This is a genomic window from Rhizobium sp. NPDC092011, from assembly GCF_044756305.1.
Taxonomy (GTDB): Bacteria; Pseudomonadota; Alphaproteobacteria; order Rhizobiales; family Rhizobiaceae; genus Rhizobium.
The window spans coordinates 1177072-1407757 of record NZ_JBIVSO010000002.1; the positions used below are offsets into that span (position 1 = coordinate 1177072).

214 protein-coding genes, 10 tRNA genes and 1 pseudogene (2 of these 225 running past the window's edge) are annotated in these 230686 nt (G+C 59.1%); 86 read left to right on the forward strand and 139 right to left on the reverse strand.

What is annotated here, in order from left to right; all coding sequences use genetic code 11:
* Both mfd and ACIQJ2_RS14100 read right to left on the reverse strand, forming a co-directional pair.
* Positions 1-3451 carry the 5' portion of a transcription-repair coupling factor gene (mfd, locus tag ACIQJ2_RS14095; RefSeq protein WP_400746534.1) on the reverse strand. The gene continues 50 nt to the left of window position 1, outside the view, so 3451 of the gene's 3501 nt are visible here — the first part of the coding sequence; it begins with the start codon at positions 3449-3451; its stop codon lies off the left edge, out of view.
* On the reverse strand, positions 3448-3762 hold the full coding sequence (locus ACIQJ2_RS14100) for a succinate dehydrogenase assembly factor 2 (protein ID WP_199147883.1): 315 nt from the start codon (positions 3760-3762) through the stop codon (positions 3448-3450). Before ACIQJ2_RS14100 ends, mfd begins: the two co-directional genes overlap by 4 nt.
* 173 nt (positions 3763-3935) lie before the next feature.
* Between ACIQJ2_RS14100 and recG the strand changes: the two genes are divergently transcribed.
* Complete coding sequence (recG, locus tag ACIQJ2_RS14105) at positions 3936-6041, forward strand: ATP-dependent DNA helicase RecG (RefSeq protein WP_400673079.1); 2106 nt, start codon at positions 3936-3938, stop codon at positions 6039-6041.
* A gap of 42 nt (positions 6042-6083) precedes the next feature.
* Here the strand turns inward: recG and ACIQJ2_RS14110 are convergent, their stop codons facing one another.
* The 11 genes from ACIQJ2_RS14110 to pcsA form a co-directional block, all read right to left on the reverse strand.
* Positions 6084-7571: an esterase-like activity of phytase family protein gene (locus ACIQJ2_RS14110; protein ID WP_400673096.1), complete on the reverse strand. Its 1488-nt coding sequence runs from the start codon at positions 7569-7571 to the stop codon at positions 6084-6086.
* Between the two features lie 240 nt (positions 7572-7811).
* Entirely contained in the window at positions 7812-8513 is a 702-nt protein-coding gene (locus tag ACIQJ2_RS14115; protein WP_199147889.1) for a DUF502 domain-containing protein, read from the reverse strand.
* Between the two features lie 176 nt (positions 8514-8689).
* The gene (gene glmS, locus ACIQJ2_RS14120) at positions 8690-10516 is read right to left on the reverse strand and encodes a glutamine--fructose-6-phosphate transaminase (isomerizing) (protein ID WP_400673076.1); all 1827 of its coding nucleotides are present in this window, start codon (positions 10514-10516) and stop codon (positions 8690-8692) included.
* A 113-nt stretch (positions 10517-10629) separates the two neighbouring features.
* Positions 10630-11997 carry a bifunctional UDP-N-acetylglucosamine diphosphorylase/glucosamine-1-phosphate N-acetyltransferase GlmU gene (glmU, locus tag ACIQJ2_RS14125; protein ID WP_400673073.1) on the reverse strand — a complete coding sequence of 456 codons (1368 nt, stop codon included), beginning with the start codon at positions 11995-11997 and terminating at the stop codon, positions 10630-10632.
* A gap of 102 nt (positions 11998-12099) precedes the next feature.
* A complete protein-coding gene (locus ACIQJ2_RS14130; protein WP_400673070.1) occupies positions 12100-12846 on the reverse strand; it encodes a FadR/GntR family transcriptional regulator in 747 nt (248 codons plus the stop codon).
* A gap of 540 nt (positions 12847-13386) precedes the next feature.
* Positions 13387-14463, reverse strand: coding sequence for a BMP family ABC transporter substrate-binding protein (locus ACIQJ2_RS14135; RefSeq protein WP_199147897.1), 1077 nt, complete (start codon positions 14461-14463; stop codon positions 13387-13389).
* A 53-nt stretch (positions 14464-14516) separates the two neighbouring features.
* Positions 14517-15437 (reverse strand): ABC transporter permease, encoded by a 921-nt coding sequence (locus ACIQJ2_RS14140; protein ID WP_400673066.1) that lies wholly within the window; start codon positions 15435-15437, stop codon positions 14517-14519.
* Positions 15434-16519, reverse strand: a complete 1086-nt coding sequence (locus ACIQJ2_RS14145; protein ID WP_400673063.1) for an ABC transporter permease — start codon at positions 16517-16519, stop codon at positions 15434-15436. Before ACIQJ2_RS14145 ends, ACIQJ2_RS14140 begins: the two co-directional genes overlap by 4 nt.
* Positions 16509-18083, reverse strand: coding sequence for an ABC transporter ATP-binding protein (locus tag ACIQJ2_RS14150; protein ID WP_199150238.1), 1575 nt, complete (start codon positions 18081-18083; stop codon positions 16509-16511). Before ACIQJ2_RS14150 ends, ACIQJ2_RS14145 begins: the two co-directional genes overlap by 11 nt.
* A 41-nt stretch (positions 18084-18124) precedes the next feature.
* On the reverse strand, positions 18125-19108 hold the full coding sequence (locus ACIQJ2_RS14155; protein WP_400673060.1) for a quinone oxidoreductase family protein: 984 nt from the start codon (positions 19106-19108) through the stop codon (positions 18125-18127).
* Positions 19109-19119: 11 nt separating this feature from the next.
* On the reverse strand, positions 19120-19845 hold the full coding sequence (pcsA, locus tag ACIQJ2_RS14160) for a phosphatidylcholine synthase (protein WP_199150236.1): 726 nt from the start codon (positions 19843-19845) through the stop codon (positions 19120-19122).
* Positions 19846-20058: 213 nt separating this feature from the next.
* Here pcsA and ACIQJ2_RS14165 point away from each other — a divergent pair, with 213 nt between their 5' ends.
* Positions 20059-21261 (forward strand): UbiH/UbiF family hydroxylase, encoded by a 1203-nt coding sequence (locus tag ACIQJ2_RS14165; RefSeq protein WP_400673056.1) that lies wholly within the window; start codon positions 20059-20061, stop codon positions 21259-21261.
* Here the strand turns inward: ACIQJ2_RS14165 and ACIQJ2_RS14170 are convergent.
* Together ACIQJ2_RS14170 and ACIQJ2_RS14175 are read right to left on the reverse strand one after the other, a co-directional pair.
* On the reverse strand, positions 21238-22200 hold the full coding sequence (locus tag ACIQJ2_RS14170; RefSeq protein WP_400673053.1) for an AEC family transporter: 963 nt from the start codon (positions 22198-22200) through the stop codon (positions 21238-21240). The genes ACIQJ2_RS14165 and ACIQJ2_RS14170 overlap by 24 nt on opposite strands.
* Before the next feature lie 52 nt (positions 22201-22252).
* On the reverse strand, positions 22253-23005 hold the full coding sequence (locus ACIQJ2_RS14175; RefSeq protein ID WP_199150233.1) for a cytochrome c biogenesis CcdA family protein: 753 nt from the start codon (positions 23003-23005) through the stop codon (positions 22253-22255).
* A gap of 271 nt (positions 23006-23276) precedes the next feature.
* On the opposite strand from ACIQJ2_RS14175, the gene ACIQJ2_RS14180 reads away from it, so the two are divergent.
* Both ACIQJ2_RS14180 and ACIQJ2_RS14185 read left to right on the forward strand, forming a co-directional pair.
* On the forward strand, positions 23277-23573 hold the full coding sequence (locus ACIQJ2_RS14180) for a hypothetical protein (protein WP_400673049.1): 297 nt from the start codon (positions 23277-23279) through the stop codon (positions 23571-23573).
* Between the two features lie 356 nt (positions 23574-23929).
* On the forward strand, positions 23930-24145 hold the full coding sequence (locus ACIQJ2_RS14185) for a hypothetical protein (protein ID WP_400673046.1): 216 nt from the start codon (positions 23930-23932) through the stop codon (positions 24143-24145).
* A 22-nt stretch (positions 24146-24167) separates the two neighbouring features.
* Here ACIQJ2_RS14185 and ACIQJ2_RS14190 read toward each other — a convergent pair whose 3' ends face one another.
* The 3 genes from ACIQJ2_RS14190 to ACIQJ2_RS14200 all read right to left on the reverse strand — a co-directional run bounded on the left by ACIQJ2_RS14190 (position 24168) and on the right by ACIQJ2_RS14200 (position 26041).
* The gene (locus ACIQJ2_RS14190) at positions 24168-24536 is read right to left on the reverse strand and encodes a hypothetical protein (protein WP_400673043.1); all 369 of its coding nucleotides are present in this window, start codon (positions 24534-24536) and stop codon (positions 24168-24170) included.
* 157 nt (positions 24537-24693) lie between these two features.
* Entirely contained in the window at positions 24694-24894 is a 201-nt protein-coding gene (locus ACIQJ2_RS14195) for a hypothetical protein (RefSeq protein WP_400673040.1), read from the reverse strand.
* Positions 24895-25360: 466 nt separating this feature from the next.
* Complete coding sequence (locus ACIQJ2_RS14200; protein WP_400673037.1) at positions 25361-26041, reverse strand: hypothetical protein; 681 nt, start codon at positions 26039-26041, stop codon at positions 25361-25363.
* Between the two features lie 364 nt (positions 26042-26405).
* On the opposite strand from ACIQJ2_RS14200, the gene ACIQJ2_RS14205 reads away from it, so the two are divergent.
* Positions 26406-27002 carry a hypothetical protein gene (locus ACIQJ2_RS14205; RefSeq protein WP_400673034.1) on the forward strand — a complete coding sequence of 199 codons (597 nt, stop codon included), beginning with the start codon at positions 26406-26408 and terminating at the stop codon, positions 27000-27002.
* A gap of 132 nt (positions 27003-27134) precedes the next feature.
* Here ACIQJ2_RS14205 and ACIQJ2_RS14210 read toward each other — a convergent pair.
* Positions 27135-27210, reverse strand: a tRNA-Lys gene (locus ACIQJ2_RS14210).
* A 375-nt stretch (positions 27211-27585) separates the two neighbouring features.
* On the opposite strand from ACIQJ2_RS14210, the gene ACIQJ2_RS14215 reads away from it, so the two are divergent.
* The 3 genes from ACIQJ2_RS14215 (at position 27586) to ACIQJ2_RS14225 (ending at position 29011) form a co-directional block, all read left to right on the forward strand.
* Positions 27586-27843: a GlsB/YeaQ/YmgE family stress response membrane protein gene (locus tag ACIQJ2_RS14215; protein ID WP_199087323.1), complete on the forward strand. Its 258-nt coding sequence runs from the start codon at positions 27586-27588 to the stop codon at positions 27841-27843.
* A 161-nt stretch (positions 27844-28004) separates the two neighbouring features.
* Positions 28005-28196 carry a hypothetical protein gene (locus ACIQJ2_RS14220; protein WP_199150227.1) on the forward strand — a complete coding sequence of 64 codons (192 nt, stop codon included), beginning with the start codon at positions 28005-28007 and terminating at the stop codon, positions 28194-28196.
* A gap of 200 nt (positions 28197-28396) precedes the next feature.
* Positions 28397-29011, forward strand: coding sequence for a GntR family transcriptional regulator (locus ACIQJ2_RS14225; RefSeq protein WP_400673029.1), 615 nt, complete (start codon positions 28397-28399; stop codon positions 29009-29011).
* Between the two features lie 56 nt (positions 29012-29067).
* Here ACIQJ2_RS14225 and ACIQJ2_RS14230 read toward each other — a convergent pair whose 3' ends face one another.
* The 5 genes from ACIQJ2_RS14230 to cysG form a co-directional block, all read right to left on the reverse strand.
* Positions 29068-29880, reverse strand: coding sequence for a ferredoxin--NADP reductase (locus ACIQJ2_RS14230; RefSeq protein ID WP_199150225.1), 813 nt, complete (start codon positions 29878-29880; stop codon positions 29068-29070).
* Between the two features lie 206 nt (positions 29881-30086).
* Positions 30087-30599 carry a DUF934 domain-containing protein gene (locus ACIQJ2_RS14235; RefSeq protein WP_400673026.1) on the reverse strand — a complete coding sequence of 171 codons (513 nt, stop codon included), beginning with the start codon at positions 30597-30599 and terminating at the stop codon, positions 30087-30089.
* Positions 30600-30611: 12 nt separating this feature from the next.
* The gene (locus ACIQJ2_RS14240; protein ID WP_400673024.1) at positions 30612-32285 is read right to left on the reverse strand and encodes a nitrite/sulfite reductase; all 1674 of its coding nucleotides are present in this window, start codon (positions 32283-32285) and stop codon (positions 30612-30614) included.
* 17 nt (positions 32286-32302) lie between these two features.
* Positions 32303-32617 carry a DUF2849 domain-containing protein gene (locus ACIQJ2_RS14245; protein WP_400673021.1) on the reverse strand — a complete coding sequence of 105 codons (315 nt, stop codon included), beginning with the start codon at positions 32615-32617 and terminating at the stop codon, positions 32303-32305.
* A 3-nt stretch (positions 32618-32620) separates the two neighbouring features.
* Positions 32621-34063 (reverse strand): siroheme synthase CysG, encoded by a 1443-nt coding sequence (gene cysG / locus ACIQJ2_RS14250; protein ID WP_400673018.1) that lies wholly within the window; start codon positions 34061-34063, stop codon positions 32621-32623.
* 286 nt (positions 34064-34349) lie between these two features.
* Here cysG and ACIQJ2_RS14255 point away from each other — a divergent pair, with 286 nt between their 5' ends.
* Both ACIQJ2_RS14255 and mazG read left to right on the forward strand, forming a co-directional pair.
* Positions 34350-34937, forward strand: coding sequence for a deaminase (locus ACIQJ2_RS14255; protein ID WP_400673015.1), 588 nt, complete (start codon positions 34350-34352; stop codon positions 34935-34937).
* 22 nt (positions 34938-34959) lie between these two features.
* The gene (gene mazG / locus ACIQJ2_RS14260; protein WP_400673012.1) at positions 34960-35808 is read left to right on the forward strand and encodes a nucleoside triphosphate pyrophosphohydrolase; all 849 of its coding nucleotides are present in this window, start codon (positions 34960-34962) and stop codon (positions 35806-35808) included.
* A gap of 119 nt (positions 35809-35927) precedes the next feature.
* Here the strand turns inward: mazG and hflX are convergent, their stop codons facing one another.
* From hflX to dusB, 8 genes are all read right to left on the reverse strand, one after another.
* Positions 35928-37262, reverse strand: coding sequence for a GTPase HflX (gene hflX, locus ACIQJ2_RS14265; RefSeq protein ID WP_199150218.1), 1335 nt, complete (start codon positions 37260-37262; stop codon positions 35928-35930).
* Positions 37263-37340: 78 nt separating this feature from the next.
* Complete coding sequence (gene hfq / locus ACIQJ2_RS14270) at positions 37341-37583, reverse strand: RNA chaperone Hfq (RefSeq protein WP_003539403.1); 243 nt, start codon at positions 37581-37583, stop codon at positions 37341-37343.
* Between the two features lie 108 nt (positions 37584-37691).
* Complete coding sequence (locus tag ACIQJ2_RS14275) at positions 37692-38555, reverse strand: D-amino-acid transaminase (RefSeq protein ID WP_199150217.1); 864 nt, start codon at positions 38553-38555, stop codon at positions 37692-37694.
* Positions 38556-38603: 48 nt separating this feature from the next.
* Positions 38604-39968, reverse strand: coding sequence for a sigma-54-dependent transcriptional regulator (locus ACIQJ2_RS14280; protein WP_400672988.1), 1365 nt, complete (start codon positions 39966-39968; stop codon positions 38604-38606).
* On the reverse strand, positions 39958-42231 hold the full coding sequence (locus ACIQJ2_RS14285; RefSeq protein ID WP_400672985.1) for an ATP-binding protein: 2274 nt from the start codon (positions 42229-42231) through the stop codon (positions 39958-39960). The genes ACIQJ2_RS14280 and ACIQJ2_RS14285 overlap by 11 nt, the downstream gene beginning before the upstream one ends.
* Before the next feature lie 282 nt (positions 42232-42513).
* Positions 42514-43965, reverse strand: a complete 1452-nt coding sequence (ntrC, locus tag ACIQJ2_RS14290; RefSeq protein WP_199151258.1) for a nitrogen regulation protein NR(I) — start codon at positions 43963-43965, stop codon at positions 42514-42516.
* The gene (locus ACIQJ2_RS14295) at positions 43962-45119 is read right to left on the reverse strand and encodes a nitrogen regulation protein NR(II) (protein ID WP_400672981.1); all 1158 of its coding nucleotides are present in this window, start codon (positions 45117-45119) and stop codon (positions 43962-43964) included. The genes ntrC and ACIQJ2_RS14295 overlap by 4 nt, the downstream gene beginning before the upstream one ends.
* Positions 45116-46144: a tRNA dihydrouridine synthase DusB gene (dusB, locus tag ACIQJ2_RS14300; protein WP_400672978.1), complete on the reverse strand. Its 1029-nt coding sequence runs from the start codon at positions 46142-46144 to the stop codon at positions 45116-45118. Before dusB ends, ACIQJ2_RS14295 begins: the two co-directional genes overlap by 4 nt.
* A gap of 222 nt (positions 46145-46366) precedes the next feature.
* On the opposite strand from dusB, the gene ACIQJ2_RS14305 reads away from it, so the two are divergent.
* Both ACIQJ2_RS14305 and ACIQJ2_RS14310 read left to right on the forward strand, forming a co-directional pair.
* On the forward strand, positions 46367-47587 hold the full coding sequence (locus ACIQJ2_RS14305; RefSeq protein ID WP_400672975.1) for a bifunctional 2-C-methyl-D-erythritol 4-phosphate cytidylyltransferase/2-C-methyl-D-erythritol 2,4-cyclodiphosphate synthase: 1221 nt from the start codon (positions 46367-46369) through the stop codon (positions 47585-47587).
* Positions 47584-48081, forward strand: coding sequence for a CinA family protein (locus ACIQJ2_RS14310; RefSeq protein WP_400672972.1), 498 nt, complete (start codon positions 47584-47586; stop codon positions 48079-48081). The genes ACIQJ2_RS14305 and ACIQJ2_RS14310 overlap by 4 nt, the downstream gene beginning before the upstream one ends.
* A gap of 15 nt (positions 48082-48096) precedes the next feature.
* Here ACIQJ2_RS14310 and ACIQJ2_RS14315 read toward each other — a convergent pair whose 3' ends face one another.
* The 16 genes from ACIQJ2_RS14315 to ACIQJ2_RS14390 form a co-directional block, all read right to left on the reverse strand.
* Complete coding sequence (locus ACIQJ2_RS14315; protein ID WP_199151253.1) at positions 48097-48543, reverse strand: type II toxin-antitoxin system RatA family toxin; 447 nt, start codon at positions 48541-48543, stop codon at positions 48097-48099.
* Positions 48544-48552: 9 nt separating this feature from the next.
* Positions 48553-49119 carry an AAA family ATPase gene (locus ACIQJ2_RS14320; RefSeq protein ID WP_400673093.1) on the reverse strand — a complete coding sequence of 189 codons (567 nt, stop codon included), beginning with the start codon at positions 49117-49119 and terminating at the stop codon, positions 48553-48555.
* A 59-nt stretch (positions 49120-49178) separates the two neighbouring features.
* Positions 49179-49763 (reverse strand): AAA family ATPase, encoded by a 585-nt coding sequence (locus tag ACIQJ2_RS14325; RefSeq protein WP_400672969.1) that lies wholly within the window; start codon positions 49761-49763, stop codon positions 49179-49181.
* Between the two features lie 9 nt (positions 49764-49772).
* Positions 49773-50366, reverse strand: coding sequence for an AAA family ATPase (locus ACIQJ2_RS14330; RefSeq protein WP_400672966.1), 594 nt, complete (start codon positions 50364-50366; stop codon positions 49773-49775).
* A gap of 157 nt (positions 50367-50523) precedes the next feature.
* Positions 50524-51495, reverse strand: coding sequence for a lipoyl synthase (gene lipA, locus ACIQJ2_RS14335; protein ID WP_400672963.1), 972 nt, complete (start codon positions 51493-51495; stop codon positions 50524-50526).
* A 34-nt stretch (positions 51496-51529) separates the two neighbouring features.
* Positions 51530-51778 (reverse strand): GlsB/YeaQ/YmgE family stress response membrane protein, encoded by a 249-nt coding sequence (locus ACIQJ2_RS14340; protein ID WP_400672960.1) that lies wholly within the window; start codon positions 51776-51778, stop codon positions 51530-51532.
* A gap of 68 nt (positions 51779-51846) precedes the next feature.
* The gene (locus ACIQJ2_RS14345) at positions 51847-52101 is read right to left on the reverse strand and encodes a GlsB/YeaQ/YmgE family stress response membrane protein (RefSeq protein WP_199151631.1); all 255 of its coding nucleotides are present in this window, start codon (positions 52099-52101) and stop codon (positions 51847-51849) included.
* A 55-nt stretch (positions 52102-52156) separates the two neighbouring features.
* Positions 52157-53602 carry a dihydrolipoyl dehydrogenase gene (gene lpdA / locus ACIQJ2_RS14350; RefSeq protein ID WP_400672957.1) on the reverse strand — a complete coding sequence of 482 codons (1446 nt, stop codon included), beginning with the start codon at positions 53600-53602 and terminating at the stop codon, positions 52157-52159.
* Positions 53603-53654: 52 nt separating this feature from the next.
* On the reverse strand, positions 53655-54296 hold the full coding sequence (locus ACIQJ2_RS14355; protein ID WP_400672954.1) for an SGNH/GDSL hydrolase family protein: 642 nt from the start codon (positions 54294-54296) through the stop codon (positions 53655-53657).
* A gap of 24 nt (positions 54297-54320) precedes the next feature.
* Positions 54321-55679 carry a pyruvate dehydrogenase complex dihydrolipoamide acetyltransferase gene (locus ACIQJ2_RS14360; RefSeq protein ID WP_400672951.1) on the reverse strand — a complete coding sequence of 453 codons (1359 nt, stop codon included), beginning with the start codon at positions 55677-55679 and terminating at the stop codon, positions 54321-54323.
* A gap of 15 nt (positions 55680-55694) precedes the next feature.
* Positions 55695-57077, reverse strand: a complete 1383-nt coding sequence (locus ACIQJ2_RS14365; protein WP_400672948.1) for a pyruvate dehydrogenase complex E1 component subunit beta — start codon at positions 57075-57077, stop codon at positions 55695-55697.
* A 16-nt stretch (positions 57078-57093) separates the two neighbouring features.
* Positions 57094-58137: a pyruvate dehydrogenase (acetyl-transferring) E1 component subunit alpha gene (pdhA, locus tag ACIQJ2_RS14370; RefSeq protein WP_184708469.1), complete on the reverse strand. Its 1044-nt coding sequence runs from the start codon at positions 58135-58137 to the stop codon at positions 57094-57096.
* A gap of 157 nt (positions 58138-58294) precedes the next feature.
* Positions 58295-58606: a septum formation initiator family protein gene (locus tag ACIQJ2_RS14375; RefSeq protein ID WP_184708471.1), complete on the reverse strand. Its 312-nt coding sequence runs from the start codon at positions 58604-58606 to the stop codon at positions 58295-58297.
* A 233-nt stretch (positions 58607-58839) separates the two neighbouring features.
* Positions 58840-60114, reverse strand: coding sequence for a phosphopyruvate hydratase (gene eno, locus ACIQJ2_RS14380; protein ID WP_184708473.1), 1275 nt, complete (start codon positions 60112-60114; stop codon positions 58840-58842).
* A 148-nt stretch (positions 60115-60262) separates the two neighbouring features.
* A complete protein-coding gene (gene kdsA, locus ACIQJ2_RS14385) occupies positions 60263-61102 on the reverse strand; it encodes a 3-deoxy-8-phosphooctulonate synthase (protein ID WP_400672944.1) in 840 nt (279 codons plus the stop codon).
* A complete protein-coding gene (locus ACIQJ2_RS14390; protein WP_400672941.1) occupies positions 61099-61986 on the reverse strand; it encodes a VOC family protein in 888 nt (295 codons plus the stop codon). Before ACIQJ2_RS14390 ends, kdsA begins: the two co-directional genes overlap by 4 nt.
* Before the next feature lie 419 nt (positions 61987-62405).
* On the opposite strand from ACIQJ2_RS14390, the gene lexA reads away from it, so the two are divergent.
* Complete coding sequence (gene lexA, locus ACIQJ2_RS14395; protein ID WP_400672939.1) at positions 62406-63128, forward strand: transcriptional repressor LexA; 723 nt, start codon at positions 62406-62408, stop codon at positions 63126-63128.
* Here lexA and ACIQJ2_RS14400 read toward each other — a convergent pair.
* Positions 63109-65568: a ComEC/Rec2 family competence protein gene (locus ACIQJ2_RS14400; protein WP_400672936.1), complete on the reverse strand. Its 2460-nt coding sequence runs from the start codon at positions 65566-65568 to the stop codon at positions 63109-63111. The genes lexA and ACIQJ2_RS14400 overlap by 20 nt on opposite strands.
* A 281-nt stretch (positions 65569-65849) precedes the next feature.
* On the opposite strand from ACIQJ2_RS14400, the gene gltA reads away from it, so the two are divergent.
* On the forward strand, positions 65850-67139 hold the full coding sequence (gene gltA, locus ACIQJ2_RS14405; protein WP_199150101.1) for a citrate synthase: 1290 nt from the start codon (positions 65850-65852) through the stop codon (positions 67137-67139).
* A gap of 28 nt (positions 67140-67167) precedes the next feature.
* Here gltA and lpxB read toward each other — a convergent pair whose 3' ends face one another.
* From lpxB to ACIQJ2_RS14495, 18 genes are all read right to left on the reverse strand, one after another.
* Positions 67168-68349, reverse strand: a complete 1182-nt coding sequence (gene lpxB, locus ACIQJ2_RS14410; RefSeq protein WP_400672932.1) for a lipid-A-disaccharide synthase — start codon at positions 68347-68349, stop codon at positions 67168-67170.
* Positions 68346-69227: an LpxI family protein gene (locus ACIQJ2_RS14415; protein ID WP_199150099.1), complete on the reverse strand. Its 882-nt coding sequence runs from the start codon at positions 69225-69227 to the stop codon at positions 68346-68348. Before ACIQJ2_RS14415 ends, lpxB begins: the two co-directional genes overlap by 4 nt.
* A gap of 1 nt (position 69228) precedes the next feature.
* Positions 69229-70044, reverse strand: coding sequence for an acyl-ACP--UDP-N-acetylglucosamine O-acyltransferase (gene lpxA / locus ACIQJ2_RS14420; RefSeq protein ID WP_199087384.1), 816 nt, complete (start codon positions 70042-70044; stop codon positions 69229-69231).
* Positions 70041-70514: a 3-hydroxyacyl-ACP dehydratase FabZ gene (gene fabZ, locus ACIQJ2_RS14425; RefSeq protein ID WP_199150097.1), complete on the reverse strand. Its 474-nt coding sequence runs from the start codon at positions 70512-70514 to the stop codon at positions 70041-70043. The genes lpxA and fabZ overlap by 4 nt, the downstream gene beginning before the upstream one ends.
* The gene (gene lpxD / locus ACIQJ2_RS14430) at positions 70507-71574 is read right to left on the reverse strand and encodes a UDP-3-O-(3-hydroxymyristoyl)glucosamine N-acyltransferase (RefSeq protein WP_199150096.1); all 1068 of its coding nucleotides are present in this window, start codon (positions 71572-71574) and stop codon (positions 70507-70509) included. Before lpxD ends, fabZ begins: the two co-directional genes overlap by 8 nt.
* Before the next feature lie 51 nt (positions 71575-71625).
* Positions 71626-73965 carry an outer membrane protein assembly factor BamA gene (gene bamA, locus ACIQJ2_RS14435; protein ID WP_199150095.1) on the reverse strand — a complete coding sequence of 780 codons (2340 nt, stop codon included), beginning with the start codon at positions 73963-73965 and terminating at the stop codon, positions 71626-71628.
* Positions 73966-74166: 201 nt separating this feature from the next.
* Positions 74167-75840 (reverse strand): RIP metalloprotease RseP, encoded by a 1674-nt coding sequence (gene rseP / locus ACIQJ2_RS14440; protein WP_400672925.1) that lies wholly within the window; start codon positions 75838-75840, stop codon positions 74167-74169.
* Between the two features lie 121 nt (positions 75841-75961).
* Complete coding sequence (locus ACIQJ2_RS14445) at positions 75962-76795, reverse strand: phosphatidate cytidylyltransferase (RefSeq protein ID WP_400672922.1); 834 nt, start codon at positions 76793-76795, stop codon at positions 75962-75964.
* Positions 76795-77541, reverse strand: coding sequence for an isoprenyl transferase (locus ACIQJ2_RS14450; RefSeq protein WP_199150092.1), 747 nt, complete (start codon positions 77539-77541; stop codon positions 76795-76797). Before ACIQJ2_RS14450 ends, ACIQJ2_RS14445 begins: the two co-directional genes overlap by 1 nt.
* A 106-nt stretch (positions 77542-77647) precedes the next feature.
* Complete coding sequence (gene frr, locus ACIQJ2_RS14455; RefSeq protein ID WP_199087392.1) at positions 77648-78208, reverse strand: ribosome recycling factor; 561 nt, start codon at positions 78206-78208, stop codon at positions 77648-77650.
* A gap of 54 nt (positions 78209-78262) precedes the next feature.
* Entirely contained in the window at positions 78263-78982 is a 720-nt protein-coding gene (pyrH, locus tag ACIQJ2_RS14460) for a UMP kinase (protein WP_092845165.1), read from the reverse strand.
* A 135-nt stretch (positions 78983-79117) separates the two neighbouring features.
* The gene (gene tsf / locus ACIQJ2_RS14465; RefSeq protein ID WP_199150091.1) at positions 79118-80044 is read right to left on the reverse strand and encodes a translation elongation factor Ts; all 927 of its coding nucleotides are present in this window, start codon (positions 80042-80044) and stop codon (positions 79118-79120) included.
* A gap of 372 nt (positions 80045-80416) precedes the next feature.
* Positions 80417-81184 carry a 30S ribosomal protein S2 gene (gene rpsB / locus ACIQJ2_RS14470; RefSeq protein ID WP_092845161.1) on the reverse strand — a complete coding sequence of 256 codons (768 nt, stop codon included), beginning with the start codon at positions 81182-81184 and terminating at the stop codon, positions 80417-80419.
* Between the two features lie 188 nt (positions 81185-81372).
* Positions 81373-82479, reverse strand: a complete 1107-nt coding sequence (locus tag ACIQJ2_RS14475; RefSeq protein ID WP_400672913.1) for a hypothetical protein — start codon at positions 82477-82479, stop codon at positions 81373-81375.
* Positions 82479-83096, reverse strand: a complete 618-nt coding sequence (locus tag ACIQJ2_RS14480) for a 5-bromo-4-chloroindolyl phosphate hydrolysis family protein (protein WP_400672910.1) — start codon at positions 83094-83096, stop codon at positions 82479-82481. The genes ACIQJ2_RS14475 and ACIQJ2_RS14480 overlap by 1 nt, the downstream gene beginning before the upstream one ends.
* Before the next feature lie 109 nt (positions 83097-83205).
* Complete coding sequence (locus ACIQJ2_RS14485; protein ID WP_400672907.1) at positions 83206-84780, reverse strand: substrate-binding domain-containing protein; 1575 nt, start codon at positions 84778-84780, stop codon at positions 83206-83208.
* Between the two features lie 4 nt (positions 84781-84784).
* Positions 84785-85864, reverse strand: a complete 1080-nt coding sequence (locus ACIQJ2_RS14490) for a toxic anion resistance protein (RefSeq protein ID WP_400672905.1) — start codon at positions 85862-85864, stop codon at positions 84785-84787.
* A gap of 209 nt (positions 85865-86073) precedes the next feature.
* Positions 86074-86901 carry a cell envelope integrity EipB family protein gene (locus ACIQJ2_RS14495; protein WP_400672903.1) on the reverse strand — a complete coding sequence of 276 codons (828 nt, stop codon included), beginning with the start codon at positions 86899-86901 and terminating at the stop codon, positions 86074-86076.
* Between the two features lie 135 nt (positions 86902-87036).
* On the opposite strand from ACIQJ2_RS14495, the gene ACIQJ2_RS14500 reads away from it, so the two are divergent.
* The 4 genes from ACIQJ2_RS14500 (at position 87037) to ACIQJ2_RS14515 (ending at position 90105) form a co-directional block, all read left to right on the forward strand.
* Positions 87037-87504 carry a RidA family protein gene (locus ACIQJ2_RS14500; protein WP_092715564.1) on the forward strand — a complete coding sequence of 156 codons (468 nt, stop codon included), beginning with the start codon at positions 87037-87039 and terminating at the stop codon, positions 87502-87504.
* Entirely contained in the window at positions 87504-88223 is a 720-nt protein-coding gene (locus ACIQJ2_RS14505; protein ID WP_400672900.1) for a glycerophosphodiester phosphodiesterase, read from the forward strand. Before ACIQJ2_RS14500 ends, ACIQJ2_RS14505 begins: the two co-directional genes overlap by 1 nt.
* 120 nt (positions 88224-88343) lie before the next feature.
* A complete protein-coding gene (locus tag ACIQJ2_RS14510; protein WP_400672898.1) occupies positions 88344-89531 on the forward strand; it encodes a GNAT family N-acetyltransferase in 1188 nt (395 codons plus the stop codon).
* Positions 89532-89673: 142 nt separating this feature from the next.
* The gene (locus tag ACIQJ2_RS14515) at positions 89674-90105 is read left to right on the forward strand and encodes an HIT family protein (RefSeq protein WP_199150084.1); all 432 of its coding nucleotides are present in this window, start codon (positions 89674-89676) and stop codon (positions 90103-90105) included.
* Between the two features lie 106 nt (positions 90106-90211).
* On the opposite strand, the gene clpA is transcribed toward ACIQJ2_RS14515, so the two are convergent.
* From clpA to cysE, 5 genes are all read right to left on the reverse strand, one after another.
* Positions 90212-92737 (reverse strand): ATP-dependent Clp protease ATP-binding subunit ClpA, encoded by a 2526-nt coding sequence (gene clpA / locus ACIQJ2_RS14520; protein ID WP_400746538.1) that lies wholly within the window; start codon positions 92735-92737, stop codon positions 90212-90214.
* Positions 92738-92747: 10 nt separating this feature from the next.
* On the reverse strand, positions 92748-93101 hold the full coding sequence (gene clpS, locus ACIQJ2_RS14525) for an ATP-dependent Clp protease adapter ClpS (protein ID WP_199092123.1): 354 nt from the start codon (positions 93099-93101) through the stop codon (positions 92748-92750).
* A gap of 285 nt (positions 93102-93386) precedes the next feature.
* The gene (locus ACIQJ2_RS14530; protein WP_199147095.1) at positions 93387-93752 is read right to left on the reverse strand and encodes a phasin family protein; all 366 of its coding nucleotides are present in this window, start codon (positions 93750-93752) and stop codon (positions 93387-93389) included.
* A 376-nt stretch (positions 93753-94128) separates the two neighbouring features.
* On the reverse strand, positions 94129-94332 hold the full coding sequence (locus tag ACIQJ2_RS14535) for a DUF3126 family protein (RefSeq protein ID WP_112340852.1): 204 nt from the start codon (positions 94330-94332) through the stop codon (positions 94129-94131).
* 127 nt (positions 94333-94459) lie between these two features.
* Positions 94460-95323, reverse strand: a complete 864-nt coding sequence (gene cysE / locus ACIQJ2_RS14540; protein WP_199092120.1) for a serine O-acetyltransferase — start codon at positions 95321-95323, stop codon at positions 94460-94462.
* A 76-nt stretch (positions 95324-95399) separates the two neighbouring features.
* On the opposite strand from cysE, the gene ACIQJ2_RS14545 reads away from it, so the two are divergent.
* Positions 95400-96200 (forward strand): enoyl-CoA hydratase-related protein, encoded by an 801-nt coding sequence (locus tag ACIQJ2_RS14545; RefSeq protein WP_199147097.1) that lies wholly within the window; start codon positions 95400-95402, stop codon positions 96198-96200.
* Between the two features lie 21 nt (positions 96201-96221).
* On the opposite strand, the gene ACIQJ2_RS14550 is transcribed toward ACIQJ2_RS14545, so the two are convergent.
* Positions 96222-97007, reverse strand: coding sequence for an alpha/beta fold hydrolase (locus ACIQJ2_RS14550; RefSeq protein WP_400672888.1), 786 nt, complete (start codon positions 97005-97007; stop codon positions 96222-96224).
* A gap of 202 nt (positions 97008-97209) precedes the next feature.
* On the opposite strand from ACIQJ2_RS14550, the gene ACIQJ2_RS14555 reads away from it, so the two are divergent.
* Together ACIQJ2_RS14555 and ACIQJ2_RS14560 are read left to right on the forward strand one after the other, a co-directional pair.
* Positions 97210-97455, forward strand: a complete 246-nt coding sequence (locus ACIQJ2_RS14555; protein WP_199147101.1) for a zinc-finger domain-containing protein — start codon at positions 97210-97212, stop codon at positions 97453-97455.
* A 29-nt stretch (positions 97456-97484) separates the two neighbouring features.
* Positions 97485-98648, forward strand: coding sequence for an FAD-dependent monooxygenase (locus ACIQJ2_RS14560; RefSeq protein ID WP_400672885.1), 1164 nt, complete (start codon positions 97485-97487; stop codon positions 98646-98648).
* On the opposite strand, the gene ACIQJ2_RS14565 is transcribed toward ACIQJ2_RS14560, so the two are convergent.
* A complete protein-coding gene (locus tag ACIQJ2_RS14565; RefSeq protein WP_400672883.1) occupies positions 98649-99839 on the reverse strand; it encodes a cystathionine beta-lyase in 1191 nt (396 codons plus the stop codon).
* A gap of 373 nt (positions 99840-100212) precedes the next feature.
* Here ACIQJ2_RS14565 and ACIQJ2_RS14570 point away from each other — a divergent pair, with 373 nt between their 5' ends.
* From ACIQJ2_RS14570 to ACIQJ2_RS14585, 4 genes are all read left to right on the forward strand, one after another.
* Positions 100213-101238 carry an amino acid ABC transporter substrate-binding protein gene (locus tag ACIQJ2_RS14570; protein WP_184708547.1) on the forward strand — a complete coding sequence of 342 codons (1026 nt, stop codon included), beginning with the start codon at positions 100213-100215 and terminating at the stop codon, positions 101236-101238.
* A gap of 98 nt (positions 101239-101336) precedes the next feature.
* Positions 101337-102527 (forward strand): amino acid ABC transporter permease, encoded by a 1191-nt coding sequence (locus ACIQJ2_RS14575; RefSeq protein WP_400672881.1) that lies wholly within the window; start codon positions 101337-101339, stop codon positions 102525-102527.
* Between the two features lies 1 nt (position 102528).
* Complete coding sequence (locus tag ACIQJ2_RS14580) at positions 102529-103743, forward strand: amino acid ABC transporter permease (protein WP_199147108.1); 1215 nt, start codon at positions 102529-102531, stop codon at positions 103741-103743.
* Between the two features lie 20 nt (positions 103744-103763).
* Complete coding sequence (locus ACIQJ2_RS14585) at positions 103764-104537, forward strand: amino acid ABC transporter ATP-binding protein (protein WP_199092103.1); 774 nt, start codon at positions 103764-103766, stop codon at positions 104535-104537.
* 94 nt (positions 104538-104631) lie between these two features.
* On the opposite strand, the gene ACIQJ2_RS14590 is transcribed toward ACIQJ2_RS14585, so the two are convergent.
* Complete coding sequence (locus tag ACIQJ2_RS14590) at positions 104632-105099, reverse strand: Lrp/AsnC family transcriptional regulator (protein WP_400672878.1); 468 nt, start codon at positions 105097-105099, stop codon at positions 104632-104634.
* 104 nt (positions 105100-105203) lie between these two features.
* Between ACIQJ2_RS14590 and ACIQJ2_RS14595 the strand changes: the two genes are divergently transcribed.
* Positions 105204-105815: a LysE family translocator gene (locus ACIQJ2_RS14595; RefSeq protein ID WP_400672876.1), complete on the forward strand. Its 612-nt coding sequence runs from the start codon at positions 105204-105206 to the stop codon at positions 105813-105815.
* Positions 105816-105906: 91 nt separating this feature from the next.
* Positions 105907-106068: a hypothetical protein gene (locus ACIQJ2_RS14600; protein WP_199147111.1), complete on the forward strand. Its 162-nt coding sequence runs from the start codon at positions 105907-105909 to the stop codon at positions 106066-106068.
* A 151-nt stretch (positions 106069-106219) separates the two neighbouring features.
* Here the strand turns inward: ACIQJ2_RS14600 and ACIQJ2_RS14605 are convergent.
* Positions 106220-106296: transfer RNA gene (locus tag ACIQJ2_RS14605), tRNA-Arg, on the reverse strand.
* A 91-nt stretch (positions 106297-106387) separates the two neighbouring features.
* Positions 106388-106693 (reverse strand): ETC complex I subunit, encoded by a 306-nt coding sequence (locus ACIQJ2_RS14610; protein ID WP_199092095.1) that lies wholly within the window; start codon positions 106691-106693, stop codon positions 106388-106390.
* A 524-nt stretch (positions 106694-107217) separates the two neighbouring features.
* On the opposite strand from ACIQJ2_RS14610, the gene ACIQJ2_RS14615 reads away from it, so the two are divergent.
* Positions 107218-107814 carry a GNAT family N-acetyltransferase gene (locus ACIQJ2_RS14615; RefSeq protein ID WP_400672873.1) on the forward strand — a complete coding sequence of 199 codons (597 nt, stop codon included), beginning with the start codon at positions 107218-107220 and terminating at the stop codon, positions 107812-107814.
* Positions 107815-107997: 183 nt separating this feature from the next.
* On the opposite strand, the gene ACIQJ2_RS14620 is transcribed toward ACIQJ2_RS14615, so the two are convergent.
* The 3 genes from ACIQJ2_RS14620 to ACIQJ2_RS14630 form a co-directional block, all read right to left on the reverse strand.
* A tRNA-Pro gene (locus ACIQJ2_RS14620) sits at positions 107998-108074 on the reverse strand.
* 165 nt (positions 108075-108239) lie between these two features.
* A complete protein-coding gene (locus ACIQJ2_RS14625; protein WP_400672871.1) occupies positions 108240-108752 on the reverse strand; it encodes a DUF192 domain-containing protein in 513 nt (170 codons plus the stop codon).
* 1 nt (position 108753) lies between these two features.
* Positions 108754-109332 (reverse strand): cold-shock protein, encoded by a 579-nt coding sequence (locus ACIQJ2_RS14630; protein ID WP_199092079.1) that lies wholly within the window; start codon positions 109330-109332, stop codon positions 108754-108756.
* A gap of 197 nt (positions 109333-109529) precedes the next feature.
* Here ACIQJ2_RS14630 and ACIQJ2_RS14635 point away from each other — a divergent pair, with 197 nt between their 5' ends.
* From ACIQJ2_RS14635 to ACIQJ2_RS14655, 5 genes are all read left to right on the forward strand, one after another.
* The gene (locus tag ACIQJ2_RS14635; protein ID WP_400672869.1) at positions 109530-109970 is read left to right on the forward strand and encodes a VOC family protein; all 441 of its coding nucleotides are present in this window, start codon (positions 109530-109532) and stop codon (positions 109968-109970) included.
* 205 nt (positions 109971-110175) lie between these two features.
* The gene (locus ACIQJ2_RS14640; RefSeq protein ID WP_199147116.1) at positions 110176-110967 is read left to right on the forward strand and encodes a hypothetical protein; all 792 of its coding nucleotides are present in this window, start codon (positions 110176-110178) and stop codon (positions 110965-110967) included.
* A 173-nt stretch (positions 110968-111140) separates the two neighbouring features.
* Positions 111141-111215 (forward strand) — tRNA-Glu (locus tag ACIQJ2_RS14645).
* Positions 111216-111296: 81 nt separating this feature from the next.
* A tRNA-Glu gene (locus tag ACIQJ2_RS14650) sits at positions 111297-111371 on the forward strand.
* A 129-nt stretch (positions 111372-111500) separates the two neighbouring features.
* Positions 111501-111575, forward strand: a tRNA-Glu gene (locus tag ACIQJ2_RS14655).
* A 40-nt stretch (positions 111576-111615) separates the two neighbouring features.
* Here the strand turns inward: ACIQJ2_RS14655 and ACIQJ2_RS14660 are convergent.
* From ACIQJ2_RS14660 to ACIQJ2_RS14680, 5 genes are all read right to left on the reverse strand, one after another.
* Complete coding sequence (locus ACIQJ2_RS14660) at positions 111616-112416, reverse strand: phosphodiester glycosidase family protein (RefSeq protein ID WP_400672866.1); 801 nt, start codon at positions 112414-112416, stop codon at positions 111616-111618.
* Positions 112417-112746: 330 nt separating this feature from the next.
* The gene (gene recJ, locus ACIQJ2_RS14665) at positions 112747-114552 is read right to left on the reverse strand and encodes a single-stranded-DNA-specific exonuclease RecJ (protein WP_210378961.1); all 1806 of its coding nucleotides are present in this window, start codon (positions 114550-114552) and stop codon (positions 112747-112749) included.
* A gap of 49 nt (positions 114553-114601) precedes the next feature.
* Complete coding sequence (locus ACIQJ2_RS14670) at positions 114602-115921, reverse strand: homoserine dehydrogenase (RefSeq protein WP_199147122.1); 1320 nt, start codon at positions 115919-115921, stop codon at positions 114602-114604.
* Positions 115922-115979: 58 nt separating this feature from the next.
* Complete coding sequence (locus ACIQJ2_RS14675; protein ID WP_199147124.1) at positions 115980-117200, reverse strand: LL-diaminopimelate aminotransferase; 1221 nt, start codon at positions 117198-117200, stop codon at positions 115980-115982.
* A 224-nt stretch (positions 117201-117424) separates the two neighbouring features.
* Positions 117425-117877 (reverse strand): hypothetical protein, encoded by a 453-nt coding sequence (locus ACIQJ2_RS14680; protein WP_400672862.1) that lies wholly within the window; start codon positions 117875-117877, stop codon positions 117425-117427.
* A gap of 159 nt (positions 117878-118036) precedes the next feature.
* Here ACIQJ2_RS14680 and ACIQJ2_RS14685 point away from each other — a divergent pair, with 159 nt between their 5' ends.
* The 7 genes from ACIQJ2_RS14685 (at position 118037) to ACIQJ2_RS14715 (ending at position 125729) form a co-directional block, all read left to right on the forward strand.
* Positions 118037-119884 carry a PHA/PHB synthase family protein gene (locus ACIQJ2_RS14685; protein ID WP_400672859.1) on the forward strand — a complete coding sequence of 616 codons (1848 nt, stop codon included), beginning with the start codon at positions 118037-118039 and terminating at the stop codon, positions 119882-119884.
* Between the two features lie 15 nt (positions 119885-119899).
* A complete protein-coding gene (gene sfsA / locus ACIQJ2_RS14690) occupies positions 119900-120649 on the forward strand; it encodes a DNA/RNA nuclease SfsA (RefSeq protein WP_400672857.1) in 750 nt (249 codons plus the stop codon).
* Between the two features lie 2 nt (positions 120650-120651).
* Positions 120652-121488, forward strand: a complete 837-nt coding sequence (map, locus tag ACIQJ2_RS14695) for a type I methionyl aminopeptidase (RefSeq protein WP_400672855.1) — start codon at positions 120652-120654, stop codon at positions 121486-121488.
* 3 nt (positions 121489-121491) lie between these two features.
* Entirely contained in the window at positions 121492-122310 is an 819-nt protein-coding gene (gene radC / locus ACIQJ2_RS14700) for a DNA repair protein RadC (protein WP_400672852.1), read from the forward strand.
* Between the two features lie 261 nt (positions 122311-122571).
* On the forward strand, positions 122572-123168 hold the full coding sequence (locus ACIQJ2_RS14705) for a dual specificity protein phosphatase family protein (RefSeq protein ID WP_400672850.1): 597 nt from the start codon (positions 122572-122574) through the stop codon (positions 123166-123168).
* Positions 123169-123275: 107 nt separating this feature from the next.
* Positions 123276-124682: a Si-specific NAD(P)(+) transhydrogenase gene (gene sthA / locus ACIQJ2_RS14710; RefSeq protein WP_400672848.1), complete on the forward strand. Its 1407-nt coding sequence runs from the start codon at positions 123276-123278 to the stop codon at positions 124680-124682.
* 237 nt (positions 124683-124919) lie between these two features.
* Positions 124920-125729 carry a phytanoyl-CoA dioxygenase family protein gene (locus ACIQJ2_RS14715; RefSeq protein ID WP_400672846.1) on the forward strand — a complete coding sequence of 270 codons (810 nt, stop codon included), beginning with the start codon at positions 124920-124922 and terminating at the stop codon, positions 125727-125729.
* 214 nt (positions 125730-125943) lie between these two features.
* Here ACIQJ2_RS14715 and tig read toward each other — a convergent pair whose 3' ends face one another.
* From tig to ACIQJ2_RS14735, 4 genes are all read right to left on the reverse strand, one after another.
* Positions 125944-127434, reverse strand: coding sequence for a trigger factor (tig, locus tag ACIQJ2_RS14720; RefSeq protein WP_199149874.1), 1491 nt, complete (start codon positions 127432-127434; stop codon positions 125944-125946).
* A gap of 278 nt (positions 127435-127712) precedes the next feature.
* Positions 127713-127797: transfer RNA gene (locus ACIQJ2_RS14725), tRNA-Leu, on the reverse strand.
* A gap of 144 nt (positions 127798-127941) precedes the next feature.
* Positions 127942-128559: a GDYXXLXY domain-containing protein gene (locus tag ACIQJ2_RS14730; RefSeq protein ID WP_400672844.1), complete on the reverse strand. Its 618-nt coding sequence runs from the start codon at positions 128557-128559 to the stop codon at positions 127942-127944.
* Positions 128556-129695, reverse strand: a complete 1140-nt coding sequence (locus ACIQJ2_RS14735) for a DUF2157 domain-containing protein (RefSeq protein WP_400672841.1) — start codon at positions 129693-129695, stop codon at positions 128556-128558. Before ACIQJ2_RS14735 ends, ACIQJ2_RS14730 begins: the two co-directional genes overlap by 4 nt.
* A gap of 836 nt (positions 129696-130531) precedes the next feature.
* Between ACIQJ2_RS14735 and ACIQJ2_RS14740 the strand changes: the two genes are divergently transcribed.
* The 3 genes from ACIQJ2_RS14740 to trmFO all read left to right on the forward strand — a co-directional run bounded on the left by ACIQJ2_RS14740 (position 130532) and on the right by trmFO (position 132729).
* Positions 130532-130678: a DUF1127 domain-containing protein gene (locus tag ACIQJ2_RS14740; protein WP_081615319.1), complete on the forward strand. Its 147-nt coding sequence runs from the start codon at positions 130532-130534 to the stop codon at positions 130676-130678.
* Between the two features lie 299 nt (positions 130679-130977).
* The gene (locus ACIQJ2_RS14745) at positions 130978-131121 is read left to right on the forward strand and encodes a DUF1127 domain-containing protein (RefSeq protein ID WP_069611985.1); all 144 of its coding nucleotides are present in this window, start codon (positions 130978-130980) and stop codon (positions 131119-131121) included.
* Positions 131122-131283: 162 nt separating this feature from the next.
* Entirely contained in the window at positions 131284-132729 is a 1446-nt protein-coding gene (trmFO, locus tag ACIQJ2_RS14750) for a methylenetetrahydrofolate--tRNA-(uracil(54)-C(5))-methyltransferase (FADH(2)-oxidizing) TrmFO (RefSeq protein WP_400672838.1), read from the forward strand.
* A 118-nt stretch (positions 132730-132847) separates the two neighbouring features.
* Here the strand turns inward: trmFO and ACIQJ2_RS14755 are convergent, their stop codons facing one another.
* The 5 genes from ACIQJ2_RS14755 to yajC form a co-directional block, all read right to left on the reverse strand.
* Complete coding sequence (locus ACIQJ2_RS14755; protein ID WP_400672835.1) at positions 132848-133312, reverse strand: hypothetical protein; 465 nt, start codon at positions 133310-133312, stop codon at positions 132848-132850.
* A gap of 77 nt (positions 133313-133389) precedes the next feature.
* Positions 133390-134250, reverse strand: a complete 861-nt coding sequence (locus ACIQJ2_RS14760) for a phytoene/squalene synthase family protein (RefSeq protein ID WP_400672833.1) — start codon at positions 134248-134250, stop codon at positions 133390-133392.
* 16 nt (positions 134251-134266) lie between these two features.
* The gene (locus ACIQJ2_RS14765) at positions 134267-134653 is read right to left on the reverse strand and encodes an Mth938-like domain-containing protein (protein ID WP_199150292.1); all 387 of its coding nucleotides are present in this window, start codon (positions 134651-134653) and stop codon (positions 134267-134269) included.
* A 4-nt stretch (positions 134654-134657) separates the two neighbouring features.
* Positions 134658-137201, reverse strand: a complete 2544-nt coding sequence (gene secDF, locus ACIQJ2_RS14770; protein ID WP_400672831.1) for a protein translocase subunit SecDF — start codon at positions 137199-137201, stop codon at positions 134658-134660.
* A gap of 159 nt (positions 137202-137360) precedes the next feature.
* Positions 137361-137708 (reverse strand): preprotein translocase subunit YajC, encoded by a 348-nt coding sequence (gene yajC, locus ACIQJ2_RS14775; protein WP_184702120.1) that lies wholly within the window; start codon positions 137706-137708, stop codon positions 137361-137363.
* Positions 137709-137916: 208 nt separating this feature from the next.
* Between yajC and ACIQJ2_RS14780 the strand changes: the two genes are divergently transcribed.
* A complete protein-coding gene (locus ACIQJ2_RS14780; RefSeq protein ID WP_199150294.1) occupies positions 137917-138789 on the forward strand; it encodes an ATP-binding protein in 873 nt (290 codons plus the stop codon).
* A 182-nt stretch (positions 138790-138971) separates the two neighbouring features.
* Here the strand turns inward: ACIQJ2_RS14780 and ACIQJ2_RS14785 are convergent, their stop codons facing one another.
* The 14 genes from ACIQJ2_RS14785 to ACIQJ2_RS14850 form a co-directional block, all read right to left on the reverse strand.
* Complete coding sequence (locus ACIQJ2_RS14785) at positions 138972-140636, reverse strand: peptidoglycan DD-metalloendopeptidase family protein (RefSeq protein WP_400672829.1); 1665 nt, start codon at positions 140634-140636, stop codon at positions 138972-138974.
* 170 nt (positions 140637-140806) lie between these two features.
* The gene (locus ACIQJ2_RS14790) at positions 140807-141460 is read right to left on the reverse strand and encodes a protein-L-isoaspartate(D-aspartate) O-methyltransferase (protein ID WP_400672827.1); all 654 of its coding nucleotides are present in this window, start codon (positions 141458-141460) and stop codon (positions 140807-140809) included.
* 4 nt (positions 141461-141464) lie between these two features.
* Positions 141465-142229 carry a 5'/3'-nucleotidase SurE gene (gene surE, locus ACIQJ2_RS14795; RefSeq protein ID WP_400672825.1) on the reverse strand — a complete coding sequence of 255 codons (765 nt, stop codon included), beginning with the start codon at positions 142227-142229 and terminating at the stop codon, positions 141465-141467.
* Positions 142230-142248: 19 nt separating this feature from the next.
* Complete coding sequence (serS, locus tag ACIQJ2_RS14800; protein ID WP_400672823.1) at positions 142249-143532, reverse strand: serine--tRNA ligase; 1284 nt, start codon at positions 143530-143532, stop codon at positions 142249-142251.
* A 108-nt stretch (positions 143533-143640) separates the two neighbouring features.
* The gene (gene tatC, locus ACIQJ2_RS14805; protein ID WP_199150299.1) at positions 143641-144462 is read right to left on the reverse strand and encodes a twin-arginine translocase subunit TatC; all 822 of its coding nucleotides are present in this window, start codon (positions 144460-144462) and stop codon (positions 143641-143643) included.
* Entirely contained in the window at positions 144459-145124 is a 666-nt protein-coding gene (tatB, locus tag ACIQJ2_RS14810) for a Sec-independent protein translocase protein TatB (protein ID WP_199150300.1), read from the reverse strand. The genes tatC and tatB overlap by 4 nt, the downstream gene beginning before the upstream one ends.
* A 53-nt stretch (positions 145125-145177) precedes the next feature.
* On the reverse strand, positions 145178-145390 hold the full coding sequence (locus ACIQJ2_RS14815) for a twin-arginine translocase TatA/TatE family subunit (RefSeq protein WP_199150301.1): 213 nt from the start codon (positions 145388-145390) through the stop codon (positions 145178-145180).
* 341 nt (positions 145391-145731) lie between these two features.
* Positions 145732-146430, reverse strand: a complete 699-nt coding sequence (scpB, locus tag ACIQJ2_RS14820; RefSeq protein ID WP_400673090.1) for an SMC-Scp complex subunit ScpB — start codon at positions 146428-146430, stop codon at positions 145732-145734.
* A gap of 39 nt (positions 146431-146469) precedes the next feature.
* Complete coding sequence (locus ACIQJ2_RS14825) at positions 146470-147315, reverse strand: ScpA family protein (protein ID WP_199150303.1); 846 nt, start codon at positions 147313-147315, stop codon at positions 146470-146472.
* 24 nt (positions 147316-147339) lie between these two features.
* A complete protein-coding gene (gene nagZ / locus ACIQJ2_RS14830) occupies positions 147340-148353 on the reverse strand; it encodes a beta-N-acetylhexosaminidase (RefSeq protein WP_400672819.1) in 1014 nt (337 codons plus the stop codon).
* Positions 148354-148473: 120 nt separating this feature from the next.
* The gene (locus tag ACIQJ2_RS14835; RefSeq protein WP_400672817.1) at positions 148474-148974 is read right to left on the reverse strand and encodes a GNAT family N-acetyltransferase; all 501 of its coding nucleotides are present in this window, start codon (positions 148972-148974) and stop codon (positions 148474-148476) included.
* A gap of 134 nt (positions 148975-149108) precedes the next feature.
* Positions 149109-151802, reverse strand: a complete 2694-nt coding sequence (locus ACIQJ2_RS14840) for an SPOR domain-containing protein (protein ID WP_400672814.1) — start codon at positions 151800-151802, stop codon at positions 149109-149111.
* Positions 151803-151864: 62 nt separating this feature from the next.
* The gene (argS, locus tag ACIQJ2_RS14845; RefSeq protein WP_400672812.1) at positions 151865-153625 is read right to left on the reverse strand and encodes an arginine--tRNA ligase; all 1761 of its coding nucleotides are present in this window, start codon (positions 153623-153625) and stop codon (positions 151865-151867) included.
* A 54-nt stretch (positions 153626-153679) separates the two neighbouring features.
* The gene (locus ACIQJ2_RS14850) at positions 153680-154897 is read right to left on the reverse strand and encodes a deoxyguanosinetriphosphate triphosphohydrolase (RefSeq protein ID WP_199151543.1); all 1218 of its coding nucleotides are present in this window, start codon (positions 154895-154897) and stop codon (positions 153680-153682) included.
* 303 nt (positions 154898-155200) lie between these two features.
* Between ACIQJ2_RS14850 and ACIQJ2_RS14855 the strand changes: the two genes are divergently transcribed.
* Positions 155201-155533 carry an iron-sulfur cluster assembly accessory protein gene (locus tag ACIQJ2_RS14855; protein ID WP_199151542.1) on the forward strand — a complete coding sequence of 111 codons (333 nt, stop codon included), beginning with the start codon at positions 155201-155203 and terminating at the stop codon, positions 155531-155533.
* Between the two features lie 126 nt (positions 155534-155659).
* Positions 155660-156451: an exodeoxyribonuclease III gene (gene xth, locus ACIQJ2_RS14860; protein ID WP_199151541.1), complete on the forward strand. Its 792-nt coding sequence runs from the start codon at positions 155660-155662 to the stop codon at positions 156449-156451.
* A 69-nt stretch (positions 156452-156520) separates the two neighbouring features.
* On the opposite strand, the gene exoR is transcribed toward xth, so the two are convergent.
* The 5 genes and pseudogenes from exoR to ACIQJ2_RS14885 all read right to left on the reverse strand — a co-directional run bounded on the left by exoR (position 156521) and on the right by ACIQJ2_RS14885 (position 164461).
* On the reverse strand, positions 156521-157324 hold the full coding sequence (gene exoR, locus ACIQJ2_RS14865; RefSeq protein WP_400672807.1) for an exopolysaccharide production regulator ExoR: 804 nt from the start codon (positions 157322-157324) through the stop codon (positions 156521-156523).
* 685 nt (positions 157325-158009) lie between these two features.
* Positions 158010-159265 (reverse strand): annotated as a pseudogene (locus tag ACIQJ2_RS14870) (OmpP1/FadL family transporter).
* 412 nt (positions 159266-159677) lie between these two features.
* Positions 159678-162521 carry a valine--tRNA ligase gene (locus tag ACIQJ2_RS14875; RefSeq protein ID WP_400672802.1) on the reverse strand — a complete coding sequence of 948 codons (2844 nt, stop codon included), beginning with the start codon at positions 162519-162521 and terminating at the stop codon, positions 159678-159680.
* A gap of 123 nt (positions 162522-162644) precedes the next feature.
* Positions 162645-163550 carry a PopZ family protein gene (locus ACIQJ2_RS14880; RefSeq protein WP_400672799.1) on the reverse strand — a complete coding sequence of 302 codons (906 nt, stop codon included), beginning with the start codon at positions 163548-163550 and terminating at the stop codon, positions 162645-162647.
* A gap of 239 nt (positions 163551-163789) precedes the next feature.
* Positions 163790-164461 (reverse strand): protein-L-isoaspartate O-methyltransferase, encoded by a 672-nt coding sequence (locus tag ACIQJ2_RS14885; RefSeq protein WP_199151480.1) that lies wholly within the window; start codon positions 164459-164461, stop codon positions 163790-163792.
* A 514-nt stretch (positions 164462-164975) separates the two neighbouring features.
* Here ACIQJ2_RS14885 and ACIQJ2_RS14890 point away from each other — a divergent pair.
* The 8 genes from ACIQJ2_RS14890 (at position 164976) to ACIQJ2_RS14925 (ending at position 172475) form a co-directional block, all read left to right on the forward strand.
* On the forward strand, positions 164976-165401 hold the full coding sequence (locus ACIQJ2_RS14890) for a Rap1a/Tai family immunity protein (protein WP_199148441.1): 426 nt from the start codon (positions 164976-164978) through the stop codon (positions 165399-165401).
* A gap of 194 nt (positions 165402-165595) precedes the next feature.
* Positions 165596-165669 (forward strand) — tRNA-Cys (locus tag ACIQJ2_RS14895).
* A 305-nt stretch (positions 165670-165974) separates the two neighbouring features.
* Positions 165975-166271: a hypothetical protein gene (locus ACIQJ2_RS14900; RefSeq protein ID WP_400672795.1), complete on the forward strand. Its 297-nt coding sequence runs from the start codon at positions 165975-165977 to the stop codon at positions 166269-166271.
* Between the two features lie 371 nt (positions 166272-166642).
* The gene (locus tag ACIQJ2_RS14905) at positions 166643-167401 is read left to right on the forward strand and encodes a GNAT family N-acetyltransferase (RefSeq protein WP_400672792.1); all 759 of its coding nucleotides are present in this window, start codon (positions 166643-166645) and stop codon (positions 167399-167401) included.
* A 200-nt stretch (positions 167402-167601) separates the two neighbouring features.
* Entirely contained in the window at positions 167602-169464 is a 1863-nt protein-coding gene (locus ACIQJ2_RS14910; RefSeq protein WP_400672789.1) for an ABC transporter ATP-binding protein, read from the forward strand.
* Positions 169465-169630: 166 nt separating this feature from the next.
* Positions 169631-170080: an acetyltransferase gene (locus ACIQJ2_RS14915; RefSeq protein ID WP_400672786.1), complete on the forward strand. Its 450-nt coding sequence runs from the start codon at positions 169631-169633 to the stop codon at positions 170078-170080.
* A gap of 765 nt (positions 170081-170845) precedes the next feature.
* Positions 170846-171946 carry a porin gene (locus tag ACIQJ2_RS14920; protein ID WP_199148459.1) on the forward strand — a complete coding sequence of 367 codons (1101 nt, stop codon included), beginning with the start codon at positions 170846-170848 and terminating at the stop codon, positions 171944-171946.
* Between the two features lie 211 nt (positions 171947-172157).
* Complete coding sequence (locus ACIQJ2_RS14925; RefSeq protein WP_400672784.1) at positions 172158-172475, forward strand: hypothetical protein; 318 nt, start codon at positions 172158-172160, stop codon at positions 172473-172475.
* Between the two features lie 167 nt (positions 172476-172642).
* Here the strand turns inward: ACIQJ2_RS14925 and ACIQJ2_RS14930 are convergent, their stop codons facing one another.
* From ACIQJ2_RS14930 to ACIQJ2_RS14940, 3 genes are all read right to left on the reverse strand, one after another.
* Positions 172643-172828, reverse strand: a complete 186-nt coding sequence (locus ACIQJ2_RS14930; RefSeq protein WP_199148461.1) for a hypothetical protein — start codon at positions 172826-172828, stop codon at positions 172643-172645.
* Positions 172829-173106: 278 nt separating this feature from the next.
* Positions 173107-173511, reverse strand: coding sequence for a DoxX family protein (locus tag ACIQJ2_RS14935; protein ID WP_400672781.1), 405 nt, complete (start codon positions 173509-173511; stop codon positions 173107-173109).
* 278 nt (positions 173512-173789) lie between these two features.
* Positions 173790-173864: transfer RNA gene (locus ACIQJ2_RS14940), tRNA-Asn, on the reverse strand.
* A gap of 116 nt (positions 173865-173980) precedes the next feature.
* Between ACIQJ2_RS14940 and ACIQJ2_RS14945 the strand changes: the two genes are divergently transcribed.
* Complete coding sequence (locus ACIQJ2_RS14945) at positions 173981-174292, forward strand: hypothetical protein (RefSeq protein ID WP_246762097.1); 312 nt, start codon at positions 173981-173983, stop codon at positions 174290-174292.
* A gap of 6 nt (positions 174293-174298) precedes the next feature.
* Here ACIQJ2_RS14945 and ACIQJ2_RS14950 read toward each other — a convergent pair whose 3' ends face one another.
* Positions 174299-174856, reverse strand: coding sequence for a sugar O-acetyltransferase (locus tag ACIQJ2_RS14950; protein ID WP_199148463.1), 558 nt, complete (start codon positions 174854-174856; stop codon positions 174299-174301).
* A 328-nt stretch (positions 174857-175184) separates the two neighbouring features.
* Between ACIQJ2_RS14950 and ACIQJ2_RS14955 the strand changes: the two genes are divergently transcribed.
* The 3 genes from ACIQJ2_RS14955 to ACIQJ2_RS14965 all read left to right on the forward strand — a co-directional run bounded on the left by ACIQJ2_RS14955 (position 175185) and on the right by ACIQJ2_RS14965 (position 178442).
* Positions 175185-176537, forward strand: a complete 1353-nt coding sequence (locus ACIQJ2_RS14955) for an extracellular solute-binding protein (protein WP_199148464.1) — start codon at positions 175185-175187, stop codon at positions 176535-176537.
* 98 nt (positions 176538-176635) lie between these two features.
* Positions 176636-177520 (forward strand): carbohydrate ABC transporter permease, encoded by an 885-nt coding sequence (locus ACIQJ2_RS14960; protein ID WP_199148465.1) that lies wholly within the window; start codon positions 176636-176638, stop codon positions 177518-177520.
* Between the two features lie 7 nt (positions 177521-177527).
* Complete coding sequence (locus tag ACIQJ2_RS14965) at positions 177528-178442, forward strand: ABC transporter permease subunit (protein WP_199148466.1); 915 nt, start codon at positions 177528-177530, stop codon at positions 178440-178442.
* Positions 178443-178786: 344 nt separating this feature from the next.
* Here the strand turns inward: ACIQJ2_RS14965 and ACIQJ2_RS14970 are convergent, their stop codons facing one another.
* On the reverse strand, positions 178787-179899 hold the full coding sequence (locus tag ACIQJ2_RS14970) for a sn-glycerol-3-phosphate import ATP-binding protein UgpC (protein ID WP_400672777.1): 1113 nt from the start codon (positions 179897-179899) through the stop codon (positions 178787-178789).
* A gap of 247 nt (positions 179900-180146) precedes the next feature.
* On the opposite strand from ACIQJ2_RS14970, the gene ACIQJ2_RS14975 reads away from it, so the two are divergent.
* A complete protein-coding gene (locus tag ACIQJ2_RS14975) occupies positions 180147-181604 on the forward strand; it encodes a cryptochrome/photolyase family protein (RefSeq protein ID WP_400672774.1) in 1458 nt (485 codons plus the stop codon).
* 3 nt (positions 181605-181607) lie between these two features.
* Here ACIQJ2_RS14975 and ACIQJ2_RS14980 read toward each other — a convergent pair whose 3' ends face one another.
* The gene (locus ACIQJ2_RS14980) at positions 181608-182438 is read right to left on the reverse strand and encodes an SDR family NAD(P)-dependent oxidoreductase (RefSeq protein ID WP_199148469.1); all 831 of its coding nucleotides are present in this window, start codon (positions 182436-182438) and stop codon (positions 181608-181610) included.
* A gap of 294 nt (positions 182439-182732) precedes the next feature.
* Between ACIQJ2_RS14980 and ACIQJ2_RS14985 the strand changes: the two genes are divergently transcribed.
* The 5 genes from ACIQJ2_RS14985 to ACIQJ2_RS15005 all read left to right on the forward strand — a co-directional run bounded on the left by ACIQJ2_RS14985 (position 182733) and on the right by ACIQJ2_RS15005 (position 186588).
* Complete coding sequence (locus ACIQJ2_RS14985; protein ID WP_199148470.1) at positions 182733-183773, forward strand: cysteine synthase A; 1041 nt, start codon at positions 182733-182735, stop codon at positions 183771-183773.
* Between the two features lie 4 nt (positions 183774-183777).
* Positions 183778-184515 (forward strand): alanyl-tRNA editing protein, encoded by a 738-nt coding sequence (locus ACIQJ2_RS14990; protein WP_400672770.1) that lies wholly within the window; start codon positions 183778-183780, stop codon positions 184513-184515.
* 66 nt (positions 184516-184581) lie between these two features.
* Positions 184582-185439, forward strand: coding sequence for a 3-mercaptopyruvate sulfurtransferase (sseA, locus tag ACIQJ2_RS14995; protein WP_400672767.1), 858 nt, complete (start codon positions 184582-184584; stop codon positions 185437-185439).
* Between the two features lie 8 nt (positions 185440-185447).
* Positions 185448-186008, forward strand: coding sequence for a GNAT family N-acetyltransferase (locus ACIQJ2_RS15000; protein ID WP_199148486.1), 561 nt, complete (start codon positions 185448-185450; stop codon positions 186006-186008).
* Between the two features lie 70 nt (positions 186009-186078).
* Positions 186079-186588 (forward strand): DUF1203 domain-containing protein, encoded by a 510-nt coding sequence (locus ACIQJ2_RS15005; RefSeq protein WP_400672764.1) that lies wholly within the window; start codon positions 186079-186081, stop codon positions 186586-186588.
* Between the two features lie 66 nt (positions 186589-186654).
* Here the strand turns inward: ACIQJ2_RS15005 and ald are convergent, their stop codons facing one another.
* Positions 186655-187773, reverse strand: a complete 1119-nt coding sequence (gene ald / locus ACIQJ2_RS15010) for an alanine dehydrogenase (RefSeq protein ID WP_199148474.1) — start codon at positions 187771-187773, stop codon at positions 186655-186657.
* 151 nt (positions 187774-187924) lie between these two features.
* Here ald and ACIQJ2_RS15015 point away from each other — a divergent pair, with 151 nt between their 5' ends.
* A complete protein-coding gene (locus ACIQJ2_RS15015) occupies positions 187925-188386 on the forward strand; it encodes an Lrp/AsnC family transcriptional regulator (RefSeq protein WP_199148475.1) in 462 nt (153 codons plus the stop codon).
* Positions 188387-188392: 6 nt separating this feature from the next.
* On the opposite strand, the gene ACIQJ2_RS15020 is transcribed toward ACIQJ2_RS15015, so the two are convergent.
* A complete protein-coding gene (locus ACIQJ2_RS15020) occupies positions 188393-189196 on the reverse strand; it encodes an endonuclease/exonuclease/phosphatase family protein (protein WP_400672760.1) in 804 nt (267 codons plus the stop codon).
* A 221-nt stretch (positions 189197-189417) separates the two neighbouring features.
* On the opposite strand from ACIQJ2_RS15020, the gene ACIQJ2_RS15025 reads away from it, so the two are divergent.
* Positions 189418-189777, forward strand: a complete 360-nt coding sequence (locus ACIQJ2_RS15025; protein WP_400672757.1) for a PilZ domain-containing protein — start codon at positions 189418-189420, stop codon at positions 189775-189777.
* 137 nt (positions 189778-189914) lie between these two features.
* Entirely contained in the window at positions 189915-191903 is a 1989-nt protein-coding gene (locus tag ACIQJ2_RS15030; protein WP_199148478.1) for a bifunctional 2',3'-cyclic-nucleotide 2'-phosphodiesterase/3'-nucleotidase, read from the forward strand.
* 43 nt (positions 191904-191946) lie between these two features.
* Here ACIQJ2_RS15030 and ACIQJ2_RS15035 read toward each other — a convergent pair whose 3' ends face one another.
* On the reverse strand, positions 191947-192915 hold the full coding sequence (locus ACIQJ2_RS15035; RefSeq protein WP_199148479.1) for a LysR family transcriptional regulator: 969 nt from the start codon (positions 192913-192915) through the stop codon (positions 191947-191949).
* A gap of 137 nt (positions 192916-193052) precedes the next feature.
* Here ACIQJ2_RS15035 and ACIQJ2_RS15040 point away from each other — a divergent pair, with 137 nt between their 5' ends.
* The gene (locus ACIQJ2_RS15040; RefSeq protein WP_199148480.1) at positions 193053-193667 is read left to right on the forward strand and encodes an FMN-dependent NADH-azoreductase; all 615 of its coding nucleotides are present in this window, start codon (positions 193053-193055) and stop codon (positions 193665-193667) included.
* A 53-nt stretch (positions 193668-193720) separates the two neighbouring features.
* Here ACIQJ2_RS15040 and ACIQJ2_RS15045 read toward each other — a convergent pair whose 3' ends face one another.
* Entirely contained in the window at positions 193721-194302 is a 582-nt protein-coding gene (locus ACIQJ2_RS15045) for a TetR/AcrR family transcriptional regulator (RefSeq protein WP_199148481.1), read from the reverse strand.
* Positions 194303-194407: 105 nt separating this feature from the next.
* Here ACIQJ2_RS15045 and ACIQJ2_RS15050 point away from each other — a divergent pair, with 105 nt between their 5' ends.
* Together ACIQJ2_RS15050 and ACIQJ2_RS15055 are read left to right on the forward strand one after the other, a co-directional pair.
* The gene (locus ACIQJ2_RS15050) at positions 194408-195184 is read left to right on the forward strand and encodes an SDR family oxidoreductase (protein ID WP_400672748.1); all 777 of its coding nucleotides are present in this window, start codon (positions 194408-194410) and stop codon (positions 195182-195184) included.
* Between the two features lie 173 nt (positions 195185-195357).
* On the forward strand, positions 195358-195822 hold the full coding sequence (locus ACIQJ2_RS15055; RefSeq protein WP_400672746.1) for a hypothetical protein: 465 nt from the start codon (positions 195358-195360) through the stop codon (positions 195820-195822).
* A gap of 101 nt (positions 195823-195923) precedes the next feature.
* Here ACIQJ2_RS15055 and ACIQJ2_RS15060 read toward each other — a convergent pair whose 3' ends face one another.
* The gene (locus ACIQJ2_RS15060) at positions 195924-196262 is read right to left on the reverse strand and encodes an HlyU family transcriptional regulator (RefSeq protein WP_199148483.1); all 339 of its coding nucleotides are present in this window, start codon (positions 196260-196262) and stop codon (positions 195924-195926) included.
* A gap of 37 nt (positions 196263-196299) precedes the next feature.
* On the reverse strand, positions 196300-197550 hold the full coding sequence (ilvA, locus tag ACIQJ2_RS15065; protein ID WP_400672744.1) for a threonine ammonia-lyase: 1251 nt from the start codon (positions 197548-197550) through the stop codon (positions 196300-196302).
* A gap of 399 nt (positions 197551-197949) precedes the next feature.
* Between ilvA and ACIQJ2_RS15070 the strand changes: the two genes are divergently transcribed.
* Positions 197950-198035 (forward strand) — tRNA-Leu (locus tag ACIQJ2_RS15070).
* Positions 198036-198113: 78 nt separating this feature from the next.
* Here ACIQJ2_RS15070 and wrbA read toward each other — a convergent pair.
* Complete coding sequence (gene wrbA / locus ACIQJ2_RS15075; protein ID WP_400672742.1) at positions 198114-198713, reverse strand: NAD(P)H:quinone oxidoreductase type IV; 600 nt, start codon at positions 198711-198713, stop codon at positions 198114-198116.
* A 244-nt stretch (positions 198714-198957) separates the two neighbouring features.
* On the opposite strand from wrbA, the gene ACIQJ2_RS15080 reads away from it, so the two are divergent.
* From ACIQJ2_RS15080 to ACIQJ2_RS15105, 6 genes are all read left to right on the forward strand, one after another.
* A complete protein-coding gene (locus tag ACIQJ2_RS15080; protein WP_400672740.1) occupies positions 198958-199731 on the forward strand; it encodes a competence/damage-inducible protein A in 774 nt (257 codons plus the stop codon).
* A gap of 115 nt (positions 199732-199846) precedes the next feature.
* A complete protein-coding gene (locus tag ACIQJ2_RS15085) occupies positions 199847-200692 on the forward strand; it encodes a universal stress protein (RefSeq protein ID WP_199148058.1) in 846 nt (281 codons plus the stop codon).
* 313 nt (positions 200693-201005) lie between these two features.
* Positions 201006-201503 carry a xanthine phosphoribosyltransferase gene (gene gpt, locus ACIQJ2_RS15090; protein ID WP_199148057.1) on the forward strand — a complete coding sequence of 166 codons (498 nt, stop codon included), beginning with the start codon at positions 201006-201008 and terminating at the stop codon, positions 201501-201503.
* A 769-nt stretch (positions 201504-202272) separates the two neighbouring features.
* Positions 202273-206079: a vitamin B12-dependent ribonucleotide reductase gene (locus ACIQJ2_RS15095; protein ID WP_400672736.1), complete on the forward strand. Its 3807-nt coding sequence runs from the start codon at positions 202273-202275 to the stop codon at positions 206077-206079.
* A 374-nt stretch (positions 206080-206453) separates the two neighbouring features.
* Positions 206454-207440 (forward strand): acyltransferase family protein, encoded by a 987-nt coding sequence (locus ACIQJ2_RS15100; RefSeq protein WP_400672734.1) that lies wholly within the window; start codon positions 206454-206456, stop codon positions 207438-207440.
* A 447-nt stretch (positions 207441-207887) separates the two neighbouring features.
* Entirely contained in the window at positions 207888-209510 is a 1623-nt protein-coding gene (locus ACIQJ2_RS15105) for an ABC-F family ATP-binding cassette domain-containing protein (protein WP_400672731.1), read from the forward strand.
* A 19-nt stretch (positions 209511-209529) separates the two neighbouring features.
* Here the strand turns inward: ACIQJ2_RS15105 and ACIQJ2_RS15110 are convergent, their stop codons facing one another.
* The 5 genes from ACIQJ2_RS15110 to ACIQJ2_RS15130 all read right to left on the reverse strand — a co-directional run bounded on the left by ACIQJ2_RS15110 (position 209530) and on the right by ACIQJ2_RS15130 (position 215917).
* Entirely contained in the window at positions 209530-210543 is a 1014-nt protein-coding gene (locus tag ACIQJ2_RS15110) for a hypothetical protein (protein WP_400673086.1), read from the reverse strand.
* Positions 210537-211475: a hypothetical protein gene (locus tag ACIQJ2_RS15115; protein ID WP_199148054.1), complete on the reverse strand. Its 939-nt coding sequence runs from the start codon at positions 211473-211475 to the stop codon at positions 210537-210539. The genes ACIQJ2_RS15110 and ACIQJ2_RS15115 overlap by 7 nt, the downstream gene beginning before the upstream one ends.
* The gene (locus ACIQJ2_RS15120; RefSeq protein WP_400672728.1) at positions 211475-212293 is read right to left on the reverse strand and encodes a hypothetical protein; all 819 of its coding nucleotides are present in this window, start codon (positions 212291-212293) and stop codon (positions 211475-211477) included. The genes ACIQJ2_RS15115 and ACIQJ2_RS15120 overlap by 1 nt, the downstream gene beginning before the upstream one ends.
* The gene (locus ACIQJ2_RS15125) at positions 212271-213719 is read right to left on the reverse strand and encodes a hypothetical protein (protein ID WP_400672725.1); all 1449 of its coding nucleotides are present in this window, start codon (positions 213717-213719) and stop codon (positions 212271-212273) included. Before ACIQJ2_RS15125 ends, ACIQJ2_RS15120 begins: the two co-directional genes overlap by 23 nt.
* A gap of 287 nt (positions 213720-214006) precedes the next feature.
* Positions 214007-215917 carry a hypothetical protein gene (locus ACIQJ2_RS15130; RefSeq protein WP_400672722.1) on the reverse strand — a complete coding sequence of 637 codons (1911 nt, stop codon included), beginning with the start codon at positions 215915-215917 and terminating at the stop codon, positions 214007-214009.
* 237 nt (positions 215918-216154) lie between these two features.
* Here ACIQJ2_RS15130 and ACIQJ2_RS15135 point away from each other — a divergent pair, with 237 nt between their 5' ends.
* The 6 genes from ACIQJ2_RS15135 (at position 216155) to ACIQJ2_RS15160 (ending at position 219585) form a co-directional block, all read left to right on the forward strand.
* Positions 216155-217168, forward strand: coding sequence for a ketopantoate reductase family protein (locus ACIQJ2_RS15135; RefSeq protein ID WP_400672719.1), 1014 nt, complete (start codon positions 216155-216157; stop codon positions 217166-217168).
* A gap of 159 nt (positions 217169-217327) precedes the next feature.
* On the forward strand, positions 217328-217555 hold the full coding sequence (locus ACIQJ2_RS15140) for a hypothetical protein (RefSeq protein ID WP_400672717.1): 228 nt from the start codon (positions 217328-217330) through the stop codon (positions 217553-217555).
* A gap of 11 nt (positions 217556-217566) precedes the next feature.
* Entirely contained in the window at positions 217567-218508 is a 942-nt protein-coding gene (gene dapA, locus ACIQJ2_RS15145; RefSeq protein WP_400672715.1) for a 4-hydroxy-tetrahydrodipicolinate synthase, read from the forward strand.
* 143 nt (positions 218509-218651) lie between these two features.
* Positions 218652-218849, forward strand: a complete 198-nt coding sequence (locus ACIQJ2_RS15150) for a hypothetical protein (RefSeq protein WP_400672713.1) — start codon at positions 218652-218654, stop codon at positions 218847-218849.
* A 33-nt stretch (positions 218850-218882) separates the two neighbouring features.
* Complete coding sequence (locus ACIQJ2_RS15155) at positions 218883-219152, forward strand: hypothetical protein (RefSeq protein ID WP_400672711.1); 270 nt, start codon at positions 218883-218885, stop codon at positions 219150-219152.
* A gap of 103 nt (positions 219153-219255) precedes the next feature.
* Positions 219256-219585: a DUF1883 domain-containing protein gene (locus ACIQJ2_RS15160; RefSeq protein ID WP_400672709.1), complete on the forward strand. Its 330-nt coding sequence runs from the start codon at positions 219256-219258 to the stop codon at positions 219583-219585.
* A gap of 7 nt (positions 219586-219592) precedes the next feature.
* Here ACIQJ2_RS15160 and ACIQJ2_RS15165 read toward each other — a convergent pair whose 3' ends face one another.
* Together ACIQJ2_RS15165 and ACIQJ2_RS15170 are read right to left on the reverse strand one after the other, a co-directional pair.
* Complete coding sequence (locus ACIQJ2_RS15165; RefSeq protein WP_400672706.1) at positions 219593-220909, reverse strand: replication-associated recombination protein A; 1317 nt, start codon at positions 220907-220909, stop codon at positions 219593-219595.
* Complete coding sequence (locus ACIQJ2_RS15170; protein WP_199148043.1) at positions 220906-222309, reverse strand: DegQ family serine endoprotease; 1404 nt, start codon at positions 222307-222309, stop codon at positions 220906-220908. The genes ACIQJ2_RS15165 and ACIQJ2_RS15170 overlap by 4 nt, the downstream gene beginning before the upstream one ends.
* Positions 222310-222484: 175 nt before the next feature.
* Here ACIQJ2_RS15170 and ACIQJ2_RS15175 point away from each other — a divergent pair, with 175 nt between their 5' ends.
* Positions 222485-222832, forward strand: coding sequence for a lysozyme inhibitor LprI family protein (locus tag ACIQJ2_RS15175; protein ID WP_400672703.1), 348 nt, complete (start codon positions 222485-222487; stop codon positions 222830-222832).
* A gap of 204 nt (positions 222833-223036) precedes the next feature.
* Here ACIQJ2_RS15175 and ilvD read toward each other — a convergent pair whose 3' ends face one another.
* A complete protein-coding gene (ilvD, locus tag ACIQJ2_RS15180; RefSeq protein ID WP_400672700.1) occupies positions 223037-224875 on the reverse strand; it encodes a dihydroxy-acid dehydratase in 1839 nt (612 codons plus the stop codon).
* A gap of 339 nt (positions 224876-225214) precedes the next feature.
* Here ilvD and msrP point away from each other — a divergent pair, with 339 nt between their 5' ends.
* Positions 225215-226165 (forward strand): protein-methionine-sulfoxide reductase catalytic subunit MsrP, encoded by a 951-nt coding sequence (gene msrP, locus ACIQJ2_RS15185; protein ID WP_400672698.1) that lies wholly within the window; start codon positions 225215-225217, stop codon positions 226163-226165.
* Complete coding sequence (msrQ, locus tag ACIQJ2_RS15190) at positions 226165-226818, forward strand: protein-methionine-sulfoxide reductase heme-binding subunit MsrQ (protein WP_400672695.1); 654 nt, start codon at positions 226165-226167, stop codon at positions 226816-226818. Before msrP ends, msrQ begins: the two co-directional genes overlap by 1 nt.
* A 33-nt stretch (positions 226819-226851) precedes the next feature.
* On the opposite strand, the gene ACIQJ2_RS15195 is transcribed toward msrQ, so the two are convergent.
* The 5 genes from ACIQJ2_RS15195 to ACIQJ2_RS15215 form a co-directional block, all read right to left on the reverse strand.
* The gene (locus ACIQJ2_RS15195; protein WP_199148039.1) at positions 226852-227742 is read right to left on the reverse strand and encodes an HlyD family secretion protein; all 891 of its coding nucleotides are present in this window, start codon (positions 227740-227742) and stop codon (positions 226852-226854) included.
* A complete protein-coding gene (locus ACIQJ2_RS15200; protein ID WP_199088146.1) occupies positions 227739-227948 on the reverse strand; it encodes a DUF1656 domain-containing protein in 210 nt (69 codons plus the stop codon). Before ACIQJ2_RS15200 ends, ACIQJ2_RS15195 begins: the two co-directional genes overlap by 4 nt.
* Positions 227949-227952: 4 nt before the next feature.
* Positions 227953-230025 carry an FUSC family protein gene (locus ACIQJ2_RS15205; RefSeq protein WP_400672691.1) on the reverse strand — a complete coding sequence of 691 codons (2073 nt, stop codon included), beginning with the start codon at positions 230023-230025 and terminating at the stop codon, positions 227953-227955.
* Positions 230022-230498, reverse strand: coding sequence for a MarR family winged helix-turn-helix transcriptional regulator (locus ACIQJ2_RS15210; protein WP_400672688.1), 477 nt, complete (start codon positions 230496-230498; stop codon positions 230022-230024). Before ACIQJ2_RS15210 ends, ACIQJ2_RS15205 begins: the two co-directional genes overlap by 4 nt.
* Before the next feature lie 156 nt (positions 230499-230654).
* Positions 230655-230686, reverse strand: partial view of a TetR/AcrR family transcriptional regulator gene (locus ACIQJ2_RS15215; protein ID WP_400746541.1) — the 3' portion only. 562 nt of this gene lie beyond the right edge of the window; 32 of the gene's 594 nt are visible here — the last part of the coding sequence; its start codon lies off the right edge, out of view — the gene reads right to left on this strand; it ends in the stop codon at positions 230655-230657.

The following is a 230686-nucleotide window of genomic DNA, read 5'->3' on the forward strand; positions in this document are numbered from 1 at the left end:
GCCGCTTTTCCGGCGTCGGCAGGTCGCGCGTCAGGAATACGCTGTGGTCGGGGCGGATCTTCGCCATCGTACCCTGCTTGCCGATATAGCCGACGAGATTGGCCGGGTTCGGGAATTCCTTGTTGCGGAACTGTACGACGACGCCCTTCGGGCCGGCATCGAGCTTCTCGACGTTGGCGATGCGGCAGAGCGACTTGATATAGACGATCTTCAACAGATGCTGGACTTCGATCGGCATCGGCCCGAAGCGATCGATCATTTCGGCACCGAAACTGTCGATTTCCTTGATCTCGGTGATTTCGCCCAGACGACGATAGAGCGCCATACGCAGATGCAAATCCGGCACATAGGCGTCGGGGATCATGACCGGCGTGCCGACTGAGATCTGCGGCGACCAGCCAGTATCCTGGATTTCGTCGACGCCCTTCACCTCGGCGACGGCCTCTTCCAGCATCTGCTGGTAAAGTTCGAAGCCGACTTCCTTGATATGACCGGACTGTTCTTCGCCGAGCAGATTGCCGGCGCCGCGGATATCAAGATCGTGGCTGGCGAGCTGGAAGCCGGCGCCGAGCGTATCCAACGATTGCAGCACCTTGAGCCTGCGCTCCGCCGTCGTGGTCAGCACCTTGTTGACCGGCAGCGTGAAGAGCGCGAAGGCGCGAACCTTGGAACGGCCGACACGGCCACGGAGCTGATAGAGCTGCGCAAGGCCGAACATATCGGCGCGATGGACGATGAGCGTATTGGCCGTTGGCACGTCGAGGCCGGATTCGACGATGGTGGTCGAGAGCAGCACGTCATAGCGGCCTTCGTAGAAGGCGTTCATGATGTCTTCCAGCTCGCCGGCCGGCATCTGACCATGGGCGACCGCCACCTTCAGCTCCGGCACATCCGATTGCAGGAAGGCGTGGATATCGGCGAGGTCGGCAAGGCGCGGACAGACATAGAAGCTCTGGCCGCCGCGATAATGCTCGCGCATCAGCGTTTCGCGGATCACAAGCGAATCGAAGGGCGAGATGAAGGTGCGCACCGCCATGCGGTCGACCGGTGGCGTGGTGATGAGCGACAGCTCGCGCACGCCCGTCATCGCGAGCTGCAATGTGCGCGGGATCGGCGTCGCCGAGAGCGTCAGCACATGCACGTCGCTCTTCAGCTCCTTCAGGCGCTCCTTGTGCTTGACGCCGAAATGCTGCTCCTCGTCGATAACAAGCAGACCGAGATTGGCAAACTGGATGCCAGCGCCCAGCAGCGCATGGGTGCCGACCACGATATCGGTCTTGCCTTCGGCCACTTCCTTCTTGGTAAGCGCCAGATCCTTGGCGCCGACGAGGCGGGACGCCTGCTGAATGCGGATCGGCAGGCCGCGGAAGCGCTCGGAGAAGGTCTTGAAATGTTGGCGAGCGAGCAAGGTTGTGGGAACGACGACGGCAACCTGCGCGCCGTTCATGGCGGCAACGAAGGCCGCGCGAAGGGCCACTTCCGTCTTGCCAAAGCCGACGTCGCCGCAGACGAGCCGGTCCATCGGCCGGCCGGCGCCGAGATCCTCGCGCACCGCTTCGATCGCGTTCATCTGATCGTCGGTCTCGTCATAGGGGAAGCGTGCGGCAAACTCGTCATAGAGGCCGTCAGGCGTCGCCAGCACAGGCGCGTGACGCGTCAGGCGTTCGGCCGCGACGCGGATCAGGGCGCCTGCCATATCGAGCAAGCGCTTCTTGAGCTTGGCCTTGCGCATCTGCCAGGCGCCGCCACCGAGCTTGTCGAGCTGGGCCTCGGTGCCCTCGCCGCCATAGCGCGAGAGAAGATCGATGTTTTCGACCGGCAGGAAGAGTTTGGCGTCGTCGGCATAGAGCAGTTCGAGACAGGCATGCGGAGCGCCGGCCGCCTCGATGGTCCTCAGCCCGACGAAGCGGCCGATGCCGTGTTCGGCATGGACCACGATCGAGCCTTCGTCGAGACCGGCCACTTCCGAGATGAAATCGGCGGCCCGCTTGCGACGCTTGGAGCGGCGCACCATGCGGTCGCCGAGAATATCCTGCTCGCCGATGATGACGAGATCGCCGGCTTCGAAGCCGGCTTCCAGGCTGAGCACGGCGGCAGCCGCCTCGCCTTTCGCCAAGCCAGCAAGATCCTTGAAAGCCTCGATCGTCTTGACGCGCGCCAGCCCATGTTCGGCCAGCACCTGCAACAGACGGTCGAGCGAGCCTTCGGTCCAGGCTGTGATCAGCACCTTGACTCCGGTGGCACGCTTGTCGGCGATATGCTTGACGACGGCGTCGAAGACGTTGACACGCTCGCTATCGGCGCTGTCGGTCGCAGACCGCGCCCAACGCGGTCCCTGCCGGGCTTCGAGGCTGATAACGCGGCGCGCCTCGCCTTCGTGCTCGTTGAAAGGCGATATGCGGACGGCGCCGAACGCATCGAGCGCATTCCCGAAGGCCTTGCCATCGAGATAAAGCTGGCCCGGCGTCACTGGCTTATAGGGTGTACCCTGCGCCATCTGGCCCTTGCCCTGCTGACCTGCGTTCAGGCGGGCGTCGTAATAGTCAAAAACGAGCTTGGAGCGCTCCTCGGCGGCCTCGCGTACCGTATGGTCGCTCACCAGCCGGAAGCCCTTGAGATAGTCAAACACCGTCTCCAGCTTCTCGTAGAACAGCGGCAGCCAGTGTTCCATGCCGGCATAGCGGCGGCCTTCGGAAACGGCGACGTAGAGCGCGTCGTCGCGCGTGGCCGCGCCGAAAGCGGAAAGATAGTTCTTGCGGAAGCGGCTGATCGTATCCGGCGTCAGCGTCACTTCGCTCATCGGATTGAGATCGAGGGAGCGAACCTGCCCTGTCGTGCGCTGGCTGGCGGGATCGAAACTGCGAATGCTTTCCAGCGTATCGCCGAAGAAATCGAGGCGCACCGGCTCTTCCGTGCCCGGAACGAACACATCGAGAATCCCGCCGCGCACGGCAAATTCGCCAACTTCGCGCACAGTCGCGACGCGGTCGAAGCCGTTGCGCTCCAGGCGGCCGGCGATATCGTCCATACGTACCTGATTGCCCGGCCGGGCCGAGAACGCCAGGCTCTCGATGACGTCTTGAGGGGCCACCTTCTGCAGCATCGCATTGACGGTCACCAGCACGATCGCGGCATGCGGTTTGCGGTGATAGGCGATCAACCCGGAGAGCGCCGCCAGACGGCGGGCCGACGTGTCTGAACTCGGGGAGACGCGATCGTAAGGAAGGCAATCCCAGGCCGGTAGGGCCAGGACGGGTATCTCGGGCGCGATGAAGCCGAGCATCTGTTCGACATCGGCCATATGCTGTCCATCGGACATGATATAAGCGACCGGCTGGCCGGCTCTCGCCATATCCGCGAGCAGGAACGGCTCCATGCCGGCCGGAACATGACCGACCGTCAGCGGCTCGCTTGCGGCGAGCACCTTCTTCGCGTCGAAACCGGGGATCATTTCGTTAATCCAAACCTTTCGGCGATCTCTTCGAAATCGGGCTTGTAGGATCCGATACGCTCGAACAAAGGCGTCCGCAGACGCTCCGGCGTCGGCTCGGTCCCAAGGATCCATTTGACGAGATCGTTGTCTTCCTCGGCCATGATACTCTCGAGCTCATCGAGATCGGCTTCGGCCAATCCCGGCAACTCGTTATCGGCAAATTGACCGAAGACCAGATCCATCTCGCGGATGCCGCGATGCCAACAGCGGAAAAGGATGCGCCGACGGCGGGGATCGAGATCGGCACTGCTGAGGGTGAGCCCAGTCATCAAAAACACCTTTATGTTGATGCGTCTCTATAAAACCAGCAGGGAAAGGTGGGAACCGGTTTTTCAGAAAAAAGCGCCTCCGATGCATTTTTCCGGGGAGTGTTCGGTTCAATGAGCCTGACTTTCCGGTCGCCCCTTGCCAAATCCGCCCCGCCCGTCGCATTTTGCCGGCCATGCGTCCCGCCATCCTCGATCCGCTGTTTGCCTCCATCTCTTCGCTGCCCGGCGTCGGGCCGAAGGTATCCGAGTTGCTGGTGAAGCTGCTCGATCGCGAAACGATCGACGATTGCCGGGTTATCGACCTGCTTTTTCACGCGCCGCATTCGATCATCGACCGGCGCGAACAGCCAGGCATCGCACGCGCACCGCAGGGCGCCATCGTCACCATCACTGGCCGCGTGGACCGACACCAGCCGCCGCCCAATGCGCGCAGCAACGTGCCCTATCGCGTCTATCTGCATGACGAGACCGGCGAACTGGCGCTGGTCTTCTTTCGCGGCAAGGCACCGTGGCTCGAAAAGCAGTTGCCGATCGACGAGACCGTCACCGTCAGCGGCAAGGTCGATTGGTTCAACGGGCGCCCCTCCATGGTTCATCCCGATTATATCATGCGCGAAAGCGAGGCGGAAAACCTGCCGCTGGTCGAGCCAGTCTATCCTCTGACTGCGGGCCTGACACCGAAATTCCTGCGCAAGACCATCGAAGCGGCGTTGCCGCGCATGCCGGAACTCCCCGAGTGGGACGATCTCGCCCTGGCGCAGAAGCAAGGGTTTCCGTCGATCTCCGATAGCTTCCATATGCTGCACGCGCCGCGGGACGCTGCCGATATCGATCCGCAGGCGCCGGCACGCCGCCGGCTTGCCTATGACGAATTCCTGGCCGGGCAATTGTCCCTCTCCCTCGTGCGCCAAAGGCTGCGCAAGGTGGCGGGAAATCCGGTACATGCCACTGGAGAAATCAGCAGCAAGATATTGGAATCCCTTCCTTTCTCGATGACGAACAGCCAACGCGAGGCGGTTGCCGACATTCTCAAGGATATGGCCGGCACGGAGCGCATGCTGCGCTTGTTGCAAGGCGATGTCGGCGCGGGAAAGACACTTGTGGCATTGATGGCGATATCAGCCGTGATCGAAAGCGGCGGCCAAGCAGTGCTGATGGCGCCGACGGAAATTCTCGCTCGGCAGCACTACGCGACAATCTCAAAATTTGCAGCAAGTGCAAACCTTTCTGTCGAAGTCCTCACAGGTCGCACGAAGGGCCGGGAGCGCGATGCGATCCTGGAGCGTATTGCCTCCGGCGAAGCACAGATCGTCATCGGCACGCACGCCCTGTTTCAGGACAGCGTTGCCTATGCCAACCTCATGCTTGCTGTCGTCGACGAGCAGCACCGCTTCGGCGTTCACCAGCGTCTGCGTCTGACCGCGAAGGGCATCTCGCCACACATGCTCGTCATGACCGCAACGCCCATTCCGCGAACCCTGGTGCTGGCGGCTTTCGGTGACATGGATGTCTCCAAACTCACCGAGAAGCCAGCGGGTCGCAAACCAATCCAGACGATCACCATCCCGAACGAGCGAACCGGTGATATCGTTGCAAGGCTCAAAAGCGCGCTGTCCGATGGCAAAAAAGTCTATTGGATATGCCCACTTGTGGAAGAATCCGAAGAATCCGATTTAATGTCCGTCGAGGAGCGCCACGCGACTTTGACCAGCGCGCTTGGCCCTGGAATCGGCCTTATACACGGCCGGATGAGCGGGCCGGAAAAAGACGCCGTGATGATGGCCTTCAAGAATGGTGATATCCGCCTGCTGGTGGCAACGACCGTCGTGGAAGTGGGTGTCGATGTGCCGGACGCCACCATCATGGTCATCGAACATGCCGAACGCTTCGGCCTGGCACAGCTTCATCAGTTGCGCGGACGCGTCGGACGTGGCGACGAGGCCTCCACCTGCATCCTTCTCTACAAGGGGCCGCTCGGAGAAACAGGACATGCCAGGCTGTCGATCATGCGCGATACGGAGGATGGCTTCCGCATCGCTGAAGAGGATTTGAAGCTGCGCGGAGAAGGTGAGCTTCTCGGCACGCGCCAGTCCGGCACACCGGGCTTCCGCATCGCAAGTCTCGAAGCCCATGCCGATCTGCTGGAAATCGCCCGCAAGGATGCCGCCTACATCATCGAACGCGATCCTGAACTGACCGGCGAGCGCGGCATGGCGATCCGAACCCTGCTCTACCTTTTCCGCCGCGACGAGGCGATCCGTTTCCTGCGGGCGGGATGAACGGACGGACGCGGCAGCCGCGTCCATCTCTGTTTCACGGTCTCACTTGGCGGCGAGGCCGGGAATGGTGACCTGGAACACCTGGAACATGGTATCGACGTCGGCCCCGCTCTCATCCTTGTAGGCAGCACCGACCTGGAAGCCATCCTGGGTGATGAAGTCGTTGTCGTTGGCGACGAACAGGAAGTAATCGTCCGGCAACTTCGGGTCCTGGACGCTGGCGAGCGACATGGCCTCCCACTTCTCAGAGAGGTTATTGCGGTCGTTCGGAGCGCCATTGTGAAGGCGGAAGCGGGTGAGATCAGCGCTATCGTTGATGTCGATGAACTGGCTAACCACAGCCGGCTTCACAGAGGGGTCGACGACACCTTTCGGAGCGACCGGCTTGTCGCTGTCGAACTTGCTACCGGCAATGTCCGTGGCGGCCGAGACATCGACGATATCGATGCTGCGGTAGAGCGATTTTTCGCCCTTCTGGCCATAACCATTGCCGCTGTCGCGCACGAGCATCAGGAAGCTCGTCGGCGAGAGCGCGACGATTTCGCTCTGGGCGGCGACGGCCGTCTTACCCTTGTCATTGGTGAAGACCGGCAAAGGTACGACATATTCGTGCACCAGCTTCAGATGATCGAGGTCTGCAGCGTCATAAACCAGAGCGCGGGTGTTCTGCCGAGTCGCGCTGGAATCGCCACCGTCCTGTCTTGTCGCCGACTGGAGCACGGCAATTAGAAATTTGCCGTCCGGGGTCAAAGACATGCCCTCAAAGCCCTGGTTGTTCTGGCGTCCGCTGATTGGATCTTTCGGATCGGGGGCAGCTTCACCTGGGCCGGGATTGTTCGAAGAGAAGTTCACGGCGCCGTTGCGCATCGGCAGAAACGCGGCGGGCGGCGGCGTCGCCGACAGCATCCGGCCATCGGCCGAGAAGCGATAGATGTAGGGACCGTATTCGTCGCTGATGAACATCGAGCCATCAGGCAACCGGGCGATGGCTTCGTTGTCGAGCGAGATCTTGCCGTTCGGTGCCTGCGGCATCAGCGGCATGGCGCCTTCCGGATTGCGGACGCCATTTGCCGGATCGAGGCCGGTGGTTTCCGTCCCCTTGTTGTCTTTCAACAGCAGCGTGTCTGCAAGCCTGGCAGCGACACCCGACTGCTCCTTGCCTGCCGGCGGTGTGGCACCGGGAGCGACAGGCGTCAGGACGATGTCGATCGTGTTGAGGCGGGCACGATAGTCGGTCGTACCGGCAACATTGTAACCCCGGTCCGGCAGCAGCCAGAGCGATCCTTTGTAGGTGCCGTCTGCATTGCGGGTCCAGCCCTTGGTGTCGATCGACATACCGGAACCCGAGCCGAAGGTCTCACCAAACTTGTCGCGCTGATTGGCCGGAATGCGCCCGATGGCGACGCGACCTTTGTTGACGAGCGTCGCGCCCTGAACGGTTATGGCCGTATCGGCAAGTGCCGCCACAGGGGCTACAAACACGAATGTGGCGAGCGCAGCCGATAGCAATCGCAGGCTCTTCGAACGCATATGTTTCAAGATAATATCCTCCTGATGAAAACCAGTCTGGAAACAACGGCGTCCATCTCCGACCTCGCCGCGCGCTGCCTGGAGGAGCAAATGCCCGGTGTCGAAGCCCCGAGCCCTCAATGGATGAGATAAATCCGGCTGCCTGTCCCTGACGACGATCTAAGGCGTCAACATGATAGGCAAATGACAGCGCACGCTGCACGCGAAGATCGCCGAAGACCTACAGGATGAAGATATGCTCTAAGTCAGAGACTTCATTGGAACGGGCGTCGGCAGGCTTTTGGCCGCAGTCAGCTGTTCCTTGTATTCGGGCGAGACAAGGCCGCCCGAGATCAAAAGCTTCGCGCCGTCTTCGGGGCTCATATCGAGAATGGTGATCTTTTCGCGCGGCACGAAAATCAGAAAACCCGCCGTTGGCACGGGAGTCGGCGGCAGGAAAACCGCCACCATATCCTGGCCCATGGCATTGAATTTCGAGGCTATCTCGCCCTTGGCATCCGTCGAGATGAATACCATCGACCATAGGCCGGGGCTCGGATATTCGATAAGCCCGACCTTCTTGAAGGAGGTCCCTTGCTCCTTCAAGACGGTTTCGAAGATCTGCTTGACGCTCTTGTAGATCGTCCGGACAAGAGGCACACGATTGACGATCGACTCTCCGAAGCGAACGATGCTCTGGCCGATCAGGTTCTTGGCGAGGAAGCCGACCATCGTGATGAAGATCATCGCGATTACCAGCCCAGTGCCGGGAACGGCGAAGTTCAGATAGCTCTCCGGGTCGTAGCGCGCAGGAATATAGGGCCGCACCCAGCTATCTGCCCAATGAACGACGGACCATGTGAGCCAGAGCGTGATGGCTATGGGAGCGCAGATGATAAGGCCGGCCAGGAAGTTGTTTCTGATCCGCGTCGTTACGGATACCTTGATGAGTTTCTCAGTCATTCGCCGCTCGAAAACTCCGTTCAGCCGCCTATCGCTATCGGGCAAATCCTCCCCACCTCTCCCTTAAGAAGCGTGCCAGAAATCCAAGCGGCATACAACCCGGCAGTCACGCCGCCGAGCCGGACAGAGACGCGGCTCACGACGACGTGATGCCGGATGACGGCAATCGCAGACGCCTATTCCACCGTTACCGACTTGGCGAGATTTCGCGGCTGGTCGACGTCGGTGCCCATGAAGACAGCGGTGTGATAGGCAAGCAGCTGAATCGGCAGCGAGAAAATGATCGGGGAGATAATCTCGTCCACCATGGGCAGAACGATGGTCGCCATCGTCGGCAGCGTCGAGGCAGCGGCTCCCTTTTCGTCGGTAATAAAGATGATCCGGCCGCCGCGCGCCGCCACTTCCTGCATGTTGGAGACCGTCTTGTCGAAGAAGCGGTCATGGGGAGCGATCACGATAACCGGCATGTTCTCGTCGATCAGCGCGATCGGTCCATGCTTGAGCTCGCCGGCGGCATAACCCTCGGCATGGATATAGGAGATTTCCTTCAGCTTCAGGGCGCCCTCCAGGGCGAGTGGGAAGCTGGTGCCGCGGCCGAGATAAAGCACATCCTTGAACTTCGAAATCTCGCGCGACAGGCTTTCCATCTGCGGCTGGATGAGGTTCAGGACATTGGCCATGATGCGCGGCATCTCGATGAGATGATGCACCAGCTCTTTCTCGCTCTCAGCGCTGATGGTGCCGCGAGCGACGCCAGCTCCGATCGCCAGAGATGCCAGGACCGCCAGTTGGCAGGTGAAGGCCTTCGTCGAGGCAACCCCGATTTCCGGGCCGGCCATGATCGGGAATACCGCGTCGGATTCGCGCGCGATGGTCGACTCCTTGACGTTGACGACGGCGCCGATCTTCAGGCCATGGTCGCGGCAATAGCGCAGCGAAGCCAGAGTATCAGCCGTCTCGCCGGACTGTGAAATGAACAGCGCAGCCTGCGACGGCTGTAACGGCATTTCGCGATAACGGAATTCCGAGGCGACATCGATTTCGACGGGAAGGCGCGCATAGCGCTCGAACCAGTATTTACCGATCAAGCCGGCGAGATAGGCGGTGCCGCAGGCCGATATCGCCAGACCAGATACCTTGCCAAAGTCGATGGCCGAAACGCCTGGATGCACGCGATGGCTGGCGAAATCGACATAGTGGCTCAGCGCATGGGAGATGACCTCCGGCTGCTCGTAGATTTCCTTTTCCATGAAGTGGCGGTGGTTGCCCTTGTCCACGACATAGGCTGTCGCCTGGGAAATCTGCCGCGGCCGGTTCACTTCCTTGCCGCTGAAATCGAGAATCGTTGCGCCACTATGCGTGACGATGGCGCAATCGCCGTCGACCAGATAGGTGATCTCATTGGTAAACGGCGCAAGTGCAATGGCGTCAGAGCCGAGGAACATCTCTCCCTTGCCATATCCCACAGCGAGTGGCGGGCCGGACCGTGCCGCCATCAACGTGCCGGGATCGTTCTCGAACATCACCGCCAGTGCATAGGCACCGGTGACGCGGTTCAGCATCTTCAGCATCGCCGCACGAGGCTCAAGACCGTCACGGATGTAATTCGCCAGCAGATGCGCAACGACTTCGGTATCGGTCTGCGACGCAAACTCCCTGCCCTCAGCCTTCAGCTCTTCCCGCAGCTCGGAGAAATTCTCGATGATGCCATTGTGGACGACGGCGACGCCATCGACGAAATGGGGATGAGCGTTGGTCTCGTTGGGAACGCCGTGGGTTGCCCAACGCGTGTGAGCAATCCCGGTCGTGCCGGGTAGCGGATCGGTTTCCAGCCTCTTTTCGAGATTGAAGAGCTTTCCTTCGGCTCGGCGGCGATCCATGGCGCCGTTATGGATGGTCGCAACGCCGGCCGAATCATAGCCGCGGTATTCGAGGCGACGCAACGCGTCCACCAAACGATCCGCTACCGGCCTTGTCCCGACAATCCCAACAATACCGCACATACAACTCTCCGTCTGGCCTCAGATATGAGCGCAAGTCCTAATCATTCCTGCGATTTTCTCAATCGGTAAAACGGTCACTTTCGATTTCCGACCGTTACGGGGCACTGATGGGTTCAGTGGCCGCCCGCGTCCTTCTTTGCCGCCTTGACGGCCAGGGCTCGCTCGCGAACGAGCTTGGCTCGCCCAGGCTTCACCTCTTGACGAGCACGGCCAAAGGCCAGCGCATCGGCGGGAACGTCGTCCGTTATGACGCTGCCGGAGGCGACGTAGGCACCTTCGCCGATACTCAAGGGTGCCACGAGCGATGAGTTGGAGCCGATGAAGGTATTGGCGCCGATATGCGTCTCGTGCTTGTTGACCCCATCATAATTGCAGGTGATCGTGCCGGCGCCGATATTGCTGCCGGCGCCGATGGTCGCGTCGCCGATATAGGTCAGATGATTGACCTTGGCCCCTTCGGCTATCTTGCCGTTCTTGACTTCGCAGAAATTGCCGACCTTGGCACCCGCGGCAAGATCAGCGCCGGGACGCAGACGCGCGAACGGCCCAACCGTCGCGCCGGCGCTGACATGGGCGCCCTCGATATGTGAAAAAGCATGAATGATGGCGCCACCGTCGACGACGGCGCCCGCACCGAACACGACATTCGGCTCGATCAACGCATCCTGGCCGATGACGGTGTCGTAAGCCAGAAACACCGTCTCGGGCGCAATCATGGTGACGCCCGACAGCATCAATTCATGACGTCGGCGCTCCTGCCAGAGGCGTTCGATGAAGGCGAGTTCGGCACGATTGTTACAGCCGGTCATCTCGACTTCCGGCGCGTCGACCGCCACGGCGCGGCCGCCGAGCGAACGAGCGATCTCGACGAGATCGGTCAGGTAATATTCGCCTTTGGCATTGTTGTTGCCGATGCGGTCGAGCAGATCCAGCGCCTTGCGGCCGTTGATGGCCATCAGGCCGCTGTTGCACCAGGTGATCGCCAGCTCGGCATCGGTCGCATCCTTCGCTTCGCGAATCGCAATCAACTCGCCGTCCTTGACCAGGAGCCGGCCATAGGCGTTCGGATTTTCGGTGTGAAAGCCGATAACGACAACATCGTTACCGTCGGCCAGTCCCTGTCGGGCGGCACGAAGCGGAGCGTCGGTCAGCAGAGGGACGTCGCCATAGGCAACGAGAATATCATCATACCCCCTAGCAATCGCTTCACGCGCCGCCAGAACGGCATGACCGGTCCCAAGGCGTTCCTTCTGCAAATAAGATTCTACGGCGATACCGCCGATAGACGCTGCTGCACTCACCTCATCGGCATTGCGGCCGACCACCAGCGCCGCCGTCGAAATATCGGTTTTGGCGATAGCATCCATTACGTGCGCGATCATCGGCCGGCTCGCAATGGGATGCAGCACCTTCGACATCGACGACTTCATGCGGGTGCTGTCGCCGGCGGCGAGGATGATAGCGAGACAGGTGCGTTCCATTTCAAGCTCCGAGATATGCGGTCAGGCGCGGCCCATTGCTGGTCGCAAGCTTCTCATAGCAACTGTTCAAGCAGCGCACTACGGAGAAATTGGGAACCGTTCTCACGTTTCGGCCAGCGAGGCAAAAGCCTCGAGAATATGCTGCCGGCCATCAACAATCACAAACTCCATGGCCTTGCGAGCCGCCGCACTATCGCGGGCGGCAATGGCATCGACAATTGCCGTGTGGGTTTCGGAGATATTGCTGAAACCATTGCTGGCAGGCGGCGCGCTCAAGCGGAACATACCGACCAGCGCCGCCTCGATAAGCCCGCCGAGCGATCGCATGAACGGATTTTGCGAGGCCTCCGTAATGGCGAGATGAAAATGCAGGTCGGCAACGGCGAGGCTGTCAGACGTGTGTTCCGGGTTCGCCAGAGCTGCCGCAAGGCCGCGCAACACATCGATTTCTTCCCGGCTCGCCCGTTCTGCAACAAGGCCCGCAGCGAATGGCTCGAACGCCATGCGTATATCGTAAAGATGGAGGAGAAACTCCTGATCGACCCCGCTTTCGAAATGCCAGCTAAGCACTTCGTTGTCGAACATATTCCAATGGATTTTTTCTGTGACGCGGGTGCCGACGCGCGCTCGCGGCACGACCATGCCCTTGGCGGCCAGGGTCTTCATGCTTTCTCGCAGAATGGTACGCGATACCTTGAAGCGCTGCAGAAGCTCGCTATCGCCCGGAAGAATGCTGCCGATCGGAAACGCGCCCGCCACAATCGCCTTGCCGAGCTCGTCGACCACTTGGGCATGGCTCGTCCGCGACTTTCCGCCGGCTTTTCGGTTTGCTAGCAATTGTCCGCTCAAGCACGCTGTCCTTTCCCCTGGCCTAATGTCGAGTGAAACGGGAGAGCAATCGGAAAATGGTCCGAGTTGGAATAACGGCTAACAGCGCCAAGCTTGATGGCGTTCTCGTCCGAAAGCCGGAAAGAATCGCAGTGGTGGCGATACGGCTCACGAGCGAGTCTTGCTTGAACGTTCCAAAGAGTGCTCCTCCGCTGAACCCCGCTCCTCCTACAAGCGGTGTTCCTCCCATGACCACAGCATCGCGCTCTGCGCTGCTGCGGCAGTCTGGTATCCTGCTGATGTATAAATGGAAAAAACGTTTCCGAATAGACCCGCAGCGAAAGCCGCAGCTTTTGGCTTCGGGCTGAGATAGGCCGATGTGCTGCCACGACCAGACTCACACGATCGAGCAACAGCGCGCCATCTACACCCCCAAGCCATCGCTAAGGCAGCGGCAAAAAATCATACAGTAATATCTTTGTAAACGATCATTCATTCATGCGACGCAACAAAAAGGGGCGTCAAAAACGCCCCTTTCTTCAATCCAGCATATCGAAATGCTTATTTCGACGCAGGCAGCTTGTCGTCAACGCCTTCGATGTAGAAGTTCATGCCGAGCAGCGTGCCGTCATCGGCCTTCTCGCCAGCCTTCAACCAAGGCGTACCGTCCTGCTTGTTGATCGGGCCGGTGAAGGGCGCGATTTCGCCCGACTTGATCTTGGCTTCGGTTTCCTGAGCCATCTTCTTCACGTCGTCGGGCATGTTGGTATAGGGCGCCATTTCGAGAATGCCGTCCTTGAGACCATCCCAGCTCTGCTCGGACTTCCACTTGCCGTCGAGCAATGCGTGAACGCGCTTGGAGTAGTAGTTGCCCCAGGTATCGACGATCGCGGTCAGCTGCGCCTTCGGGCCAGCCTTGATCATGTCGGACGCCTGGCCGAAAGCGTGAATGCCGCGTTCCTGTGCAACCTGCATCGGCGCCGTCGTGTCGGTGTGCTGCGTCAGGATATCAACGCCCTGGTCAACCATGGCCTTGGCTGCGTCGGCTTCCTTGCCGGGGTCGAACCAGGTGTTGACCCAGACAACCTTGAGCTTGAAGCTCGGATCGATAGAGCGAGCACCCTGCTCGAAAGAGTTGATGCCCATGACGACTTCCGGAATCGGGAAGGACGCGATGTAGGCAGCGCCGTGATTCTTCGACGTCTTCGCGGCGATCTGACCCAGGATGTAACGGCCTTCATAGAAGCGCGAGTTGTAGGTCGCGAGATTCGGACCGCTCTTGAAGCCCGTCGCATGTTCGAACTTCACCTTCGGGAACTTGGCGGCAACCTTGACGGTCGCATCCATGAAGCCGAACGAGGTCGAGAAGATCAGCGAGCAGCCCGAACGGGCGAGGCGCTCGATGGCGCGCTCTGCATCCGGACCTTCCGGCACGTTTTCGAGATACGGTGTCTCGATCTTGTCGCCGAACTCCTTCTGGATTTGCTGACGGCCAAGATCATGAGCCTGCGAGTAACCGCCGTCCGTGTGCGAGCCGACGTAAACGAAGCAGACTTTGGTCGGCGCCGCTTCGGCGGCAGCGGCGAAACCAACGATGGCAGCAGCTGTCGTGGAGAGTGCAAGTGCTAGTTTCTTCATGGTTACCCCTGTTTGTTTGACATGGTTTGGTGAAATCCGTCCGGCTAATGTCACTACCGTTCCGGAACGAAGGCTTTACCGAGCGAGGCTGGTGTGTTGATCAGGGTCGCGCGGCGATTTTGTGAGATAATGACGAGAACCACAATAGTTGCAGCGTAAGGTAGCATCGACAGGAATTGCGAAGGAATACCGACGCCAAAACCCTGCGCATGGAACTGCAGGATCGTCACGGCGCCGAACAGATAGCCGCCGGCCATGACGCGCATCGGCCGCCAGGATGCAAAGACGACGAGAGCCAGCGTCACCCAGCCGCGACCGGCAGACATGTTCTCCACCCATTGCGGCGTGTAGACCAGCGACAACTGTGCCCCGGCAAGGCCCGCGCAGGCGCCGCCGAACATGACGGCCAGATAGCGCGTGCGGATAACGTCGATACCGAGCGCATGTGCCGAGCCATGATTGTCGCCCACAGCGCGGAGCTTAAGGCCCGCACGGCTGCGAAACAGGAACCAGTTGACGCCGATGAGCAGCGCGATGGAGAGATAGAAAGTCAGGTCCTGCTTGAATAGCACCGGGCCAAGGAACGGGATCTGAGACAGGAACGGGAAAACGATCTCCCGCAACTGCACGCCGGGCACACTCACATAGCCCTCACCGATCATGCCGGAAAGTCCAAGGCCGAGGATGGTGAGCGCCAGGCCTGTCGCAACCTGATTGGTGACCAGCGTCAATGTCAGGAAGCCGAATAGCAGCGAAAACAATGCGCCCGCAGCGATGCCTGTTACGAGGCCGACATAGGGCGATCCGCTCATCTGCGCACCGACGAACGCGGCAACGGCCCCGATAATCATCATGCCTTCGACGCCGAGATTGAGCACGCCGGACCGCTCCACGACCAATTCGCCAAGACCGGCGATGACGAGAGGAGTCGATGCCGTGATGATGGTCAGAAGGATTGCTTCAAAGACGCTCATGCCGCACCTCCCCGAACCCGCGACCAGACCAGGCGGATCTTGTAGTAGATCAACGTGTCGCAGGAGAGCACGAAAAACAACAAAAGCCCCTGGAAGACGCTGGCCGCCTTGGCGGAAATGCCTGGCGACAGCTGGGCCGCTTCGCCACCGAGATAGGTCAGTGCCAACACCAGGCCGGAGAGAATCGCTCCGACCGGGTTGAGGCGTGCGAGGAAGGCGACGATGATGGCTGTGAAGCCATAACCCGGCGAAATCGCCGGCTGCAGATGGCCGATCGAGCCGGAAACTTCCGATATCCCGGCAAGACCTGCCAGCGCACCGGAGAAGAGAAAGGCGAACCAGACCATCTTGCGCGAGGAAAAGCCGGCGAACCGCCCTGCCCGCGCCGATTGCCCGAGAACTGATATCTCGAAGCCTTTCAACGTGTACTTCATCAGGAACCACGTCAGGATCGCTGCGACGATTGCAAAGACGATACCCCAATGAGCACGACCGGAATCTTCCCATATGGCCGGCAGCACCGCTTCCGGCGGAAAATCGATGCTCTGTGGAAAGTTGTGCCCTTGCGGATCGCGCCAAGGCCCGCGTGACAGCCAGTCCAGGAAAAGCTGCGCGATATAGACCAACATCAGGCTCGTCAGGATCTCGTTGGTATTGAAATGCGCCTTCAGCAAGGCCGGAACGGCGGCATAGAGCGCGCCGCCGATGGCGCCGGCAACCAGCATCAGCGGCAGCACCATCGGCGAATGCCAATCGGTGAAGATGATCGGGATGAAGGAGCCGGCAACGGCCCCCATCGTGAACTGGCCTTCCGCACCGATGTTCCAGTTGTTGGAACGGTAGCAGACACAGAGACCGACGGCGATCAGGATCAGCGGTCCGGCCTTGATCGCCAGTTCGTGCAGCGACCAGACCTCGAGCAACGGCTCGACGAAGAAGGCGTTCAGCGCCTCCACCGGGTCTTTGCCCATGACCGCAAACATGATCGTGCCGGCAATCAACGCCAAGGCAAGGGCCAGCAAGGGCGACAGGATGCCGAACAGTTTCGAAACCTGCGGGCGCTTTTCAAGTTCAATGCGCATGCGCGGGCTCCGAATGGGTCTTGGATTCATGCAGGCCACCCATCAGCAGGCCGATCTTTTCGCGCGTAAGCTCGCCGGCGGGATAGGATGGCGACAGACGGCCCTCCGAAATGACGGCGATATCGGTCGCGACTTCGAAAATCTCGTCAAGATCCTGGCTGATGACAAGTACAGCAGAGCCGTCACGGGCGAGATCGACCAGAGCCTGGCGAATGCGGCTGGCGGCACCCGCGTCCACGCCCCAGGTTGGCTGGTTGACGACCAGCACGCTCGGCTGCCGGTCCAGTTCTCGGCCGACGATGAACTTCTGCAGGTTGCCGCCGGAAAGTGCGCCAGCTGCGGGATCCTCACCGCTCTTGCGCACATCCATCGCCTGACAGATCCGCTTGGCCGCCTGTTTGACGGTGCCGTGACGGATGATGTTCAGGAAGCCGCCACCCAGAAAGGTCTTGCGATCCGATTGATTGCGGGCAAGCACGAGATTGTCCGAGAGCTTCATTGCCGAAACGGCGGCGTGGCCATGGCGTTCTTCCGGCACGAAGCCGGCGCCAAGCAACCGACGCGCATTGATGCCCTTCGTGCCAACCGGCTTGCCGCGCACATGGATCAGATTGTCCGATGGAACGGTGTACTCACCGGAAATGACGTCGAACAACTCGCCCTGCCCGTTACCTGCAACCCCGGCGATCGCAAGGACTTCACCGGCGCGAACGCGCAGCGAAACATCCTTCAGCGACATGGCAAAGGGGGTGCGTGCCGGCGCCGACAGGCCCGCAACTTCCAGCTGGATATCGCCCGCGTTGCCGAGCCCCTCATGTTTGACACTGGCAACGTCGCTGCCCACCATCATGCGAGCTAGAGAGCCCGTGGTTTCCTGGCGCGGGTCACAGGCGCCGGTCACCTTGCCGTGGCGGAGCACGGTGGCGCGCGAACAGATGCGTTGCACCTCCTCGAGGCGGTGACTGATGTAAAGCACCGAACGCCCCTCGTCCCGCAACTGGAACAAGGTCTCGAACATCCGGTCGGCCTCCTGTGGCGTCAGCACGGAAGTCGGCTCGTCCAGAATGATAAGCTTGGGGTTCTGCAGCAGCGCACGGACGATCTCGATACGCTGGCGCTCGCCGACCGAAAGATCGGCAACATGGGCATTCGGATCGAGAGGCAGGCCATAGGCGCGCGACAGTCTTGCGGCCTCTTCCGATATCTTTGCTATCGGGATCTTGCCGTCGAGCGACAGAGCGATATTTTCAGCAACAGTCAACGCTTCGAAAAGCGAGAAATGCTGGAAGACCATGCCGATGCCGAGCTTGCGCGCCGTGCCAGGCGAGTCGATCGCAGCAGGTTTTCCCTGCCACACGATTTCACCCTGCGTCGGCTCCAGCACGCCGAACAGCATCTTCACGAGCGTGGATTTACCGGCGCCGTTTTCGCCAAGCAGCGCGTGAATTTCGCCCGGTTGAATTTCAAGATCGATTTCGTTGCAGGCGGCAAAACTACCGAATAGCTTCGTCAGCTTGCGAACCGACAATAGTGCACCGTTTGCCGGTACATCGGATGACGACACGTTCCCCTCATTTCCTTCCCACCGTCCTGCCCTTTACGGATCTATGGGATCAGTAGTGTAGTTCCACTCGTTTTTCTGGCTTCCAGATCCGCATGCGCGCGCCCTGCATCGCTCAACGGATAAGTCTGATGAATATTGATACGCACTTTATTGCTTTGCACAACAGCAAATAATGCCCCTGCACTGGCTCTCAACTCCTCAGGCGTACCGACATAAGCGAAAAGGCTTGGGCGTGTCGTGAAAAGAGAGCCTTTCTGATTGAGGATAGCGAGGTTGAAATTCTCGATGGGGCCGGAGGACTGGCCGAAAGTCACCCACATGCCGCGCGGCTTCAGGCAGTCGAGCGAATGCGGAAACGTGTCCTTGCCGACCGAATCGTAGACCACATCGACGCCCTTGCCGCCGGTGATTTCCCGAACGCGATCGGCGAAATTTTCCCGGCTATAATCGATGACGTGGTCGTAGCCGTGCGCCAGCGCCAGTTCGACCTTTTCTGCGGATCCAGCAGTGCCGATGACGGTCTCGGCGCCGAGCGCCTTGGCCCATTGCCCCGCAATCAGGCCAACACCACCGGCGGCTGCGTGAAAGAGCAACGTCGTTCCGGGGCCGACCTTGAAGGTGCGGTTCAACAGATATTCTGCCGTCATCCCCTTCAGCATCATCGATGCCGCCGTTTCAAGCGAGATGTCGTCGGGTACTTTGACCAGATGACGGATTTCGATATTGCGCTCGACGCTATAGGCACCGTCGCTGCCGACATAAGCGACGCGATCCCCGACAGCGAAATCGGAAACGCCAGGTCCTATCTCTGTAATCGTTCCCGCGGCCTCCTTGCCGAGCGACAGCGGGAATTGCGGCGCCTTATAGAGACCCGAGCGGAAATACACGTCGATGAAATTCAGACCGATCGCCGCATGTCGGATCTGCACTTCGCCAGCGCCCGGAGGCGGCAGATCCACCTCCTCCAACTTCATGACCTCGGGACCGCCGTTTTCGTGGATGCGAATGACCTTGGTCTTCTTCATGACGAGCAATCCTACTGGCGTCCGAGGGACGGGAAAAACTGCAGCACGGCGCCGATGCAATAGAGATAGATACCGCTGATGATGAAGAGGACAACAGCCCATTGCGGCATGACGAAATTCATCAGCAGCGAGTAGATGCCCAGCGCCGACCAGAACAGGAATATGCCGAGATTGAGCGGCCGCAGGCGCTTAACGCGGACTGGATGCAGGAAATTGATCGGCAGGAAGGTCAGGACGACGGAAACGCCGACGAGAACCATGGCGGTCGTCGCGCTGGCGTCGATAACGAACAGCGTGAATATCACCATGTTCCAAACGACCGGGAATCCGGAAAAGAAATACTCCTCGGTCTTCATGCCCATGTCAGCGTAATAGATGGCACTGGAAACCACGATCATGCCGGCTGCGACAAACGACAAGGGTTCGCCGATCATGCCGCTTTCATAGAGCGCGAAGGCCGGAAGCAGCACGTAGGTCACATAATCGATGATATTGTCCAGCGTGTCGCCGGACCAGTTCGGAAGTACTTCCTTGACCCGGACCTTGCGGGCGATCGGCCCGTCGATGCCGTCGACCAGCAGCGCGAGACCCAGCCACCAGAACATATCGACGAAGCGGTGCTCTGAGGCAGCGACCACACCGAGAAAGGCGAGAAAAGACCCGGATGCCGTCAGGATATGAACGGAGAATGCACGCATCTCCGCGTAAGGCACCCGCTTGTAATTGAAGATTTTCATCCGCCCCACGATTCGTCGGTTTATGCGCCTGCCCCGGCAAGCGGTTTTTCCTGCTAATATGCATCCTTTGGTCTATACCGCCAGCGCAAAAGCGTTCATCGCTGCACGCTAGCGCGACTTCCTGTCATTTTCACCCGCTGCGATGTTTCATCCCATGGATTTCAACAGGCTAAGTGTCTATTTTCAGAATTGTAGGCAATTGAGGCATCGAAAATGAAGCAGATTGAAGTGGCCGTCATCGGCGGTGGCCTGGCCGGCATGATCGCCGCCTTTGCGCTGGCGCGCGGCGGACGATCCGTTGCGCTGGTGGCTGCGCCGCACAACAAAGCCGACAAGCGGACGACGGCGCTGATGGACCAATCGATCCGCTTTCTTGAGCGCCTGACACTGTGGGACAAGATTGCGCCTTCGACGGCAGCGCTGACCACAATGCGGATCATCGACGGCACATCCAGGCTGTTGCGGGCACCCACCGTCTCGTTCCGTTCGTCCGAGATCGGGCTGGAAGCTTTTGGCTACAACATTCCGAACGCAGTGCTGCTCGACACCCTCGGCAGGGCCATCGAAGCGGAGGGCAACATCGCCCACATCGAAGCTACCGCCTCCGAAATTACTTTCCGCGACGACGGCGTGACGATTGCCCTCGATAGTGGTCAAGCTATCGAAGCCGCCTTCGTCGTCGGCAGCGATGGGCGCAACTCGATGGTCCGGGAAACCTTGGGCATCAAGGTCAAGGGCTGGTCCTATCCGCAATCGGCCATGGTTCTGAACTTCGCGCATTCCTTGCCGCATCAGAACACATCGACGGAATTCCACACCGAGAGCGGTCCCTTCACCCAAGTGCCCCTGCCCGGCAGCCGCTCCAGCCTGGTCTGGGTGCAGAAGCCGGCGGAAGCAGCAACCAATGCCGATAAATCACTGGAAGAACTTGGCAGGCTGGTCGAGGAACGCATGCAATCGATGCTCGGCCAGGTGACGATCGAAGATAATGTTCAGGTATGGCCGCTCTCCGGCATGACGGCTCATCGATTCGGCAAGGGCCGCGCCGCGCTGATCGGCGAAGCCGCCCATGTCTTTCCGCCGATCGGTGCACAGGGGCTCAATCTCAGTCTGCGCGATATATTGGCGTTGTCGGACATCCTTTGCAGTCGTCCGGATCAGCCGATCCCGGCCTCGGCCGGCGACATTTTCGACCGCCGGCGCCGCGCCGACGTCATCAGCCGCACGACGAGCGTCGATCTCCTCAATCGCTCGCTTCTTTCCGATTTCCTGCCGGTGCAGATGTTGCGCGCCGCCGGACTGCATGTGCTTTCCGCGCTCGCTCCCCTACGCAACCTGGTCATGCGCGAAGGCATCGAACCCGGTGGTGCCCTGGGCAATTTTTCCTCGAAGTTACGGGAAAAGCTGCGTCGGTAGGACACCCGATTTTATCAGGTACAGCACCAGCGAAACCGTCGCCACGGAAAACGCCGTGGTGATAAGGATCGTGGCGGAGGCACGCTCCTGCCAGACACCATATTGCTGGCCGATGACAAAAACGTTCGTCGCCGTCGGCAGTGCCGCCAGCAGCATCGCCGCCTCGATCCATATCGGATCGAAGCCGCCCACCGCCTGCAAGACCACATAAACGACGAGTGGATGCAGGATAAGCTTTGCTGGCACGATGTAGCCGATCTCGACTGGCACCCGCTTCAAGGGACGCAAGGCAAGCGTTACACCCATGGCAAACAGCGCGCAGGGGGCAGCCGCTTGGGCAAGATAGTTGACGAATCGCTCGAATGCGATCGGCTGCCGGAGCGAAAGCGCCGCGACGACGAAGCCGAGCGCAGTCGATAGAATGAAAGGGTGCAGCAAGACCTTTCGGGCAATCTCGCCGGCGAGGCGCCAGCGGGAACGCTTGTCTCCCTCTTCCAGCGCCATCAGCGCTGGCGCCACCATGAAATGCAGCGCATTTTCAAAGCAGACAATCAGCGCGACGGGAACGGCTGCCTTTTCGCCCAACGCCAGAAGTGCGAGCCCCGGCCCCATGTAGCCGATATTGCCATAGGCGCCAGCAAAAGCCTGGATCGTGCTGTCGGCGAGCGAATTGCGCCGCAGGAAGCGTCCAATCAGAAACAGCAGGAGAAAGATCGAATATGTCGCGGCGATATCCGCGGCGATGAAATCGACCCGCGTCAGCTGCTCGATCGGCGTCTGCGAAACGAGCTTGAAGAACAAAGCCGGCAGGGCCGCATAGATGATGAAGGTGTTGAGCCAGCCGAGCGCGTCAGCCGGCTGCCTGGTGACGCGCGCGGCGATATAGCCGATCAGGATCAGGCCGAAGAACGGCAGCAGCAGACCGACAATCTCAGCCATCGGACTTGTTCCATCTTGCCGGGAAAATTGGGGGCGAAAGATATCGCCCGGCTTAGCCGATTTTCATCAGGATTGGAAAGGTCTGCTGGAACCAGATCGCCATGTCGCTGACATAGCCGAAGATGAACGCAAGGCCGGTCAGCACGAGAAGCCCGCCCATCACCTTCTCGACCGTGCCGAGATGGCGGCGGAAGCGGGATAGAAAGCGCATGAAAGCGCCGGAAAAGCCTGCCGCGATCCAGAATGGAATGGCAAGTCCGAGAGAATAGACCGCAAGCAGGCCCGCGCCTGCGCCGACCGTTTCGCGAGAAGCGGCGATGCCGAGGATCGCCCCGAGAACCGGGCCGATGCAGGGCGTCCAGCCAAAGGCGAAGGCAAGCCCCATGATATAGGCGCCTGTCAAGGTCGCCGGTTTTCCATTGCCCTGGAAGCGCGCTTCGCGAGCGAAGAGACCGATGCGGAAAACACCGAGGAAATTCAACCCCATGATCACGATGATCAGACCACCGATCTTCGAAAGGATATCGAGATGCTGGCGCAACAGCAGGCCGATCGACGAAGCACCGGCGCCGAGGGCGACAAATACGGTGGCAAATCCCAACGTAAAGAATAGCGCCGACATCAACACGTTGCCACGAACGCTTGGCCCTGCTGCGACGGTCGTTCCGCCGCCACGAAACTGCTCGACGGAGATCCCGGCCATGTAGCAGAGATAAGGCGGCACGAGCGGCAATACGCAGGGCGACAGGAACGAAAGCGCTCCGGCGATCAGGGCACTAACAATCGAAATATCGGCAAGCGACACGATGAACTCCGGCTATGTCATTTCGCCCTTTTCCTAGCGTTGCGACCAGCGTAAAGCCAATCACCTTTTCGAGTGGGAGCGGTCGTACTGCCTTAAAGTTGACGGAATTAAGAAGCGCCAACCTATGCGAAAACCCGGCATTTCTGGGCCTGTCCCATCATCGGGAGGCATACCAACGAACGAATTGCATTTGCTAAAATATTGGTTCAAGCTGCGGTCGTTCGTCCAACAACGTGCATTAACCCAACTAGTTAGCGGAGGAAGTCCCCCCATGCGATTCGTTACTATGTTTACGGCTGCAACCTTTACTGCGCTTTTCAGCGTTAGCGCCATGGCGCAAACGGCAACAGCGCCCAGCACTACGACGACGACACCCAGCGCAACGACAACAGCTCCCGCGGCGACGACCATGCCTAAGGCAGCGACCACGATGAAGCCGAAGGCTATGAAGCCGGCTCAGACCGCCGTTTCCAAGGCATGTTCGGCTCAGGCTGACGCCAAGGGTCTGCACGGGAAAGCTCGCGCCAAGTTCCGCAGCGACTGCAAAAAGGCCGGTGGCAAGGCGTAATCTCGTAAGCTTCGCCTCAATCAAGGCTCAGCTTTGTCGCCGCAACGGCGGCAAAGCTGGGCACAATCCCAAACTTCCTATCGAATATTTTACTTAAAAAACTCGGCGCTTATCATTGAAATCTCTTTAATAAAACAAGCACGCATTTAGTTTCCCCATCTCTCCAGCGATATGCTTTGTCGCACCGTGCGCCGATATCGCGGGCAAGCCTAAACCTTCCCTCGTCATGGGTTTGCAGCACCTCCGAACTCCTAGCGAGCGCAAGCAACGTTTCGCAACAAAGGGGAAAAACCCAGGAAACCTGCAAAAACTACAATTGGCTCTCGTTCGATTGAATCAGTGAACGGAGCAACGATTTGAAACCGGCCATTAACCCTCCTCCTGCCGAAGAGACTTCGCACGCGAAATATCTGGCGGCGTGTCTTTTCGCACTTGAGCCGTCCATCGAAAGCCTGCTCACCGCCGCGTTGAAATCGGGTTGGAAACGCGATTACGTGCTTCTCGCGATCATGGCGGTTACCGCCAATGATGACGAGGAGACACGGTCGTCCTGCGGATCACTGCATTCATGAGTCGCGATTGCTGCGATCCAGATTAGAACTCAGCGGCTGCACGGCCGAAGACGAAATCGGCTTCCGTGCCATCCGTCAGCCGAACGCGACCCGAACCGTCCATACCATTGGCCTGCCGCGTCGCGATCACAAAACCCTTCCGGCCATCGGAGCAGCGGACCGGCATGGAAATCGTCACTGAGGTGTCGAAGGGATCATATGTGCCGGAACACTTGACCGACTTGCCCTTCAACTTGCCCGCCACCTGAAAGCTGCCACCGGACATTGCCGCCGTCGACGTTCCCTTCATGACATCGCCCTTGCCGGAAATCACGGCAACCGGCACGGTCATCGCGCAGGAAGCAAGAGATAGCGCTGAAGTGGCAACAACGACGAACCCTATGTTTTTCACGAGATATTCCCCCCTTAAGACAGGGGAAATATGCACGCGAGACGAGAGTGGTCAATAGACCATCGTTGGTCTGCCTTTCGATTACGCGAACCTTCCGGCATGCGCTTCATCGAAGACGACAATCGCAGCCAGACGTACACAAATTCTTCGCGTCAGATCATTTGCGGCTCGGCTTCAGCTCTTTCGTCGACTGATCGACCTGGCCATCCGCAAGCCTGTTGCGCGGGTCGGCGACGATAGCACTTCCCTCGTCTTCGGCTTCCGGCTTCGTCGGCCCGCGAGCTTTGCTGTGTTGTATCTTGGCAAGCGCCTGTTTGCCTTCCGTTCCGTGATTTGGGTCGTTAGCTTGATCGCGCATCGATTTGTTTCTCCTCTTGTTCGCAGGAGAAACACCGGTCGCACAATTAGGTTCCTCAATAGGCTGAGCGCCTGTATCGCGGGCTTCGATCGCAAACGCTGGAAAATGGAAGCGTCCGTAAAAATATTTGAGAGGCGCTGAAACTATCCGGCAGCGGGCTCCGTATAAGCCGCTAGGAATGAACCGGGATCGATTGTTCTGGAACGTCCACCCCCGTCACCGGCGCCCGCACTGCGACGGAGACGGCGGCAACGGTCGCCTCCGCGCCGTTACCGCAGCGTCCGGCGCAAGGGATCTGACACCCTTCGCCGGACGCACTCTTCAGCTCCTTGAATGGCAATTGCCGTAACGGGCACGGGAACCGACCGTGATCTTGCGAGGGCACACAACACGGGCCAGACGCGGCTTTCATGCGGCGCAGGGCTGGCGGCTTCAAATTTTCGCTCGGGGCTGAGCAGAGGGGCCGCTACGAGCAATCGGAGCTATCGACGGAGAAGGAATAGTCCTTCCCCTTGAACTGGTAGATGTAATTGGCCAAGGAGGCTTCGCCGGAATCGAATTTCGGCAGCAAAAAGTTACACAAATCAGAGATTTGAGCCGACTTGACGAGAGGTGCGTCGAACCAGTCGTCGTCGAGATCCAGATCATAGAAGTAGCTGTAGATACGGTCCGTAAGGTCTATCTTTTTCAGCGTGATTTGCTGGTCGATTTTCTTCGGCAGATCCTTGTTGGCAAAGACAACCGGATAGCGTTGGGTGAGATAAGGGATCACCAGACGTTCAGTCACAGGTGTCGTCATCGCGATCGCGAGCAGAGGCAACAGGCTCGATGCAACGGCGAACTTCCTCCTGACGAGAGCACCCAGCAAGACGCCCGCAGCCCCGAGCAAACCGCAAACGATCGCATAGATTTCCCACGAAGACAGCTCAGCCAAGAATTCCATCATGCGTCCATCGTCTTTATCAATCGCCGTGCCGGCGGCAACTGGCCTATGATCAGCCTGCCACGTCCAGCACATGCCAAATTCGACTTGGCATCCAAACATGCCTATCCAGTCACAGCAGGCGCCAGAAGCGACGACACGAATTGCGCGCCAAACCAACCGCCATGTGGTCAGTCTATACTCCTCCGGGACACCATCGAGCAATCACAAGATTGTTCATTTTCCTGACCGTTAGTATACTTACTCTCGCTATGATTGAAAGCGAAACTTGCCGCACGTCGCTCCATCAAGCCAGACTTTGCAGCGATACCTGCCTGAATTGAAGAGTTTGCGAATTCCCTTAAACTGCGGATATGCTCATCCTTGGGCCTTGAGGCATTTGGGAGGAAAAGCCGCCCTACACTTTTCCCGAGAGTGCTTTGCGCTCCGGTGTCGTCGTTTCAGCCCCTCTGCGCTTTGTTATCAAATATTGCCAGCTGCAGGTTTCAGCTCTTCAAGCTAAAGCCCAGCCTCGGTTCGCCGCAATGTGGGAATCGCATAGGCTTACCTGTACCCAAGGAGAAACGGAATGTCGGACCTGCTTGAAATCCAGAGAGAACTGCAAGCACAGGCCGACCAGGTCGTTCGGATGCTGCAGCTCAATGAACGTCTTTCCGCTCTTGGACAGCCTGTCCGTGTCGGAAGCTCCGCCATGGGGCTGATGGTTCGGCGTGATATCGACATCACCGTCATTTGCGACAAGCTCGATGCCGATGCACTGGACGCGTTTACCGCGCTCGGTACGTGCTTCATGAGGATGACGGAACAGGTGGTTGCCGTACGCTTCCGCAACGATTGCCGTCAATGGAATAGAGAACCGGAAAAATACCCGGACGGGCTTTATCTGTGGCTGTCCGTTCAGGCGCCGGATCAAACAATGTGGACCATCGACATCTGGCTGGTCGACCAGCCGGGGCGGCAGCCTGACATCGCCCATCTGAAAACGCTGATGCCGCGTCTGACCGATGGAGACCGGGAAACCATCCTGCGAATCAAGACTGTCTTGGCTGAATCTCCGCAAAATGGCGCGTCGATTCCCAGCGCGCTCGTGTACGAAGCCGTCATGGACAACGGCATCGACACCATTGCCGGATTTGAGAACTGGTATCGGGAACGCGCGCCATGATGCCCCAGGAAAGAGAGCGCGATAATGGGTGCAAACGGAATTTTGCAAATCATGATCGGGTTACTGCAAAACGCGTTCGAAACCCAAGTGAAATGGTGAGGATGTTTTTGTTTTGAAAACAACATCTTCCGATGGTGAGAGCGATGGGGCTCGAACCCATGACCTACTGATTAAAAGTCAGTTGCTCTACCAGCTGAGCTACGCTCTCCCTTTCCGCGGACGTTTCCGCCCCGGCTGGAAGTGCGCGGAACATATGCAGGCGCCCCATTGCGGTCAACCCATAAAATTGCGGTTTTGGTGGCTTCAAGATGCTTTTCCTCATCTCCAGACGACGAAATCATGGTGTTTGCCTCGAAATCGGCGGCATAGCAGGCATCAGCGTGAAGCTGGAATCTATGGGGAAAACCGCAGGTAATGGCGACGCAGCTTCGCGTGGCCGGAATAATCGTTACAATTTCCCTCAATAGTAAGGGTTGCAATCAAGGGATTGGTCCGTTCGCCCCGCAATGATTTGGGGTGCGAATCGTTTTTGGTGTATATCAGTTATTGTTAACAACCCGTCGGGTCCTCAGGAGGTTCTTTTATGGAAGACGCACACGTCGGTTGGATTGCAGCAATTATCATTGGCGGCTTGGCAGGCTGGTTCGCCGAGATGATCATGAAGAGCAATACGGGCATTGTCATGAACATCATCCTCGGCATCGTTGGCGCGCTCGTCGCCAGCTGGCTGTTTGGCGCACTCCATATTGCGCTGCCCTTCCATGCATGGCTGAACTACCTGATTACGGGCTTCATCGGTGCCTGCATCCTGATCTTTATCGGGCGCTTGATCAGGAGATAGCGGCGCATCGGGGCAAGACCGCATCTTTGGGATGAGGAGAAGGGAAGACGGGATCGTCTTCCCTTTTTTGTTGCAGTCGTCGGATGCGTGCACGTCATAGGCCTTTCCAAGCCCGTCCCCGGCCCTATCTACAACAGTGGAGCCGAAAAGGAGGTTGGAAGATGACGGAAAACACCAATCGGATACCAGTGCGCAAGGTCGTTCGTGGTCGCCCCTACAGCATCACTGAATTTGCGCGGAAATACCGCCTCGACGACGACGAAGCCAAACGTCTGTTCTATAAGTTCGGCCCTTCGGCAACCGAGCTCGACCTGTTGATGGCCGCCAAACGGAAGTCGCCGTATCTCTCCTAAGGTGCCGGACTTCGATCCCAAAGTGAAACCGCAGGCAAGAATAGTGGCAGATGGCGGCTGCGCCTATCCGCCGCCATCTCTGGCTGCGGTGGACTGCAAGATCACGCGCGTCATAGGTTCATTTTGATATATCACCATCGATTGCCTTCGGCAGCACGAGGTGACACTGTCTGCCATATCGGCTCGCTTGGACTTACTGCATGCAAGATTCGCTTAGCCATCTCGCCTATCTGGCGCTCGAACATCATATCGTGACGCTTGTCCTCGAGCCCGGGGCACTCGTGACAGAAAAGCAGCTGATCGAGATGGCCGGCCAAGGGCGCACGCCCGTGCGCGAGGCAATTCAGAAGCTTGCATGGCAGGGATTGATCCATGTGCGTCCCCGCGTCGGTTTGCAGATCGCGGAGATTAGGTCCGACGATCATCGACATGTCATTCAGGTCAGGCGCGAACTGGAGCCGCTCGCGGCGGCGCTTGCTGCCGTTCACGCCGATGAGCAGCAGCGCCACCAGTTGCAGCTCTGCGCACACCGGATGGCTGACTGCGCCGTGACCGGCGATCTCACCGGCTTCTTCGCTGCCGACAAGACGTTTGACGAAATTCTGGAAGAGTCCTGCCCCAACAACTTCATCACGTCGGCCCTCGCGCCGGTGCAAACCCATGCCCGCCGGCTGTGGTACTCAACGGAAGCACGCGGCCGGATGGATCATGCAATAACGATGCATGTTCAAGCTATAGAGGCTATCCGTGACGGCGATGCAGAAAAGGCGGCCACGGCCATGACGGCGCTGATCGACCAATTGAGCGGCCTGTGAAAAAGGCGGCTTCATCGCTGAAACCGCCTGCTATTTGCTTATTTCGGTCGTTCGTTTCAGCCGACGAAGGCACGCTCGATGACGAATTCGGCCGGCTTGCTGTTCGCACCTTCGGTGAGGCCTGCCTTTTCGAGCAGATCCTTCGTGTCCTTCAGCATCGCCGAAGAGCCGCAGATCATGCCGCGGTCGGTGGCGATATCGAGGGCGGGGACGCCGAGATCGCTGAACAGCTTACCGTTTTCGATGAGATCGGTAATGCGGCCGGTGAAGGGGAAGTCTTCCCGAGTGACGGTTGCGTAATGGCGCAGCTTATCGCCGACGACTTCGCTGAGCAGCTCATCGTTGCGGATTTCCTCGACCAGGTCGAAACCGTATTTCAGCTCGGCGACATCTCGCGTCGTATGCGTAAGGATGACTTCCTCGAACTTCTCATAGGTCTCGGGATCACGGATCAGGCTCGCAAAGGGCGCGATTCCGGTGCCGGTCGAGAACATATAGAGGCGTCTGCCCGGGGTCAGCGCATCGAGCACCAGCGTACCCGTGGGCTTCTTGCGCATCAGCACTTCGTCGCCGGGCTTGATATTCTGCAGGTGCGACGTCAGCGGACCGTCCGGCACCTTGATGGAAAAGAATTCGAGTTCGTCCGCCCAGGCGGGGCTTGCGATCGAATAGGCGCGATAAAGCGGTTTGCCATCGACCATGAGGCCGATCATCGCAAATTCGCCAGAGCGGAAGCGAAAACCTTGCGGCCTGGTCATGGTAAAACGAAAGAGCCGGTCGGTATAATGCGTGACGCTCAGCACCTTCTCGGCGAAGACGCCGGCTGGCACTGCTGAAGCGAACTCATCTGTCTTTGCGGGGGCGTTCATTCTGTTTCGGATCCCGTATTAATCTTGCACGTCTTCCCTGGCAGGCTCATTACGCGACGCTGATATTACACTATAGCCGGTTTTGAAAGGCATTCCATTCCAGCCGGCGGCACAGGACTGAAATATGTATATTTCAGTCAAGATTCTAGATCGCCAACACTATATATCGACATCTATCGACGGGCGTGAATAGCGGCCTTTCGACGTCAAGCCGATTTTGCCGGTAGCCGTCGCCAGCTATAGGCCTGCCCGGCTTCGGCAGGCCGCGCGGTTGGCTGATAGTAATGCGGAATGCCCGGTAGCCGATTTTCCGACAGCCGCTTCAATGCCGTTTCATTGGTGACCGCGAAACTGTCGATGCCGACACGCAACATCAACGGAATCTGATCGATCAGCACATCCCCGACGGCCCGCAACTCGCTCGTATAACCAAGACGCTGGCGAAGCAGCGAAGCGTGGCTGAAAGCACGGCCATCGTTGAAGGCCGGAAACGCTACGGCAACGATCGCGAGGCGATCAAGGTAAGGCTGAAGTCTAGTGACATCGTCTGCCGGCTTTATGACCACACCAAGGCCAAGTTCATTGCTGTCTTCCGCTTTTGCGATCAGGGCATCGAGGTCAAGCAACGGCTTTTGCGCTTCCGTCGCCTTCACCTCGTCCGTTTCGATCACCCAGCCATCGTTTTCGACAAAACCGGTTTCCCGCCAGATCTTCGTCATATTCATCTCTCCTTACGCGGCCTCGGCCGAAGCCGAACCATAGAGCGCATCCTTGAAGGGCTGCGGTCCGACACGGCGATAAGCATCGAGGAAGATCTCGGAGGGATCCAGACGCAAACCGAGATAGGTATCGACGATCGTCTCTATGGCATCAGTCACCTTGTCGGGCTCAAACCCGCGGCCGATGATTTCGCCGATCGAGGTATGCTCGTCGCCGGAACCGCCGAGCGTGATCTGGTAGAGCTCGGCACCTTTCTTCTCGACGCCTAACAAGCCGATATGGCCGACGTGATGGTGGCCGCAGGCATTGATGCAGCCGGAGATCTTGATCTTCAGCTCGCCGATTTCAGCCTGACGTTCCGGAGAGCCGAAACGCGTGGAAATTTCCTGCGCAACCGGGATCGAGCGAGCATTGGCGAGAGCGCAATAATCGAGGCCGGGACAGGCAATGATATCGGTAATGAGGCCGGCATTCGCCGTCTCGAGGCCATTGGCAACCAGGCCGCGGTAAACAGCTTCGAGATCGGCAAGCGCCACATGCGGCAGGATGAGGTTCTGCTCGTGGCTCACGCGGATTTCATCGAAGGCATATTCTTCGGCGATGTCGGCCACGGCATCCATCTGCACATCCGTAGCATCGCCCGGAATGCCGCCGATCGGCTTCAGCGAAATCGTCACCATGCCATAGTCGGGGTTTCTGTGTGGCTGGACGTTCTGTTGCACCCAACGGGCAAAGGCTGGATCCGCCTTCTTCCAGCGAGCAAGGCTTTCCCAGCCTTCGGCGCGCTCAGGCAGCGCCGGCGGCTCAAAATAGGCCGAAATCGCCTGAACGTCTGCTTCCGGCAGCTTCAGTTCTGTGTCCTTGAGCTTGTCGAATTCGAACTCGACCTGGCGTGACAGTTCTTCTGCACCGATCTCATGGACAAGGATCTTGATACGCGCCTTGTACTTGTTGTCGCGGCGGCCATGCAGATTGTAAACGCGCATGATTGCGGTCGTGTAGGAGAGGAGATCCTCCTCCGGCAGGAAATCGCGGATCAGCTTGGCGACCAGCGGCGTGCGGCCCTGCCCGCCGCCGACATAGACGGCAAAACCGATCTCGCCCTTGTCGTTCTTCTTCAGATGCAGGCCGATGTCATGCACCTGGATCGCGGCGCGGTCGCGTTCGGCGCCGGTGACGGCGATCTTGAACTTACGCGGCAGGAAGGAGAATTCCGGGTGAACGGAAGACCACTGCCGCAGGATTTCGGCATAGGGTCTGGGATCGGCGACTTCATCGGCCGCAGCCCCGGCAAAATGGTCTGCCGTGACGTTGCGAATGCAGTTGCCAGAGGTCTGGATCGCGTGCATCTCGACCGAGGCCAGGTCGGCCAGAGCGTCTGGCATCTCGGAGAGTTTCGGCCAGTTGAACTGCAAGTTCTGGCGCGTCGTGAAGTGGCCATAGCCGCGGTCGTACCTGCGCGCGACATGAGCGAGCATGCGCATCTGGCGCGAGCTCAACGTGCCGTAGGGAATGGCGATGCGCAGCATATAGGCATGCAGCTGCAGATAGACCCCGTTCATCAAGCGCAGCGGCTTGAAGGCATCTTCGGAAAGCTCACCCGAGAGGCGTCGCTCCACCTGATCGCGGAACTGTGCGACACGTTCCGCGACAAAGGCATGGTCGAATTCGTCGTAACGATACATGATTTCCTCGGGACTTCTCAGACTGCAATGAATTCGGGATCGGCGGCGGCGTAACCCGGCGCATATTCCATGGTGGGGCCTTCGGCACGAATGCGTTCGCGCAGGCGCAGCGGCCAAAGCTTGCCATCGGTTTCGCGAACGTCGATCAGATTGACGTCGACGACCTTGTTGTCGGCATAGGCCTGCTTGCCGATCGCTTCCAGTGAGGCTTCGGCTTCGGCGTGGCGTGCAACCAGCGCCTCCTGCAGCGATGTCGCCCACTCACCATTCGCGTTCAGCCAAACGGCGACGCCATCGGTGAGCCGGTTTGCGGTCAGAACCTTGTCGACCATCAATCAGCTCCTTGCATAGTCATGAGCGACGGTCTCGCGGCGGACCAGCGGCTCGGATTGTTCGAAATTCGCACCGGCGACAGCATCACCGATGATAACCATGACCGGCCCGCTCAATTCATCGCGGTGCTCAAGGTCTGGAAGATCCCTCAGTATGCCATGCATCAGCCGGCGGTCGCGGCGACTTGCATTTTCGATGACCGCAACGGTCGTCTCCGGCGGCAGACCGGCCTGCATCAAACGGCCGGCGACAGAGGCAGCAACCGTGCGCCCCATATAAACGGCAATCGTGGCACCCGACACGGCCAGACTTGCCCAATCGGGAAGAACGTCGCCCGCGAGATCGTGGCCCGTCGTGAAGACCAACGACGACGCAACGCCGCGCAGCGTCAACGGCAGTTCGAAATCCGCAGCGGCGGCGAAGGCGGAGGTAATGCCGGGCACGATCTCGTAGCCGATGCCGGCGGCGCGCAGCGCGGCCATTTCTTCGCCAGCACGGCCGTAGACTAGCGGATCGCCCGACTTCAGGCGCACAACGCGCTTGCCGTCGCGACCAAGCTGCACCAGCAGATCATTGATCTCCTCCTGAGACTTGCTATGGCAACCCTTGCGCTTGCCGACAGACAGTCGCTCGGCATCGCGCCGTCCCATGTCGACGATCGCCTGCGGCACCAGGGCATCATAGACGATGACATCGGCCTCCATCATCACGCGCTGTGCACGCAATGTCAGCAAGTCCTCGGCACCGGGACCGGCGCCAACGAGCCACACCCGGCCTTCGACTTCGCGAGCCGATCGCAATAGCTCATCAGCTGCCTGCTGCGCCTGAGGCAAATGGCCGGCGTTGACCGCGTCTGCAACCGGTCCTGAGAAAAACCGCCGCCAGAAGACACGACGCGCAACACCGCGCGGCACAAGATGCTCGACCGGCTTGCGATAACGCGTGGCCAAAGCCGCGAGCCTTCCGAGCGATGGCGACAACATTTGGTCGATCTGAGCACGGATCATCTGTGCCAGTACGGGGCCTGCACCCTCCGTACCGATGGCAACGGCGACCGGTGCGCGGTTGACAAGTGCCGGCGTATAGAAATCGCAATAGTCGGGCTGATCGACCGCATTTGCCGGAATTCGCTCGGCGCGGGCCGCGTCGACGATCCTGCGATCCGCCTCTGCATCACCGGTGGCCGCAAAAACAAGCGTCGCGCCCCTGACCTGATGCGACGAAAAATCGCAACGCACCGTCGCAATACGATTGGCGATAAGAAAGGCGTGATAGTCGGCTTCCGGCGCCTGCACATAGGCAACAATCTTCGCCTGGGTGTTCATCAGCAGTCGCGCCTTGGCGAAGGCTTCGTCGCCATCGCCAAAGATGGCCGCAACCCTTCCGTCGATACGGAAGAAGGCGGGAAATACCGAAAGCTGTTCAGTCTTGGGAGGCATCGTCATTCCAATTCGAGATGTGCCGAATATCGCCTCACCGACCAAAGGATTGAAGAAACAGAAATTCTAATGCTTCGACGACTCCGTATTCTTTTGCTCGACATGGCGGGGATTTGAGCAAAACTCACCAGACGAGCAGATTGATTTAAATACAGGAAATCTATAGACTTTTGGAACTCAACAACCTCCTTGCCGTTTCATTGCCTGTGGCAAACGCTGCTCGATCCTCTTTTGCGCATTTCACCCGGCCTGCAATCCCGCTAGATTGGGCGAAATTTTTCGGAGCATTCCCTTGTCGGACAATACGATCGCAGCCCGCCTCCTCGACGTCGTCGAACATGACATCTTGCCGCTGACCCGAGATGGAGTTGCGGCAGGAAACAAGGTTTTCGGCGCTGCCATCCTGCGCAAATCGGACCTCTCGCTCGTCATCGCGGAAACCAACAACGAGTTGGAAAATCCGCTCTGGCATGGAGAAGTGCATGCACTGAAACGCTTTTATGAACTGGGCGAGAAGCCGGCCACCAAGGATCTGATCTTCCTGTCGACCCACGAGCCCTGCACCATGTGCATGTCGGCGATCACCTGGGCCGGTTTCGACAATTTCTACTATTTCTTCAGCCACGAGGATTCGCGGGACGCTTTCGCAATTCCGCATGACTTGAAGATTCTCAAGGAAGTCTTCGGTCTGGAGCCGGGCGGCTATCGGCGGCACAACGCCTTCTGGAACAGTTTCGCGCTCGCGGACCTCGTGGAGGCTGAAGCCGATCCGCGAAAGACCGAGCTCAAGGGACAGACTGCCCGCATCAAGCAGGCCTATGCCGAGCTGTCCGACAGCTACCAGGCTTCCAAGAGCGACAACGATATCCCACTGAATTGATAGAGCAAGACCCGAGGCAACGATGGAAGCATCGCGAGACATTGGCAGCCTGATCGACATCATGGCTGCACTGCGAAACCCCGAGACTGGCTGCCCCTGGGATATCGTCCAGACCTTCGAGACCATCAAGCCCTACACGATCGAGGAGGCTTATGAGGTCGCGGACGCCATCGAGCGCAAGGATAACGACGATCTCTGCGATGAGCTCGGCGATCTCCTGCTTCAGGTCGTGTTCCATGCACGGATTGCGGAGGAAGCTGGAGCATTTTCCTTCGGCGACGTCGTACATGCAATCACGCGCAAGATGATCCGCCGCCACCCGCACGTTTTTGCCGTCTCTGACGCCAAGACCGAGGACGCGGTGACACTGCAATGGGATCGGATCAAGGCGGAGGAAAAGCGCGAGCGCGCCGAACGCCGCGCCAAGAGCGGGATTACCGAGGATTTCAAGGCCGGCTATCTGGGCTCGGTGCAACGCACTTTCCCTGCTCTGACGGAAGCTTTGAAATTGCAGGAGCGCGCAGCCAAGGTCGGCTTCGATTGGTCGGCGCCAGAACCGATCCTCGACAAGATCGAGGAGGAGATCGGCGAGCTACGGGTAGCGCTTGCGAGCTGCGACAAAGCGAAAGTCAGCGATGAACTCGGCGACCTGATCTTCGCCGTCGTCAATATTGGCCGCCATGTGAATTCCGATCCGGAGCAGGCCCTACGCGGCACGAACACCAAGTTCCGCCGCCGCTTCCATCACATCGAGACGACACTTGAGGCCGAAGGCGAGACCCTCGAGGGCGCCTCGCTTGAGCGAATGGAAGAGATCTGGCAGGCGGCAAAGGCTATCGAACGGCAGCTTGGCGGTGTAAAGACCGCTTAGAGCCGGATGATTTTAGGTCTACTCGACCTAAAATCTGAATCCGCTCTAAAATTAAAGAAGTAGAGCATGGTGTCGCCCGAAAACCGCGCGCACTTTTCGGCATCATGCTCTAGGAGCCCTTATTCCCAGTCTTCGCGTTGCGGCTTCGGGCCGTTGCCCATGCGCCGCTCCAGTTCGACCGCCTCGGTTTCCGTCAGGCGCACTTCAAGCGTCACCGTGCCGTCCTCGTTATCCCAGCGGTTATCGACGATGGCATGATTGTAGAGCCAGGGTAGCAGCGCCAGCTTTTCGACAGGCAACGTGATGGTCGTTTCCGTCAGAACACCCGAAAGGCGTCGGCTGATCTCATTCATCAGGCGATCGACACCCTCGCCGCTCTTCGCGGACACGGCAATGACGTTTTCCGTCGTCGATGCCTTGTGAACGATGGCGTCGTGTGCTTCCGGCTCCAGCCGGTCGATCTTGTTCCAGACCTCGAGAATACGCTCGGCACCCTCAGCCTCGCCGATGCCGAGATCGCCAAGGATGCGCATCACGTCGGCACTCTGGACCTGATTGTCGTCATCCGAGAGATCGCGCACATGGAGGATGAGGTCGGCTTCCAGCACCTCTTCCAGCGTCGCACGGAATGCCGCCACAAGGTGAGTCGGCAGATCCGAAATGAAACCGACGGTATCGGAGAGGATGACGGTGCGGCCATGCGGCAGCTTCATCCGGCGCAAAGTCGGATCGAGCGTCGCAAACAGCATGTCCTCGGCAAGAACGCCCGCGCCGGTAATGCGGTTGAACAGCGTCGACTTTCCGGCATTGGTGTAGCCAACCAGTGCGACGATCGGATGCGGCACCTTCCGGCGCTTGGCGCGATGCAGCTGGCGTGTTCGGACGACCTGCTCTAGTTCGCGCTCCAGCCTGATGATCCGCTCCTGCAGCATGCGCCGGTCGGCTTCGATCTGGGTTTCACCGGGGCCGCCCATGAAGCCCGCGCCACCGCGCTGGCGCTCAAGGTGGGTCCAGCTGCGAACCAGCCGACCCTTCTGATAATTCAGATGGGCAAGCTCAACCTGCAGCGTGCCTTCCTTGGTGGAAGCGCGGCGGCCGAAAATTTCGAGGATGAGGCCGGTTCGGTCGATGACCTTGGCGTTCCATGCCTTCTCAAGATTGCGCTGCTGCACCGGCGTCAAGGGATGATCGACGATGACAAGCCCGGCGTTGAATTCGTCGAGCAGTGCAAGAATTTCCTCGATCTTTCCGGTGCCGAGCAAGGTCGCCGGCCGCGGATCGTTGATCGGGACGATCGAGCCGTTGACGACATCGAGGTCGATAGCAAGTGCAAGGCCCTTTGCCTCTTCCAGCCGGCTTTCGGGCGGGCGCGAGACGGAGATGGCGCCATCAGCTTGAGCCGCGCGTGCCGAACGGGCCTGTTTGAGCACAGGCACGACGACGACAGCGCGCATGTCATCCCGGTGCTTTACGGTTTCCGGGATGAGAGAATCATTTTTGGTATCGCGTGTGGTGATAGTGGCAAATCCTGGTTAGGATGCGGCTTCTTCGCTCTCGAACATCTGCATCGGCTGACCCGGCATGATCGTCGAGATCGCATGCTTGTAGACAAGCTGCGAATGGCCATCGCGGCGGAGCAGGACACAGAAATTGTCGAATGAGGTTACGACACCTGTGAGCTTCACGCCGTTAATCAAGAAAATTGTCAGTGAAATCTTTTGCTTGCGAACAGTATTGAGAAACAAGTCCTGCAAGTTTTGAGAACGTTCCGCCATCGCGCCGCTTCTTTCTTTTTTGCCGACCTAAGCCGGTGAAATATCATGATATACAGAGACCCCGGGACAGGAGATACCCTCATTCCCTCCACCCAGCGAATGTTGGTATCAAATCGCAGTCTTTTCCGCAATGTCGAAAAAGGCTTCACGAATTTTCTGTGACATGCTGCCCGGATGGCCATTGGCAATCGTTTCGCCGTCGATGGAAACCACCGGAAAACATATGCTTGTAGCCGCCGTGATGAAGACTTCGCGAGCCTTCATCATCTCCTCGACGGAGAAGAATCGCTCGACGATCGTCACGCCGAGCTTGGCCGCGACATCCATCAGGGTCGTACGGGTAATGCCGCGCAAGATGCCGTGCTCGGCCGGACGGGTGACGAGATTCCCATCGTGATCGACGATCCAGACATTCGTGGCGGCCCCTTCCTTCACCATACCGTTATGGTCGATATAGATGGCTTCCTGCGCACCTGCCTCCTTGGCCTGCTGACGGGCCATCGCGTTCGGCAACAGGCCGACCGACTTGATATCGACCCGATCCCAGCGATTGTCACGGACGGTGATCGCCTTGATACCGTTGGCGTTCTTCTTGGCGATAGCGGATTGGTCCGTGCTCTTGGCGGTCACGACGATCGACGAGGGCGTGCCGACCGGCGGGAAAACATGATCGCGCCGGGCGACTCCGCGGGTGACCTGCAGATAAAACAGGCCGTTGCGGACGTGGTTACGACGCAGGGTCTCGCGAATCACGAGAACGAGCGCCGCGCGCGCCATTGGCCAGGCGATGCGCAGTTCGCTCAGCGAGCGGTTCAGGCGATCGAGATGGCGCGTCAGATCAACGATCACGCCATGGCGCACCTCGCAAACTTCATAGACGCCATCGGCAAACTGATAGCCGCGGTCTTCGATATGGACCGTTGCATCGCTATGCTTGACGTAGCGACCGTTCACATAAGCTATTCTCGGCATGGAAGCCCCTGATCAGAATTCCGTAATTTCGACGTGCGAGGCGGTCGCTCAGACACCCAGCGACTTCAGCTTGCGATGCAGCGCAGAGCGCTCCATGCCGACAAATTCCGCCGTGCGCGAGATGTTACCGCCGAAACGATTGATCTGGGCGATGAGGTAATCGCGTTCGAACATTTCACGCGCTTCGCGCAGCGGCAATGTCATGATGTGATAATCGTTCTTGGCGGAAACCTTCGGTAGCATGTCACCGAGATCGGTCGGCAGCATTTCGGCTGTTATCGGCGTATCGGCACCGTCGGAACGCGCCAGAATCATCAGACGCTCGATGTTGTTGCGCAGCTGCCTGATATTGCCGGGCCAATCATGAGCCTGCAGCACGGCCATGGCGTCATCGCCGATCCGGCGCGGGCGAATGCCGGCCTGTTCGGAAATCTGACGCATGAGCTGATCGACGAGGAACGGAATATCCTCGCGCCGCTCTGCGAGTGCAGGAACGCGAACCGGAACGACGGCCAAGCGATGATAGAGATCTTCGCGGAACAGACCTTCGGCAATATGGCTTTCGAGGTTATAGGCCGTGGACGAGATGATGCGCACATCCACCTTCACCCGCTTGGAGCCGCCGACGCGCTCGAACTGCTGGTCGACCAGTACACGCAGGATCTTGTTCTGCGTCTCGCGCGGCATTTCGCCGACCTCGTCGAGGTAAAGGATGCCGCGATGAGCCTCCTCCAGAGCACCGATCTTGCGCGCCTGCCCGGGAGAACCTTCCGTGCCGAACAGAGCAATTTCCATACGCTCCGGCGTGATCGCCGCAGCATTCAGCGCGACGAAGGGACCGTTGGCGCGGGTCGACTTCTTGTGGATCATGCGGGCCACCAGCTCCTTGCCGGAGCCTGAGGGGCCAAAGATCATCACGCGACTGTTGGTCGGCGCCACCTTGTCGATGGTCTGGCGAAGCTGAGAGACGGCAACCGATGTGCCGATCAGTTCGACGGCATCGCCGGTGCGGCGCTTCAACTCCGAGACTTCCCGCTTCAGCTTGGAATTCTCCAGTGCCCGCTCGGCGATCAGGATCAATCGATCGGCCTTGAAGGGCTTCTCGATGAAGTCGAAGGCCCCGCGCTTGATGGCGGAAACCGCCGTCTCGATGTTGCCGTGACCGGAGATCATGACCACGGGCAATTCCGGATGGCGCGTCTTGATCTCGTCCAGCAGCGCGAGACCGTCAAGCTTGCTGCCCTGCATCCAGATATCGAGGAAGATCAACCGCGGCGCTCGATCCGAAATCGCCGCAAGCGCACTGTCGCTGTCATGCGCCGTGCGGGTTTCATGCCCCTCATCCGAAAGAATTCCCGAAACGATTTCGCGAATGTCTTCCTCGTCGTCGACTACGAGAATATCAGATGCCATAGACGCTTTCCTTATCGCTTTCTGTCTGGGCGACGGCGGCCTGCTCACGGCGCGGCAAATGCACGCGGATCATGGCTCCCCTGCCCTGGTCGAATTCGGCGGGAGCGTCGTGAAGTTCGAGCTGTCCGCCATGGTCTTCAATGATCTTCTTGACGATGGCGAGGCCCAGGCCCGTGCCCTTGTCGCGCATCGTCATATAGGGTTCGAGAATGCTGTGACGGTTTTCCACCGGCAGGCCACGGCCGTTGTCGATGATATCAACGGTGAAGCGGTCGCGGTCCGGATCCAGGGAGGCACGCACGAGAACTTTCGGCTGCTCCCGCGCCTCCTCGCTTGGCACCCCTTCGATTGCTTCCACGGCGTTTTTGATGAGATTGCCGAAGGCCTGACCCAGCATCCGCGTATCGAACATGCCTTCGAGCCGTTCATTGCCCAGTTCTCGTTCGAACTTGACGTGATTGTTGCCCATTTCGCGCAGGAACACCGAATCGCGCAGGATGTCGCGAAGGTCGCTTGGCTCCATGGTCGGCTTGGGCATGCGGGCGAAAGAAGAGAATTCGTCGACCATGCGGCCGATATCGCCGACCTGCCGGATAATCGTGTCCGTGCACTGATCGAAAACCGGGCGGTCGGCTTCGGCGATGTTCTTACCGAAACGACGGCGGATGCGCTCAGCCGAAAGCTGGATCGGCGTCAACGGGTTCTTGATTTCATGGGCGATGCGACGCGCGACGTCTGCCCAGGCGGTCGAGCGCTGCGCGATCACCAAATCAGTGATGTCGTCGAGTGTGATCACGTAGGATTCGTTGGCGTCGCGCGATTCCTCCCGCGTCACCTGGACACTCAGCGTCCGCACCGTCCCGCCGCGCACCAGGCTGATCTGCTTGCGGAAATCGTTACGATGGCGCGTCGTCGCCTCGGTTACGACCTGCTCGACCTCGGGCGCGATCTCCGCCAGATTCTGACCGACGAGTTCGTCGCTCGTCAGCCCCAGCAGATCTGCCGCGGAGGTATTGACGATGGTGATGCGGCGATCGTGCTCGACACCAATCACGGCTGCGGTCACGCCCGAAAGCACCGCTTCGATGAAGCGGCGGCGGTCGTCGACCTCATCCTTCGCCTCAAGAATTTCATCGCGCTGCGTCCGGATTTCCGAAATCATCTTGTTGAAGGTGCGCGACAGGCTGCCGACGTCGCCATCCGCCGAGCGCACGGGAACCAGCACGTTCATATTGCCCGATGCGACATTATCAGCCGCGCTGATGAGAAGACGGATCGGCCGCACGATGCGGTCGGCGATGGCGATCGCGGTCCAGATCGCTGCCAGAAGCACGATCAGCGCGAAGCCGATGTAGAGAACGGCAAAGGCGATCTGCAGGGACATGCGCCCCTCTTCCATCGCCTTGTACTCGACGGTGTTGTCTTCCACCATCCGCATGGCGTTCATGACGCGCGGATCGACCGCTCGGACCGTATAGAGAAACGAGCCAGGGATTTCGTCGAGCTTGATGACCGCACCGACGAGGTTGGTCACACCGGGCGGAATGAGCGTCGGCTGGCCATTGGCCGATGAATCCAGCGCATCCTTCGGGATCGCCGGCAGCGGACGTTCGGTCTTGATTTCGGCTTGAACGATGGCGGTGCCGTCGCGGCGAACGAGGAAGGCGCCAAGCAAGCCGCGTCCGCGGGCCTGACGCGTCATCAGATCGGCAAAGCCGGTGCGATCGAGGCTGTAAAGCGAACGATTGCGCTCCAGATCGTTCGCCATCGACACCGTTTGCCCCTGCAGATAGCTGGCATTCTCCATCAGATAGGCTTGCGCGACGTTCTGCGAAGAACTGATGATCTGCTGCGTGCGCACACCGAACCAGCGGTCGAGACCGACGTTCAAGGTGAGGCTCGCGACGATGGCAACCAGAATGGCCGGCGTGATCGCCACGATGGAGAAAAGAGCCACGATGCGGATATGCAGACGCGCCGCGGCGCGACCTCGGCTGCGCGCTTTCATCAACCGCGCAACTTCCCGCACGATCAAGGCGATCAGCCCGAATACGAACAGGCCGTTGATGACGACGGAGGTGAAGACGACAGAAGACGTCGGAGCAACCGGTGTCAGGCCAAGGAGCATCAGCAGGGTGGCGATCGCGCACAGAAGTGCGCCGCCGGCCAGGACAAGGCCAGGCAGGGCGAAGGAAGCACGACGGTCTGTCACCTTGACAACCGCCTCGTCGCTCGCCGCCGGCGACACCGCGTCCTTGGTCATTCCCATCATCTCCACGCCCGAACGACGATCTGCAGCTCTGCCGATCCGCGCCATACCAGTACGGCTAAAGCACAAGCGACAGGCCAAGCCGAACTGTCATCCTGTTTCGCCCCGAAGCGAAACTATTAATTCAAATCATTTCTGCAATACATTGAAAAATCGTACGAAATTCCAGTTACTAGGAAAAACGTCAGACGAATCATCATCGCAGGAACGACGAATCTCTTGCGTGACCTTTAAGCAACGCATTGTGGCGAAAATGCAACGCATATGATTGCGTTGTCAAGCCGTGCGGGAACTCCTGTAAACCGAAACTCCCAGTTCTCTGATCTTTTTGCGCAACGTATTGCGGTTCAGACCGAGAAGATCGGCAGCCTTGATCTGATTGCCGCGCGTGGCCGTCAGTGCGGCGAGAATCAATGGATATTCCATTTCCGTCAGAACGCGGTCGTAGAGGCCGGGCGGCGGAAGATTGTCGCCGAAACTGGAGAAATAAGTTCGCATGTTCTCTTCCACCGCCTGGGCGATAGTCATTGTGCCGGTGCGAACCGGCCCCTTCTCTATCGGGCTGTCGGGCACATCGGCGCGCAATTCCGCATCGATGATCTCCTTGGTGATGACATCCTGCGGATAGAGCGCCATCAGCCGGCGGATCAGGTTCTCCAGCTCGCGGACGTTGCCCGGCCAGGGGTAGGCCTTCATCAGCTCGAGCGCCTCCTGATCGAAGCGCTTGGAGCCCAAGCCCTCCTTTTCGGCCTGCTGTATGAAATGGCGAACGAGATCGGGGATATCCTCGGCTCGGTCTCGCAGCGGCGGCAGCCGCAGCGGCACGACGTTGAGGCGATAATAGAGATCTTCGCGAAACAGGCCCTGATTGATCGCCTGTTTCAGATCCTTGTTAGTGGCGGCAACGATGCGGACATCCGTACGGATCGGCGTGCGGCCGCCGACGGTCGTGTATTCGCCCTGCTGCAACACGCGCAGCAGGCGCGTCTGCGCATCCATCGGCATATCGCCGATTTCGTCGAGGAACAGCGTGCCGCCCTCAGCCTGCTCGAAACGACCCGTCGAGCGGGCCTGAGCGCCGGTGAAGGCACCTTTCTCGTGGCCGAACAGTTCGGACTCGATCAGATCGCGTGGGATGGCAGCCATGTTGATGGCAACGAACGGGCCGTTGCGACGCTTGCCGTAGTCGTGCAGGGCGCGCGCCACAAGCTCTTTGCCGGTCCCGGATTCGCCCGTGATCATCAGCGTCAGATCGGTCTGCATCAGGCGCGCGAGCACGCGATAGATTTCCTGCATCGCAGCCGAGCGGCCGACGAGCGGCATGCCGTCCTGCACGTCGTCATCGTGCTTCGTCGGCTTCCGCTTGGGCTCGGCGAGGGCGCGGCCGACGATCGCGATGAGCTCAGTCAGATCGAACGGCTTCGGCAGATAATCATACGCACCTTTCTCAGATGCCTTGATCGCAGTCATGAAAGTGTTCTGCGCGCTCATGACCAGAACCGGCAGATCCGGTCTCGCCTTCTTGATGCGCGGCAGCAGGTCGAATGCATTTTCGTCGGGCATGACGACGTCGGTTACAACGAGGTCGCCCTCGCCGGATGAAACCCAACGCCAGAGGGTGGCAGCGTTGGAGGTGATGCGTACATCGTAACCTGCGCGGCTCAAGGCCTGATTGAGCACGGTACGGATGGCCGCATCATCATCGGCGACAAGGATCGTGGCTGTCATCGAGTAGTCCCTGTAGAGTTCGGAAGTGGGGCATCTTCTGAAGTGATGCCCTTGGAGGCAGGCATCAAAACACGGAAAGTAGTGCGATGGTTCTGGCTGTCGCATTCAACAATGCCGCCGTGATCGCCGATGATCTTGGCGACCAGCGCAAGGCCGAGACCTGTGCCGTTCGTCTTGGTCGTAATGAACGGGTCGAAGAGATGCGGCACGAGATCGGGCGGCACGCCCGGACCATTGTCGATGACGCAAAATTCCAACGGCAGCGAAATCTTTTCGCGGGTACCGGCGACGGAAAGCCGAATGCCGGGGCGATAGGCCGTCGTCAGCATGATCTCACCATCCTGGCGGTCGCCGACAGCTTCGGCGGCATTCTTCACCAGATTGAGGAAGACCTGCACAAGCTGGTCCCGGTTCGCGAAAACCGCCGGCAGCGAAGGATCGTAATTCTCGGAGATCTTGATATTACGCGCAAATCCCGCCTTGGCGACCGCTTTCACATGATCCAGAACCGAATGGATATTAACCGGGACACGATCGACGGGCCGTTCGTCGGAGAAAACCTCCATGCGGTCGACCAGCGACACGATGCGATCTGTCTCGTCGCAGATGAGGCGCGTCAGCGCGCGGTCGTCATCCTCGACCGATTGTTCGAGCAGCTGCGCGGCACCACGAATGCCCGAGAGCGGGTTCTTGATCTCATGCGCCAGCATGGAGGCAAGGCCGGTAACCGAACGGGCAGCGGCGCGATGCGTCAACTGTCGGTCGATCTTGTCCGCCATGGATCGCTCCTGGAACACCACAACCACCGAGCCCGGATCGCTGGAAACCGGGGCGACGTAGAGATCCACCAGCTTATCCTGTCCGAGGCGCGGCGAACTGAGGTCGACCCGATACTCGTTGACGGGTCCGCGCCGCTCGCGCACTTGATCGATCAGCGCCAGCAAGGGGCTGCCGAAGGGGATAAAGGCCGAAATCTTGTAGCGCGACAGATGCGAGGCGCTGGCCCCGAAGAAGGCCTCCGCCTCCCAGTTGGCGAAGGCAACAAAACCGGCTTCATCGACCATGATAACGGGGTTCTGTATGGCGTTAAGAACGGCCATGGCAACGGAATTGCCTGTATCGCCCTCGCCGCCCGGGCTTGATTTCGAAGTCATGCAGCCTCCTGGACGCATTGAGCGAGATCGGCGCCAGCCTGCAGCGCAGCATGGAACGATGCGGCCACCTCGCCGCTGTCTTTCGACGTCATGATTTTCGCTTTATCAGCAGCCGTCGTCGTCGGGGCGTAGCGATCCAGATACCAGGCCAGATGCTTACGGGCATGGCGGATGCCGACGGCTTCGCCGTAAAATTCCAGCATCATGCGGTAGTGTTCGACCGCGACTTCGATGACTTCCTGACGGCCCGGTTCGCGATGACCGGCCAGAACGCCGGCATGCCACGGCCGCCCCTGACAACCACGGCCGATCATCACAACGTCGGCACCGGAGCGTCGCAGGATTTCCTCGGCGTCTTCGATCGTTTCGACATCGCCATTGGCGACGAGCGGGATGGACACGGCATCACGTACCGCGTGGATCGCATCCCAATCCGCCCTACCCTCATAGAACTGCATGCGCGTGCGACCATGGATGGTGACGAGCTGAATGCCGGCCTCCTCCGCACGACGCGCGATATCAGGAGCATTGATGGAATTCTCATCCCAGCCGAGACGCATCTTCAGGGTCACGGGAATGTTCACCGCGCCGACCGTCGCTTCGATCAAAGTCAGCGCATGATCGGGATCGCGCATCAATGCCGAGCCGGAATAGCCGCCAATGACCTTCTTGGCCGGGCATCCCATGTTGATATCGATGATATCCGCGCCGTTGTCGGCAGCGATCTTGGCAGCCTCGGCCATCCAATAGGCCTCTCGTCCGGCCAACTGCACCATATGCGGCTTCAATCCGGCGCTCTTCAGGCGCGCCCAGGACTCCTCCGTATCCTGTACGAGCTCGCGACTCGCCACCATTTCCGTGACGACCAAGCCTGCGCCGTAACGCAAAGCGAGCTGTCGGAAAGGCAGGTCGGTCACCCCCGACATCGGCGCAAGAATGACGCGATTACGGATGGATACCGGACCGATGGAAAATGGGGCTGCGAGCTTGGAGGAAAGCAAATGATTATCTTTCGGGCACACCATACATCTGCACTATTTTTAGACACGCTTTAAAAGTTTGCCAAGAGGTTTCGAAGAGCCTCGATATTTTTTGGGCAAATGCTGGAAAGTTCTCGGTTGAGGCGATAGACCCTGCTGAAGCAGGATCCCGTTTTGGCGATCTATTTAGCATGTGCTTGTTCAAAGGAAAGCTTTACGCTTTTCAAAGCCATGCCGAAGACCGAGCCTTTCATATTTCGGGGGTTTATGACGCAAATGCATTCAACGCAACCGTTGTCGGTGGGAATCGTGATCGTTGCCGCCGGGCGCGGCGAGCGGGCGGGCTCGCCCGAAGAAGGCCCGAAACAATATCGCCCGATCGGCGGCAAAGCGGTTATTGCGCATACGCTTGAAAGATTCGTGACATGGCCACAGGCATCGAAGATCGTCGTCGTCATTCACCGAGATGATGAAGAGCTGCTCCGCTCCGCGCTGAGTCAAGTCGCTGAAATGCCTGAGATCGAGATCGCCTTTGGCGGTGCAACGCGCCAGCAATCGGTACTGGCGGGGTTAACGCAATTGAAGGAGAGCGGCATCACGCATGTCATGATCCACGATGCCGTGCGCCCCTTCTTCGACCATGATCTGCTGGATCGCGTCACTGCGGCCCTTGCCTCGGGCGCACCTGCCGTTCTGCCTGCCATGCCGGTCAGCGACACGCTGAAGCGCGGAGACGCGAGCGGCTTGGTGGCCGAGACCGTGCCGCGCGCCGGACTTCATGCTGCGCAGACGCCGCAATCTTTCCGCTTCGCCGATATTCTGGCCGCACATGAAAAGGCGGCTGCTGAAGGCAAGAGCGATTTCACCGACGATGCGGCGATCGCCGAATGGTGTAACCTGCCGGTGACATTGGTGACCGGCAGTGCCGACAATGTAAAACTGACGATCAAGAGGGATATTGCCATGGCCGATGAAAAGCTGACCGCCGGTCTGCTGCCCGATGTGCGCACCGGCAATGGCTATGACGTGCACCAGCTGGAGCCCGGCGACGGCGTCACCCTTTGCGGCGTCTTCATCCCGCACGACCAGCGGCTGAAGGGGCATTCGGATGCTGATGTGGCCCTGCATGCCCTCACCGATGCCCTGCTTGCCACATGCGGCGCTGGCGACATCGGCGATCATTTTCCGCCGTCCGATCCGCAATGGAAAGGCGCACCGTCCCGGATCTTCATCGAGCACGCCGCGAAGATCGTGCGCGAACGCGGCGGTACGATCATGAATGCGGACGTCTCGCTGATTGCCGAGGCGCCAAAGGTCGGGCCGCATCGCGACGTCATGCGGGCCAAGCTTTCCGAATTTCTGGGCATCAGCATCGATCGCTGCTCGGTCAAGGCAACGACCAACGAAAAAATCGGCTTCATCGGTCGCCGCGAGGGCATCGCCGCCATCGCAACGGCGACCGTCGTCTATCGCGGAGGCAAGGCATGATGCATTTTCCCGATGAGATTATCGCACTCGCTCAGAAGATCGTCACCGACTTCACCGCGAGGGCCTGGATGGTCGCCACGGCTGAATCCTGCACCGGTGGCTTGATCGCCGGCGCACTGACGGAAATTCCCGGCTCGTCCGCCGTCGTCGATCGCGGCTTCGTCACCTATACCAACATTGCGAAGATGGAGATGCTCGGCGTCCAGGAGCAGACGCTGGCGCAATTCGGCGCGGTTTCGAAGGAGACGGCGCTGCAGATGGTGCATGGCGCCCTCTTCCGCTCGCGGGCCGATTTTGCCGTGGCGGTCACCGGCGTCGCCGGCCCCGGCGGCGGCTCAGCGGAAAAGCCTGTAGGGCTTGTCCATCTTGCGGCCAAGGCGCGCAGCGGCGCACTCATCCATCATGAAATGCGCTACGGCGATATCGGCCGCGACAAGGTTCGCCTCGCAACATTGCAGACTGCGTTGGAAATGCTCGTCACTCTGGGCAAGTAGGGCCGAACCCCGGCTTCAGGCGTAGATCTTGTTGGCGCGCGTCTCGAAGGCATCCGTGAACATGCGGAAGGCCCGGTCGAACATCGACCCCATCAAGGCCCCGAGAATACGGCTCTTGAACTCGTAATCGATGAAGAAATCGATGACACTGCCGCCATTTTCAGCGGGCGTGAAGCGCCAGCGATTGTCGAGATATTTGAACGGGCCGTCGATGTATTTCACATCGATCGCACGCTCGGCCTTGTTCAGCAGCACTTGCGTCGTAAAGGTTTCGCGGATCGCCTTGTAGCCGACGGTCATATCGGCAATCAGCAGGATCTTGCCGTCGCGCTCCTTGCGGCTGCGGACCGCGAGCGCCTCGCAGAGCGGCAGGAACTCCGGATAACGCTCGACGTCTGCGACAAGGTCGAACATCTGGTCGGGGGAATGCGGAACTGGGCGATGAGTTTCGAACTGAGGCATGAGCCGCAATTAAGCAGGACGGCCAAGAAGATCAAGAAGCTGACGCATTTCGCCGCGGGATTTCAGCTGTAAAACGGGTACGTTCGGGCCATGCTGTGCGAGGCCGGCCAGAACTTTGGGTGAGAATTTCTTTTCGAACGTCCAGATGTAACGCAAGAATTCCCAATCGAAACGCTCGGGACAACCCGGCGCCATTTCCGGTCGGGACCGACCCAGCCAACGCAGCGTTCTGGATAGAACTCCCCAGACACATAGCCAGCGCGGCATACGCACCCACAAAACAAGATCAGTGCGTGGCAATCTGAGATCAAAGCTGGAGGGAGCCGTCCCGTCGATCAACCAGCGCGCCTCGGCAACTTTCGCCGCGATCAAGGCGCGCTCTTCCGCCTTGTTTCGGTTCACCCAGCCCGGCAGCCAGAAAAACTCCCGATCCATGGAGACGTAGGGTAAATTCAGACAAGGGCCGATCTTCTGCGCCAATGTCGATTTGCCGCCGCCCGAACACCCCACGATGAGGACACGGTTAGCTGCCTTAAGATGGGCCGCTCCGTCTGCAATGCTCACCAACTCCTGCATGTCCATCTCCCGCGGTCAGACAGGCACGATATTTTGTCATTTGAGTGTGCTTATTATGCCTATGCAAGCAAATCGAGCAACTGACGCATCTGCCGGCGACTCGATAATTGAAGGATCGGTACATCCGAGCCATATCGCAGAAGACCCGCAAGAACGCGGGGCGCGAATTTCTCTTCGAACGTCCAGATGAAACGCAGGAACTGCCAATCAACCTTCTCGATGCAGCCCGGCGCCATTTCCGGCCGCGTTCTGCCCATCCATTTGACCCAGCGCGAGATCGCACCCCAGATGCATAGCAGACGTGGCATCCGCACCCAGATGACGAAATCGGCGCGTGGCAGGCGCACATCGAATGTCGATGGATTTGTACCATCCAGGATCCATCTCTCTTCCTGAACCTTGGCGACGATGATAGCGCGCTGCTCTTGCTTGCCGCGCTCCACCCAGCCGGGTAGCCACAGGACGTCGCGATCGATGGAGACATAGGCGAGGCCGAAACGAGCGGCGATCTGCTGCGACAGGGTCGATTTGCCGCCCCCGGAGCAACCCATGACGAGTATACGGTTCGCCCTGCGGATATGATCGGCCGCTTCGGAGAGGTCGTGCACCTCGCTCTGCAATGCAGGTATCGTCAGCTGATCCATTGCAGCCTCTTAGATCTTGCTTCGGAGACGTGAAAGCAGTTCTTCGCCGTCACGATAGGATATCAAGGTCACGACAGGCACATTGCCGCCGTGTCGCTCAAGCATGTCCCGAAACTGCGGCGCTTCATTGCGCTCGAATGTCCAGATGTAACGTAGAAATTTCCAATCAAGGCGTTCCGGACATCCAGGCGCCATTTCCGGCCGAGACCGGCCTCGGTAGCGCAGCCAGCGGGAAACGACACCCCTCAGCGCAATGTGCCTCGGCGGCCTTCGCCAAATGACGATATCTGCGCGTGGCAGCCGCAACGGCAATGTTCCCGGGCTGTTGCCATCCATGATCCAACGCGGCCCTGCCACTGCCTGCTCGATCAGCGCGATGGATTCCGCGCGCGGCCGCAACTGCCAGCCCGGCAGCCAGAAGATATCCCGATCCATCGACACGTAGGCAAGACCGCGCAAAGATGCGATCGCCTGCGCCAAGGTGCTCTTGCCGGTGCCCGAGCAACCGATAACAAGGACACGCTCCGCCTTCTGCAGGATGCCTGCGGCCTCATCTATTTCGACGGCATGGGAAAGCGCTTGCGGCGCGACGATCTGCTCCACGGTCCAGCTCCATGATCGAATCTAAAGCGCCGATACCGGTGACAAACGGCGGCGTGTTCCCTAAGCCGCTCACATGACGAAGAGATGACGGCGCGAACAAAAACCGCGGCACAATCGCCGCGGTTCGTTCGAAAGATAAAGCTGGATGGTTTTCGGCTTACTCCGCTGCCAGCAGCAGCTTCTTGGCGCGAGCGGCACGCAGACGCTCGAAATCGTCGCCGGCATGATGCGAGGAGCGCGTCAGCGGGCTCGAGGACACCATCAGGAAGCCCTTGGTGTAAGCCACAGTCTCGTAGGACTTGAACTCGTCCGGCGTCACGAAGCTCATGACCTGATGATGCTTGCGCGTCGGCTGCAGATACTGGCCAATGGTCAGGAAGTCGACGTCGGCGGTGCGCAGGTCATCCATCAGCTGCAGGACTTCGTTACGCTCTTCGCCGAGGCCCACCATGATACCCGACTTGGTGAACATCGTGGGGTCCAGTTCCTTCACCCGCTGCAGCAGGCGAACCGAATGGAAGTAGCGCGCGCCGGGACGTACCTTCAGGTAATTGCCGGGCACGGTTTCCATATTGTGGTTGAAAACGTCGGGCTTGGCGGCGACGACCCGCTCCAGAGCGCCCGGCTTCTTCAGGAAGTCCGGCGTCAGGATTTCGATGGTGGTTCCCGGCGAAGCGGCGCGGATCGCCCAGATGACCTTCTCGAAATGCTCCGCACCGCCATCTTCCAGGTCGTCACGGTCGACCGAGGTGATGACAACGTGGCTGAGGCCCATCTCCTTGACGGCCTTCGCGACGTTTTCCGGCTCGGCCATGTCGAGCGCGTTCGGCTTGCCGGTCGAGACATTGCAGAAAGCGCAGGCGCGCGTACAGATCTCGCCCATGATCATAAAGGTGGCGTGCTTCTTGTCCCAGCACTCGCCGATGTTCGGGCAACCGGCCTCCTCGCAAACTGTGACGAGTTTGTGCTCCTTCACGATCGAGCGGGTTTCGGCATAGCCCTTTGAGGTCGGCGCCTTGACGCGGATCCAGTCCGGCTTGCGCAAGACTTCGGTATCCGGCCGATGCGCCTTCTCCGGGTGTCGTACGCGCTTGGCTTCCGGGTTGATCGTGTCGAGAATGGTGACCATGAAACGTCTACTTTCCGCCGCTACTTGCGGCCCTTCATCGCCGTGCGACTTTGGCGAGGAATATCAGAATGCATGCACCGATGAAACCGGTGATGAAAAAGCCGAGCCGGCCACCAGGTACGCCGACATGCAGGGCCACCAAAAGCCCTGCAGCGACCACCGAACCGGCAATACCGAGGATGATGTTGAGAATGATCCCATAGCGCGCTTCCATCAGCTTGCCAGCGAGCCAACCCGCAAGACCGCCGATGATGATCAGACCCAGCCAACCTACGCTTTCCATCAAACCCTCGTTCCAAGCGCCCTCAGGATGATCCTTTGGAACGCCGTGTGCCTCTTACCGATGAACCGCTAGACGATCAATCTCGCCAGCAGCACCACGACTATCGCGCCCACGGTGGCATGGATGATCTCCACGACAAGCGCATTTTCAATGCCGAGCGAAATCCCGAAGTAATTGAACAGGAAACCGCCCACAAAAGCGCCGATCACGCCGCTCAGCAGGCAACCGATGAGGCCGCCGCCGCCGACGATCAGGCTCGCGAGAAACCCCGCGACCAGACCGATAAGAAGAAAGACGACCCAACCCTGCGCAGCTATAGACATGTTGATTTCCTTTCCTGTTTTCCACCCCTTGGATAAAGGGCATGGCAGGAAATTATCAAGCGTTCAGAACCCTGCCATAGGCGTCGAGCACGGCTTCCTTCATCGTCTCCGAAACGGTCGGATGCGGGAAGATCGTGTGCATCAGCTCTTCTTCCGTCGTCTCCAGGTTCATCGCGACGACGAAGCCCTGGATGAGTTCGGTAACCTCGGCGCCGACCATGTGCGCGCCCAGGAGCTCGCCCGTCTTCTTGTCGAAGATCACCTTGCAGAGGCCTTGATCCTCGCCCAGCGCAATCGCCTTGCCGTTGGCAACGAAGGAGAAACGGCCCACGCGGATATCGCGACCGAGTTCCTTGGCCTTGGCTTCGGTCAGGCCGACGGAGGCGACCTGCGGGTGGCAATAAGTGCAGCCCGGGACCTTGCTCTTGTCCGTCGGGTGAACATTCGGCAGGCCGGCGATCTTCTCGATGCAGACGACGCCCTCATGCTCGGCCTTGTGTGCCAGCATCGGCGGACCGGCAACGTCGCCGATCGCGTAGATGCCCGGCACGTTGGTCTTGCCGTAGCCGTCGATGACGACGCAGCCACGATCGGTCTTCACGCCGAGCGCCTCGAGACCGAGGTTTTCGATGTTGCCCTGGACCCCGACGGCCGAGATCATGCGGTCGGCAACGATCTGCTGAACCTTGCCGTCTTCGGTTTCGACGTGGGCGGTGATGCTGTTGGCAGCCTTGTCGACCTTGATGACCTTCGCCTTGGTGAAGATCTTCAGGCCGCGCTTCTCAAGCTGCTTGCGGGCGATGCCCGAGACTTCGGCATCTTCGACCGGCATGATCGTCGGCATGACTTCGACGACGGTGACATCGACGCCCATCGAGCGATAGAAGCTTGCGAATTCGATGCCGATCGCGCCCGAGCCCATGACGAGCAGCGACTTGGGCAGGAAGTCCGGCTTCAGCGCCTCGAAATAGGTCCAGATCAGCTTGCCATCCGGCTCGATGCCGGGCAGAGCGCGCGGACGTGCGCCAGTCGCGACGATGATGTGCTTGGCGGTATAGGTGCCCTCGCCCTTGACGTTCTTCGGCACCGGATGCTGCGGCTCGACGACCGGCTTGGTCGACTTGCTGACGACGATCTCGCCGTGCTTGGTAATCTTGGCTTCGCCCCAGATGACGTCGACCTTGTTCTTCTTCATCAGGAAGCCGACACCGGTGTTCAAACGGGCGGAAACGCCGCGCGAGCGGGCGACGACCGCCTTCACATCAGCACTTACCTTGCCTTCGAGAACGAGGCCGTAATCCTTGAGATGGTTGGAATGATCGAGGATTTCAGCGGAGCGGAGCAGCGCCTTTGTGGGGATGCAGCCCCAGTTGAGGCAGATGCCGCCCAGGTGCTCGCGCTCGACGATCGCGGTCTTCAGGCCAAGCTGGCCGGCGCGCACGGCGGCGACATAACCGCCGGGACCGGAGCCGATGATAATGACGTCGTAATTCTCAGCCATGTGTTTCCTGCCTTATTGGTGGCGGCGGATCGAAGCCGGCGCCTTGACTGTATCAGAGACCGAGCATCATCCGCACGATCGGCTCGAGGCCGCGACCGAGCGCCCGGGTGTTTTCCGCATCGAGATGGACGCCATCGAGCGGCGTGGTAACGGCGACCGTGTTGGCATCGAAGAAGCCGCAACCCAGCTCGTCGGCCAGATCGCTGTAGAGCGTCGGCAGCTTGCTCGATTCCTTGACTGCACCGAGAAAGCTCGCCGCGAAAGCGGCATTGGCGGTCTCGGAAATTGCCGGCGGGGCGACGATGAGGATATCGGGCACCTCGTAGTCGAACCCCCAGGCATGATTGCGCACAAGCTGTACCAACCTGCTGATGCCCTGCAGGGCAGCGAAAGCCGAGCCTGCAACGATCGGCTTCATGTCGTTGGTGCCGAGCAGGATGATGACCAGATCGAGCGGATTATGAGTCTGCAAGATCGTCGGCAGGATCCTTGCACCGTTGCGATCGCAATCGGCAAGATGATCGTCGAAAGCGGTCGTGCGACCGTTCAACCCCTCGGGGATCACGCGAACCTGGCTGCCGAGCGCCTTTTGCAGCACGCTCGGCCACCGATCTTCATAGGCATGACGGCCGACCGTCTCGGCGCTGTAGCCCCATGTCAGCGAGTCGCCGTAACACAGAACAGTCTTGGTCATTCATGCCCTCCGTATTGCCAAGGCTCAGACGAGCATCCCCATCGGATTTTCGATGTAGCCCTTGAAGGCTGCCAGAAGCTCGGCGCCCAGCGCACCGTCGACAGCGCGATGGTCGGTCGACAGCGTGACGGTCATCACGTTGGCAATCACCATTTCGCCCTTCTTGACGATGACACGCTGTTCGCCAGCGCCGACGGCCAGAATGGTCGCATGCGGCGGGTTGACGACGGCGGCGAAGTTCTTGACGCCCATCATGCCCATGTTCGACACGGCAGTCGTACCGCCCTGATACTCCTCGGGCTTCAGCTTGCGCTCCTTGGCGCGCTTGCCGTAGTCCTTCATCTCGTTGGAGATGGTGGAGAGCGTCTTCTGCTCGGCGCTGCGGATGATCGGCGTGATCAGGCCGCCCGGAATGGAGACGGCAACACCGACATCGGCATGCTTGTGCTTGACCATGTTGCTGTCGGTCCAGGAGACGTTGGCATCCGGAACATCGCGCAGCGCCAGCGCCAGGGCCTTGATGACCATGTCGTTGACAGAGAGCTTGTAGGCCGGAACGCCGTCCTTCGACTTCGGCGCGGAATCGTTGAGCTGCGTGCGGAGCGCCAGCAGTGCATCGAGTTCGCAATCGACCGAGACGTAGAAGTGCGGGATCGTCTGCTTGGATTCCTGCAGGCGCTTGGCGATCGTCTTGCGCATGCCGTCATGCGGCACGAGCTCGTAAGAACCCTGCTCGAACAGCTTGAGGACGGCATCGTCGGACATGCCCTTCGGTGCGGCCGGAGCAGCAGCGGCGGCGGGCTGTGCAGCCGGTGCTGCTGCCGGAGCAGCCTTGGCGGCTCCGCCGGAAACAGCAGCTTCAACGTCCTTCTTGATGACGCGGCCATGCGGGCCCGTGCCGGAAACAGCCGTCACATCGATGCCGGCTTCCTTGGCCAGACGGCGTGCGAGCGGCGACGCGAAAGTGCGATGACCGTCGCCTGCAGCAGGAGCCGATGCGACCGGAGCCGGGGCGGGTGCGGCAGGAGCCGAAACGCTTGCCGAAGCAGGCGCGGCCGCAGGGGCCGCTTCTGCCTTCGGTGCTTCCTTGGCAGCCGGAGCAGCAGCGGCCGCGCCGGAAGCTGCAGCAGCGACATCTTCACCATCGGCGGCGATCACGGCGATCAGGGCATTGACCTTCACGCCTTCGGTGCCGGCTGGAACGACGATCTTGGCGACGGTGCCTTCATCGACGGCCTCGACTTCCATCGTTGCCTTGTCAGTCTCGATCTCGGCGATCACATCGCCGGACTTGATCTTGTCGCCTTCCTTGACGAGCCACTTGGCGAGGTTACCCTCTTCCATGGTCGGCGAGAGGGCAGGCATAGTGATGTTGATAGGCATCGATGAGCCCTCCCCTTACTTGTAGCAAACGGCCTTCACCGCATCGACCACTTCAGCGACGCTCGGGAGCGCCAGCTTTTCGAGGTTGGCGGCGTATGGCATGGGTACGTCCTTGCCAGCGATCGTCAGGATCGGCGCATCGAGATAGTCGAAGGCCTGCTGCATGACGCGGGTGGCAATTTCCGTGCCGACGGAGGACTGCGGATAGCCTTCCTCGACGGTGACCAGGCGACCGGTCTTCTTGACCGATTCGATGATTGTCGGAAGATCCATCGGACGGATGGTGCGCAGGTCGATGAGTTCGACATCGATGCCCTGGGCTTCCAGCTCGGCGACGGCCTTCGTGGCATAGGTCATGCCGATGCCGAAGGAGACGACGGTAACGTCCTTGCCCGGACGATGAATGCGAGCCTTGCCGATCGGCAGAACGAAGTTATCCAGCTTCGGCACGTCGAAGTGCTGACCGTAGAGGATTTCATTCTCAAGGAAGATGACCGGGTTCGGATCGCGGATCGCAGCCTTGAGCAGCCCCTTGGCGTCGGCTGCCGTGTAGGGCATGACGACCTTGAGGCCTGGAATATGGCTGTACCAGGAAGCATAGTCCTGGCTGTGCTGAGCGCCGACGCGGGCAGCAGCGCCGTTCGGTCCGCGGAAGACGATCGGAGCGCCCATCTGGCCGCCGGACATGTAGAGCGTCTTGGCGGCCGAGTTGATGATCTGGTCGATCGCCTGCATGGCGAAGTTGAAGGTCATGAACTCGACGATCGGGCGAAGACCGGCCATCGCAGCGCCGACGCCGATACCGGCAAAACCATGCTCGGTGATCGGGGTGTCGATGACGCGGCGAGCGCCGAATTCCTGCAGCAGGCCCTGGGTAACCTTGTAGGCGCCCTGGTACTCGGCCACTTCTTCACCCATGACGAAAACGTCCGGGTTGGCGCGCATTTCTTCGGCCATCGCGTCGCGCAGCGCTTCACGCACCGTCATCGACACCATTTCGGTGCCGGCCGGAATTTCCGGATCGGCGGCAGCGGTAACCTTCGGCTGGGCCGGAACCGGCGCAGCTGCCGGAGCCGGAGCGGCGGCGGGAGCTTCGGTCTTTACCGGCTCAGCAGCAGGAGCTGCCTTCGCCGACGAAATGGCATCGGCCGATTCACCATCCTGCAATAGGATCGCGATCTTGGCGTTGACCTTGACGCCTTCGGTGCCGGCGTCGACCAGCAGCTTGCCGATGATGCCTTCGTCGACGGCTTCCACTTCCATGGTGGCCTTGTCGGTTTCGATTTCGGCAATGACGTCACCGGAAACGACCTTGTCGCCTTCCTTCTTGAGCCATTTCGAAAGTGTACCCTCTTCCATCGTCGGAGAAAGGGCGGGCATGAGAATGTCGATGGGCATAGTGTCCCTCCCCGATTTAGAGCAGAATGTCGGTGTAGAGCTCGGATGCATCCGGCTCAGGATCGTTCTGAGCGAAATCGGCGCTGTCTGCGACGATGTCGCGGACATCCTTGTCGATATCCTTCAGATCGTCCTCGGTCGCCCAGCCTTTTTCGAGAAGGCGAGCGCGAACCTGCTCGATCGGGTCATGCTCCGAGCGCATCTTCTGCACTTCGTCCTTGGAGCGATATTTCGCCGGGTCGGACATGGAGTGGCCGCGATAACGGTAGGTCAGCATCTCAAGGATGATCGGACCCTTGCCCGAACGGCAATGAGCAACGGCTTCGTCAGCCGCAGCCTTCACCGCACGAACGTCCATGCCGTCAACCTGAATGCCGGGAATGCCGAAGGAGGCGCCGCGCTTGGAGAAGTCAGCCTGCGCCGTTGCTCGGGCGGTCGAGGTGCCCATGGCGTAGCGGTTGTTTTCGATGACGAAAATCACCGGCAGCTTCCAGAGCTGCGCCATGTTGAAGCTTTCGTAGACCTGGCCCTGGTTGGCAGCGCCATCGCCAAAATAGGCGACGCTGACATTGTCATTGCCGCGATACCAGTTGGCAAAGCCGAGACCGGTACCGAGCGAGACCTGGGCACCGACGATGCCGTGGCCGCCGTAGAAATTCTTTTCCTTGGAGAACATGTGCATGGAGCCGCCCTTCCCTCGGGAATAGCCGCCCTGGCGCCCAGTCAACTCGGCCATGACGCCACGTGCGCTCATGCCGGTTGCCAGCATATGACCGTGATCACGATAGCCGGTGATGACCTGGTCGCCATCCTTCAAAGCCATCTGCATGCCGACGACGACAGCTTCCTGGCCGATGTAAAGATGACAGAAGCCGCCGATGAAGCCCATGCCGTAAAGCTGGCCGGCCTTCTCTTCGAAGCGGCGGATCAAGAGCATCTCACGATAAGCGTTGAGCTCCGCATCACGATCGAAATCCGCGATCGGACCGCCATTGGTTTCCTTGGCGGATCTTGATGCTGTTTTACGGCTGGAAACGGACGCGTTTTTTCGCGGCGCCATTCAACCCTCCCTGTGTGAGTAGCCTCGTTTCTTGTCGAGGCGTAACATAGGCAAGATTATCCGCTACAGCAATGCCATAATTGCATGGCTCATATTCTTTGCAAGGTATTGATATAGCTCGCAAAAATCCAATTAACCGGAATTCGGTTAATTATGGCTATTTATTGAAAATGACGATCTCGTTCGCCTTGGAATACGTTAGCTGATAGCGCGCATACTGGTCGAGCATATCCTTATCCAGGGAGCCGTCGCTCAGCAGAGCGACCTCCTTTTCGAGGTGCTCGCGCTTGGCGACGAGATCCGCCAATTCCTTGCTACGGTCGATGCGACGCTGTTCGAAAACCTCGGTTGCCTTCAGGCCGTAGTCGCCGTGAACGCAATGATAACCGAAGTAACTCACAAAAGCGATCGTAATGGCGGGCAGAATGAAACGGCCGAACTTTCTCTTCTTATGATACTTTGTCCACATACTCGCTCGAAACGCTCTTGCCGTTGGGCGATCTCATCAAGGTTGGCGCCGCGAACATTGCGGCCATAGACAAGATCACATCAAATCAAACACCTAGCGCTAAATTAACCGGCAGAGATTAACCGTCCGTTGACTCTAACTACGCCAGCCAACAAAAAACCGCGCCCTGGGGCGCGGTTCGATTTCAACACAACACGCGATTTGCGGATCTGCGAGATGCCGCCAATCAGGCATCAACCGCGCAGGATGGAGCGGCCTGCATACTTCGCCTGCGGGCCAAGCGCTTCCTCGATGCGGATAAGCTGGTTGTACTTGGCAAGACGGTCGGAGCGCGACAGCGAGCCGGTCTTGATCTGGCCGCAGTTGGTGGCAACGGCGAGATCGGCGATCGTGGAGTCTTCCGTTTCGCCCGAACGGTGCGACATGACGGCCGTGTAGTTGGCCTTATGCGCGGTTTCGACGGCGTCGAGTGTCTCCGTGAGCGAGCCGATCTGGTTGACCTTGACCAGGATCGAGTTGGCAACGCCCATGCGGATACCGTCGCGCAGACGAGCAGAGTTGGTGACGAAAAGGTCGTCGCCGACGAGCTGGGTCTTCTTGCCGATCAGGTCGGTGAGCGTCTTCCAGCCTTCCCAGTCGTCTTCGGCCATGCCGTCTTCGATCGAAATGATCGGATACTGAGCTGCGAGTTGAGCGAGGTATTCTGCCATCGCGCCGGATTCCAGCGTCCGGCCTTCGCCTTCGAGCACGTACTTGCCGTCCTTGAAGAATTCGGTCGAAGCGCAGTCGAGGCCGAGAGCAACTTCTTCACCCGGCTTGTAGCCGGCCTTTTCGATCGACTTCATGATGAAATCGAGCGCTGCCGGGGCGCTCGAGAGGCCCGGCGCGAAACCGCCTTCATCGCCGACGTTCGTGTTGTGGCCCTGCGCTGCCAATTCCTTCTTGAGGACATGGAAGATTTCCGAACCGATGCGAACGGCGTCGCGGATGGATTCGGCGCCAACCGGCAGGATCATGAATTCCTGGAAGTCGATCGGGTTATCGGCATGGGCGCCGCCGTTGATGATGTTCATCATCGGAACCGGCAGCAGGCGAGCGTGGGCGCCGCCGACGTAGCGATAGAGCGGCAGGTTAGCGCTCTGGGCAGCGGCCTTGGCAACGGCAAGCGAAACGCCGAGGATGGCGTTGGCGCCGAGGCGCGACTTGTTCGGCGTGCCGTCGAGCTCGATCATGATGTTGTCGAGCTGGATCTGGTTTTCAGCGTCCATGCCGCCGATGGCATCGAAGATTTCCGAGTTGACGGCTTCGACAGCCTTTTCGACACCCTTGCCATGGTAGCGCTTGCCACCATCACGAAGCTCGACGGCTTCATGTGCGCCGGTCGAAGCGCCCGACGGAACCGCCGCGCGGCCCATGCTGCCATCTTCGAGGTAGACATCGACTTCGACAGTCGGATTGCCACGGCTGTCGAGAATCTCGCGGGCGATAATGTCGGTGATTGCGGTCATGATAGCTTCCTGCTCGCTGGTTTATAAATCGATTTAAATCGTCATAATCGAAGGCGCGGAAATTACAATGCGGAACCGCGCCTTGATTTTACACTCCTACAGGCCGCCTAGCGCAAATTCATGTCAGCCTGTTGAATGCCTGTGTTTTTCAAGCCTTGGCGATGGCGTCGAAGGCCAGCAACTTCTCGAGAAGCCGCGGCATATCCTTCAGATAGACCATGTTCGGGCCATCTGACGGCGCATTGTCCGGATCCTCGTGCGTTTCGAGGAAGACGCCGGCTACACCGACAGCCACGGCCGCACGCGCCAGCGTCTCGACGAATCGGCGATCGCCTCCGCTGGAGCCACCCTGCCCTCCGGGCTGCTGCACGGAATGGGTGGCGTCAAAGATGACAGGCGCACCCATCGCCGCCATGATCGGTAGAGAGCGCATGTCGGAGACGAGCGTGTTGTAGCCGAAGGAGGCGCCGCGCTCGCAAAGGAGAATGTTCGGATTGCCGCTGTCGTTGAGCTTGGCAAGAACGTTCTTCATGTCCCACGGCGCCAGAAACTGGCCCTTCTTGACGTTGATGACACGGCCGGTCTTGGCAGCGGCGACGAGGAGATCGGTCTGGCGCGACAGGAAGGCCGGAATCTGCAGGATATCGACCGTCTTGGCGACGACGGAGCATTGCTCTTCGGTGTGGATATCAGTCAGAACAGGAAACCCGTATTCCTTTTTCAGATCGGCGAACACTTCCATGGACTTTTCAAGGCCGATACCGCGCTTGCCGGAGAGCGAGGTGCGGTTCGCCTTGTCGTAGGAGGATTTATAGACGAGGCCGAGGCCGAGCTTGTCGCAAAGTTCCTTCAGAACGCCTGCGATCATGAAGGCATGGTCGCGGCTTTCCATCTGGCAGGGGCCGGCAATCAGCGAGAGCTTGGCGGTGTTTGAGAACAGGACCTTGGAGGCTCCCTCACCGACAATCACTTCGGAATTCGTGCTCATGCTATCTCCTCGAAGGCGAACAACGCGCCCTGTTCGGGTGCCAGCCGCGCCAAAATACGATTGTTCTTTCGCGTGTATGTGACGCCGTTAGCAGCGAAATGCGACGATGTCACGGAAAGATCGCGCGTTTTGAAAAGGATTGCCCGCGCCCGCAGACCCGGATCATGGTCACTCACGCGCAAATCGTAAAACGCCTCGATGCCTTCCGGCGTTAAAAGCTCCAGATCGGCATTGGCGGCCTTAATCGTCAGGCCGAAGGAATGCTCCGATATTCTGGGCCTGTCGAGAACATCCTCGAAAAAGCTCCGGAATGCAGCCGGTCTGTTCGTCGACATGGCCACCCGCGCAATGCCGGTGACGCCGTTTTCATGGCGTTCGAGCATGGTGCGGTCGGCCGCTAACGGATTGATGCGCTGACAGCAGAACGCCAGAAAATCCGGCGCACGCAAATCTGCAGCAAAAGCGAGGCGAAAACCGGCCGTCGTTTCCGTTCCATCCGGCATCTTCATGGGTCGCGAAAAATCAAGCATCGGCCCCGCCGAGATTGTGGCACCCCGCAGCCGCTCATCATCAGCAACCGCGTCATCCGTGCCGAAGACCACTGCCGAAAAACCATCGTCCCCGACGCGAAACCGATAGGCCTGATCGCGTGCGACAAAGACGTTGCCGTCAGCGATGCTCGCTTCGCATTGCTCCTGCGAGGCCACGCCCAGAGGCTCCAGGTAGGTCTTGTCGGAGAAGAAGACGCAGGCATTCTCGGTGCCGAAAGGATGGCGTGCATCTGGAGCAACCGTGAAGCCGAGTTTGCCGAGGCGTTCGCGCGCCAGAGCAATGTTGACGGTCGGCAGAACGAGATGATCCAGCGGATGCGGCGACGAAGTCATGGCTTCTCCTATTTCCGAACGGAGCAGATTTGCGCCCATCCATCGGCTATTTCAAGACGGCAACGAAAGGCTCGCCAAAAGCGCAGCACACTCGGACAGCGATCTCGTAAACGTGACTGCTGATTCTCCTCCGTAGCCGGCTCACCCTGTCCGATATCGCCCCTACGGGAACCGCGCACAGACAGCTTAGAAAGCCGCGGTTGAAAAGCAGATTCGTTCTATTCTTCCATATTTATCAATGAGCTCGATTGCGCACCGTCCCGCGGGTCTGCCGATGGATCCATTCGAGAATGATAATTCTTTAATTGATCGAGCGCGACTTTACCGAAATTTAAGTACTTGCGGAACACATATGGAACATATAGTGTCCGTTCTGGATTTGTTTCACGACTATTTCTTGATTCTGGGGTTCCAAAACGATGTTGACGCGCAAGCAGCAGGAACTGCTTCTCTTCATTCACGAACGCATGAAAGAGTCTGGCGTTCCGCCATCTTTCGACGAGATGAAGGATGCATTGGATCTGGCATCCAAATCCGGCATCCATCGTCTGATTACCGCGTTGGAAGAACGCGGTTTCATCCGCAGGTTGCCAAATAGAGCCAGAGCTCTCGAAGTCATCAAGCTGCCGGATGCCTATAATCCCAGCCTGCAGCAGCGCCGCGGCTTCTCGCCGAGCGTTATTGAAGGCAGCCTTGGTAAACCTCAGCCGGTCGCTCCGCCTCCGCCGCCGAAAGTGGCGAATGACGATCACAGCAGTTCGGTGTCTGTACCTGTAATGGGTCGTATCGCAGCTGGCGTGCCGATCTCGGCTATCCAGAACAACACCCACGATATTACCGTTCCCGCCGACATGCTTGGCGCAGGTGACCACTATGCCTTGGAAGTCCGAGGCGATTCGATGATCGATGCCGGAATATTCGATGGCGACACCGTCATCATCCGCAATTCGACAACCGCCAACCCGGGCGACATCGTGGTTGCTCTCGTCGACGACGAAGAGGCAACTTTGAAGCGCTTCCGCCGGAAGGGTGCCTCCATTGCCCTTGAGGCGGCTAACCCGGCCTATGAGACGCGCATCTTCGGCCCGGATCGCGTCAAGGTACAGGGCAAGCTCGTCGGGCTTATTCGCCGCTATCACTAACCGGTGACTTCGGCTCGATTGGCGCACCGAATGTACCTGTGCGCCAATCATAGGTTCGATGCCGCGTCCAGGGGCGCTGTGGATTTTCGAACGCAGTAGACACGATCGGCTTATCGCCACTCAGATCCATCTCCACCGATCCGGTTCGCCGCAGTGTGGCGCCGGTATAGAGCAAAGCACCCGAACGACACCGGTCGAGACGCAGGCGTATAGGCGTCACGACGATATTCGCCGTGTCGCAGGCCGGCGGCAAATAGGCAGCGTTTTCGATGGTCACCAATATGGTGCCATTCTCAAGCATCGCCACGCACCACGCACCTTTCTGGCACGCGAAACTTCCCTGCATCGTCCGATCGAGAGCCTCCTCCATTGCATTGCGAACCGCTTTCTGTTCGTCGGCATTCAGCCGGCGGCGGCGTTCCTTCTTGGTGACCTGAGGAAGCCGGCTATCGGCCGGAAGAACGGTCGGTGGCTGGTGGTCGGCCGCAACCATCGCTTTCTGCCATTGCTCGAAAATGAAAGCCTGCGGCCTTTCCCGATTTGTTGCCAGTATGTCGTCCTGCCTTAGCGCGACCAAAACGCCATCCTCGGAGATCATCAAATCAGGCTTGGGTACGCCGGAACCAAGTGCTGCTACCCCGACCGTGAGGAGCAACAGCAGAAAGCCAAGATGGCGCAGCTTGGTTCGCAACACACTCATGGCCAGAAAGCCGGCGATGAAAGTCGGCATCAACCAAGCCGGTTGCCGCCCGAAGGTAATATCGCCACCCCAACCAGCGACCGTCTTCGCGACAAGAATGACGATCTCCAGTCCCTCTCCGGTGACTTTCCAGAGCGGCCCATCGAGGCCGAAAGGCATCAGCAGCATCGCGGCCATGCCAAACGGCATGACGATGAAAGAGACGATCGGCATCGCGGCAAGATTTGCGGCCAGCCCGTATGTCGCCAAACGGTGAAAATGCTCTATGGAAAAAATGGCGGTTGACGCACCACCGATGAAGGATGTCGACACTATGCCGCCGAAGAAGCGCGAAACGAACAGCACCGGGCTCAGCAATCTCGACCTTGAAATTATGTTTTCGCGATGCTGCCGCCGTTTCCAGAGCGTATAACCGGACACCAGCGCCAGTGTCGCGGCGTAGGACATCTGGAAACTTGGCCCGAGCACTTGCGACGGCGATAGAACAAGGATGACGATCGCCGAGAGTGCCACGTTTCGAAGGCTGATCGATGGCCGGTCGAAGAGAACTGCGACCAGCATGATCGCCATCATGATGAAGGCTCGTTCGGCCGATACGCCGAAGCCGGATATGAGGTAGTAGGCCGTTACCGTGACCAATGCGCCGAATGCGGCAATCTTCTTGGTCGGCCATGCCTGCGCCAAGCCTGGAAACAGGCTGAACAGATAACGCAAGCCGATGTAAAAGATGCCGGCAGAGAGGGCCATGTTCAGGCCGGAAATGGCAATGATATGCGTCAGACCTGCCGTTCTCAGCGCCTCCGTCGCCTCGTCCAAGAGCGCCCGTCTCTCATCGGTGACAAGTGCTGCCGCGAAGGCGCCCGTGTCACCAGGCAAAGTCCTTCTGATCCTGTCGCCTATGCTGTTGCGAAGGCCGGCGAGCCAGATGTCCGCTCTGTCCAGCAACGAGCTTTCGGCTTCATCACCAGACGGAGATAATAGTGTCGGAGTGCCATAGGCAAAGCCATTCGCGCCGATGCCATTGAAGTAGGAACTGAACGCGAAATCGTTGAGGCGCGGCAGAGCTGGCCCAGCCGGTGGCGTCAGTCGGGCTCTGACCTGAATGCGATCCCCAAGGGTGAATGGCTCTGCCTGTTTGCGCACGAAGATGGTGACCCGCTCCGGCGGCCTGTGAATAGACGGTTTCTCCGTCGCGTCGATCTTGACGACGTAACGCCAGCGTCCATTGTCATAGGTCTCTCGCCTTTCGACCCGACCGGTAACGGTCGTCGTTACGGCCGAATCGAGCATGACTGTCGAGGCACGCCAGCTTTCCCACTGCGCAAGCGCCATGCCGAGACTCATGAGCATGCCGGCGAAAAGCAGATGCCGCAGCAGCCGGCCCGCCTCCGGCTTGAAAAGAAAACCGCCTGTGAGAAGCAGACATGCGGTTAAAACCGTCTGCGGAGGTGGATCGCTATCCACTCTAAACCAGAAAATCGCTCCGACACCCATATAGATCGGAGTGAGGAGAATGGCGCGGCCATGCACCGCCTCTTCTTCGACAAGCCGTCCAACAACGGCTCGCATATGGTTGAGGGCGAGATAAATCCGCGCCGCCAGGGATGCCTGATCTTGCGTGCGCTCCCGTTGTCCAGCATTGATGCGCGGGATGATTGTGGCAATGGCATGGCGTTGCCGCGAAGGCAGAACAAGGTCCCGGCCATCCTCTTGCTGCTCCGGTGCCTCCAAATTAGGCATTCACCGCCTGCCCCGCGCGAAACCACAGCTTTCGCGCGATTTTTGCCGTCACCGCTAGGTGATTTCAACCAAAATCGGCATGTTTGCGACGAAATAGATCTATCCGCGGTGCGTGGTATGACCCATGCGCCTAGTGCAGTGCCCAAAAGTTGATACTGCGATGCACAATTTGGCACTAGGATAACTTGGCATTAGGCTCTGGATCATATAGCTAGTCGGTAGTCGCTTAACCTTTTGGCGCTTTTTATGGCGTCAATCCCGCCAAATCTTGGAGGATCAGCATGACGGAACAAAGCGCGAAACTAACTTGGGGTGAGAAGACGGTAGACCTGCCGGTCAAAACCGGAACCATCGGCCCAAGTGTCATTGATATTGGTGCCCTTTATAAGAACACCTCCACTTTCACCTACGATCCTGGTTTCACCTCGACCGCGTCGTGCGAGTCCAGCATCACCTATATTGATGGCGACGAAGGCGTTCTGCTGCATCGCGGCTATCCGATCGACCAGCTGGCCGAACACGGCGATTTCCTCGAAGTCTGCTACCTGCTCCTTTACGGCGAACTGCCGACCGCCGCGCAGAAGAAGGACTTCGATCATCGCGTCGTACACCACACCATGGTGCATGAGCAGATGTCGCGCTTCTTCACCGGTTTCCGCCGCGACGCGCATCCGATGGCCGTCATGTGCGGCTGTGTCGGCGCCCTTTCGGCCTTCTACCACGACTCGACCGACATCACGGATCCGCATCAGCGCATGGTCGCTAGCCTGCGCATGATCGCCAAGATGCCGACGCTCGCCGCCATGGCCTACAAGTACCATATCGGTCAGCCGTTCGTTTATCCGAAGAACGATCTCGACTACGCATCGAACTTCCTGCGCATGTGCTTTGCCGTTCCTTGCGAAGAGTATGTGGTCAATCCGGTGCTGGCGCGCGCCATGGACCGCATCTTCATCCTGCATGCCGACCACGAGCAGAATGCATCGACCTCGACGGTTCGTCTGGCGGGTTCGTCTGGCGCCAATCCGTTCGCCTGTATCGCTGCGGGCATCGCCTGCCTCTGGGGTCCTGCCCATGGTGGCGCCAACGAAGCTGCGCTCAACATGCTCAGCGAAATCGGCACCGTCGACCGCATTCCGGAATTCATCGCCCGCGCCAAGGACAAGAACGATCCGTTCCGTCTGATGGGCTTCGGTCACCGCGTTTACAAGAATTACGACCCGCGCGCCAAGATCATGCAGAAGACGGCGCACGAAGTTCTCGGCGAACTCGGCATCAAGGACGATCCGTTGCTCGACATCGCGATCGAGCTGGAGCGTATCGCACTGACCGATGAATACTTCATCGAGAAGAAGCTCTACCCGAACGTCGACTTCTACTCCGGCATCACGCTGAAGGCTCTCGGCTTCCCCACGACCATGTTCACCGTGCTGTTCGCTCTCGCCCGCACCGTCGGCTGGATCGCTCAGTGGAACGAAATGATCGAGGATCCGCATCAGCGCATCGGTCGTCCGCGCCAGCTCTACACCGGCGCGCCGCTGCGCGAGTATGTTCCGGTTTCCAAGCGCTAAGTTTCGGAAATGACATTAAAAAAGCCGGTCAGAAATGACCGGCTTTTTTGTTGGATAAAACTTCGAGGACGATTGCGGCCGCCTTGTCGCCGGGCGGCTCCTCCGTTTGCATACGCTGCCAGACCAGATCGTAACCGGCCAGCATCGCCGCCAGCTCGGGAGTGTCCGTCGAGAGGCGCTCCATGTATCGGGCAAGCAAGCCGGGCCGCAAGACGTCATTGATGAGCTCGGGCAGGACGGCGTAGTCGGCAATGAGATTGGGTAGAGCCGCCGTCCAAACCTTGATGCGCGCCATCACGAACCTGGCGAGCCACTCCGTCTTGTACGTCGAGACGACAGGAACGCCCGCCAGGCCTAGTTCCAGAATCACCGTCCCCGACGCAGCCATCGCGGCATCCGCCAAAGCGAATGCCTCCCACTTTGCACGCTGGCCGACAAGAATTTCCGGCTTGGTGCTCCAGCTTTCAAGCAGCGACCGCACCAGAGCTTCTTGTTTCGGCACGGTCGGCAGCAGATAGCGGACCTTATCGTTTCTCCGGCTAAGCTCTTCGGTAGCCCGCTCAAAAACCGGCAGAAGCTGCCGGATCTCGGAGCCCCGAGAGCCGGGCAACAGAAGCACGGTTTTCGGGCCACTTCCTGCATTCGCATCGCGTATTGCGCGTCGGCTGCGTGTCTCCAACAGATCTGCGTCGGCAGTCAGTCGATGGCCGACATAGGTCGTCGCCGGGCCGCCCAGTCGCTGCATTGCTTCCGGCTCGAACGGCAGCACGGCCAGAACATGATCGACATAGGCGAGCATCTTCTGCGCGCGGTACTCCTTCCACGCCCAGACACTGGGGCAGACATAGTTGACAACGGGCAGATTGGGCAGAGCCTTGCGCACGCGCTTGGCGACGCGATGGGTGAAATCGGGGCTATCGATGATCAGAAGCACGTCAGGCTTTGCAGTGATAATCGCCTCGGCGGTCTGCCGGATGCGGGCCAGCAATTTTGGCAGCCGCTTGATGACCTGGATGAACCCCATGATGGAGAGTTCAGAATAATCGAACAGGGACTGCAGCCCCTGGGCTTCCAGCGCCTCGCCACCGACACCGATGAGTTCCACCGGTCCGCCATATCGCCGCTTCAGCGAGGCAACGAGGTCGCCGCCCAGCAGGTCGCCGGAAACCTCGCCAGCCACGACGGCCAGTTTCAAGGGCACCGCATTCAAAAGAAGCCCTCCGCGCTCAAGCCTCGATCGATGCCGCAGACGAAAATGCCGGCCTCGTCCGCGGCTGCAATCACCGCCTCGCGGTCGAGCACCAAAGCTCTGCCGGCCTCCACCGCAACACCGGCCAGACCGGCTTTCCTGGCGTTATGCACGGTGGATACGCCGATCGACGGCAGATCGGCGCGAACATCCTGTTGCGGCTTGCATAGCTTGACCAGCACACCACGGCGGCGTGTCGATATGCGGCCTTCCGCACGCAATTCTGCGACCCGTTCGATCATCTTGTCGGTGCCTTCGGCGCCCTCGAGTGCGACGACGCGACCGCCGACGCTGACCGCTCCCTGCCCGACATCCAGAAGCCCGAGCGCGTCGGCAGCCTTCGCGCCTTGGGCTATATCGCGCAGATCCTCATCCGAGGGGGAAAGCCGCCCGAGGGGACCGGTGGTCGCCAAGAGATCCGGCGCGATTTCATGCGCACCGACAACCCGAACGCCACCCGCTTCGATCAGGCGGATAACCATCTGCAGGACTGCGTTGTCACCGCCGGACAGAAGGGTTCTTATTGTGGAAGGCAGTTCCTTGATGACGCGCCAAGTGGGATGCACCTCTCGCCATGCAGGGCGACGTGCCACGCCGCCTGACATCACAACGCGATCGACACCGTAGCGGCGAAACGTTGATTCGAGTCCGGCAAAATTGCCGACGCCGAGATTGGCGTGATCGAAGCTGGACCAATCCCGATCCGCCTCGTTGGTCAAGGCGATGATCACCGGGTCTTCACCGGCCTGACGGGCGGCGTCAGCGACATAAACAGGCAAAAAACCGCTGCCTGCGATGATCGCCAGCCTGCCTCTGCCGCTTTGGCCGGCCGAACCCACGTCAGCTCTTGCCGCGATTGGGGGACGACAGCGCGCGATCACTATCGGCTGCGATGAAATCGAGGATCTCCATCACTTCCTTGCAATCGGCATACTCGTCACGGATGGCTGCCGCGTTGTCCCGGATCGAGCGCTCACCTTCGAAGATGCTCTTGTAGGCGCGTCGAACCTGGTGAATGACGGCACGTTCGATGCCTGCTCGCGTCATACCGACAATATTCAGCCCGGAAAGCACGCCAGGGTTTCCATTCAGCATGCCATAGGGAATGACATCGTAGCTTGCGGCGGAAAGGCCGCCGATAAAAGCCTGCCGGCCGATGCGGCTAAATTGATGCACGGCGCAGCCGCCACCGAAGATGACCCGATCTTCGACAATCACATGTCCCGCCAACATGACATTGTTCGACAGAATGACGTTGTTGCCGACGCGGCAATCGTGCGCCACATGCGAATTGGCCAGGAACAGGTTGTTGTTGCCGACAATCGTCTTGCCGCCGAAGTCGGCCGTACCGGTGTTGATCGTCACGCCTTCACGGATCGTGCAATTCTCGCCGACATCCAGCGTCGTCTCTTCGCCGCCGTGATGAACACTCTGCGGATCGCCACCAACGACGGCCATTGGAAATATCTTCGTTCCCTTGCCGATGGTCGTGCGACCGGTCACAACGGCATGGGTCAGCAGCTGCACATCGTCATGCAGCACGACCTTGGGGCCAACGTGGCAGAAGGGTCCGACCACGACATTCTCACCAACGACGGCACCATCCTCAACGACCGCGAGCTTATGGATGCGCGCGCTTTTTGCGATGCTGCTCATGCCTGGTTCTGATCCTTCCGCACGATCATGGCCCCGATATCCGCCTCGGCAACCAAGTTGCCGTCGACCTTGGCATCGCAATGGAATTTCCAGATCGTGCCGCGCTGCTTCAGCTTGACGACATGGAATTCGACACGATCACCCGGAACAACCGGCTTGCGGAAACGGGCATTGTCGATCGTCATGAAGTAGACGAGGTTTCCGCCGATGCCGTCTTTCTTCGCACAGATTGCCCCGGCCGTCTGAGCCATGCCTTCGATGAGCAGAACGCCCGGCATAATTGGCGTTTCCGGGAAATGTCCCGTGAACTGAGGCTCGTTGGCCGTAACATTCTTGATGCCGATCGCAGAATTGTCGCTGTCGATCTCAATGATCTTGTCGACCATCAGGAAAGGATAACGATGCGGCAACAGCTTCATTATTTCCAGAACATCGGCCGACGACAACGACGTCTTTGCTTCCTCAGTCATGCTCCGCACTCCCGTCCTTTTTATCCCTGGCTCCTGACCGCTTAGCGATCTCCGCCGATTCCCTTAGAAAATCCCACAACGGCCGCGCGGGAAGACCCGCATAGCGCTCGCCCGCTGGAATACTGTTCATAACACCGCTCTTGGCACCGATCTGCACGCCGTCGCCGATGTGGATGTGACCATTCAGGCCAGCCTGCCCGCCGATCTGCACACCATCGCCGATCACCGTGCTGCCAGCGATACCGACCTGGCTGACGATAGCACAATGGCGGCCGATGCGAACGTTATGTCCGATCTGAACCTGGTTATCGATCTTGGTGCCCTCGCCGATCACGGTGTCATCCATGGTGCCGCGATCGATCGTCGTATTGGCGCCGATCTCGACATTGTCCTGAATGATCACCCGGCCGATCTGCACGATCTTGATCATGCCACGTGGTCCCGGCGCATAGCCGAAGCCGTCCTGGCCGATCCTCGCGCCATTGTGGATGATGACCCCGTTTCCGAGATAGGCGCAAAGCACGCTAGCGCCACCGCCGATGCTGCAATTGCGACCGATCTTCACGCCAGGCCCGATAAGAGCGTTGGCGCCGATATAGGTCCCCTCACCGATTTCGGCGCCCGCGCCGATGACTGCGCCGGGCTCTACGCCGATATTCGCCTCGAGCCTTGCCGTCGGGTCAATGACCGCAGCCGGTGAAATTCCAGTGGAATTCGATGTGAATGCGATGGGCCGCATGGCCTGCGGATGAAGCAATGCGCCAACGAGCGCAAAATCCGTATGCGGCCGCTTCGACAGAATGACCGGGACATGATCGGGAACAAAGGACCGCAAGGCAGGCAGGCAAATGATAGCCGAAGCCTTGCAAGTCTCCAGTTCGGAACGACTCTTCCGGGAAATAATGTAGCAAACATCGCCTTCACCTGCCCGGTGGACAGGAGCGATAGACCTGACGACGACCTCCGCAGAGGCCGTATCATCAAGTTCCGCCCCAAGGTATTCAGCCAACTGTTTTAAGTTGACGCCACCATGGGGCGGGAAAAAACCAGTATGTTCCATAAGCACCAGCTCCAGAACGGTGTTCAAGCCCGCAGTTCTGGACTGCCGATATCAGAACTGGTTGGCGATGCCAAACCGGAAATTCTGAACCTGGTCGTAATCTTGCTTGAGAACCGGCACAGCGTAGTCAACACGGATGACACCGAACGGTGACGACCAAATCAGACCAGCACCAAGCGAAGCTCGGAGCGAGCTGTCGTTGAAAACCGCATCGCCGAAGGAATTCGTCTTGTTACCGTAGAGCGTACCCGCGTCTGCGAAGGCAGCGATACGCAGACCGATATCCTGCGGAACGCCCGGCATCGGCATGCTCGCTTCAGCCGAAGCGGTAAAGTACGTCGTGCCACCGAGCGGGTTGTTATTGTTGTTACCCACACGAGGACCGATACCAGCATTCTCGAAGCCGCGGACTTCACGACCACCGAGGGTGAACTGATCGAAGACGTTCAGCTTGCCATCGGTCGGCAAGACGTAACCGGCACCAACCGTGAACGAGCCGATGATATCGGCCTCATCACTGATCATCTGATAGTAACGAGCCTTACCGCTCAGCTTGTAGAAGTTCGAGTCGCCGCCGAGGCCTGCAAATTCATGCGTGAACTTGGCGATGAGACCTTCACGCGGCAGATTCTGATCGTCCAGCGTGTTGTAGGTAAAGGTCTGCGAAACCGTCGACTGGGTCCAGGGACCGTTCTCAACAAGGTTGATATACGGAGCCGAAAGATTGTTCTGCCAATCGTTCGTGCCATCGTATGTCAGGCGCTTGTAGTTGTAACGCAGGGTCGTCGCCAGATTCTCGGTGATCGGCGCGGTGACGCGCAGCGAGAAGCCTTCTTCCGAATAGTCGTAGTAATCGTCGCTCGACGTCTGGTTCTTGAAGATATCGAAACCAGCAGCCAGACGATAGCCGAGGAAGTAGGGCTCGGTGAACGAGATGTTATAGGTACGATTGCCTTCCGTACCGGCACCTGCGGCGATACGGATATACTGACCGCGACCGAGGAAGTTCTTTTCTTCGACCGAAGCTTCAAGCAGCAGACCGCCGTTGTTGCCGACGGCGTAGCCGGCGCCGATACCGAACGAGCCAGTAGGCTGATCTTCGACGTTGACGATCACGACAACACGATCCGGAGCGCTGCCCTGTGCCGTCGAGATATCCACCTTGGTGAAGTAACCGAGAGCATCGAGACGGCGCTTAGCGCGCGTGATCATTTCCTGGTTGAAAGCATCGCCTTCGTTGAGGTCGAACTCACGACGGATAACGTAATCGCGCGTACGAGTGTTGCCGCGGATTTCGATACGCTCGACATAGGCCCGCTCGCCCTGGTCGACCAGATATTCGATACCGATCGTGTGACCGGTCAGATCGCGGTTGCCGCGCGGCGTGATGCGGGCAAACGGATAGCCGGCCGAAGCCACTCGCTTGGAAATGTTCTCGATCGAGGTCTGGATGTCCTTGGCGCTATAGACAGAACCCTTCTGGGTAATGACAAGCCCCTTCAGTTCGTCGGCATTAACGCCATCGACCGTCGAAACGACATTGATATCGCCGTAGGTATAGCGCGGACCTTCGTCGACGTTGAAGTTCAGCGTGTATTCGTTGTTCTGCTCGTTCAGCGTCGCATCGGCGCTGACGATGCGGAAGTCGGCATAACCGTGATTGTAGTAGAACTGACGCAGCGTATCCTGGTCGGCCTGCTGGCGCTCAGGGCTGTAGACGTCCTTACGGGTCAGGAACGACAGGAAGTTGCTCTTCTTCGTGCTGATGACAGAAGCAAGGCGACCGCTGCTGTAAGCCTGATTTCCCGAGAAATTGATCTTATCGATTTTCGTGCGATCGCCTTCATTGATGACGAAGGCGACGTTGAGGCGACCTTGCGCGACCTGGGCGGTCTGCGTCGTCACCTGCACGTCGTTACGACCGATGGACGCGTAGGCATCCTTGATGGTCTTGATATCGGCCTGAACGGTGGCTTCGTTATACGGACCGGCAGCATGGGTCTGGACGATGCCCTGAAGCTTGTCGTCCTTGATCTTGCGGTTGCCGTTGAAGACCACAGCGTTGATGAGCTGGTTTTCCTTGACCGAGATGACCAAGGTGCTGCCCGAAACGCTGATGTGGACATCGGAGAAATATCCGGTGGCATAAAGCTGCTTCACCGATGCATCGATGTCCCCGGGAGAGAAGCTCTTGCCGGGCTTGATCGTGATATTATCACGGACAGCCGTTGCCCCGATGCGTTCCGCACCACGAACATCGACCCGCTGAATCACAGCGGCTTCCGCGACTGAGGCAGAGGCAAGGGTGATAACACCAGCGCCCGACGCAACAACACCAGCAGACAGCGCTACCGCCGACACTGCGTTCAATAATCTTGAACCAGCCTTCATTTTCACTTCTTACCTTTTTTTCAGTCGTCCCCAGCCCCGAGCGAACCCGATTCCGGCCACGTGTGTCGTTTTACCCGCTTTTGACATACAAGCAAGGGAGCAAGTTAATTTCCGTTTACTTCATTTCAAAGCGTGACCCATTCGCCACTACAGCTTTGAAACATCGTAAATAAATCGTAATTTTCCTCTCGCTTTGCCCCTCTAGCCTAGCCGGGAACTAATATCGTTCCATGTCGCAAACACCATGAGTGAGAGCACCATCGCAAATCCAATTCGAAAAGCGATGTCCTGCGCCCTTGCACCCAAAGGTTTTCCCCTTACGGCTTCAATCGCATAGAACATCAAGTGCCCGCCATCAAGTACCGGCACGGGCATCAAATTTAATAACCCTATTGAAACAGAAAGTATGGCGGCAAATTGCAACACTGCGGAGAAACCCAGGGTTGCCATCTGGCCGGACATTTGCGCAACCCGGATCGGGCCTCCCAGCTGATCGGCCTTCATGTAGCCGCCGATGACATTGCCGAGGTATTCGAACGTGCCGGAAACGATGCTGCCGGTCTGCTTGACGCCCTCACCTATCGCCTGGAACGGTCCGTAAGACTGATAGCGCAGCTTGGGCGGCTTCTGACCATCGGTAACGCCGATGCTGGCGATTTTCGTCGGAGCGCCGAACGCATCGAGTTCCTCTGTCATCTTCGGCGTCACCGCCACGTCGCGCGTCTGACCATTGCGCTCGACGGACAGCGAGATGGACTTATCGACATGAGCGGCTGCATAGCGCTGCACTTCGCCGATGGAGCCGACAGCGCGTCCATCCACAGAAAGAATGCGGTCACCGAGCTCCAGCCCCGCGCCTGCCGCCGGGCTATCCGATGCGATCGATCCGATCAGCGGATCGATCGGCCCGATACCGATGCTGCCGACATCCTTCTTGTTGCCGGAGGCATCGATGTCGATCACCGTCTCGGGGACGATCGGAAAATCGCGCATCTGTCCGTTGCGCTGCACGGTCAGCACGACGCTCTTGCCTGGATGATCGCTGACGTAGCGACCGACCTCGTAGTAGGTGGCAACATTCCTGCCGTCGATGGCGATCAATCGATCTCCGGGCAGTATACCGGCTTTTGCGGCCGGCCCGACCGGCTCGACTGCGGTCACCAGCGGATCGACAAGCGCGATGCCGATGCGGCCCATCTCCATCTTGTTGCCGAACTGATCGGTGTCTTCGACCAGCTTCGGCACGATCTGGAAATCGCGCTTCTGCCCGTCGCGCTCGACCGTGAGAGCGATCGTGCGGCCTGGACGCAGACCAACGTAACGCTGCACCTCGTCGAAAGTGGTCACATTGGCGCCGTCCACGGCCACAAGCCGATCGCCGGGCTCTATGCCGGCCTCAGCGGCTGCACCGTCACGCGTCACCATGGCAACGACAGGATCGGCTGCCGTGCGGCCATAGACGCTGAAGAGCACTGCAAAGATCGCTATGGCGAGAATGAAATTCGCAATCGGGCCCGCTGCAACCGTCGCCGCTCTCTTCCAAAGCCTGGCACCGGCAAAGGATTGCGCGCGCTCCTCTTCGGTCATCGCGGAGAGCTGATCCGTATCGGTCTTGCTGGAGGCATCCTCGTCGCCGAAAAAGCGCACATAGCCGCCAAGCGGTATCAGCGAAAGCTTCCAGCGCGTACCGTGCCTGTCGGTGAAGCCGGCAATCTCCGGGCCAAAACCGATAGAGAACGCCATGATGCGAATGCCAGACCAGCGACCGACGAGATAGTGGCCCATTTCGTGCACGAAAACGAGCAACGACAAGACAAAGACAAACGTGATGACGTTGTTTGTCAAGAAACCGATGAAGCCTGCCGCACTACCCATGCAACGATCCTGTTCGTGTGAGAGCCGTTCGGCTTCACTGAAACCTGAACCGCTCCATCTTTCTGTTTTCGCAATTCCGCGCGGAAAACCGCTGCGCACTTTTCCTGGAATTGCTTTGGTATCAGACCCCGAGCAGAACGCCGCCCAATGACAAGGTCTCGCCGCTCATTGTCAGCGATATTACGATAGCCAACAAAAACGCTGCAAAACAAGCAAAAATTAGTCCGTCGACCCGATCCATGACGCCACCGTGCCCGGGAATCAGGTGGCTTGAATCTTTTACACCGAAGCGACGCTTCATGAAGGACTCGAATAAATCACCAACCTGACTGCAAACGGACAGCACCAGCGCAAGCACTGGAATCCTGAGGTCGTCGGCGGAGAAGTAGCTCCAGACGACAGCGGTTCCGGCGATAACGGCCGCAACGGCGCCTCCGATCGCACCCGACCAGGTCTTGCCCGGCGATATGCGTGGCGCAAGCTTCGGACCGCCGATCGCGCGGCCGACGAAATAGGCGAAGATATCGGTTGCCCAAACGGTCGCAAAGATGAACAGCATCAACACGAAACCGCGAAGATCCTCGTCGCGAATCTCGGAAAGGGCAATCGCGGTCAGGCCGGAATAGAGTATGCCCCCGGGCAGCCACCAACTTTTCTGACGAAGAACGACCATGATCGCCGAAACGACGACAAAGGCGGCCAGAACCTCCATGGAGTAGACCGATTCGCCCGTTACCGTCGCGCCGGCAATCAACACGATACCTACCCAGCCGAGCGCGTTTCCCCGCGGGTCGCTGCCGTGCAGGTCGGATATGGTCGACCACTCATAATAAACGAGCAGGCTGATTGCTGCCGCCAGAAGCCGAAAACTCAATCCGCCATACCAGGTAGCGGCAAGAACGATCGCGGCAAGGACGATGCCGGAGATGATGCGTAGCCTGAGTTCGCGGCTCATCAGGACCCCACCGCCGCCGCCGGCTTGGCGGAAAGCCCGCCAAAGCGCCGGTCGCGCGCGGCATATTTCTCCAGCGCTGCAAAGAAGAGATCGCGGCTGAAATCTGGCCAGAATTCAGGCATGAACATGAATTCCGAATAGGCGGCCTGCCAAAGCAGGAAGTTCGACAGCCGCTCCTCGCCGCTGGTGCGGATAATCAGGTCGGGATCGGGAATCCCGGCGGTATCCAGACGGGCGCCAACCAATTCAGGGCTGATGTCCTGCGGACGCAAGCGCCCGGCCTCGACGTCCTTCGCCAGGCTGGTGAAGGCGCGCGCAATTTCGTCGCGCGAGCCGTAATTGAAAGCGATCACCAGAGTGAGAGCCGTATTGCTCCTGGTGGTTTCCTCGGCTTCGAGCAACAATGGCAGGATATCGCCGCGCAGATTGTTGCGATCGCCGATGACCCGGATCCGCACATTCTGGCGATGAAGCTCGGCGAGGTCCCGTCGTATGAATGCCTTCAGCAGACCAAGGAGATCGCTCACCTCGGTCTCGGGGCGGCGCCAATTTTCGGAAGAAAAGGCGAAAAGCGTCAGATATTTAATGCCGATGTCGCCGGCTGCCCGCACCGTTTCACGCACAGCCTCAACGCCCTTGCGGTGGCCCATGGTGCGCGGCAGGCCGCGCGCGTTGGCCCAACGCCCGTTGCCATCCATGATAATGGCAACGTGTTCGGGTACGACGGAGAACGTAGGAGCTGACATTTGGATCCGGTTTCGTTCGGCAGAAGATTCTCTGGCCTCGCAATCTAGGGCGCAGTTGTCGCTTTCAAGTGTTTTCAGACAGAAAGCGCCACGCCCCAGCGTACGATCAGACGTGCATGATTTCCTTTTCTTTATCGGCTAGCAAGCGGTCGATCTCGGAAATCGTCTCATCCGTCATCTTCTGCACACGCTCTGATAGCGACCGGCTCTCGTCCTGGCCGATCACGCCATCCTTTTCCGCCTTCTTGAGGCCATCCATGCCGTCGCGGCGCACGTGGCGAATCGCAACCTTTGCCTTCTCGGCATACTCATGGGCAACCTTTACCAGCGAACGGCGGCGCTCTTCGTTAAGTTCCGGCAGCGGAATACGCAGGTTCTGGCCGTCCATGATCGGATTGAGGCCAAGATTGGATTCGCGGATCGCGCGCTCGACAGCGCCGACCATCGACTTGTCCCAGACCGATACGGTCAGCATGCGCGGCTCCGGCACGGTGATGTTGGCGACCTGGTTCAGCGGCATGCGCGAACCGTAGGCTTCGATCGTGACCGGATCAAGAATATTGGCGGATGCGCGCCCGGTGCGCAGCGAGGCGATGTCGCTCTTGAATGCCGCAATGGCGCCGTCCATGCGACGCTTCAGTTCCTTGAGATCGGTTGCTTCACTCATGTCTATGCTCCCCTGTAACAAGGCGACACCGGTCTCCCCGGCGCCACAGGAATGTCAGTTGTCTGATACGATGGTCTTACGGCCGCCGCCGGTCAAGATTTCAGCGAACTCGCCCTTCTCATGGATGGAGAAGACGATGATCGGAATTGAGTTTTCCCGCGCAAGCGCAACGGCGGCGACGTCCATGACCGCCAGTCCCTTCTCGAGCACCTGACTATGGGTCAGATGGTCGAAGCGCTCCGCATCGGGGAATTTCTTCGGATCGGCCGAATAGATTCCGTCGACCTGTGTACCCTTGAAGATAGCCTGCGCACCCATTTCCGCGGCGCGCAGCGCTGCCGCCGAATCGGTGGTGAAAAACGGATTTCCCGTGCCGCCGGCAAAGATCACAACGCGCCCGAGCGAGAGATGGTAGAGCGTGGCGCGCTGCGAGAAGCTCTCGCAGATCTCCGGCATGGAAATGGCCGAGAGCACGACGGTCTCGATATCGAGTTTGCGCAGTGAGGTTGCCAGGGCCAGTGCGTTTATGACGGTTCCGAGCATCCCCATGTGGTCGCCGGTCACGCGGTCGCCACCCTTGGAAGCCACGGCTACACCCCGGAAAATATTGCCTCCGCCAACCACGACACCGACCTCGACACCCATGGCGCGCGCAGCCGCGATGTCGGAGGCAATCCGGTCCGCGACGGTGACGTCGATGCCAAATCCCTGACTGCCCATCAGAGCTTCACCGGAGGCCTTGAGCAACACGCGCTTGTAGATCGGCTGGGACATGGTAGCTCCTTGAAGTGATCACCGGGGGTATGATTGTGAATGCCGGATACACGAAGGGCACCGCGTTGTCACGCGATGCCCTGATGTTTTCCCTGATATGGTTTCACCAAACCGGGATATGGCTTCTTTTGTTAATCAGCCCTTGGCGACAGCTGCAACTTCGGCAGCGAAGTCGGTTTCTTCCTTCTCGACGCCTTCGCCGAGGAGCAGACGGGCCATGCCGACGACTTCGATCGCGGCGCCAGCGGTCTTTTCAGCTTCCTTGATGGCAGCACCAACCGTCAGGTCCGGGTTGATGACGAAAGCCTGCGAGAGAAGAGCGACTTCCTCGAAGAACTTGCGCATGCGGCCTTCCACCATCTTTTCAATGATGGCTTCCGGCTTGCCGGATTCGCGGGACTGTTCGATGAAGACGTTGCGTTCGCGCTCGGCGACGGCGGCGTCGACTTCTTCGGCACGGATAGCGAGCGGGTTGGTAGCAGCGATGTGCATGGCAACCTGACGCCCGATCGAGGTCAGAACGGCCTTGTCACCGACCGACTTCAGAGCAACGAGAACGCCCAGCTTGCCGATGCCGTCGCCGGCAGCGTTGTGGATGTAGGTCGCAACGACGCCGTGCTCGACTTCGAGCTTGGCGGAGCGACGAAGTGTCATGTTCTCGCCGATGGTTGCGATCGCGTCCTTGATGGTGTCGGCGACCGGCTTGCCGGATGCCGGATAGGTCGCAGCCGAAATGGCTTCAACAGTGCCGTCGGTGGACAGCGCTACTTCGGCGATGCCGCGAGCAAGGTCCTGGAAGGCATCGTTGCGGGCAACGAAGTCGGTTTCGGAATTGAGTTCGATAACAACGGCCTTGTGACCGGCGCCGGCAATAGCGACCAGGCCTTCAGCGGCGGTGCGGCCGGACTTCTTGTCGGCCTTGGAGATGCCCTTGGCGCGCAGCCAGTCGATCGCAGCTTCGATGTCGCCGTTGGTTTCGGTCAGCGCCTTCTTGCAATCCATCATGCCTGCGCCAGACTTTTCGCGCAGTTCCTTCACCAATGCAGCCGTAATCTCGGTCATAAGCTTCCTCTTGTCGGTTCATACGGTGCGGCATGCGGCTTTGAGCCGAAACGGCACCGATTTGAGAGACGAAATGTACCCGTAAGTATGACAGCGTTATGAAGCCGCGTCATACCGTGGAATTCTGTTTGGATCATGCCCGGATTTTCGCCTACAGCGCCGTGCGTCACGGGGGACGCGCAAAGGTCGCTGTAGCGCTCAAATCAGCTGAATAACTTACCTTAAATCGATTCCGCTTTAAGGAATTATGCAGCGGGCGAAGCGTTATCAAAAACGCGATAAGGCCGCTCGAACTTGTTGAAGTCGCAAACGGCCTTATCCCGGATGTCATTGCGCTTGGGCGGACAGTCTACTGCCCGCCTCGAGGCGCGATCAGGCTTCGGTGCCGTCCGCCAGGGTCGGCTCGATCGGGGCTTCCTCGGAAGCGCCGAGATCACGGCCGGATGCACCCTGCTGGCGAGCGATGCCGTCGATGGCAGCGCGCGAGATCAGGTCGCAATAGAGAGCGATGGCGCGCGAAGCGTCGTCGTTGCCCGGGATCGGGTAGTCGATCAGGTCCGGATCGCAGTTCGAGTCGATGATGGCAACGACCGGGATGCCGAGGCGCTTGGCTTCGTCGATCGCGATCTTTTCCTTGTTGGTGTCGATGATGAACATCAGGTCCGGCGTGCCGCCCATGTCCTTGATACCGCCGAGGGCCTTGTCGAGCTTTTCGCGCTCGCGCTCAAGGTTCAGACGCTCCTTCTTGGTGAAGCCCTGGGCTTCGCCGGAGAGGATTTCGTCGAGCTTGCGCAGACGCTGGATCGAGTTGGAGATCGTCTTCCAGTTGGTCATCATGCCGCCGAGCCAGCGAGCATTGACGTAGTACTGAGCCGAACGCTTTGCGCTGTCGGCGATCAGTTCGGACGCCTGACGCTTGGTGCCGACGAACAGAACGCGGCCGCCACGAGCAACGGTGTCGCTGACAACCTGCAGAGCGCGGCTCAGCAACGGAACCGTCTGAGCGAGGTCGATGATGTGGATGTTGTTACGATCGCCGAAGATGTACGGCTTCATCTTCGGGTTCCAGCGGTGCGTCTGGTGGCCGAAGTGAACACCTGCTTCGAGAAGCTGGCGCATAGAAAAATCGGGCAATGCCATGCCTTTATATCCTTTTCCGGTTGAACCTCCGCAAGGCGAACAGCATCCTCTTCGAGAATGCCACCGGGCGGAACGATCCGGATTTCTCCCGGACAATCCCATGCCTTACGTGTGGAATGCGGGTGCCCATACATTCGATTTGCCGGGAATGCAAGGCTTTGGTCTAAAAAATCCGCCCGACCCTGCCCTCAAGCCGACAGTTTGTCGAGCAGCGCCAGCATGACATTGGCGTCCGGCATCGGCAAGACGGCATCGATTTCCGCCGGCAGAAGGCCGGCAATGGCGCTGTCGGCATCACCGGTGACTGTTCCCAGCGGCCCGCGAAAGCCATGCTTGGTCCAGGCGAGTTCCTGCAGCCGCGGGCTGATCAGCGCTTCGATCATCCGGTCAACCTGCTCGTCGATGGCGATGAGGGGATGGGAGGAATAGACCGTCGGATGTGGATAAAGCACGACTGGCTTCGCGCCGCTGCTGGCCTGGATTCTCTTCCAGCGTTGCGGATCGGCGAGAATCCATTCCACCAGCTGATTCTCATAGCCGACAATCATCGGCTCGCCACCGATACCGCCCGCCAGATACTGCTCGAAGAGCTTGCCCGAAGACGACGCCTTGAAGCCCATGTTGCGGAAGATGGCCTGCGTCTTGTCGCCGAATTGCGCAAGACTGGCGGCACTGGCGACATTGCCGCTCAGCAGGCTGAGCACCAGACCGGCGAACATGAAGCCCGAATTGGAACGGTTGGGATCGGTGGAAACGATCCTCGATTGCCCATAAAGTGCTCCGACGCCGAGCTTCGACCAGCTCGCCCCGGAAAGCACGGCATCCAGCAGCGCCTTCAGATCGAGCTGATGCTGTCCTTGCGATGTCGTCGTGACGAGTCCGGCTTTGGTCAACCCTTCGACCACAGGCTGCCAGGAGTAGACGACAACGGGTGTGTTCAGAATCACGCGGTCGTTGCGGATCTTGATGCCGTTCTGCCTGGCGATATCGACCATGATGGAAGATGAGGGCCACAGAAAGGACGGCGTCTGCGAGAGAAGCGCCTGCTCCCGCACCATTTCGACGGAGCCGGCGACGCGGCTGTTGATCTCAAGCCCGTGGCCGTGCAGCGCCGAAATCACATCCGGATCGGCAAGGAATGCTTCCTTCTCGCCGCCGATGAAGCCGAACAGCTTCGTGCGATTGCCAAGCAGCCCCTGCAGTTCTGGCCGATCCTTGACGGCGAAATAGCCGCCAGTGCCTGCAACACCGGCGGCAAGAAGCCCTACTCCGAAAGCGCGGCGGGAAATAGCCATCAGCGTCTTATATCCTCTTTGAGCGATGCCTGTATGAGACGCAGCTCGGTATCAAGCGTATCGAGCCTGTCGTCGACCAGGCTGTCGGAATAGTGCACGAAAGCGTCTTCGAGTTTGGTCAGAACCAGATCGACTTCCTGAAGGCGGGCAACATCGGGTTGACGCTTTGCCTCGAGTACCGCGAAACCCTCTGCCACTTCGGCTGCGCGCGGCAGATAGTAGCTGAGGAACCGCCTGACCGTGGCGGCGCTTTCCGGGTTGGCTTCCACCTTGGCAAACACATCGGCGGCAATCTCCGCCAGGTGTCGCACCCGCTTTGCAGCCTCCTTGCTGGAGATCTGAGTGGCAGAAGCCTCCAGCCTACGCGCGGCAGGCGCTGCGGAATTCAGGAGATCGCGGGCGAACTCCAGTCGTCCCCGGCCAATAGCGTTGGCATCCAGCCCCTCGAAGAGACCCCGTGGTGCCAGCACGAAGATCAGGCCAACGAAAACCAGGACGCCGATAACGGCGGCAATCCATATCGGCATGCCTGCCAGGAAGCTCAGCGCAGGAACCACCACCGCGGCGGCTATCCCCGCCACGATCCAATTCCAGTCATTGCCGAACCAGTTGCGCATTGCTGTCCTTGAGCCTTTCCGCCCTTCTTCGAAGCGCGAAAAGGCTCCATCCTTTTGTTATCACGCAATTCCAGACGGAAAACCGCTGCGCACTTTTCCTGGAATTATTCTAGTTGTAGCCGCGGACCGCCCGGAATGCGCTGACCAGATCACCGCGGCCATCGAAGACGCGTCCCGAGGTCTCCTGCGCGAGGGCATCCAGCTGCCGCTTGTCCGCATCGCCGAAGGTGATGCCGAACACCGGCACGTGCGGATTCACCGATGCCCAGCGGCTCATGAAATCGCGATTGGCATCATCGGACTTTCCGTCGGTCATGATGACGATGGCAGGCAGATAGGACGGCAGGTTTTGCGTGCCTCTCATCCAGTCGAGCGCCTTGCTTGCACAGGCATACATATCCGTACCGCCGCCTGCTCGCTGGCGGGAAACCCTATCGACAAGCATCTTCTGCTGGGCTGGATTTCCCGAACCTTCGTAGGTCGCGCGCACATTGGCGTCGAAAGGAATGACCATGATGCGATCGGCAGGCGTCCATTGCGCCAGGACCTTGCCGGTTTCGTCCGGATTGAACAGGAACCGCATTGCTGCCTGCAATTGCCCCTCGCCCTGACCTTCCATCGATCCGGAAAAATCCAGGCAGAGGGCGGTCAGCGACGGTTTGCGCAATACCACCTGATAGAGATCGAGCGCCTGACGGATAACGGCGGGCTCGGGCATGCGAACAGCGGTGACCAATCGGGTCGGATCGAAATTCCACGAGGGATCGGGCTTGGCGGAGACGTCAGCAAGCGGAATGCGGCGGCCCGTATCAGCGATGCGCTTCTGCACCGGAGCGGATCGGAGATATTCGGCGAGCTGGTTGAAGAAGGTCTCCACCTCCTGCCCTCGCCCGTGATCGACGAATCCGATCGGTGAATCGGCAACCACGACGCCATCGGCTGGATAGATGGCATAGAGCGGCTCCTTGCCCATGCCCACCAGCTTGTCGTTGGTTTCCTTGAGGACCGCCTCGTAGTTCCACATGGCGTCGTAGAGAACGCCCTTCCGCGCCGAATCCGTATAGAGATCCGCGAGCCAGCCCGAAGAGCCGGAAGAACGCTCGACACCAGCAAGGAGCGAACGCACGGCGTCTCGAACCTCGGGCTTGTCGAGATCCCCCGGCTCGATGACAGGCTTGTTGCCAAGCGCGCTCGACAACATACCGAGATAGGCGCTGGCGCCGGAATTGGATTGAGTGGCCGACGTCATGAGAAACTTCAGCGAGCCGTTCTTCACGGCCGCCAAGATATCCTTCATGTAAACCGGCTTGCCGGTCCAGCCGAGCGCATCTGCCTTGGATTTGCGCACGCCGAGAATGACCGGCATCTGCGCGACCGATGTAAGCGACTTCACCCGGCGCTTGGCGTCGAACATGTCGACCCAGACACTCGATGCCGGCCAGACGGCATCCTGATCGACACCTTTCTCGCTCTGGAGAGCAAGTCCGATATCCAAAGTGCCCTCGTAGGAGAAGCTGCAAGCAGCCTTCTTCTCTTTGCAGAACTCCTCGACGATCGGCTGAAGGACCGTATTCTCCGAGCCGGAGACGATCGAGAATTTCGGCCCCTGGCCGCCGACGTCGCAACCGCTCAGCACGATTGCTGCCATGAGCGTCAGACCGGTCACGAATGTGCGGATCATCATTACGTCACCGCGCCTCGATCATGGCCTTCTTGAGCTCAATGGTCATTTTCTGCATCCGCTGCTCGGCCTCGGCGCGCTTGGCGCGGCCATCCTCCTGCACCTTCAGCACGCCGCCGATCGTGTCGATCAGGTCGCGGTTGGCGGCGGCGAGCGTGTCGATGTCGACGATACCGCGCTGCGATTGCTGTTCGATGGCAATCGCCTGATCTTTCATCATCTTCGATGCCTGGCGGATCATGTCGTTGGTGGCGTCGGTCACCGTCTTCTGCAATTCCAGCGCGGACTTCTGCTGCGTAAGGCCGAGCAGGATCACCATCTTCTGCTTCCAGGCCGGCACCGTCAGCGCCGAGGTGGCTTGCAGATTTTCGATCAGGGTCTCGTCGCCGGCCTGCACGATGCGGATCTGCGGCAATTGCTGGATGCCGAGCTGGCGCGCCTGCTGCAGATAGAAGACCCGCTTTTCGAGACGATCGAGCGCCTGCAGGCTGTCCTGATAGATCTGCGCCTCCAGCATACCGCCGCCTGGATTGGCGGAGGCGGCGTCGGCAGCACTCTTCAAGCGCGGAAGTTCGGTCGTGCGGAAACGGTCGGCGAAGGTCTTGCCGGCTTCCACATAGGCGTCGAGCTGCAGGATGGACTGCTTGGTTTCCTCATGCAGATCATCGAGAAGGGCGATGTCACGGCGCAGAACATCCTTATGGCGGTCAAGCTCAAGACCGATGCGATCGATCTGGCCGGCGACATCCTCGAACTGCTCCTTGAAGCGCTCCAGACGCGCCCTGAACGAGGAAAACATCCGCGACAGGAATCCTTCGTCTTTCAGCGAGGCCGGATCGAGCTTCTTGGATTTGACGATGATATCGGTCAGCAGCTTGCCGACTTCACCGAGATCGCGGTTGCGGACCTCGCGCAAGATACGGTCGGAATAATCCGAGACGGACTGCTGTGCGCGATCGCCGTACACGGAGATGCCGGCCCGATCGGTCAGATCGATGGTATCGCCGATACGGGCGATCTCCGCCGGGTCAGCGGCTACAGCCGGCAGCGTCTCGTGGGAAGCGGCTGGGATATCGGCATTGCTCATAGGTCGCGCTTTCTCGTCGATAACACGGAGCCGACCGCAAATTTTCAATCGCCCCCAAGACGATCATTCCCCCGCGCGCCCCACCACAATTCCAGATCGGCACAGGTGTGAAATAGACTCACCCCTGCGTGCCGACCGTTTCACACAATAGTGAAACTTGGATCACAGTTTTATGACGATAGTTTCGCGCCTGGCGCGCTGGCGGAGAGCTACTGGCATGCCTTGGTGTCGAGGACCTCAAGCTTGGTGAGCTTGCCGGTCAAGGAGAAATCGCCGTAATCCATGGTGAGATCCCTGGTTATGCCGTTCTCATAGAGCTTGAACGACATGCGGTAGACCGGCATGGCGTCACCGGTGGACTTCTCGTTGAAATAAGCGACCGTGACCGGCCAGAAGGCCGTGGTGGCGAAAGCACCCGCCTTGGCGGCGTCGGGATCGTCCTTCGCCGGCGTCTGCTCCTTACCCACCACAGTGGTGGCGATCAGTGGCTTGTCGCCATCGTCGGAGCCATCGAAGACCTGCGCCTCGAAGAAGTTCTTGCCGAGCTTGGCATTGTGGATGATGTCGAGCATATGCTCCGTCGGAAAACGGCTCTCGATCAACTCGACCTGCTTGCTATGCGGCTGGGTGAGATCGACTTTTATACCCTTCTGGTCGTCGACCGCAGCGCCCCGCACGTCCTTGTCGAGCTGGCTGTCGGTGTATGACTTGGTCTCGAAGCGAAAGATCCGCTTGCCGAGATCTTCGAATGTGGTGGTCTGCTGATCGCTGACGCGGGTGGAGTCGCCGGTGTCGATCTTCGTCACGAAGCGGAAGTTGGTGGTAAAGCCGGTGCAATCGGAACCGTTGAACTCATAAACCATGCGGCCGAACATGCCGGCAATGCCGGAGCGATCGGGAGCATCCTTCAGCTCCAGATCATAGACGGCGCGGTGCGCGATCAAGCCGCTCGGGCCGGCCGCATGAGCAGCCGTGGTCCCCAGTGACAGAATGCCCAGCCCCGAAACAACGGTGGCAGCAATACTCGAGCGGAACATTCATTATCTCCTGTTGGACTCGCACGCGATGTTATAAGAACGCTTTCGGCTGAAACGAGGCTGCCTGTTCCGATTGACGGAATTTAGTCTTGATGCCGGATTTTTGAAGTTTTTACAACAAAACGGGAGATGAAAATGTCCGACGCAATAGAGGGTCGCCTGAAGGAACTTGGCATCGTTTTGCCGCAGGCCGCAGCACCGGCCGCCAACTACGTTCCCTATGTCATCAGCGGTAATCTCCTCTACCTCTCGGGCCAGCTGCCAATGGAAAACGGCAAGATCGGCGTGACGGGCCATCTCGGCAAGGATGTCGACGTCGCCGGCGGCCAGCGCGCAGCCGAACTCTGCGCCATCAACATTCTCGCTCAGGCGAAGGCTGCGCTCGGCGGTGACCTCGGCCGCATCAAGCGGCTGATCAAGCTGAACGGCTTCGTCGCCTCGACACCCGATTTCGTCGAACAACATCTTGTGATCAACGGCGCCTCGAATCTTCTGGCAAATGTACTGGGTGAAGCTGGCAAGCACGCCCGCGCCGCGGTCGGCATGGCAGCTCTGCCGCTGAACGCCGCCGTCGAAATCGATGCTATTCTGGAAATCGCCTGATGAGCAAGCTTGCCTGGCTGACTGAGCGTCCCGTCGCCCATCGCGGCTATCATGACATGAACAAGGAAGTCTGGGAGAATACGCTCTCGGCCTTCAGCCGCGCCATCGAGGCCGGCTTTGCCATCGAGTGCGACCTGCATTACGCCTCGGACGGCGTTCCGGTCGTCTTCCATGACGACGATCTGCAGCGCGTCTGCAATCTGCCGGGTGAAGTGCGCGATCGCACCTCGGCCGAACTCGGGCTGCTTTCGATCGGCGGCACCAAGGACAAGATCCCGACGCTGAAGCAGCTTTTGCAGCTTTGCGACGGCAAAGTACCGCTGGTTCTGGAGCTCAAGGGACGCGAGGGCGACGATGAAGGTTTTGCCGAAGCCGTGCTCGAAGTGCTGGAAGGCTACAAAGGACATGTGTCCCTTATGAGCTTCGATCACTGGCTGCTCAAGGATCTCAAGGCCCTGGGGTCTCCCTATCCAGTCGGCCTCACCGCCGAGGGAAACAAGCCTGAGACATTTTTTCAGCATGACGAAGCCATGCAGCTTGGGCTAGACTTCATCTCGTACTTCTTTGGCCATCTGCCCAACCCCTTCATCACGGCGCAGCGCCAGCGCGGCATTCCGGTCATCACCTGGACCGTGCGCGACGAAGCGGCCCGCAAGCACACATTCGCCAATGCAGACCAGATGACCTTCGAAGGTTTTGATCCGCGCGCTACCTCGTAAATCGAGTTCGATCGAAGGAGAGGTTCTGCGCAAACCAATTTGCCGCTGCGCTTGAAGCGCGCCCATGGGGCGCATGGCGCAGCGGCAAGAGTCCGCCCTCCTCGTTAGCGCAAGAGTTTGATGACAGACGAATTATCCATTCGAGTCGAACGATCCTTCAAGAACATCGCCCCGGAAAGCTGGTCCAAGCTCGCCGGAGCCTCAAGAACCGGCAGCGTGCTGCCATATAATCCCTTCGTCTCGCACGCTTTCCTCTCGTCGCTTGAGGAGTCCGGCTCGGCGACTGACAAAGCGGGCTGGCTCGGCAATCACCTGCTGCTGGAAACAGACCGCGGCGAACTGATCGGGGCTGTCGTCGGCTATCTGAAAAGCCATAGCCAAGGCGAATATGTCTTCGATCACGGCTGGGCCGACGCCTTCGAGCGCGCTGGTGGCCGCTACTATCCGAAGCTGCAATGCTCGATACCTTTCACACCCGCCACAGGGCCAAGGCTGCTTGTTGCCGAGGGGCAGGATCGCGAGGCAATCCAGCCGGCGCTTGCCGAAAGCCTGAAGGAAGTCACGCGGCAGCTCGGTGTTTCCTCTGCCCACATTACCTTCCTTCCGGAAGACGAGGCGTCAGTCTTCGAAACGGATGGCTATCTGCATCGCACGGACCAGCAGTTCCACTTCATCAACGAAGGCTACGCAGATCACGATGCCTTCCTGGAAACCCTCGCCTCCCGTAAGCGCAAGGCACTGAAGAAAGAACGCCGCGCCGCGCTCGAAGGCGGCATTACCATTGACTGGCTGACCGGCCGCGACCTTACAGAAGAGATCTGGGACCAATTCTTCGCCTTCTATATGGATACGGGCAGCCGCAAGTGGGGCCGACCTTATCTGACCCGAAAATTCTATTCGCTGATCGGCGAGCGCATGGCTGATGATGTCCTGCTCGTAATGGCGAAACGCGAGGGCCGCTATATCGCCGGCGCCATCAATTTCATCGGCGGCGAAACGCTCTATGGACGGCACTGGGGCTGCATCGAGGATCACCCCTTCCTGCATTTCGAGGTCTGTTATCATCAGGCGATCGATTTCGCGCTGAGCAAGGGATTGAAGCGGGTCGAAGCCGGCGCACAGGGCGAGCACAAGCTCGCACGCGGCTATCTTCCCGTGCTCACCCATTCCGCGCATTATATCGGCCACCAAGGCCTACGGCGCGCCGTTGCCGACTATTTGAAACATGAGCGGGAACAGGTGGAGGAGATGAGCGAAATTCTCACCGAACACAGCCCCTTCCGCAAGGGTGAGCGGCAGGATATTTAGAGCAATTCCGACAAAAGTGCGCAGCGGTTTTGCGTCCGGAATTACGTAAAAACAAAGAGATAGAGCATTTCTGCGACTCCGTTCGGGGTGGAAATGCTCTGGACATTCGGCACAATCGAAACTGCAGATGAGGAGACCCTGGATGACCAGCCCGGCCTATGACAGCAACAATATTTTCGCAAAGATCCTGAAGGGCGAGATTCCATCCCATCGCGTCTATGAGGATGAGCACACCGTCGCCTTCATGGATGTGATGCCGCAGTCATCAGGCCATACGCTCGTCGTGCCGAAGTCGCCTTCCCGCAACATTCTCGACGCCGATCCGGCAGCGCTTCAGCATGCAATTGCCGTCGTTCAGAAAGTCGCTGTCGCGGTTCAGGAGGCGTTCGACGCCGATGGCGTCTATATCGCCCAGTTCAACGAGCCTTCCGCTGGCCAGACCGTTTTTCATCTCCACTTCCACGTGATCCCTCGCCACGAAGGCGTGGCTTTGAAGCCGCATTCGGGCAAGATGGAAGACGGCGCCATTCTGGCTGACAATGCCAAGAAGATCATCGAAGCCCTCCGCGGATGACATTCGACAGAATTTTCTGATGTTTTTAATCAGGAATCCTTTTTAACAAACTGAAAAGGCTGCATTGTTTCCAATGCAGCCTTTCATTTTGAGCCTGTTTCACCAGTTACTTGCGCGGAACCTTTGGAACCGTGCCGCCTTTGCGTGGCGACTTGCCTTCCGGCTCCCCGCTTTCCGCAGCGGCCTTTGCCGAACGGCGAGCATCGGCGGCTGCGCCGGCCTTGCTCACGCGGCTTCTGGTCTTGACGGTGGTGTCACCATCGTCCTCTTCCACCTCGACCGGCGGTTCGCCAACCTCAGCTTCGGGCTTCGGCCGGATCGGTGCCGTATCGGCAGTGGCATCGAGAATGATGCCGGTGGTCCCGTCTTCCTTCTTGCCGACCGTGACGGTGACGACGCCACCCTTCTTCAGCTTGCCGAAGAGGATCTCGTTCGCCAGCGGCTTCTTGATGTTTTCCTGGATGACGCGCGCCAGCGGACGGGCGCCCATCTTGTCGTCGTAGCCCTTTTCGGACAACCAGGCGATGGCGTCCTCGTGCAGATCGAAGGTAACATTCCGTTCGGAAAGCTGCGCTTCCAACTGCATGATGAACTTCTGCACGACCTTGTGGATAACGGTTGTCGGCAGCGGCGCGAAGGGAATGACCGCATCCAGACGGTTGCGGAATTCCGGCGTGAACAGGCGGTTGAGAGCCTCTTCATCCTCGCCCGTACGCTTGGACGAACCGAAGCCGATGGCGGCCTTGGCCATTTCCGAAGCACCCGCATTAGTCGTCATGATCAGGATGACGTTGCGGAAGTCGATCTTCTTGCCGTTATGGTCGGTCAGCGCGCCATGGTCCATGACCTGCAGCAGGATATTGAAGATATCCGGATGCGCCTTCTCGATTTCATCGAGCAGGACCACGCTGTGCGGATGCTGGTCGACGCCGTCGGTCAGGAGGCCGCCCTGGTCGAAACCGACATAGCCGGGAGGTGCTCCGAGCAGACGGGAAACCGTGTGACGCTCCATATACTCCGACATGTCGAAGCGCAGCAGTTCGACGCCGAGCGACGATGCCAACTGCTTGGCGACTTCCGTCTTGCCGACGCCGGTGGGGCCGGAGAAGACATAGCAGCCGATCGGCTTGTTCGGTTCGCGCAGGCCGGCACGCGCCAGCTTGATCGAGGTCGAGAGTGCTTCGATAGCCGTGTCCTGGCCATAGACGACCGAACGCAGTTCCTGTTCGAGGTTGGCGAGGACCATCTCGTCATCCTTGGAAACCGTCTTCGGCGGTATGCGGGCCATGGTGGCGATCGTCACCTCGATCTCGCGCTCGGTTATCAGCTTGCGACGCTTGGACGGCGGCAGCAGCATTTGGGCGGCACCCGTCTCGTCAATGACGTCGATCGCCTTATCCGGCAGCTTGCGGTCGGAGATATAGCGAGCCGACAGCTCGACAGCCGACTTGATGGCGTCGTTCGAGTAGCGCAGGTGATGATACTCTTCGAAATAGGGCTTCAGGCCCTTCATGATTTCGATGGCATCCTCGATGCTCGGCTCGTTGACGTCGATCTTCTGGAAGCGCCGGACGAGCGCCCGGTCCTTTTCGAAGAACTGACGATATTCCTTGTAGGTGGTCGAACCGATGCAACGGATCGCGCCAGAGGAAAGAGCCGGCTTCAGCAGGTTCGACGCATCCATCGCGCCGCCTGAAGTGGCGCCAGCACCGATGACGGTGTGGATTTCGTCGATGAACAGCACAGCGCCCGGATACTCTTCGAGCTCCTTGACGACCTGCTTCAGGCGTTCTTCAAAGTCACCGCGATAACGGGTGCCAGCAAGCAGCGTGCCCATATCGAGCGAGAAGATCGTGGCATCGGCCAGAGCTTCCGGAACCTTGCCCTCGACGATCCGCTTGGCAAGGCCTTCGGCGATCGCCGTCTTGCCGACGCCGGGGTCACCGACATAAAGCGGGTTGTTCTTCGAGCGGCGGCACAGCACCTGGATGGTGCGGTTGACCTCCGAATGGCGGCCGATCAACGGGTCGATCTTGCCGTTCTTGGCCTTCTCGTTGAGGTTGACGCAATAGGCCTTCAGCGCATCCTGCTGCTTCTTGCCATTGCCTTCCTCCTGCTCGCCGCGGGCGGTAGGCTTGCTCTCGGATTCACTTTCCTCGGCGCCGCGCGGAGCGCGGGTCTGGGAGGAACCCGGGCGCTTGCCGATGCCGTGAGAGATGTAGTTGACCGCGTCGTAGCGGGTCATTTCCTGTTCCTGCAGGAAAAATGCAGCGTGGCTTTCCCGTTCGGCGAAAATCGCGACGAGAACGTTGGCGCCCGTCACTTCCTCGCGACCGGACGACTGCACATGGATCACGGCGCGCTGAATGACGCGCTGGAAGCCGGAGGTCGGCTTGGAGTCCTCGTCATAGCCCGTGATCAGGTTGGACAGTTCATTATCGACGTATTCAGTCAGAGTCTTACGGAGCGCGTCGAGATCAACATTGCACGCGCCCATGACAGCTGCGGCGTCGGCGTCGTCTACCAGCGCCAAAAGCAGATGTTCCAGCGTGGCATACTCGTGATGCCGCTCGTTCGCGTAAGTCAGTGCCTGGTGCAGCGCCTTCTCAAGACTAGGCGAAAATGTTGGCACGTTCAGATCCTCACTTCTTTTCCATAACACATTGCAGCGGATGCTGGTGTTCCCGGGCAAAATCCATCACCTGGCTCACCTTCGTTTCAGCTACTTCATATGTATATATCCCGCACTCGCCGACGCCATGGTTGTGGACATGAAGCATGATGCGGGTGGCACTTTCGAGATCCTTTTGAAAGAAACGCTCCAGGATATGGATCACGAAGTCCATGGGCGTATAGTCGTCGTTCAGAAGCAGCACGCGGTACAGGTTGGGTTTCTTGGTTTTGGGCTTGGTGCGTGTAATCACCGAGGTCCCGCGATTTCCGTTGTCCCCGTTCCTTTCGCTGTTGTTTTGCATCCGGATCGGCTCTGCGATCATTTCATTCTTCCTCAAATCATCCGGCAGAAGCTATCGCATTCCGACTTGGCACTGGGTTTGGTTCATTCACTTGGTCGGGCCAGATATCCGAACCACTAAGGTAGTTCATATTGGCGTGATTTTAAGCCCCTTACCGGACACTGCAATCACAATTCGCTGACAAAGGGGGCCGCAGCCGAAAAAGTCGCGGCATAATCTCGACGCCGGTTCGATATGCGAAAACAAAAAGACCGGCCGCGCGTAACGCAGCCGGTCTTTCGGGGAATTTCAGCTTTCAGCTAGGGATCAGGCAGCAGTTGCAGTCGCTGCGGCCTTGCTAGCAGCCTTCGTCGCAGCGGCGACCGGCGCTTCGTAAGGCTTATAGGCATTCTTGGCGAGATCGGCGTACATTTCGCCGAGCTTGGTGGCTTCGGCAACGAAATTTTCGTAGGCGGACTTCACATAGGTGCTCTGAAGTTCGAAGGCGGCTTCGAAGCTCTTGACGCCGGCGAGCGTTTCGAAGTGCGAAACACCGTCCTGGAAGGACTTCTTCGAATATTCAGCAGTTTCAGCGGCAATGGCCTGAAAACCCTTGCTGACATCGGAATAGCTCTTCAGCGCCGTGTCGATGGCTTCCTTGCCCTTCTTATTTGCTTCGTCGAAATTGAACATGCTTCTCCGTCCCTTGTTGGCCGGCCGGCGGCCGGTTTACAGGCAAGAAGCTTAAATGCGACGCACAATTAGTCAAGTAGTCTTGTGCGACGCAATATCTACCCTTGATTGCATTCCCGGTAACAATCCCATGTCAGCGCGGATGTTTGCACTGCATCATTATGATTTCTCTAATATATATTAGAGCCCTTGCAACCACAGGCTTCGAGAGAAATATCACCATTTTCGGGGAAAATCATGGGCGGAGCGATCGCTTGCGCAAATGGCCTTTTGATCCGCCAATCGTGGCATCTGCCGCGATGAACAAAGAAAAGAGCCGCATTTCAACGAAATGCAGCTCGAGAACTCGACTGCAACACAGGGTCGCAGAGGCGAATTAGAGATCGACGTCCAGGATAGCCATCGAAAAATTGTAGGAGCGGTCGCCGTCTTCGTCGTCGATATAGACGACGCCCAGAAACTCTTCGCCGAGATAAACTTCAGCCGAATCGTTCTTGCGCGGACGTGCCTTCACGACCATCTGCGGGTTGAACGTGCGCTTGAAATAGGCGTCGAGTTTCTTGATTTCTTCAGGCTTCACAATGCTTCTCCGTGAGGATCTCTGGTTGGCCGCTTCTTGCATAGGAAAAGCGGCAGTGTAAAGACCGGAACCGCGCCATACACCTTTTGAGGCGCCTCGCGCTTCCGAAAATCAGGCTACATTTCCCCTAGATTCCGGCGCCCATAATCTGATCCACGACTAATTGCTCGGCCAGCAGCTGGTCCATGGAGCGTGAAGGCTCGGAGCAACCGGCCTCGCCGACAACCTTGGCCGGCACGCCGGCAACCGTGGTCTTCGGGGGCACTTCCTTCAAAACAACGGAGCCGGCGGCAATGCGCGAGCAATGACCGATCTGGATGTTGCCGAGAATTTTGGCTCCGGCGCCGATCAGAACACCGTGGGCGATCTTCGGATGGCGGTCGCTCCCTTCCTTGCCGGTGCCCCCGAGGGTGACGCCGTGCAGGATCGACACGTTGTCGCCGATCACGGCCGTTTCGCCGACCACGAGGCCGGTCGCGTGATCGAGGAAGATGCCCTTGCCGATGCGTGCAGCCGGATTGATATCGGTCTGGAAGACGCTGGAGGAGCGGCTCTGCAGATAAAGAGCGAAATCGCGGCGGCCGCGATTGTAGAGCCAGTGCGCCAGACGATGGGTCTGCAACGCGTGGAAACCCTTGAAATAGAGCACCGCCTCAAGGAAACGAAGGCAGGCCGGATCGCGATCGTAGATCGCCTGGATATCGACCCGCAGGATCGATCCCCATTCCGGCCAGTCGGCCAACATTTCCTCAAACGTCTGCCGCAGAAGGATCGCCTGCATGTCCGGATGGTCGAGGCGCTCGCAGATGCGATAGATGACGCATTCTTCCAGCGAGCGGTGATTGATGATCGTCGAATAGAGGAAGGCCGCGAGAAGCGGGTCACGCTCGGCGGCGGTGCGAGCTTCCTCGCGCATGCTATCCCATATGGGATCCACGACCTTGACCGCACCCATGCCCTCCAAGGGGCGAATATCCGTTACTGCGACCATTGGCGGTCTCCCGATTTGCTGTCAGGAATGCATTATATAGAGTAAATGGCACACAAGACAAATGGATCGAGCGCGGATGAATTTGGAGCATGATTTTGCCGGCGGTCTCCTTCGTGTCACCGGCAGCGACGCCATAGGCACGATCACGATCAACAATCCCGCGAGGAAGAATGCCTTGACCGCTGCCATGTGGCGAGCCATTCCCCAGGCCCTGCGCATGCTGACCGACAAGGCACATGCCCATGTGATCGTTCTGCGCGGCATCGGCGCCGACTTTTCCGCCGGTGCCGACATCAGCGAATTCGATAGCGTGCGCAAGAATTCCGAGACTGCCGTCGCCTATGAAGCGCTGAACAGCCAAGCCTTCGAGGCCGTCCGCCACTGCCGCGTGCCGACGATCGCGGCGATCCGCGGCATCTGCTACGGCGGCGGCTTCGGGCTCGCCGCTGCTTGCGACCTGCGGATCGCCGAGCAAGGCGCGCGCTTCGCCATTCCCGCCGCCCGCCTCGGCATCGCTTATCCAGCCGACGCGGTGCAAGATATCATCAACGCACTCGGACCCCAGATGGCAAAAGTCGCGCTCTTTACCGGCGCGCCGATGTCCAGCGAGAAAATGGCGGCGTCCGGGTTTTTGCTGGAGGAGATTGAAGCCGGTTCGTTCGACGGCGAAATCTCCGCCCTCGCCCATGCGATCGCCGCAAATGCGCCGATTTCGCTACATGCCTCGAAACTCGCGGCCCGCGCCGTCCTTGAACAAAATGGAGATCTGCTGCGTGAGGCAGAGATAATCGGCGCCGAAACCTTCGATAGCGCGGATTATGTGGAAGGACGCGCCGCCTTTGCCGCGCGCCGGAAGCCGCATTTCACCGGCGAGTGACCTGATCGGCCAGATCCGGGCCTACCGGTCCTCGATCCGCTTATAGAATTCGAGAACAGCTGTTTTGAAGACCTTATCTCCGACGGCAAGCATGTGATCGCGGTTCGGGATGTCGACTGCCTCGGCATGCGGCATCAACTCGGCGAGTTCCCGGGCAGAGCCGGCGATGTCATCCTTGGTGCCAACCGCGATCAAGGTCGGCGCCTCGATCTTCGCCACATCCTCCTTTGTCGCCAGATCGCGCGACCCCTGAATGCAGGCGGCGAGCGCCTGGCGGTCACTCTTGGTCTGTTCGGCAAAGGCGCGGAACATGCGGCCGCGCAAATGCGTGACATCGTCGAGCGACGGAGCAACGAGCGCATCCGCAATCGGATCCCAATCGCCTACACCCTCGACCATACCGATACCAAGGCCGCCGAGGACCAGCGAGCGGACGCGATCCGGATACGCTATCGCCATGAAAGTTGCGACGCGCGCACCCATGGAATAGCCCATGACATGGGCCTCCGGGATGCCCAGATGATCGAGTAGCGCGACCGCGTCTTCGGCCATGATCCACGGATGGTAGACATCGGCGTCATAAAGCTTGTCGCTTGCGCCATGCCCACGATTGTCGATCGCGATCACCCGATAACCCGCATCGCCCAGAGTCTTCAGCCAACCTGGATGAACCCAGTTCGCAATCGCCGTCGAGGCAAAGCCGTGAATCAGCAGCACGGGCTGACCGTTCGGATCACCTTCATCGAAAAAGGCGAGCTTCAGGCCATCCCTGACGAAATGGGACATCGAAGGAGCATTCAAATTCATGGCATTATCTTTGCAAACAGGGGTTTTCCTGATGCCGGACCATATTTTATCGGCGATATCAGGTGAACCCCGCAACGGTGAAAATCTCTGCGCCGAGCCGGACTTTCGCACTACACAATCGATGAGAAGGATTATAAAGAGGGGCTACCAAGTCTGGCGCAACATTCATGCCGCTCAAGGCAAGACGCATTCGGAGATCATCATGGCCGGTCACAATATTCCCCATTTCCAGAACGACGGCGGACACAGCGTTATCGAGATCGGCGTCAAGGAATTCATGTGCACCGGCGCCTCGGTTCCTTACGATCATCCACATATCTTTATCGATATGGGCGACGATAACGAGAAGGTCTGCTCCTACTGCTCGACGCTCTATCGCTACAATCCGTCGCTGAAGGCCGATCAGACCAACCCGCCGGGCTGCGTCTTCCATTTCAAGGCGGCCTGATACGATAGCCGTCGATCGGACATAGAGAAATGCCGATCAAGACAGCCGCAATCATCGGCGCCGGAATAGCCGGATTGACCACGGCGCTAGCGTTGGCAAGGCATGGCATACGTTCCGAAATTTTCGAGCAGGCCGAAGCTCTGACCGAAGTCGGGGCCGGCCTGCAGATTTCCCCGAACGCCTCCCGCATTCTCGACACGCTCGGCGTGCTCGATACCCTTCGGGCAGTCTGGCTCGAGCCGGAAGAGGTGCGGCTTGTCTCGGCCTCCTCGTTGCGACCCGTCGCATCCGTCCCGTGCGGAAATTTCGCCAGAGAACGATGGGGCGCGCCCTACGGTACGGCACATCGCGCCACGCTGCAGAAGGTGCTTCTGGAAGCCGTGATAGCCAATGCATTTTGCACGCTTCATCTGGGCCAGCGAATCGAGATTACAGATCGACAGACACTTGCCGGCATCGCCGGTCGAGACGTGGATATCGTCATCGGCGCCGATGGCGTGTGGTCGAAGGCTCGCGCAATGGTGCCAGCCTCTCCCTCACCCGTCTTCTCCGGCAATATCGCCTGGCGTTTCACCATTGCGGAAGCTTCAGCGCCTGCGATCCTGAACCGCACCAGCGTCACCGCATTTCTTGGTCCGGCCAGCCACCTTGTCTGCTACCCGATCCGGGAAAATGCCGCTTTCAACATCGTCGCCATCGTTTCCGGCAGCAGTTCGAGCCGCGATTGGAGCACTGCCAGCAACAAGGCACAGCGCGAGCAGATGCTGCGCGGCTTCTCCGGCTGGAACAGTGCGATCATACAGATGCTCGAAACACAGGAGCAGGCAAGCTTCTGGCCCCTCTATGAGATGAAAGCCGGCCGTTGGCACAATGGCAGCGACACGGTGCTGATCGGCGATGCGGCGCATGCGATGATGCCGTTTGCCGCCCAGGGTGCGGCCATGGCGATCGAGGATGCCTTCGAGCTGGCCGGCATGCTGGTGACGCGCCCGCCGGCGGAGGCATTCGACCTCTTTGAAAAACATCGTACGCCGCGCATTGCCCGGCTGCGCCAACGCGCCGCGTTCAATCAATTCGCCTACCATGCCCGCGGGCCGATCCGCGTGGCCCGAGACCTCGTCCTCTCCCTGCGCCCGCCGCAAAGTCTTGCGGCGGATATGGACTGGATCTATGGCTATCGCGCCATTGGCTGATCAGGCTTGCCTGACTGCCGCAAAGCCCTTTTCGATATCAGCCTTGATATCGGCCACGTCTTCGAGGCCGATCTGCAGACGGATGACCGGCCCTTCGGTCGGCGCCTTGGTGACGCGCCGGTCATTCAGGTTGACTTGAAGTGCAAGGCTTTCGAATCCGCCCCAGGAATAGCCAAGGCCGAATATCCGCAGCGCATCAAGGAAGGCATGCGCCTTGACCTTGAACTTCTCCGGGCTATCGACGGCCAGCACGAAGGAGAAAATGCCGCTCGAGCCCTTGAAGTCGCGCTTCCAGATGTCATGGCTCGGGAAACTCGGCAGCGCCGGGTGCAGAACCCTTGCGACGTCCTCCCTGCCCTCGAGCCAGCGTGCAATTTCAAGCGCGCTCTCCTGATGACGGTCCAAACGCACGCCCATGGTACGCAGCCCGCGCAGCACCTGATAGGCGTCGTCCGGGGCACCGCAAATGCCAAGCTGGCCGTGCGCGTCGAGCAAGCGCTCCCAGTGGGCCGCGTTGGCGGAGACGGTTCCCATGACGATATCCGAATGGCCCGCCGGATATTTCGTCACCGCATGAATGGAAACATCGACACCATGATCGAGCGGCTTGAAATAGAGCGGCGTCGCCCAGGTATTGTCCATGGTCACCACGCAACCATGCCGGTGAGCGGCAGCGGAAATCGCCGGGATATCCTGCATTTCGAAGGTGTTGGAACCCGGTGCCTCTGTGTGAACCAGCTTGGTGTTCGGCTTGAACAATTGCTCGATGCCGGCGCCAACCAACGGATCGTAATAGTCGACCTCGATGCCGAGGCGCTTCAGCATGGTATCGCAGAAGAACCGGGTGGGACCGTAGACCGAATCAACGATCAGGGCGTGGTCTCCTGCCGACAGATAGGCCAGAAACGGCACCGTGACCGCGGCAAGGCCTGAGGGCACGATGACCGTTCCGGCCGAACCTTCCAGCGCGTCCATCGCCTCGCACAACGCGTCGGTCGTCGGTGTACCACGGGTGCCGTAGGTATATTTCTGGTCGTGCGTCTCCATCACGCGGGCATTGGGAAACAGCACCGTCGAGGCATGCACGACGGGTGGATTGACGAAGCCGTGGAAGTCGAATGGCGAATTGCCAATGTGGGACAAACGCGTGTTGATGCCGGCGTTCTGCAGGAGTGTGTCTTTGTCTTTCATGTCCGGATATGCCTTTGGCGCTGTAGGAAGCTGGTTTTGTGGCGAGCAAGTCCAGTTGGGTCAACCCCGATCCTGTCGACACAGCATATTATTGCAAGGCTAAAATAACGAAAGTTGCGCGTGAAACCTCGTTTTCGTGCAGTTTTTTAGCAAAATGATGCTCATTTTGGCGTCAAATGCCCATTTCCCAGCCCCAAAAAGCGAATTCTCCGAATAAACCGGCAATATTCGGGCCGATCTCTTGACCGCCAATCCATTTACGACTGTGATAGGACCACTCGCGCCTGGAGAGTGAGGAAATGAGGTTCACCAAGAACCCGCTTCGGGAGCGATACGCTTTAACTATAAAACAATAGAACAAAGGTTGGGAAAGATGAACAAGTTTGCTCTCTCCGCATTTCTCGGAGCCGCAGCATTGGCTTACTCCGTTTCTGGTGCCTCAGCGTCGACGCTGAGCGACGTCAAGGCCAAGGGCTTCATTCAATGCGGTGCGAATACGGGCCTTCTCGGCTTTGCGCAGCCCGATGCGTCCGGCAATTGGGCCGGCTTCGACATCGACTTCTGCCGCGCAGTCGCTTCGGCCGTCTTCGGCGATCCGACCAAGGTGAAGTTTACGCCTCTCAGCGCCAAGGACCGCTTTACCGCGCTGCAGTCGGGTGAAATCGACGTGCTTTCTCGCAATACCACCTGGACCATCAACCGCGATACCGCACTCGGCCTCAAGTTCCGTCCCGTCACCTATTACGACGGCCAGGGCTTCATGGTTCGCAAGGAGCTGAACGTGAAATCGGCTCTGGAGCTTTCCGGCGCCGCCATTTGCGTCCAGTCGGGTACCACGACCGAGCTCAACCTTGCCGACTACTTCAAGACCAACAACCTCCAGTACAATCCGGTTGTTTTCGACAAGCTCGAGGAAGTGAACACGGCCTATGATTCCGGCCGTTGCGACGTCTACACGACTGACCAGTCCGGCCTTTATGCGCTCCGCCTGACGCTCAAGAACCCGGACGACAACGTCGTTCTCCCCGAAATCATCTCCAAGGAACCACTTGGCCCGGCAGTTCGCCAGGGCGACGACCAATGGTTCAACATCGTCAGCTGGACGGCCTATGCGCTTGTTAATGCCGAAGAATTCGGCATCACGCAGAAGAACGTCGACGAGATGAAGAATTCTGCAAACCCGGATATCAAGCGCTTCCTCGGCGCAGAGCAGGGTTCCACGATCGGCACCGACCTCGGGCTCACCAACGACTGGGCCTACAACATCATCAAGGGCGTCGGTAACTATGGCGAAGTCTTCGACCGCAACATCGGCGCAGGCAGCCCGCTGAAGATTGCACGCGGCCTCAACGCCCTGTGGAACAAGGGCGGCATCCAGTACGCTCCTCCGGTGCGCTGAGCACCCTATATAGGCTAACCTCTAGAGGAAGGCGGCGTGCCGCCTTTCTCCCCTAAAGAAAACAAGCCTGAAACAGGCACATTGGGGAAAAACTTTGTATGGCAATTTCAGCAAATTCGCCTAGCGGCGAACGATCATCCGTATCTTTATTTTACGACCCCAGAGTCCGGGGTGCGTTCTATCAGGCTCTGACTATCGTCATACTCGCCGGCATTTGCTGGTTCGTCGTGACGAACACGGTCGATAACCTCCGCGCCTTGAATCGTACCTTCGGATTTGGCTTTCTCGAAGGACGCGCCGGCTTCAACCTGGGGCAGGCTCTCATTCCCTATTCCAGCGATTCCACCAATACGGATGCATTGATCGTCGGGCTGCTCAACACGCTTCTGATATCGGTCGTTGGTATCATTGCGGCGACCATCGTCGGCTTCATCATCGGTGTCGGCAGGCTTTCGAACAATTGGCTGATCGCAAAGCTTTCCCAGACCTATGTCGAAATCTTCCGCAACATTCCGCCGCTGCTGGTCATCTTCTTCTGGTATAGCGGCGTTCTGGTGTTGCTGCCGCAGGCGCGCGACGCCGTGCATCTGCCATTCTCCAGCTATCTCAGCAATCGCGGCCTCGCCTTCCCGAAACCCATCTTCAGCGAAGGCATGGGAGCCGTCGGCATTGCCTTGCTGATCGCCATCGCAGGCGTATTTTTCGTCGCGCGCTGGGCGCATCGGCGTCAGGCGGCGACAGGCCAGCAATTCCACACGATATGGGCTTCGATCGGCATATTGATCGGCTTGCCGTTGTTGGCCTTCCTCGCAACCGGCATGCCGCTCTCCTTCGACTACCCGATCGCCGGAAAATTCAACCTGACGGGCGGAACAGTCGTCGGACCTGAGTTTATAGCGCTCCTGCTCGCGCTTTCCCTCTATACGGCGACTTACATTGCCGAAATCGTGCGCGCCGGCATTCGCGGCGTGCCAAAGGGCCAGTCGGAAGCGGCCGGTGCGCTCGGCCTTCGGGCATCGGTCATCACAAGGCTGATCGTCATCCCGCAGGCGATGCGCATCATCATTCCGCCGCTGACGAGCCAGTATCTCAACCTGATCAAGAACTCCTCGCTCGCCATCGCCATCGGCTACGCCGATATCGTCGCGGTCGGCGGCGTGATCCTCAACCAATCCGGCCGTGCCGTCGAAGTGGTCATCATCTGGATGGTCATCTATCTGATCCTGAGCATCATCACATCGCTGTTCATGAACTGGTTCAACGCCAAGATGGCTCTGGTGGAGAGATAAGATGTCTGCAGCAAATCAGAGCTTCGTCAGCAAATCGCTTTTGTCGGCACAGCCGGCACCCGCCAGCGAAAAAGGGCCGTGGCACTGGGCCAAGAAGAACCTCTTCGCCACGCCGAAGGACGTCGTTTTGACGGTCCTCGCCGTAGCCCTGCTCGCCTGGGCAATCCCGCATTTGGTCGATTGGTTGTTCGTTCATGCAGTCTGGAACGGAACCGACCGCACCTTCTGCGCCACGACCGTCCAGGGCGGCACGCAACCGGATGGCTGGAACGCCGCCTGCTGGGCCTTCGTGCGTGCGAAATTCCTCGTCTTCATGTTCGGCCTCTACCCACCGGAAGAACGCTGGCGGCCGGTACTCGTCGCCATCCTCATGATCATCGGCTTCGCGCCGTTGCTGATCCCGTCGTTTCCCCGAAAAGGATTGAATGCGATCATCGCATTCTTCGTGCTGCCGATCCTCTCCTTCTTCCTTCTCCATGGCCTGAGCATTCCGGTGATCGATTGGGATTTCTGGGGCTACCTCCACGTGAAGTTTTCCGGCGTAACATTTCTTTCCACCGTCGAAACTGAAAGATGGGGTGGCTTGCTGGTAACACTGGTCATCGCCTTTGTCGCCATCGTAGTCTCCTTCCCCTTCGGCATCCTCCTTGCGTTGGGACGCCGTTCAAAAATGCCCGTCTTGCGTATGCTGTGCGTGATGTTCATCGAGATCATCCGCGGCGTGCCGTTGATCACGGTGCTGTTCATGGCCAGCTACATGCTGCCGCTCTTCATGCCGCAGGGCTGGACTGTGGATAAGCTGCTGCGCGCCGTCGTCGGCGTTTCGATCTTCACCTCGGCCTACATGGCCGAAGTCATCCGCGGCGGCTTGCAGGCCGTGCCGAAGGGCCAGTTCGAGGGAGCCGATTCGCTCGGCCTCGGTTACTGGCAGAAGATGCGGCTCATCGTTTTGCCGCAGGCCATCAAGCTGGTCATTCCCGGCATCGTCAACACCTATATCGGCATGTTCAAGGACACGTCGCTGGTTGCGATCATCGGCATGTTCGACCTGCTCGGCATCGTTCGGCAGAACTTCTCGGATGCGAATTGGGCAAGCGCGGTAACGCCGGTGACGGGCCTAATTTTCGCCGGGTTCACATTTTGGCTGTTCTGTTTTGCAATGTCGCGCTATTCAGGTTTTGTGGAGCGCCATCTCGATACCGGCCACAAGCGATAAAAAGTGAGGGAACTAGAAATATGGCTGAAGCCCAACCCAAAAAACTGACCATCTCCGAGACGGAAGTCGCGGTTGATATCGTCAACATGAACAAGTGGTACGGCGACTTTCATGTGTTGCGCGATATCAATCTGAAGGTCATGCGCGGCGAGCGCATCGTCATTGCCGGTCCCTCCGGATCGGGTAAATCGACGATGATCCGCTGCATCAACCGTCTGGAAGAACATCAGAAGGGCCAGATCGTTGTCGATGGCACGGAACTGACGAACGACCTGAAGAAGATCGATGAAGTGCGCCGCGAAGTCGGCATGGTGTTCCAGCACTTCAACCTCTTCCCGCACCTGACCATTCTGGAAAACTGCACGCTGGCGCCGATCTGGGTGCGCAAGATGCCGAAGAAGCAGGCGGAAGAGATCGCCATGCATTTCCTCACCCGCGTCAAGATTCCGGAGCAGGCGAAGAAATATCCCGGTCAGCTCTCCGGCGGTCAGCAGCAGCGCGTCGCAATCGCCCGCTCACTCTGCATGAACCCGAAGATCATGCTGTTCGATGAGCCGACCTCGGCACTCGACCCGGAAATGATCAAGGAAGTGCTCGACACGATGGTCGGTCTTGCCGAGGAAGGCATGACCATGCTGTGCGTGACCCACGAAATGGGCTTTGCACGCCAGGTCGCCAACCGCGTCATCTTCATGGATCAGGGCCAGATCGTCGAACAGAACTCCCCGAAGGAATTCTTCGACAATCCGCAGCACGAGCGCACCAAGCTCTTCCTCAGCCAGATCCTGCACTGATACGGTAGAAATCGAATGCGAGAACCCGCCGCTGTCACGCAGCCGGCGGGTTTTTCATGCGCGCTCCGCGGGCGGCTTAGCGAGACAGAGCCGCTCAACGTAGCGGCAAGGCGTGGGTCTGCTTGACGATCTGGCTCGGCACATCCGTCTTGACGTTCTGAATGCCGTTGATCTTCGTCAAATGGGTCGACTGGAACCGCCTGTAGTCGTCGAGATCGGACACAGCGACACGCAACAGAGCATCGCTTTCACCCAACATGATGTAGCACTCCATAACCTCGGGCAGTTTCTTCATCGCGGCAATGAAGTGATCGATCGTCTCGGCATCCTGGGCCGTCAGCCAGACGCGAGCAAAGAGGGACAGCGGTAGCCCGGCTTTGACGGGATTCACCACGGCCACATAGCGATCGATGATGCCGGCATCCTCAAGGAGCTTTACGCGCCTTAGACAAGGCGACGGCGACAGCCCCACCTCCCTGGCGAGTTCCACATTCTGCATTCGCCCGTCACGCTGCAGCGCGCGCAGGATGCGCTTATCGATCTCATCCAGCCGCATTGGCATCCCCTGCTAACAGGATTCAGAAATTGAATTCCGATGCCAACTATCAGCCTATAGTTGGCATTTACGCAAGCCGATTGCGCCTGCAAGGGCCTAAGCTTCCATTTATGGAAAACACCAATATCCTTCTTTTCGCGGGAACAGTCCTGCCGCTCATCTGTACACCGGGCCCCGATATGCTGTTCGTGGCATCTCAGACAATGTCCGGCGGTGCGGGCGCAGGGTTACGCTCGACGGCTGGGGTTTGTACCGGCTATATCATCCATTCAGCACTTGCTGCGTTGGGGGTCGCCGCAATCATCGCCGCCTCTCCCACCCTGTTCATGGTCCTACGCTGGCTCGGCATTGCCTATCTTGCCTATCTCGCCGCTCGCCTGATCTTGTCGTCGCTGCGGGTTGGCGCCATCGCCCCAACGAGAACAAGGGCCGCGACAGACGCATTCCGGCGCGGCTTTCTGACGGCCGTTCTCAATCCAAAAGGCATGATGATCTATTTCGCCATCCTGCCGCAGTTTATCGATCATGGCCGAAGCGTAGCGCTGCAGGCTGCTCTGCTCTCTACGGTTTTCATCGGGCTCTGCGGCGTGTTCTATGCTTGTCTCAGCATCGCTCTTGCGATGCTTGGCTCCCGAACGAGCGTCAGCGATCACCGCCGCCGCTGGATCGAAGGCATCGCCGGTTGCCTCCTGCTGATCGCTGCCGGGCGATTGACGGCGTGAACAACCCATGTAGCGCTTCGCGCAAAACGCGATATACTAACCCATAATCGCAAAATATGGGGCATTCACAAAGCGTTAGGGGAAGCGGGCTGTGAAGAGAAGCGACAGGATTATTGGCGGGCTCGCGCTTTTGAGCGCCGCCATCATCGTCATCAAACTAAGCGGAGCAATGTTCGGCTACGATCTATTCCAGATGGCGCTCGACGCCACCAGGCCGGCCGCCGTGGGAGGCTGGCCGACGGAAGCGAACTGAGGCAGATTTTGTCTTGGGCATCCCTAGCGGTTAAGCGATAACTCCGCTGATGAAAAAGGGCATCTCGTGGCTGAAAAGTGTAAACAGCGCCGGGAAATCTTTAAACGCTGCTCGCCAGGCGATGAAAACTGTCGCTAAGCTATTGAAAAGATGGCGACCCCTGCAGGATTCGAACCTGCGACCACCTGCTTAGAAGGCAGGTGCTCTATCCAGCTGAGCTAAGGGGCCAAAGGCCGAGCCGCAAAATGCTTGCGGCCGCGAACACATGCCTGAAACCGGCGTAAAACTCAATGGGCAACGGCTTTAATAACCGTCTGCCTCAATGAGTCCAGGGCTGGATGCGGTTAAAGCGGAAATTATCGGTGTAGGAAACCACCTGGCGGATAGGATCCTTTGGCGCGATGACGCGATAGTCGATGCCTTCGCGCTTGGCGTAATCTTCCGCCTGCTCCTGGGTGTCGAACGTCAGCTTCAACTGCTGGCGCGTGTCGGCCGACGAGGTATACCCCATGATCGGATCGATCTTGCGCGGGATTTCCTGATCGAATTCCAGAACCCAGATGTTGGTCTTGGCCTTGCCGGATTGCATGGCGGTCTTTGCGGGACGGTAGATCTTGGCAGGCATTGCTGCAGCGCCTCCGAATAAAGCGGGAGCGACCCGCCTTGTGCTTCACTTGTCTTGCGACGACCCCTGCGGATCGAGCGCGTCATGACGTTTGATTAGCCGCGAATCCCTTTAGTTTCAAGCAAAAAGACCGCGGAAACCGGCGCAAATTCATAGAGGTGAGAGCGATTCCCAAGACCGACCACATGCACGGCCCATGCTTCAAACATGTTGAAATTTGGCGATCAAATGTCATTGCAACGCGGCATCTCAGCTTTCCACCGGTCGCGGTGGTGGATCCTTCCCTGCAACGACGTCAATTCCCAGGAGACGGATCAAGCCGTTGTGGCAGGTCCCGGCGAGATCAGCATCGATCGGCGGGTTCATGACATCGGTCGGAATGGCGCAAGCTTTGATCGGAAGACCGTATACGACATCATTTCGAAGTAGACCTCCCCGACAAGCTTCCTAAGATGACCTTGCGAGGCTCCTCAAGTGGATCGAATCGGCTCGGGAGCGCTGACTATTTATTCTCGGAGTTTTTTGTGAGCCAGATTTCACCCGTTTGCATCTCCCTTGCCGAAGCCCTGATCGACGATCCGTTTTACCGTGCGGTGACCATAGAATCCGGTGACGATGAGGAAAGCAGACAAGCCATTCTTGCCGAGTATTTCGATCTTGCAATCGTCGAAGCACAGGGAATCGGCGAAGTGCGGTATGCTGGCGCCGATGGCGCCGCGCTGTGGCATACCAACGAGGCGAGCGACGACGATATCGAGATCCATGTCGCTGCCCGCAAGCAAGCGCTTGCCAAGCTGTTGGGAGCCCGGGGATTTGACATTTATCTGCGGATTTCCGAATCCATGGCCGAGCACGTCCCTCAGCAGCTCTTCGACGGGTGGTACCTGTCGATTCTTGGTGTACGGCCGCAAGCACAAGGAAAGGGATTGGCGCAGCGCCTTCTCGAAATAACGCTGAGCCGGGCAGATCGCCAAAACGCGACATGCTTTCTAGAGACGTTCAATCCCCTGAGCCTACCCTTCTACCGGCGACTGGGCTTCCGGGACGAAATCCGTTGCTTCGAAAAGGTAACGGAACGAGACTATTGGATCCTTGCGCGGCAGCCGTCTTCGCGGACATGACGCCGTTGGCTAACATCCGGCGCCGGGAGCAATCTCCAGCGGGGCGATGCATAGAGCGTCCGAGCGAGACGGAGAGCGCAATGAGAAAATACCAAAAAGCACCGTAGCGGGCGCAATCCGACAATCACGGCACGTCTCGGAACTCAGATCTTTAATTTTTTGGAATTATATCAGTTATTTAAGTGGTCGGAGTGGAGAGATTCGAACTCCCGACCCTCTGGTCCCAAACCAGATGCGCTACCAGACTGCGCTACACTCCGTACCGTCGACATGACCGCCTAGAGATTGCCCTCGGGCAATTGGCTTCATGTCTTCATTCTGCGCCGTCGAACAATTGATCCAACGGAACGAGTGGGGAGATACACGGTTCATCCGCCCGCTGCAACAGCTAAAATCACGCTGGGGAAATCTTCCCCGACGAAAATCTATTTGCCAAGTTTTGCCGAAATGGTGGCGCTCGTCACCTTGTCGCCCACGGCAAGGCCGAGTTTCTTGACGATCCCGCCGTTCAGCTCGATGACATAGGCAACCGGCCCGTTGGAACTGATGATCGCTTCAGAATAGGGCACGGCGTTTTCCTGGATATGGGTGACGGCACCTTTCTGGTCCAGAAACAGCATGTCGAGCGACAGCTTGGTGTTTTTCATCCACATCATCACGGGGCGCGACGTGCCGAAATCGAACAGCATACCGTGATCGGCCGGCATCTTGTCTCGATACATCAGCCCGTATTCCAGCTGCGGTGGCGTTACAGCCAGCTCGACCGTGAATTTATGCGTCTCGCCCTTAGCCGACCTGATCGATAGCGGCTCCGATTCGAACTTCACCGACTGCTGATCTGTGGTTTGCGCTGCAAACGAGCCCGAGGCACCCGCTCCAACGATAAAAAGCGCCAAAATGGCGCTTTTCAAAACCTTGAGAACCAAATCTCTTTTCATATCAGTGAGGCCGCGTTGCCGGGCTTGGCGCATCCGGATGGATCTCGGCAGCCATCAGCCCCTTGTCACCGGGGCCGAAGCGTACAAGCACGACTTGACCCGGTCGCAACTCGGCAAGACCGAAGCGCCGCAGCGTTTCCATATGCACGAAGATGTCCTCCGTGCCCTCGCCGCGCGTCAGGAAACCGAAGCCTTTGGTGCGATTGAACCACTTGACCAGCGCACGCTCGAGGCCGCTCGTCGCGGTAACCTGCACATGCGTGCGAACAGGAGGCATCTGCGACGGATGCACCGCCGTCGACTGATCCATGGAAAGAATTTTAAAGGCCTGATAACCGCGCTCCCGGCGCTGGATTAGCGCAACAATGCGGGTCCCCTCAAGGATCGTCTGGTAACCATCGCGGCGCAGGCAGGTGACGTGCAACAACACATCCTGCATGCCGTTATCCGGCACGATGAAACCGAAGCCCTTGGCAACATCGAACCACTTGACGACGCCGGAGATTTCGATGAGCTCGACGGCATCACCCGACATCTCTTCGAAGTCGATAATTCCCTTCGACGAAATTCTGTCACCCATCCTAGCCAGCCCTCGATTACGCGTCACACTGTTACGTTTAACTGATTCCCTGATATCAAGATTAACATCTTGGTAACGGAAAAGCGCAAGTCCTAGTTTTCGTTTATTCCCACCCTAAGATTATCGCTCCAAGACTTGCGCGAAGCTGGTGCTTTGTCCGAAGATCCGGCCAGCCACACATTAAGAGAGGAAATAGAATGCGTTATCTCCATACGATGGTTCGCGTCACCGATCTCGACGCCTCGTTGCACTTTTATAGCACCTTGTTCGGCCTTATCGAAACCCGTCGCTACGAAAACGAGAAAGGTCGATTCACACTCGTTTTCCTTGCAGCCGGCGAAGATGCCGAATCATCCCGAAGCAACGGCGCGCCCAGCCTGGAACTGACCTACAACTGGGATCCGCAGGAATATACCGGCGGACGCAACTTCGGCCACCTCGCCTATGAGGTCGACGATATCTATGCGACCTGCCAGAATCTGATGGACAACGGCATCACGATCAACCGTCCGCCGCGCGATGGCCACATGGCATTCGTGCGCTCTCCGGACGGCATCTCCATCGAAATCCTGCAAAAGGGTCCCAACCTTCCTTCTGCCGAACCATGGGCTTCCATGCCCAACACCGGCACCTGGTAAGACGGAAACTTTCGCGAGGCTTACGGCATGCGCGGGACCATCCGTTTCGCGCTTGCCGCCCATGCCCATCCTCCGGCATGCTTGGACGACTCGAAGCATCATGCATCGGATATGGCGCGGTCATTGTTCCCAGTGAGCACGTGCGATATCGCCGTCCCTCGCCAGAGGCCGTTCCGATGCAAACCTTTTTTGCGGGGAACGTCCTATGTGCGATCAACAGACTTTATACCGCGGGAAAAAGCTCGCAAGCACTATTGCCGTCATCGCCTCATTTGTGATGATCGCGGGCTGCGCCACAACGGGCAAGAAGCCGATGGAAACGTCGGATGCCGCACCGGTCGCGCAACCGACAGCCGCAGAACAGCTCGCCGCCGACATGAACAACAAGGCCGACGCCCGGCGACGCAAAGGCGACCTTGCCTATCGCGATCCGCTGGTGCATAGCGTCAACGATACACGCCAGCAGATCGTCGCCCAGCAGAATCAGGCGTTCTATCCCGCTCCGGCAGCAGCGCCCACGGATGCGCAGACTGGCATTGCCGGCCTGGTGACGCAGCCGACAGGCGTCAATGCCAGCAGAAGCAGTATCTTTGCCGCCCCGCCGCCCATCGCCGCCAACCCGGACGGAACACTCGCCAAGAACCAGCCTGACGGCGCGCAGGCGATCACGCCGATGATGCGCAGCGTCTACAGCACTCCGCCTGGGATGGTGCAGCCTATGACACAGCAAGCGCCCGATCCCGCAGCCGCGAAAGGCCTGACCTCCGCGGACGTGTTGCCACCGCCTGTCATTCGCAACGCAACCACCCCTGCGACAAGCTCGCCGCAGCCAATTGCGCAGGTCACGGCATCGGGGGTATCGGCCACGCCGAACCCGAACGTCCGCGAACTGAACAGCAAGCAGGCGGCGATCCTGGCGCAGTTTGTGGCTTCGAAAAACCAACCCCAGAACGGCAAACTGCTGGTACAACCCGCAAAGGGCGCTTCTGACGAATAAAGAGCCCGCGTTTGCAGGGAATCTACGGCATCGCCGGCAAGGTCCTGTTAAGTCACGCTTATTCAAGGCCGGCGGTAATTTCATCCATCTGTCATTTTTTCCACAAAAAAGCAAAATTGCCGCTTGCAGGAATGAAATCACCCCGCTATAAGCGCGCCACACAACAGCTGCACGCGCCCTTCGTCTATCGGTTAGGACGACAGATTTTCATTCTGTAAAGAGGGGTTCGACTCCCCTAGGGCGTGCCACTGTTGTCCTCCCCCAAAAACCAATCGAATAAGCCGCCGCTTGCAGAAGCAATTGGTCGTTCTTATCTAGTTTGTGCGCACGCGCCCTTCGTCTATCGGTTAGGACGACAGATTCTCATTCTGTAAAGAGGGGTTCGACTCCCCTAGGGCGTACCAAATCCCGGTGTTTCAAAGTTTTCCACAAGGCCTCGAAAAATCTTTCCCTAGTCATGGATTTTTCTGAGATTTTTCGCGATTTTCCGCTTGCGGGAATGAAAGGTGCTGACTATAAGGGCGCCACAGCACGCGCCCTTCGTCTATCGGTTAGGACGACAGATTTTCATTCTGTAAAGAGGGGTTCGACTCCCCTAGGGCGTGCCACTGTTTTTCCCAAATTATCGAGAAATTTCAAAGCTGCGCGCTACTTCGGCTCGACGGTCAAAACCATTGGCATCGCCCACGTAGCGCTTGATATCGGCCACCGCAGAAGCTGAACGTCATCACCCTGGACCTGCGCTTCCCAGCGCGCGTAAAACTTTCTCTGGAATCCCGGCAAACGGACACTTTGGCAGGCAATCGGCCCGCCATCGAAATTAAGCGCGATCTTCAGATCCAGAGGGGAGCTTTTTAAAAACTCTGCCAATGCTGCGAGCGGAAAGAAGGCTTCCTTTGTGGTCCCGACAATGATGCGGCCCGCACCATCTTTGCCGACGAAGGTGCGGTTGGCCAGCCAACGGCTTTTGGCGTTGACGTGGGTCTGCCCATCGGAACCAATCAGCAGAGGGTATGAGACCATGGCGTTTGCCGCCCCTGCGAACGCCGCTTGCCAGTCCTGATGGGCCAAATCCCTGATGTCGGCGAATCCATCGCCTGCGATAAAAGCGCCGGCCTTTGCCTCGTATGTCGCCGGCCCCATGGCGATACTATTGCTTATGATCGGCGTATCCGGCCTCCCCTTGAGGTCGTAGTAGCTGCCGTTAACAATGAGGAGCGCTTTCGGCAATACGCGTTCCCATTCATCGATGCCTCTGTCTCCGTCCGGCGCATTTCTCGCTACGAAACGATACAGCGCGGGATCTATGCGGTTCAGCAAGATGCGATCAGCCTCACTACCGTTCACCATGACCGGCAGTTCAGCAACCTCGAAGCCTTTCCGAGGCTCCTGCCACGCAAGAGGGCCTGGTTGCGCCACCGGCTGCGGATCGCGGAGCGCCAGCCGCATGGAGGGTGACAGGCGCGAATCGTCAGGCCTGACTGAAATCCAGTAGGTACCGCCACGCCGCAAAAAAGTGTTGAAGCCGTAAGCACCATTGCGCGCCCATAGCCAACCGGCAGCTCCCGCTGTCGAAAGCGACACCAAAACAAGAACTGCCACCAAGAGTCTCAGTCTGAAAGACATCGGTACCATCCAAGACCGTCGATCGCAGCGCTGCGTGATTTGAACGAATGCTTCTTCACAAATGGCAATAGTTGGATGCAGTCATCGAATGCTGAGAGACGATAGTTCATTGCTATCGACGAATCTCATCGCTTGGGCTATTCTCGTGGTCGCTCAGGGCGCTTTTGCTGCGTCCGTGACGCGAAGCTGCACACGACGGCTCCCTTGCCAGTGATCGGCACCGAGCGTACCGGCCACGTGGATCTGAGCGCCGCGCGAAGACATCAACAACTGGCCAAGCGGCGTCTCTGCAGCACGGAAGGCAATGCCATCAACCCGACCACCATCCTGCGCTTCCAGCGTGATCTTGATATGCGACTGACCGACAAGACGGGAATCGCGCAGCCTGTGGCTGGGAAGCGCAAAGATGGGCTGCGGATGGCCGGAACCATAGGGACCGGCTGTTTCAAGGCGATCTATCAGTTCGACGGTCGCGCCGCTTGCGCCGATTGCGCCGTCGATCTTCAGCGTCTCGTTCGCCACCAGGCCAGCCACCTGCTTCTCGGCCTTTTCCGTGAAGAAGGCGCGCATCTTTCCGAGATTGCTTCGCTCCACCGTCAAGCCGGCCGCCATGGCATGGCCGCCCCCTTTGACCAGCAGGCCTGCATCCACGGCGGCGCGAACCATCCGTCCCATATCGAAACCGTTGATCGAACGACCGGACCCGGTGCCTTTTCCCGACGAATCGAAGGCAATGGCAAAGGCCGGCCTGCGAAACTTGTCCTTCAGCCGTGAAGCGATCAGGCCGACAATGCCCGGATGCCAATTCTCCCGCGCGGTGATGATAACGGCGGCGCCATCGCCATTGCCGTATTCCGCCAGTGCTTCGGCCTCAGCCTCCTGCAACATCGCAGCTTCCATGGCCTGGCGTTCGCGATTGAGCTCATCGAGCTTAGCAGCGATCGTCTCGGCCTCGCCGGTGTCATCCAGCGTCAAGAGGCGCGCTCCAAGCGCTGCATCGCCGATGCGGCCGCCGGCGTTGATGCGCGGGCCGATCAGGAAGCCGAAATGATATGGCGTGACCGGGCCGCCTAGCCCGGCCTTGCGGAACAGCGCCGCAAGGCCGGGATTGCCCTGATGGCGGGCTGCAATCAGCCCCTTGACGACATAGGCGCGGTTAAGCCCCTTGAGCGGCACGACATCGCAGACGGTCGCAAGCGCGACGATATCGAGCCAGGAAAGCAGATCAACGGAACGCACACGGGCGTCACCCGCCTCGCGCAACTGTTTCAGGGCGGCGACCAGAACCAGGAAAACGACTCCGGCAGCGCAGAGATGCCCCTGCCCGGACAAATCATCTTCGCGGTTCGGATTGACCAGCGCATGGCATGGCGGCAATTCATGTCCGACCTGATGGTGATCGATGACCACGACATCGATATTGCGCGCCCTCGCCGCCTCGAGCGCTTCGAAGCTGGTGGAGCCGCAATCGACGGTCACGATCAGTTTCGCGCCATTGTCGATGAGCTGATTGATAGCATTTGGATTGGGGCCGTAGCCTTCGAAGATGCGATCCGGGATATAGATGCTCGCGGGAACGCCGAAATGGGTCAAAAAGCGATAAAGCAGCGCCGAGGAAGCCGCTCCATCGACATCGTAGTCACCGAAGATCGCAACGGTCTCGCCGGTCTTGATCGCGCGCAGGAGACGCTGCGCCGCCTTCTCGCAATCGGTCAGCAAGTAGGGATCAGGCATCAGACTGCGGATCGTCGGATCGAGGAAGGCCATAGCCTCATCGATGCCGACGCCACGTCCGGCAAGCACGCGGGCAATCAGTTCCGGCAGGCCATGTACCTGCGCAATCGCAAGCGCTCTGTTCTGGCCAGCCTGATCGAGACGGGAAACCCAGCGATTGCCGGAAACGGAACGCTCGACGCCCAAAAAGGCACGCTGAACTGGATCGACCGGTTGCTCCACCATCTCTCCCAAATTGTGAGGACGGCAGCGTCCGGGGACGCCGCCGGTCAGCCTATTCCTTCGGCCGCTCGATGCGGATGACCTGCGGTTCGCCGACGAGGTAGCCTTCCGTCTTGATGGCCGCGACTGCCTTGCGAACCGAATCCTCCGTCGTCGCATGCGTGACGAGAATGATCGTCTGATGCGCCGAAGGCGCCAGGTGCTGCGTCGAGCGCTGAACGATCGATTCCAGCGAAATATGATTTTCCGCCATGCGTGTGGCGACGCTTGCGAAGACGCCGGTGCGGTCGAGAACCGTCAGACGGATGAAGTAGCCGCCTTCGTGGCTCTGCATCTGCGCCTTGCGGTAGGGTTCGAGCGCTTTGGCGGGATGGCCGAGCACCGGAACGCGCTGCTCGCCCGGCCGGCTCTTGGCGATATCGGCGATATCACCCAGCACGGAGGATGCCGTCGCATTACCGCCGGCGCCGGGGCCGACCATTAGCAATTCGCCGAGAATGTCCGATTCGATCGCCACGGCATTGGTCACGCCATCGACCTGGGCGATAACCGAATCAAGCGGCACCATGGTCGGGTGTACGCGTTGCTCGATGCCGGTTTCCGTGCGCTGGGCGACGCCGAGCAGCTTTATGCGGTAGCCGAGATCGGCCGCAGCACGGATATCCTCGATCGAGACGTTGGTGATGCCCTCGAGATAGATGTCGTCGGCTGCGATGCGATTGCCGAAGGCAAGCGTCGTCAGGATGGCAAGCTTGTGAGCGGTATCATTGCCTTCGATGTCGAAAGCCGGATCGGCTTCGGCGTAGCCGAGACGCTGCGCTTCCTTCAGGCAATCCGCGAAGGACAGGCCCTCTTTCTCCATCCGGGTCAGGATGTAGTTGCAGGTGCCGTTCATGATGCCATAGACGCGCGAAATCGTATTCCCCGTCAGGGATTCGCGCAGGGCCTTGATCACGGGAATGCCGCCGGCGACTGCCGCTTCGAAATTCAGCAGCGCGCCCTTTTCCTCGGCGATCTCAGCCAGCTCGACGCCATGATAGGCAAGGAGCGCCTTGTTGGCCGTGACGACATGGAGACCGCGTGCAAGTGCTGCCCGCACAGCCGCATTCGCAGCTCCTTCGGAACCGCCGATCAGCTCGACGAACACATCGATATCGGCCTTCTGAGCGAGATCCACCGGACCGCCAAACCATTCGATATCCGTGAGATCGATCCCACGATCCTTGGTGCGATCGCGCGCGGTGACGGCAACGATCTTGACGGGGCGGCCGCAGGTAGCGGCAAGCTCTTTGGCGCGGCTCTGGATGATGCGGACGAGCGAGGCACCAACGGTACCCAAGCCCGCAATGCCGATTTTGAGGGCATCTGCCATGGAAAATTCCTGATCAGTATATTGGAGCGGCAGCCGCCAAAGCGGCTGCCGCATAACATTACGAACGATGTGCGTTCAGCGAAATCACGTTGTGCATCGTTTCATCCGCTGAAGAGAGGAAGCGCTTCAGATTGCGCGCTGCCTGCCGGATGCGGTGCTCATTCTCGACGAGCGCGATGCGGACATAATCGTCGCCCTGCTCCCCGAATCCGATGCCGGGCGCAACCGCGATATCGGCCTTCTCAACCAGTAGCTTGGAAAACTCCAGCGAGCCGAGATGACGGAACTTTTCCGGGATCTTCGCCCAGGCAAACATGGTTGCAGCCGGCGGCGGCACGTCAAAGCCCGCCTTGCCGAAGCTTTCGACGAGAATGTCGCGGCGGCGCTTGTAGATGCTGCGCACCTCCGCGATATCGGAGCCATCGCCGTTGAGCGCATGCGTCGCCGCCACCTGAATCGGCGTGAAGGCGCCGTAATCGAGATAGGACTTCACGCGCGTCAGCGCCGCAATCAGGCGTTCATTGCCGACGGCAAAGCCCATGCGCCAGCCCGGCATGGAGAAGGTCTTCGACATCGAGGTGAACTCGACGGCAACGTCGATAGCACCTGGAACCTCCAGCACCGACGGCGGCGGCGCGTCGTCGAAATAGATCTCCGAATAAGCGAGATCCGACAACACGATAATATCGTGCTTCTTCGCGAAGGCGACGACTTCCTTGTAGAAATCCAACGTCGCCACATAGGCCGTCGGGTTCGATGGATAGTTCAGGATGAGCGCCAACGGCTTCGGGATCGAATGACGCACGGCCCGTTCCAGCGGCGGGAAGAAGCTATCGTCCGGCTCGACCGGTATAGAACGGATCACGCCGCCAGCCATCAGGAAGCCGAAAGCATGGATCGGATAGGTCGGGTTCGGGCAGAGAATGACGTCGCCCGGCGCAGTGATTGCCTGCGCCATATTGGCGAAACCTTCCTTGGAGCCGAGGGTGGCGACCACCTGCGTATCCGGATTTAGCTTCACGCCGAAGCGGCGGGCATAATAGGCCGCCTGCGCCCGGCGAAGGCCCGGAATGCCCTTGGAGGAGGAATAACGATGCGTGCGCGGGTCCTGCACCACTTCGCACAGCTTATCGACGATCGCCTTGGGGGTCGGAAGGTCGGGATTACCCATACCGAGATCGATAATGTCCGCCCCGCCCGCTCGCGCGCTGGCTTTCAAACGGTTGACCTGTTCGAAAACGTAGGGCGGCAAACGCCGGACTTTATGAAACTCTTCCATTTCTTTCCCCATGGGACAGCGGCCCTCAAAACCGCACTGAAGTTCGTTGCTCTCCCGGACAGCCGCAATACGAACTTGGAACTCGCGGCGCCGCAACCAATGTCTTCTCGAAACATGCGGTGAATCTTGGGCGGTTATGCACGCAAGGTGCACTTAACCGAAAAAGACGCATCCAAACTCAGCCTATCCGAACGCTTTGCGTCCAAATCGCCTGAAAGGCAAGGCTAATTCTGCGTCTGCCCTGGCTGCGCACTGCCCTCTTTCTGAATTTCCTGAAGCGTGTCCTGGCCATGCTCGGCGGCGAGCTTGCGCATCTCGGCAACACGCCGCTGGTACTCAGCCTCGGATATGGTGCCGGCCTTGCGCTGCGATCCGAGCGCTGTCAGCTGCTTGACCATATCGCCCGCCTGCTGATCGTTGATCTGCACATTTGCGGCCGTCGGCGGCGAATTGAACGAAGGATAGCCGTCCTTATAGTACTGCTGCGTGCTGGTATCGTTGACCGCGCTGCCTCTGGCAGGCTTCACGACGACCGCTTGAGGCGGCTGCTTGCGCTTGGCGTATGCCGCCTTTTCCTCAGGCGTCGAGCAGCCCGCGAGCGTCAAAGCGAGAATCCCGCACATCGCTCCGCAAAGTACGGAATATCGGTTCAGTCTTGCCACCATGCCGCCGCCCATAATTGTCGCCCTGCCCAATTCCTTGCCGTGGGTTGAGACTGTTAAATTTGTCGCAGCGGCAAAGCAAGAGCAGGCTTGCGTTTCATTCGACTTGTATTCCGTTTCCCGCAAGATGTACAAATGGAAAACAGGATGCAGCTGCCGCCGGGAGGATGATGCGTGACCGACAGCAAGCGGGATAACAGTGAAGGAAATGGCGGCTTTGCGGGTTTCGATCCAAAGTCAGTCGAGCCTTACATCGTTAGAGATCCCGAGGCGATGGCTGTCAATTTTGCCCGTGCGCTGGAAAACCTCGGGAAAGCCGCTTCAGCGTGGCTCGCTCCGCGCGAGCGCGGCGAGAAGGTCGACACCGTCGCCGATCCGATCACAGACATGGTCAAGACGCTTTCCAAGGTCGGAGAGTATTGGCTTTCCGATCCCCGGCGAACATTGGAAGCGCAAACCTATCTGCTCTCAGGCTATTTCGGCCTGTGGACAAAGACGATGCAACGCCTCAGTGGCGATTCGTCAACGACATCGGAGGCCGAACCGGTCAAGGATAAGCGCTTCGCCGACGAAGACTGGCAGAAGAATCCCTTCTTCGACTTTTTGAAACAAACCTATCTCCTGACCGCCGGCTGGGCCGAAAAGCTGGTGGGCGACGCCGAAGGGCTGGATGAACATACCCGTCACAAGGCCGCGTTTTATACTAAGCAGATCACGGCGGCCTTCTCGCCGACCAATTTCGTTGCAACCAACCCGCAGCTTTACCGGGAAACCGTCGCCTCCAATGCCGAGAACCTCGTGCGGGGCATGAGGATGCTCGCCGAAGATATCAATCTTGGCCGCGGCGAATTGCGATTGCGTCAGACCGACATCACCAAATTCGCCGTTGGGCGCGACATGGCACTCACCCCCGGCAAGGTAATCGCGCAAAGCGATGTCTGCCAGATTATCCAGTATGAACCCGCCACGGAAAAAGTGCTGAAGCGGCCGCTGCTCATCTGCCCGCCCTGGATCAACAAATTCTACATTCTCGACCTCAACCCGCAGAAATCATTCGTAAAATGGTGCGTGGAACAAGGACATACCGTCTTCGTCATATCGTGGGTGAACCCCGACCAGCGTCACGCCGCAAAGGACTGGACGTCCTATGCGCGCGAGGGCATCGATTTTGCTCTGGAAACGGTTGAAAAGGCCACCGGCGAGCAGGAGGTCAATGCAATCGGCTACTGCGTCGGCGGTACGCTGCTGGCCGCGACGCTCGCTCTCCACGCCAAGGAGAAGAACAAGCGCATCCGCACGGTGACGTTCCTGACGACACAGGTCGACTTCACCTTTGCCGGCGATCTGAAAGTTTTCGTCGACGAAGAACAGATCGCGTCGCTCGAACAGCAGATGAATGTCGTGGGCTATCTTGAGGGATCGAAGATGGCGACTGCCTTCAACATGCTTCGCGCTTCCGAGCTCATCTGGCCCTATTTCATCAACAGCTACCTGAAGGGCCAGGATCCCCTACCCTTCGACCTTCTGTTCTGGAACGCAGATTCCACTCGAATGGCGGCTGCCAACCACTCGTTTTACTTACGCAATTGCTATCTCAACAATGCGCTCAGCCAGGGCAAGATGGTGCTCGACGGCAAGACATTGTCTTTGAAGGACGTGCGCATTCCGGTCTACAATCTGGCGACGCGCGAGGACCATATCGCCCCGGCCAAGTCCGTATTCGTCGGCAGCCAGTGCTTCGGCGGTCCGGTGGAATTCGTGCTGACGGGCTCCGGCCACATAGCCGGCGTCGTCAATCCGCCGGACAAGCGAAAGTACCAATTCTGGACCGGCGGCCCGGTGAAGGGCGAATACGAGCACTGGCTGGAGGACGCAAAGGAGACGCCGGGTTCCTGGTGGACACATTGGCACGCATGGATCCTCTCCCAGGACCGTCGCATGGCGCCGGCACGCCAGCCGGGTGGCCAAGCGCTCAACGCGCTCGAGGAAGCGCCGGGCAGCTATGTCATGGAGCGGGCCTAGACAGCCAGTTCACCCATGCTTTTCAATCCGCCCCTCGTTCCCGCCCGGTTGATCGCGCGCTACAAACGCTTCCTTTTCGATGCGGAGCTGGACGACGGAACCTTCATTACCGGCTCATGCCCGAACACCGGCTCCATGCTGGGATTGACCGCGCCGGGCTCGCGCATCTGGCTCTCCGAGCATGAAGGTGGCAAACGGAAATATCGCCATGTATTCGAGTTGATCGAAGCCGATGGCACGACCGTGGGCGTCAATACGGCCATGCCGAACCGCATTGCGGCGGAGGCGATCGCGCGCGGACAAGTCTCCGATCTCGGAGACTATACCACGGTGAAGCGCGAGCAGAATTATGGCCGCAATTCCCGCATCGACCTGCTCTTGACCTCCCCCTTGAGGACAACCACCTATGTCGAGGTGAAAAACGTCCATTTCATGCGACAGGCGGGGCTGGCGGAGTTTCCCGATACTGCTACGGCACGCGGCACCAAGCATCTGGAAGAGCTGGGCGATATGGTTGAGGCTGGTTACCGCTCCGTGATGCTGTTCGTGATCCAGCGCGACGATTGCGATCGGTTCCGGATCTGCGACGACCTCGACCCGGTCTACGCCAGGGCTTTCAAGCGTGCTTTGGAGCGTGGCGTCGAGGTATATGCGCTGAAATGCCGGGTTTCGCCGTCGGAAATCGCGCCGGCCGGGTTGATCCCGATAGACGAACCCGGCATAGCTGCATTAGATATAAAGATACAGATTTCTGCTGAAGGCTAACTATGGTGAACTACATCGAAGCGGCAACGGCGCCGGCGAAGAATACCGGTGCTATCCGCATCTACGGACAGGATGCGTTTGCCGGGATGCGCAAGGCGTGCCAGCTGACCGCCCGCTGCCTCGATGAACTGGCCGCCATCGTCGAACCCGGCGTGCCGACCGATGCAATCGATCGCTTCGTCTTCGAATTCGGCATGGATCACGGCGCCTATCCGGCGACGCTGAACTATCGCGGCTATATGAAATCCTCCTGCACATCGATCAATCATGTGGTCTGTCATGGCATTCCCAACGACAAGCCGCTGCGCGAAGGCGACATCGTCAACATCGACGTGACCTATGTGCTCGATGGCTGGCACGGTGATTCCAGCCGCATGTATCCGGTCGGCGAGATCAAGCGCTCGGCCGAACGGCTTCTGGAAGTTACCTACGAATCCCTGATGCGCGGCATTGCTGCTGTACGCCCGGGTGCTCGCACCGGTGCCATCGGCGAGGCAATCCAGGTCTATGCCGAGGGTGAACGCTGCTCCGTCGTTCGCGACTTCTGCGGCCACGGCGTCGGCAGCCTGTTCCACGATTCACCGAACATCCTCCATTACGGCCGTGTCAGCGACGGACCGGAGTTACGCGAAGGCATGATCTTCACCATCGAGCCGATGATCAATCTCGGCAAGCCGCATGTGAAGGTGCTGGGCGATGGCTGGACGGCCGTCACGCGGGACCGCTCGCTGTCGGCGCAATACGAACACACTGTCGGCGTCACCGCCACCGGCTGTGAGATCTTCACGCTATCGCCCGGCGGCCTCGACCGCCCAGGCCTGCCGCCGCTGCAGGGATAATTCATGGCGAAGCGCCCCGCTCCTTCCACTGGACATGGAAACATGCCCCGAGATGGCGGCGGGGCAGCGGAGGCTTTGGAAGAGGCTCCTCTTTTCGACGAGCGATTGTTCTTCCCGACAAAAGCGGCAAAGGCCGCGCCTGCCACGGCCGAGGCCGACTATCACGGCCATCGCGAGCGGCTGCGAAATCGTTATCGCGACGGCGGCGACACGGCGCTTGCCGACTACGAAATTCTCGAATTGCTGCTGTTCCGGCTCATTCCACGCCGCGACACCAAGCCGATTGCCAAGGCCCTGCTTGCCCGCTTCGGCACGCTTGGCGGCGTATTCGGCGCTCCCGTCAATCTGCTGACCGAGGTCAAGGGCGTCGGCGATGCCGTGGCGCTCGATCTGAAACTGATGGCCAGCGTCGCGCAACGCATGCTGAAGAGCGAATTGGCAGGCAAGCCTGTGCTCTCCTCCTGGAAAGCGCTGATCGATTACTGCCATACCGCCATGGCCCACGAGGCGCGCGAGCAGTTCCGGCTTTTATTCCTCGACAAGAAGAACGCCCTCATTGCGGATGAGATCCAGGGTTTCGGCACCATCGATCACACGCCCGTCTATCCGCGCGAAGTCGTCAAGCGTGCACTGGAGCTCTCCGCTTCGGCCGTTATCCTCGTCCATAACCATCCATCGGGGGATCCAACGCCCTCGCGCGCCGACATCGAGATGACCAAGACGATCATCGATACGGCCAAGCCTCTGGGTATTACCGTTCACGATCATATTATCATCGGCAAGAACGGACACGTCAGCTTCCGAGCATTGCGGCTGATCTGAAGTCGCTATTCGATATGCGAAGTATTGCACCAAAGTACAGCAATGCCGGATTAATATATTTTAATATTCTCACCTTAAAAATTCCATATCTACTCCTAAAATCGTCTCGTTCCGCCCATTCGGTCCGGTTTTCATTTTTCAGTTCGGCGTCAGGATGATCTGGCAGAGGAAATGATGGATCCAACTCGGCGAATTCGCCGGCGGAAGCTATTGTTTTGATTTGGCCTATTCGCCTGAGAATGCGGCCGATCTGGAGATCATATGCAGAAGACATCATCAACGCTTGCTGGTTATCTCCGTCGTGCCGCCCGTGTCGCGGCCGTTGTCGTCGGAGGATTCGCGGCGGCGGCTGGCGGTTTCTATGCCCATATGGTCTGGACGTCGAACTTCCATCCCGTCATAGCCGGTGAGGTCTATCGCTCTTCGCAGCCCTCTGCGGAGACGATAGCCCAATTTCAAAAGCAATATGGCATCAAGACCATCATCAATCTGCGCGGCGACAATACTGGTCATAATTGGTACGATAATGAGGTTGCCGAAGCCAAGCAGCTCGATATCAACCACATCGACTTCCGCATGTCGTCGGCCCGCGAGTTGACGCAGGAGCAGGCGGAGCAACTGGTCGCCATCATGCGCGACGCGCCGAAACCCATCCTCATTCACTGTCAGGCGGGCTCGGACCGTACCGGACTGGCGTCCGCGCTTTATCTTGCCGCAATTACCAAGGCCGACGAGGCGACCGCCGAGCATCAGATGTCGATTGTCTACGGGCACATCTCGCTTTCCTTCCTGCGTGCCTATGCGATGGATCGCACCTTCGAGAAGCTGGAACCCTGGCTTCGGCTTTCGGCCTCCTGAAGACACGAGGTTTGCGTTAGATATTCTGTAACATTGAGCAGCTACCGGTTGACGGAGCATGTTGCGTTGCGACATTGATTCCCTATTCAATCATCCGAGGCTTCCCGATGGACCAATTCGATCTCCTAGTCGTGGGCAGCGGCCCTGCCGGCCGCAGAGGCGCCATTCAGGCCGCCAAACTCGGCAAGAAAGTGCTCGTCGTCGAGCAAGGCAAGCGCGTCGGTGGCGTCTCGGTCCACACCGGCACCATTCCCTCCAAGACGTTGCGCGAAACAGCGCTCAATCTCTCGGGCTGGCGCGAGCGCGGATTCTATGGCCGTGCCTACCGCGTGAAGCAGGAAATCAGCGCCGAGGACCTGCGCCGTCGCCTGCTGATCACGCTCGACCATGAAGTCGAAGTGCTGGAACATCAGTTTGCGCGCAACCGGGTTCAGCATATTCGCGGCAAGGCGAGCTTCGTCGATCCCCAGACCATGCAGATCGTCAAGGATGATGGCGAAGTCGTCACCGTCTCGGCGGCCAGCATCCTGCTTGCGGTCGGCACCAAGCCGTTTCGTCCAGATTACATGCCCTTCGACAACAAGACGGTTCTCGACAGCGACGAACTGCTGGAGATCGAGGAGTTGCCTCGGTCGATGGTCGTCATCGGCGCGGGCGTCATCGGCATCGAATACGCCACCATCTTCAGCGCGCTCGACACGCAGGTGACATTGATCGATCCCAAATCGACGATGCTCGACTTCATCGACAAGGAAATCGTCGAAGACTTCATCTACCAGCTGCGCGATCGCAACATGAAGCTGCTGCTCGGCCAGAAGGCGGAGAAAGTGGAACGCCTGCCGAACGGCAAAGTGGAACTGACGTTGGACAATGGGCGCCGCATTACGACGGACATGGTTCTGTTCGCCGCTGGGCGGATGGGCGCGACCGATACGCTCAACCTCGAAGCCGCCGGCCTCGAAGCCGACAATCGCGGCCGCCTCAGCGTCAATCCGGAAACCTTTGCCACGAAAGTTCCGCACATCTTCGCCGCCGGCGATGTCGTCGGCTTTCCGAGCCTTGCCTCGACCTCAATGGAACAGGGTCGTATCGCCGCCCGCGTCGCCGTCGGCGCCATCGCCAAGGAGCCGCCGAAATACTTCCCCTACGGCATCTATGCCGTGCCGGAGATTTCGACCTGCGGCCTCTCCGAAGAAGAGGTCAAGGAACGGCATATTCCCTACGAATGCGGCATCGCCCGTTTCCGCGAGACCTCGCGCGGCCACATCATGGGTCTCGACACCGGCCTCCTGAAGATGATCTTCTCGCTGAAGACACGCCGGCTCCTCGGCGTCCATATCGTCGGCGAAGGTGCGACCGAGCTCGTGCACATTGGCCAGGCGGTGCTGAACCTCAAGGGCACCGTCGAATATTTCGTCGAGAACACCTTCAACTATCCGACGCTCGCCGAAGCCTACAAGATCGCCGGCCTCGACGCTTGGAACCGCATGGGCGACATCAAGTCGGAGCTCTAATAGAAAGCGATATTGACCATGCCGTCGGGGCCTACTACCCTGTCGACATGATGAGCATTCTCAACATCGCTTCGGTCTTCTTCATAAGCCGCTAGTTAAGCGGCCATTGAGCCACATGAAGATGCAGACCAGCTCCACGGCTTTCTAGCCGCAAGGATGGTCTGTGACCGAAAAAATCGTGCCGCCAAAAATTTTTTGAGGGCGAGACACGGTGCGACATTTGAGAAAGATTTCAAGATGCACGACGAATATCAGAGCTCTGCGGCGCTTGGCGCGGCAGATATCGAGCAATTTATCGAACATGGTTTCCTCCGCGTCGATAATGCGTTTTCAGCAGAACTCGCTCAACAAGCGCGTGCCATCATGTGGCGTGATCTTCCGTGCAGCGAGCACGATCCGGCGAGTTGGCGGTTCCCCGTCGTCAGGCTCCCGGGTTATGGTGGCGAACCGTTCCGTACCATCGCCAACATGCCTGTTCTCCGCTCCGCTTTCGATCAACTGGTTGGAAAAGGAAGATGGGTTCCGAGAGATGGCCTCGGCACTTTCCCCGTGCGATTTCCCCATCCGGACGATCCGGGTGACGCCGGCTGGCATGTCGACCTCAGCTTTCCCGGCGACGATTGCGATCCCAATGAACGAAGCGACTTTTCGGCATGGCGGGTAAATGTCACCTCTAGGGGCCGTGCGTTACTCACCCTATTCCTGTTTTCCGACGTGGGTGAAGACGATGCACCGACACGCATCCGGGTCGGTTCGCACATGGATATGGCGCGCTATCTTGAGCCGGCGGGCGAAAACGGGCGCTCTCATATGATGCTGCAAGACCTTGCAGCCGATCACCCTCAGGCTCTGGCAACGGGGAAAGCGGGAACCGTCTATATCTGCCATCCCTTTCTCATCCACGCCGCCCAGAAGCATCGCGGAACGAGGCCACGCTTCATGGCGCAGCCCTCGATTGGCCTGGCGGAGCCTTATCGGCTGGAGCGATCGGATAGTGCCTACAGTCCTGTCGAGATCGCCATCCGCCGCGCACTGGACAAGGAATGATTGCCAGGAGCGCATTCATGTTGGACCTCGTCGGCGGCAGCCCACGCGCGTTGCGATCCTTCAGATTCGCTTCACGCGCTTTAACTCTTTGATTTCACGCATGTCGTAGTCGCAAAACCGCTGCACACTTTTGCGCGACATACTCTAGCTTACCAACAAAAAAGCCCTGCCGCGAACGGCAGGGCTCTTAATTTCAGTCCAGAAGAAAAACCGATTACTCGGCGCTGTCTTCAGCAGCCTTCTTCTTCGGAGCAGCCTTCTTCTTCGGCGCAGCGGCTTCTTCGCCTTCGACAGCAGCTTCGGTCGCTTCAGCCTTGGCAGCAGCCTTCTTCTTCGGAGCAGCCTTCTTGGCAGCCGGCTTGTCTTCGTCTTCGTCGTCAGCCAGCAGGGCTTCCTTGGAAACGGTCTTGTCCGTGACGTCGACTTCGGTCAGCAGATGGTCGATGACCTTCTCTTCGAAGATCGGCGCGCGCAAGTTGGCGGAAGCGCCAGGCGTGTTGCGGAAGAATTCCAGGATTTCCTTTTCCTGGCCCGGGAACTGCTGCAGCTGAGCATAAAGCGCACGCTGGAGTTCGTCTTCGCTGACTTCTACGCCGGCCTTCTCACCGATTTCGGAGAGAACGAGACCGAGGCGAACGCGACGCTCAGCGAGCTTGCGGTATTCCTCGCGAGCCTTTTCTTCGGTCGTGTCTTCGTCTTCGAAGGTCTTGCCGGATTCAGCCAGATCCGTCTGGATCTGACGCCAGATGCTGGCGAATTCAGCGTCAACAAGCTTCTGCGGCGTGTCGAACTGGTACATTTCATCGAGCTGGTCGAGAATCTGACGCTTGACCTTCTGACGGGTAACCGAGCCGTACTGGCTTTCGATCTGGCCGCGAACGATTTCCTTCAGGCGGTCAGCCGATTCAAGGCCGAGCTTGGAAGCGAGTTCGTCGTTGATTTCGATTTCGCCGGGAGCAGCAACTTCCTTGACGTTGATGTCGAAGGTGGCTTCCTTGCCAGCGAGGTTCTTGGCCGGGTAATCGGCCGGGAAGGTTACGGTGATGACCTTCTCATCGCCAGCCTTGACGCCCACGAGCTGCTCTTCGAAGCCCGGGATGAAGCGGTTCGAGCCGAGAACCAGCTGCGAGTCTTCGTCCTTGCCGCCGTCGAAGGCAACGCCGTCGACCTTGCCGAGGTAATCGATGGTAACGCGGTCGCCGTCTGCGGCCTTGCCCTTCTTGGTTTCGTAGCTGCGAGCGCTTTCGGCGATCTTGAGGATCTGCTCGGTGACTTCTTCGTCAGCGATTTCAGCCACTTCGCGCGTAACCTTGACGCCCTTGACGGACTTCAGTTCGATCGCCGGAATGACTTCGTAGGACAGCGTGAATTCGAAATCGGCCTCGGCAGCGAGGATCTTTTCTGCCTCGTCCTTGTCCTCGGTCATGGCGATTTCCGGCTGGGTCGCCGACTTTTCGCCGCGCTCGCTCAGGATTGCCGGCGGCTGGTCACGAACGATCTCGTTGACGAGATCAGCCATGATCGACTTGCCATAGACCTTCTTCAGGTGTGCAACCGGAACCTTGCCCGGACGGAAGCCGTTGATGCGGACCTTGTCCTTGACCTCGGCAAGGCGCTCGTTCATGCGCACTTCCATGTCCTTGGCCGGGATGACCACCTTGATTTCGCGCTTCAGCCCTTCAGCGAGCGTTTCGATAACCTGCATTGTCCTACCTTCATTCATGGCGGCCGTGCCCAGACAGCCGTTCGTTTCGATGAGCACGACGCCGGAAAATCCCGAGCGTGGCTTGGATGCAATTCCCTGTCACTTTGCCAAGAGCGCCGCGCCTTCGAACGAACGCGCAAAAGGCAGCCCTACCTCGTTACGAGCCGAAACATCTTATCCGCTCTCTTTTCGAAAGCGGGATGCCTGGGCAAAATGGCGCGTCCTACAGCATATCGGAGGTCAGGCCTGTTCAGCCTCCCCCGTCCACAAGACAGTGTTGGTGCGGGTAGAGAGACTTGAACTCCCACGCCTTGCGGCACCAGAACCTAAATCTGGCGTGTCTACCAATTTCACCATACCCGCGTTCCCAGAACCGCATGGCGATGCCTGCCCATGGGGCCTTCCGGAGCGCGGCGTCTCTATATCACCCGTTTCAAACCACGCAAAGGAAAAATGACGGTTCCACGACTGCGCTCAAAGCTTATCGGCATCTTCGGGCTGATATCGTCAGTAAAGCGGCTCTTCGTAGACCGATTTACCGTCGAGCAGCAGGCTTCTGATATGGGCTCTGCCATCCGAGGAGATGCGCGCGGCAATGGCGACGCGGTTGGCATTGCGTGCGCTTTCGATGTCGTGCCCTTGTCCTTCGGGCACATAATAGCGCTCGATACCATAGGTCACGCCGATCATCTCCTGCGACGGATCGGCCGGCTCACCATAAAAGGCATAGTCGAACGGCGTGCTCTTGAGGATGACCGTATCAGGCTTCGGATCAAGCGGCTTGAAGGATGATTCGACAATGCCCCAATAGCCGTCGTCCTGTCTCTTAAGGCGAACCGACAGCGTTTGCTGAAAAAGGCTGATCTTCGGCGGTCCATCGCGCAGCGTCGAGATCGGAACCCTCGAAATATCGTAGTTCAAGGTGACGTAATCGCCACGCAGCAGATCGCGCGGATCGACTGGCGCCGTCTTCAGGAGGACTTCGACGCCGCTTCGCAAGCCCCAGGCCCGTTCACCGACTATATAGCCAAGGACGGCAGTCTGCAGGACCGCGACGATAATCGCAGCGATCCACAGACGGCGCGGAGTGTTCGCGGAAATGCTCTTGTCGGCCATATCGGTCATGCCCGTTTCTCCTGCCTGCCTGCATTGGAGAATCGTCGTTCCAGCTGAATGACCACCCATGCGGCAAGCGCCACCATCAGACCGGCGATCAGGAAGAAGCCTGCGGTGCCGATGATCGAGCCGATCGTCTCGCTGGCAAGGTAGAGAATCTCACAGGCGAACACGAAATAGGCGAGAAAACGCACGGCGCCATTGTCACGGCCGCTGAGCGCAATCGCAATCACCGAGCTTGCCAGCGTCGCGACCGCCACAATGATGAGCGGAAGCGTGGCTTGCGCCCAGACATTGTTTTCGAAGGAGTCGTTGGCGATTTCCGCATGGACCAGAAAGAAACCGATCGCCGCAAGAAGAAAGGTGTAGAAGGCCGGCGCGGCCCCCGCCGTTCGCGCAAGTGGCATTAGCGGCGAGGCCGGGATACTGACGGCAAGAAAGGCTGCCATGCCAAAGGCAGCAAAAAGGATTGCCGCGTTGAGGCTCTCATTCAGCCCGAAAATCCAGGCCAGCCATCCGACAAGCATGAGATAAGCAAAATGGCGTGCCCTCGGCGCGTCGACATATCTGACAAGTGCGATCAGCACCGCAGCCATCAACAACGGCACCCAGGGCATGGCGCCCTTCCACTGATTGAAATGGTCCCACAGATAGGCGCCGCAAAATGCCCAGGCGAGAAAGCCGGCAAGCGCGACCTGCGCGCTGGAGCGAAAAAGAGCGGCCACGATGCACGCCGCCGCGAACCAGACGATTAACATCGTCAGTTCGTCGCCGGACATATTGTACATCTGTCCGACAAGCGCCATGGCACCGCCAAAACTCAAAGTCCCGAGAATGAGGAGTGCCGACGCCAGAATGGAACGCCCGGAAGCCAGCAGATAGGCGGCGCCGAGATAGAAAGCCCATATCATGGCGACAAGCGATGTAAGGCGCACGATCCTCGGGATCGCTTCCCAATTCGCTGAAATGAAGAGCAGGAGCGCCAGGCCCAAAAGCACGGACGCGATGATGGTCAACACCCGACCCGCGCTAAAGCTGGTCTGACGCCCATCATATTCGTGCAGCACGGCCTTTGCCGCCGCCGCGTCGACGAGACCTTTCTCCACCCAGATCTTCAGATCCCGCTCCAGCCTGCCTCTATACATCCCGGCTCCTTGCTACGATTCCCTCTATGACAAGAGTTAGCACACTTCAGCGATCCACAGTCGGCGCGCTTTCGTTAATGCGATATTAAGCGATTGGCCTGTATTCTAATGACCGGTATCGAGGTACTCACAAAAGACATGCGCAGGCAGCATACCTCTCATGAAAATATTGCGCTGCACAAAATGAAAAAGTCATACTATTAATCACCCAACAGAATACAGCGGTGGCGCGCTGAGCCGGCCCTGGTCGGGAAGAGCCTGAGGATTGATATCCTGACATTGAATTCGGAGCTGCACACTCCTCCTCCCAGTGCGCTCCGATGGATTGACGACACTCCTCCTCCCAGTCGTCAATCACCATAAATGACGCCCACCGCACCCTCCTCCCGCGGTGGGCGTTATTTTTTTGCCCACTTAAATCGGTTTATGCACCGCAAACGCGGCTTCAGACGAGAAGCGCCGCCAGATGGTGAATTGCCGCCGCCGCACAAGAATGGACGGCTCGAACTTAGCCGATGCGGCAGCTCGACCTACCCCAAAACCGCAAGGCTGGCAAAAACATGGCTGAATGGCGGCACCTACCGCAACAGGTGCTGAAATGCTGGGCTTGAGACAAAGCCACGCGCCCAACCTCGCTCTTGCTTCAGCCGTGATATGCACATAAAGCAGCCATCTTCTTAGGCAGATCGCCCGCAAGACATGCAGTTTACGCATGGGTGACATGATGCTTTGGCGCTTTTAGTCCGTGAGGCACAGCCTATATAAGGAGGCATCAGATCGACGGCGGCACCAATCACGGAGCTGCGAGATCTTCAGATCCTCGAAAGGGACTAAAAATGAACCTGACCCGCTCTTTCAACAACTGGCGCAAGTATCGTCAGACCGTAAACGAACTCGGCCGCATGAGCGCCCGTGAACTGCACGACCTCGGCATCGACCGCGCCGACATCCATCGCGTTGCTCGCGAAGCCACCGGCCGCTAATCGCCGGATAGGCTTCGCCCACTCGCGAAAGCCTTCTCAACGCCCGTTGCGGACCTCCGCGACGGGCGTTCTTTTTGTTCATTGTGCACCGCAACATTTTATAATTCGCGACGAGCCATTCGCAGGACGCAAGCCGTCCAAATTCTAAGCATTGGTGGGTTTTTGGGCGTCATATTGCACAAATGCATAGCAGACGCCTTTTATTTGCACTGCACAAAAGGCGCGTTTGCGCCTATATAGAGTGCAACAGCTGAGGCGGTAATCGTACCGCCCGCAAACAAGATACCGAGGACAAGATCATGAACCCGATTCGCATTGCAAAGAACTGGATCAGCTACCGCCGCACTCTGAACGAACTCGGCAACCTCTCCAGCCAGACCCTTTCGGACATCGGCGTCAGCCGCTATGAAATCCGCAACATCGCTGCTCGTTCCTTCCGTTAATCGTAGGGAATTGCAGACTGCTTCAAGACGGCGCCCTTCGGCGCCGTTTTTGATTCCAGGCGATGGGGACGCGTCGCAATCGCAAGGCCGTGGCGCAATTTCGAGCGGCATGCTTTGGTAAAGCGATTGGATCGTCGCCCTGCCCGTGATAATGACGCCCGCATGACACAGACCAGTTCTCACTCTCCCATTCACGTCATCGGCGGTGGCCTTGCCGGCTCGGAAGCTGCATGGCAAATCGCCAATACCGGTGTCCCTGTGATCCTGCATGAGATGCGTGGTGTGCGCGGCACCGACGCGCACAAGACCGACGATCTCGCCGAGCTTGTATGTTCGAATTCGTTTCGCTCCGACGACGCCACAAGCAATGCGGTCGGCGTCATCCATGCCGAAATGCGCATGGCTGGCTCGCTGATCATGGCATGTGCCGACAGGCATCAGGTGCCGGCCGGCGGTGCGCTCGCAGTCGACCGCGATGGCTTTTCCGCCGCGGTAACGGAGGCTATCTCGAGCCACCCGCTGATCACTGTCGTGCGTGAAGAGATCCAGGGATTGCCGCCGAAGGAGTGGGACCAGGCGATTATCGCGACGGGACCGCTGACCGCACCCGGGCTTGCCAGCGCCATTCAGGCCGAAACCGGCGCCGATGCCCTCGCCTTCTTCGACGCCATCGCGCCGATCGTCTATCGTGACAGCATCGACATGGATATTTGCTGGTATCAGTCACGCTATGACAAGGTTGGACCAGGTGGTACGGGCAAGGACTATATCAACTGCCCCATGGACGAAGCGCAATACGGCGCCTTCCTGGATGCCCTGATCGCCGGTGACGCCGTCGGCTTCAAGGAGTGGGAAGGGACGCCTTATTTCGACGGCTGCCTGCCGATCGAGGTCATGGCCGAGCGTGGGCGCGAAACGCTGCGCCACGGGCCAATGAAGCCGATGGGCCTGACCAATGCGCATAATCCCACGGTAAAAGCCTATGCCGTGGTGCAGCTGCGCCAGGACAATGCGCTCGGCACGCTGTACAACATGGTCGGCTTCCAGACGAAGCTGAAATACGGCGCACAGGCCGAGATTTTCCGGCTGATTCCGGGGCTCGAAAATGCGGAGTTCGCACGCTTGGGCGGCCTGCACCGCAACACCTACATCAACTCCCCGACCCTGCTTGACCGCTCGCTGGTGCTGAAATCCCGACCAGGCTTGCGTTTTGCAGGCCAGATTACCGGCTGCGAAGGTTACGTGGAGAGCGCCAGCATCGGGCTGCTCGCGGGTCGTTTCGCCGCGGCGGAGCGCAAGGGCGAAGCGGCATCACTGCCGCCCAATACCACCGCTCTCGGCTCGCTGCTCAACCATATCACCGGCGGACATATCGTCTCCGACGAAGAGCCAGGCAAGCGTTCCTTCCAGCCGATGAACATCAATTTCGGGCTTTTCCCGGAGCTGGAGCCGGGCTCGATCGTCAAGCCGGAAGGCGTCAAGCGCTTCCGCGGCAAAGACAAGACGATCATGAAGCGCCAGCTCATCGCCAAGCGTGCGTTGGCCGATTGTGCCAGCTGGCTCGGCGTGCCGGCTCCGACGTTTCCGAAAAAAGCGGCTGAAATCTGAAGCTTTCTAAAGCGCGTCGCAATCTTTCAGATTCGCTTCACGCGCTTTAGCTCTTTGATTTCACGCATGTCGTAGCAGCAAAAACCGCTGCACACTTTTGCGCGACATGCTCTAGGTTTCAGGCCTTTGCCGGCGGCGCGTGATGCTCAAGCCTCTCATCGCCGCCGCCTGCGACGTAATTGCCGAGTAGCCAGAGAGAGACTTCCGCGGCTTCATCCGGCGTCTTGAACTCGAAAGTGCCGTTGTGATGCGGTACGTCCAGAAACTCGACCGTCAGGCCGCGGCCGGTTCCCGAAAGCTTGGCACGCGCCCTGCCGGGCTCAATCAGATGAACGCTGAAATGATTGCGCACATTGCGCATGAAGCCCGCTTTGTCGTCATGCAAGCGCACGAAAAGCGCCTGCCCATCGGCCGTCGTCTGCAGCTGACGGATTGCCTCGGTCGGGAAAGCGCGGCCGAACTCCAAAATGGCAAGGCCGGTATCGTGCAGGCCGTCTTCCTTGTTCTGCGATGCCATGCGCGTCGCGAAATAGGCAAAAAAGATGACGATCGCAAACAGTATGCACCAGACGACAATACCCACGGCAGATCCCCCTGAAATATAAATCAAGTGCCCATCCATCTCCATAGACGGCGAGACTTGCGCGAGCTTGGTGTATTTCAGATCTTCTTTATGATCGCTGATATCGCCATGCGCATCTGCCGGCGCCATTGCGGCAGTGCCAGCGGGCGATCGAAGATGCCGGCCCCAAGCGACTGGGCCTTCTTCAAAACCGGTTCGGCCAGTGTTGCCGGCAGAAACGCTGGAAACACGGCCGCCGGTATGGGAGCGGCCGCCCTCGCCTTGGCAAGGTGCTCGCGGCCAAGTCCGGCAAATGCCTCGACTGCCACGGAAATGCGCGCCTTGTCCTCGCCGGCGAGGAAGGAATCACGATCGAGGCCTGTCGCCGACAGAATTTCGATCGGCAGATAAAGTTGGCCGCGATGACGATAGAGCGGCATCAGCAACAACAGCCCGGCAATCGCCTGAGCGACACCGGCATGGCCGGCGGCTTCGGCCGAGAGCTTTGCTTCCTCCGACGACAGGACCAGGCTGGCAAGCTGAATCAGCGCCGATGCCGTTTCACCGGCATAGCCTTCCAGATTGCCGCGGGTCTCCATCGGGTCGTCATAAAGATCGAAGATGCGCGCATCGATCATGTCGATCAACGTCTGCCGCGGCAAACGGTATTGTTCGATGGCGTTCAGGAGTTCAGCGGCAATCGGATTGGCTTCGCTGGAGCCGTGCGCCTGCCCTTCGAGAAGGTCGCGCCAGTATTGCATGCGCACTTCACCCGGCAATGGCTCGTGCACCAGATCGCGGATGCGCGCCAATTCTGCATTGAAAGCATAGAGCGCTGCGAGCGCCGGGCGCTTGTCTTCCGGTGCCAGCAGGCAGGCGAGGTAGCGATCACGATCGGTATCCCGAAGCGTAGCAAGGCAAATGTCCCTGTTGTCGCGGGGCGCGGCTGTTGTCGTCATGCTCTCGGTCCGGACGTCAGACTGCGATCAGCGCAGCAGCTACGGCACGCGACTCGGACAGCATGATATTGAAGGTGCGCACCGCCGCGCCTGTGCTCATCGGGTCCGACGAAATCTGCTTGGCGCGCAAGGCAGCCTTGAGCTCGGCAGGCAGCGGACGCAACTCCATGCCTGTGCCGACAAGCAGAACCTCTATCTCGGCTGCTTCGTCAAGAACCTTCTGGAAGCGGTCCGGGGTCAGCGCATCGCCCTGCAGCATGTCCCAGCCGTAAATGCCCGAGGGCAGGCAAAGCAGCGAGCCGCGATGCGACATGTCGGCAAAGCGAAAGCCGCCATTACCGTAAGCGTCGATCGGTGCGCGCCCGGGAAAATGCGCGTTACGGATTTCTATACCTTTAGCCAATGTATTACACCGCTGGTTTGCCTGACTGAATGTCGCCGGCGGCGGGCCCATTGCTTTCACCGCCGGTCTGGAACTTGTCCGGACGCAGCTTGAACAGGATCAGCACGGGCGCCGCAATATAAATCGAAGAGAAAGTGCCGACAGCGACGCCGAAAAGTAGCACGAAGGTGAAAGAGCGTATCACCTGGCCACCGAAAATGTAGAGAGCGAGCAGCGCCAGAAGCGTCGTCGCGGATGTCAGAATGGTCCGCGATAATGTCTGATTGATGGAAGCGTCAATCAGGATCGGCAGGGGCATCTGCGAATAGCGCTTCAGGTTTTCGCGCATGCGGTCGTAAACGACCACGGTATCGTTCAGCGAATAGCCGACGATCGTCAGAATCGCGGCAATGCCGGTCATGTTGAATTCCATGCCCGTCAGAACGAAAAGACCGAGCGTCAGTATGACGTCGTGCATCGTCGCGATGATCGCGCCGACGGCGAACTGCCATTCGAACCGCAGCCAGATGTAGATCAGAATTGCAAAAAGCGCCGCCAGCACGGCAAACGATGCAGTCGTCGTGATCTCACCGGACACAGCGGGGCCGACGACCTCGACGCGTGAGAAATCGTAGTCCTTACTCAGCTCCTCGCGAACCAGGGTTACGGCTGACTGTTCCGCGTTCTCCCCACCATCCTGTGCATGCACGCGAATAATGGCGCCCAGACGATCGGTAAGCCGCTCGACCTGCACATCGCCGGGGATGATACCCTCGAGGCGGGATTGAATATTTGTCGGATCGGCAACGCCCTGCTTGGCGCGAACCTCGATGATGGAGCCGCCAGCAAAATCGATGCCGAGATGCATACCAATCGTCGCAAAGGCAAGGAGGGTCGCGACCGATAAAGCCGCAGACACGGTGAACGTGTAACGGCGGATACCCATGAAGCGGATGTTGGCATTGTCGAAAACACCGCTGCGTACGCCGACCAGCAAAGTACGCGGTTTGCGGTGCGATATCCACATATCGACAAGCGAGCGCGTGACGAAGCAAGACGTGAAGAACGTGGTGAAGACGCCGATGATGAGGGTCGCGGCAAAGCCACGGACGGAACCGCTGCTCGCATAGAAGAGAATGGCAGCGACGATCAGCACCGTCAGGTTGGCATCCGCAACCGTCGCAGCCGCCCTGTTGAAGCCGTGGCGAAGCGCATCGACAAGGAGATGCGTCTTCTTTTCTTCCTCGCGCACACGCTCGTAGATCAGCACCAGTGCATCAAGCCCGATACCGATGATCAGCACGATAGCGGCGACGCCCGGCAACGTCAGCGCTATGCCGAACAGTCCCATGATCGCCACGACCATGGTGATATTGATGATCAGTGCGATGGTCGCGACAACGCCCAGCAAGCGATAGAAGCCGATCATCAGCGCGGTCACAAACACCGCCGCGGCGATACAGGCTATGATGCCGTAACGGGCCGTCTCGCTGCCAAGGCCGGGCTGAATGGTTCGCTCTTCGACGGGTGTGAGCGTTGCAGGCAATGGCCCGCTCTTGACCATGACGGCCAGATCCTGCGCGCCGCGCGCCGTGAAGTCGCCGGGAATGTCAACCTCTCCCGTTGCGATCACGGTCTTCAGCACAGCCGTCGAGATTACCTGATCATCCAGCACCACGACGACGATCCGGCCGAGGTTGCTTGCCGTCGTTTGCGCAAAACGGTGGGCGGCTTCCGGCGTCAGCTTGACGGAAACCGTGCCGTCGCCGTTCTGATTGTTGACCATCGCGGTCGCATCGGCAAAATCCACGTTAGAGAGAACGGGTTGCCGCTGGACCAGATAGCCGACCGGCGGATCATCCTCCGAAAACATGACGTCGGACCCGGCCGGAGGATGACCATCCATGGCGTCCTGAACCGACATCGATTGATCGATGAAACGGAAGCTCAATTCCGCGGGCTGGCCGAGAAGGTTCTTCAATCGCTGCGGGTCGGCAAGATCGGGCACCTGCACGGCAATACGATCGCGCCCCTGGCGGCGGATCAACGGCTCGTCCACTCCCAACTGTGCGATGCGATCGTGAATGATCTTTATCGACCGGGCGACTGCGGAAGCGACGTGGCTGTCGATATCCTCATTGGTGATATCAAGCGTCATCGCGCCGTTGTCACCCTGGGAAAGCTTGACGGCCGGCTTGTCCGATCCCGCCGTAAGCGGTCGCAACGCCGTCAATGCGGCCTGGATCTGCGCGGGATCGTTGATCTTGAGTTCGATCTTCTGTCCGGTTCCGGTCAAGCCGGAATAGGCGATATTGACGGTGCGCAATCGGGTTCCGATATCGCCGACGATATCCTCAAGGCGATCCTTCTCGATATCGTCCCGTTCGATCTTCAACAGGAGATGCGAGCCGCCGCGCAGATCGAGCCCAAGTCCGATCTTTCTATGCGCCCACCAGGAAGGGAGAGAGGAAATGGTGCGCTCCCCAAGCAGGTTGGGAACGGCAAGGAGCACGCTCAAGAGAACGGCGAACCAGATCAGGGTGGTCTTCCACCAGGAGACGTGCAGCATCGCTCTCTCGAATTTTTGGCTTCTCTACTGCGCCCCAGTCTCCCCGAGGTTTACCAAGGGCGCAGTAACACCTTGAATTTGTGCACAGTCCCTCAAGAAAGTCGATTCCGATTTTCGAGGACATGCACTCGTCAGGCGAGCTGCCTGCACGGGAGAAGCTTACGCAGCGTCGGCCTTGACGGGCTCGCCCTTGACGCGAACTTCCGAAATGGCGCTGCGGACGACGCGAATGCGAACGCCGTCTGCGATTTCGACTTCGAGTTCCTTGTCGTCGATGACCTTAGTGACCTTGCCGACAATGCCGCTGGTAACGATCTGATCGCCGCGGCGAATGTTCTTCAGGATCTCGTCACGCTTCTTCGCCTGTGCACGCTGCGGACGGATCAGAAGGAAATACCAAACGACCATCAGCGGTACAAACAGGATGATCATTTCAAAGCCGGATCCGCCGAAAGCGCTGGCGGCCGAATCTGTCGCGCTCTGCGCATATGCGTTGGTGATAAACATCGAGAACTCCCTTGAACTCCTTGCGGGAACCGGGCCCCGCGTCAGGTGGCCGGAATATAGTTACGCGCATGGCGATTGCAACAAAAACAGCCGCCAACCGTACCGTTTTCCCGGTCTCTTAGCCTTTCAGGCCAGAAAGGAGCATGATACCCGGCAAGACAGCGCGCGCATTTTACGACTTTCTTGTTCAATATTCAGGAGGAAAACGGTGACTGAAGACCAAAACGCCCTGATCCTTGCCGAAGTTCGTCGCCTTGCCGATGCCGTCGAACGTCTGGCCGGACCGGCTCCGGCCATCAACGACTGGAATGCGGCCGACTGCTTCGTCTGGGCTCCGGCCCGGCTTCATCTGCAGCCCGTACCGCGGCCGAACCGGGTGGCGATCACCCTCATTCGCGGCGTCGACCATGTGCGCGACATTCTGCACGAAAACACTTTGCGCTTCGCGGACGGCTTTGCCGCCAACAACGTCCTGCTCTGGGGCGCGCGCGGCATGGGCAAGTCCTCGCTCGTCAAGGCCGTCCATGAGGATGTACGCCGCGCAACCGGCGTATCGCTGAAACTCATCGAAGTGCATCGCGAGGATATCTCCTCGCTGCCGGTGCTCCTCGACATTCTGAAGGCAGCGCCGCACCGCATCATCATTTTCTGCGATGACCTCTCCTTCGACCACGACGACACCGCCTACAAGTCGCTGAAGGCAGCGCTCGACGGTGGCGTCGAGGGCCGTCCGGACAACGTATTGTTCTATGCCACATCCAACCGTCGCCATCTGCTGCCGCGTCACATGATGGAGAACGAACAATCGACAGCGATCAATCCGTCGGAAGCCGTCGAAGAGAAGGTTTCCCTCTCCGATCGCTTCGGTCTCTGGCTCGGCTTCCACAAGTGCAGCCAGGAAGACTACCTGCAGATGATCGACGCCTATGCCGACCATTTCAAGCTCGACCTCGACCGCGCCAAAATACACCACGAGGCGCTGGAATGGGCAACGACACGCGGCGCAAGATCGGGCCGCGTTGCGTGGCAATACATCCAGGATCTCGCAGGACGGTTGCGCATCGTGCTCGAGCGCGACTGACCGGACACGTTCAATACCCTAGCGCGCTTCGCGATCACTCGGGCTCACTTCTCGCGCTTTAGGTCTTTGATCTCACGCATATCGTTGTCGCAAAGCCGCTTAACACTTTTGCGCGACATGCCCTAAACGACAAAAAGCCCGGCAAACACCGGGCTTTTTGCAGAGTCCTTGAGACGCACTACCTATTCAAGGAACGTCATTGGGTTGACCGGAGCGGAGTTCTTCCGGACTTCGAAATGGAGCTGCGGCTGGCTGACGTTGCCACTCATGCCCGATGTTGCGAGGGTCTGACCGCGCTGAACCTTCTGTCCGCGAGCAACGCTGAGCGCATCCGCATGGCCATAGACCGTGACCGTACCGTCGTCATGGCGAACGAGAACCGTGTTGCCGAGTTCCTTGAGGCCATTGCCTGCATAGATGACAACGCCATTCTCGGCTGCCTTGATCGGCGTGCCTTCGGGAACGGAGATATCGATACCGTCGTTGCGGCTACCGTTGACGTTGGCGCCGTAACCGGCGACGACCGCGCCGCGAACCGGCCAGCGATACTTGCCGATGCCGGTCGCCTCAGGCGCATCCGCCTGCGTGTCGGACTTGGCGGCATCGTTGATCGACTGGCTCGGAGCGATCGAAGCGACCTCTTTCGCCTTCGGAGCGTCAGCTGCGGCGACCTTGGGTGCCTGCTTTGCAGCGGACTCTGCCACAGGCACGGCGCCCGGTTTGACCGAGACCTTCTGCGGCTCGATGGAGGCCGTCTTGACCGGATCGGCAGCAGCGACTGCACCATGTGGCAATGCCAGCGCCTGACCGATGCGAATGCTGTCGCCGGCCTGCATGTTATTCGCCCGCTTCAGTTCGGCGACGCTAACGCCGCTTTCCTTGGCAATTCTCGCCAGCGAGTCACCCGGCTTGACGACATAGCTGCCGGCACCCTTCGGGCCGGGGCCCTTTCCGTTACCGGCGGCAAGCTTGTTCGGATCAGGAAGACCGGCCTGAGACTTGCCGCGCATCTGATTGCCTGATGGCAATGCAAGTGCGTCCTGCTGCGGAGCCTTGACGGGGCCTGGCATCTTGCCGCCCTTCGACAGATCGGTGGCTTCCGAAGCCATCTTGGCCGGACTCGAGGCGCCTGCACCGTTCTGGGTCGGAATGATGATCTGCTGACCGGGCTGCGCACCGGCACCGTTGCGCAGACCATTGGCCCGCAGAATCTCCTTCTCGGGAACGCCATAGCGACGCGACAGCAATGCGATGTTTTCACCCTGATGCAGGGTCACGCTCGGAGCATTGACGGTGGTCCATCCGGGAGACATCTGCGGCGTAGCGGCGGCATTCCTGATCGTACCGGTCGACAGAGTATCGGGCGCGAGCGCCGGAGCGTTGCGCGAACCGTTGTTGTGCGACGCCGGGAACGGCTGGGCCAGAGCTTCGTTTTCGGCCCGGGAGACTGCTCGCGAACGGGCGATCTCGGCAGATGCGCCGGGAGGAGCAAGCTCGGAACGCTGGATCGCCACCGGCGCAGCAGATGCCCGTGCGCTGGAATAAGAGGGTTTATAGCGGGCCGGTGAGTTCGGATAGGGTTGCGATACCGGTGCGCTCTGCTGTGAATAATCCTGCTGGCCGTAACCGCCTGCCTGGGCGACATCGGCGCGCGGCACGGGATCCCCGTTCGGACCGTTGAGACTGCGACGGTTTATCGAACCCGTCGTCACATTGTCCGTCTTGTTGAAGAGCCCGCTGAAACGGGTCGTGTCTGAACTACAAGCTGTTGCAGTGCTCGCCAGAAGAATGGCCACAAGGACTTTCCCTGCCGATTTACCGAAGTTTGAAGAAAGACTGAAACCCATGACTCGACCCACTTAAGACGCAACCGATTATGGGTCGATTAAAGCGCGTTAATCTTACCATGCGGTTAAAGCACTGGTGCGACATGTGTTTTTTTGAGGAATTGCTAACCATAGAAAAAAGAAGCAGCCTTCGGCCCCGCCGTACCGGCTACTTCAACCGGAAATAGGCCTCAAAGATAGGAGGCGAGCATCGGCACGATTGGCTGATAAGGAACGTCGAAAAGCTCTTCGCGCTCGAAGCGACTTCCGGTTTTCGTCAACCGCACCAGGCGGCAGACATCCTCGGAAACGATCAGGGGTGCGATCATGGAGCCGCCCGAAACCAGCTGCTCGGCATAGAAGCGCGGCATGGTCGAAAAGGCTGATGTCACCAGGATGCGATCGAAAGTCCCCTCGCCCTGCAGCCCGGCACTGCCGTCTGCCTGACGGATGATGACATTGCGCAGACCGAGCGCGTCCATGCGCTGCTGCGCTGCTGTCGTCAGCGTCTTGTAGCGATCGATGGTCAACACTCGCTCGACGATTCGGCCCATGACGGCGGCGGTGAAGCCGCTGCCGGTCCCAATTTCGAGAACACGATGGCCAGGCTTGATCTTCAAGCTGTGAAGGATGCGCACGACGAGGTCGACGCCTTCCATGAAGGCGCCGCACTCGATCGGAATCGTCCGGCTGGAATAGGCGTCATCGGCAAATTGCGGCGGCACAAAAGGCAGGCGCGGCGTCTGCTCGACGGCCGTCATCAGATCGATATCCAAGATGCCTTCAGCCCGCAGCCGCAAGACTACCGCTGCAAAGCCTTCCTTTTCCACCAAACGAGGCGTCAATCCGTTACTCCATACCAAGCGCCCGCGCCACGCGGTCTTGCGCCGAATAATCCGTCAGATCCAGTTTCAAAGGCGTTACCGAAATGCGATTTTGCTTCAGCGCCTGAATATCCGTTCCCGGACGGAAGATGCCGCTGCGTTCACCGAACCGCAGCCAGTAGTACGGGAAGCCGCGACCATCCGCGCGCTCCTCCACCTGAACGTTGAAGGCAAGATTGCCCTGCGCCGTCACCTCCGTCCCGGCGACTTCGTCCGGGCGGCAGTTCGGGAAATTCAAATTCAGGAAAGTGCCGTCGGGAAGATCGACGTCCAGCAGCTTGCCGAGCAGGGCCGGCGCATGAGTCTCCGCCACTTCCCAGGGTACGATGCGGGCGCCGTTGTCGTAGACATAGGCCTGACTCAGCGCGAAAGAACGAACACCCTGAAGCGTGCCTTCGATCGCCCCCGCGATGGTTCCGGAATAAGTGACGTCATCGGCTACGTTCGAGCCCGAATTGACCCCCGAAAGGATGATATCGGGTTTCTTGTCCAGGACCTGCCGGATGGCCATGATGACACAATCCGTCGGCGTGCCGCGCAGCGCAAAGTGCTTGTCGGAAACCTTTCGCATGCGCAGAGGCTCGGACAGGCTCAGAGAATGTGCAAGGCCGCTCTGATCGGTCTCAGGCGCAACGACCCAGACATCATCAGACAAAGTGCGGGCGATGCGCTCCAGAGCCGCAAGACCTTCGGCATGAATGCCGTCGTCATTGGTCAAAAGTATGCGCATCACCCCACCGCCTTGTTATTTATGCTGCTTTCTCGATCCTCGTCACACCACCCATATATGGCAGCAGTACGTCCGGGACAGTGACAGAGCCGTCGGCGTTCAGATAATTCTCAAGCACCGCGATCAGGCAGCGGCCGACGGCCGTGCCGGAGCCGTTCAACGTGTGAACGAACTTCGTGTTCTTGTCTTCCTTGCCGCGATAGCGAGCGTTCATCCGACGGGCCTGGAAATCGCCGCAGACCGAGCAGGAAGAAATCTCGCGATAGGTATCCTGCCCCGGCAGCCAGACTTCGAGGTCGTAGGTCTTGCGGGCGCCGAAGCCCATGTCGCCGGTCGACAGCGTCATGACGCGATAATGCAGGCCAAGGCGCTTCAGCACCTCTTCGGCACAGGCCGTCATCCGCTCGTGCTCGGCAACGGAGCTTTCGGCATCGGTGATCGACACGAGCTCGCACTTCCAGAACTGATGCTGACGCAGCATGCCGCGCGTGTCGCGACCGGCAGAACCCGCTTCCGAGCGGAAGGACGGCGTCAGCGCCGTGAAGCGCAGCGGCAGCTTTTCCTGTTCGAGAATTTCGCCGGAGACGAGATTGGTCAGCGTCACTTCGGCTGTCGGAATCAGCCAGCGGCCATCCGTGGTCTTAAACAGATCCTCAGCGAACTTCGGCAGCTGGTTCGTACCGAACAAGGCCTCGTCACGCACCAGCAACGGCGCGCTCACTTCGGTATAACCGTGCTCACTCGTATGGAGATCCAGCATGAACTGGCCAAGCGCCCGCTCGAGACGCGCCAACTGCGACGTCAGCACCGTGAATCGCGAACCGGAAAGTTTCGTAGCGCGCTCGAAATCCATGTAGCCGAGCTCTTCGCCGATGTCGAAATGTTCTTTCGGCTGATGGTTCCAGGTCGGCTTGGCACCCCAGGCATGCTTGACGACATTGTCATTCTCGTCCTTGCCGACGGGCACATCGTCAAACGGGATGTTCGGGATGCGTGACAGCGCGTCGTTGAGCTCGGCCGTCAGCACGCGCTCCTGCTCTTCCGCGGCGGGCAACGAAGTCTTGATGTCGGCGACTTCGGCCTTCAGCTTCTCGGCAAGCTCGCTGTTTTTCTGCGCCATGGCCGCGCCGATCTCCTTGGACGCGGAGTTGCGGCGGGACTGCATATCCTGGACGGACTGAACGACGGACCGGCGCTTCTCGTCGAGCGCGATGAGGCTTTGCGACAGAGACTCCATACCGCGCTTGGCAAGCGCTGCATCGAAAGCCTCGGCATTCTCACGAATCCATCTGATATCAAGCATCTTCGTTCCAGGTCGTTTCACATGATTACAGCTCCGACCGAGACTTCGGTCGGAGGTCGAAACGGCAAATACCTGAGAAACGAGGCTGAGACTTTCTTCGCCTAGACGTCAATCCGTCTTTGCAACGTCGGAACTCTCGCCACTCTCTTCAAGCGCTTGCCGGGTACGCTGGCGTTCCACGAGTCGCGCCGCGTAGATTGAAATCTCGTAGAGAAGGATCGTCGGCAGTGCAAGACCGATCTGAGACATCGGATCCGGCGGCGTCAGCACGGCCGCGACGATAAAGGCGAAGACGATCGCGAACTTGCGCTTCTCCGCCAGCCACGTCGACGTCAGCAGGCCGACGCGCGCGAGCAGCGTGGTGATGACGGGCAGCTGGAAGACAAGGCCGAAGGAGAAGACCAGCGTCATGATCAGGCTCAGATATTCCGAGACCTTCGGCATCAGCGCGATACCCACCTGACCATCGCCAGGGGCCTGCTGCATCTTCAGGAAGAACCACATCACCATTGGGGTGAAGAAGAAATAAACGAGTGCCGCACCCATCAGAAACAGGATCGGCGATGCGATCAGGAAAGGCAGGAATGCAGAGCGCTCGTTCTTATAAAGACCGGGCGCGACGAACTTGTAGATCTGGGCAGCGATGATCGGAAAGGAGATCACCAGCGCTCCGAACATTGCGACCTTCACCTGGGTGAAGAAGAATTCCTGTGGCGCGGTATAGATCAACTCGGCCTTTGCAAGGTCGAGATGCGCCCATTCGACGGCCCATTTGTAGGGATAGACCAGATAGTTGAAGAGATGCTTTGCGACCGCGAAACATGCGATGAAGGCAATGAAGAACGACACCAGCGACCAGATGAGCCGCGTGCGCAATTCCATGAGGTGTTCGATAAGCGGCTGCGGCTTATCGTCGATATCACCCGTCATGCCTCGTCCTTCTTCTTCGGCGTTGTCTTGCTGGCTGTAGCACGCTTCCTGGGAGCTGCGGGCGCTTTCGCTACATCGGCGGTTGCCACTTTACGTGGCGCGCGCTTGGGCTTTTCCGTGACAACGGGTGTCTTTACAGCTGCGGCAACCACTTCGTCTGCCTTCGCTGTTGTCCTGGCACGCGGCTTCTTAGGCTTGGCAGCAGCAGGTTCGTTCGCAACGGCGACCGGTGTCGGGGGAAGCACCGGCGCTGGGTTGCTTGGCGCAGACGTTGCCGCAAGCGCCTCCGGCAAGCCGGCCGAAACGCCCGGCACCGGCCCTTCCGGCAATGGCGTAGCGGCGACTGCAGGTTTATCCGGCGTCGCCGACCGTTGCAGATCGGCCTTTATCTCGTTGCCCATCTCGCGTAGCGGGTTCATAGCCTCCCGCAGCGAATTGACCGGATTGAGCTTCTGCGCGTCGGCAATCGTCTGGCGTACGTCATCCAGATCCGCTTCACGCATCGCTTCATCGAATTGGGCACGAAAATCGCCGGCCACCTTGCGGGCCCGCGCCGTCATCTTACCGATTGTCCGCAGCGTTGCCGGCAGTTCCTTCGGGCCAATGACCACCAAGGCCACGACGGCAATAACCACCAGCTCCGACCAGCCTATATCGAACATGCAAAGGCTCCTAGGCGCACGGGAAGCCGTCAGGCCTCCGCTTGCCCGACTGTTTACTTGGTTTCGTCAGCCTTGTGCTCGACAGTGCGAGACGTCGTCGATGCCGTCGTCTGCGTCGAGGTTTCATCCTCGTCGCTCATACCCTTCTTGAAGCTCTTGATGCCCTTGGCGACGTCACCCATCAGCTCCGGGATCTTTCCACGACCGAACAACAACAGCGCGATGGCCAGGACGATGAGCCAGTGCCATATGCTTAGAGAACCCATTGCGATAACTCCCGATTTCAATGTCCTCACGATGTAAGACGTTTGCATATGTTTTTCAAACAACAAAATGCACTGCATCCACGCATATCGGGATGACAAACGCCGCTAGAGCGCCGTGCTTCCCCAGGGAAGCACAAAGGTCGCTCTATCTCTTTCACTATACGCATCAGGCTTTCCGAAAATCTTGTCAGATTTTCGCGCCGATGCTGTTGCGGCGACCGAGCGTCTCCGGGTCAGGAGGATGGGGGCATAATCGCATCTACTGATGGCAAAACAGAGACCTGTTGCCAGATTTTGAAAGAAAAGACTAATATTAAGAGAGGCGATACTGCCGAAAAGGCTCAATCGTCCGAAGAGCCGCCGGTGGGCGAAAGCAGGCCCAGCTCTTCCAGATCCATCTGCGTAATCGGATCCTCGTCTTCCGTCAGCTCGTCACTCATGAGAGGCGACGGAATATTGAAATTGGCTGGAATACGGCCGGATAGAAGCCCTGCACCCTTCAATTCCTCGATACCGGGCAGGTCGCGCAGTTCCTCCAGACCGAAATGATCAAGGAAATCGCGGGTTGTTCCGAGCGTGACCGGCCGACCGGGGGTGCGGCGGCGACCGCGAAAGCGGACCCAGCCGGATTCCATCAGCACATCGAGCGTGCCTTTGGATGTCTGCACGCCGCGGATGTCCTCGATTTCGGCGCGCGTCACCGGCTGGTGATAGGCGATGATAGCCAGCACCTCCAGCGCGGCACGGGAAAGCTTGCGCACCTCGCTCTCATCACGCCGGATCACAAATGAGAGATCGGCTGCGGTGCGAAAGGCCCAGGCACCGTCGATCTGCACGAGATTGACGCCGCGCATGGCATAATCGGCCTTGAGTTTCCGCATGACGGCGGCGACGTCGACATCTTTCGCGACGCGGTCGGCGATAAATGCCTCCGAAACAGGCTGCGCGGAAGCGAAAACCAGCGCTTCGGCGATACGCTCGGCCTCGGTGGAGCGACGATCGTCAGCCCCCGGCGTCAAAGTTTCAGGTTCATTATCCAGCTGATCGTCGTGCGGCTCGGTCACGTTCGCATCCCTGCCCTATTCCGCAGCTTCAAGCGAGGAATGCTTCGGCCCACGCCGCATGTAAAGCGGCTGAAACGCGCCATCCTGGCGAATTTCCATCTGCCCTTCCCGCACGAGCTCGAGCGACGCCGCGAAAGCGCTGGCGATGGCCGTCACACGGTCATTAGCGCTTGTCATGTAGCGCAGCAAATAGTGTTCCAAGGCTGTCCAATCGGTGATCTCGCCGATCATGCGGTCCAAGATGACGCGGGCATCCGCAAGCGACCAGACCCGGCGCTTCTCGATCGTCACCTGCGTGATCGCCTGTCGCTGCCGCAAGCCGGCATAGGCGGTCAGCAGATCGTAGAGGCTGGCATCGAAGGCGGACTGGCGCCGATCCGGAATATGCTCGGGCGCACCGCGAACAAAGATATCGCGGCCGATACGATTGCGGTTGACGAGATTCGTTGCCGCATCGCGCATGGCTTCGAGACGCTTCAGGCGGAAGGCGAGCGTCGCCGCCATCTCCTCGCCTGTCGGACCGTCTTCCTTGCTCTGCTGCGGGATGAGCAGCTTGGATTTAAGATAGGCAAGCCAGGCAGCCATCACGAGATAGTCGGCCGCAAGTTCGATGCGAATGCGCCGGGCTCGATCGACGAACAAGAGATACTGCTCTGCAAGCGCCAACACCGATATTCTGGATAGATCGACTTTCTGGGTGCGGGCCAGGTGCAGGAGCAGGTCGAGCGGGCCTTCAAAGCCGGCGATATCGATGACCAGAGCCGGCTCGTGCGAGCCGCGCTGCGTCTCGCCATCTTGCCAGATCTTGTCCATCGGTGTCGCCGCCTGCTGTGGCTTTTCCGTGCCGCTTACCTTGTTCACCCGTCAGCTCCTCGGAGTCCGGTTCTATGCCACCGCAAACATCGCATCGAATTCGGCGCGAAGCGCGGCTTCGTCGGAACCGTCATTCTTTCCGAACGCCGCTTCGACAGCCTTTGCACGTGCCAGCGATGCTCCCGCAAGCGCGGGAACATTGCCAACCACCTGCCGCATCTCGTCCATGACACCGTTGCAATGCAGCACGATATCGCAGCCGCCTGCAATAATATTCGCTGCGCGTTCGCCGATCGTGCCCTTCAATGCATTCATCGAGGTATCGTCGGATAGGAGCAGCCCTTGGAAGCCGATATAGCCGCGGATGATCTCCTCGACCACCTTGCGCGATGTCGTGGCCGGATTGTTCGGATCGACGTCCGTGAAAACGACATGGCAGGTCATTGCCATCAACTCATCCTTCAATGCGACGAAGGGCGGGAAATCATGGGCCTCAAGTTCCGCACGCGGTGCGGAGACGACGGGCAGCTCGTGATGCGAATCGGCAAATCCACGGCCGTGACCAGGCATGTGCTTCATCACGGGCAGCACACCGCCGGCCTTCAAACCTTCCGCCGCAGCACGTCCCATTTCCGTTACCGTTACTGGATCCGACCCGTAAGCACGATTGCCGATGACGTTGCTCGATCCCTCCACCGGAACGTCCAGCACCGGCAGGCAATCGACATTGATACCGAACTTCAGCAAATCGAAGGCATGAAGCCGGGACATCAGCCACGCGGCACGCAGACCGCGCTCACGATCCTGGCGATAGATATCGCCCAAAGCCTGCCCGGAAGGATAATGCTGCATGATAGGCGGGCGGATTCGCTGTACCCTGCCGCCTTCCTGATCGATGAAGACAGGAGCATCGCGCCCCACGCTGTCACGCAAGGACGCAACGAGATCGGCGATCTGCGCCGGCTCGGAAATGTTGCGTCCAAACAGGATAAAGCCCCAAGGCTGCTCTCCCTGATAGAAGGAGCGTTCTTCGGGCGTGATAGCATGGCCGCTGCAGCCAAGGATCATGGATTTCGATTCGGTCATATCCGAATCATAGAGGCTGGCGCCGCGAAACGCGAGTGACGTCAAGGCGAGATACACAAGAACGGCGCGATCGACCCGAGATTGCGGAGTTCAAAGCCGCAAACCTCCCGAGCTCTGTGTTTATATCCGCTGCAGCGGGAGATGATAAACGACAGAACGATATTTCGGATTGCTTCGACGCTCCCTCACCTCGCCGCCATAAGTCTCAGCGATGCGTCTGCTGGCAGTATTCTCCTCCGCGACCGGATACTCGAAGTGCCGGACTGGTAACGATCCGCTCGCCCATCGGATCACGGCCCCGATCAGTTCGCGGCCAAGGCCTTTTCCATGCATATCGCCGCGGAGCCAAACCCCGAGTTCAGGCGTGCCGGAACGAGCCGCATGAACACCGACGATACCAAGGAAGCGGTTGTCGTCGCGAGAACGTGCGACGAAATGAAACTCCGTTCCATCCTCCGCCGCAGCAAGCCATAGGCGCCAGACTTCTTCGAAATCCGCCGACGTTGCTGGCGGCTCCCAGGCCATGAAGCGCGTGATCGCCGGAGATATGGAGGCAAAGATATCCGGCGCGTCGTCGGCCACGAAAAGTCTAAGGATCGTGCGCTGGGTCGATAGATGCATGTCCGACCTCTCTACCGGGCATTCCACGCCCGACCATGCGGGCAAAAATCCGCCAAAAGCAAATCCGCCCGCAGTCTGATCTCTGCGGGCGGATTGTTCCATTCGAATCGAGCTGCTGCTGGCAGCTCAGCTCTTTATTTCGAGATCAGGCAGGTGCCGCCGGCGGCGCGGTAACGCTCGCAAATGGCTGCGGCCTCATCCTTCGTGCCGGCGACGACGCGGACACGGTAGTAGGTGCCCTTGCCGGCGATATCGGCCTTGCGGATCTCAAGCGGGTGCTTGCCGATGATGTTGGCAAACTTGACCTTGAGGTTTGCCTGCGACTTCTGCGCATCGGCTTCGGTCGGCAAGGAGGCGATCTGTACGCCGTAAACGCCGCTGCCAGCCGCCGCAGTCGCAACCGGAGCTGCCGCCGCAACCTGCTTCGGCGGCTGAGGCTTGGGCTGGGCATCCGGTGCAGGAGCAGCGGTGTTCGCCTTGGCGGCCTCGGGACGGGTCGTCGGAACCGGATTGGTCTTGACGACACGGATCGGCGTGCTTTCGGCGCTCGCTGCGTCGCCGTTGTCAGGCTGCGCTGCGGGTTGGGTGTTTGCTGCCGCCGGGCGCGAACCGGTCGAAGCGACCTGGTTTTTCGTTGCGGCAGGCGCCGTCTTGGCTGTCGTTGCCGGAGCGAGCGCAGGCTCGTCACGCGGCACCAGCGAACCATCCGGCTTCACGATCATCGTACGCACCTTGCGCGGCGACACGGCAGGAACCTGATCGTCGCCATTGGCCGCAACATTGGCATTGCCGCCATTCTGGTTCGGCAGCAGACGCGGATCCGAGGTGTCACCAACTGCGGTCGGCGTTACCTGATCGCCGCTACCGTCATCCGGGGAGATCGATTCGGGGATCAGCGTCTTTTGAACGACGTCGACGGGCCGCTCGTTGGAGGAGACCAGCTCCTTCTGCTTCGGCGCTGCGGTGCTGTCGCCAGCCACACGGTCATAAACGGCCTTGTCTTGATTCGGGACAACGGTGCCGCCCGGATTTTCCGGAGCCACCTTCACCGGATCGGCATCGGCAGTGATGACGCGCGGTTCGCCGGAGAAATTAGAGATCGGCGCGCCGTGGCGAACCCAGCTGTAGGCGCCGTAGCCGCCTGCACCGAGCGCGACGATAACGGCGGCTGCCGTCACGATACCACGCACGGAGCGAGTCGGGCGGCGATTGCCGGCTGCCGGGTTCAGCGTCATCCGGGCGACGTTCTCGACCGGGGTGGACGCTTCGCGATAGCTGCGGCGGAAATCTTCTTCCAGCGCACGTTCGAATTCATCGAACTCTTCCATCGGCTGCTTGGCAACCGCAGCCGCGGGCTGGGCGGCCGTGTTTTTCGACCAGGAAGCAGCAGCCGCGACGCCGGCACCCAAAGCTGCAGCGGCGGCAGGCTTGAATGGCTCGGGCGCAGTTTCCTTCGCAGGTGTGCCAAGAAGGCTCGCCATCTCCGAATCAATATCGAAATCATATTCGGGCGGAACGACGATCGGTTCTTCAGGCTCGATAGCCGGCAGATGAGGAACGTGCGAACCCTCGAAAGTTTCGACACGCTCTTCCGTCTCCGAAATCTCTGTCGGATCGAACGGCAGAGCCTGGTCGGCTTCGAAGGCAGGCGCGGCGTGATGCAATACCGGCGCAGCGACAGGCGCTGCCGGAATGGGCTGCGGCGCAACTGCTGCGACTGCAGGAGCCGAAGGTGTCTGTACGGCACGGGAAGTCAGCGGCTCGACAAACGGAGCAGCCGGAGCCGGTTGCCGGGCAGCTTGTTTCTCAGCTTCGGCGAAATCAAGTTCGGCGAGTTCCATTTCGATATCGGCGAGATCGAACTCGAAATCCTGATCCACGAACGGATCTTCGGCGCCGAAGGTGATCGGCTTTGACTCTTCATGGCGCGGCGCAGCCGCTACCGGCATGGCCGGATATTCGGTGGCGGTTACGCCGAAATCACCGAAAGCAGGCTCAGTCTTGGCAACGGTCGCATTCGACTTGCTTGGAACCGGATAGCGATCAACATCGGCCAGCAAAGCGTCGATCTCAGCCGACAGAGCTGCGGCATCCATAGGCGCGGGCTTCTGCGGCTCCGGTGCACGGGTAACCATGGGAGCAGGTTGAGGCGCGATTGCCGCCTGCGGCTGGTAAGCAGGTTCGGCGACTTCGGGCGCGCCGAAATCGATTGCCATCTCGTCGAGCATTGCTTCGACAGGAGCGCTCGGCAGCGGAGCAACCGGAGAAACCGTGGCTGGCGCTGACTGCTCGCGCGGCGCTTGTGCAGATGCCAGCGTGAAGTTGGCGAGCGGCAACCGAACCGTAGCGGCTGCGGACTGAGGCGTCTTGGTGACCGGAGGTGCCGGCGGCTGGATCGGCGCAGACTTCGGAGCCAACTGGGACACCTGCTGCAACGCCGGAGCGATCGACATCTCAAGTTCGTCGATCAGATCGCGAGCGCCCGTGATCGGCTTGGCCGGGACGACTGGCTGCGGCGCCTGCTCGAAAGTAGGCTCAGCCCGTACCGTCTCGACCGGCCTCGGGGCCGGATCGACCGGAGCAACCTGGGCTGATGGAGCCGAGGTGTCATTTGCAGGATTCATGCGAGGCGTATCGTAACGCTCGAATTCGCGAAGAAGCTCGTCTTCGAGATTGAAGGCAGGCTCCTGACGCTGAGAGGCAGGAGCCGCCTGAGCAGCGGGGCGCGGCTCGAAACCTACGATGCGGGCCAGTTCCGCAAGCGGATCATCCTCCGCAAAGAACCCGTCGTTTCCGCCTGCGCGATACGCCAACTGTTTTTCTGCCATCACCCGTTCCACTCGCAAACGCTACAGTTAAATGCCAGTGCAATGTGGGTAAATGGTGACGTCTATCGCATTTCATCCGGTGCTGCGGTCCCGGTTATACCGAGACCCGACTTCAAAACCGACGCGACAGCGTACACCAGCCCAAGTCTGGCAATGCTCAATTCTCGGTTCTTATCGTTAACAAATCGTAATTCAGGTAAATCTTTACCCTTGTTCCAGTGTCCATGGAAGGAACTTGCTAGATCATAGAGGTAAAACGCGATGCGATGCGGCTCCTGCGACTGCGCCGCAGCTTCGATGATTCGCGGGAATTCAGCAACCTTGGCGATCAGTTGCAGCTCGGCCGGGTCAGAGATCGTACCGATGACTGCCTTAGCCAGATCGAGCGAGGCGATATCGAGATCCGGGAACGCTTCCTTGGCCTGACGGAAAACCGACATGCAGCGCGCATGTGCATACTGCACGTAAAAGACCGGATTATCCTTGGACTGCTCGGTCACCTTGGCAAAATCGAAATCCAACGGTTCGGAACTCTTCCGATACAGCATCATGAAGCGAACCGAATCGCGCCCGACTTCATCGACAACTTCACGCAGGGTGACGAAGTCGCCCGAGCGCTTGGACATCTTTACGGGTTCGCCATCACGGAAGAGCTTGACGAGCTGGCAGAGCAGTACGGTCAGCTTTGCCTCACCGTCCGATACGCCGCGCGCCACGGCCTCAAGCCGCTTGACGTAACCGCCATGGTCCGCACCGAGAATATAGATCATCTCGTTGAAGCCACGGTCGAACTTGTTCTTGAAGTAGGCGACGTCGGCGGCGAAATAGGTGTAGGAGCCGTCCGACTTGATCAGCGGACGATCGATATCGTCGCCGACCTCGGTCGAGCGGAAAAGCGTCTGTTCGCGATCTTCCCAATCCTCCGGCAGCTGCCCCTTCGGCGGCGGCAACGCGCCCTTATAGACATACCCTTTGAAGGTCAGGTCGTTGATCGCAGTCCGAATCAGGGCTGCGCCATTGGCGTGCAGCGTGCGTTCAGAGAAGAAGACGTCGTGATGGACGTTCAAGGCTTCCAGATCCTCGCGGATCATCGCCATCATCGCGTCGATCGCCCGTTCCTTGATGATCGGGAGCCATTGATCCTCCGGCATGCCGCGCAGCTTGGTGCCGAATTCCTTGGCAAGCGCCTCTCCAACCGGAACCAGATAGTCACCGGGATAGAGGCCCGCCGGAATTTCACCCACCTGCTCGCCGAGCGCTTCGCGGTAGCGAATGAAGACCGATCGCGCCAGCACGTCGATCTGCGAGCCGGCGTCGTTGATGTAATATTCCTTGGTGACCGCATAGCCGGCAAAGGCAAGCAGGTTTGCAAGCGCATCGCCGACGACCGCGCCGCGGCAATGGCCGACATGCATCGGGCCGGTCGGGTTGGCCGAGACATATTCGACGTTGACCTTCTGGCCGTCACCCAGCGCCGAGCGTCCGAATTTCTCACCCTCGGAGATCATCGTCGACAGCAGCCGCTGCCAGTAGCCGACCGCAAGGCGGATATTGATGAAGCCTGGACCGGCGACCGAAATCTCAGCGACGTCGGCGTCCTCCTTCAGCTTGGCGACGATAATTTCGGCAAGCGCACGCGGGTTCATTCCAAGCGGCTTGGACAGAACCATGGCCGCATTTGTGGCGACATCGCCGTGACTGGCATCTCGCGGTGGCTCCACGCCAACGCGCCCGAAATCAAGTTCCGATCGCTTTTCTCTTACAATATCAATTTGTTCGAGAGCGCTCTTAATTCTTACTTCGAAATCGGTGAAAAGGTTCATCTTCTGATCCACGCATAGCTTGGGCGGGCCGGTGTCGGCCCAACGCCGCGCTGCCTACCGCAAATCGGGAGTCTGGTCAAACAGCCGCTTGTGAGCGCTGATTGCGTAGGTGTCGGTCATGCCGGCCAGATAATCGCCCACATGCCGTGCCTTGGCCGCAACGGCAAGCCCGGCGATATGGTCGACCCAGTAGTGGCTCTGCATCTCCTTGGGATTGTCCATATAGGCATGGAACAGATCCGTGACGATCTGCGCGGCACCGGCGCGGATGCGCATGATGTCAGGGTGGCGATAGATGCGCTTGAACAACATCTGTTTGATCTGCTTGTCGGTTTCGGCCATCGCGGGCGAGAAGGTCGCGGTGACGCGCCCGGCGGCGCGGATGTCGGCGACGTTCCCCGGCTTGATTTCGGCAAGTGCCTGCTGCGAAACGGCGATGACGTCCTCGACCATGCGGGTGATCTGCCGGCGCATGATTTCATGAGTGAAACGGCTCGCCTCCAGATGCGGGTAGCGTTCCCTCACTTCCGCCATCAATCCAGAGAGAAACGGCACCTCTTCCAGCATGTCGAAGGTGAGGTAGCCGGACCGCAAGCCATCATCGATATCATGCGTATTGTAGGCGATGTCATCGGCGATCGCCGCAACCTGCGCTTCGAGGCTGGCATAGGAGGCGATTTCCAGATCGTGGATTTCGCAGTAATCGAGAATAGGCTGTGGCACTGGTCCACGGATGCCCTTGCCATCAGGCGTCATCAACGGGCCATTGTGCTTGACCAGGCCTTCAAGCGTCTCCCAGGTCAGATTGAGCCCGTCGAAGTCGGCATAGCGACGCTCGAGCTTGGTTACGATGCGCAGGGATTGGGCATTGTGATCGAAGCCACCATAGGGCTGCAGCATCTCGTGCAACGCATCCTCGCCCGTGTGGCCGAAGGGCGTGTGGCCGAAATCGTGGACCAGCGCCACACCTTCCGCCAGATCCTCGTCCAGCTTCAGGGCACGCGCCAAGGCTCGGGCAATCTGTGCCACTTCGATCGTATGTGTCAGGCGGGTGCGGTAATGGTCCCCGTCCTGAGCGATGAACACCTGCGTCTTATGCTTCAACCGCCGGAAAGCGGTCGCATGGACGATGCGGTCGCGATCGCGCTGGAATTCGGAGCGCGTCGGACTGCCGCCCTCTTCGTAGAGCCGGCCGCGCGACGCCCAGGGGTCCGTTGCATAAACAGCCTTGTCACCATATCCGAAACCCAATGCATGCGTATCAATCGTCATTTTCAATCCATTCCGGCATTCGGCTCCCACACCTCATCGGCGCGGCGGCCATTCCATTGCAATCGATCCCTGGGGCTGCCGGCAATCCGGACATGCACCCCAATCTCGAACATCCCAGCCATTGACGCCGCTCTGCGGCCTTCATACCTATGGACAAGAAAACAGCAAAATGGTGTGGGGCTCAACAACCAAACCAAAGCTGTCACCGGCCTGGCTTTCATGTTAAAGGCTATCGATATCAGCCGTTTGAAAGCTCGACGGCCATTGGTTCTCTCCGGATCTTGACCCCGGCAGGAGGAAAATATGACTGAGGTAAATGTTACCCTATCCGATGCCGCTGCAAAGCGAATCGCTGCCATCGTCGGCGCGGAGACCGGAAAGCGCGCCCTTCGGGTTGCTGTCGAAGGCGGCGGCTGTTCCGGATTTTCCTATAAATTCGACCTCGTCGAAGGACCGGAAGTCGACGACGTAATTGTCGAAAAGGGCAACGCGACCGTTCTGATCGACCAGCTCTCTCTGGTTTACATGGCCGGATCCGAGATCGACTTCGTCGACAACCTTCTCGGCCAGTCCTTTCAGATCAAGAATCCGAATGCCGTCGCAAGTTGCGGCTGCGGCACGAGTTTCGCCATCTGATCCCTGCCCTTTTTCCACAGTTTGATCACCGGCTCGGGGCGCTTGCTCCGGGCCGGTTCTCATATGGGCTGTAGTCAAGTTGATACTCTGCGGATACAACGGGGCGAAGCAAAGGATGAGCCGCCCATGAAAATCGCCACCTGGAACATCAACGGTGTCAAAGCGCGTATCGAAAACCTCTGCCAATGGCTGAAGGATTCGAGCCCGGACATCGTTTGCCTTCAGGAGATCAAGACGGTCGACGAAGGCTTTCCGCGGCTGGAGATCGAAGCGCTCGGCTATCATGTCGAGACGCACGGGCAAAAGGGTTTCAACGGCGTTGCGATTCTCTCCAAGACCAAACCCGATGAGGTAACGCGCGGTCTGCCGGGCGATGATAGCGACGAACAATCTCGCTTCATCGAAGCGGTGTTTTCGATCGAAGGGCATGGCGCACTGCGCATCTGCTGCCTTTATCTGCCGAACGGCAATCCGGTCGATACGGAAAAATACCCCTACAAGCTGGCCTGGATGGAGCGACTGCGGAAATTCGCATTGGATCGCCTCGCATTGGAGGAACCTCTTGTGCTCGCCGGCGATTACAATGTCATCCCTGAGCCGCATGATTGCTTCGACCCGAAGGTTTGGGAAAACGACGCGCTGTTCCTGCCGCAGACACGTCAGGCTTTCCGTCAGCTCGAGCATCTCGGCTTTACCGATGCAGTGCGGGCGACGACGGATGCGATCAAGCTCTATACATTCTGGGATTATCAGGCCGGCGCATGGCCGAAGAACAACGGCATTCGCATCGATCACCTGATGCTGTCGCCGGAAGCGGCCGACCGCCTAACCGCAACGGCCATCGAAAAGCATGTGCGCGCCTGGGAAAAACCCTCGGACCATGTGCCCGTCATTGCACATCTGGATTTCGGTAACTAAGCGTCAAATTTGACAGGCTCCAGCTAGACGCGGTTTGCAGCCGCTGAGCCATGCTGGCCGTTTGTCAATTCAGTCGGAGCCTGCAACGTCAAGCTGGTGCGCCATCGAGACCGCGACACGACGATCGTTCTCATTGGCGACGGAGAAGGCCTGCTCCTGAATGTCTTCCATCCAGCCGCAATCCTTCGGCTTACACTTGTCGAGCGCGGCCGTCATGAAGGCCAATCCGCGAATCGATTGCCCTTCCTGGAAGAGAAGATTGCCGAACACGGCCATGGCGCCGGGGTGACCGCTCTTGCGCGCCTGGTTCAGCCACTTCTTCGCCTGCTGCACATTGGGGGCGCCGCCCTCGCCTGACAGCATCATTTGCGCAAGCTGGAACTGAGCCTCTGGGACACCGAAGGTGGATGCAACCTGAAAATAGAGCTGGCGGGCCTGGCTGAGATCGACTTTCACCGGGCTGTTGGCGATGCCGGTCTTGTAGTAGCCGGCGAGCGCAAGCAGCGCATTGATGAAGAAGCCGGTATCCTCAGAGCCCGGCTCCACGCCCTGCTGCGCGATCTCGCTGTAAATCTTGAAGGCTTCGAAATCATTCTGCGTGACGCCGTCGCCATCGGCATACATGTTGGCAAGAGCCCAGCGTGAGCCCGTATGGCCCTTTTCGGCGGCGTAGCGATAGGCCTCGACCGCCTCTTCCTTCTGCCCGTTCTTGTAGGCCTTGAAACCGAATTTGAAGAGGTCGAATGGACCCGATTCCTTGGAAACACCGGCATTGATATCGAATGCCCGGGCTTGACCTGCCAGCACCACTGCCATGGCAAGGGACAGGCTGAGCATCATGACTCTCGCTGATATGAACTCGGACTTAAACATAACAGTCGATTTCTTTCGCTCCATTCGGGTCTGCCACCGCGTTTGTACACGCGCCGCCAGATTCACGAATGTTTTCCCTGATGGCGCACGAGACTGGATCATCCTTCGAAAGGATGGCTCCCGTGGCATTCAACCGAAGCTGTTTGCCACAATTGCGAGCATAGCTTGCAATTATGTCCAAACCAGCATTTGCGTGGCCGTTATCGTATCTCACCGCCGAAGCGGCGCTCTCATTCGAATTCCAATGAGCGAGATCGAACATGGTCAGGTCGACGAGTTTCCTTGGCATACAAAGACTTTTCCGCTGCGTCGGAAGCATGACTGCTCCGATCCCGGATTGTTGCTTATGCCAAAGTGGAAGTTCACCCATCGACCGCTTACGCACTTTCTACAAGGCTTGCCCCTGTGCCCGTGTAATCGCTGCTCCCCATTTGTGGCGGGAAATGGACAAATTGTAATCCGATCACGGGCTTGCAATACGTTGAAATAGAGTGTTGCTAATTCGTCACAAAAAATTTATCGGCGCAGAGATTTCCTTAACCATAAACCGCGCAAGAAGGCCGTTTTCCGCCTCATCGCGAGCAATGGCCGACAAGGAAACGCTGCGAGCTCTGAAAGAACTCGCAGCGTCGATGGCGATCATAGGAAGCAGGCGATAAACCTGCTTTAATACAAGGGGATATCCTTAGAAGCTGACCTTCACCGAAGTCTGAAGAGCTGCGACCAAGTCGTTGCCGAAGCTATACGAGACGTCGTTGCCGTAGACGACACCGCCGCGGGTGACCGGGCCGGATTTGCCTGATGTCATCAAGCCAAGCGCACCACCGAAATTGAACTGGACATGCTCGGTGGCCTTGTAGGCAACGCCGGCGCCAAGTGTCCAGGTATCGGAGTTCATGCCGTAACCGTTGCTCGTGCCGCGATCCCATGTCAGGCTGACCGCACCGCTCCACTTGTCATCGAACTTGTGCCCGATGCCGCCCGTGATCGTCCAGCCGTCCTGATAGAGAAGATCGAGCGACGTCAGCTGTGTCCGCTTGTTGCAGGCGATGCTGCTGTTGGCCGTCGGGCAGAGCGAAATGCTTTGCAGGATGCTCCAGTTTGTCCACTTGACCGAGCCGAAAGCGAGCCAATCGGGTGCAATACCGGTCTGAACCTTCCACTCCAGCGAGTCGGGCGCATCAGCCGATCCAAAGACTGAGGTCACCTTGCCACCGAAACCACCGGGAACGACCGGAGGCGGCACTTCAGTCAGATCGACCGTGCCCTTGAGGTTGTCGTACCTGACCCGGCTATTGTAGACGAGGCTGGTGCGGAAGGCATATTCCGGAATTTCATAGGCAAGACCAGCGCGCCAGCCCCAGCCGTGACCGTCGACATCAAGCGAGCCGACGCCGTTATAAATCGCGGCAGCCGGGCCGACCGTCTCATAGACCAGGCGCGACTTGTAGCCACTGACTTCCTGATAGAAGCCGCCGCCGATGACACGGAACTGTCCCGGCCCCATATCGAACTTGTAAGAGCAGGTAGCCGAATAATTGTTCGTGCGCACTTGGTCTCGATTTCATTGTTGGCGCCGGCCCAATTCTGACCCTCGTTGAGGTGACCGCCGAATGGCTGCGAATAGTCGGCCATGCAGTCGAGATCGTCGGTAATGCCGATCTTGAAGGCGCCATAAGGTATTGCATAATTCGCCGACGCGTCGACCGAGCTGCTACGATTGTTGAGATTGCCGTCTGCCGGATAGGTGTCCTTGGCGTTCTTCACTTTACGACCGGGCATCACGTAGGTGACGCCGGACTCGAAAACATAACGTCCCTTATCGAACAGCAGATCGATATCGTAACCGCCGCGATCCAGACCGCCCGCAAAAGCTGCGCTGGCGAAAGACGAGCCGATGACAAGAGCGGCTGCGCCCCTCAACGCAAGAGAAAATGCCATTGTGTCTCCCCCACTGGTGCATTCATTTATTCGATTGTTGCGACGATCGAATGAATTGGCAATGCGACCAGGATGAGCAACAGCCTGGGAAGAGAGCGATTGACTTACGTAAGAAAGTGAACGCCGCTTCAAAGCGCCTAAAAAATTAGTCAGATTTTGCTTTTTGAATAACATTTTTACCCCTGCGTAGATTCTCATTCTTCACTGCAACATTCCTGTTACAATCTGACAACAGTCTTGCTTTTCGAAATTGCCTACCAATTTTAGGGGTAATCCATTTCACCTGTGCGAAGCTGGTGGCGGCAGATTCCGCAGCGACGCAAAGCTGTCCCGAATCGATCAGTTAAAAAAAAGGGCATGCAGCTTTCGCCACATGCCCCTCTAACCATTTCGACTTGTTGGACTTTCGCTATCAGCCAGCTTCGCTGACTTGAGCCAGGGCCACCTTCAAGCTTGCCTGCTGCCCCTCAAGCTCGCCGAGACGTTCGCGTTCGGCGGCAACGACGTCCGGATTGGCGTTCGCCACGAACTTCTCATTGGAAAGCTTGCCGACGATGCGGGCGATTTCCTGATCGTTCTTGCCGATCGCCTTTTCCAGACGGGCCTTTTCGGCCGACAGATCGATAAGGTTGCCAAGCGGAAGGCAAACGGTCGCCTCGCCGACAACAATCTGCGCAGCACCCTTTGGCGCCGTGTCGGCCAGCGAGATTGTTTCGACGCGCGCGAGCCGCTTGATAGCGGCGTCGTGACGGAACAGGCGCTCCCGCGTCAGGCTGTTGGCATCGACGACAACAAGCGGCGCAGTCGCCGACGGCGGAACGTTCATTTCGGAACGAACCGAGCGGATGCCAGAAACGAGGTCGATCAGCCAGTTGATCTCGTCGGCCGCGACATTGTCTGCGTAGGACGGTGCAGGCCAATCCGCATGGCAGATCAGGCCATCGCGTTCCTTGCCCTCGCCCGCCGTATGCGCCCAAAGCTCTTCAGTCATGAAGGGCATGAACGGATGCAGCAGCTTGTAGGTCTCCTCGAGGACGTAGGCCGCGCAGGCTTGAGATTCGGCCTTCGCATTTTCATCCTCGCCGCCGAAGATCGGCTTCAGGAGTTCCAGATACCAGTCGCAGAACTGATTCCAGATGAAGCGATAAAGCGCGCCTGCCGCATCGTTGAAGCGGAAGCTTTCGAGCGCTTCGGTCACATCGCGCTCCGCCCGCGCCAGTTCGGTAAGGATCCAGCGGTTGACGGTGAGTTCGGCAGCTTCCGGCACGAAATGCGGATCGCTCTTGGCACCGTTCATCTCGGCGAAGCGCGTGGCGTTCCACAGCTTGGTGCCGAAGTTGCGGTAGCCGGCGATGCGGGCCGGATCGAGCTTCACGTCGCGGCCCTGCGCCGCCATGATCGCCAGCGTGAAACGCAGCGAATCGGCACCGTACTGGTCGATCAGTTCAAGCGGGTCGATGACGTTGCCCTTGGACTTCGACATCTTCTGCCCGTTCTTGTCGCGCACCAGGGCGTGAATATAGACGGTGCTGAAGGGCTCGACTGGATTGCCGTTCTCATCCTTCATGAAATGCAGACCCATCTGCATCATGCGAACGACCCAGAACGGAATGATATCGAAGCCCGTAACGAGGACGTTCGTTGGATAATAACGTGCCAGTTCCGGCGTCTCATCCGGCCAGCCGAGGGTCGAGAACGGCCAGAGCGCTGATGAGAACCAGGTGTCGAGCACGTCTTCATCGCGCGTCAGGATTTCCCCCGGCTTGAAGTTCTCCAGCAGGTCCTCGACATAGGCCTTCATCGGGCCTTCATGCGAGAGGTAATGCTGGATCGCGGCCTGCAGTGCCTCTTCTTCAGTCTTCTCGACGAAGACCTGACCATCCGGTCCGTACCATGCCGGAATCTGATGGCCCCACCAAAGCTGGCGGGAAATGCACCACGGTTCGATATTCTCAAGCCAGTTGAAATAGGTGTTTTCCCAGTTCCTGGGAACGAACTTGGTTCTTCCTTCGCGGACGGATTCCAGCGCAGGCTGCCCCAGCGTCTTGTTATCGACAAACCACTGCTCGGTCAGGCGCGGCTCGATCGGCACGCCGCCGCGGTCGCCGTGCGGAACGGCATGCGTATGCGGCTCGATCTTGTCGAGCAGACCCGCCTCTTCGAAGATTCGGACGATGATCTTGCGTGCCTCGAAGCGATCCCTGCCCTCCAGCTCGTCCCAAGCGCCATGCAGCGCCGCGGGATTATCGAGGCCCTCGAGAAAATCCTCGTTTTCCTTGATGGTGATGGAGGCATCAATGTTCATCACATTGATCGAGCGCAGCCCTGCCCGCTTGCCGACCTCGAAGTCGTTGAAGTCATGTGCGGGGGTGATCTTCACCGCGCCGGTGCCGGCGGTCGGATCGGCATAGGAATCGGCGACGATCGGAATCCTGCGACCAACGATCGGCAGAATAACATGCTTGCCGACGATGCCGCGATAACGCTCGTCTTCCGGATTTACCGCAATGCCGGTATCGCCGAGCATCGTTTCCGGGCGCGTCGTCGCAACGACGATGTAATCACGCGTCTCGAACTCAGTCGGCTTGCCTTCCTCATCGAAGGCGATCGGATATTCATAGGTAACGCCCGGCTCCAGCGGATAGCGCAGATGCCAGAGATTGCCCTTCAGCTCGTGCTGTTCGACTTCCATATCAGAGATTGCCGTCAGCAGCTTCGGGTCCCAATTGACAAGGCGCTTGTCCTTGTAGATCAGGCCTTCCTTGTAGAGCGTAACGAAGACTTCGAGGACGGCCTTGGACAGGCCCTCATCCATGGTGAAGCGCTCGCGCGACCAATCGCAGGACGCGCCGAGGCGCTTCAGCTGGTTGAAGATCAAACCGCCCGATTCAGCCTTCCATTCCCAGATCTTCTCGATGAAGGCTTCGCGGCCCATCGTGCGACGATCCGGCTGCTGGCGTTCGGCGAGCCGGCGCTCGACAACCATCTGCGTGGCGATACCGGCATGGTCCATGCCCGGCTGCCAGAGAACGTCCTTGCCGCGCATGCGCTCGAACCGCACCATGATGTCCTGCAGCGTGTTGTTCAGCGCATGGCCCATGTGCAGCGAACCGGTCACGTTCGGCGGCGGAATGACGATGGTGAAGGTTTCAGCGCCCGGCTTGGCGTTTACACCGGCGCGAAAAGCGTCGGCTTCATCCCATTTTTGGGCGATCTTCGGTTCGACCGCGGCGGAATCATAGGTTTTGTCGAGCATTTTTTGACCGGATCTAGAGGACTGGGTGATGCGGGTTGTAAATAGGATGGCTGTGGGCAAGTCAATAAAAAAGCCGCCCCGGAGCCCGGAGCGGCGGATCGGTTACCCGAAGCTCGAGGCTTGTCAGCGGCGCGGGCCGCGGGCCACTCGTTCGATTTCTTCACGCACGAGGCGCTCGACCAGGGTCGGCAAGTTATCGTCGAGCCACTCCTGCAGCATCGGGCGCAACATTTCCTGCGCCAGCTCATCGAGCGAGCGGCGTGGGCCGCCATCGACGATAGCCGCCAATTCCTCGAACGAGCGGGAGACCTGCGCGCCGGCGACTTCCGACATCAGCGGCGACGAGGATACGGGCTGAATGGAAGCGAGGGAAGCCTCGGGTTGTTCGAGAACGGCCTCAGCCACTTCGGTGACGGGCCGGTGCGGTTCCGGCGCATGAAAGACCGGCGCTTCCACAGGGGACGCGACCTGTGCCGCTGCCGCCGTTTGCGGGGCAGCAACGGCTTCCCGCAGCATCATCTCTGCAATTTCGGGTTCGATCTCGGCCATCGGCTGCGCTTCGGCAGCAGGCTGGGCCACATCGGCAATCATATTCCGCAGCGGATAATCGACGACTGGCTCGACCCGGGCTTCAGCAAGGCGTGCAGCCATGGCCGGTGGCAGCTCACGCGGTTGCGGCAGTTCGCGCCCGGCACTCAGCAAGGCGGCGTTCCGTTCGGAAGCGGCGCGAACGCGCGCGGCGACATCGGCCAGAGACAGACCACGGTTCGCGCTTTCCGGCTCGGCAACCGGTACTTGCGAGTTTGCGGCAACGAAACGCGGATCCTGGCCGGCGGCGCGGGCTCGATCGGCAGCGGCAAACTCCTCATCGACAGTCAGCTGAATATCGTCATCGCGATCGGCGGCAAAATGGGTCGACGGCATCGGCTTGACGCTGCCAGGCTCGTTGCTTTCGATAATCCGGCGGATCGACGCCAGGATCTCTTCCATGGACGGTTCACGCACTACATTTGGCTGAGCCATATTCATCCCCGTTTTCCCATATTCAGCGACCGGAAACCCGCCAAGGCGGCGCCCGAATCAGGGCCACCCTAGATGACTGTCCTCGGGAAAAAAATCACCCGCAAAGCACTAAACCCGGTGATGCACAGTTTTGTAACGATTGCTGCGAATCGCTTCATCGACAGTGATTCTGCCACAGGCGGAGACAATAAAAAACAGGCGCCCGAAGACGCCTGCCGAATGCAACTCCCAATCCTGTCAAAGGATCAGAATACGAATTCCTTGGCCTTAGCAAAGCCCGGCAATGGCTTGATCGATGCATTGAAGAAGACGTTTTCCGAGAAAGCGCCACGTTCGCGCATGAAAACGGTCGCGCGCGCCGCATGACCATAGCCAAGCACCGTGATCAGGCGGCCGTCTTCGCTCAGCTGGTCCAGCAGTGCCTGCGGCAGCTGCTCGATCGAACCATTGAGGAAGATGACGTCATAAGGTGCGTTACCGGCGTGACCCTTTTCGAGATCGCCAGTCACGACGGTGATATTTTCATAGCCAAGCGCGGCCAGATTGGTTTTGGCCTGCGCCGCGAGAGCCTCGTCGGAGTCGAGCGCAACGACGCTACCCGCCACCAGCGACAGCACGGCGGAAACGTAGCCGGTGCCGCAGCCGACATCGAGAACCTTGTCTTCCTTGGTGATAGCACCCAGCTGCAGCAGCTTGGCCAGCGGCGAGGCTTCCATCAGGAAGCGGCCAGGCTTGCCAGCTGCGGCCGGCGCAACCTCGATATCGCAATCGACATAGGCCAGGAGCTTCGACTTCTCCGGCACGAAATTTTCGCGCGGCACCGCGAAAAATGCATTCAACACGGAATGGGAGGTGACATCCGTGGTACGGATCTGGTTCTCGACCATCTTCACGCGTGCTGCTTCGAAATCCATCATATCCTCTTGCGCCTTTGACAGGCCGGCTTTGCTTCAGTGCTACGCGTGTCTTAATCGCCTGCGGCTACGCTTTCAAGGCATCGCTGCAACAGGCGCCGAGATTCGTGCCTATGCGTCGCCGACGAACAACAATCTGCATATTCAGACGCAAACCTCGCCGCCTCTGCCATATGCTCTCATCTAATGATGTCAGGCAAACGCCGGTCGATGTAAGATCTTAATGTGCGGAGCGAGTCGCAACCGAAGTTGCCGTCTCGTCGACTGCGGATCAGAAGGCGCCTCAAGATGGAACACTCATTAGTAAAATGTTAACTTCCCAAGACCACGCTTGATCATATTGGACCGCCTGAATGTGGCGACTGATCGACCTTCCGGCCCGAAACCATTCGGGTTAAGATTAAATTTCAATAGAAGGTGACTGGATGCCTGTCTCTCTCGTGCTTTTCGTGGCAACGTCATTGCCGCTAGTGGTTTTTCTGGCTGCCAGTCTCTCTTCAATGATGTAGGTCGTCGAATGCGGCTTTCGCCCTTCCTTGCAGCGTCCCTTCTTCTCATACCCCAGATCGCGTTAAGCGATGAAGAACCAGAAAAGCCCGCACCTGTCATCGGACACGTCGTTACCGGCAAACAGCTCGACGAATGGTGCGAAGAGGATCGAGGGCTTGCGTCGGCCTATGTCCAGGGCATTCTGGACGAAGCGCAGCGCACGAAGAATTTGACGATCCATGCCACCAAGCAGACACCAAAGAACTCGTCGCGCTACGAACGCTATCTTCAGCAGTTCGTCGGCGCTTTTTGTCTGCCGCCGGATCTCACCAACACGCGGGCGACCATGATCGCCTGCAAGTGGATGGAGGAGCATTCCTGGCAGCTCGAGCGGCCCGCCAGCTCGCTGATTGCACGCTCCTTCAAATTCGCCTTCCCTTGCCTGGAGGAGTGATTGCTCTTCCGGTTCCGCGCATGTGACGATGCCCTGACGAATTCTGCGCCTGGGGACTGATGCACGAATTGGCAGCCAGCATCACCGCAAGTTGCTGCTGCCAGTGAAAAAAGAACGATAATCAGAATGAGGCCCTTGCGCCGATTCAAGATTCGTTCTAAACGCCGCCCATCACTCGCCTTCATACATCGGATGGCCTCGTGGCGGAGTGGTTACGCAGAGGACTGCAAATCCTTGCACCCCGGTTCGATTCCGGGCGAGGCCTCCATCCCCTTCTTTCACACAGTCATAACTTATTGACATTGCTCTAAAATGTCTTCGGCGCGGCAATTCGGGCCTTAAGCTTTCCGCCACACCAAACGAAGCACAGCAAGTCATCCCGGTTTCGGGCACTCAACTTCCCGGGACGCACATTCCTCCCTACCAGCCAAGCATATCGCGAAGCCGCAAATGGCTGCGGCGCATGTGCGATGCGCTGCTTTCGTCCGAAACCGAAACGCGCAAACCACGGAACCAAACTGCGCTCGCGCCGTTCCTGAGAAGCGAATTTACACCACTCTTCAGGAGAACATCATGGCAGACATCAGGCTCGACAAGGATATCAACGCTCAGATCGAAGAACTTCGGAGCCAGATCGACAAGCTTTCAAGTGATCTGGCGAAGAGGATCGATAGTGCTTCCGAGCGAGCTGACGAGGCCCTTTCTTCGGCAAAGGCGAAGGTTACCAATATCGCCGACCACGCCCGTGCAGAGGGACGTAATGTCGTGCAGGCCGCAAGGGACAATCCGACAGCAACAAGCTCGATCCTCGTTGCGACCGCCCTGCTCGGGCTTTTTGCAGGTCTCGTGATCGGCAAGCTGGCGGATTAGCACCGGCAACTCCGTACGATAGAAAAGCGACGGCCCGATCGGCAGAGATGTCGGCCGGGCTGGCGAGACGACGATGATGCCATCAATATTCACTCATGCCCGGGTTGCTCAGATCCAAATTCTTGCACAACCGCACAGTACCCTCGCATACCTGCGACGCACGGAAATACTGCACGACTATGCAGCAGTACCGGCACGCGCATCTGAAACCGCAGACCTAGCGCTTTCGGTCCCCGGCTTCGTGTCGGTCGCACTCATCAGACCCGTGCGCTGCCGAATGTTCCCTGGCGACATCAAAATGCCGGAGACAATTGCAAGGCGACCCGGATCGGAATAATGGATGCCGATACACGCCAAGGGTACGAATGAGGATGAACAACACATTCCGGTTGAATGTTGAGCAACCAGTCTTTTCCGCGACGGTGACGACGTTTTGGCAGAAACATTTCCTCACCGGCACCGTCCTTCATCACGACGATAGCTTTTCCCTCGCGGTCAGCCCGGATCTCGATGACGAAAACCGAGCGATGGTGTTGCATCGGCCCGACACACCGGTTCAAGCCGTCGTGACGATGCCAGTTGCAGACAGGCTGGGTCTGCAGGAAGGAGCAGCGCTTTCCGAGGCGGAATTTCGACGCAGGCTGGATGCGGCCCAAATTCTTCTCAACGGCGCCGATGCGATTTTCTACTATCTTGAGCCGGCAAAGCAATTGCTCTTGCAGGAGACCTCCGCAGGCCACATACGCCAATTGACGGAGCTGGATAGAATTGCATTTGAGGAGTTTCAGGCCACAGCATCGGCTGAAGACCTCGACGCAGCCTATGTGGAGCTGGATCATTGGCTGGTATTCGGTGCGTTTGACGGAACACAGCTGGTCTGCACCGCAAGCATGTACCCCTGGGACGACGCACTCATCGCCGATGTCGGCGTACTGACGCTGCCGACCTTCAGGGGAAAGGGACATGCCAGAAATGTGGTGCGGGCAATCAGCCGCCAAGCCTACGCTCAAGGATACGAGCCGCAATATCGATGCCAAGTCGACAATCACGCCTCGCTGGCTCTGGCGGCAGCCATAGGCCTGACGGAATTCGGGAAATGGGAAGTGGTTTTACCCGATTCCCCGAATTGATCGATGCGCGCTCCAGCCTCTTGAGACGACGGTTGCGGCACCTCGGTTCCGCCAAATCTTGAGTGTGTTTTCGCGACAACTCCCGACTCCGGAACAATCGGCGGCATCTTTCTCATTGAGATTGCAGCCGGAAGGTGATTCTATGCGATCAGCGTAGTCGAGTATCCGCGTCTCCATCCGATTTTTGACCCGAGCGGCCCATGTCGATTTCAGACGCGATCTACCGCCCTTTCGAAAGGCTCATCCGGCCGCTCGATATCCCCTATCGGCCGCTACCGTCGAAGGGGCCAGTGGCAGTTCTTCTTCACTTCATCTCAATGTTTCGCGGCATCCTGATCGCGCTCGTGCTCTGTACCATGGTGGTTGAAGTCATGAGCCTGACCATGGTTTGGGGCCTGTCAGTCATTGTTGATGGCGTCACGCAGCAGGGTGCTGCCGCTTTCCTGCACAACGACCGGATGCTGCTGATCTTCCTCGGCCTAATGCTCTTTCCCGCCATTCCGATCGGCTCCTTCCTCGTCAATACGCTGACCTCGCACACGCTTGGCATCGGCATGCCGGCCGCCATTCAATGGCAGAGCCACAGGGCGGTGGAGCGGCAGGACCTCGCCTTCTTCCACGATCTCTATGCCGGCCAGGTCGCCTCGCGCCTGCAGCAGGTGGCGTCAGCCGTTCAGCAGCAGGTCATTTCGGCTTTCCACTCCATCCCGCGCTTCGCTATGCAGATGGTCGGCTCGGTTATCCTTCTGGGCGCACTCTCCTGGCAGCTTGCCATTCCGACCATCGTCTGGATCACGCTCAACGTCCTGCTAGCCGTCAGGCTGGCGCCTGTCTTCACCGAGCGCTCACGCCGCTCGGCCAAGCGTCGCAGCCTGATTTCCGGCGCCATCACCGATCTCTACGCCAATATGCAGATGGTGAAACAATTTGCAGCCGAAGACAGCGAGGCCGGCGCCATCCGCGGCATCATCGGCAAGGCCATCGAAGCGCAGCAAAGTGAGCAGCGCATCTATCGCACCTCGGAGGTCGTCGTCGTTGTTCTCAACATGATGCACTGGCTGGCAATCCTGTCGATCGGCTTCACCGGGCTCGTCGATGGTTTCGTCACGATCGGCGAATTCACTGCCGCCGTTTATGTTCTCAACCGCTTCTCCGGTCACACATTTACGTTCCTGCAGATGGGCCAGCAGATCTTCCAGGCGATCGGCACGATCAAGGACGCCATGCCGGTCATGACGACACCACCCACCATCACCGACGGGCCGGACGCACAGGACCTTGTCGTTCCGAACGGCGAAATTCGCTTCGACAAAGTTCGTTTCGCTTACAAATCTGGCAAGCCGGTCATCGATGACCTTTCGCTGATGGTCCGGCCGGGCGAAAAGGTCGGCCTCGTCGGCCTCTCAGGCGCCGGCAAGACGACGCTCGCAAACCTGCTCCTCCGCTTCTACGATATCAAGGGCGGTGCAATCCGCGTCGATGGGCAGGATATCCGTGAGGTCACGCAGGCAAGCCTTCGCCGAAACATCGGTGTCATAGCTCAGGACGTTGCGCTGCTGCACCGCTCGGTCGGTGACAATATCCGCTACGGCCGGCCTGATGCGACTCAAGAAGAGATCGAAGGCGTCGCGAAGATGGCGAGCGCCGACGGCTTCATCGCCGATCTTGCCGATAGCGAGGACCGCAAGGGCTATAACGCCTTCGTCGGCGATCGCGGCATCAAACTGTCGGGCGGCCAGCGCCAGCGAGTGGCCATCGCCCGTGTGCTCCTGAAGGATGCGCCGATCCTCGTTCTCGACGAAGCCACCTCCGCTCTCGACAGCGAATCTGAGGCGGCCATTCAGGAAAAGCTCAATCTGATGATGGAGGGAAAGACCGTGATCGCCATCGCACACCGTCTGTCCACCATCTCCAAGATGGACAGGATCATCGTGCTCGATCACGGGCGCATCGTGGAAGAAGGCAGGCCGGATGAACTCGTCGAGCAGGATGGCCTTTTCGCCCGCCTATGGAGACGCCAGACCGATGGATTCATTGCCAAGGAGATCAGCGAGCTCCCATAGGCGTCGCATCGGTCCCTTGCGGATCGCATCGCAATGGACGATATCCGCGCAGTTGCGTGCGGCGCGTTCGATGAAGCGCACGAGCGCGGGCGCAAGCCGACTTCACGCGCTGTCGGCGGAGCCCAAACCACTATTTTAAAACGATAGAGACATCCGAGGATAAGACATGTTCCGAACGCGGCAAGCGAAGCCGACCGACGTAGCGCGCAATTTCGAGATATGGCGTACGGCGGTTGAAGCCACCCATCATTTTCTCGATGCAGCGAATCTCGAAGCGATCGGCAAGATGGTTGCAGAGGAATATCTGCCGAATGCGGAGTTCACGGTTGCGGTCGACGGCCAAGACCTCCCCCATGCTTTCCTCGGAACAAGCGGAGACCATGTCGATGCGCTTTTCGTGCACGCCGACAGCCGGGGAATGGGTTTGGGCCGCCTGCTTCTCGACGGCTTTCGCGCCGGAAAGGATATCGTGACCGTCGACGTCAATGAGCAAAATCCCGAGGCAACAGGCTTCTATCGACGTCTCGGCTTCAAGGTGACAAGCCGCTCGGAACTGGACGATCAGGGCCGTCCCTACCCGATCCTCCATCTGCGATGGGAAAGCCCGACGATTTAAGTCGTTGTTCGTGATGCCCGGATGGTCGCCGAATCACCCACACGCGCCTGGAAGATGCTCTTCGCGTCCCACGCTGTGCGCTTCAGAAAAGATCCGGTACGGAAAGCGTCGTAAGCCGCACTCCTACGGTGGTCCATCCAGCGTGCCGATCCATGCCGGAGTGGCACACCCTGCCAGCCCATTCAGGTAGGTTATAGAAACCTATGGTAGATGCTAGGCTCATTACTACCGGTTTGGATGCCACCCCTGAGCCGGGCAGTGCCGCGTCCGACGAGACTACGCCCCCAGTAGTGTCGTCGGACGCACCCTCATGGTCGTAATGCACTGCAGGACCACTTCAGCAGAGCCGTTGAGGCCACATCCCTGCCATAGTTGATGAGAGTTCGCAGTCCTCGCGAAATGCGGCGATTGCCGAACGCAGGCGAGCGCGAGGCGCCGCTACCCTCCTGTGACACACCTCCCTTACCAGCTGTTTGACCCATATCGTCGGCGTGCCCCACGCATGCCGAATTGAGCACAAAATGGGGCGGGACGGCGGCTCAACTGGCGAATTGCGTCATTTTTGCAACAAACATTTTTTTCGGGTAGTGCGCATATAGTTCGTCCTTCTTAGTATCTTGCCAAATCAGTGAAGCAGGTTCAGGAAATAGTTCGCGAAGCTTATTACTTCGCACCTACTGACTAGGGAACATGAACGGGATGGGGTTGGGCACGTCGTTTTACGGCGCGATATCTCACGCCCAATCAAGAGAGATTGGAGTTATTATGAACATCAAGAGCCTTCTTCTCGGCTCCGCTGCTGCGCTGGCAGCAGTATCCGGTGCTCACGCGGCGGACGCAATCGTTGCTGCTGAGCCGGAGCCGCTGGAATACGTTCGCATTTGCGACGCCTACGGTGCAGGCTACTTCTTCATCCCGGGTACGGAAACCTGCCTCAAGATCGGCGGCAAGGTTCGTACGGAAGGTGAGTGGTACAACGCTTACAACCGCGACAGCCATCAGGGTACGCTGTGGCACACTCGTGCTGAGTTGAACGTCAACACCGCGACCGACACCGAATACGGTCCGCTGAAGACCGAAACCATCGTTCGTTGGGACTGGAACGACGGCGGCTCCACCAGCACCAACCTGCTCTGGTCCTACATCAGCCTCGGTGGCTTCACCGTTGGTAAGAAAGACTCCCAGTACAACCTTTACATGGGTTATGCCGGCGACGTCATCAACGACGACGTGATCTATGACGGCCCGTACGAACTCAACCAGTTGACCTATGAATATGACGGCGGCAACGGCTTCTCGGCTGTGATCTCGCTGGAAGATACCAACTCGGCCAACGATTCTACGACCTATAACGGCGCATGGGTACAGTCTGAAGGCAACCACTACGCTCCGAACGTCGTAGGCGGTCTCGGCTACAAGGCTGGCGCATGGGGCTTCAAGGTTGTCGGCGGTTACGACTCGATCGTTGAAGAAGGTGCAGTCAAGGCTCGTATCGACGCTGACTTCGGCGGCTTCACGGCTTTCTTGATGGGTGGCTACAACACCGACGGCAAGAAGCTGAACCAGTATGCCGGTTCGAACCAGGACATCTCCGCTTGCACCGCGCCGAATGGCACTGTGAACGGCGCGAAGTGCGGCTGGGGTGACTGGGCAGTTTGGGGTGGCGTTGGCGTTCCGGTCAACGACAAGCTGAAGTGGAACCTGCAGCTCGCCTACACCGACTCGAAGATCTTCGAAGCAACGACGAACCTGAAGTTCAACCCGGTCAAGAACCTCCTGGTCGAGCCGGAACTGACTTACGTTCACTATGATTATGCCCACGACGATACCGTCTCCGGCATTCTCCGTTTCGAGCGTAACTTCTAACCTGATCAGATTTGACCTCCGATCAGAGAACGAAGGGGGCCGGCTTTCCCTGCCGGCCCCCTTTTTCATGCCGGTAAACTCCTGAAATCGAAGGCCCCCTCCCTATTGGCGCGCATCGCAAGCTCCCCGGATCAACCGGAAGGGGGAACCTTGTCGTGGGCGTCGCGTTTACTAGCGATAAGGGACGTGACCGAACGAAGGAGTTACCGCCTTGAAATATGTTGCTTCACTTGCTTTGACCGCGGCGTTGGCCGTGGGCTCTGTGCTATCAGCCACGCTGCCGACGACGGCAGCCCCGCTTGGCGTTTCAACCACGACCACTTCCGATATCATTCTCGTTCAGGATCACGGCACCCGTTGGCATCCCGACGAAGACAACGGCCGGCGAACCTATTGGCGTGACCGTGATCGTCGTCATTGGCGCGACGACCGAGGCTGGGATCGCCGTCATTCGCGTGGCGGCTGGCACGATGACCGTCGCTACTATCATCGACACCACGGCGGCGTAATGTTCGAAATCCGCCCCTGAGGCCTCTATGTGGCCGTGAGCGGCATGGCAGCCTCGTAGCGACCACTGCTACCATCGCCTGCCACGCAGACATTACGCCCTGAAAAACCAACGGCCGCTGCCGAAAATATCGGGAGCGGCCGAATTGCCGTGAAGGGTAGTTTAAGTCAGTTCGACGCGTCTACCGATTATCGGCAGACGCGGACATTGCGGACGACCCAGTGGCCGTGGACCTTATGCTTCACCTTCTTCATGTGGCAATGTTGATGATGGTGATGGTGGTGACGATGATGCATCGGAGCCGCCTCGGATGGTGCGCTGACGGCGAATACCGATGCCAGTGCGAGTGCGGAAGCAAGAAGCAGATTTTTCATGTCGAACCTCTAAAGCATTGGGGGACTATGCTGCGCATTTCACGCATCCAACTAGATGCGCCTGCTCACATTAATACTACATGAACATCTGCTCACATTCGCGAGAGCAACCATGCCTTGAGCGAATTTTTATCGAAATATCACACGGATTCACCACATGATCGCCGGTGTACCGTCTTGATACACTCCATCGCCGACACAACGGAGCGACGAGTCGGCGCAGATGCAAGAGCCTGTTGTTGCAGGAAAAAGGCTCTGCTTGAACGATTCTACCATCTTCAGCCGATGGCGGCTCGGATGGGCAGAAGAGCTCGAACCCGCTGATCGCGAAGATACAGGCCGCCCCAGGCCAGCACGCCTAAAAATAAACTTATAAGTTGCGGCGGCGAACCGAGTTCCCCAAGGCGAAAATGAGCACAGATGGCGCCGCCCAAAAAGCCCGTGGTCAGGATCGCACCGAGAACCGCCGTGCGCGGAATCGCATAGAGAATCACACAAACAAGAATGATCATCCCGAGCAAGCCTGCATGGTCCCCTGCAAAACCCGTCGCCTCCATCTCTGCCTTGATCAATGATGGAAAAAACAGATCGACCGCCGCATCAGCCGCCAACGCCAGAATCACGATGGCGCTGAGAACCCATCCCAACAGCGCTCCTTTGCGGGAATTCTCAATCACGCTCATTCCATCCCCCTTTTTCTTGCGAAGTCCGGCTTGTAACGCATGTCGCTTGATGGGCGCATGCTGTTGGACAACTGGCGGCAAACTGACACCGAGAGAAGAGAAAGGTCAACGAGGGTGAGGCGCCGGCGTCGCTAGGATATTGCCAGCCGCGATACTGATGTGGGGGCGGATCAGGAAAAGGGTCGAAAAGCTGCGCCGCTAGTGGTGCCAGCACGGCGGCATGGGCTATGATGCCCAGCCAACGCGATGATATTGCGAAAAACTCTTGAGAAGAAAAGTGGCTCCCCGGGCCGGATTCGAACCGGCGACCTGTCGATTAACAGTCGAATGCTCTACCGCTGAGCTACCAGGGAATGCGCTTGGCGCGGTGTGAGTGGGCTTCTACAAATGCTTTCCCGATTTGCCAAGCGGTTTTTTCAAAAAAATGTATTTCTCTTGCATTATTTCGTCGCCTCACCATTTCCTGTGGATGACTGATCAAAGCGGAACGACAGCCAATACCGACCGAAACGCCCGGAAAACAAGGCGTTTCGGCATAGATCCCTCCACTCGCGAGCTCGTTTTCGGCTCTGTGAGAATTCCACTGCCCCGATCACGCCTTGCACGCGTTGGCCTGGGGATAGCGCTCGTTTTTGGCGGCCTGCTCGGTTTCCTCCCCGTACTCGGCTTCTGGATGCTGCCATTGGGTCTTATTGTACTGTCACATGATATGCCGGCTGTGCGCCGATGGCGTCGCCGCTTTTCCGTCTGGTGGGCAAGAAAGCGCCGCCCCGCGAACTAACCCCGTCTACCTAGAGCCAATCGGGCGAGCGGGATTGCCGACGACGGTTGCACCTGCCGCGACACTCTTCGTCACGACCGCTCCCGCCCCTATGATGGCACCGTCGCCGATCGTCACGCCGCCGACGAGGATAGCTCCCCCACCGATCCACACATTCGCGCCGATCGTGACCGGCCGCGCGACTTCGATGCCCGCTCCGCGCAGCTCCGGGTCCTTGTGGTGCTCGGCGCAATATATGTGCACGCCCGGCCCCAGCATGCTGCCCTCGCCGATGCGCACGCTTCCGCTGTCGAGAATGGTACAGCCGGCGTTGAGATAGACCCGGCGACCAAGCGAGATGTTGATCCCGTAGGCGCAGTGGAAAGGCGCCTCGATAAAAGTAGTGTCCGCGACATCGCCGAAGAGCCCGGCCAAGGCCGGACCGAGATTGCCGCGCTGGGCGGGCGGCATCGTATTATGCTGGTGGACAGCTTCACGTGCCTGCCAGCGCAGAGCATCTAGTTCGGGATCGAAGCAGCAGTACCAATCCCCAGCCGTCATTTTTTGCCGCTCGCTCAAACCCATATTCTCATTCCTCTGGATGCCTTCGGGATTCGTTTGGTGTCATCTTGCAACATCATTCGAGGTGCCAGCAAGAAAGCCTGTCCGACGCAGCTCGTGCGCTGGCAAGCAAGGCGCGCGGCAACGCTGCCTGTGCGCCTTGATTAGCAACATCTCAATTGCACGATCCTGCGAGGCACGCTTGTTCGCAAGCCTCTCACTCGAGTGAAAAAGCCCGCCAATGCGGGGATTCTTGCCCTCAACAAACTGTCACACAGCTTGTCTATAACGCCGCTACCGCGGACTTGCGCAAGACCACCGGTTCCGAGCTTTCAAAAAGGAAATAGGGATTATGTCTAAACTTAAAAACTGCATTTCGGCTGCAGCAGCCGGTGTCATGAGCGTAGCGCTGGCCCTGCCTGCTGCTGCTGCTCCGACCAAGTTCGATTTCTGGTTTGGCCTGTCGGGCGACCTGGAACGTGTCGTCCAGACGCTGTGCAAGAACTTCAACGATTCCCAGAAGGACTACGAAGTATCGTGCGTCAGCCAGGGCAACTACGATGCCGCCCTGCAGAACACCATTGCCGCTTTCCGCGCCGGCAAGCAGCCGACCATCGTTCAGGTCTATGACGTCGGCACCGCCACGATGATGCTTTCGGGCGCCTACCATCCGGTCAGCAAGCTGATGTCCGAGAACGGCTACAAGGTCGACTGGAACGACTACTTCCCCGGCATCGCCCGCTATTACGCAACGTCGAAGGGCGAGTTGCTCTCCTTCCCGTTCAACTCCTCGACCGCCCTGCTCTACTGGAACAAGGACGCGTTCGCCAAGATCGGCAAGACTGCCGCTCCGAAGACCTGGGAAGAAGCAGCCGAAGACATGAAGGCGCTGAAGGGCGCCGGCTACGAATGCCCGATGGCCATCAACATCTCCGCCAATGAAAGCTGGCAGCTGATGGAGCAGTTCTCCGCCATTCACGATCAGCCGGTTGCCACCAAGAACAACGGCTATGACGGCCTCGACGCTCGTCTGACGGTCAACAAGACCAAGTTCGTCAAATATGTCACCGACCTCAAGAGCTGGTACGACCAGGGCTTCGTCAAGATCAAGTCCAAGGACCTCGGTCAGGACATGGTTCAGGCCTTTGCTTCTGGCGATTGCCAGATGATCATGACCTCGGTCGGCGACCATGGCACGGTTACCAAGACCCAGAAGGCCGGCATGAACTGGGATGTGGCCGAACTTCCGGTATACGCCGGCACCGAGCGTAAGAATTCGCTTGTCGGCGGCGCGTCGCTCTGGGTTCTCTCCGGCAAGTCGGCTGGCGAATACAAGGGCGCAGCAGCATTCCTCGACTTCATCGGCAAGCCTGAAACCGCTCTCTTCTGGTCGACCAACACCGGCTACATCCCGGTGAAGAAGTCCGGCTTCGACTTCATGAAGTCCTCCGGTTTCTACGACAAGGCTCCCTATAAGGGCCGCGAAGTCGCTATCGCCAGCTTGACCGCTTCCGAGCCGACCCCGATCACCCGCGGCGTCCGCCTCGGCAACTTCACGCAGATCCGCGCTGAATTCGGCAATCAGATGCAGGCCATTTTCGCGAACAAGGTCGGCGTCCAGGAAGGCATCGACAACCTCGTCAAGAACAGCGACGTGGTCCTTGAGCGCTTTGAAGCCACCTACAAGGGCAAGCAGCTGCCATAAGCAGCGCAGCTCATGACAAACAGCGTCCGCCGGGATTTCCCGGCGGACGTTCGTTATGAGAACCCTTGTGGCATCGCGATACCAAGCCGGAAGAGACCATGGAAAAACGTATAACTTTCAGCAAATGGAGCGTTGGCATTCTGTTCGCAGTGCCGCAGCTGCTCCTCATCTTCACCTTTTTCTATTGGCCTGCCGGTCAGGCGGTCTTCTGGTCGTTGACCCTGCAGCAGCCCTGGGGCGGCGGCAATATCTGGGTCGGGCTCGATAATTTCAAAGCCATCCTCGCGAGTTCCGACTATTGGAATTCGGTGACGATCAGCATCATTTTCGCCGCCATCAGCACCAGCATTTCCATGGGAGGCGGCCTCATACTAGCAGCCTTGACCGATCGACAGCTGCGCGGTTCGAAAATCTACCGCGTGGTGCTGATCTGGCCCTATGGCATCGCAGCGCCCGCGGCGGCGATGGCTTTCCGCTTCATTCTGGCGCCGGAAGCCGGCCTTATCGCCGTCGTCAATCAATGGTGGCCGGGAATCTGGGATCCGGGTCTCGACGGCAATGCCGCCATGGCTTGCATCATCGCCGCCTTCTCGTGGAAATATATCGGCTATAGCTTCATTTTTTTCCTTGCCGCCTTCCAGGGCATCCCGCGTTCGCTGATAGAAGCGGCTGCCATGGACGGTTCCAGCGTGCTGCGCCGCTTCTGGGATATCCAGTTTCCGTTGATCACGCCGACGATCTTCTTCCTGCTGGTCATCAACATCACCGAGAGCTTTCAGGATTCGTTCGGTATCGTCGACATCATGACGTCAGGCGGGCCGCACAACTCGACCAATCTCATGGTCTACAAGATCTATTCCGACGGTTTCAAAGGCCTCGATTTTTCCGGTGCGGCGGCCCAGAGCATCGTTCTGATGCTGCTGATCGTCCTGCTTACCATTTTCCAGTTCCGCTTCATCGAGCGGCGCGTGCATTACCGTTGAGGCTGACATGGTCGAGCGCACACCCATCCTTAATTTCTTCACCCATCTCATCCTGTTCATAGGCTTCGTGATGGCCGTGGGGCCGTTGGCCATCGTGGCCGTCGCCGCATCGCACAATCTGGCCGACGTCAACAAAGTGCCGATGTCGTTGATCCCGGGCTCGGACTTTTGGATCAACATGAAGACGGCCTGGACCACTGCCAATCTCGGCCCCAAGCTGCTGAACAGCCTGATCTTCGCCACCGGCGTGGCAGCTGGAAAGGTGATCATTTCGGCGATAACAGCCTTTTCCCTGGTCTATTTCCGCTTTCCCGGTCGCCACTTCATCTTCTGGCTGATTTTCATCACACTGATGCTGCCGCTCGAGGTGCGTATCGTCCCGACCTATGCGGTCGCAGCAAACGTTCTGTCGCCCTATCAGGGGCTTCTCGACGTCACAGGTATCAGCTGGCTCATCGAGAAGGTTACAGGTGTTGAAGTCGCGCTGAACCTCGGGCTGCTCAACTCTTCGATCGGCTTGATCCTGCCATTGGTCGCGACGGCGACGGGCACCTTCCTTTATCGTCAGTTCTTCCTGACGATCCCAGACGAGCTGACAGAGGCGGCGCGCATGGACGGCGCTGGAGCACTGCGCTTCTTCATCGACATCCTGCTGCCGCTGTCGCGCACCAATATGGCTGCATTGGGCACCATCATGTTCCTCTGGGCATGGAACCAATATCTCTGGCCGCTGCTGGTCACCACCGATCCGGCTCACGTGACGGCTGTGCACGAGCTGAAATCGCTCATCCCCAACTTTGGCGGCCTTCCCGAATGGCATATCGCCATGGCCGGCACGCTGATCATCATGCTGCCTCCACTCGCTGTCGTCGTGCTGATGCAGCGTTGGGTCGTTCGCGGCATGATCGCCACTGAGAAGTAATCGAATAGCCTGCCGCACCCATCGAACGGAGCGGCAGGCATTTTGCGTGCGTACCTCGACACGTGCCGACCATGTCTCGTTGCTCGAGCATCCCTCGATAGGGATAGCGGCAACTGAAGCCGCTCTGGCCAAGCTCCTCGCCTAGACGGCGGCCAGCTCCCTGCAAGACTTCGTTTTCAAACCTATTGCCGCTACGAGCCGCATGACGTCGAGCGTCTGGGTGCTGCGCTCCTTTCCGATCGGCTTTAAGCCTTCAACGGCGAACCTTCTCGTGCACACAAACAAAAAAGCCCGGAAATCGTGAGATTTCCGGGCGCACCTGCTGAAAATTGATGTTTGAAATTCTAGTGTGCCAACACCTTGAGCGGTACGACGGAGGCAACGGCGTCAAGCCGCAAACCTGTATCCTGGGCAAAGAGGTGCGTATGCTGCTGCGGCAGCTCCAGCCCGACAGACTGGCCGGTCTGACCGGTGGTGTGATCCGATACGGCAACGGCGAAGCTCGATCCGTTGATATCGCAATGAATGACGCGACCGGCGCCAAGTTCCTCGACGAAATCCACCGTGGCCGGAATGGAGCCAGGCGTCCGCGCCGGCACGAGGCGTACATGCTCCGGACGGATGCCGAGAGCGACAGGGTTGCCGCCGTGACGCTTGCCGATGTTTGCGTCGATGCCGATCGGCAGGCCATCGAAGATGACCTGTTCGCCAGTGGCCGAGAACGTACCTTCCAGGAAGTTCATCGCCGGGGAGCCGATAAACGAACCGACGAAGCGCGTGCGTGGCGTGTTGTAGATTTCAAGCGGCGTGCCGACCTGCTCGACATTGCCCTTGTACATGACGACAAGCTTATCGGCGAGCGTCATGGCCTCGACCTGATCGTGGGTCACGAAAACCGAAGTCGCCGACAGACGCTTGTGCAGGCGGCGGATCTCGACGCGCATCTGCACGCGCAGCTTGGCGTCGAGGTTGGAGAGCGGCTCGTCGAAGAGGAAGACCTTGGGTTCGCGGATGATGGCGCGGCCCATGGCGACGCGCTGACGTTGACCGCCGGAAAGTTCGGCCGGCTTGCGGGCGAGAAACTCTTCGAGACCGACGATTTTAGCGGTTTCCTTGATGCGGCGATCACGCTCCTCGCGCGGTACGCCGGCCACCTTCAAGGCATAGCCCATGTTGGCGGCGACATTCATGTGCGGGTAAAGCGCGTAGTTCTGGAAAACCATGGCGCAGCCGCGCTCGCGCGGCTCAAGCTGGTTGACCACCTTGCCGTCGATAACAATCTCGCCGGAGGAAATATCCTCGAGGCCGGCGATCATGCGCAGCAGCGTGGACTTGCCGCAGCCGGACGGTCCGAGAATGACGACGAACTCGCCCGAGCGGAAGTTCAGGTCAACGCCATGGACCACCTCATTGCGGCCATACGCCTTGCGAACTTGTTCGATCCGAATTTCGGCCATTTCAATCTTCCCCGTCTGTCAATTCTGGGCATGTCAATCGGGTGGACTGCTAGCGAATTTGCATTACAGAACAGTGACAAGGATGCCTTATATCACAAGCGACATTCAGATTTCCTCACGGGAGTTGCGTCTAGGATTTCCTTATAAAACGCTCGGTAGTGGAACCATTTGAAGACAAGCGCCGTATAGGGGCTCAGGCGGCGAGAAAGCCCATGAACAAGCACAGGACGAGCGAACAGCCAGGATCATGACGACATCGAAGAAAGAGCCTCAACCGGTCCTACTATGGTTTCGCAAGGATCTGCGCCTCGACGACAACCACGCCCTGCATGCCGCAGCGACATCGGGCCGTCCGGTCATCCCAGTCTATATTCGCGAGCCAGAAGCAAAGGGCTGCGGGCCGCTCGGCGCAGCACAAGAATGGTGGCTGCATCATTCGCTCGCGGCCTTGCGGGAAGGCCTCGCCGCGCTCGAAAGCAAGCTCATCCTTCGGCACGGCGATGCGTTGGCAGTGCTCGACGCGCTTCTCGTCGAGACCGGTGCGGAAGCCGTCGTCTGGAATAGGCGGTACGATCCGGCCGGCATAGCGGTGGACACAGAGATCAAGACAGCGTTTCGGAACAAGGGCATCGAGGCCAACAGCTTTGCCGGCCAGCTGCTGCACGAGCCGCAGCGGCTACGTACGGGTGCCGGCACCCCGTACAAGACCTACACGCCGTTCTGGCGGGCGCTGGAGCAATCCGGTGAGCCGCCCTTCCCCATCGATGCGCCCGCGAGGCTTGCCACGCCCCAAAGCTGGCCGCAGTCGGATACGCTCACCTCCTGGTCATTGCTCCCCTCAAAGCCGAATTGGGCATCCGACTTCCCCGATATGTGGACGCCTGGCGAGGATGCCGCGCGTGAAAAGCTCGAGGATTTCATCGATGGCGCAATCGATGGCTATGCGGTCGATCGCGATTTTCCGGACAAGCCGGCAACCTCGCTGCTCTCGCCGCATCTGGCGCTCGGCGAGATTTCACCGGCCCGCATATGGCATGCGACGCGCGGCCTCTCCGGCAAGGTCCCCACCGAGAATATCGTTCGTTTTCGCAAGGAGCTCGCCTGGCGCGAATTCTGCTACCATCAGCTCTTCCAGTTCCCGAAACTGAACTCCGCCAACTGGAGCGACCGCTACGACGATTTTCCATGGCGCGAGGATGCCAAGCTGTTCGATAGCTGGCGGCGCGGGCAGACGGGCTATCCGATCGTCGATGCCGGCATGCGGCAGCTCTGGCGCCACGGCTGGATGCACAATCGCGTCCGCATGATCGTTGCATCGTTCCTGATCAAGGATCTGTTGATCGACTGGCGCGAAGGCGAGGCCTGGTTCCGCGATACGCTTGTCGACGCCGACCCGGCGGCCAACGCCGCGAACTGGCAATGGGTGGCAGGCTCCGGCGCCGATGCCTCGCCCTTCTTCCGGATCTTCAATCCTGTGCTGCAAGGCGAGAAGTTCGATCCGCATGGCGGCTACGTCCGAGCCTTCGTGCCTGAACTTGCGGGGCTCGACGGCAAATATATCCATCGACCATTCGAGGCGCCGGACGGTGTGCTCAAGCGCGCCGGTATCGAACTCGGCGAGCATTACCCTCGCCCGATCGTCGATCATGCTGTTGCCCGCCAACGTGCGCTCGATGCGCACGCGTCGCTGAAACGTGATGAATAGACCCTATTCCGCCGGATGCGGGGTCGCCCGCGTTCCGACGGTCCGGCGCTTGTGGCGGTTGCCGAGAAAATATCCAAGCATTCGGAAATAGAGGCTATAGGGCAAAAGCTTCATCAGCTTCGCCCGATAGACCATGCCTTTCGGGAAGCTGATGTCGAAGGCCGATGATTTCAACCCCGCAGCGATCGCATCCGCCGCCTGCTGCGCCGACAGGATGTCAGGCATTTCGAACTTGTTGTTCGCGGTCAGCGGCGTATCGACATAACCGGGAGTGACGAGCTGGACATGGATACCCATGCGCTCCAGCTCGAAATTCAGGCTTTCGGCCATATTGATGAGAGCGGCCTTGCTGGCCCCGTAGGCGGCCGCACCGGGCAGGCCGCCATAACCGGCCAGGGAAGATACGAACGCGATCTGGCCATGGCCTCTGGCCCGCATATGGCGCACCGCAGGAACGAGACAATTGACCACGCCGTGAAGATTGACGGCGAAGCTGCGTTCGAACACCTCGTGATTGAGATCCTCACCACGTGCCGGCAGATAGATACCAGCGTTCAGAACCGCCAGGGCAACTGGACCATGCTGGTATTCGATGGCCGCGACTGTGTGTTCCATGTCCTCGGCGTCGGTGACGTCGCCATCGAGCACGATGATACTGCCTGCAAGCGGAGCAGCTTCGGCCTGCAGAGCCAGGAGCTTGTCGTGGCTGCGGGCCGTAACGGCGACCTTGTAGCCCTCCTCGGCCAGCTTCAGCGCGAGCGCGCGGCCGATACCGGAACTGGCGCCGGTGATCCAGACGACTCCGTGTTCAGGACGTGCGATGAACGGGCTCATGGCTCTTCTCCTTGGATGGCGGCCGTCGAAATCACACGCTTGAACCGCGGCCCTCCGTAGCATTTTAGAGATAGCGCATCATTGTGGCCTCTTTCGGCCGTTTTGCCGATCGCTCGCCGAAATAGACGTCACCAGTCGGAGACTTTCAGTTTCAGCGAACGCTCCGCTGAACCAGACCTCCCAAGTTGAATTTTGCCGAGTGAACAAAGAGCGAGGAACAGAATTTCTTGCCTATGCAGCCTTGTGAAGGGAAAAGACCGTTCTTACAGTAGTTGCGAACAGAAGGCAGATTCCATGAGCGTCCATCCGTCCGTCCTCGAAGCAATTGGCAATACGCCGCTGATCAAGCTCAAGGGCGCCTCCGAGGCGACGGGCTCGACCATTCTCGGCAAGGCCGAGTTTCTGAATCCCGGTCAATCGGTCAAGGATCGCGCCGCGCTCTACATCATCCGCGACGCCGAAAAGAAAGGTCTGCTGAGGCCCGGCGGCGTCATCGTCGAGGGAACTGCCGGCAATACCGGCATCGGCCTGACGCTGGTTGCCAAGGCGCTTGGCTATCGCACGGTCATCGTCATTCCGGAAACCCAGAGCCAGGAAAAGAAGGACGCGCTGAAGCTGCTTGGCGCCGAGCTAGTCGAAGTTCCAGCCGTTCCTTACAAGAACCCGAACAACTATGTGAAGGTTTCCGGCCGGCTTGCCGAACAGCTGGCCAAGACCGAGCCGAACGGCGCGATCTGGGCAAACCAATTCGACAACATCGCCAACCGCCAGGCACATATCGAGACGACCGCCAAGGAAATCTGGGACGATACGAATGGCAAGGTCGATGGCTTCATTTGCTCTGTCGGCTCCGGCGGTACGCTGGCGGGTGTGGCCATGGGCCTGCATGCCTTCAACAAGGGCATCAAGATCGGTATTGCCGATCCTGAAGGTGCCGCGCTCTACGAGTTCTACAAGAACGGCGAGCTGAAATCCTCGGGCTCCTCAATCACCGAGGGCATCGGCCAGGGCCGCGTGACCGCGAACCTCGAAGGCTTTACGCCTGATTACGCCTACCAGATCACGGATGCGGAAGCCCTTCCCTATGTCTTCGATCTGGTCGAACATGAGGGCCTGTGCCTCGGCGGCTCTACAGCCATCAACATCGCCGGTGCAGTCCGCCTGGCGCGGGATCTCGGGCCGGGACATACGATCGTGACCATCCTGTGCGATTACGGCAATCGCTATCAGTCGAAGCTCTTCAATCGCGACTTCCTGAAATCCAAGGGACTGCCGCTGCCGTCCTACCTTGAAAAGCGGACGGATATTTCCGTCCCGTATGAAACCATAGCGTGATCCCATGACCGTAAATGCCCTCTATCGTGACGATTTCTATCTCTCGACCGCCGAAGCTGTGGTAACGGCGATCCACGAAGACGGGGGCATCGAGCTAGACCAGACCTGCTTCTACGCCACCTCGGGCGGGCAGCCGGGCGATACGGGCTTTCTTGAGCGCGGCGACGGTTCGAGGATCATGCTCGGCCAGACGAAGCACGGACCGATCAAGGATATCATCATCCACGTTCCGCTCGAGGGAGAACCGCTGCCCATCGTCGGCGAAAAGCTGGTGTTGCACGTCGACTGGCCGCGCCGCTACAAGCTCATGCGCATGCATACGGCCTGCCATCTGCTCTCAGTGGTCTGCTCCTACCCGATCACCGGCGCCGCGGTCGGCGAAGAGGAAAGCCGGGTCGACTTCGACATGAGCGAGACGATCGACAAGGACGAGGTGACGGCGCGCATGATGGCGCTGGTCAACGAGAACCATCCGGTTTTCGTCCAGTGGATCACCGACGAGGAACTGATTGCCAATCCCGGCATCGTCAAATCCAAGAATGTGCGACCGCCGATTGGCCTCGGTCGCGTTAGCCTTGTCTGCATTGGCGAAGGTTCCGCCGTTGACAGCCAGCCCTGCGGCGGCACACATGTGTCCGAGACGCAGGAGGTCGGAGCGATCTACATCGCCAAGATCGAGAAGAAGGGCAAGGAAAACCGCCGATTCCGCATTCGTTTCGGCGCCCCGGCCGACGAGAATTGACCGGGCCGGCGCCTGTCTCCATATCTCGACATCAAGACCAATAAACTACAGCAGGGAGAGATCATCATGGCAGCGGACAAGAGCCGTTTCGTCGTATCCGCCGAGCGGCTGCAAAGCGAGCTGGGTGCCAAGGACCTGCGCATCCTCGACGCGTCCTTCTATCTGCCGGCGCAGAAGCGCAATGCCGACGCCGAATATGCCGGTGGCCATATTCCGGGCGCCATCCGCTTCGATCAGGACAAGATAGCCGATCATTCGACCAACCTGGCGCATATGGTCCCCTCGCCCGAATTCTTTGCGGCAGAAGTCGGCAAGCTCGGCATCAGCGAAACGGATCGTATCGTCGTCTATGACGGCCCGGGCATGTTTGCCTCCCCGCGCGTCTGGTGGCTGTTCCATATCGTCATGGGCGCGCCGAATGTTTTCGTGCTCGATGGCGGACTGGATGGCTGGAAGGCCGAAGGGCGACCGCTGGAAACAGCGCTTCCCGCCTTCGAGCCCTCAACATTCAAGCCGAAGTTCAATGGCAGCCGCGTCGTCGCTCTGGAGGAGATGCGCGGGATCGTCGACAGCAGCTCGTCGCAGATCGCCGATGCCCGCGGCGCCGGCCGCTTTGCTGCAACAGAACCGGAACCGCGCGAAGGCATGCGTTCCGGCCATATGCCGGGTGCCAGGAGCCTGCCATCGGGCGTCTTCGCCACGAACGGCAAGTTCAAGTCCCTGCCGGAACTGCGTGAGACGATTGAGAAAGCGGGTATCGATCTTGAAAAGCCTGTCGTGACGACCTGCGGCTCGGGGATTACCGCCGCCATCATCACGCTTGCGCTCGAGTCCCTCGGCCACGGCAGCAACAGGCTTTATGACGGCTCTTGGTCGGAATGGGGCAGCCGCGCGGATACACCCATCGTCACCGGTCAAGATTGAGCAGCCCGATCGTGAAAACGCCTTCCTCGATCAAGGTCCATATCACCCGCCTGGAGATGACCGCGCCGCCCAAGACCAGCCTGGCGGTGCCCGTCAACATCCAGACGGCCATCATGCGTGCGCCCGGCATTCCGCTGCCGTTCTATCGCTATCTCTATCGTCAGGTCGGCGCGCGCTGGCACTGGGTCGATCGCCTTCGCCTCTCCGACGAAGAACTGACCGCGGTACTCCACGACCAGCGCAACGATATCAGCGTGCTTTACGTCAACGGCGCCCCTGCCGGCTTCTTCGAGTATTTCCGTCAGGACGAGGAGACCATCGAGCTCAGCCATTTCGGCCTTATCGAGCATGCGCTCGGCCTCGGCATCGGCAAGTGGTTCCTGCTCCAGTCGCTCTATGCCATCTGGTCGCTGAACCCGCAGCGCATCGTGACGACCACCAACGATCTCGATCATCCACGAGCGCTTCAGCTCTATCAGATGTTCGGTTTCTCGCCGATTTCCACGGGCAAGGGCATCGTCCGCCCCTTGAGCGACAAAGAGCTGCTGGAACTCGCCAAGAACGGCTAGAAGCAGGAATCGGGTGGCTTCCCATCGCGCTCCAGCGCATCACATGGCAGATCTCGAAAGGAGTTTTGCCATGCCTTCCATCGCTTTTGCAGCCATGCCGACATCCGACGCGGAAGTTCTCTGGGGTGGCGGCGCGGATGCCTATGGCCACCAGCCCGAAACCATGGTTTCAGACGGCCCGGGCCATCCCTGCCGGCATTGCCTGCGCAACATAGACGCCGGGGAGGAACTGTTTGTCTTCGCGTATCGTCCCTTCCCGGAATTGCAGCCCTATGCGGAGACTGGCCCGATCTTCCTGCACAAGACGCCCTGCAAGCGCTATGAGGCAAAAGAGGTCCTGCCGCCCGTGCTGGCGACAAGCCGGGATTTCATCGTTCGCGGTTATGGAAGGAATGATCGCATCGTCTACGGCACCGGCGCGGTGACGCCGGCCGGAGATATTCCCGCCTATGCGGCATCGCTGCTGGAACGGCTCGATGTTGCCTATATCCACGTCCGCTCGGCGCGAAACAACTGCTATCAATGCCGGATCGACACAATCGAGACGCCGGCACATGTGGATGCCGGCTCTGGAATCTAACAGTGAGAGCGTGATGTCCTCCGAAAACCGCTGATACTTTCGGCATCACGCTCTATCTGATCGGTATCAGGCCACGTTGAGGATGCTCTCGGGAGCGATGGCCTCGTAACCCAGCGCTTCGGCCACCGGCTTGTTGGTGACGCGGCCCTTATGAACATTGAGACCGTTGCGGAGGTGTTTATCTTCCGCAATGGCGCGCAGGCCGCGATCCGCCAAGGCGAGACCATAGTAGATTGTGGCGTTGTTCAGCGCGTGTGCCGAGGTGACCGGAACCGCGCCCGGCATGTTGGCAACGCAGTAGTGCACGACGCCATCGACCACGTAGGTCGGGTCGGAATGCGTCGTCGCGTGCGAAGTCTCGAAACAGCCGCCCTGGTCGATGGCCACGTCGACGATGACAGACCCTTTTTTCATCCCAGACAGCATTTCGCGCGTGACCAGCTTCGGTGCGGCTGCACCGGGAATGAGGACAGCGCCGATGACGAGATCCGCGGAGAACACTTCCTCTTCCAGCGCCTGAATGCTGGAATAGCGCGTGTGCACGCGGCCGTTGAAGATATCGTCCAGCTGGCGCAGTCGCGGCAGGGAGCGATCGAGGATGCTGACGTCGGCGCCGAGGCCGGCTGCCATTTTGGCGGCATGCAGGCCGACAACGCCACCGCCGATGATCGTCACCTTGGCCGGAAGCACGCCCGGCACGCCACCGAGCAGGATGCCGAGGCCGCCATTGGCCTTCTGCAGAGCCGTCGCCCCCGCCTGGATCGACAGGCGACCGGCAACTTCCGACATCGGCGCCAGCAATGGCAGGCCGCCACGTTCGTCGGTCACGGTCTCGTAGGCGATGGCGGTCACACCGGAAGCAAGCAGGCCCTTGGTCTGTTCCGGATCCGGCGCCAGATGCAGATAGGTGTAGAGAAGCTGCCCTTCACGGAGCTGGGCCCATTCGGAGGGCTGCGGCTCCTTGACCTTCACGATCATGTCGCACTTCTCGAAAATGTCCTTGGCGCTTGCGGCAATCTTGGCGCCGGCGGCAATATAGGCGTGATCGTCGGCGCCAATGCCGGCGCCGGCCTTCGTTTCGACCCAGACCTCATGGCCATGAGCGACATATTCGCGAACCGAAGCCGGCGTCAGGCCGACGCGATATTCGTGATTCTTGATTTCCTTGGGGCAACCAACGCGCATTTCATTCCTCCTCGAATGCTTTTGCGTCTTCATTTTCTCCAACTGAAATCAGACCACCTCCGCTGTGCAATGTCCTTGCAAAGACAATTTGCGCTGCGGTCATTTTTCGTGATTTATTGCGTGCAAATCAGTTTTTTCGAAAGATCTTCGAATGTCCGACCTAGACGCCATAGATCATTCGATTCTGCGGATGTTGCAGCAGAATGCGCGCATCACCAACGCGGAGCTTGCCGAAAAGGTAGGCCTTTCTCCATCGGCCTGCTCGCGCCGGCTCGATATCCTCGAGAAAAGCGGCGTCATCGCCGGGTATCACGCCCATCTCTCGCACAAGGCGCTGGATTACAAGATGATCGCCATCGTGCACATCTCGCTATCCGGCCAGTTCGCCAAAACGCTTTCGGAATTCGAGGCGGCGGTAAAGCGTTGTCCGAACGTGCTGGCCTGCTACCTCATGTCCGGCGAGTACGATTACATCTTGCGGGTCGCCACACGTGATCTGGAGGATTACGAGCGCATCCATCGTGACTGGCTGTCCGCCCTGCCCCATGTGGTGAAGATCAATTCGAGCTTTGCGTTGCGCGAAGTCATCGAGCGGCCGAATGTCGGTCTTTGATCTCAGTCAGCGCAGATCCAGCAGCAATGCGCGGTGATCAGAAACTTCCGGTTCTGCCACCGGATCGAAATCGATGACCTCGATATCTGATGTCACCAACATGTAATCGGCGAAGCGTGGCCGCTTGAGATAGTAGGATGTGCGCGTGTCGTCATGTCCCCGTGAGGTGACAAGATCGACGAGCCCCAGGCTACCGAGGATCTCGAAGGTCTCGCTGTCGGGCAGGACATTGAAATCGCCACAGACGACAAGCCGGTCGCCGTCCTGCTTCACCTGCCGGATCAGGTCCACCAATGCATTCGCCTGGTGGCGGCGAGCGGGCGTGTCCCCTTTGCCTGCGGTATCGCGAAGGCCGTGCATCTGAGCGATGGTCATCGGGCAGCCGCGTTCGTAGTCGAAAAGGCGGATGCAATGGGCGTTGCGCGACCGCGGATGCGCGCCCCAGCCATCGGCAGAGAACTCGCCATGGACGAAACCTGCCGCCTGAGCAATGATCGGATAGGTCCTGCGCACAAAGGTCGCCAGCCCGAACTCCGAGAAAACTCGGCGTTCACCATCGAAGAGATCCCCCCGCGCTACCGGCAGGAAAAATGCGTCGTGATCCGGCAACGCAGCCTTAAGCTCATCAAATAGGTTGGCGCGCTGTGAAAGCTCCACGCCGTGGTCGCGATAGATGAGCCAGTCGGAGTTGGTGTCGTGGGCACGCACCACTTCCTGCAGGCACAATACATCGGCATCGACATCAACGAGATAGGGTACCAGCGGCCCATGCAACTGACCGCCCCAAGCATTCAAAGAAACGATCCGCAAAGTCTTGTTCCCTCAGTATCCGCCTGCCGGTCGACGAGTGCAGCCGAGCCGTCCAATGTTCGAAAATCCACCAAATATCCGCGCGCCCTCCAGGGTTCGGCACCAGAATTCGGTGCCGATTCGGGACGACCGCCTACAATTTTAGCGGTTACTCTAAGAATCCCTCAATGCCTGCATGTTATCCAGAAGGGGAAAAACATGTATGAGCCGGGATTAACATCATGCAGTTCTCTTCGAAATCTCTCGTCCAAGGCAATCTGAAAATCAAGACACGAGGTTCGCCGCGCCACCATGCCCGGCTGATGGGACAGGTTCGGTATTTCACCAAACTCGTCGCCGGCCGCGTCGTCGATATTTCCACGAGCGGGATCGCACTCGATCTACAATCTCCGCTCTATGCGGCAGCCGGCAGTAAGGTTCGCGTCGAGTGTGATGATATCGGCCTGCTGGATGGCTTCGTGCGCTGGGCTCACAATGGCCGCATCGGCATCGAATTCGACCGCTCGTCCAATGCGTCGGCAAAGGTCGCTTCCTATTTTCGCTTTTTCCACAAGGACATAAAGCCAGTTTTGAAACGCTGATCAAAAGTTCACGCTTGCGGACTCACAACCACAATAAGCCTGTCACATTCCTGGTGCACACCTTCGCAAATCGTCCTAATCTCCGCTCGCCCGAGAGATGATCGACGGACAAAGCCCTATCGTTGAAGGAGTGTTTCATGTCTTCCATTCTGGATTTGCCCAGCATGTCGCGCCGTTCCCTGCTGCAAGGCCTCAGCGCCACGGCGGCGCTGATCGTGCTGCATCCTTTCGCCGCGCGCGCAGCCGGCAACCAGGCGCATCTGCGTCTCATGGAAACCACCGACATCCACGTCAACGTCTTCCCTTACGACTACTATGCCGACAAGCCGAATGACACGATGGGCCTGACGCGTACCGCGACGATCATCGACAATATCCGCGCCGAAGCCACCAACTCGCTCCTCATCGACAATGGTGACGTGCTGCAGGGCAACCCGATGGGCGACTACATGGCCTATCAGCACGGCATGAAGGACGGCGATGTCCATCCCGTCATCAAGGCGATGAATACGCTCGGCTATTCCGTGGGAACGCTCGGCAACCACGAATTCAACTATGGCCTCGACTTCATGTTCAAGGTGCTGGCCGGCGCGAACTTCCCGTTCGTCTGCGCCAACCTCACCAAGGGCCAGCTGGCCTCCGACCCGACGAAGGACGACCTGTTCTTCAAGCCGTACCTGATCCTCGAAAAGAAGATCAAGGACGGCTCCGGCAATGAAAGCCCGATCAAGATCGGCTTCATCGGCTTCGTGCCGCCGCAGATCATGCTCTGGGACATCAAGAACCTCGAAGGCAAGGCGCAGACGCGCGATATCGTCGAAGCCGCCAAGGCCTGGGTGCCGGTCATGAAGGCGGAAGGCGCCGACATCGTCATCGCGCTCTCGCATTCCGGTATCGATGGCAGCGGCCCGAGCGAGAAGATGGAAAATGCCTCGCTCTACGTCGCCGCGGTCGATGGCATCGATGCCGTCTTCACCGGCCACCAGCATCTCGTCTTCCCCGGTCCGAAGACCTGGGATGGCATCAAGGATGCCGATCCGGTCAAGGGTACGCTGCATGGAAAGCCTGCCGTCATGGCCGGCTTCTGGGGCTCGCATCTCGGCCTGATCGACCTGCTGCTCGAGAAGGACGGCAAGAGCTGGAAGATCGTCGACTTCACCTCCGAAGCACGGCCGATCTACCACCGCGACGACAAGAAGAAGGTCATCGCCGACGTCGCCGACAAGAAGGAAGTCGTCGAAGCCGCGAAGGCCGAGCACGAGGCGACGCTGGCTTACGTCCGCACGCCGGTCGGCAAGACGTCTGCGCCGCTCTACTCCTACTTCGCGCTGGTCGCTGACGATCCGTCTGTACAGATCGTCAGCCAGGCTCAGGTCTGGTACATCAAGGAGATGCTGAAGGAGACGCAGTACAAGGATCTGCCGATCCTTTCGGCTGCGGCGCCCTTCAAGTGCGGCGGCCGCAACGGCGCCGACTACTATACGGACGTTCCTGCCGGCGATATCGCCATCAAGAACGTCGCCGACCTCTACCTCTACCCGAATACGGTGCAGGCCGTCGTCATCAACGGCGCGCAGGTCAAGAACTGGCTGGAGATGTCGGCCGCCATGTTCAATCAGGTCAAGCCGGGCGCCAAAGATGCCGATATCATCAACAACAGCTTCCCATCCTACAACTTCGACGTCATCGACGGCGTGACGTACCAGATCGACGTCTCTCAGCCGCGCCGCTTCAGCGATGACGGCAAGCTGCTGAATGCCGATTCAAACCGCATCCAGAATTTGCAGTTCGACGGCAAGCCGATTGATCCCGCGCAGAAGTTCGTCGTCGTCACCAACAACTACCGAGCCGGCGGCGGCGGCAATTTCCCGGAAATCGGCGCCGACAAGGTCATCTACCAGGCACCGGATACCAACCGCGACGTCATCGTGCGCTATGTTCACGACCAGGGCACGATCAACCCGACCGCCGACGGCAACTGGACCTTCAAGCCGCTGCCGGGCACGACCGTCGTCTTCCAGAGCTCGCCGAAAGCCAAGGATTTTCTCGACCAGGTGAAGAGCGTGAAGATCGAAGATGCCGGCGACGGCACGGACGGTTTCCGCAACTATCGCCTAGTGCTCTAAGCCCGCAACGAAAGGCCCTCTCCCCCTTGCGAGGAGAGGGCTTTCACTCAGCGGCCAAACGCTTTTCTTCGGGATTGAACATCTCGACCGCCGCCTTGAAATCCGCCTGATTCGGGCATTGCGACAGGCGTGAACGGAAGGCTTCGATCATCCAGGCCGCCGCTGGACCTGGCGGATTATCAAGCTTGCGGATCGCATAGATCGGATATTCGCTCTGATCATAGGCATCGAGAGGCAGCGGCACGAGCCGGCCTTTCTGCAAATCTTCCATGATGAAGGATGCCGGCAGCCCGCCCCAGCCGAGACCGCCTCTGATCAGCTGATGCTTGGTGGCGATATCGCTGACGCGCCAGGTCTTGTAGGACAGGACGTTGAAATCCTTGCCGTTGGTGAGGCTTGAGGCATCGGTGACGACAAGCTGAACCTCTTCGCGCACATCGGCCAGCGTCAGCGGCCTTCCGATCTGCGCCAGCGGATGCGTCGGCGCGGCGACCGGCATCATGAAGGAATGGCCGATGCGCTCGATGGCCAGCGCATCATCCTGCTTTACGACCGCGCCGCCGATACCGATGGTCGACTTGCCGCTTGCGACAAGCTCCATCATCGTGCCGAGCTCGCCGGTATCGAGACGCAGCGAAACGTAAGGGAAACGATCACGGAATTCGCGCAGCACCTCCACTGTCGCATGGACGGGCACCATGACGCTGATGGCGACGGCCACTTCTGCCTCGAGCCCGGTCTTCAAACCTTTCACTCTGGCGCGCATCACCTGCAGATCCGATAGGATGCGGCGCGCATCCTCCAGCATCACCCGGCCTGCATCCGTCAGCTTCGGCTGGCGTGAGCCGGAGCGCTCGAAGAGCGGCATTTCCAACTGGGCTTCCAGATTGGCGATCGTGTAGCTGATAACCGATTGCGCCCGATTGAGCACGCGCGACGCCGCGGAAAAGCTGCCGGACTCTGCAACGGTCAGAAACACCTGCAACTGGTCAAGGGTGGGATTGGGAAGCATCTGCCATCCATTCTATCGATAATTACAATCCATATTATCACAGTTTTTCTCGATAGCACTGAGGACTTATCTATGAACCCGAACGAGATCGGACTCTCCCAGCCGATTTTCGCAACCCATTGAAAAGGAAAACGGATATGTCCTCCATTCTGCTTCTGACCTCCAGCCCGCGTCCGGACTCGCTCTCCTCCAAGATCGCCGTCGAACTGGCGGAGAAGATCAAGGCCAACAATCCGGGCAAAACGCTCGTCAAGCGCGACCTCGCAGCCGACAACCTGCCGCACATCGACGGCCCTTTCACTGCCGCCATTCGTACGCCGGCCGACGCCCGCACGCCCGAGCAGCAGGAACTCGTCAAGGTTTCCGACGCGCTGGTTGACGAGCTGCTCGCAGCCGACACTGTCGTCATCGGCACCGGCCTCATCAACTTCAACATCTATTCGTCGCTGAAGACCTGGATCGACAACGTCGCTCGCGCCGGCCGTACCTTCACCTACACCGAAACCGGCCCGAAGGGTCTGGCAACCGGCAAGAAGGCCTACATCGTGCTCGCTTCCGGCGGCGTCTACTCCGAAGGCCCGGCTGCTCCGCTGAACCACGCCGTTCCCTACCTGAAGTCGGTTCTGGCCTTCATCGGCATCACCGATGTAGAGACGGTCTATGTGGAAGGCGTCGCCTTTGGTCCGGAAGCTGCCGAAAAGGCTATCGGCGCCGCTCAGGCCCGCGCTTCCGAGCTGGCCCTCGCCGCTTAATCAACAGCATTATTCCGATAATGGCAGGCGGCCGGCTCCAACCGGCCGCTTTGCTATTTTGCCTGTGGCAGTGCTTTCACGAACTGCTTCACCGTCTCCAGAACTTCGTTCGAAAGCGCCTCGTCGTTCGCCACACGCGCAAGGCCGAGCGCGCCGGTCATGAGACAGGAGGCGATAATTGCCTTGCGTCTGGCTTCGGCGGTCTCAGGCTCAGGCATACGCGCCGCCATGGTCTCGAAATTCCTTCGCAAGCCTTCAGTCGCCACTGCGCGAACCGCATCGCTGCTCCGCGCCATATCTGCCGTCAGCGCCGCATAGGCGCAGCCCTCGCCGCAATGATCCCGGTGACGTTCGCTAAGGTAGCCGTCGACATAGTCGTTTAGCGATATGCTTTCGGGAGCAATTCCCTGCTCCTCCTGCTGCCGCCGCCACGATCCGATTGCCGATTCCATGGCTTCCGCCACAAGTTCGTCGCGGGAGCCGAAATGCTTGTAGAAGCCACCGACTGTCAGACCCGCCTCCTTCATCAGATCGGCGACGCCAATTCCTTCCAATCCTTCCTCGCGCAGACGCTTGGCAGCGAGTTTGACGATGCGTTCATGCGTCTTCTGCTTTTCCAGTTGCGAGCGGCCCATCGAAAATCCTTTCGTGCCCGGCTTGACAAAATGGATTACGATCATAATCCTTATAGATAACGATCATAATCCAGATCGTGACGAAAGCCAACAGGAGCTACGAACATGCGTCTCAAGAACAAGGTCGCCGTCATCACTGGCGGAAACAGCGGTATCGGGCTTGCCACAGCCCGCCTCTTCCTCGCTGAAGGCGCCAAGGTGGCCATAACGGGCCGCAACGCGAAAACACTGGCTGCAGCGGCAGAAGAACTCGGCGATGGCGTCCTGGCATTGCAGGCAGACACAACCGACATCCCGGCGATGGAAAAGGCATTTGCCGAGGCCGCCGAAAAGCTTGGAAAATTCGATGTCGTCTTCGCCAACGCCGGAATTGCCGGAGAAACCCCACTCGGCAAGACCACGCTTGAGCAGTTCGAAACCATCGTGCGCATCAATTTCACCGGCGTCTTCTTCACCGTGCAAGCGGCTTTGCCGCACCTGAACGACGGCGGTTCGGTGATCCTCAACGGCTCGGTCCATGCCGTCCTCGGCATCCCCGGCGCCTCGGCCTATGCCGGCACCAAGGGCGCCGTTCGCGCCATGACGCGCAATCTCGCGTCCGAACTTGCACCGCGCGGCATCCGCGTCAACCAGGTGACGCCTGGCGCCACCAAGACGCCGATCTGGGATCCACGCGCCGCCACGCCGGAAGCTTTGGACGCGCTGCAGACCCGCTATGGCAATATGAGCCCGCTTGGCCGCATGAGCGAAGCCGACGAGATCGCCAAGGCTGCGCTCTATTTCGCCTCCGACGATTCCGCCAACGTCACGGCCATCGAAATCACGGTTGACGGCGGCGCCATCAACGCTCCATCCGGCGCCAAGATGTTTCGTGTGGCTTAAGCCTGCGAGGTTTGAATGGCCGCCGATACCGGCGGACCGCGTGAGGCCGTCTGGCGCAGATGCGAGAGGCGGCCTTTGCGTGACTGGGCTGACTGCCCGATTTCTATTGCCGCGACAGGCGGGTTTTGCAATGTTTCAATCACCCGGCAATAATGCAGATACAGAGAACAAACATGCCGATTCCGATGTACATGCCGCGACGCTTTGGACGTTTGGGCATCTGGCATATCTCTGGCTGGAGCATCAAGGCCTACGGTATCTCCGCACAACACTCGGAACAAGAACAACTCCTACAGCCGGAACTGGTCGATGAAGCGCGCTCTTTCGTTGCGGTCAATCTGGCCCGTATGGAACGGACGCCGCACTACTCTGTCGGCTTCGTCGTCCTTCATCACGGAAGCAGCGCAAAAACCTTGTTGACTCATTGGTGGGCCAACGAGTGCGTGTGCATGCAATACGCCGCTCAATCGGACTATTTGGGAAAGCCTGAATTTTCGCTCGCAAAGAGCGATCTCATGGCCTGCGCCTACGAACTTGTTGCCATCGACTTCGAGCGGCGCGCCTGGATTTCGACTGTAATGTCCGGAAAGCCGATGGAAGAATATCTGGAAAGCTGGTTGCCGGACGGGCTTTACTGACGCCGCGCCAACATCTTCGGTGAGCATCTATAAGATGCATCACACTACTATGGATATTTCTGCAGAAATGCGCCGCCAGCACAGGCAAGCGGCGCGAACAATCAGACCTGGCGAACCTTTTCGCCATCGCCAAACAGAGACGGGCCGTTCTGATCGATGATCTGCTGCGCCTTGCGGAAGGTCGATTCCACGGCATCGTCCGATGAGGTGAAGACATCGGCCCGGATGAAATTGCGCACCAGTATCTCGCCGTTCACGTCCTTCTCGATCCGCCCCATGAGGCGGAACTGATTACCCTCGCGCTGCGGGGTCGCATGGATCGTGCAGCCAGCATGAACCTGCGGCTCTGCGCTCACCGTAGAGCCGCCGGATTTCTCAGCGCCCGGCTGTGCCGCGCCACCGGTGAAAATCGAGATGATATTTGAAAAGAACGAAGCCATGGATCGCCTTTAGCATGAAGGTTGCAAGCTCGCAAAGTCAAATGATTAGGTTTGCCAGGATCTCGTTTTCGGTGATGTCCTCATAGCCCATGCCGGAGCTTTCGAAATTGGCGATAAGCTGTTTGAAATTATCCGGATTCTTCGTCTCGATGCCGATCAGAATGGAGCCGAAGTTGCGGGCGCTCTTCTTCAGATATTCGAAACGGGAAATGTCATCCTCGGGGCCGAGCATGTTGAGAAAATCGCGAAGCGCGCCGGGGCGTTGCGCCAGACGCAGGATGAAGTATTTCTTCAAGCCCGCGTAGCGCATGGCGCGCTCCTTGACATCGGGCAGACGCTCGAAATCGAAATTGCCGCCGGAGACGACGGCAACGATCGTTTTGCCGCGAATGCTGTCGCGGTCGAGCTTTTCCAGCGCCGTGATGGCCAGGGCGCCGGCCGGCTCCAGCACCACGCCCTCGACATTCAGCATATCGGTGATCGTGACGCAGATGGCGTTTTCCTCGATGAGCTGGACCTGGTCGGCCGAAAAGCCCTTCAGAGCGGCGAAATTCAAATCGCCGATACGCCCGACGGCGGCGCCATCGACGAAATTGTCCACCTTGGTCAGCGTAACAACCTGCCCTGCCTCGATACTGCGGCGCAGGCTGGGCGCACCGGCGGGTTCCGCGAAGATAAACGCATCGCGGGCAACCGTGTCGGCAAAATAGCCGGTGATCCCTGCTGCAAGACCGCCGCCACCGACGGGCAGAAGGATGCGATCGGCTACGACGCCATCGGGCAATTGTTCCGCGATTTCGGCCGCAACGGTCGCCTGCCCTTCGATGATATCGGTATGATCGAAAGGCGGTACCATGACGCCGTCAATGCGCTCAACATGCTCGCGCGCCGCCTGATAGCATTGATCGAAAAAATCGCCGAAGAGCTTTATGGTGATGAACTCGCCGCCGAAGATACGGGTCTTGTCGATCTTCTGCTGCGGCGTGGTGACGGGCATGTAGACCACGCCCGGCACGCCGAAATGGCGGCAGACGAAAGCAAAGCCCTGGGCATGATTGCCGGCGGATGCGCAAACGAAGGTCTTTCCCGTGCCACCCTCGGCAATCACCTTGCGGAAAAAATTGAAGGCGCCGCGGATCTTATAGGAACGCACCGGCGTCAGATCTTCGCGCTTCAGCCAGATATCGGCGCCATAACGGGCAGAAAGGTGCTCATTCAACTGCAGCGGCGTTGCGGGAAAAAGGCCACGCATGGCCTCGGTTGCTTCGAGAACAGTCTGTTTGTCCACGGCTTATCCGTCCTTCTTCAATAAGCCCCCGCTATGACACAGGAAACATGACCAAAGAAAGCCTGTTTATACCGCTTTCGGACCTGCGAGCGCGATATAGCTGCCACTTACGAGCAGTTAACTATTTATGCCTCTGACAGCGGAAATCCTAAAATCTGCGAGTTGACAGCAAAGCTCCCCCTGCGTCCAATATGACACAGCCATCATGATGATGGTCAGAGGCCCGCCCCAACACCGATCCGTCGGCGCAGGCGGGCTTCGCTTGAGCCTATCCAACGCCTTCAGGAGCCGCTGCGGCGTCATGGGATATAAATAGGCGTGCTGCTGGCATATAACTCAGCTCGTCTTGAAAAACATTTCCTTGACTGAATCGCTCAAGTGCTTGAAGGGAAAAAGCACGCGGACGTGGCGAAACTGGTAGACGCAAGGGACTTAAAATCCCTCGACCTTTGGTTGTACGGGTTCGACCCCCGTCGTCCGCACCAAAATCGAATTCCACTGTTATGGAATCGATAAAGGCGCAGCTTTCGCCGCGCCTCTCTCATCAATATGCAGAATTCGAATTAGGCCGTCAGCTTGGCAGCAATCTTGGCGACGTGGGCGCCCTGGTATTTTGCTGCTTCCAGCTCGATTTCCGAAGGCTGGCGCGAGCCGTCGCCGTTGGTGATCGTGGAGGCGCCGTAGGGCGAGCCGCCCTTGACTTCTTCCGTGCCCATCTGGCCCTGGAAGGCATAGGGAAGGCCGACGACGGCCATGCCGTGGTGCAAAAGGGTCGGAATGAAGCCGAGGATGGTGGATTCCTGGCCGCCGTGCTGCGTGGCGGACGAGGTGAATACCGAGCCGACCTTGCCGACAAGCTTGCCGTTGAACCAGAGGCCACCGGTCTGATCCCAGAAATTGCGCATCTGCGAGGCGACGGTGCCGAAACGCGTGCCGGCGCCGACGATGATCGCATCGTATTCTGCCAGCTCGTCCGGCGTTGCGATCGGAGCTTCCTGATCGAGCTTGAAGTAGGAAGCCTTCGCGACTTCTTCCGGCACGAGTTCCGGCACCCGCTTGACGGTGACGTCTGCACCTGCGGACTTTGCGCCTTCTGCGACGGCATAGGCCATCTTCTCGATGTGACCGTAAGCGGAGTAGTAGAGAACCAGAACCTTAGCCATGAGAACGTCTCCTGTTTGCTAGACGCGTTAAGTGTTGCATTCGGTTTTATCAGCGATGCGACGGCGGAGCAGCCCCCATGCTCAGAACGCACTGTTCATTCTGCGTAGACGAAAATTCATTTGCAACATCTTGCAATGACTTCCGTCGACACGAAAACGACCGTTTGCATTCGCCGCAAACAGCGCTACCTATTCAAAACCTTTTCTGTGAACGCGCGGCGCGCGCTTTTTCCTGGATGTCTCCATGTCAAACGAAACCATTGTCACAGCCGCCATGCTGGCCATCGGCGACGAACTGCTTTCCGGTCGCACCAAGGACAAGAATATCGGCCATCTCGCCGATGTACTGCTGCTGGCTGGCATCGACCTGAAGGAAGTTCGCATCGTGGCCGACGAGGAAGATGCGATCGTATCTGCGCTCAACACCTTGCGCGGCCAATATGATTACGTCTTCACCTCGGGCGGTATCGGCCCTACTCATGACGATATCACCGCCGATGCCATTGCCAAGGCGTTCGGCGTGGCTTGCGAGCATGACGCCGACGCCATGCGGATCATGGGCGAAATGTATGCGCGGCGCGAGATGGAATTCACCGAAGCCCGTCAGCGCATGGCGCGGATGCCCGTGGGATCGAAGCATATCGCCAACCCGGTTTCGACGGCTCCCGGTTTCAATATCGGCAACGTCTATGTCATGGCCGGCGTGCCACAGGTTTTCCAGGCGATGCTCGACAACGTCATCCCGACGCTCCGGACCGGGGCTCACGTTCTGTCGACCGCTATCTCCTGCCCCTATGGCGAAGGCGAAATCGGCACACCGCTCGGCCTCATCCAGAAGGCCCATCCGGATACCAGCATCGGTTCCTATCCCCGCTATGTCGGCCAGTTCTTCTCGACGGAGATCGTCGTGAGAGGCCGTTCGGCTGAGCTGGTTGAAAATGTCGCAGCCGAAGTACGCGCGATGATCGAAACCATCCGACAGTCGAAAGCCAAGGAAAATCAGTCCGCTGAAGCGTAACGTTCAACGACGGCGTGCATTTTGTTGGGGAACCGAAACGATCACGGCGCATTATTCTGAAGCGGAATGCTGATATAATGTAGCGATCCAACCCTTCCGCGTGGGAGATCACGTCATGTCCTATAAAACCATTGTGACCGTCCTCGACAATCCCGACAACACGCGGGTCGCCGCCGACTTTGCGGCCGCCTTCGCCAAGGAGCACGGCTCCCATCTTGTCGGCCTGCATGCGGAAGTCATCTCGACCGTGCCACTTGTGGCACCGATGGAAATCCCGGACCCCGTGGCCGTGCAGGCGCTTCAGGATGTCGTTCACAATCAGGCGATCGAGATCGAGAGACTATTCCGCACCAAGATGGAGAATGCCGGCGTCGACTATGAATGGCACAGCTTCGCCAGCACCGTTGGTTACGGCACCGAGCCCTTGGTCGAAACAGCCCGCAGCGCCGATCTGCTGCTGGCCGTGCAACCCGATCCATCGAAATATTCCGATACCCAGGTCGATGTCGAAACGTTCCTGTTCGACAGCGGCCGACCGGTGTTGCTGATCCCCTATATTCTGAAGGAACCGAAGCCGATCCGCCGTGTGCTGATCGCCTGGAACGGCTCGAAGGAGGCGGCGCGCGCCACCTTCGATGCGCTGCCCTTCCTGAAAGCTGCCGATTCCGTCGAGATACTCTCGGTCAGCACGTCCGAGAAGGAAACGCATCCGTCGAAGGAAAGCGGCGTTCAGATCGCGGCAGCCCTCACGCGTCACGGTGTCCGCGCCAAATTCGAAACTGCCGCCTGCTCCGGCAAGTCGACGCCATCGCAAGTGATCGAAAACCGTCTTGCCGATGATAGCATCGATCTTCTGGTCATGGGCGCATATACCCATTCCTGGCTCTGGCAGATGATCTTCGGCGGCACGACGCGTACCTTGCTGCAATCCATGACGGCAATGACGCTTCTGGCGCGCTGATCGCTCAAAGACGTGGAAATCATGAGGTTCCGGCGGGAATCTGCACCACCCCGTTGCCCCGCTGCTATTGCCTTTTGACGGTAAATCCAGCAGAAAGCAGCGACCGATGACAGAATTCCCGCCAGGGAACCGTTCGCGCGGTCCATGGAACATGATCCCGAAAAGCCGGTGCTTTTCTCTGATGCGATCCTGTTCAAGTCGATAGCACGAATCGCGTTCCGGATTTGGTTCATGGTCCGCGCCCGCCGCGGGGTCTGCTCAGGGTCGCCGGCGCGCCGGTGCGTCGTCATTCCATGCCCCGGAGCCTGTAACCATGTCCCTCCCCGATAAAGCCTTTCCCGTATCCTGGGATCAGTTCCATCGCGATGCCCGCGCACTTGCCTGGCGGCTTGCCGGCCTCAATCGCGAATTCAAGGCAATCGTCTGCATCACCCGCGGCGGCCTCGTGCCGGCCGCCATTATCTCGCGCGAGCTCAACATCCGCCTGATCGATACCGTCTGCATCGCCTCCTACCACGACTATTCGGAGCAAGGTCAGATGAACCTGCTCAAGGGCATCGCCCCGGAACTGTCCGCCGATGGCGGCGAAGGCGTGCTTGTGGTCGATGACCTTACCGACACGGGCAAAACGGCGCTCGAAGTTCGCGCCATGCTGCCAAAGGCGCATTTCGCCTGCGTCTATGCCAAGCCGACCGGCGTTCCCACAATCGACACCTTCATCACCGAGGTCAGCCAGGACACGTGGATCTACTTCCCCTGGGACATGGGCTTCACCTATCAGGAACCGATCGCCAAGGGTCATCGCGGCTGAGCCACAGCGGTTTCGCCGCGAATCACTGCTGATTCCATCCAGGGCGTCAAAGCAAACTGAAACAGTCATAATAGAGGTGGGCGCTGCGGCGCCCACTATATTTAGTGGGTGCTGAACAACGAGAATGCGTGAGATTCAAGGCGTTCCGCACGAATCATAAAGCACGACGGCATGCTTTTGCCTCGCTGCCAATGGCTTCAAGGCCACGGTCACAATTTTGTCGTTTTTGACTCCTGCGGTGATGCCTTTCCCATCATCAGTCGTCGCAACAAGGGCGAGCATCTCCCCTCAAGCCGTTGAATCTTTTACCCTCCTGACGTTTCCCCAATTTCCACAGGTAAGCCCACAAGATATTGTGGTTAACAATCCGTCTCAAACCACCCCTTGACGGACTCATGTCTTTCAAAGTTAATGGACGACGTTGCGGCGGCGACTGAACCAGGCGGTTTTACGAGGGCTGGTTCTCACTTTGAAATCGGATTTGGATTCAGGGCGATACACTCTCAGCAGTGGACGCCGCGGGGATTTTTGTGCCGATGTCGATGCTGCCGAAAAATTGGATGCGGGGACTGGCGGCAATAAGCTGTTAATACTATATTTAGTGTTTGCAGCCACCATCACCACAAGATACAGGAACCCATCTCCGGATGACATCTCCTGTCAGATAGCGGATTGAAAGCTGGCTGTGCGTTGAATTCGCCATGCCGGAATGAGAATTTTTGCGCCCTGCTTCCAAGCGGGCGCGCACCAACGAATGAGGATCGGGACCATGCGCATCGAACGTCGTTTCACGAAGGCCGGCCAATCGCCCTACGCGGATATTGAATTCCGCAAGGCGACCAGCGAGATCAAGAACCCGGATGGTTCGATCGTGTTCCGCCTCGAAAACATCGACGTTCCCGCGCAATTCTCGCAGGTTGCAGCCGACATTCTCGCGCAGAAGTACTTCCGCAAGGCTGGCGTGCCCGCCAAGCTGAAGAAGGTCGAAGAAAACGACGTTCCATCCTTCCTGTGGCGCTCCATTCCCGATGATGCCGCCATGAAGGATCTGGCGAAGGAAAAGCAGACCGGCTCCGAAACCGATGCCCGTCAGGTTTTCGATCGCCTTGCCGGCACCTGGACCTATTGGGGTTGGAAGGGCGGCTACTTCTCTTCCGAAGAAGACGCCTCCGCCTTCTGTGACGAGCTTGCCTACATGCTCGCCACCCAGCGAGTCGCCCCGAATTCGCCGCAGTGGTTCAACACCGGCATGCACTGGGCCTATGGCATCGATGGCCCCGGCCAGGGCCACTATTACGTCGACCCCTTCACCGGCAAGCTGACCAAGTCCAAGTCCGCCTATGAGCATCCGCAGCCGCATGCCTGCTTCATCCAGTCCGTCGAAGACGATCTCGTCAACGAGGGCGGCATCATGGATCTCTGGGTTCGCGAAGCCCGTCTCTTCAAGTACGGTTCCGGCACCGGCTCCAACTTCTCGCTGCTGCGCGGCGAAGGCGAAAAGCTCTCCGGCGGCGGCCGTTCGTCCGGCCTGATGAGCTTCCTCAAGATCGGCGACCGCGCTGCCGGCGCCATCAAGTCGGGCGGCACGACCCGCCGCGCCGCCAAGATGGTCGTCGTCGACATCGACCATCCTGACATTGAGGACTACATCAACTGGAAGGTCAAGGAAGAGCAGAAGGTTGCTGCCCTCGTTACCGGTTCGAAGATCGTCGCCAAGCACCTGAAGGCGATCATGAAGGCCACCGTCAATTGCGAGGGTGACAATGACGATTGCTTCGACCCGGCCAAGAACCCTGCCCTGAAGCGCGAGATCCGCGCTGCCAAGAAGGACCAGGTTCCGGAAAACTACGTTCAGCGCGTCATCCAATTTGCTCGCCAGGGCTACAAGGATCTGGAATTCAAGACCTACGACACCGACTGGGATTCGGAAGCCTATCTCACCGTATCGGGCCAGAACTCCAACAATTCGGTCTCCATCAAGGATGACTTCCTGCGCGCCGTCGAGGCCGATGGCGACTGGAACCTGACCGCCCGCAAGGACGGCAAGGTCATCAAGACGCTGAAGGCACGCGACCTATGGGAATCCATTTCCTACGCCGCCTGGGCATCGGCCGATCCGGGCCTGCATTTCAACACGACGATGAACGACTGGCACACCAGCCCGGCCGCCGGCCCTATCCGCGCATCCAACCCGTGCTCGGAATACATGTTCCTCGACGACACGGCCTGCAATCTCGCCTCGCTGAACCTGATGACCTTCAAGGACGCAGCGACGAAGCGGATCAACATCGCCGATTACGAGCATGCCGTCCGCCTCTGGACCGTCGTTCTCGAAGTCTCCGTGATGATGGCGCAGTTCCCGTCGCGCCGCATCGCCGAGCTTTCCTACGAATACCGCACGCTCGGCCTTGGCTACGCCAATATCGGCGGCCTCTTGATGTCGTCGGGCATTCCCTATGACAGCGACGAAGCCCGCGCCATCGCCGGCTCGCTGACCGCCATCATGACCGGCATCTCCTACGCAACCTCGGCGGAAATGGCGTCCGAACTCGGAACGTTCCCGATGTTCCAGCCGAACCGCGAAAACATGCTGCGCGTCATCCGCAACCATCGCCGTGCCGCCTATGGCGAGACCTCTGGCTATGAGGGCTTGTCGGTCAATCCGGTGGCGCTGCTCCACTCCGAAAACCCGGATCAGGATCTCGTCGCTCATGCCAAGGCTGCCTGGGACAGGGCGCTGGAGCTCGGCGAAAAGCACGGCTACCGCAATGCTCAGGCCACCGTTATCGCACCGACCGGCACGATCGGCCTCGTCATGGATTGCGACACGACCGGCATCGAACCGGACTTCGCTCTGGTGAAGTTCAAGAAGCTCGCCGGCGGCGGCTACTTCAAGATCATCAACCGCGCCGTTCCGGAAGCTCTGCGCACGCTCGGCTATTCCGAAAGCCAGATCGCCGAGATCGAAGCTTACGCTGTCGGCCACGGCAACCTGAACCAGGCTCCGGCCATCAACCCGTCGACGCTGAAGGCCAAGGGCTTCACCGCCGAGAAGGTCGATGCCGTCAACGCCGCTCTGAAGAGCGCCTTCGACATCAAGTTCGTCTTCAACCAGTGGACGCTCGGCGCCGACTTCCTGAAGGGCACGCTGAAGGTATCCGACGAGCAGATGGCCGATATGAGCTTCAACCTGCTCGACCATCTCGGCTTCTCCAAGAAGGACATCGAGGCCGCCAACATCCACGTTTGCGGTGCGATGACGCTGGAAGGCGCTCCGTTCCTCAAGAACGAGCACCTCGCCGTCTTCGATTGCGCCAATCCCTGCGGCAAGATCGGCAAGCGCTATCTCTCGGTCGAAAGCCATATCCGCATGATGGCGGCGGCTCAGCCCTTCATCTCGGGCGCCATATCCAAGACGATCAACATGGCAAACGAAGCCACCGTCGAGGATTGCAAGAACGCCTACATGCTGTCCTGGAAGCTCGGCCTCAAGGCCAACGCCCTTTATCGCGACGGCTCCAAGCTCAGCCAGCCGCTGAATGCTTCGCTGATCGAAGACGATAGCGACGAGGACGCGCTGGAAGAATTCCTGCAAGCTCCGGCTGCCGCACAGGCCGTCACCATCACTGAGAAGATCGTCGAGCGCGTGATCGAGAAGGTTATCCGCACGCAGGAAAAACTGCCGGGCCGCCGCAAGGGCTACACCCAGAAGGCAAAGATCGGCGGTCACACGATCTTCCTGCGCACCGGCGAATATGACGACGGCCGTCTCGGCGAAATCTTCCTTGACATGAACAAGGAAGGCTCGGCTCTTCGCGCCTTCATCAACAACTTCGCGATCTCCGTCTCGCTTGGCCTCCAGTATGGCGTGCCGCTCGAGGAATATGTCGACGCCTTCACCTTCACCAAGTTCGAGCCGGCCGGCATCGTCACCGGTAACGACGCCATCAAGAACGCCACGTCGATCCTCGACTACGTGTTCCGTGAACTGGCGATCTCCTATCTCGGCCGTCACGATCTAGCTCACGTCGACACTTCGGACTTCAACAACACGGCGCTTGGTCGCGGCGTGTCCGAAGGCAAGGCCGATGTCGTCTCCAAGGGCCTGACCCGCGGCTACAAGCCGACGCTGGTTCCAAGCTCGGGCGATCGTCCGGCAGCAGACGTCAAGGGCGCGGCTATTGCGGCTCCGGCCCGGGCGGCATCGCTCGGCACCGTAACGGCTTTTGCCGGCAACACGGTACGCAAGCTGGAGCCGACCAGCTCCGTCTCGACTTCCGAAGTCGTCGCCTTCAAGCGCGACTACGAGGAGCGCGCCAAGGAACTGGCCGAAGAGATCGCGGAAGAGCAAGTGAGCGAAGCCACTGAGGCCACCGGCCTCTTCACCGACAAGGCTGCAAGCGACGCGGCAACGGCCAAGACGGACGCCAAGAAACTGGAATCCGAACGCCGCGCCCGCTCCATCATGCAGGGCTACACGGGCAACATGTGCACCGAATGCCAGAACTTCACGATGGTACGAAACGGCACCTGCGAGAAGTGCGACACCTGCGGCGCAACAAGCGGCTGCAGCTGAGACTTCAACCGCTCACAGGGCACGTTGAAGCGAGAAGCCCTATTGTGGGTCTAAATGCATCCAGATTTCAGGCGGTCGAACCGCCTGAAATTGAAATCTGGAACAAACAAAGAACCTTCCATCCCAGGCGGATGAACCTGATATCATCAAGGCGGTACTGAGCCGTCGGCATGCACGCCAAACCGAAATGCCCGATTTCGGTCATGAAACCGGCTGGAAATCATCTATTTCCGTTGAGAATGTCCGCGTCGTCATTCGATCTGCCGCGCCCTTGAGAATTGTCTGTGTAATCGCCCGGCCCTTCGACGCATTCTATCGCTAAATCCGGCCGGCAGCGCGTCGGCGATCATATCTCAGTTGCGTGAGGCACCGTCTTGAAAATCGGCAGTGATATCGCAAGCGTTCAATATCTGCGGGCCGTTGCCGCGATTTCCGTTCTTTGCTTCCATGCCAGCGAGACATATGGGCTGGGCTTCAAAGTCGGCGCCGCGGGCGTCGATATATTTTTCGTTATCAGCGGCTTCATCATGTGGATCACGACAGACGGAAAGCCGATCGGCCCGCGAAAATTCATGTTTCGCCGACTGGCCCGAATAGTGCCACTCTACTGGATTGCGACGACGGTGACATTCGCTGTGATCATGTTGAGGCCGCAGTTTTTCTTCGACACGGATTCGAGCTTGGGAAATTTGATCGGCTCGCTATTTTTCGTGCCCGTCATCAAGGATGATGCACTGCATCCCGTCGTTGAGCAGGGATGGACCCTGTCCTACGAGATGTTCTTCTATCTCATTTTTTCCGTTTCACTGCTTTTGCCGGAACTCAGGCGGTTCTCGTTCCTGATGGCGGCGCTCGTGATTGCCGTCCTCGCGCATTACCTGCTGACATTCGGCTATGTCAGCGTTTTCACCCAACCGGTCATTCTTGAATTTGCGACGGGAATCGTCATTGGACGCTTGTGGAACCAGGGCTTTCGGCTGCCATTTGGCGTTGCGATCGGCTTGGTGTTTGCCGGAATCCTGTTGCTGGCGATTGATCCGTTGCCCCATTTCGACCGTGCAGTGCGCTGGGGCATACCGGCAACGCTATTGCTGTCGGGCGCCGTTTTTGCGGAACGAGAGCGCGGCGTTCCCAAACTGGCCCTCCTGCATTTTCTGGGAGACGCGTCCTATTCGATTTACGTCTGGCACGTGCTTACGGGCATTATGGTGACGGCGCTGCTATTGCGCGTCGGGGTACCGCCTGCAGCGCAGCCCGTCTTGATTGTATTGGGATCTCTGGCCTTTGCGATCGTCTGCTATCTCTTCATTGAGCGCCCGATCCTCCGCAAGATGCGGCCAGCTAGGCCGCAGCCCGCGTAGCAAGGCTGACGCGCAGGGCTGGATTGTTGCGACCGCACTTGGATCAGATCAGGCGCGCTCGAGGCAAAGATCGAATACGCAAGGAAGGCGAAAGCGCCCGAAGCCCTTCATGAAATTCATGAAATCGTCTATTTGACGAGGTGTCGCAGCAACTCCGCGCGCTGCCCATGCCTTCCCCTTGGTGGTTCGGAAATAGCAAGGGCAATGATCATCTCTATCTAAAAGGAGTTGATCCGACATATACGGAACCTAATCGCCACGCATTGCTGCCGTCGGCAAAAATCCTGCTTATCGCGATTTGGCAAGCTGCCGATCATCTGTATGGCTGGAAAGCGGTTTATCCAGCTATGCGACGTTCACCTGCCAGTATCCGCTCAAAAACCTGCGACAGAAGCGATAACCCGTGGCATAAGGCCCCCGAAACTTATTTGTGGGCCTCGCGTAGACATGATCCGTATCGAAAATATCAGCAAACAGAACAGCCATCGCATCCTCTTCATCGAGGCATCCGCGGCACTCAACAGGGGCGAGAGCATCGGTCTTGTCGGCCCCAACGGCGCCGGCAAGACGACGCTTTTCCGCATGATCACCGGACAGGAACAGCCTGACGAGGGACAGGTCTCCGTCGACAAGGGCATCTCCATCGGTTACTTCAACCAGGATGTCGGCGAGATGGAAGGCCGCAGCGCCGTCGCCGAAGTGATGGAAGGTGCGGGCCCCGTCAGCGCGGTTGCCGCCGAGCTGCGTGAGCTGGAAGCCGCCATGAGCGATCCGGATCAAGCCGACAGAATGGATGAGATCATCGAGCGCTACGGTGAGGTGCAGGCACGCTACGAGGAGCTCGACGGTTATGCGCTGGAAGGCCGCGCTCGCGAAGTTCTGGCAGGTCTCAGCTTCACCCAGGAAATGATGGATGGGGACGTCGGCGCACTGTCGGGCGGCTGGAAGATGCGCGTGGCACTGGCCCGCATCCTGTTGATGCGCCCGGACGTCATGCTGCTCGATGAACCGAGCAACCATCTCGATCTCGAAAGCCTGATCTGGCTGGAAGCCTTCCTCAAAGGCTATGAGGGCGCGCTTCTGATGACCTCGCATGACCGCGAGTTCATGAACCGCATCGTCACCAAGATCATCGAGATCGATGCCGGCAATCTCACCAGCTATTCGGGCGACTACGAGTTCTACGAACAGCAGCGGGCGCAGAACGAAAAGCAGCAGCAGGCGCAGTTCGAGCGCCAGCAGGCGATGCTTGCCAAGGAAATCAAGTTCATCGAGCGTTTCAAGGCGCGTGCTTCTCATGCTTCGCAGGTGCAAAGCCGCGTAAAGAAGCTGGAAAAGATCGATCGCGTCGAACCGCCGAAACGCCGGCAGACGGTTGCCTTCGAATTCCAGCCAGCGCCGCGCTCCGGCGAAGATGTGGCTGTGCTGAAGAACGTTCACAAGAAATACGGCAGCCGCAGCATCTATGAAGGGCTTGATTTCATGGTGCGCCGTCGCGAGCGCTGGTGCATCATGGGCATCAACGGCGCCGGGAAATCCACCCTGCTCAAGCTGGTGGCAGGCTCAACGGAGCCGGACGAAGGCAGTGTCGCACTCGGCGCCAGCGTGAAGTTGGGGTATTTTGCCCAGCACGCGATGGATCTGCTGGATGGAGAGCGCACCGTATTTCAGCAGCTAGAACACGATTTTCCGCAGGCCGGCCAGGGTTCCCTGCGTGCGCTTGCCGGCTGCTTCGGCTTTTCCGGCGACGATGTCGAGAAGAAATGCCGCGTGCTGTCCGGCGGCGAGAAGGCACGGCTGGTCATGGCGATCATGCTCTTCGACCCGCCGAACCTGCTGGTGCTGGACGAGCCGACGAACCATCTCGATCTCGACACCAAGGAAATGCTCATCCAGGCACTGTCGCAATATGAGGGCACGATGCTGTTCGTCTCGCACGACCGGCATTTCCTGGCGGCGCTCTCCAACCGCGTTCTGGAGCTGACGCCCGAGGGCATCCATCAATATCCCGGCGGCTATACAGAGTATGTCGAGCGCACCGGCTACGAGGCACCCGGTCTCAAAAGCTGATAGCTCGTCGAGCGACACGCTACTGTGTGTTGATCGAAGGGGTGGTGCCGGCGTTGATGACGGCAACGGGCGCCGCCCTGCCCCGCACGCGGATTTCGATGCGGCGTCGTGACTCGACGGCGCCGCGCTGGCCCGAAGTGATGGTATCGCCCGGCAGGATCAGTTGCGCTGCCGACATCGGCAGGATGGTGGCATCCTTGAGCTTGGGATTGGCCTTGAGCACGTTGGCGACCGCGATCGCGCGGGCCAAGCCGAGCCCGGCATTGTCTGCCGGCAACAATGCCGAAACCGGAAGCTTGCCGGCCATGGCGCTGATCAGCGTATCGTCGAGATTAGATTTTTCGCGCGATACCGGTTGTTCGTCCGTATGGCCGATCACTTCGACGATATTGGCGCCGTAGAGGCTGAGATTACTGGCAATCTCATCTGTAATGGTGCCATCGAGCAATTGCGCAAAGGTGCCGGTGAGTTCGGCGCTTCCGGACTGGAAATAGTTCTTCTTGGCGTCATCGAGATTGATGATAGGCGGCCAGTCGTGCATGCCGTTCCCGCTACCATTGCCGGCCAAAAGCTTGCCGAGCTGGTCGGGCGCTGACGCAAGCGTCACCCCATGCTCCTTGAGAACGGCGGCCACCTTGGCCAGCGATTTCAGATCGTCCGGCGTTGCGCCCTGGTCTGCCATGCTGTCGAGCGTTTCTTTCGCCAGCACCAACTCCCTCCATTGCTTGTCCACAACGGCCTTATCGGCAGCGGAGAGGTCGTTTGAGACGACCTTGGACTGCAGCAGGACAATCTCGGCCGCCTGCTCGGTCCGCTTCTTCTCCAGTGCGGCGACCTGCTGTTCGGCTTTCTCAAGCTTGTGTTCGACTTCGTAGCGCTTGTGTCTTTCCGCTGAAATCATTGCGGCGGCGACGAGCAGCAGGCAGAAGACCAGAAGCAGCATGGACTCGGCCATCGTCAGGCCAAGGATCAGGCCACGATTGTAGCCCTTGTGCTCCAGTTTCGGCGTGCTGTCCGAGCCACCTGCTACCATAAATGCCACCAGCGTTTTCGCGGCACCGTCTCAATCGCCGGCACGACATCGCGGTTACCGCCAGCGGCTCTTGGCGGCACTTGCCCCATCGCCTCGGCCATGCGACCGAGCGCCACTTCGATGTTGCGCAGGGGCTGAAGCTGCGCCTCCGACATCTCCTTGATCGCGGTAATTGCAGGTGTCAGTTCGGCGCGCACGACGTCCTCCGGCGAGCGGATCTCTTCCAGCTTTCTGCCGACATTCTCGACGGCGGTGCCGAAGGCACCAATGATCTCCGAAAGTTGCGATGTCGTCGTCGTCAGCTGAGCGGCCGCTTCATTGATGGGAGTTACCGCCTGTTTCGCCAGCATTTCCAGGATCTTATTGATCTCCTGGCCGTTGCGCTCTGCCTGGCGCGCGATCTCCTCAAAGCCTTCCGACAGCATCTGGTTGCTGACACGCCGGTAGTGCGAGAATTCACGCGAGGAAGAATCGAGTTCTGTGCGCACGCGCCGCGTCATCTCGGCAAGCTCGTGACGCACGCTGCGCTCGATGTCGATCGGGTCGCGCCGCATCTGATTGAAGAGGATGCGCAGCGTCACGCCGGCGATGGTCGAGGTGACGGCGATGCCGAAATTGCGGACGATGGTCTCAATCGATGTTTCGCCGGCAAAGAGATAGAGCGATACGCCGAGGCTCGACAGGGTAAAGAGAAACCCCATGTAGTAGAGATTGTCGCCCGCCTGCTCGTTGTGCAGCCGAAAGCCGGCAAAGGCCAACGATACGATGAAATAGATCGCCATCAGCACGAGCGGTATGCCGGTCACGATGGGTAGCGACCACTCCATCAGTTTCGACGACCAGATGAAGATCATGCCGCCGATGGTGATGGAGGCGAAGAGCACCATCGGCCCGTAGTCCCGGAAGAGATACCTCGCCTCGGTGTCAGCCATCAGCGTATCCCCTCCAAACGCACGAAGCCGTCGAAATAGCCGTTATTGTTCTTGATCCACTGTGCCCAGAAATTCGCAAGATCCTCTATGCTGAACTTCATATTCGGCCTTTGAAAGGCAAGGATCTTTACCGTGACACCATCCAGTGACGTGCGGAAACGGTCGTTTGCTGGGCTATGCTGATACTTCGGATAGGACGCGCCATCGCGATAATTCGAGAAGGCCGCTGTGTGCTCGATCATATCGGACGCAATGTAAAGGCGTTTTGGCAAACCATGCGGAGCATTGGCGAAGACCTCCAGATTGATCTTCTGGATGGCCGCCATGATCGGCGACAGGCGGCCGGATTCGCCTTCGGTCAGCTTGCCGGCGATATCGGCGAGCGGCTTCTGAAAGCCCTTCTCCCAGCGTGCCTGCGCAAGACGCGGGTTGCTGGTCCATTCGTCGACGCTCGCGCCGCTTCCGGGATTGCAGCCATGGAAGGTTTGGATGAGCTCGCCTTCCTTCTCGGTCAGCGCATAGATATCGATGGCGCCGCCGATCGGAACGTCCGCCACGATCTTCTGGAACTGATTGCGCAGGTCGAGCGCCGTCGTATCGGCGATCGGGTCGGTGACATCAAGCAGAATGGCGGTTTCCGCTTTCGGGCCATCCATCGGGCAAAGCGATGCCTGATCGACGGCAACATTGCCGTTCGCCTTGTATCGCAACCAGCCGTAGGCACCCACGATCCCGAGAGACAGGACGGCGAGGCAAACCGTTGCAATGATGAGACCGGCGGATCCGCCGCGCCGGCTACGCCGCTTGCGTCGAGCCAAGGATGCTCTCCGGGAAAAGATTGTCGAGCTGGTGGTATTTCTCGATGGCGTGCTCGAATTCGTCGCCGATCCGCTTGATCTGCTCTGACAATTCCGTCTGGGCGCTCTGGATGCGCGAGCCGAGGACCTTGTCGTCCCATTCCTCTTCTGTGCGGATGACAGGCGTCAGACGCTCCATCCTGTAGGCTGCCTTGAAGTATGACGGTTCCTGCTCGGTGCGTGCCGTCCTGTTGGCGTCGCGGTATGAGGTCAGCAGCACATTGGCGGCGCGCTCCAGATGGTTCTGGTGTTCGGCAAAAAGCCCCGCCGTCCTCGCACGATGGGCGATGATAGCAGCCGTCTCCTGCCGGCGCAGCGAGAGATCGCGAATGATTTCCTCGATCTTGCTGTTGTGGTCATCACGGATCTCGCGCAGGTCATCGATCAGATCCAGCTTGCGATCGATATAATTGTCTCTCGCCGCGTCGAGACGCTTCTGCACGCCGGCAAAGCCCGGATAGGGATCGGTGAGATAGCAGCCGTCAATGAAGGCGACGAGCGAGAACATCAGGCCGATGGCAAAGAGCATCCACGAGTTCAGCTCCGTCAACCCGAGCGGTGCCGCCTTCAGGCGCTGGATGACCTCGGCACCGGCACCGCTCAGGATCGTTGCCGAGACCTCGCGGTAATGCGCGAGCGCTATGTTGATGCCCAGCGCGACGGCGACATAGGCAACCAAGCCAAGGAGACCGAGCAGCTTCAGCGCATAGGATCGATGCACGAGAAAACGCACACAGAAGAAGGAAAACATCAGCGCCGCGCCGATATTCAGGAAAGCGAAGGCCGCGGCTTCCGTCACGCCGCCGACAAGGCCCTGCTCGCTGCCCTTGGCAAGGAAGCTGCCGTTCATCACCATTTCGATAAGGACGAGGAAGACGATGAGCGAGACCTTGAAGCCCCATGCCGCCTTGCTCGAGACCTTCGCGGCGCGCTGCAGCTTGTGGGTGGCCTTGAAGCCGACCATCTCGTCCTCGGCGGTTTTCAGCTTGCGGCGAAGGCCGTGAAGTTCATCCACGCCACTTGCCACTTCCGCCTTGAAATCCGAGATGCTGGAGGCATTCGCCTGGCGGATGAGACCGAACTGCCCTTCAAAATCGAGGTTGCGCAACCGGCTATCGAAGGTCTGAAACTGGTCTTCGAGGATCTGGTAGGAACTCTTCTTTTCCGCCTCAACCCAGGCAACGAGGCGCTGTTCCGTTTCGTCGAAGGATTGGGCGTCCGGCGCCGGTCGGTTCTGCCGCCCGGCTGCAGCCCCCTTCTCCTTCAGATCGAGTGTGGAGCCAAGCTTCTCGATATCGACGACGGGAAAGACGTCCGTCGAGGCGCGGAAATCATGGCTTGTCTCCCGAACATTGTCCCAGAGACGATTGAGGGCTTCGAAACGCAATGATCTTCCCCGGCGAATTCATCAACTTAGAAAGGACAAGACGACAAACCGATACCGTACCGGTTGTCCCCGGTCCAGCGCGATATGATCGAGGTTAGGATGTGATTGTGGTAAAGAATAGCCCGAGCGCATTGCGATTGGAAAACATCTGCCTGAATGAAAAACAGTCTTGATGCGCCTCTCTGCAAGGCGCCGCTCCAAAGTGTGTTGCGATCTTCCAGATCCGCTCCCCTGCGCTTCAGTCTTCGATATCCTGCAAGATTGCTCTGCACCTTGCAGGACATGCGCTAGTTGGCGCTATCTTTCCAGAAACCTGCCCTGTGCAGCCCTTCGAGATAGATATCGCGCTGCCATTGCTCCTTGAAGGGTACGACGGAGACCCAGCGATCCACATCAAAATCGGGAATGGTTTTATGAATGCGCCGAACGAAGAAAGCCGCTCTGGTCTCCTCACCGAGCATCGCCCAGCTCGCCGCCGAAACCCGGTCCGCCAGACGAGGGTCGGCCATTCGGCCGATATAGTCCAGCGCAGCTTCAAAGCGGCCGAGCGTATAGCTCGCTACGGAGGCGGTCCAAAGATAGGTATCGGGGCTAAGCGGATTGAGTGCGATGGCGCGCTCGATCTTCTCCAGCGCCAGCTCCGGCCGTGACGAATGAAGCAACACCTCGGCATGGTCGGCAATGATGCCGGCATGGCCGGGATTGAGGGCCTCGGCCAGTTTCAGGGCTTCTATGCTCTCGTCATTTGCTCGCTGAAAGCTCTTCGTCAGTCCGAGCTCGCGATAGCCGTCGGCGATATCATTCCGAGCCGCGATTGCCTGCAAGGCGTAGTTTTCGGCTTCATCCAGCAATGCTTTGTCGCCACCCGATGTCAGCACCCATTCCTTGGAAAAGGTTCGAGCGATGGAGCTCAAGCCGGGCGCAAAATCGCCACCTCCCCGCAACGCTGCAACCAGCTCAGATCGCGCCCTCTGCAGGTTCGGGATCGAGAGACGTTCCAGATAGCGCTTGCCGGCAAGATAGCGCTGATAGGCCATCGGGCTCCTCTTGAAATAGGATCGCATCATTTCTCGGCGTTCGATCTGTCCGGCGACAGACAGGACGATATGGCGCGTGACCGGCTCTCCTTCCCGCTTTGACGAGGACGGCCCAAGACTGATGCGCTCGGCCCAAAGCACTTCATCCGTGCCGGCATCGACCAATTGCGAGAACAGCTGAGGCTCTGCGGCCCCAATGCTCGGGCGCATATCGAGAATGTAGGAACGATCTCCGTGGTCGAAGGTTGCAGCTGTATGTTGCCCACCCCTGCTCACCCGAACGGAGGTGCGACGATCTCCCATGTCCAGGCTTTCCAATGCATACAAGCCGATGGTGATGCCCTGAATTAAAGCCGGAACATCGTGACCCTCGGCTGGTTCGTCGAAGGAAGGCAGAAGCAGAAGCGGTATCTTAAGTTTCCGGGACGCGGGCGCGACCTCCGTCTCCGACGAGACGGGGCTCTGCCCATTCAACGCCGGCGCTGTGTCCTGCCGATCCGACCATGACGCCAGAAGTGCGTTGCGCCGCTCGAAGATCTGCCGAAAGTGCTCGACCTCACCTGCCGCATCGAAGATGCGCAGCAGAATTCGGTGCATATCCCGATCGTCCGGATCGATACCGAGAAGCAGGGTTGCAACGTCCTTCACCAGAGCGATCTCGTCCCTGGTGCTTGCCTGCTCCGCCGCGACCTTCAGTGCTTCCTTTAGCCTCAGGCTATGCCGGTGCCTCTGGGCTTCCCGCCATTGGAAGAAAATCGAGCTCTGGCAACTTACCCCCTTCAGAAACTCGGTCTCATGCGCCTCGGCCAGAGATTTCAGTGTCGCGACTGCCGATCCGGGGTCGCCACCCCTGGAGAGCGGGCGGTCGCCCAGCAAAGGTGCCGATTTCAGTTCGACAGCGGTTTCAGTGAAGTGGAGAAACGCTTTACCCAGTTCGGCCTGGCGCCCCCTTATCCGGGAAACGAGTTTGCGCAGATTGACTTGCGCGCTGCCATTGTCATCGCGCCCCCACAAAAAACGGGCAATCGCGCTGCGCGGCGCGCGCATATTCGGATCCATCATCAGATAGACCAGAATCAGGAGTCCCTTCTCAGGAAAGGCAACCTCTCGCCCGTCACCATCCAGAAGCTTCAAACCACCAAATACATGCAGTGAAAACATGATCTTGTTCGCGACCCGCATCGACCGATGTCGGCAGGGCAAACCAAGGCCGACTTTCGCTTACCGCATTGATTTCATTCCAGTACGAACGAACATGGCTCAATCTTCATACGATTGCAACGTGCGGGAAAGCGCGGCGATTTCAATTCCGATTGCGGCCGGCTCGAAAAACTACTCGCCAAATCGCCGGCATGACATATTTTGCAGCGCACGCGATCTGACCCGGAGCATCACGCCATGACGTCTTTCCCCTTCAAAAACATCTGTATTTACGGCGCTGGCGCTCTCGGTGGCGCGATTGCGGCAAAATTGGCGGCTTCTCTCGAGCAAGCGCAGATTTCCGTCGTCGCGCGCGGAGCACATCTGGCGGCCATTCGCTCCGGCGGCATCCAGCTTTGGGAACCAGGAGCGGAACGTCCGCTCGTTGCGCGGATGACGGCTACGGACGATGCGGGCGAATTGCCGCCACAGGATCTCATCATTACCGGGCTCAAGGGGCATCAACTGGCGGCAGCCGTGCCCGGAATTGCCAAACTCCTCCATGCCGGGACCCGCGTCGTGATGATCCTCAACGGTGTACCGTGGTGGTATTTCCACAAGGACCAGAAGAGTGGCCATGCGGAATATCAAATGGAGGAGCTGGACCCGAACGGTGATCTCTGGCGGCTGGTCGGTCCCGAAAGGGTGATCGGCTGCGTCGCCTATCAGGGCGCGGAAGTCATCTCGCCCGGCGAGGTCAAGCTTGCCAACAACGGCCATTTTATCCTCGGCGAACCATCCGGCGAGACGACGACGGATATCGAAGCCATCGCGGCGCTGCTGCAAAAGGCCGGGGTCAAGATCTCGGTGTCCGCGAGCATTCGCGACGATATCTGGAGCAAGCTGATGGGCAACGCATCGTTCAATCCAATCAGCGCACTGACACGAGCCTTGATGTCGGAGATCATGAATGATCCAGCGCTTGCATCCATGGTCGGCCAGGTCATGGGCGAGGTTAAGGCGGTTGCCGAGGCTTTGGGAGCGCATGTGGCGATGTCGGTCGAGGAGCGTCTGGACCGCTCACGGCAGATTGGGCCGGTACGCACCTCGATGCTGCAAGATCTACTGGCCGGCAAGGCGCTGGAAATCACGCCGCTCGTCGGCGTAGTCGTTTCGCTTGGCAGGCTGACAGGCGTGGCGACACCCGTTTCCGCAACGATCCTCGCCTTGGTGACGCAGCTCGACCGCACGAACCAGCAGGCGGTCGGCTAGCCCCACCTCCTGTCTTTATCGGTACAGCAAGCGCCGATACGCACGCAGTTCCCGGCCGCTCCGCTCTTTATATCGCGCTTACTTTCCCGCCTTCCGCGGGGAATGGATTTCCTATGCCACCAGGAATTACGCTTTGGTGGACATATGGAGACCATTGCCATGCTTGAGACGCACGCACCCAATCTGGCCGAATCCATTCGGATTCTGGTTCATAACAGCGACGAGAAACACCATCGTGGAGCCGCATCGGCGCCGGCGACAAGGATCCGGCCAAGGCGCCAGCGTCCGGATCGCAAGGTCCGCGAAAAGCGCACGTTTTGGGCGATGCTTATCTTCGGGCTGCTGCTCGGCAGTCTCGAGCTTTTCATCCTCGTCCACTATCTCTGAGCGATAAGAACATGGGCAGGCAAGGCTTGCAGAAGCGTATCGGCGGCACGATCACCGCTCTCGTTACGCCGTTTCGAGACGGTGCACTCGACACCGTCGATATGATGGCACATGTGGAATGGCAGCTGCTGAGCGGCGTCGACGGATTGCTCGCCTGCTCGCTGACCGGCGAAGGACCGACGCTGACCTGTGCCGAGCGAATGCGGATCATCGAGATCTGCGTCGAGCTTTCTGAAGGCAAGACACCGGTCGTCGTTGCGACGGGTACGAACGACACGGCGACAACGATCGAAGAGACGCTGCAGGCACAGCGTCTCGGTGCCGACGTGGCTTTCGTGACCGTGCCCTATTATTCCAAGCCGACGCAGAAGGGTGTTCTCCACCACTTCGAGCAGGTCGCGGCGCAGAGCGGCATGGCCATCGTCATCCACAACCAGCCATCGCACACGGCAATCGACCTCGCTCCGGAGACGATCGCACGGCTAGCCGAAATTCCCGGTATTATCGGCATCGCGGACGCAAGCGGCGATCTCTCCCGGATCGATCTCTGGCGCCCCTCGCTGCCGCAATGGTTCGGTCTCTACACCTCAAGCGACGCAAGCGCACTCGCTTTCACAGCGGCTGGCGGGCAAGGCTGCTTTTCCGCCGCCGCCAATGTCGCTCCGCGACTCTTCCATTCGATGCAATACTCTGCCGCCTGCGGCCACTTCTCCGCGGCCCACTCGATCGATGGGCGCTTGCGACCGCTGTTCAAGGCGCTCACCCGCGAGAGCGAGCCCGCCGCTGTGAAACATGCCCTCGCCGCCTTGCGAGACATGGAAGCGGAGGTACGCTTGCCTCTGGTTCGCGTTTCGCCCGAAACCGCGGCGGAGATCGAGACCGCCGTTACTCCCTTTCAGATCGATGGCGGCGGTCGGCTCGCTTCTCGTCAGGCTTTTCGACTTGGCCTGTGAATGCTCAGCTATCCCTATGAGATTTTTATATTTTTCTCATTTCGACCAAATGGAAATCCTAGCAAATCACCCATAGATTCAACGGCATGGCACTGGAAGCGGTCTGCTTCGACCCACGGTGCTGGTGACACTGGAAAGGAACTATGATGTCACGTTATACGCATGCCGGCCTAGCCGCCGATCCCCTCCAACGTCCTCGTGCCGTCGCCCTTGCCAGGAGCGAGCGGCACTTCTCTTCAGAGGCGCTTTTGTACGGCCTTGGCGCCGTTGCGCCCCGATTGGGACTAGTCCTCTTCATCGCTGGCGCATTGCAGTTGGCGATGCATCTGGCCGGCCACTGAGTACAACTGAAGAGATCCAAGAGGAATAACAGGATGGCAAATGCATTGAATATTCAGCGCCGCGCGACCCACAATCTCCTTGCTCGGCTTCCGGCTCGCTTCATCATCGGCCGCGACCGTCGCGGCAACTGGATCGTCCAGGATCGTGAGGGACTGGTTGGCGGCCTGTTCCGCAACGAAGCCGCCGCCCTGCACTTCGCTGCCGAGGAATGCAACCACAACCCGGCCGACATATGTCATGCGCCCGAGGGCGCGATCCTCGACCTGGATGGGTTTGCTTCCACCTCATCCAATCTGCATTAAACCGCACCGGCTGCAGGCTTCGACAGCCGCATCCGGCCGAACGCTTCCTTAACCCGCATTCGGGTAGGTTTCCGGCCAGGGTGTCCCGGAAAATAGAAACACGATGTCGAAGCCTGCTTTTCGCTATAGCCACTACGATCTTAAGGAACAGCGCGCCGGAACGGTGATCGAAATCACGCTCTCGGCAATCGCCAATGTCAGGCTGATGAACGGCTCGAATTTCGAGCGTTTCACCGAGACCCTCAAGCATCAATTCCTCGGCGGCGTTGCCAAGAAATCGCCGATCCGGCTATCCATTCCGGAATCGGGCCATTGGCATCTGGTTGTCGACATGGAGGGACATAAGAGCCTGGCGGAATCGAGCGTGAAGATGGTCGACAAAGCCATTGCGCCGCGCATGCAGAAAGCACCGCAGGACGGCGCCCAAGGCTGATATGAGATCAGCGCTCCCCGCGCTCCTTGCGCAGCTTGGCCCACCAGTCCAGCCGCTTGCGGATATCCCGCTCGAAGCCGCGCTCCGGCGGGTCGTAGAAAGTCTGCCGGCCCATCTTTTCCGGAAAATAGTTCTGGCCTGAGAAAGCATCCGGCTCGTCGTGATCGTAGCGATAGCCGTCACCATACCCCTCCGTGCGCATCAGCTTTGTCGGCGCGTTGAGGATGTGCTTGGGCGGCAGGAGCGAGCCGTTCTGCTTGGCAGCCTGCGTCGCCGCCTTGAACGCGGTATAGACCGCATTGGATTTCGGGGCGGTGGCAAGATAGACGCAGGCCTGCGCCAGTGCCAGTTCCCCCTCGGGCGAGCCAAGATAGTCATAAGCGTCCTTGGCGGCATTGCAGATCACCAGAGCCTGCGGATCGGCAAGCCCGATATCCTCGACCGCCATGCGCACCAGCCGGCGTCCGAGATAGAGCGGATCCTCCCCGGCATCGAACATGCGGGCAAGATAGTAGAGGGCGGCGTCGGGGTCTGACCCGCGCACGGATTTATGCAGTGCCGATATCAGATTGTAGTGCCCATCCTGCGCCTTGTCGTAGACCGGAGCGCGGCGTTGCACGATCTTGACCAGCATATCGGGATCGAAAAGCTCATCCTTGCGAGCGGCACGCCAAACCTCTTCGGCAAGTGTCAGCACCGATCGTCCATCGCCATCGGCCATGCGGATCAAGCTGGCGCGGGCATCCTCCGTCAACGGCAACGGCTTGGCTTCCACCGCCTCTGCGCGACGCAGCAACTCCTCCAGACTTTCCTCGTCATGCGAGCGGAACGTCAGGACGCGGGCGCGAGACAAAAGAGCGGCGTTGAGTTCGAAGGACGGGTTCTCCGTCGTCGCTCCGACGAGGATGACGGTACCGTCCTCCATGACGGGCAGGAAGCTATCCTGCTGCGCCCGGTTGAAGCGATGGATCTCGTCGACGAAAAGCAGGGTCTGGCGACCATCCATCCGGCGCAGACGCGCCGTCTCGAACACTTTCTTCAGATCGGCAACGCCGGAGAAGATCGCCGATATCTGTTCGAAGGCAAGGCCCGCCTCGCCGGAGAGCAGCCGGGCAACCGTCGTTTTACCGGTGCCGGGCGGCCCCCAGAAGATCATCGATCCCAGCGAGCCCGCCTCGATCATCCGGCGCAGGACACCGTCCTCACCCGTCAGATGTGCCTGACCGGTGACATCGGCCAATGTTTGCGGCCGCAGACGATCGGCGAGAGGCCGTTTGTTGGCAACCTCCTCCGGCACCCGCGGTGCAAACAGGTCATTGCTCATCGGAAGAACTGCCGGATACGCTGGCCGTCACGCTCGATCTCCACCCGCCAGAAGCTCGGGTTGGAGGTTACCGTCTTCTGAAGAACCTCCGTGGTGTTGATCGCGACGCCGTTGATGGAAATGACGATATCACGCACGGCAAATCCGAGACGGTCGGCCGGTGAGTTCGACTTCAGGCTCTCGATCACGACACCGCTCGCGTCCGGCGGCATATGCAGATCGTCGGCAACGCGCGGCGAGAGATTGGCGACAGTTGCACCAGAGAAGGGGTTGTTGCCTTCGATCACTCGTTCGTCGCGTGGTGTCGATTCCGGCGCGGCCGCGAGCGTCATGGTGCTCTGATGCTCCTTGCCGCTATCGAGCACCGTCAATGACACCGTGGCGCCGAGCCCTGCAGTGGTCAGGCGGTAGCCGAGCGCATCGGGATGCTCGACCGGGATGTTGTTGATCGCGGTGATCACCTCACCCGGCTTCAGGCCGGCCTTGGCCGCGGGGCCACCGTCGACGACCTTGGTCACCAATGCACCGCGAACCTTGTCCAAGCCAAGCGCTTCGGCAACATCCGAGGTCACTGGCTCGAAGGAGGCTCCGATATAGGGGCGCTCGAAGGCTTTGTCGCCACGGTCGGCGGCGGCAAGGAAGACCTTGACCAGGTTGGCGGGAATGGCGAAGCCGATGCCGTTCGAACCGCCGCCCTGCGAAAAGATGGCCGTGTTGAGGGCGATCAGCTCACCAGCCATGTTCACCAGCGCGCCGCCGGAATTGCCGGGGTTGATCGACGCATCAGTCTGGATGAAGAAACCGACTTCGTTCTTCACCTGGTTTCGCGCAAGCGCCGAGACAATGCCGCTCGTAACCGTCTGTCCGACGCCGAACGGGTTACCGATCGCCAGCACGAGATCACCGACCTCGACAGCATCGGAATTGGCGAGCGGCAGGATCGGGAAGCTCTCATTCTTCGACTGGATCTTCAAAACGGCCAGATCAACGCGATCGTCCTTCAAGATGACCTTACAAGGAAACTCGCGGCCATCGGAAAGCGCAATCTTGATATCGTCCGCACCGTCGATGACGTGATTGTTCGTGATGACCGTGCCGTTGGCCTCCACGATGACACCTGAACCAAGCGACGACTGCTTCTCCGTGCGATTCGGCATGCGCTGGCCGAAAAACTGCTCGAAGAAGGGATCACCGGCAAAAGGCGACCGGCTCTGCACGACGCGCTCGGCATAAACGTTCACCACGGCACCGGACGTCTGCTTGACCAGCGGTGCAAAGGAGAGCTGCATCTGCGTCTGGCTTTGCGGCAGCGTCTTCGCCGTCTGAGCCTCAGCGGAAAGCGGCATCGCCATGATGAGGGCAATCATCGAAACGGCAGTGCGCTTCAGGAGGACTTGCATGGAAACTTCCTTCTTTAATGCTCTTGAAACAACGTTGTAGCGCCCGACGCTAGAAAGAAAAGAGGGCGGAAGCATGAAGCATAAATGGACGTTTACTGCGATAAAAAACAGGCTCGTTGAACAAAAACATGCTGTCATGCATTTCGCGTTGGGAATCGTCAAAAGGGAAGCAGATATGCGATTGAACAATCTTGCCGCCACCGCCCTCCTGATCTCATTCGGTATGGCCGGCACCTCACAGGCCGCCAGCTTCGATTGCGAGGCGCAGAACCTGAAACCCGATGAAAAGACGATATGCGATGTCAGGGCGCTCAACGATGCCGACGTGAAGATGGTAACGACCTTCGACCTGCTTTCCGGTCTGCTCGCCATGGGCTCGCGCGGCACGATGCAGGATCAGCAAACCGAGTGGTTGAAGAAGCGTCAAGCCTGCGGCGCCGATGCCGCCTGCCTCAAATCCTCCTACGAAGAGCGCCTGAAACAGCTCAATGAGGCATACAAGCAGATCAACCGGCCGCTGTAAGGGTTTGGTTTGATGTGATTTGCGGGGCTTTAGCCGAATATGTGCCCTCTCCCCGCCTGCGGGGAGAGGGTTAGAGTGAGGAGCAAACGCTGGGACAGATACGCTCTGCCGTTGCGACAGAGCTCGAAAGGCCCTCATCCGTCCTCTCGCAGTCGAGCTACGCTCGACCACCTTCTCCTCGCTTAGCGGGGCGAAGGCGCTTCGTTATTTCCCACCCAGGTCGCGAACAGCGCCGCGATCCGCACTCGTGGCAAACGCGGCGTAGGCCTTGAGTGCCGTGGTCACGTTGCGCTTGCGCGGTTCGGCCGGATGCCAACCCTTGGCGTTCTGCGCTTCGCGGCGGGCTGCGAGTTCCTTTTCGTCGACACGCAGGCTGATGGTGCGGTTCGGGATGTCGATGTCGATCATGTCGCCTTGGCGCACCAGGCCGATCGTGCCGCCGTTTGCGGCTTCCGGCGAAGCGTGGCCGATAGACAGGCCGGAGGTGCCGCCTGAGAAGCGACCGTCGGTGATGAGCGCGCAAGCCTTGCCGAGGCCCTTCGACTTCAGATAGCTCGTCGGATAGAGCATTTCCTGCATGCCGGGGCCGCCCTTCGGGCCTTCGTAGCGGATGACGACCACGTCACCAGCAACAACCTCATTGCCGAGGATGCCCTTGACGGCAGCGTCCTGGCTTTCGAAGACCTTGGCCGGGCCGGAGAATTTCAGGATCGATTCATCGACGCCAGCCGTCTTCACGATGCAGCCGTCGACGGCCAGATTGCCCTTCAAGACAGCAAGACCGCCATCCTTGGAGAAGGGATGCTGGGCATCGCGGATGACGCCATTTTCACGATCGAGATCAAGCTCTTCCCAGCGCGCGCTCTGGCTGAAGGCAACCTGGGTCGGAACACCGCCGGGAGCGGCGCTGAAGAGCTCCAGGGCAGCCTTGTTGTCGGTGACGGCGATATCCCACTGTGCCAGAGCCTCGCCCAGGGTCGCAGCGTGAACGGTCGGCAGGTCGGCATTTATCAGTCCGGCACGGTTCAACTCGCCGAGGATCGCCATGATGCCGCCTGCGCGGTGCACGTCTTCCATATGAACGTCGGACTTGGCCGGAGCCACCTTGGACAGGCAGGGAACACGCCGCGACAGGCGATCGATGTCGTCCATGGTGAAATCGATCTCGCCCTCATGGGCTGCCGCGAGGATATGCAGCACGGTATTGGTCGAGCCGCCCATGGCGATGTCGAGCGCCATCGCATTCTCGAACGCGCCCTTGCTGGCGATCGTCCGCGGCAGAGCCGTCACATCATCCTGCTCATAATAGCGTTTTGCCAGAGCGACGACACGGCGGCCGGCTTCGAGGAAGAGCTCCTTGCGGTCCGAGTGAGTGGCAAGCGTCGAGCCGTTGCCCGGCAGCGACAGCCCGAGTGCCTCGGTCAGGCAGTTCATCGAATTGGCCGTGAACATGCCCGAGCACGAGCCGCAGGTCGGACAGGCGGAGCGTTCGATGGTTGCGACGTCCTCGTCGCTGATCTTGTCGTCGGCAGCGGCAACCATGGCGTCGACGAGGTCGAGAGCGACCTTCTTGCCATGCAGCACGACCTTGCCGGCCTCCATCGGACCACCGGAAACGAAGACAGTCGGAATGTTCAGGCGCAACGAAGCCATGAGCATGCCGGGAGTGATCTTGTCGCAGTTGGAGATGCAGACCATGGCGTCGGCGCAATGGGCATTGACCATGTATTCGACGCTGTCGGCGATGAGTTCGCGCGACGGCAGCGAATAGAGCATGCCGTCATGGCCCATGGCGATACCGTCGTCGACGGCGATGGTGTTGAATTCCTTGGCAACGCCGCCGGCCGCTTCGATTTCGCGCGCAACGAGCTGGCCCAGGTCCTTCAGGTGAACGTGGCCCGGCACGAACTGGGTGAAGGAATTGACCACCGCGATAATGGGCTTGCCGAAATCGCTGTCCTTCATACCCGTCGCACGCCAAAGGCCGCGCGCGCCGGCCATGTTGCGGCCGTGGGTGGTGGTTCTGGAACGATAAGCTGGCATGGTGTCTTCCTCGTCATCCTGGAATTTGTGCGGCGTCGGCAGGGGCCAAAGGTTTCGGGCCGAAGGGGACGCCGGCAACTCCGCTTTTTGGAATTGTCCTAATCCAATCGTGCAATACTGTCACTATCAACTCAAGCGAATCCGGTACGCTGCCGGGTTGGGGCTGCGTTCGGTCAAGCTGCTCGCCTTGACAGAATTGGGAACGAGACGGCCCAACCACAAGCGCACACAAAAAGTTGCTTTCACTTCCAAAGAAATGCCAGCCTATGAGTGTAACAAAATCCGTGCCCGCTGCGTATCGCTGATATCGAAGCCGTTACCGCATAGAGGAATTGTTCCATGGCCTCCTACCGTCCGCCGAAAATCGCATCCTCCGAGATCACGCCGCGCTCGGTCTATCTGAAGCGCCGCGAATTTCTTACGGCGGCGGCAGCCGGCATCGGCATGGCTGCCATTGGCGGCAAGGCTGTCCTGGCCGAAGCACTAACGGCGACCAAGAGCAATTATGCGGTGGATGAGAAGCTGACGCCGATCAAGGACGTCACAACCTATAACAACTTCTATGAATTCGGCCTCGACAAGGCCGATCCGGCAAACCTCTCCGGCAAGTTCAAGCCTCGGCCATGGACGATCAAGGTCGATGGTATGGTCAACAAGCCCGGCACCTTCGACGTCGATGCTTTGATCAAGGAGTTTCCGCCGGAAGAGCGGGTCTATCGCATGCGTTGCGTCGAAGCCTGGTCCATGGTCATCCCGTGGGACGGGTTTCCGCTCTCGGCTTTGCTTGACAAGGTGGAGCCGCAGGGCAGCGCCAAGTATGTGGCTTTCGAAACGGTCGTGCGACCAGCTGAAATGCCGGGGCAATCGGGCCTTCTGCAATCGCTGGACTGGCCCTATGTCGAGGGTCTGCGCCTGGACGAGGCACGCAACCCGCTGACGCTGCTGGCCGTTGGCCTCTACGGCGAAACCCTGCCAAACCAGAATGGCGCGCCGATCCGGCTCGTCGTGCCGTGGAAATACGGTTTCAAAGGCATCAAGTCGATCGTTCGTATTACCCTCACCGACAAGCAGCCGCTGAACACATGGCAGGTGACCAACAGCCAGGAATACGGCTTCTACGCCAACGTCAATCCGGCCGTCGATCATCCGCGGTGGAGCCAGGCAACGGAGCGACGCATCGGCGAAGGCGGGTTCTTCAGCTCCAACCGTCACCCCACCCTGCCCTTCAACGGCTATGCCGATCAGGTCGCCAGCCTCTATAGCGGCATGGACCTCCGGGTGAATTTCTGATGGCTGTTTCCTTCGCTCTTCCCAAGCGCTGGCAGCCCGCATCGGTCTGGGCGCTCTATGTGGTGGGCCTTCTGCCGGCTGCCTGGGAATTCTATCTCGGGGCGACGGATCAGCTTGGCGCCGACGCGGTGAAGACCTTCGAGCTTTTCCTGGGATTGTGGGCGATCCGCTTCCTGCTATTGACGCTTGCGGTCACCCCGCTTCGCGATCTCTTCGGCTGGAACTATCTGCGCTATCGCCGCGCGCTCGGCCTGCTCTGCTTCTACTACGCGCTGATGCATCTGACCGTCTACATGGTCCTCGATCAGGCGCTGGACGTGCAGGCTGTGGTCGACGACGTGCTGAAACGGCCCTTCATCATGTTCGGCATGGCAGGGCTCGTCATGCTGCTGGCGCTTGCCGTGACCTCGAACAACTTCTCGATCCGGCGGCTTGGCAAGACATGGATCTGGCTGCACCGTCTGGTCTACATTATCGCCGCATGCGGCGCCTTGCACTTCGCACTGTCGACAAAGATCCTGTCGCTTGAGCAATTCATCTATATCGGCCTGCTGATCGCCATGATCCTCTACAGATCCTATCGGCCTATCATGATGGAGAGGCGGCGGGCGGCGCGCAGGCCGATCGCCGCATCCAGTTCCAGAGCGGCCTGAATTCGGCCGCCCTGATCTTTTCCGGCGTTCGGATCAGTCCGCGGCGCTGGCGATTTTGGGCTGGCCTTTTTCCTGCACCTCGGCTGTTACCGTCAGACCGGCGATCAGCTTCGTACCGTCAGGCACCTTGTCGAGCGCGATGCGTACAGGCACACGCTGTGCCAGCCGCACCCAGCTGAAGGTCGGCGTAATGTTGGCAAGCAGGCTGCCGGACGTGCGCTCACGGTCCTCGATGCCATAGGCAATGCTTTCGACGTGGCCGGTCAGCTTTTCGGCCTGGCCCATCAGATGAATGGCGACCTCATCGCCGACGTGAATGCGCGGCAGTTTGGTTTCTTCAAAATAACCTTCGACGCGCAGGGAGTCGGTGTCGATAAGAGCGACCTTGGCTGTGCCGGCGGCGACGTAGTCGCCCGGACGCAGGCTTAGGTTCGAAATCGTGCCGTTGACGGTGGCGCGAACTTCTGAGCGATCGAGGTTCAGTTGCGCAAGCTCGCGATTGGCCGTCGCCTGGCGAAGAGAGGCTTCGGCCTGCTCCTCGGCTGTCTGCGCCTGTTCCTTCTTCTGCATCGAAGCGGCATCGCCAAGGCGTCCCTGCCGGTCGTTCTCGCGGCGGGCCTGCTCGAGAGCGGCCTTGCTGCTTGCGAGAGCCGCATCCGCCTGCTCAAGCGCGATGGCAAAGCGATCGCGATCGACACGAAAGAGGATATCGCCCTTCTTGACACTCTGGTTGTCCTTGACGAGGACGTCGCTCACGAGGCCGGAGACGTCAGGCGCGATGCCGACGACATCGGCCCTGAGGCGTGCATCGCGTGTCCAGGGTTCATCCATGTAGTGGCCCCAGAGCTGACGGCCGACATAGACGGCAGCGACGACGAAGATGAGCGTGACGACCACGCGGCCGATGAGTTTGAACGTATTCATGTGAAGTACCAACGAGAGACAGAGGAGACGGCGCCGAGCAGCAGGATGTAAAGCGCGAAGTCGAAGAGACCGCGATGCCAGACCAGAGTGTAGGCTCCGATCCATGCGAGCAGGCGTCTTAGGATGATGACGGCAAACAGCGTCACGAGCATGAGAACGAGAAGGCGTGGAATATAAACGCCATAAAGATCGAATTCTGCGGGCATGATGTTACTCGGCGGCAATGGGAAGTGGTTGAGTGATGTCGGATACGGGCGGTCGCCAGCTCGCCGGCGGTTCCGCATGCGGGAAGAGTGCGCGGCGAAGGCCAACAAGCGCATCGAGGCTCGCTCGACCGGCATGCCGTTTTTCATGCGCCACAGCCTCAAGGCTGCGGTCGATCGAGGCGCGCAGATCGTCGGACGGGTCGATGGCGCTCTTGGCCTTCAGCCGGGAGCGATAGAAATCCGAAACGCCGATCAGGACCTCGCTTACCGACGAGGCGGCGGCGGATTTCAGCTGGCCACGCTCCTTCTGCAGCATCAGGACGTTGAAGCCGAGGCGGACGTCGGCGTAGCCATCGACCTTCTTCAACTCGCGGTCTTCTATGCCGGCAAGGCGCGGCACGAGCTGACCCAGGCGGTCGAGGATACGACCGGACAGCCGCTCGTGATCGGCTCGGCGGATGCCCGCCGCGGTTTCGGCAAGATCCGTCCATCCCGCCCTGACCAGCCTCCATGCAGCCAATTCGGCGCCGAAGGGACGGGTGAGCAACGTCCAGACCAAGGCGAATCCCACACCGGCCAGAGCGGCGATCGCGCTGTTGGTGAAGCTGGCGAAATCGGCGGAGTAACGATCCTGCAGCGCGATGAAACTTGCACCGTTCACCGCGAGCAGCATGCCGAGCATGTTGGTCTGCGGGCGAGTGATCAGCAAGCCCATTACCAGGAAGGGCGGAGCAAAGACCAACACCAGCATCTCAAAGCCGGAGATCGACGGCAAGACACCGAAGATATAGACGCAGGCGACAACGAGGCTGACCGCAGTCCAGATGAACATGGTGGTGATAAAGGGCGCGGGGCGATCGAGCGCGGCGAAAAACGAGCAGGCAACGGCCGCCATCGCGATGAAGCCGGCACCATCCTGCCATCCGGAATAGATCCAGAAGAAGCAGGCGACCACAATTCCAACGACGACACTACCCGCCGAAAAGGCAAGCAGGGCGTAATCATAGTGTCTGATGTGGCCGACGACGTTACGATGGCGGAAGGCCGGGCGCCATGTGCCGACCTGCTGCCCGGAAACGATCTGGGCGCGCAGCGCCAGGCAATCCTGCCAAAGGTCGACGATTTCCTTGAGGCGGGCAAGAGCGCTCGACCGAACGAGATCATCCCAACCGAGATCAAGATCATTCTGCTGCAACTCCTCGATCTTTCTCGACAAGGTTTCGGCGGTCTCATCGACCTTGCCGCGACCGCCCTGCCCGAGCCAATCGGCCACGTCGTTCAGAACGGCAACCAGTTCCTGTGGCAGCGGCTTGCCGGTGGCCTTCAAGGCATGCAGGCGGTCGGCAAGCGAGGAGAAAAGCGGCAAGAGCATCAACAGACGACCGCGCAGCTCGCGTGAATGCCGGACGATATCGCGGCTGCCAGCATCATATTTCAACTGGCTGATGACGAGATCGAGGCCGGAAACGTCGGCGGCAAGCTTCTGGCGCTTCAGGGGAGTTGCGGGCGAAGCACCCTCACCGCGCAGGATCTCGTCCGCCCAGGTGCCGGCGTCATCCAGCCAAGAACCTATCCGCTGGCCGAGAACGGTGCCGACGCTGCTCGGAAAGACGACGGCGCTGACAACGCTCGCGCAGACGATGCCGATGAGGATCTCTTCCGAACGGGCAAGCGCCACATCGAAAATGGTTTCGGGCGAGCCGACGGTCGGCAGCGCGATCAGCGGCAACGTATAACCGGCCAGCATGAAGACATAGCTGCGCGAGGTGCGATCCAGCATCGAGATGAACAGGAGAGTGCCAGTCCAGAGTGCAACCACGATCGAAAGCAGTTCCGGCGCATTGACGAAGAGCGGGATAAGAATCACCGACGCGGTGGCGCCGATAAGCGTACCGAGCGCACGATAGAGCCCCTTGGAGCTGGTTGCGCCGGCGAGCGGGTTGGCGACGACATAGACGGCGGCCATCGCCCAATAAGGACGCGGCAGATCCAGCGACAACGCGATAAACAGCGCCATGACCGCCGCTATGAAGGCTTTGACGGAAAATAACCACTCACGCCAGGACGGAATGCTCATAGGACTTTCTCCGGCTCCTGTTCTGCGGCCACGGCCTTCCATGTCTCGAATTCCTCGAAGGCTTTCAGAACGCGGACGGCAGCTTCAAGATCGGCCGGGTCGACGTTGCCAAGGATGTTTCCACGCAATTCGTCGAGTGCGTCTTCCATGCGAGCGGCCAGCACTTCGCCTTCCGGCGTCAGCCACAAGCCCTTCGCGCGCCGATCCGTCGGATCGTCCTTGCGAATGACCAGATCCATGCTTTCGAGCTGATCGAGCAGCCGGACCAGAGACGGGCCTTCGATGCCGACATAGTTGGCAAGAGCCACCTGCCGCACACCGCCTCCCAATCGGCCAATCCAAAGCAGCGGCGCAGCCGCTGCTTCCGATATGCCATAGGAGCTCAGCGCGAGATCGACGACCCGCCGCCATTGGCGACCGGTCGTCAACAGATTGGCTGTGAATATGCGTTGCAGGGCGATTAACTGTTTCATGAGAACTTATTAGCACTAAACTAATTAGGATTCAAATTATTATGATACGAAGTGGTATTTGAAATCGGAAATGCTGCTATGCGAATTTTGATGAGCCGCGGACGCACATCTGGGACTCGTTAGCCGCCAATCGGCCGCGAGGTCCTTCACGAACCACTATCGATCGGCACTATCGAGATAAGCACAGA

Coding starts and splice junctions, on each gene's coding strand:
- ACIQJ2_RS14100 (WP_199147883.1), bottom strand. CDS start 3,762: ATGACTGGGCTCACCCTCAGCAGTGCCGATCTCGATCCCCGCCGTCGG.
- recG (WP_400673079.1), top strand. CDS start 3,936: ATGCGTCCCGCCATCCTCGATCCGCTGTTTGCCTCCATCTCTTCGCTG.
- ACIQJ2_RS14110 (WP_400673096.1), bottom strand. CDS start 7,571: ATGCGTTCGAAGAGCCTGCGATTGCTATCGGCTGCGCTCGCCACATTC.
- ACIQJ2_RS14115 (WP_199147889.1), bottom strand. CDS start 8,513: ATGACTGAGAAACTCATCAAGGTATCCGTAACGACGCGGATCAGAAAC.
- glmS (WP_400673076.1), bottom strand. CDS start 10,516: ATGTGCGGTATTGTTGGGATTGTCGGGACAAGGCCGGTAGCGGATCGT.
- glmU (WP_400673073.1), bottom strand. CDS start 11,997: ATGGAACGCACCTGTCTCGCTATCATCCTCGCCGCCGGCGACAGCACC.
- ACIQJ2_RS14135 (WP_199147897.1), bottom strand. CDS start 14,463: ATGAAGAAACTAGCACTTGCACTCTCCACGACAGCTGCTGCCATCGTT.
- ACIQJ2_RS14140 (WP_400673066.1), bottom strand. CDS start 15,437: ATGAGCGTCTTTGAAGCAATCCTTCTGACCATCATCACGGCATCGACT.
- ACIQJ2_RS14145 (WP_400673063.1), bottom strand. CDS start 16,519: ATGCGCATTGAACTTGAAAAGCGCCCGCAGGTTTCGAAACTGTTCGGC.
- ACIQJ2_RS14155 (WP_400673060.1), bottom strand. CDS start 19,108: ATGAAGAAGACCAAGGTCATTCGCATCCACGAAAACGGCGGTCCCGAG.
- pcsA (WP_199150236.1), bottom strand. CDS start 19,845: ATGAAAATCTTCAATTACAAGCGGGTGCCTTACGCGGAGATGCGTGCA.
- ACIQJ2_RS14165 (WP_400673056.1), top strand. CDS start 20,059: ATGAAGCAGATTGAAGTGGCCGTCATCGGCGGTGGCCTGGCCGGCATG.
- ACIQJ2_RS14170 (WP_400673053.1), bottom strand. CDS start 22,200: ATGGCTGAGATTGTCGGTCTGCTGCTGCCGTTCTTCGGCCTGATCCTG.
- ACIQJ2_RS14180 (WP_400673049.1), top strand. CDS start 23,277: ATGCGATTCGTTACTATGTTTACGGCTGCAACCTTTACTGCGCTTTTC.
- ACIQJ2_RS14195 (WP_400673040.1), bottom strand. CDS start 24,894: ATGCGCGATCAAGCTAACGACCCAAATCACGGAACGGAAGGCAAACAG.
- ACIQJ2_RS14205 (WP_400673034.1), top strand. CDS start 26,406: ATGTCGGACCTGCTTGAAATCCAGAGAGAACTGCAAGCACAGGCCGAC.
- ACIQJ2_RS14215 (WP_199087323.1), top strand. CDS start 27,586: ATGGAAGACGCACACGTCGGTTGGATTGCAGCAATTATCATTGGCGGC.
- ACIQJ2_RS14220 (WP_199150227.1), top strand. CDS start 28,005: ATGACGGAAAACACCAATCGGATACCAGTGCGCAAGGTCGTTCGTGGT.
- ACIQJ2_RS14225 (WP_400673029.1), top strand. CDS start 28,397: ATGCAAGATTCGCTTAGCCATCTCGCCTATCTGGCGCTCGAACATCAT.
- ACIQJ2_RS14230 (WP_199150225.1), bottom strand. CDS start 29,880: ATGAACGCCCCCGCAAAGACAGATGAGTTCGCTTCAGCAGTGCCAGCC.
- ACIQJ2_RS14235 (WP_400673026.1), bottom strand. CDS start 30,599: ATGACGAAGATCTGGCGGGAAACCGGTTTTGTCGAAAACGATGGCTGG.
- ACIQJ2_RS14240 (WP_400673024.1), bottom strand. CDS start 32,285: ATGTATCGTTACGACGAATTCGACCATGCCTTTGTCGCGGAACGTGTC.
- ACIQJ2_RS14245 (WP_400673021.1), bottom strand. CDS start 32,617: ATGGTCGACAAGGTTCTGACCGCAAACCGGCTCACCGATGGCGTCGCC.
- cysG (WP_400673018.1), bottom strand. CDS start 34,063: ATGACGATGCCTCCCAAGACTGAACAGCTTTCGGTATTTCCCGCCTTC.
- mazG (WP_400673012.1), top strand. CDS start 34,960: ATGGAAGCATCGCGAGACATTGGCAGCCTGATCGACATCATGGCTGCA.
- hflX (WP_199150218.1), bottom strand. CDS start 37,262: ATGCGCGCTGTCGTCGTCGTGCCTGTGCTCAAACAGGCCCGTTCGGCA.
- hfq (WP_003539403.1), bottom strand. CDS start 37,583: ATGGCGGAACGTTCTCAAAACTTGCAGGACTTGTTTCTCAATACTGTT.
- ACIQJ2_RS14275 (WP_199150217.1), bottom strand. CDS start 38,555: ATGCCGAGAATAGCTTATGTGAACGGTCGCTACGTCAAGCATAGCGAT.
- ACIQJ2_RS14280 (WP_400672988.1), bottom strand. CDS start 39,968: ATGGCATCTGATATTCTCGTAGTCGACGACGAGGAAGACATTCGCGAA.
- ACIQJ2_RS14285 (WP_400672985.1), bottom strand. CDS start 42,231: ATGACCAAGGACGCGGTGTCGCCGGCGGCGAGCGACGAGGCGGTTGTC.
- ntrC (WP_199151258.1), bottom strand. CDS start 43,965: ATGACAGCCACGATCCTTGTCGCCGATGATGATGCGGCCATCCGTACC.
- ACIQJ2_RS14295 (WP_400672981.1), bottom strand. CDS start 45,119: ATGACTTCGAAATCAAGCCCGGGCGGCGAGGGCGATACAGGCAATTCC.
- dusB (WP_400672978.1), bottom strand. CDS start 46,144: ATGGTGTGCCCGAAAGATAATCATTTGCTTTCCTCCAAGCTCGCAGCC.
- ACIQJ2_RS14305 (WP_400672975.1), top strand. CDS start 46,367: ATGACGCAAATGCATTCAACGCAACCGTTGTCGGTGGGAATCGTGATC.
- ACIQJ2_RS14310 (WP_400672972.1), top strand. CDS start 47,584: ATGATGCATTTTCCCGATGAGATTATCGCACTCGCTCAGAAGATCGTC.
- ACIQJ2_RS14315 (WP_199151253.1), bottom strand. CDS start 48,543: ATGCCTCAGTTCGAAACTCATCGCCCAGTTCCGCATTCCCCCGACCAG.
- ACIQJ2_RS14320 (WP_400673093.1), bottom strand. CDS start 49,119: ATGCAGGAGTTGGTGAGCATTGCAGACGGAGCGGCCCATCTTAAGGCA.
- ACIQJ2_RS14325 (WP_400672969.1), bottom strand. CDS start 49,763: ATGGATCAGCTGACGATACCTGCATTGCAGAGCGAGGTGCACGACCTC.
- lipA (WP_400672963.1), bottom strand. CDS start 51,495: ATGGTCACCATTCTCGACACGATCAACCCGGAAGCCAAGCGCGTACGA.
- ACIQJ2_RS14340 (WP_400672960.1), bottom strand. CDS start 51,778: ATGGAAAGCGTAGGTTGGCTGGGTCTGATCATCATCGGCGGTCTTGCG.
- ACIQJ2_RS14345 (WP_199151631.1), bottom strand. CDS start 52,101: ATGTCTATAGCTGCGCAGGGTTGGGTCGTCTTTCTTCTTATCGGTCTG.
- lpdA (WP_400672957.1), bottom strand. CDS start 53,602: ATGGCTGAGAATTACGACGTCATTATCATCGGCTCCGGTCCCGGCGGT.
- ACIQJ2_RS14355 (WP_400672954.1), bottom strand. CDS start 54,296: ATGACCAAGACTGTTCTGTGTTACGGCGACTCGCTGACATGGGGCTAC.
- ACIQJ2_RS14360 (WP_400672951.1), bottom strand. CDS start 55,679: ATGCCTATCAACATCACTATGCCTGCCCTCTCGCCGACCATGGAAGAG.
- ACIQJ2_RS14365 (WP_400672948.1), bottom strand. CDS start 57,077: ATGCCCATCGACATTCTCATGCCCGCCCTTTCTCCGACGATGGAAGAG.
- pdhA (WP_184708469.1), bottom strand. CDS start 58,137: ATGGCGCCGCGAAAAAACGCGTCCGTTTCCAGCCGTAAAACAGCATCA.
- ACIQJ2_RS14375 (WP_184708471.1), bottom strand. CDS start 58,606: ATGTGGACAAAGTATCATAAGAAGAGAAAGTTCGGCCGTTTCATTCTG.
- eno (WP_184708473.1), bottom strand. CDS start 60,114: ATGACCGCAATCACCGACATTATCGCCCGCGAGATTCTCGACAGCCGT.
- kdsA (WP_400672944.1), bottom strand. CDS start 61,102: ATGAGCACGAATTCCGAAGTGATTGTCGGTGAGGGAGCCTCCAAGGTC.
- ACIQJ2_RS14390 (WP_400672941.1), bottom strand. CDS start 61,986: ATGACTTCGTCGCCGCATCCGCTGGATCATCTCGTTCTGCCGACCGTC.
- lexA (WP_400672939.1), top strand. CDS start 62,406: ATGTTGACGCGCAAGCAGCAGGAACTGCTTCTCTTCATTCACGAACGC.
- ACIQJ2_RS14400 (WP_400672936.1), bottom strand. CDS start 65,568: ATGCCTAATTTGGAGGCACCGGAGCAGCAAGAGGATGGCCGGGACCTT.
- gltA (WP_199150101.1), top strand. CDS start 65,850: ATGACGGAACAAAGCGCGAAACTAACTTGGGGTGAGAAGACGGTAGAC.
- lpxA (WP_199087384.1), bottom strand. CDS start 70,044: ATGAGCAGCATCGCAAAAAGCGCGCGCATCCATAAGCTCGCGGTCGTT.
- fabZ (WP_199150097.1), bottom strand. CDS start 70,514: ATGACTGAGGAAGCAAAGACGTCGTTGTCGTCGGCCGATGTTCTGGAA.
- lpxD (WP_199150096.1), bottom strand. CDS start 71,574: ATGGAACATACTGGTTTTTTCCCGCCCCATGGTGGCGTCAACTTAAAA.
- bamA (WP_199150095.1), bottom strand. CDS start 73,965: ATGAAGGCTGGTTCAAGATTATTGAACGCAGTGTCGGCGGTAGCGCTG.
- rseP (WP_400672925.1), bottom strand. CDS start 75,840: ATGGGTAGTGCGGCAGGCTTCATCGGTTTCTTGACAAACAACGTCATC.
- ACIQJ2_RS14445 (WP_400672922.1), bottom strand. CDS start 76,795: ATGAGCCGCGAACTCAGGCTACGCATCATCTCCGGCATCGTCCTTGCC.
- ACIQJ2_RS14450 (WP_199150092.1), bottom strand. CDS start 77,541: ATGTCAGCTCCTACGTTCTCCGTCGTACCCGAACACGTTGCCATTATC.
- frr (WP_199087392.1), bottom strand. CDS start 78,208: ATGAGTGAAGCAACCGATCTCAAGGAACTGAAGCGTCGCATGGACGGC.
- pyrH (WP_092845165.1), bottom strand. CDS start 78,982: ATGTCCCAGCCGATCTACAAGCGCGTGTTGCTCAAGGCCTCCGGTGAA.
- tsf (WP_199150091.1), bottom strand. CDS start 80,044: ATGACCGAGATTACGGCTGCATTGGTGAAGGAACTGCGCGAAAAGTCT.
- rpsB (WP_092845161.1), bottom strand. CDS start 81,184: ATGGCATTGCCCGATTTTTCTATGCGCCAGCTTCTCGAAGCAGGTGTT.
- ACIQJ2_RS14475 (WP_400672913.1), bottom strand. CDS start 82,479: ATGGCTATTTCCCGCCGCGCTTTCGGAGTAGGGCTTCTTGCCGCCGGT.
- ACIQJ2_RS14480 (WP_400672910.1), bottom strand. CDS start 83,096: ATGCGCAACTGGTTCGGCAATGACTGGAATTGGATCGTGGCGGGGATA.
- ACIQJ2_RS14485 (WP_400672907.1), bottom strand. CDS start 84,780: ATGATGATCCGCACATTCGTGACCGGTCTGACGCTCATGGCAGCAATC.
- ACIQJ2_RS14490 (WP_400672905.1), bottom strand. CDS start 85,864: ATGAGCAATGCCGATATCCCAGCCGCTTCCCACGAGACGCTGCCGGCT.
- ACIQJ2_RS14495 (WP_400672903.1), bottom strand. CDS start 86,901: ATGTTCCGCTCGAGTATTGCTGCCACCGTTGTTTCGGGGCTGGGCATT.
- ACIQJ2_RS14500 (WP_092715564.1), top strand. CDS start 87,037: ATGTCCGACGCAATAGAGGGTCGCCTGAAGGAACTTGGCATCGTTTTG.
- ACIQJ2_RS14505 (WP_400672900.1), top strand. CDS start 87,504: ATGAGCAAGCTTGCCTGGCTGACTGAGCGTCCCGTCGCCCATCGCGGC.
- ACIQJ2_RS14510 (WP_400672898.1), top strand. CDS start 88,344: ATGACAGACGAATTATCCATTCGAGTCGAACGATCCTTCAAGAACATC.
- ACIQJ2_RS14515 (WP_199150084.1), top strand. CDS start 89,674: ATGACCAGCCCGGCCTATGACAGCAACAATATTTTCGCAAAGATCCTG.
- clpS (WP_199092123.1), bottom strand. CDS start 93,101: ATGATCGCAGAGCCGATCCGGATGCAAAACAACAGCGAAAGGAACGGG.
- ACIQJ2_RS14530 (WP_199147095.1), bottom strand. CDS start 93,752: ATGTTCAATTTCGACGAAGCAAATAAGAAGGGCAAGGAAGCCATCGAC.
- cysE (WP_199092120.1), bottom strand. CDS start 95,323: ATGGTCGCAGTAACGGATATTCGCCCCTTGGAGGGCATGGGTGCGGTC.
- ACIQJ2_RS14545 (WP_199147097.1), top strand. CDS start 95,400: ATGAATTTGGAGCATGATTTTGCCGGCGGTCTCCTTCGTGTCACCGGC.
- ACIQJ2_RS14550 (WP_400672888.1), bottom strand. CDS start 97,007: ATGAATTTGAATGCTCCTTCGATGTCCCATTTCGTCAGGGATGGCCTG.
- ACIQJ2_RS14555 (WP_199147101.1), top strand. CDS start 97,210: ATGGCCGGTCACAATATTCCCCATTTCCAGAACGACGGCGGACACAGC.
- ACIQJ2_RS14560 (WP_400672885.1), top strand. CDS start 97,485: ATGCCGATCAAGACAGCCGCAATCATCGGCGCCGGAATAGCCGGATTG.
- ACIQJ2_RS14565 (WP_400672883.1), bottom strand. CDS start 99,839: ATGAAAGACAAAGACACACTCCTGCAGAACGCCGGCATCAACACGCGT.
- ACIQJ2_RS14570 (WP_184708547.1), top strand. CDS start 100,213: ATGAACAAGTTTGCTCTCTCCGCATTTCTCGGAGCCGCAGCATTGGCT.
- ACIQJ2_RS14575 (WP_400672881.1), top strand. CDS start 101,337: ATGGCAATTTCAGCAAATTCGCCTAGCGGCGAACGATCATCCGTATCT.
- ACIQJ2_RS14580 (WP_199147108.1), top strand. CDS start 102,529: ATGTCTGCAGCAAATCAGAGCTTCGTCAGCAAATCGCTTTTGTCGGCA.
- ACIQJ2_RS14585 (WP_199092103.1), top strand. CDS start 103,764: ATGGCTGAAGCCCAACCCAAAAAACTGACCATCTCCGAGACGGAAGTC.
- ACIQJ2_RS14590 (WP_400672878.1), bottom strand. CDS start 105,099: ATGCCAATGCGGCTGGATGAGATCGATAAGCGCATCCTGCGCGCGCTG.
- ACIQJ2_RS14595 (WP_400672876.1), top strand. CDS start 105,204: ATGGAAAACACCAATATCCTTCTTTTCGCGGGAACAGTCCTGCCGCTC.
- ACIQJ2_RS14610 (WP_199092095.1), bottom strand. CDS start 106,693: ATGCCTGCCAAGATCTACCGTCCCGCAAAGACCGCCATGCAATCCGGC.
- ACIQJ2_RS14625 (WP_400672871.1), bottom strand. CDS start 108,752: ATGAAAAGAGATTTGGTTCTCAAGGTTTTGAAAAGCGCCATTTTGGCG.
- ACIQJ2_RS14630 (WP_199092079.1), bottom strand. CDS start 109,332: ATGGGTGACAGAATTTCGTCGAAGGGAATTATCGACTTCGAAGAGATG.
- ACIQJ2_RS14635 (WP_400672869.1), top strand. CDS start 109,530: ATGCGTTATCTCCATACGATGGTTCGCGTCACCGATCTCGACGCCTCG.
- ACIQJ2_RS14640 (WP_199147116.1), top strand. CDS start 110,176: ATGTGCGATCAACAGACTTTATACCGCGGGAAAAAGCTCGCAAGCACT.
- ACIQJ2_RS14660 (WP_400672866.1), bottom strand. CDS start 112,416: ATGCGGCTGGCGCTCCGCGATCCGCAGCCGGTGGCGCAACCAGGCCCT.
- recJ (WP_210378961.1), bottom strand. CDS start 114,552: ATGGTGGAGCAACCGGTCGATCCAGTTCAGCGTGCCTTTTTGGGCGTC.
- ACIQJ2_RS14670 (WP_199147122.1), bottom strand. CDS start 115,921: ATGGCAGATGCCCTCAAAATCGGCATTGCGGGCTTGGGTACCGTTGGT.
- ACIQJ2_RS14675 (WP_199147124.1), bottom strand. CDS start 117,200: ATGGAAGAGTTTCATAAAGTCCGGCGTTTGCCGCCCTACGTTTTCGAA.
- ACIQJ2_RS14680 (WP_400672862.1), bottom strand. CDS start 117,877: ATGGGCGGCGGCATGGTGGCAAGACTGAACCGATATTCCGTACTTTGC.
- sfsA (WP_400672857.1), top strand. CDS start 119,900: ATGCTTTTCAATCCGCCCCTCGTTCCCGCCCGGTTGATCGCGCGCTAC.
- map (WP_400672855.1), top strand. CDS start 120,652: ATGGTGAACTACATCGAAGCGGCAACGGCGCCGGCGAAGAATACCGGT.
- radC (WP_400672852.1), top strand. CDS start 121,492: ATGGCGAAGCGCCCCGCTCCTTCCACTGGACATGGAAACATGCCCCGA.
- ACIQJ2_RS14705 (WP_400672850.1), top strand. CDS start 122,572: ATGCAGAAGACATCATCAACGCTTGCTGGTTATCTCCGTCGTGCCGCC.
- sthA (WP_400672848.1), top strand. CDS start 123,276: ATGGACCAATTCGATCTCCTAGTCGTGGGCAGCGGCCCTGCCGGCCGC.
- ACIQJ2_RS14715 (WP_400672846.1), top strand. CDS start 124,920: ATGCACGACGAATATCAGAGCTCTGCGGCGCTTGGCGCGGCAGATATC.
- tig (WP_199149874.1), bottom strand. CDS start 127,434: ATGCAGGTTATCGAAACGCTCGCTGAAGGGCTGAAGCGCGAAATCAAG.
- ACIQJ2_RS14730 (WP_400672844.1), bottom strand. CDS start 128,559: ATGACCGATATGGCCGACAAGAGCATTTCCGCGAACACTCCGCGCCGT.
- ACIQJ2_RS14735 (WP_400672841.1), bottom strand. CDS start 129,695: ATGTATAGAGGCAGGCTGGAGCGGGATCTGAAGATCTGGGTGGAGAAA.
- ACIQJ2_RS14740 (WP_081615319.1), top strand. CDS start 130,532: ATGAACCTGACCCGCTCTTTCAACAACTGGCGCAAGTATCGTCAGACC.
- ACIQJ2_RS14745 (WP_069611985.1), top strand. CDS start 130,978: ATGAACCCGATTCGCATTGCAAAGAACTGGATCAGCTACCGCCGCACT.
- trmFO (WP_400672838.1), top strand. CDS start 131,284: ATGACACAGACCAGTTCTCACTCTCCCATTCACGTCATCGGCGGTGGC.
- ACIQJ2_RS14760 (WP_400672833.1), bottom strand. CDS start 134,250: ATGACGACAACAGCCGCGCCCCGCGACAACAGGGACATTTGCCTTGCT.
- secDF (WP_400672831.1), bottom strand. CDS start 137,201: ATGCTGCACGTCTCCTGGTGGAAGACCACCCTGATCTGGTTCGCCGTT.
- yajC (WP_184702120.1), bottom strand. CDS start 137,708: ATGTTTATCACCAACGCATATGCGCAGAGCGCGACAGATTCGGCCGCC.
- ACIQJ2_RS14785 (WP_400672829.1), bottom strand. CDS start 140,636: ATGGGTTTCAGTCTTTCTTCAAACTTCGGTAAATCGGCAGGGAAAGTC.
- surE (WP_400672825.1), bottom strand. CDS start 142,229: ATGCGCATACTTTTGACCAATGACGACGGCATTCATGCCGAAGGTCTT.
- serS (WP_400672823.1), bottom strand. CDS start 143,532: ATGCTTGATATCAGATGGATTCGTGAGAATGCCGAGGCTTTCGATGCA.
- tatC (WP_199150299.1), bottom strand. CDS start 144,462: ATGACGGGTGATATCGACGATAAGCCGCAGCCGCTTATCGAACACCTC.
- tatB (WP_199150300.1), bottom strand. CDS start 145,124: ATGTTCGATATAGGCTGGTCGGAGCTGGTGGTTATTGCCGTCGTGGCC.
- ACIQJ2_RS14815 (WP_199150301.1), bottom strand. CDS start 145,390: ATGGGTTCTCTAAGCATATGGCACTGGCTCATCGTCCTGGCCATCGCG.
- nagZ (WP_400672819.1), bottom strand. CDS start 148,353: ATGACCGAATCGAAATCCATGATCCTTGGCTGCAGCGGCCATGCTATC.
- ACIQJ2_RS14835 (WP_400672817.1), bottom strand. CDS start 148,974: ATGCATCTATCGACCCAGCGCACGATCCTTAGACTTTTCGTGGCCGAC.
- ACIQJ2_RS14840 (WP_400672814.1), bottom strand. CDS start 151,802: ATGGCAGAAAAACAGTTGGCGTATCGCGCAGGCGGAAACGACGGGTTC.
- argS (WP_400672812.1), bottom strand. CDS start 153,625: ATGAACCTTTTCACCGATTTCGAAGTAAGAATTAAGAGCGCTCTCGAA.
- ACIQJ2_RS14850 (WP_199151543.1), bottom strand. CDS start 154,897: ATGACGATTGATACGCATGCATTGGGTTTCGGATATGGTGACAAGGCT.
- ACIQJ2_RS14855 (WP_199151542.1), top strand. CDS start 155,201: ATGACTGAGGTAAATGTTACCCTATCCGATGCCGCTGCAAAGCGAATC.
- xth (WP_199151541.1), top strand. CDS start 155,660: ATGAAAATCGCCACCTGGAACATCAACGGTGTCAAAGCGCGTATCGAA.
- exoR (WP_400672807.1), bottom strand. CDS start 157,324: ATGTTTAAGTCCGAGTTCATATCAGCGAGAGTCATGATGCTCAGCCTG.
- ACIQJ2_RS14875 (WP_400672802.1), bottom strand. CDS start 162,521: ATGCTCGACAAAACCTATGATTCCGCCGCGGTCGAACCGAAGATCGCC.
- ACIQJ2_RS14880 (WP_400672799.1), bottom strand. CDS start 163,550: ATGAATATGGCTCAGCCAAATGTAGTGCGTGAACCGTCCATGGAAGAG.
- ACIQJ2_RS14885 (WP_199151480.1), bottom strand. CDS start 164,461: ATGATGGATTTCGAAGCAGCACGCGTGAAGATGGTCGAGAACCAGATC.
- ACIQJ2_RS14890 (WP_199148441.1), top strand. CDS start 164,976: ATGCGGCTTTCGCCCTTCCTTGCAGCGTCCCTTCTTCTCATACCCCAG.
- ACIQJ2_RS14900 (WP_400672795.1), top strand. CDS start 165,975: ATGGCAGACATCAGGCTCGACAAGGATATCAACGCTCAGATCGAAGAA.
- ACIQJ2_RS14905 (WP_400672792.1), top strand. CDS start 166,643: ATGAACAACACATTCCGGTTGAATGTTGAGCAACCAGTCTTTTCCGCG.
- ACIQJ2_RS14910 (WP_400672789.1), top strand. CDS start 167,602: ATGTCGATTTCAGACGCGATCTACCGCCCTTTCGAAAGGCTCATCCGG.
- ACIQJ2_RS14915 (WP_400672786.1), top strand. CDS start 169,631: ATGTTCCGAACGCGGCAAGCGAAGCCGACCGACGTAGCGCGCAATTTC.
- ACIQJ2_RS14920 (WP_199148459.1), top strand. CDS start 170,846: ATGAACATCAAGAGCCTTCTTCTCGGCTCCGCTGCTGCGCTGGCAGCA.
- ACIQJ2_RS14930 (WP_199148461.1), bottom strand. CDS start 172,828: ATGAAAAATCTGCTTCTTGCTTCCGCACTCGCACTGGCATCGGTATTC.
- ACIQJ2_RS14935 (WP_400672781.1), bottom strand. CDS start 173,511: ATGAGCGTGATTGAGAATTCCCGCAAAGGAGCGCTGTTGGGATGGGTT.
- ACIQJ2_RS14945 (WP_246762097.1), top strand. CDS start 173,981: ATGACTGATCAAAGCGGAACGACAGCCAATACCGACCGAAACGCCCGG.
- ACIQJ2_RS14950 (WP_199148463.1), bottom strand. CDS start 174,856: ATGGGTTTGAGCGAGCGGCAAAAAATGACGGCTGGGGATTGGTACTGC.
- ACIQJ2_RS14955 (WP_199148464.1), top strand. CDS start 175,185: ATGTCTAAACTTAAAAACTGCATTTCGGCTGCAGCAGCCGGTGTCATG.
- ACIQJ2_RS14960 (WP_199148465.1), top strand. CDS start 176,636: ATGGAAAAACGTATAACTTTCAGCAAATGGAGCGTTGGCATTCTGTTC.
- ACIQJ2_RS14965 (WP_199148466.1), top strand. CDS start 177,528: ATGGTCGAGCGCACACCCATCCTTAATTTCTTCACCCATCTCATCCTG.
- ACIQJ2_RS14970 (WP_400672777.1), bottom strand. CDS start 179,899: ATGGCCGAAATTCGGATCGAACAAGTTCGCAAGGCGTATGGCCGCAAT.
- ACIQJ2_RS14975 (WP_400672774.1), top strand. CDS start 180,147: ATGACGACATCGAAGAAAGAGCCTCAACCGGTCCTACTATGGTTTCGC.
- ACIQJ2_RS14980 (WP_199148469.1), bottom strand. CDS start 182,438: ATGAGCCCGTTCATCGCACGTCCTGAACACGGAGTCGTCTGGATCACC.
- ACIQJ2_RS14985 (WP_199148470.1), top strand. CDS start 182,733: ATGAGCGTCCATCCGTCCGTCCTCGAAGCAATTGGCAATACGCCGCTG.
- ACIQJ2_RS14990 (WP_400672770.1), top strand. CDS start 183,778: ATGACCGTAAATGCCCTCTATCGTGACGATTTCTATCTCTCGACCGCC.
- sseA (WP_400672767.1), top strand. CDS start 184,582: ATGGCAGCGGACAAGAGCCGTTTCGTCGTATCCGCCGAGCGGCTGCAA.
- ACIQJ2_RS15005 (WP_400672764.1), top strand. CDS start 186,079: ATGCCTTCCATCGCTTTTGCAGCCATGCCGACATCCGACGCGGAAGTT.
- ald (WP_199148474.1), bottom strand. CDS start 187,773: ATGCGCGTTGGTTGCCCCAAGGAAATCAAGAATCACGAATATCGCGTC.
- ACIQJ2_RS15015 (WP_199148475.1), top strand. CDS start 187,925: ATGTCCGACCTAGACGCCATAGATCATTCGATTCTGCGGATGTTGCAG.
- ACIQJ2_RS15025 (WP_400672757.1), top strand. CDS start 189,418: ATGCAGTTCTCTTCGAAATCTCTCGTCCAAGGCAATCTGAAAATCAAG.
- ACIQJ2_RS15030 (WP_199148478.1), top strand. CDS start 189,915: ATGTCTTCCATTCTGGATTTGCCCAGCATGTCGCGCCGTTCCCTGCTG.
- ACIQJ2_RS15035 (WP_199148479.1), bottom strand. CDS start 192,915: ATGCTTCCCAATCCCACCCTTGACCAGTTGCAGGTGTTTCTGACCGTT.
- ACIQJ2_RS15040 (WP_199148480.1), top strand. CDS start 193,053: ATGTCCTCCATTCTGCTTCTGACCTCCAGCCCGCGTCCGGACTCGCTC.
- ACIQJ2_RS15045 (WP_199148481.1), bottom strand. CDS start 194,302: ATGGGCCGCTCGCAACTGGAAAAGCAGAAGACGCATGAACGCATCGTC.
- ACIQJ2_RS15050 (WP_400672748.1), top strand. CDS start 194,408: ATGCGTCTCAAGAACAAGGTCGCCGTCATCACTGGCGGAAACAGCGGT.
- ACIQJ2_RS15055 (WP_400672746.1), top strand. CDS start 195,358: ATGCCGATTCCGATGTACATGCCGCGACGCTTTGGACGTTTGGGCATC.
- ACIQJ2_RS15060 (WP_199148483.1), bottom strand. CDS start 196,262: ATGGCTTCGTTCTTTTCAAATATCATCTCGATTTTCACCGGTGGCGCG.
- wrbA (WP_400672742.1), bottom strand. CDS start 198,713: ATGGCTAAGGTTCTGGTTCTCTACTACTCCGCTTACGGTCACATCGAG.
- ACIQJ2_RS15080 (WP_400672740.1), top strand. CDS start 198,958: ATGTCAAACGAAACCATTGTCACAGCCGCCATGCTGGCCATCGGCGAC.
- ACIQJ2_RS15085 (WP_199148058.1), top strand. CDS start 199,847: ATGTCCTATAAAACCATTGTGACCGTCCTCGACAATCCCGACAACACG.
- gpt (WP_199148057.1), top strand. CDS start 201,006: ATGTCCCTCCCCGATAAAGCCTTTCCCGTATCCTGGGATCAGTTCCAT.
- ACIQJ2_RS15095 (WP_400672736.1), top strand. CDS start 202,273: ATGCGCATCGAACGTCGTTTCACGAAGGCCGGCCAATCGCCCTACGCG.
- ACIQJ2_RS15105 (WP_400672731.1), top strand. CDS start 207,888: ATGATCCGTATCGAAAATATCAGCAAACAGAACAGCCATCGCATCCTC.
- ACIQJ2_RS15110 (WP_400673086.1), bottom strand. CDS start 210,543: ATGGTAGCAGGTGGCTCGGACAGCACGCCGAAACTGGAGCACAAGGGC.
- ACIQJ2_RS15115 (WP_199148054.1), bottom strand. CDS start 211,475: ATGGCTGACACCGAGGCGAGGTATCTCTTCCGGGACTACGGGCCGATG.
- ACIQJ2_RS15130 (WP_400672722.1), bottom strand. CDS start 215,917: ATGTTTTCACTGCATGTATTTGGTGGTTTGAAGCTTCTGGATGGTGAC.
- ACIQJ2_RS15135 (WP_400672719.1), top strand. CDS start 216,155: ATGACGTCTTTCCCCTTCAAAAACATCTGTATTTACGGCGCTGGCGCT.
- ACIQJ2_RS15140 (WP_400672717.1), top strand. CDS start 217,328: ATGCTTGAGACGCACGCACCCAATCTGGCCGAATCCATTCGGATTCTG.
- dapA (WP_400672715.1), top strand. CDS start 217,567: ATGGGCAGGCAAGGCTTGCAGAAGCGTATCGGCGGCACGATCACCGCT.
- ACIQJ2_RS15150 (WP_400672713.1), top strand. CDS start 218,652: ATGATGTCACGTTATACGCATGCCGGCCTAGCCGCCGATCCCCTCCAA.
- ACIQJ2_RS15155 (WP_400672711.1), top strand. CDS start 218,883: ATGGCAAATGCATTGAATATTCAGCGCCGCGCGACCCACAATCTCCTT.
- ACIQJ2_RS15160 (WP_400672709.1), top strand. CDS start 219,256: ATGTCGAAGCCTGCTTTTCGCTATAGCCACTACGATCTTAAGGAACAG.
- ACIQJ2_RS15165 (WP_400672706.1), bottom strand. CDS start 220,909: ATGAGCAATGACCTGTTTGCACCGCGGGTGCCGGAGGAGGTTGCCAAC.
- ACIQJ2_RS15170 (WP_199148043.1), bottom strand. CDS start 222,309: ATGCAAGTCCTCCTGAAGCGCACTGCCGTTTCGATGATTGCCCTCATC.
- ACIQJ2_RS15175 (WP_400672703.1), top strand. CDS start 222,485: ATGCGATTGAACAATCTTGCCGCCACCGCCCTCCTGATCTCATTCGGT.
- ilvD (WP_400672700.1), bottom strand. CDS start 224,875: ATGCCAGCTTATCGTTCCAGAACCACCACCCACGGCCGCAACATGGCC.
- msrP (WP_400672698.1), top strand. CDS start 225,215: ATGGCCTCCTACCGTCCGCCGAAAATCGCATCCTCCGAGATCACGCCG.
- msrQ (WP_400672695.1), top strand. CDS start 226,165: ATGGCTGTTTCCTTCGCTCTTCCCAAGCGCTGGCAGCCCGCATCGGTC.
- ACIQJ2_RS15195 (WP_199148039.1), bottom strand. CDS start 227,742: ATGAATACGTTCAAACTCATCGGCCGCGTGGTCGTCACGCTCATCTTC.
- ACIQJ2_RS15200 (WP_199088146.1), bottom strand. CDS start 227,948: ATGCCCGCAGAATTCGATCTTTATGGCGTTTATATTCCACGCCTTCTC.
- ACIQJ2_RS15205 (WP_400672691.1), bottom strand. CDS start 230,025: ATGAGCATTCCGTCCTGGCGTGAGTGGTTATTTTCCGTCAAAGCCTTC.
- ACIQJ2_RS15210 (WP_400672688.1), bottom strand. CDS start 230,498: ATGAAACAGTTAATCGCCCTGCAACGCATATTCACAGCCAATCTGTTG.